Genomic DNA, 230,686 nt, shown 5'->3' on the forward strand with positions numbered 1-230,686 from the left:
CTAGAATGTCACGGCATTGCTCGCGTTTGTATTCGTCTTTCGGGAAAAGTACGACACCCACACCATACTTTTCAAATGAAGGCAGTTTAATGCCGAGCTTTACGGCCTCTTCTAATAGGAATTCATGAGGTTTTTGTAGCAAGATACCCGCACCATCACCGCTGCATGGATCACAACCTTGACCACCACGGTGCTCCATGCGAGCTAGCATATCCAATGCTTGAGTCACTACTTCATGAGATTTACGGTTTTTAAGGTGAGCAACAAAACCGATACCACACGCGTCATGCTCCAATTCAGGAGTATATAGACCCTGTGGATTTTGCTCTCTATCTACCATAGATACATCCTTCCAGTTCAATGTCGACGCAAAAGCACCAGGCAGGCAAATGCCACCTAGACCATTGATTACGTCTTGTCCTTTATATTTATTATCGCCACCGATCTAGGTTGACCGATCTTGATTCCTTTCCGTATCTCGCAGGAAAAGTTTTGCGAGAAAAACAATCCTTGGTGGTATCCCTTTATTTATTGCCACTATTTAGTGATTTATATAGGTAGGAGTGGGATAACACCGACAAATCCCGCAGTGTACTTTGTAATAAAAGTCACAAAAATAACGGGGTTGTGTAAGTATCCTACAATTTTGTCACTTCAGAATGCAATGAAAAAGTCGACGTTGTGACCCAATTTTTTCGTTTAATTATGCATTTTTAGTTTAACATTTACGCAACATGAACGTTTTTTATCTGTATTTATGCAGGTTTATTGATTTTGAGCCGTATGATGTTTGTTTGAATTGACTAGTATTGTGTGTTTTTTCTTGCAGGGATGTAATTTATTTACACAGATCGTAGTGAGATTGATTACGGTTCATTGTTGGTGAGAATTTATGCAGTTACATGAGTTGGTCAATACAATCGGCCAAGATCTTCAGCGTCGATACGGTGAAAAAGTCCATAAACTAACGTTGCACGGTGGATTTAGTTGCCCTAACCGAGATGGCACTATTGGTCGGGGAGGATGTACTTTTTGTAATGTGGCTTCGTTTGCGGATGAAGAAGTACAGATAAAGAGTATTCACGATCAGTTGAAAGATCGTGCGGGCGAAATTCATCGAGCGAAGAAGTATCTCGCTTATTTTCAGGCTTACACCAGTACTTATGCGGAAGTGCAAGTGCTGAAAAATATGTATGAAGAAGCACTAAAAGCGGCTGATATTGTGGGATTGTGTGTCGGGACTCGTCCAGATTGCGTGCCTGATGCCGTATTAGATTTGCTGTCTGACTATGTACAGCAAGGTTATGAAATTTGGCTAGAGTTAGGACTTCAAACCGCTAATAACGACACCCTTAAGCGCATCAATCGCGGTCATGATTTCGAATGTTATGCCGAAATCACTAAGCGCGCGCGAACACTCGGAATCAAGGTTTGTACTCATTTAATTGTTGGATTACCGAAAGAAAGCCGCGACGATAATATTGAGACGCTGCAAAAAGTGTTAGCCGTGGGCACGGATGGCATTAAGTTACATGGCTTGCATATTGTGGAAGGCAGCACCATGGCGAAAGCGTGGCGTGCAGGACGGTTAGAGGCGCCAGAGCTAGAAGAATATGTCGCAATTGCCAGTGAGATGATTCGTATGACGCCACCGGACGTGATTTACCATCGCGTTTCATCAGCAGCTCGTAGACCTACCTTATTATCGCCACTGTGGTGTGAAAATCGCTGGTTGGCGATGACTGAAATTGGTCGAGCCCTCAGTGAACATGGTGCTCAAGGAAGCCTAACGGGAAACGCTTTTATCTATACTAAACCGGAATTAATAGCAGATCGCTCAATAAATAACTGATATATTTTAACCAGTTTTCTTTAAAGGTTTAAACGATGGATCAGTTACTAAATTGGCTTTGGGATGGTCAAGGCGGTTATGGCTATGTCGTCTTGTTATTAATTGCTAGCGTGTGCGCGTTAGCACTGATCTATTTGCACTTTCAAACATCACTTAAGCAACTCGTAACGGATTCACCCTATCCAGTCATAGTGCTGGATAGTGGCCATGCTCAGATCTTGTTATCTAACCAAGCTGCGATGCAGTTATTAGGTATTCGCTCTTTAGGTACGGGATATTTGTATCCCGCTTTATTCGATATTCGTGAGCTTGAGTCGTTTCTCGACAGTGTCTCTAGTCGTCATTTTAGCCAGCAGGTATTTGATTGGCGCTTATCTGAAAGCGAATCTATCAAGGTGGAGTTGTCAGGAAGAAAGAGTTTGCTGCGCAATCACCGTGTTTGGATCATCTACGCGCAGCCATATCAAGCCACTCATCAAGAGCAGCAACAAGAGCTTGCGCAATTAACGATTGCTCGTTCGGCACTAGACTCACTCTCTGAGTTAATTTGTACCCAAGATCGCCAAGGGAATTTATTAACGACGAACCGAGCATTTGATCAATTTTGGGAAGGGCGAAGGGAAGAAGCCTGCGCATCAAAGGTTTCCATGGGTGAGGCTAGCAGAAAGAGTGAGCGCAAGTGGACGACGGATCCACAAGGTCGCAGTTGCTTATTGGAAGTGAATCAAAATTCCCTTGTGTCACCGAGTGGTGAGCTGATCGGTACATTATCCATTAGTCATGATGTGACCGAGTGGCACAAAATGCAGCAGAACCTGAGAGATGAAATGGAGCGCCGTAAAGATACAGAAGTTGCGTTGGCGCAAAGGGATACCATCTTACAGACTATTCTTGACGCTAGCCCTGACTCTATCGGTATCTTCAATGAGAATATGGTCTATCAAGCGTGTAATAAACCGTTCGTTAATGCATTAGGTATTTCAGACGTGTCTGATTTGATTGGTAAGCGCCTTCAAGATGTCATTCCTGAAGAGATGTACGCTCGCTTAGCTGCTAGTGATTTAGATGCATTGCGTCAGTCAGAGCCTGTCCGATACATAGATAAAGTCGTTAGCAGTGATGGCAAAAGTACTTGGTTTGATGTGGTGAAATCGCCTTTTAAAGATAAAGCTTCAGGAACGAATGGTGTGCTGATCATGGCGCGTGATATTTCTGAACGTTACCTTGCCGAACAAAAGTTGGAGAGAGCCAATTTAGAGTTAGAAAAGTTGAGCTTTATGGACAGCTTAACTCAGGTATCGAACCGACGCCGCTTCGATGAACAACTGCAGGTACTATGGTACCACCATGCCCGCGAAAAGCTGCCGCTCACTATCATGTTGTGTGACATCGACTTTTTCAAAGATTACAACGACTGTTACGGCCATCAGCAAGGTGATGAAGCATTGGTCAGTGTTGCTACCGTATTCACAAAAGTCATCAATCGCTCTTCGGATTGTGTTGCGCGTTATGGTGGTGAGGAGTTTGGGTTTATCCTGCCGAATACCACAACGGAAGGCGCGAGCAATGTAGCGCAGCGTATTCATGAACAAATTCGACAACTCGATATGGAGCACGACAGCTCAGAAGCATCGGAACGTCTCACGGTCAGTATCGGTCTTGTCTCTTATATTCCTCAACATGGTGATGAACCGGAAATGGGTATTGCCATGGCTGACAGTGCGCTATACCAAGCCAAAGCGGATGGACGTAATCGCACCTGTATTCACCCAAGTTCTTGCTAACGCTTTGTGACCGCTTGCTCTAAGTTGATAGCTGATTGTTTAAATCGCCGTATTAAACACGTTAAACTTACCGAAGCCTGTGCGTTTGTTGGTTAACTTATCTTTTTATCTTGTTTAGCAAGCGCAGTTCGCACTACGTATTTTTCACTAATCACACAGACCTAAATTGCGTTAGGCCGAATATGTCTGCTCGTTTTTTATCATTGAAGGGCAACATCTAGCCAGCACCATGGAGTAGTTAATGAAACCCATGAAAAATCTCGCCCAGTATTATGTCGACTTGCTAGTCAAACTGGGGATTGTTCGTTTCTCGATTTTGCTGGCCCTTGCGCTGGTGGCATTAGCCGTTGTGGTGCAGGTGGGGATTACTTTAGCTCTCAAGGGGCGAGTCGACGATATCGACATTGTCCGTTCGGTGTTTTTTGGTCTCTTGATTACACCTTGGGCGGTTTATTTTCTTTCTGTTGTTGTTGATCAGCTAGAAGAGTCTCGCCAGCGTTTAACCAAGTTGGTGTCCAAACTGAAAGACATGCGCTCGCGAGACCAAGAACTGAATTATCAACTGCAACAAAACATCGAAAAGCTCAACCAAGAAATTGAAGAGCGCATTAAAGCAGAAGAAGCTCGAGAAGAGGCGATGCAAGATCTCGAAAACGAGGTGTTCCAACGAGAGCGTACTCAGTTAGAGCTGGCGGAACGCACTGCACTACTGCGTTCATTTATTGATGCCTCGCCAGACTTAATTTACTACCGCAATGCCGATGGTGTGTTCTCCGGTTGTAACCGGGCAATGGAAGAGCTAACAGGCAAGAAAGAGCACCAGTTGGTCGGATTAAGCCCTTGGGATGTGTATAGCAAAGAAATCGCTGAGCACATCGTTGATACTGACCAAAAGGTCTTCGCCGATAATCAAGCCATCACTTACGAGCAGTGGCTAGAGTATCCTGATGGACGCAAGCACTACTTTGAACTGCGTAAAGTGCCGTTTTACAGCAAAGATGGTCGTCACCTTGGATTGGTAGGTTTTGGCCGTGATATCACTGAACGTAAACGTCATGAAGAGTCGTTAGAGAAAGCAAGCCGTGATAAGACTACTTTCATCTCAACCATCAGTCATGAACTGCGAACGCCACTAAATGGCATTGTGGGTTTAAGTCGCATGCTTCTCGATAGTCCGTTGACAGAAGAGCAGCGCAAACACATGCAGACCATCAATGTGAGTGCGATTACGCTAGGAAACATCTTCAACGATATTATCGATATGGATAAGTTTGATCGCCGCAAGCTAGAACTATTACCTGCGCCACTTAACTTCGAAGACTTCGTCGCTGAGATTGAAAGCATCTCTGCTTTGATGGCGGAGCAAAAAGGGCTGCGTTTTGACTTAGAACGTTTGAGTGATTTACCAAAAGCAATTGAAGTGGATGCGACCCGTTTGCGTCAGGTAATTTGGAACTTGGTCAGCAACGCAATGAAGTTTACCAAAGAAGGTGGCGTTGTGATGACGGTGAGCGCGGATGTAGAAGACGATTTTGCCACCATTATTATGGAAGTGGAAGACACAGGTATTGGTATACCGGAAGATGAGCTCGATAAAATCTTCGCCATGTATTACCAAGTGAAATCAGGTAAAGACAACCTACATGCTGTCGGGACTGGTATAGGCCTGGCGGTGTCAAAACAGCTGATCAATATGATGGATGGTGACATTACTGTCGCTAGTGAAGAGGGTTTTGGTAGTACTTTTACCGTATCGATTCACGTTCCTATTGTGGAACTTGAAGAACCTGTCATTGATGCAAAACGCGACAATATGCATCTCAACATCTTTATGGTCGAAGACATTGAGCTTAACGTCACTGTTGCCAAATCGTTGCTTGAGAGCTTAGGGCACTCCGTTACCGTGGCGATGACGGGACAAGAAGCGCTCGTGAACTTTGTGCCAGAAAAATATGACTTGGCGTTGTTGGATATTCAGCTGCCTGATATGACGGGGTTTGATGTCGCAAATTATTATCGCGAGCATTATAACAATCTGCCTCCATTGGTCGCCCTAACAGCTAATGTGATGAAAGATCGTCGTGAATACTTAGATAACGGCATGGATGATGCCATCAGTAAACCGCTTGCTGTGAACGCCATTCAGTCTGTAATTGATAAATTCTTCGCGCATCAGGTAGAGCAGCAAGAGCAACCTGAGAGCGTTCCAGAAACAGTGGAAGAGCCGACTCCTTCTCCTGTGATTGAGACACACTTGCTCGATATGGATATGTTAGAGTCTTACGTCGACATTGTTGGTGCCAAGCCGGTCTACGACAGCATAAAAATGTTTGAAGACATGATGCCAGACTATATTGATGTCTTAGACTCAAACATGACGGCAAAAGATCAAGATGGGATTGTTTCTGAAGCGCATAAAATTAAAGGTGCTGCAGGTTCGATTGGCCTCAAACGTATCCAAAGTGTGGCGCAGAAAGCGCAATCTCCCGATATGCCAGCATGGTGGGAAAACATTTCAGACTGGGTTGAAGAGATCAAAAATGAATACCAAAACGATATTCAAGTCCTCAAAAGTTGGTTGGAACAAAGGAAATAACATGAAAAAAATCGCACCGTTGGCGTTGGTTATAGCATTGATGGCAGGCTGCAGTTCCGTTCCAAGTGTGAACTGGCAACAAAACAGTCAGATTACGATTAACCAGGTGAATGTCGAGCTCAAAAGTAACGTATGGGTGAACCTGATGCCGACCGTTGGGGAAGTGCAAGAGCAAAGCATTCAAGGATCACTTTACCTTGAAGGAGACCAATTACTCCCAGCCAACCTGACTGCCGAAGCGCTTATCATCAAGCAAGGGGAAAAAGAGTGGTGGGTGGATGAAGACTCTTTAGAAACTCGAACTCATAGTGAGAGCCAATGGGAAGTAGCCTTCACGTCTCAGGTAGACGCGGACACAGAAAAATCGGTTGATATCGCGGTACTTTTAGACGACGCAGGTAAACAGCGCTGGTTAGTGGAAAAGTACGTGAAGATTAACAAGGTTTATTAGATTCAGTGATTGTCCGCTAATTGCTAAACCCAAAATAAAAGGGCTTGCTCAATGAGCAAGCCCTTTGCGTATTAGCGATTCAATTAGTCTTCTAGATCGCCACAGAAGCGGTAACCTTCGCCGTGGATAGTCGCGATGATTTCAGGAGTACCTGAAACAGACTCAAAGTGTTTACGAATACGACGAATCGTTACGTCTACAGTACGGTCATGCGGCTTAAGTTCACGGCCAGTCATCTTCTTAAGAAGATCGGCACGAGTTTGAATCTTACCTGGGTTCTCACAGAAGTGCAGTAGAGCTCGGAACTCAGAGCGAGGGAGCTTGTAGCTATCACCAGCAGGGCTTACTAGAGAGCGGCTGTTGATGTCCAGTACCCAACCATTGAATTCATACTTTTCTACTGAGCGTTTCTCTTCTTGCACCGCGTTAGAGCTCATTGAGCGGCTAAGTAGGTTGCGAGCACGAATAGTCAGTTCACGTGGGTTGAATGGTTTAGTGATGTAGTCATCTGCACCAATCTCAAGACCTAGGATCTTGTCCACTTCATTGTCACGGCCTGTCAGGAACATTAAAGCAATGTTCGCTTGTTCGCGTAGTTCACGCGCTAACAGAAGGCCATTCTTGCCTGGAAGATTAATGTCCATAATAACCAAGTTGACTGAGTTGTCAGACAACACTTGGTGCATCTCTTCACCGTCACTGGCTTCAAAAACAGCGTATCCCTCTGCTTCAAAAATACTCTTAAGAGTGTTACGAGTTACTTGCTCATCTTCAACGATAAGAATCTGCGGGGTTTGCATTGGCGGTACCTAAATTTGTGACAAAATTGTGCTAATAGAATAAATTCTAGGCAAAAATATAACATACAGGTAATGTGATTTTGATAATAAATCAAGTTGATCAAAAAAACACTTCTTTCAGTTATCCGCCCTCCATGGAATTTTGCCAACTCACCAGTATCCAATGGCGACGTTTATTCTAAAGGGCTTGTTTACCTTTCATTTCCTGCTTTCTGTGGGGCCTGAAACGTAAACACCCTAAGATATGGAGCGGATTTTATATTGTTAACAGCATGCTAACAATGCTCAAATGTTAATTCCATTCAGTTTGTTGATTTATATCAATTGATGAAATGTAACTGTTATTAATCGTTTAAGACTTATGATAGAAAAAAGTAATACGAACATAGACGCATCGTTATGGAATGCTTATTCAGAATCTTTTTTCAGATTCGAGGCCGAGTGGTGCGTTTCAAACTACGCTGTGATAACCGCTTGGAACCCATACAGTAATTTGCGGTCCAAAGAAGAGAACTGCATAAGCAATCAAGCATTAGAAACACTGCTACAGCACGTTAATTACGCGCCTATCACAGTAGGTGACAGCTCTTTTACATGGTATGAGGAAAGCTTTGCCGTCGAGTTATCACCAGAGGCGGCGGTCGCATTGGCGAATGACTTTCAACAAAACGCGATTTACTACGTCATTGATGATCAACTTTACCTTATTGCGTGCTCACAGCCGAAAGTGTTGCATAAGTTAGGCTCCCTTAAGCCTCGACTCGTATAGGAAAGGATACTACTCACCGAAGCACTGCTTGGGTGAGAAAATTCACGGAGGAAATATGAGAGACATTACACCCGATATTTGTGACCAATTTGAAGACCAAGTTACCCTGCTTACTTTGCCACTGCAGAACTTTGGTCAACGCACCGCTTTTTACGGAGAAATTGTCACAGTGCGTTGCTATCACGACAACTCAAAAGTACGTGAAGTACTGGGCGAAGATGGAACGGGGAAAGTATTGATTGTTGACGGACATGGTTCGTGTCAGAAAGCATTGCTTGGCGATCAATTAGCAATACTCGGAATAGAAAATGGGTGGGAAGGCATTATTGTCTATGGTGCAATACGCGACGTAGCACAAATATCTCAGATGGACATTGGCGTGCAAGCACTTGGTACCAATCCGTTTAAGACAGAGAAGCGAGGTATGGGAGAGGTCAATGTGACCTTAACGATGCAAAACCAAATCGTGCAGCCGAAGCATTATGTGTACGCTGATTGGAATGGTGTGTTGATTTCAAAGCAAAAATTAGATTTCTAAAAACGAAAGCCTAAACCTACCTCAATACCTTGTTGCCAATCTTGGTAATCAAGAGTCGCGTGAAGATCCAGTTTATCGGTGATTTTTACGCGACTTGAGACTTCAGCTGCGAGGCTGCTGTCTTCTTGGCGGATACCTTCCGCAGTCTCATTCTTGTAAGAGCGAACCGTACTTTTTAGTGTGACACGATCATTGAAGTGATAGCTGATCCCACTCAAAAAACCGCTTTGGTTTTGGGTTGGAGAGTTGTTGACTCGTGCACCGACGTAAACGTCTACTGAGTCAAAGAGTTCGTACGCATAACCCGTGTCGATATTCCAAACATCGAAACTGTCAGATTGATAGCTGTCGCTGGAAATAAATAGTTTATGAGGAGAAGGGGATGTTTTGCCTGGAAGAGGCGGAAGCTCGTTTGCTAGACAAACGCCAGGCACAAAAAACAGCAACAGAAAAAGCCCTCTTTTCATGCTCACCACTCCTTGTGTCAACTTTTTTATTAGTATGTGCCCAAAGCTTCTCACTATTAAAGCATAGAATATGAAAGCTAGCTCACCTATTTTCTAAATAATTCGATCCTGTGAACATAGGTCACAGTTAAGTTGTTGTTAAGTGTCAACAACTCCCTTTCATAATTTGATCTTACGCTTTATGACGAAGATCAGACTAGTTATGGAGTAAAAAGTGAGGCTGATGACGATGGGATGAGCCCCCTACAAAAATTAGCGACAGATTTCCTAACGAGCAATAACATCCAATTAGCTTTAAATATCAATAAGATTGCTTAGCAGAAATCGCTGTAAGACTGAAAAACAAACAATTTTTTGTTGACTATGAATCGGAAACTCGGTAAACGTAGAGTTAAGCAAACACAATTAACGTTGAATATTTATTTATGCCATCTAACAGCCTAGTAGTAATGACCACGACCATTATTATTACCGACACGACACATGTTGGGGCAGGCTGCTGAGCGAAAGAAATTCACAAAAAAGGCCTGTATCCAACAAGATACAGGCCTTTTTTTATGCTTTTTTATCCAGAATTTAGACAAGTTTGAGAAGATATACCGGAGGAAGGGATGCGAGTATTGAAGTTTGGCGGTTCATCACTAGCTGATGCAGATCGCTTTTTAAGAGCGGCAGACATCATTGCTAATAACGCTCAACAAGAAGAAGTGGCGGTTGTTCTTTCAGCCCCAGGTAAAACAACAAATAAGTTGGTTGCGGTCATTGAAGGCGCGTTGCGCAATGGTGAAGCAGAGCTGCAAATCAAAGAGTTGGATGAATCGTTTAAAACGCTATTCACTCAAATCCAAGCAGTACTACCCAATATTGATGGCTCAGCTTTCGATAACCAAGTGAAAACCTCGCTATCTCAATTACGTCAATTTGTTCACGGCATCAATCTATTAGGTATGTGCCCAAACAACGTAAATGCGCGCATTATTAGTAAAGGTGAGCGTGTTTCCATTCAGTTGATGAAAGCTGTCTTGGAGGCGAAAGGACAACAAGCGAGCTTGATCGATCCTGTCGAGTATCTGTATGCCCAAGGTGATCATCTTGAAGCTATGGTTGATGTGGATATTTCAACGCAAAACTTCCGTCAAAAACCCCTTCCTCAGGGTCATGTGAACATTATGCCGGGCTTTACAGCTGGCAACGAAAAAGGAGAGCTTGTCACGCTTGGTCGTAATGGCTCTGACTACTCGGCAGCGGTTCTTGCAGCTTGCTTACGTGCAGACTGTTGTGAAATCTGGACCGACGTTGATGGTGTATACAACTGTGACCCACGTTTAGTCGAAGATGCTCGCCTACTTAAATCACTAAGCTACCAAGAAGCGATGGAGCTTTCTTATTTTGGTGCTTCCGTTCTGCACCCGAAAACCATCGCCCCTATTGCTCAATTCCACATTCCATGTCTGATCAAAAATAGCTTTAACCCTCAAGGTGCAGGTACTCTTATCGGCCAAGATACTGGTGAAGATAATCTTGCGATCAAAGGTATTACAACACTTAACGACCTAACCATGGTTAACGTATCAGGCCCTGGTATGAAAGGCATGGTAGGCATGGCGAGTCGTGTATTCGGTGCGATGTCGTCTGCTGGTGTATCTATTGTTCTGATCACTCAGTCTTCTTCTGAATACAGCATCAGCTTCTGTATTGAGGCTGAAGATAAAGCGAAAGCGCAGCAAGTGCTGGCAGATGCGTTCGAGCTAGAACTGAAAGATGGCTTACTAGAACCGGTCGAGTTTATTGATAATGTTTCAATCATTACGCTTGTTGGTGACGGTATGCGCACATCGCGTGGTGTGGCTTCTCGCTTCTTCTCTTCTCTTGCTGAAGTGAACGTGAATATCGTGGCGATAGCACAAGGCTCATCAGAACGTGCGATTTCTGCCGTTATTCCAGAAGACAAAATTTCTGAGGCGATCAAAGCGTGTCACGAAAACCTATTCAACTCGAAACACTTCCTCGATGTGTTCGTTGTTGGTGTTGGTGGTGTGGGTGGCGAGCTGGTGGATCAGATCGAGCGCCAACAAGTCAAACTGGCTGAGAAAGGCATTGTGATTCGAGTTTGTGGCTTAGCAAACAGCAAAGGTCTGTTGCTTGATAGCGAAGGCTTACCGCTCGAGCACTGGCGTGATCGTATGTCAGCAGCCACAGAAGAATTCAGCCTAGCGCGTCTGATTTCTTTGGTACAACGCAATCATATTATCAACCCTGTATTGGTTGATTGTACTTCCAGTGAAGACATTGCTAAACAATACGCCGACTTCCTAGCGGCAGGTTTTCATGTTGTAACACCAAACAAAAAAGCAAACACAGCAAGCATGGCGTACTACCATCAGCTTCGCGATGTGGCTCGTAGCTCCCGTCGTAAATTGATGTATGAAACAACCGTAGGTGCAGGCCTACCGGTTATTGAAAACTTGCAAAACCTAATTTCTGCAGGCGATGAACTGGAGCGTTTCAGCGGTATTCTTTCCGGTTCTCTTTCTTATATTTTCGGTAAGTTAGATGAAGGAATGAGCTTAAGTGAAGCGACGAATATCGCAAAAGAAAATGGCTTTACTGAACCAGATCCTCGTGATGATCTGTCTGGTATGGATGTCGCGCGTAAGTTGTTGATCCTAGCTCGTGAAGCGGGCATGTCACTAGAGCTTGAAGATGTTGTTGTTGACCAAGCGCTACCGCCAGGTTTTGATGATTCAGGCAGTGTTGATGAGTTTATGGCGCGTCTCCCAGAAGCGGACGCCTACTTCAAAGAGTTATCAGCTAAAGCAGCAAAAGAAGGCAAAGTACTGCGTTACGTTGGTGAAATTAACGAGGGCAAGTGCACAGTAAGCATTGCTGCGGTGGATGAAAACGATCCGATGTATAAAATCAAAGACGGTGAAAACGCACTGGCATTTTACAGCCGTTACTACCAGCCAATCCCACTTGTGTTGCGTGGCTATGGCGCAGGTACTGAGGTAACGGCTGCGGGTGTATTCTCTGACGTGATGCGTACTTTAGGTTGGAAACTAGGGGTATAACAAGAATGAGTTCAAGTGATATGGATGTAGTGGTTTATGCCCCAGCATCAATTGGTAATGTAAGTGTTGGTTTTGATGTATTGGGGGCGGCGGTGTCCCCAGTGGATGGGACCTTGCTAGGTGACAGAGTGCAAGTTAAGGCAGGGACTGAGCCGTTCAGTCTGAAAACTGCGGGTAATTTTGTCTCTAAGTTGCCTACAGAGCCAAAAGAGAACATCGTTTACGATTGTTGGTTGGTGTTTGCTCGTGAGCTAGATAAAAAAGGCGTTGAGCTAAAGCCACTTGAAATGACGCTAGAAAAGAACATGCCAATAGGCTCTGGTCTTGGCTCCAGTGCTTGTTCTATCGTTGCTGCATTAGATGCATTAAACCGATTCCATGGTCAGCCGCTTAACGAGACAGAGTTGTTAGCGCTGATGGGAGAAATGGAAGGCAAGATCTCTGGTGGTATTCACTATGATAACGTGGCGCCATGTTACCTTGGCGGTGTGCAATTGATGCTGGAAGAGCTAGGTATCATTAGCCAAGAAGTGCCTTGCTTTGACGATTGGTACTGGGTGATGGCGTATCCGGGTATCAAAGTATCAACAGCAGAAGCGCGTGAGATCCTACCATCTCAATACCGTCGACAAGATATCATTGCTCATGGTCGTCACCTTGCGGGCTTTATTCATGCGTGTCATTCTGGTCAGCCAGAGCTAGCTGCAAAAATGATCAAAGACGTGATCGCAGAACCATATCGTGAGAAACTGCTTCCGGGCTTTGCGAATGCACGTCAATACGCTGCATCAGCAGGTGCGTTAGCAACCGGTATTTCTGGCAGTGGTCCAACACTGTTCAGTATTTGCAAAGAGAAAGATGTCGCTGAGCGAGTTGCTCGCTGGTTAGAACAGAACTACGTACAAAACGAAGAAGGATTCGTCCACGTTTGTCGTCTAGATAAGCAGGGTTCGAAAGTAACAGGAAGTGAGCTATGAAGCTTTACAATATAAAAGAAAATGATGAACAAGTTTCCTTTGGCCAAGCCGTTCGCCAAGGGTTAGGCCGTAACCAAGGTCTATTTTTTCCATCGGAATTACCAAAGTTTGAAGACGTTGATACGCTACTGGCAGAAGACTTTGTTTCTCGTAGCACTAAGATTTTATCAGCGTTTATCGGTGATGAGCTGGCGGAAGAGCAAGTCAACGCGCTTGTGGACGCAGCGTTCCAATTCCCTGCGCCAATCAATCAAGTCAAAGACGGTGTTTACGCGTTAGAGCTTTTCCATGGTCCAACGCTGGCGTTTAAAGATTTTGGCGGTCGCTTTATGGCGCAATCTCTTGCGGCGGTATCGGACGGTGGCAAGATCACCATTCTGACTGCGACTTCTGGCGATACTGGCGCAGCCGTTGCGCACGCTTTCTATGGTATGGAAGACATCAACGTTGTGATTCTTTACCCGAAAGGCAAGATCAGCCCACTGCAAGAGAAGCTATTCTGTACGTTAGGCAAGAACATTCACACTGTCGCGATCGATGGCGACTTCGATGCGTGCCAGGCTCTGGTTAAGCAAGCTTTCGATGATTCCGCACTGCGTGAAGAGATCGGCCTGAACTCTGCAAACTCAATCAACATCAGCCGTTTGATGGCGCAAATCTGTTACTACTTTGAAGCAGCCGCGCAAATGAGTAAGGAAGAGCGTGAAAACCTAGTAGTGTCTGTACCAAGTGGTAACTTCGGTAACCTGACGGCAGGTCTACTGGCAAAAGCGCTGGGTCTGCCGATCAAACGCTTCATTGCTGCAACCAACGCCAATGACACCGTGCCACGCTACCTAGAAACAGGTAAGTGGGAGCCAAAACCAACGGTTGCAACGACATCGAACGCAATGGATGTAAGTCAACCGAACAACTGGCCGCGTATTGAAGAGCTCTGCCGAGTGAAAGAGTGGGGCCTAGAGACACTAGGTAAAGGCGCGGTTTCAGATGAGCAAAGCGCACAATCTGTGAAAGACTTGTACTCATTGGGCTACCTATGTGAACCGCACGGTGCGATTGCTTACCGCGTTCTTGAAGAGCAACTGCAAGAAGGTGAAACCGGTCTGTTCCTATGTACTGCTCACCCTGCGAAGTTCAAAGAAGTGGTGGATGACATTTTGCAATCTGACATCGAGCTTCCTGCACCGCTAGCGAAGCACGCGGCGATGGAACTGCTATCGGAAGAGCTAGACGCAGACTTTGATGCATTGAAACAAGTGCTGCGCCGCGTACAGTAATTATTAAAATGATGAACGACGAAAGGTGAATGAGCAATCATTCGCCTTTTTTATTGTCGGTAAGTCTCTACTCTCTTTATGATTGAGAAATGAACTTAAAGATGGAAATAGAAGCATGCATTTTTTGATTTTTCTAGGCTCAGTAAGGGACAGCACACCGCCACGACCAGCACGCTTGGGCATGCGAGTGAGTAGAGCTTGTGAAACGTTGTTTAAGAATCAGTATTCGCAACATACCGTCGAAATCATTGACCCATTGAACTACGACTTTGACGACGTGTTTAAGCCTGAGTTTGCTTACCATCGCGCTAAAGTGCCATCCCACTTGAGAGAACTGGCAGACAAAATTAAAAGCGCCGATGGGTACGTGATGGTCAGTCCGGAATACAACCATTCGATGAGCCCTGCTTTGGCAAACATGCTTAACCATTTTGGTAGTTCGCTGTTTTCTTATAAGCCAAGTGCTATCGTGACCTATTCTGCTGGACAATGGGGTGGTGTTCGAGCTGCTGTGTCGATGCGTACCTTCTTATCTGAACTTGGATGTTTACCTGTCTCGGCGATGATTCACATTCCGAAAGCGCAAGAAGTGTTTGATGAACAGGGCGTGGCTGCGGGTGAGTCTGAGCAGACGCAGTGGGACAGCTATATGAATCGCACTATGCATCAATTGATTTGGTGGGCAGAAGGAGCGTCGTTGCAAAGAGAAAGGCTTGACCCAACCTCATTGGCTGAAGTGTTTAAGAAGGATCCGTCACAGAGAAATGCTCCGTAAAGGAACAGAACGGTTAGATACTAGGAAAACAAAAAAGCTTGGCCATTGAGACCAAGCTTTTTAAATTCTAGCGAGCTAGTTTACTGAGAAATTATAGAGTCTCAGTAAAAGTACGAGCGATGACATCACGTTGTTGCTCTGGAGTTAGCGAGTTGAAACGTACAGCGTAACCAGAAACACGGATTGTTAGCTGTGGGTATTTCTCTGGGTGTGCAACTGCATCTTCTAGTGTTTCGCGTTTAAGCACGTTCACGTTTAGGTGTTGACCGCCTTCGATGCGAGGAGCTGTTTCGATTGCTACTTCACGGCTTTCGTATTCACCTAGATCGCTGATTGCGATAACTTGGTCTGCTTCGTAGCCAGCAGTTGCAGCAACACAACGAGCTTCATTTTTTTCGCTATCTAATAGCCAGATAGAGTTTAGTAGGTCGTCGTTTGCCGCTTTTGTAATTTGGATACCTTGGATCATCACTATCTCCTAGACCACTTACGTGGTGATTATTGGTGTTAATTTTCGAATTTTCGTTGAGCTGAGTATTATATAGCTAATATCCACTATTTTAATATTGATTTAAGTCAAAAAACAACCAAAAACATTATTTTTATTAAGGTGATTTTATTGAGTTAAATCAATAAAACCTTTGAAAACAAACTAATTACAATTTATTTGATAATATAAAAAATATTTAATAACTAATTTTGTTGTAAATTTACTACAAATTGAGCTTAAAATTTAAACTGATTAACGCAACTATCTGTATTTAGGTAGCAATACTGAAAGTCTAAAGTGATTAAATGACAAACATGAAAAACAAGCTTGGGAATAAACTCATTGGTGCACATGTCTCTGCTGCTGGAGGGGTCGATCAAGCGCCGTTGAGAGCGCGTGAGATTGGTGCGAATGCTTTTGCACTATTTACTAAAAACCAACGCCAGTGGGTGGCGAAGCCTTTAGAAGCAAAAACCATCAGTGCGTTTAAAGCGAACTGTAAAATGCTGGGTTTCGGCGCAGAACATATTCTTCCCCATGACTCTTATCTAATTAACTTAGGTGCACCAGAAGCGGATAAGTTGGATAAGTCACGCGCTGCATTCATCGATGAGATGGAGCGTTGTAATCAATTGGGTTTAACGCTGCTGAACTTTCACCCTGGGAGCCACTTAAAGAAAGTCTCTGAACAGGAGTGCTTAGCGACGATCGCTGAGTCGATCAATCTTGCGCACAAAGCGGTGCCGAATGTGATCGCGGTAATCGAGAATACGGCTGGTCAGGGTACAAACCTAGGTTGGAAGTTTGAGCATCTTGCTGAAATCATCGATCAAGTGGAAGACAAAGAACGTGTTGGTGTATGTCTCGATACTTGCCACACGTTTACCGCCGGTTACGATCTGCGTACTAAAGAGGATTGTGAGCATACCTTTGCTGAATTCGACCGTATTGTTGGGATGCACTATTTAAGAGCAATGCATCTAAATGATTCAAAAGTTGAGTTTGCCAGCAAAGTGGATCGCCACCACTCATTAGGCAAAGGAGAGATCGGGTGGGATTGTTTTGAGTACATCGCGAAAGACCCTCGCTTTGATGGTATCCCTCTGATTTTAGAAACAATTGATCCGGACATCTGGCAGCAAGAAATCAACGCACTGCGTCAGTTTCATCTAGCGGCGATAGGTAACCAATGATGTGATCACAGAGTTGGCACCTTTCTTTCTTAGCCACTTAAGTCAATTTGAATTAAGAAAGAAGGATGCCACTATGTCTCGACCACTCTCTTTTGCTTCTTACGCATATAGCCGCCGCGTGCTTCGTTTGCCGATGCCTAATCGTCACATTACCGGACAGGGGCATTTTCGAACGCCACAGAAGCATTAGTCTTTTATTACTGTTCTCAAGTTCGTGGTAAGTTTTTGTTTGTTTGGGTTTCGCTCGTTAGAATAGAAGCAAAATTTAGGACAGGAACTTTCCATGAATCAGTCACCCACTTGGCACGATGTGATCGGCGAAGAGAAAAAACAGAGCTACTTTGTAGACACTTTGAATTTTGTAGAAGCAGAACGCGCCGCAGGCAAAGCGATTTTCCCGCCAGCGAAAGATGTCTTTAACGCGTTTCGTTTTACCGAGTTTAACGATGTTAAAGTAGTGATTCTGGGGCAGGACCCATACCATGGTCCAAATCAGGCGCATGGTTTGTGTTTTTCCGTTCTTCCTGGAATCAAAACGCCACCATCACTCGTTAATATGTATAAAGAGCTGGCTCAAGATATTGAAGGGTTCCAAATCCCTCAGCATGGATTCTTACAAAGCTGGGCAGAGCAAGGTGTATTGTTGCTCAATACAGTATTGACGGTTGAGCAAGGTAAAGCGCATTCACATTCAAAAACGGGGTGGGAAACGTTCACTGACCGAGTGATTGAAGCGATAAACCAGCATCAGGAAGGCGTGGTGTTTTTATTGTGGGGCTCTCACGCTCAGAAGAAAGGGCGCTTTATTGATCGCAATAAACATCATGTGTTAGCCGCACCACATCCATCACCACTCTCAGCACACCGAGGTTTTTTTGGTTGTAAGCATTTCTCTCAAGCAAACCAGTTACTTGCCTCGCAAGGAAAAGCACCAATCAACTGGCATTTGCCATTAACTGTATAAAAGAAGAGACAGCGATAATGCTGCCATTATCGCTGTTTTTTTGAGCACGCTCGAGGCTGATGGCAAATTTCTCATGTACACTTATTAAAAGTAGGTGTTAAGGAGAGACGCTATGATGATCGAAAGAATTCGACGCGAACACGGCTATATGGTTCGTCTGTTGGCGATACTGCGCCATAAACTTAATGAGATAAAAGAAGAACGTGCGATCAACTACGCATTAGTAAGCGAGATAGTTGATTACCTCTCTAATCATTCAGAAAAAGTTCACCATCCGAAAGAAGATATTCTCTATCACCACTTTCTTGAGCACTATGGTAAGCAACAGACCATGGAAAACTTAGAGAAAGAACATCAAGAGTTAGCAAGTAAAACCAAAGAGTTTGCTTCCTTGATAGAGATGATCCTGCAGGATGCAGTTGTGCCTCAAGACATGTTTGTGGCCCACCTAGAGGACTTCATTGAATCACAAAGACGCCACTTGGAGTTAGAGGAGCGAAAAATCCTGCCTCTCATTGAGGAGCTGTTCACTACCGAAGATTGGCAGCATGTTGAAAGCTTATGGAGCGTCAGTGAAGATGACCCAGTTTTTGGTGACACCATTGCCGACCGTTATAAACAGTTAGCTGAACGTGTGCGTCAAAGTGATGCTGAGTATGTTTAAGTGTGTGCGATAAAACCTGAGTGAGCGAAAGTATCACTCGGGTTTGTTAGCTGCATTTCTTATTTATTGAGAATTGGACGCAAATTTATCTTTTGCGCTTCTCAACCAAAAGACAGGAAAATTCCTATTGAGTAATAACGGTACTCATACTCAAATCCTGGCGCTTAAACTCAAGTCGTTTACCGTTACTGTAAACAAAAACAAAAGGCACCCTTAAGGTGCCTTTTGTTTGAATTAGAGTTTAATGTCTTCCAAGTTGTAGTCGGTACAGGCATCAAGTTCGCGTAGCTCTTTAAGCAAATTGCGCCTGTCGTTCATCTCTTCTATTTCACGCCACTTTCGCTTTACTGGTTTGGCACGAGATTTGGTTGTTGAGGTAGTATCCAGATTAAAAATGTCATCTAGTTGAAAGCCTTCCATAAGCCACCTTTACCTTTCTTAAGCTAAACTGTTGTAACCAGTCCTTGTGGAGTTTTTTAAGTACCACAATAGCCGTGAGAATAACCATGATATATTTCGCATTTGTGTCGGTAGCATGACATTTTCGTGCAAAAATATTCTCAAAATCACACTTTTCATGGCAATGTGATGGCTAAAAAATGCACAAACGATCTCAAGAAAACGATTAAATAGAGAGATTTTCAATGTTAATTCGATTTGGCGAGTGGGGGGACAGTGCAAAGGTCAAAGTTGCATAAAACCAGTTTGATGAAATAGTGTTCAATTAGATGGTAAGACACTAGAGCAAATTTATGTAACACCTTGTGAATACTAGCTTGGTCTTAATCATATGGGTCTGCGTTCTGTTTGGTGGGCGATAATTATTTATGTTGGCATTTGGTAATTGAAATGTTGCGACTTATGGGTGTTAAGTCTTCCATTTATGTTATTTTTTGGTGACTTTATAGTGAAAAATAACAATATTATTATCATGATTGCATATTGATTTTTGCGCTCCTAGGTTGCATTATCCGCCCGTCAAAAAATACGCTGGTACGTAAAATGGATGCATGAAGCGACGTTTACGATTCTAGATTGCCCATAAACATTACTTAAAAAGCTAAGCACACTTTGACACTTAGCAGGCAATTTGGTGGATGGCTTGGACGCATAGACCGGCGCAACTCACTTTGAGGTACACATGACAGACTTAATCAATTTGATGAACGATCTCCTTTGGGGTTCGATTCTGGTTTATCTTCTTGTTGGTGTTGGTATTTACTTCACCGTTCGATTAGGGTTCATTCAGTTCCGCCATTTCGGCCACATGTTCTCTGTTCTTAAGAACAGTCGTAAAGCAGACAAAGCTGGTATTTCTTCTTTCCAAGCGCTTTGTACTAGTCTTGCTGCACGTGTTGGTACAGGTAACATGGCGGGCGTTGCAGTTGCATTGACTGCAGGTGGTCCTGGCGCGATCTTCTGGATGTGGCTGATCGCAATGCTTGGTATGGCAACGTCGTTTGCAGAGAGTACTCTGGCGCAGCTATACAAAACCAAAGATGATGATGGCAACTACCGTGGTGGTCCTGCCTACTACATGGAAAAAGGCCTGGGCATGCGTTGGATGGGCGTATTGTTCTCAGTTTTCCTAATCATCGCTTTTGGTTTGGTATTCAACGCCGTACAAGCTAACTCAATTGCAAATGCAATGAGCACCGCATTTGGTTGGAGTGACCTGTACGTTGGTATCGCGGTTGTAGTACTGTCTGCGATTGTAATTTTTGGTGGTATCAAGCGTATCGCAAAAGTCGCAGAGATGATCGTTCCGATCATGGCGCTGCTTTACTTGGCTCTAGCACTGTTCATCATGTTCTCTAATCTAGAGAAGCTACCTGATGTATTAATGCTTATCTTTAAGAGTGCATTTGGTCTGCAAGAAGCGGCGGCTGGTGGTCTTGGCTACGCGATTGCACAGGCAATGATTAACGGTATTAAACGCGGTCTATTCTCGAACGAAGCGGGTATGGGTTCTGCGCCAAACGCGGCGGCTTCAGCAACGCCTTACCCACCACACCCTGCATCTCAAGGTTATGTTCAGATGCTAGGTGTATTTATGGATACGATCGTTATCTGTTCAGCGACAGTGGCTATCATCCTGATGTCAGGTGAGTATGTCGGTCAAGCAACAGAAGTGACGGGTATCGAGCTAACTCAGCGTGCATTGAGCTCGCAAGTTGGTGATTGGGGTGGCATCTTTGTTGCCGTGGCAATCTTCTTCTTTGCATTTACATCAATCATCGCGAATTACTCGTACGCTGAAACGAACCTAATCTTCCTAGAGCACAACCATAAGGCGGGCCTAAGCATTTTCCGCGTTGTTGTTCTTGGTATGGTGATGTTTGGTGCACTTGCTTCGCTCCCAGTCGTATGGTCACTTGCTGATGTTTCGATGGGGCTGATGGCGATAGTCAACTTGGTGGCAATCATCTTGCTATCTGGCATCGTGATTAAGCTAGCAAAAGATTACAACCGCCAACTTGGTGAAGGTAAAGTACCAACGTTTGATGCGAATGACTTCCCTGAGCTGAAATCTCAGCTTGAAGAAGGCATTTGGTACAACGATAAAAAAGACTAAGTGAGCTATCACTCATAGTTGAAAGCTATTAGTACGATGTAAAAAGCCATGCAGACAATGCATGGCTTTTTTTGTACCCTATTAAAAAACAAAATTAGAGAAGGGAAAGTCATGCTTATCGTAGTTTCTCCAGCGAAGACTCTTGATTACGAGTCTCCGTTAGCGACAGAAAAATTTACTCAACCTGAGTTGGTCGAATACTCAAAAGAGCTTATCGATGTTTGCCGCAAACTGACTCCTGCTGATGTTGCCTCTTTAATGAAAGTGAGCGACAAGATTGCCGATTTGAATGTAGGGCGATTTCAAGAGTGGAGTGAAACGTTTACCACGGAAAACTCACGACAAGCCATTCTTGCATTTAAAGGTGACGTTTACACAGGGCTAGACGCCGAAAGTTTATCTGAAGCGGACTTCGAATATGCTCAAGATCATCTGCGTATGCTATCGGGTCTTTATGGTTTACTAAAACCACTTGATTTGATGCAGCCATACCGTCTTGAAATGGGTACCAAGCTTGCAAACGACAAAGGTACGAACTTGTACCAGTTTTGGGGCAATGTTATTACGGACAAGCTGAACGAAGCGATTTCTGCTCAAGGTGATAATGTGCTTATCAACCTTGCATCAAATGAATACTTTAAAGCGGTGAAGCCAAAGCACTTAGATGCGCAAGTGATCACGCCAGTATTCAAAGATTGTAAGAATGGCCAATACAAGGTCATCAGCTTCTACGCGAAGAAAGCGCGCGGCATGATGGCGCGTTACATCATCGAAAACCGTATTGAGAGCGTGGCAGACCTGACTAAGTTTGATACGGCGGGTTACTACTTTGTTGAAGATGAATCGACACCAACAGAGTTAGTATTTAAACGCGAAGAGCAAAACTAAAACTGATTGAGACGTAGTCTACGTTAACCTCTATCAGTACAAACGAAAAAGGGTTGGCAGTGCCAACCCTTTGTTATGTTTTAGCTTGGGCTATTTCGCCCTAACAAAATTATTTCTTCTTAGCGGTTTTCTTTTTCGCTGGCTTCTTCTTGTCTTCTTTTTTCTTTTTCTTCTTAAACACAGGTTTTTTGTGTTTCGGACGCATCTCTTTTACGAAACGCTCTTTGATGTCTTCTTTCACGTAACGTGCAACGCGATCCATCATTGGTTGGTCGTGTGCTTCTACGATAGAGATAGCGTTACCTTTCTTACCCGCACGAGCCGTACGGCCAATACGGTGAAGGTAAACATCAGCCGTGCGTGGCATGTCGTAGTTGATAACGTGTGATACATCTGGAAGATCGATACCACGCGCAGCAACGTCCGTCGCGAGCAGCACGTTCACAGTACCATCGCGGAAGCGAGAAATCGCATTGTTACGACGATCTTGAGGCATTTCACCTTGAATCCAAGAACATGGAATCTGTGCGCTCTCAAGCTGCGCTCGTAGCTCTGCCAAACGCTCACGTGTCTTCAAGAAGACAATGGTGCGTTCTGCTTGCTGAGTAATAATGTGTTTTAGTAATTCAAGCTTGTGTTCTGCATCATCAGCACGGTGGTACCACTGAGCAATCTTCTTACGCTCACGCAGTGGCGATTTTGCATCGATCTCTGCTGGGTCATTCAACAGATCAGCGGTAAAGCCCTCTACGCCTTTACCTTCTAAAGTTGCTGAGAACAGAAGGGTTTGTTTACGCCAGCGGCACTCGTTAGATAGACGATCGACAGTAGGAGCAAAACCCATGTCTAGCATACGGTCTGCTTCATCCAGAATTAACCATTCAATCGCACGGCAATCAAAACGCTCTGCATCAATGTATTCTTTTAAACGGCCAGGCGTTGCAACCACAATGTCTTGTGTTGTCGCAAGGATATCGGCGTGCTCTTGGTATTGAACTCCACCTGTGATGGTGAAAATGTTCAGTTTAGTGTTTTTTGCCAAAGCTCGTGCTTGATCAGCGATTTGCATCGCCAATTCGCGCGTCGGCGTTAGGATCAAAATACGCGCAGGTCCAGGCTTGCGACGAGGGAAGTCTTGCAAGTATTGCAATGCTGGCAGAACGAAGGCTGCCGTTTTACCAGTACCTGTTGGCGCTGACGCTAGAATGTCACGACCATCCAACGCTTGTGGAATCGCTTCTGCCTGAATTTTTGTTGGGCGTTCGTAACCCATCTCTTCAATGGCTTCAAGTAGGTTTTGGTCTAGATCAAGTTCAGCAAAGGTTCTGATCACAATGAGTTCTCCACAAGCAAAGCTTGGTTAATGGTTCGCCACAACAGCATAGAATACAAAAAGGTCGCACATTATAAAGTGATTGGTGATAAGGATCACATGTTATTTCACATCTTAAGATAAAACTCGCGGGTTAATTGGACGAAATCGTCACTGTAACCGTCATGCGAATGAATTATTAAATGTGATTTTTGAGTATCGCAAGGCTGCTTCGCCAGTTCAAATAACAGTCGATGTACCGGTTTCTTTTCTGATGGCTGTACACGACAGACTCGCGATAGATGCCAACCTTGGTGTAATGCTAGTTCAATAAACCGTTCGCCTTCGGTGATTGGTAACACAAAATTAGCTTTCCCTTGTTCATCAAGCAACTGATAGCAACGTTGTAGCAATGCGTTGTGGCGTAGCGTATCAGTGTGCCTCGCGGTTGCACGTTGACTGTGTTTCGATTGCTCGCCGCTGTTGAAGTAGGGCGGATTACAAATGATGCGTTGGAATGGATGCGTCGGCGTAAAGTCTAGTATGTCGGAATGATACACACTCACACGATCTGACCAAGGCGACTGAACCACATTTTTTTGCGCAGCTTCAATGGCTGTTAATTCAATATCGACCGCGGTTATTTGAGCTTCTGTAAAGCGTTGGGCACACATCAGGGCAAGCAACCCGGTGCCAGTGCCAATATCGAGAATTTGAGCGTTGTTCGGGCTTTGAATCCAAGCACCAAGCATGACCCCATCAGTGCTGACGGGCATACCACTCTCGCCGCCCTCAATACAAAATTGCTTAAAATTGAAGCCTTTAGTTTTCAGTTTTTTGCTCTTCATGATTGTTTTATGTTTGCTCAATAATTAAGTGAATTTCTCTATTGTTTCTTAATTGTATAGATTGTTGTTTTGTTGGTTATTAAATTGTATTGTTAATTGATCGAGATAAAGAACTGGTCTGTTATTTAGATCTGGTTATATTCACTGCTTTTAAGTTTGAAAACTAAATTAATATGGTGTTTTTTTCTTAAAGGTTGCCAAATGATGAGTCTTTCGTCATTATGCGGCGAAAATTTTATAGATTGAACCACGTGTACTTATTGACTTTAGGTATACAAAAAGTGGTCTAAGCATACACAACATTCATTAATTAAAAGACAAGGGTTATCTGTGAAGCAGACGTTAAAACTAACAGATATTATCGCAGTAGGCTTTATGCTATTTGCGTTCTTTTTAGGTGCGGGCAATATCATCTTTCCACCTCTAGCGGGTCAGCTAGCCGGTGAAAACTTAATGCCAGCGATGTTTGGTTTCTTGCTAACAGCGGTAGGTCTACCTCTTATTACTATCGTTGCTATTGCTGTAGCTGGTGGTTCTTGGGATCACTTAACGCAAGACCTTCCGAAAAAAGCAGCGGTTATTATGGCTGCGTTGATCTTCATCATCATCGGTCCTGCGTTTGCTGCGCCTCGTACTGGCCTAGTGGCTTACGAGATGGCGGTGAAACCTTTCTTCCTTGAAGCGTCACAAACGCATCTCACTGCATTTTCAGTGATCTTCTTTATTGCGGCGATGATGTTCTCATGGTTCCAAGGCCGTTTGATTGATCTTATCGGTAAAGTACTGACGCCGGCATTGTTCGTGGGTTTGATCATTCTTGCAGTGGCGGTATTTATTGATCCTCAAGGTGACATGCTGGGCGCGCACGGTGAGTACTTAACGCAACCACTGACCAAAGGCTTCCTAGAAGGCTACAACACAATGGATACGTTCGCGTCATTGATGTTTGGCATGCTGATGGTTGATGCACTGCGCGGTAAAGGCATTACTGAGCGTTCTGCAACGACTAAATATCTGATCTATGCAGGTTGTATTGCCGCTGCCGGTCTTGCGTTTGTTTACATCTCACTATTCTACTTGGGCGCGACGAGTGCAACTGTTGCTGCTGGTGCAGATAACGGTGGTCTGGTACTTAGCCAATACGTTCAAGCGCTGTTTGGTCCATACGGTCAAATCGTTCTGTCTGTCATTGTATTACTAGCGTGTTTGACAACGGCTATTGGCTTGATTTCTGCGTGTTCAGACTTCTTCAGCTCGAAAACGCCACTGTCATACAAGCAATGGGTACTGATTAACGGTTCTGTTTGTGCGTTGGTTGCGAATGTCGGCCTTGCACAACTGATTTCTCTGTCAGTGCCAGTATTGTTTGCGCTGTACCCTGTGGCGATTGCGTTGGTTACACTAACATTTGTACGCAGCAAACTGCCAAATCCACGTTTTGCTTACCGCGCGGTACTGCTTGTATCTCTGTTGTTTGCGTTGGTTGACGCGGCAAAAGTATCGGGTGTTGATGTTTCTGCGTTTAACATGTTGCCACTATTCGAAGTGGGCATGGGTTGGGTGCTTCCAACATTTGCGGCTATCGTGTGCATGTTCTTCATCGCGAAACCTCGTCCAGAGCTAGCACAAGAAACAGCGTAATAACTTCGCACTATCAAGATATTAAAAAGCCCGATGAACTACTTCATCGGGCTTTTTATTTTTATCTTTGAAGAGTTCACACTATTAAAGTGTGTCGTGGAACTCCACAAGAACTTGTTCACACCATTTTTCGATGCGCTCATCACTCAGTTCGTACTGCGAGTCTTCATCTAACGCTAGTCCAACAAACTTGCTGCCATCTTCAATCAGTGCTTTCGATGCTTCAAATTCGTAGCCTTCATTTGGCCAGTAACCGATAAAGGTTGCGCCAGTCGCTTGTAATTCATCGTGAAGTAAGCCCATCGCGTCCAAATACCACTCACCGTAGCCTTCTTGGTCACCCAGACCAAACAGCGCGACAACTTTACCTTTTAATGGTGTTGTTGCGATGTCTTGCCAAATCGCATTCCAATCTTCTTGAATTTCACCAAAGTCCCAAGTTGAGATGCCAAGGAGTAATAAGTCGTAGTCCGCCATTAGTGATAACGGTGTCTCTTTCACATTGTGAATGTCGACAAGGTCTTCACCAATAATGGTACGAATTTTCTCTGCTGCCATTTCGGTGTAGCAGGTCGTTGAGCCGTAAAAGAGTCCGATTTTCATTATATTCATCGTTATTTGTGTTGCTGTTGTGGAAGATTCTAACCATAAATTGAGGAAGATTGCAGCGAATATCCTAAGCGGGATGATTTTTTTATGGTATTGGATCGGTAGGTGCCTTAATCTAAGTACTGTAAATATAAACAGATAAGGAAGCGTTCATGACGGCACAACAGCCTGTCAATCAACAAGATTTTTCGCTTGTTGAACAATTCTTAGATGCGATGTGGATGGAGCGTGGGCTATCAGAGAACACGCTGGCTTCCTATCGAAATGATTTGATGAAGCTGCTCACGTGGATGGAGAAACATCGCTACCGTCTTGATTTCATTAGTTTGTCTGGCTTGCAAGAATACCAAAGCTACCTTGTAGACTTGGATTACAAGCAGACGTCCCGTGCGCGTATGTTGTCGGCAATTCGCCGTTTATTCCAATATCTGCATCGTGAGAAAGTACGTGCTGATGATCCGAGTGCGCTCTTGGTCAGTCCTAAACTGCCACAACGCTTGCCCAAAGATATTAGTGAAGAGCAAGTGGACGCCTTGCTCGAAGCGCCAGACCCGAATGATCCTGTGGAATTGCGGGATAAAGCGATGCTGGAACTGCTGTATGCGACTGGTTTGCGTGTGACGGAATTGGTCAGTTTAACTATGGAAAACATAAGTTTGCGTCAAGGTGTTGTGCGTGTCACAGGTAAAGGCGGTAAAGAGCGCTTAGTGCCAATGGGGGAGAACGCGGTAGATTGGATCGAGACGTTTATTCAACAAGGGCGCCCTGCGTTACTTGGTGATACATCATCTGATATTGTTTTTCCTAGCAAACGCGCAAGGCAAATGACTCGTCAGACGTTTTGGCACCGTATTAAGTACTATGCTTTGATAGCAGGGATTGGCACTGAACAGCTGTCGCCGCACGTACTGCGTCATGCCTTTGCCACGCATTTATTGAACTATGGCGCAGATCTCAGGGTCGTACAGATGCTATTAGGACATAGTGACTTATCGACCACGCAAATTTATACTCACGTGGCGACTGAACGATTGAAGCAGATCCACAGTCAACACCACCCAAGAGCATAACAATGGTTAGATTCATCCATGTCTTCTTGGAAAAACGATTTTATATTAAGGTGAATTTCATGAGCGTATTACGCCGACTAACTCTGCTGACTTTACCATTTTTTGTTACCGCGTGTGGTGCAGAAGAAAGTCAGGCTAAAACGGACACTCCTGCACAGCAAGTGGCACCAGCTGCGCAAAGCAGTTTTGATGAAGCAGCATTAAAAACTAAGTTCTCAAAGCTTGGTTTATCTATCGTTGATATTCAGCCATCAGAAGTTGCTGGTTTATTGGAAATCCAAACTAATGGCGGGATCTTGTTTGCTTCAAATGATGGTAGCCATTTTATCGCCGGTACGCTTTATGCCATCAATGACGATGGTAGTTACAAAGATGTCATTGCAGAGCGCCAAGCGCCGCTTAATGCGGAGAAAATCGCGCAGTTCTCCGATAGCATGATTGAATACAAAGCCGACGATGAAAAATATGCAGTGACGGTATTTACTGATATCACTTGTGGTTACTGTGTGCGTCTGCACAGCCAAATGCAAGGCTATAACGATCTAGGCATTACAGTGCGTTACATGGCTTACCCTCGCCAAGGTGCTACTGGCCCAGTGGCAGAGCAAATGGCGACGATTTGGTGTGCTGAAGATCCAAAGTCGGCAATGCACAACGCGAAAGTGAATCGTACGTTTGATAACCCTGCGAAAGACTTAAAACAGTGTAAAGAAACCATCCAATCACATTACAATCTAGGTCGCCAATTGGGAATTTCTGGTACGCCAGCGATCTTCTTACCGAATGGCGAAATGGTTGGCGGTTACCTACCACCTGCAGAGCTATTGAAACGTTTAAAGCAACAATAATCCTTTAGGAGCAGAGCCGGCAAAGTCGCCGGCTCTTTTCAAGCATGATAGAAATTCAACGACGTCCTGAACCTGATCTTTCCCTTCTTCCTGATTCCATTCCTCCGATTCTCAAACGTATCTACATCAACCGTGGGATTACGGATCCTGCGCAACTAGAAACGTCAGCTCGTGGTTTGCATTCTTACCAAAAACTCGGGGGGATTGAGCAAGCGGTCGAGCTTTTGTTTCAGGCAATAAAAGAACAAAAACGCATCATCGTTGTCGGTGATTTTGACGCTGATGGTGCGACGAGCTCTGCATTGTCGGTGCTCGCGCTGCGTATGCTTGGTAGTCACAATGTGGACTACCTAGTACCGAATCGTTTTGAAGACGGTTATGGGTTAAGCCCAGAAGTCGTTGACCAAGCATTAGAGCTTGGCGCTGAGATGATCATGACGGTAGATAACGGTGTGTCATCAATCGAAGGCGTGCGTTATGCAAAAGAAAACGGCATTACCGTGCTCGTTACCGATCACCACTTGCCAGGACAAGTGTTGCCTGATGTGGATGCAATGGTGAACCCAAACCTTGAGAGCTGTCATTTTCCGTCTAAAGCGCTCGCTGGTGTCGGGGTCGCGTTTTATCTCATGATGGCACTATGCGTTCATATGCGAAAACACAATTGGTTTGCTGAGCAGGGCATGCAAGAGCCTAAGTTGATGGAACTGATTGACCTTGTTGCACTTGGCACTGTAGCTGACGTTGTCCCACTGGATGAAAACAACCGCATTCTTGTGCACCAAGGTCTGCAGCGTATTCGTGCGGGCAAAGCGCGCCCTGGCATTCAAGCATTGATTGAAGTAGCGAAGCGTGATGCGCGTCGTTTGGTGGCGTCCGATTTTGGTTTTGCTTTAGGTCCTCGTATCAATGCTGCAGGTCGCCTTGATGACATGTCATTTGGTGTTGAACTGTTGATGTGTAAGAACATTCACGCCGCTCGTCGTATGGCAAGTGAACTGGATGGTTTGAACCAAACTCGTAAAGAGATTGAAGAAGGCATGAAGCAAGAAGCGATGGCTTTCTGCGAGCGTCTTCAGTTTGGTGAAGGCAGTGAGCTTCCTTACGGATTAGCCTTGTTCCAACGTGATTGGCACCAAGGTGTGATTGGTATTTTGGCCTCGCGCATCAAAGAGAAATTTCACCGTCCAGTCATCGCATTTGCTGATGGCGGAGAAGGGACAATTAAGGGCTCGTGTCGTTCTATTCCGGGGTTACACATGCGTGATGCGTTGGATTTCATCGACACGCAAAACCCAGGTTTGATCATCAAATTTGGTGGCCACGCGATGGCGGCAGGCTTAACAATTAAAGAGCAGGATTTCGAACGTTTCAGCCGTTTATTTGATGAAGTGGTAAAAAAGGAACTCGATGAAGCGGCGCTAAAAGGCGTGATCATGTCAGATGGTGAACTTAAGCCTGAAGAATTCTCTATGCATGTCGCTGAACAGCTACGGTCTGGTGGCCCTTTTGGACAAGCCTTCCCTGAACCAATCTTTGATGGTGAGTTTAAAGTGTTGCATCAAAAGCTGGTGGGTGAGAAGCATCTTAAATTGATGTTAGAGCCGCTTTACAAAGGTCATCCTACCAATGTGATGATCGATGGTATTGCATTTAATGTCGATTTGCGTCGCTGGCCGGATGCATCAGTTAAAACGGTACGTTTAGCTTACAAATTGGATGTGAATGAATTTCGTGGTAATCAATCACTGCAATTGATGATCGATCATATCGAAGCTAAGTAATATCTAGATTAACCTTTCTTATAGAGTACGGTTGCCCCTAAGAGGGTGTAAAATTTTATGACCGTGCTCTCTCTAACCGCAATCTGATTTCTCATCCGAAATTTTCCTGTATCTCGGTCACATTTTTCAGTAGAATTTCTCGGTTAAATTCTATTCTAAAATGTTGAGTAAACATGTTTGAAATCAATCCAATTAAAAACCGTCTGCAGGACGTGTCTCAGCGCACAAATGTCCTGAGGGGGTATCTTTGACTATGACGCGAAGAAAGAGCGTCTAGAAGAAGTCAACGCAGAGCTTGAACAACCTGATGTATGGAACGAACCTGAACGTGCACAAGCACTGGGTAAAGAGCGTGCATCGCTAGAAGCGGTTGTTGAAACTATTGATCAACTAGAGCAAGGTGTAGAAGACGTAGAAGGTCTTCTTGAGCTGGCTGTAGAAGAAGAAGATCAAGAAACATTTGACGAAATTGAACCAGAACTTGCTGAGTTGGAAGAGAAACTAGAAAAGCTTGAATTCCGTCGTATGTTCTCGGGTGACCATGATAGTTCAGATTGCTACATCGATTTGCAAGCTGGCTCTGGTGGTACGGAAGCACAAGACTGGACCAACATGCTGCTGCGTATGTACCTACGCTGGGCAGAGGCGAAGGGCTTCAAAGCTGAAGTGATTGAAGTCTCTGAAGGTGAAGTCGCGGGTCTTAAGTCGGCAACAGTTCGCATCTCTGGTGAGTATGCCTACGGTTGGTTGCGCACTGAAACGGGCGTTCATCGTCTTGTTCGTAAATCTCCGTTCGATTCAGGCGGCCGTCGCCATACGTCATTTGCGTCTGCGTTCATCTATCCAGAGATTGATGAAAACATCGACATCGACATTAATCCTTCTGACCTACGCATCGACGTTTACCGTGCGTCAGGCGCAGGTGGTCAGCACGTCAACACCACAGAATCTGCGGTACGTATTACGCACGTACCAACGAACACCGTGGTTCAGTGTCAGAATGACCGTTCTCAACATAAGAACAAAGATCAGGCAATGAAACAGCTTCGAGCGAAGCTATTTGAGCTTGAATTGCAAAAGCAAAACGCGGAAAAACAAGCTAATGAAGACGCTAAGTCTGACATTGGCTGGGGTAGCCAGATCCGTTCTTACGTATTGGATGACTCACGTATTAAGGACCTCCGTACGGGCATTGAAAACCGTAATACTCAAGCGGTTCTTGATGGCGATCTGGACAAATTTATTGAAGCTAGCCTGAAATCAGGCCTATAAAGCTTTTCACCGACAAAAACAGGATACATCGAAAATGACTGATGCTGTTCAAAACGAAACTGTACTAGAAGAAAATAAGCTGATTGCTGAACGCCGCGCTAAACTGGATGAAATCCGAAAGAGCTGCAAAGCAAACGGCCACCCAAACGACTTCCGTCGTGACGCACTAGCGGGCGACCTTCAAAAAGAGTTCGGTGAAAAGACGAAGGAAGAGCTAGAAGAGCTTAACCACGTGGTTGCAATTGCTGGCCGTATTATGGCTAAGCGTGGTCCATTCCTAGTAATTCAAGAAACATCTGGCCGTATCCAAGCTTACGCTGCTAAAGACGTACAAAAAGAGCTAAAAGAGAAATACCAAGGTCTTGATATCGGTGACATCATCGGTGTTAAAGGTGCGCTGCACAAATCTGGTAAGGGTGACCTATACGTGAACATGGAAGAATACGAGTTGCTAACTAAAGCACTTCGTCCACTTCCTGAGAAGTTCCACGGTCTTACTGACCAAGAAATGCGTTACCGTCAGCGTTACGTTGATCTGATTGTGAACGAAGATTCACGTAAAGCATTTATTGTACGTTCTAAAGTAATGTCTGCAATTCGTAACTTCATGATCTCAAAACAGTTCATGGAAGTAGAAACGCCGATGATGCACGTGATCCCTGGTGGTGCAAGTGCACGCCCATTCATCACGCATCACAACGCGCTAGACATGCCAATGTACCTACGTATTGCACCTGAGCTATACCTGAAGCGTCTAGTGGTTGGTGGCTTCGATCGCGTATTCGAAATTAACCGTAACTTCCGTAACGAAGGTCTTTCTCCACGTCATAACCCTGAATTCACTATGATGGAATTCTACATGGCGTACGCGGATTACAAAGATCTGATGGACTTTACTGAAGAACTACTAAGCTCGGTAGCGCAAGAAGTTCTAGGTTCAACATCAATGCCTTACGGTGATGAAACGGTTGAATTTGGTGGCACTTACACTCGTATGAGCATGTTTGAAGCAATCAAGCAGTACAACCCAGATCACGCGCAAATCCAAGCGCTAACCGAAGAAGATCTACAAAACCGTGAACTGATGGTTTCTATCGCGAAATCAGTACATGTTGAAGTAGAAGACTTCTGGACGTGTGGTCAGCTTCTAGAAGAAATCTTCGGTGAAACAGCAGAACCTAAGCTAATGCAGCCAACGTTCATCACTGGCTACCCAGCGGACATCTCTCCACTGGCTCGCCGTAGCGATGACAACCCGTTCTTTACAGACCGCTTTGAATTTTTCATCGGCGGCCGTGAAGTGGCGAATGGCTTCTCAGAGCTTAACGATGCAGAAGATCAAGACGCGCGCTTTAAAGCACAGGTTGAAGCTAAAGAGTCTGGTGACGACGAAGCTATGTTCTACGATGCAGATTACATCACTGCACTAGAGCACGGCCTACCACCAACGGCAGGCCAAGGTATCGGTATCGACCGTCTGGTTATGCTACTGACTAACACGCACACTATCCGTGACGTGATCCTATTCCCAGCAATGCGCCCACAAGCGTAATTTGGCAGGATGATCAAAAAAACCACCTTCGGGTGGTTTTTTTATGCCTTTTAGTTAAATAAGTTCAAGTTGTTGCATTTGCTTTTTAATAGGATATGCAAATAAACATTCGCCAAATCTCAATCTATTGCATAGTCTTAATACTGAGACAGACGTGGGGGCGCGGAGTCTCGATAATGTTACCCGCTCGCAAAGATAGGTTTGTGGCGCAAAATTTCTATTAACAATGAAAAAGGGTTAGAGAATGGCTGGGCAGTTTAAGATGGATTCCATCCCGGGATCGCTTGTGGTAGTTGGCGGTACTTATGAGCCTTGGTTATCAGTACTTGAGCAAGTGGGCTGGAAGTGTCACCAAGTGGGTGACTTACGCAAAGCTAATACGTTGTTAGAGGATATTGGTCCATGTATCGGTATTGTCGATCTCAGCCATGACGAATTCAGCTTGAACGGTTTGGCGAACTTAGTCAGTTCTCACAAACACGTGCGTTGGTTAGCGTTTATTCGTGAATCTCAGCTTGGCACTGATACCATATGCCAGTTCATTGTTAACTTTTGTATCGACTTTTTCACTGCGCCAATCCCGGATGCCCAGCTTTTAAGCACGATTGGTCACCAGCTTGGTATGCTCAAGTTGGAGAAAAAAGTTTGGCCTAGTTTTGGTAGCAGCTTAGACATGGGGCTGATCGGTGAATCTATCCCGATGAAGCGTTTACGCGATCAAGTAAAGCGAATCGGTCCGACGGACGTCAGTATTCTGATTTCTGGGGAAAGTGGTACAGGTAAAGAAGCGGTTGCTCGCGCTATCCACAAAGTCTCTTCACGTTCTCATAAACCGTTTATGGCAATTAACTGTCGCGCGCTCAATGAGCAACGTTTCCAGGCGGAAGTATTTGGTATTAACGCCGATGAAGATATGGAAGCATGCATGCTCGAACAAGCGGATGGCGGTACGGTGTTGTTTAATGACATTCTTACCATCTCAAAAGAGCAACAAATGAATCTGCTGAGATTCTTGCAAGAAGGCACCATTGATACCAAAGATGGTGTAAAAGCGGTCAACGTGCGCATCCTTGCGGCTAACTCGTCAGATGTAGAAAAAGCCTTGATTGACGGAGATTTTAATGAAGAGCTTTATCACTACATTAACGTATTACGCATTAATGTCCCGAGCTTAAAAGAGCGCGCGAGCGATATTTCTTTGTTAGCGCGCTACTACTTACAAGAGTTTTCTAAAGAGTATAACTCGCAAGCAAAAAGCTTTTCTGAGGATGCACTCAAGGCACTGACACGTTATTTCTGGCCAGGTAACGTACGTGAGTTGATGAACCAAGTGAAACGAGCGGTTCTGATGTCTGACAGCGTAATGATTGAAGAGCATCACCTAGATTTGCCTCAGCGTAATGACTCAAAGCGTAGTTTGAAATCGATTCGTGAGAAGAGTGAGCGTGACGCGTTACTGGTTGTTTTGGAATCTCATTCTGGTCAAGTTTCGAATGCGGCGAAGGAGCTTGGTGTTTCACGCGCGACGATGTATCGACTACTGAACAAACATAATTTGATTTCTGATCAAGCCATGTAAATTTGTTCTTTCTGAAGTTAAATTGGTGAATGAATATCAGTGAAGGAGCGGCTACAAAGCCGCTCTTTTTGTTTTGTATTCAGTTTGATTTATAAAATCCGTAATTTCATATATTCCCTAGGTGAATATGTTATATAGAAAAGTATATGAAACTGAATTGCGGTGTATTGATTTGTTTTTAATCAAAAAGACAAAAAATGTTTGATATATATTCATCAAAGCTTACAATTTAACCGTAACTCAATGAGTTATACCTTTCATAAACGGATTAATTTTTAGCTAGGAGGCGCAAGATGAAACATTACGTTGTTAATACCACTGCTTGCGCTGATCGTATGCCTATCGCTCCGATGACTCTTAAGTCGGATGATACCAATACCACTGGCTCACAAGATAAAAATTAATCCGTAACCTATCTTATTTATTACTAGGCTGCGGAAAAGTAGCGGCTTAGTATCAACAGAGCACCTCTGTTCATTTTACGCACTATTTTTCCCAGTCGAATACATCGATAATCGGAGAAAATATTATGCGTCACTCTATTTACCTACAACTGGCAACTTTGCTATTGAAAGCAGACCTTAAACGCGAAGAAAAGCAATGGCAGCGAACCATACGCCGCACTGCTCATGATGTTCCATGGACGAATGTTCATCTATTGAGGGATATTGGTTTAGATAGCGATGGTCGTTCCACACGCGCCAATGTTCCGGATGCAGTAAAAGTTGAACGTCGAGTTCGTCACCTTCGTCGAGTTTTAACGTCGCGAATAATGACGTAATCGTTAGCGTGTTGGACTGACTAAGTTGCTATCGAGTCATTCAACACGCTTAACGTGCGATATGAAGTCATACTTCATTTGATAAACAGCTGACCTTGAAGGTCAGCTGTTTTCGTTTGAGGGGAGCTTTACTGTTAAGGGCATGGATTCGAGTAGGTTGTACCAATTGCTTGAATCTCAGTCAGGAGCTCATCGCTTAGTTTTAGATCGATACTGTCGATGTTGGCTTTTAATTGGTCGAGGTTGGTCGCGCCGATAATATTAGATGCTACAAATGGGCGCTGATTGACAAATGCAAGTGCCATTTGTGCAGGATCCAAACCATGCTCTTGGGCTAAATTGACGTAAGCTTCGGTCGCTTTAACACCTTGTGGAGTGAAGTAGCGCGCAAAACGCTCCCACTTAGTGCATCGAGCGCCTTCAGGTTTTGCCCCGTTTAGGTATTTACCACTCAGGCAGCCAAATGCCAAAGGAGAGTAAGCAAGTAACTGAACGCCTTCGTAATGGCTGATTTCAGACAAGCCAACTTCGAAGCTGCGGTTCAATAAGTTATATGGGTTTTGAATGGAGACAATTCTTGGCAAATCGTGTTTCTCTGCCAAACGCAGTAGCGACATCACACCCCACGGCGTCTCGTTTGATACGCCGATATAGCGCACTTTACCTGCATTCACTAATTCTGTAAGCGCTTCCAACGTTTCAATTAACGTGACTTCTTCTTGTTTGTCAGGGTATGGGTAGTTGAGTTGACCAAAGCAGTTAGTTTGACGTTGAGGCCAATGTAACTGGTATAAATCGACATAATCCGTTTGTAGGCGGTTAAGGCTGTCATCAATTGCTGTATGGATGTGGCGACGATTAAGGCTCATGTTGTCTCGGATGTGAGGGACGCCGCGAGGGCCAGCCACTTTTGTTGCCAGCACAACTTTTTCACGTTTGCCGCTCTTTGCTAACCAATTACCGATGTATTGCTCGGTGAGTCCTTGCGTTTCCGCTTTGGGAGGTACAGGGTACATCTCTGCGGTATCAATGAAATTCACCCCATGATCAAGGGCAAAGTCGAGCTGTTCAAAGGCGTCCTTTTCTGTATTTTGCTCGCCAAACGTCATGGTTCCGAGGCAGATTTTACTGATCTCAAGTGATGAGTGCGGTAGTTTTGTGTATTGCATATCACGTCCTTGAAGAGTTACCGACTAAATAAGTGATTCCAATATAGGGGATTTTTAACCGCTATCGCAAATGATTTACGTATAAAGGAAGACCAAACTCGAAAGCTATACATAGCCTAACTACACTTAAATGATCGTGTGAAGGAGGTACGTTATGCAGAAGCATCAATTGGACATGTGGTTACACGGTCCCCATAAAGATACTTATAAAACTCCCAAAGTATTTGTGATTGGGTGTTCTGATGTCTCTGACTATTTGCTAGCAGTGGAGTACAAGCATCAACTTGAGCCAATTAAAGACGGTGAAGATCCGATACATTTCGGTTCGCTAGATTTGGTGAAAGAAGAGCTGCTGAGGTTAGGGGTAGATAAAGCGTACTTAAGGCTGCACAATGCGTATGACGAATGTGGCACTGAAGAGGCAGCCTCGTACTGTGATATCGAGTTATCGCTCGTGACGCACTAAATGGCGGAAACAACATTACTCAGATTGCGTGCTGATGTAGTGCTTGAGTAAGATCTGTTCAGTAAACTGCGTTCTGAGGTAAAAACCTCGGGGCAGAGTTTTTATCGGCTTGCCATTTGAGCTATATGCTTCGGTGAGGGCTTTTGCATTCGCGGCTTTAGGGCGAAGATGTAGCGCTTCTCCGTGTCTGGCGGAAATTTGATCAAATTTCCCCAAGACGATCATCTCCATTAGCTCTTCCCAGTCGTTTCGTAAAATACGCTCTTCTTCGTCGTCTGGTGACCAAATCAGTGGGCTACCAACACGTCTTTCTGCAAGTGGAATTTCTCGTTCCCCTTCCACTGGTACCCAAAGCACACGAGATAGCTTGTTTCGAACATGACTTGTTTCCCATGTAAGACCATGAACACCAGTGAGGGGAGCCACAGAAACAAAGGTTGTTTCTAAAGGTTTGCCAGAGTAACTGATCGGAATACTTTTCAACTCGATCCCTAGTTTTGCGAAATCTTGTTGAGGTTTACTGCCAGCCGGAGCGCCCAAGTGCCATTCGAGTAATTGACCCACCCAACCTTTATCACGTTTTAAGTTTTCAGGAACAATCATATTCGCCTCGGCGGCCAGCTCTGCAAAGCTAAGTCCTGCCATATCATGAGCGCGTTCCAATAGCTCTGCTTCTGTTTGTGGTTCTGGTTTCATAGTCACAAGGTGGTATTACAAAACATATAGTTTATCAAACTCCGGCCAAATCTACTGTTTAAGATTTCACCGAGGCGGTGTAAGAACGATCAATTCATAACTTATCCACAGGTGAAGGAGGTATTGATAAGATCCTGACGGGGTCTGTATGAATAAACAGGGGTTAAAATGCATTTTTGGGGTTGATTTTGTTGTAATCATCTAAACGAATAGCAGGTGAGTGTGGATAAATAGCCTGTTGGTGGATCTTTGACCGATCTGAGGTTGGTGAAAAGATCATCAAGAAACTGAAGATCGATTTATCGTTGCTTTTTAATATAAGGTTTTATTTATCAAGTATTTATGTTTGTTTTGTTTTTTCTTTATTTGTTTTTCTTGTTGTAGGGGGGAACTGAATTGCTCATTTGAATTGAATTCTTCACAAAGTTATTCACAGAAAAGGTGAATAAATGTGGGCAATGTCTCACTCTTGTGTTGATAAGGTATGATTTGATTAAAAGATATCCAAATATGGTGAAAAGGTAATAAATCTTGCTCATATCACATCAGTAAGTTTGCTAGTAATGGGGATATGTGGAAAAATCACGGTAATAAAAAATTTATTCATAGAGGTTAGCCAGTGATAGATGGCGATGGTTACCGACTTAATGTTGGTATTGTGATATGTAATAACCATGGTCAGGTCTTCTGGGCTAAACGATACGGGCAACACTCATGGCAATTTCCACAAGGTGGAATTGACGAAGGTGAAACTCCAGAACAAGCCATGTTCAGGGAGTTATATGAAGAAGTCGGTTTAACGAAAAAAGACGTTAAGATCATTGCAACAAGTCGTCATTGGTTAAGATATAAGCTACCAAAACGATTGGTGCGTTGGGACTCCAAGCCTGTTTGTATCGGCCAAAAACAGAAATGGTTTCTGCTGAGATTAGAATGCGATGAATCTCGTATTAATATGCAACGCGGAAAATCCCCTGAATTTGATGGTTGGCGCTGGGTGAGTTACTGGTATCCAGTTAGGCAAGTTGTTTCTTTCAAGCGAGATGTTTATCGACGAGCGATGAAAGAGTTTGCATCCTTAGCCATGCCTTTTCGAGAGAGAAAAGCGAAAGGGAAAAGAAAAAAGCAACGTAGAGGATAATCATGCTCAGTCAGCTAAGGGAAATAGTTGAGAAAGTCTCCAGGGTCGATGATGTGCATCTGGCACTCGATATATTGGTGAAAGAGACTTGTGCTGCCCTTCGCACTGAGTGCTGTACTATCTATCTTGCTAATGAAGAAATGCAGCGCCTTGAGTTAATGGCAACTCAAGGCCTTATTTTTGAAGGTGATAGTATTCATATCAACTTCAATGAAGGCTTGGTTGGGTTGGTTAAACGAAGCGCAGAGCCACTCAACCTTGCCGAAGCCTCAAAACATCCCGAGTTTAAATTCTTCCCTCAACTCGGTGAACAGATTTACCACTCCTTTTTAGCCACTCCAATCATTCATCGAAAACAAGTTTTAGGTGTGTTGGTGATCCAGCAAAAAACACCGCGCTTGTTCAGTGAAATGGAAGAGTCGTTTCTTGTCACGTTGTCCGCTCAGCTAGCAGTGCTTATTGCGCATGCGCAGAATCTTGGGCATTGGCAGTTGGCATCTAAACCCACGGTATTAAAAGGTTTGCCTGCATCTACAGGTGTCGCGATTGGAGAGTTTTGGTTCGACAATACCCAACCGAGTTTATCGGATGTTTTCCCATCGTCCACGTTAGATAAGGAACGTGAGCACGAGACATTGCTGGTGGCGATAGAGCGAGCGTTAAATGATTTTCGCCGTATGCGGAAAAAGCTGGACAGTGAAATCAACAAAGATGCGCTGGCGATCTTCGATCTGTTTACGCACTTACTCAATGACCCGATGCTTCGTGGTGATTTGAAGAAGCAAATTGAAAAAGGAGACAGGGCAGATTGGGCGTTACGCCAAGTGGTAGAGTCATACTCGAATCGATTTGCCAGAATGTCGGATGTCTACATGCGCGAGAGAGCGCAAGACATCCGAGAGTTAGGGCAAAGGCTGCTCTATTTTCTGCATAACAGTGAGCAAGAAAATTCTGCAATTGATCGCCCCATTATTTTGGTGGCGAATGAACTCACTGCCACCTTGCTCGCGTCTGTACCTAAAGAATTTTTGTTAGCCGTCGTGTCACTAGAAGGTGGCGCGAACTCTCATGCGGCTATTTTGTCTCGCGCACTTGGAGTTCCCGCTGTCATGGGCGCCAACATTAACCCGGATGTGGTGAATGGCAAACTCGGGATAGTCGACGGCTATACGGGTGAGATCTTCTTAGAGCCAAACCGTCAGTTGTTGCGAGAGTATCGCAGCTTAGTAAGTGAAGAGTCTGAATTGTTTGCCATGGTAAACAAGGACCTCGCACTCCCTGCGGTTACGCAAGATAATCACCATATCGAAATTATGCTGAATGCGGGACTCAGTGCAGACAGCAATATTGCCATCAATACAGGTGTTGATGGTGTTGGGTTGTATCGAACTGAGATTGCATTTTTACTTCAGCATCACTTTCCGTCGGAAGATGAGCAGTATCATCAGTACCAAGCGATACTGAACAGTTATTCAAACCAACGCGTTGTCATGCGAACGTTGGATATTGGTGGTGATAAACCGCTTCCATATCTGCCGATTGATGAAGACAATCCATTTTTGGGTTGGCGCGGGATCCGCTTTACTTTAGATCATCCGGATATATTTCTTATCCAGCTACGCGCGATGTTAAGAGCGAGTGCAGAAAGCGGAAACTTAAGTATCTTATTGCCAATGGTGTCAGGGGTAAAAGAGCTAGATGATGCCATTAGCTTGATTAATCAAGCTCACAGCGAAGCCGTGTTGCTTGATGATAGAATTCAGTTCCCACAAGTTGGGGTCATGATCGAAGTGCCATCAATGGTGTATTTATTGCCAACGATTGCTCACCGTGTTGATTTTGTTTCTGTCGGGACAAACGATTTAACCCAGTATTTATTAGCAGTTGATAGGAACAATTCCCGCGTCGCGGATGTCTATGAATCTATGCATCCTGCGGTACTGCTAGCGCTTAAGCAAATCCATGACGTGTGCGATAAGTATCAGGTGCCAGTGTGTATTTGTGGTGAGTTAGCTGGCGACCCATTTGGCGCTCTTCTCTTACTTGGTTTAGGGTATACCAGTTTGAGTATGAACACCTCCAACGTGGCTAAGGTGAAATATTTGATTCGTCATAGCCAACAAGAAGAATTAGAAAAATTAGCGGAGCAAGCAATGACAAAGTCCTACGGGGAGGACATTCATCAAATGATGCATGACTTCTTCATCCAACAGGGTTTTGCGGGCTTTATCCGTGCAGGTAAAAAGTAGGAAATCGTGACCGTCTCTTTATTTTTGTTATTGTTGGCGCTAGGCGCTTTTGTGGGTGTGATGGCGGGGTTACTCGGTATCGGTGGTGGTTTGATAGTTGTTCCTGCCTTGTTGTATTTGCTTCCTCTTGCTGGAATCTCTCCAGAAATGAGTATGCACATGGCCCTAGCCACTTCGTTAGCGAGTATTATTGTCACGTCAGGCTCATCGGCGATGAATCACCTTAAGCTCGGCAATGTCGATATGTTCGTCGTAAAATGGTTGATGCCAGGTGTGGTTATAGGTGGTTTTGTCGGTGCCAATATTGCTGAGTGGATCCCTACGCACTACTTGCCGAAAGTATTTGGTGTCATTGTTCTTTGCCTGTCAGTACAGATGTTCCGTTCCATTAAAGTTACGAGCAGTAAACCTATGCCGAGCAGCCCGGTGACCGTTGCGTATGGCACGGGGATTGGCGTCGTATCAAGCCTTGCTGGTATTGGTGGCGGTTCACTGTCGGTCCCATTTTTAAATAAACACGGGATAGAAATGCGTAAAGCGGTAGGTTCATCTTCCGTTTGTGGTTGCGTGATTGCTATTTCTGGTATGATCGGTTTTATCTTACATGGCTATAAAGTAGAAGGCTTGCCTTCATACAGTATTGGCTATGTTTATCTTCCCGCATTATTAGCGATTGCCATGGCCTCGATGCTCACAACAAAAGTGGGCGCAAAGCTGGCAACTAACCTTCCAACTGCGGTATTAAAAAAGATATTCGCGGTGTTCTTAATGTTTGTAGCAGCGACCATGCTGCTTTAAGTTTGTACCCAAGTCATTCTCGCTGAACCAAGCATCTAGAGGTTACTTGGGTATATTTATTTTGTTGTGATAAGAAGAGAATGATTTATGTCTCAGGGATATATTGAATTTCCCAATATTGATCCGGTTTTAATCTCTATTGGTCCTGTTTCGGTTCGTTGGTACGGTTTGATGTACCTTGTGGGCTTTATGTTCGCCCTATGGTTGGCGAACCGACGTGCGGATAAGCCGGGAAGTGGTTGGACACGAGAACAGGTTTCTGATTTGTTGTTCGCAGGCTTCCTTGGCGTGGTGATTGGTGGCCGTGTTGGCTACGTGCTTTTCTACAATTTTGAGCTCTTCCTGGCTGATCCTTTGTATCTGTTTAAAGTGTGGACCGGTGGTATGTCTTTCCACGGGGGCTTACTGGGGGTTATTACCGCGATGTTCTGGTATGCACACAAAAACGGGCGAACTTTCTTCGGTGTTGCCGACTTTATCGCGCCGCTTGTGCCATTTGGTTTGGGTATGGGGCGTTTAGGTAACTTCATGAACAGCGAATTGTGGGGCCGAGTAACAGATGTACCTTGGGCGATCGTTTTCCCAAATGGTGGTCCACTGCCGCGTCATCCATCGCAGCTTTATGAAATGGCGCTTGAAGGTATCGTACTTTTCTTCATCTTGAATTGGTTCATCAAGAAACCTCGTCCTCTAGGTTCTGTTTCAGGACTCTTTCTTGCGGGTTACGGAACCTTCCGTTTCCTAGTAGAATACGTGCGCGAACCAGACGCTCATTTGGGGTTATTCGGTGGCTTTATTTCCATGGGACAGATTCTATCCCTGCCAATGGTGGTTATCGGTGTCCTAATGATGGTTTGGGCATACAAACGTGGTCATTACAAAGACGAGTTACCACAAAAGACGAAGTAAGGTATTGGTGTGAAACAGTATTTAGATTTGTGTCAACGCATCGTTGACCAAGGTGTTTGGGTTGAAAATGAGCGTACAGGCAAGCGCTGCCTGACCGTAATCAACGCGGATTTAACCTACGATGTTGCGAACAATCAATTTCCGTTGGTAACCACACGTAAAAGTTTTTGGAAAGCGGCCGTTGCAGAGCTACTAGGGTATATTCGTGGTTACGATAATGCGGAAGATTTTCGTAAGCTGGGCACGAAAACCTGGGATGCCAATGCCAACCTAAATGATGCTTGGTTAAATAATCCATATCGTAAGGGCGAAGACGACATGGGCCGTGTCTACGGTGTCCAAGGGCGCGCATGGGCGAAGCCTGATGGCGGGCATGTTGACCAATTACGCAAGATAGTGGATGACTTAACGCGTGGTGTTGATGATCGCGGTGAAATCTTGAACTTCTACAACCCGGGTGAATTCCACATGGGGTGCTTGCGTCCTTGCATGTATAGCCACCATTTTTCATTGCTGGATGATACGCTTTACCTGAACAGTACTCAGCGTTCGTGTGATGTACCGCTTGGCTTAAACTTCAATATGGTTCAAGTTTACGTGTTCTTGGCGATCATGGCGCAAATCACGGGCAAGAAACCTGGTCAGGCATTTCATAAGATTGTGAATGCGCACATTTATGAAGATCAGCTTGAACTGATGCGTGATGTTCAGTTGAAACGTGAACCATTAAAAGCGCCGACGTTCCACATCAATCCAGAGATTAAATCTCTAGAAGATCTGGAAACATGGGTCACACTGGATGACTTTTGGGTTGAAGGATACGAGCATCACGACCCTATTCGTTACCCATTCTCAGTGTAACCAGTGTTGTTCTTCAAGATATGAAAAAAGCTCCGAATGGAGCTTTTTTGCTTTTTCGTACTTTGAAGATATTACTTGAGTGCACTGACAATATAGCGGTGAATAGGGTTGGTCTGCTTCGGTGCAGACAGTGCCGGGCTAATAAACTTGGGTTGGGTGAATATTTGTTTGCTCACTAATGAGCGGATAAGCTCAAAATATTTCAGTTCTGTTTTCCCACATAGCAACAATGAAAAGTCATTGCCCAGTTTATCGTAGGCATTTAGCACCTCTCGGAACCCTCTGAGGTACAAGTAATCCTTCGTCAAACCGCCTCCTCGATACACACGAGCAGTCGTTGTAAATGCTTGAAGGTCAGACGTTTTATACTGTTCTTTTAATAGCATGAACGTATGGCGGAAATCGCGATCCTTGATCATCGACTCTACCGCCAGGACTCGTAAGGCTAAGGTTCTTAGGCGTTTGATACTGAAATGTCCTGACAGATATTCACACAATATAGCCAGCCCTTCTTGGGTGTTTGTATTAGCTGGGCACCCTAAGCTCAGGACCTTTAGCGGTTGTTGACGACCGTTAAGCGTAGTAAGAAGGTGTACACCCATTTCATGATGTGCGAGAGCCTCTAACTCATCGGTCGTGATGTATGCTGCGTGGTTAATTTTGACTCGAGACCCCGAAACGAGTGCGTTTGCTAACATCCCATCCAACACCTGTATTTCACACTCATATCCATTACGTTGAGCAAAGTTTTGCATGAAGTGTGCTATCGCGCGGCTATCATGCTGCGGTTTGCTCTCTTCTTCCGTGGGAAGGTGTAAAATGAAATGGGCGTTGGCAATATCTTTGGCGCTCGGCTCTCCGTAATAGCGCAAGGAGTTATAAAGAAACTCTTGTGTACCGATAGTATTCACTTGATCCAATTTATCTGCGTAAGACTGAATCACATCCGCGTACAGCTTTTGTAATTGGGTGTCTTGAATATTTTCTAAAGGCAGTTCATACAGACGTCGTTTTGCGCTGTGAGTATCTAGATTGGTGGTTGAGTATTGGAAGTTAGGCTCTTGAGAGTATTTGTTCTTAATAAAGCGCTCTCTTTCCTGAGCATAATTGAGAGGATTCACGCTACTGAGGATATCAATATCAGCAACCAGTTGAGTTAGGTTTTCGTCTATTGCGAGTAGCTGATCAGAAATAGTGCCATTAAGCTGCGTCATGTTGTCGACTCCAAATGAGGTAGCCCAGCATAAGTATGCTGGTATGGCTCAAATTATCACCAGACAACGAATTTGAACAGCGTCATTAACGCAAAAAAGGCCCCACAATGTGGAGCCTAAACAATAAGCGATGGTATGTAAGTTATTGTTATGTCGTTAGGGCTAAGATCGCGCCTGGTAAAATAACGAATACAGACATTAGGTAGCCACCGACAACAGCTTTGTTCTTGATAGCCATTTCAGAAATCATCTCAGCGCCTTTCACTGGAATTTCACGTAGGAACGGAATACCAAAGATAAACAGCGTTGCCATGATATTAAATACTAGGTGTACCAGAGCGATTTGAAGCGCGAATACCGCAAACTCACCCGATACGGCTGTTGCTGCTAGTAGCGCCGTAATACAAGTACCAATGTTTGCACCTAGCGTGAATGGGTAAATATCACGAACTTTAAGAACGCCTGTACCCACAAGTGGAACCATCAAGCTAGTTGTTGTTGATGAAGATTGTACCAACACAGTCACGATTGAACCCGATACAATACCGTGAATAGGGCCACGACCAATCGCGTTTTTCAAAATTTCACGTGCGCGGCCAACCATTAGGCTCTTCATTAGCTTACCCATTACCGTAATTGCAACGAAGATTGTCGCAATACCCAAAACGATAAGCATGATGCCACCAACAGTATCACCGAATGTTGAAAGTGGCTCTTTGATTGCACCCACAACTGGTTTTGTTATTGGCTTAATGAAGTTGAATCCTTTAATGCTCATATCGCCAGTAGCAAGTAGTGGAGAAACAAGCCAATGAGAAACTTTCTCTAAAATGCCGAACATCATTTCCAACGGAAGGAAAATAGCAACAGCAAGTAAGTTGAAGAAGTCGTGAATAGTTGCGCTTGCAAATGCACGTTTGAACTCTTCTTTACAACGTACGTGACCAAGAGAAACAAGCGTATTGGTCACTGTGGTACCAATATTGGCACCCATCACCATTGGAATCGCGGTTTCTACTGGTAAGCCACCTGCAACCAAACCTACAATAATAGACGTTACAGTACTTGAGGACTGAATTAAGGCTGTTGCCACCAAGCCGATCATTAGACCTGCAACAGGGTGAGCGGCAAACTCAAATAGCACCTTAGCTTGATCGCCAGTTGCCCATTTGAAGCCACTACCAACCATAGATACTGCTAGAAGAAGCAGATACAACATGAATGCCAAGTTAGCCCAGCGTAACCAACGAGCAGTGCTCGAAATTGGCGCCACTGTTGAAGTAGCTTGGTTCATCATAATTTTCTCCGTTGACCTTTCAGTTCATTTTTCGGTCTGTAGTTGAAACTGCGGGCGATGTTAGAGAACAAATATTTCAGTAATATTACAGATTTCTTGCTGTGAGTAATTTTTATTGTTCTTTTTGATAGTGGTGTGAGTGGGGAAAAATGAAGGTTTTTAACTGTTTGAATTTAATGAATAAATTTGGCTTTCGTTTTGTGTGGTTATTGCGTTTTCTTTAGAAAGAAAATGCGCCTCAGTTCAACTTTTATGACAGTATTAATTTTATATATTCGGTAAAACTTATGTTTTTGTAATGTATTGTATGGTTTTGTCGAGTTTATTGTTTGTCTCTGTCACATTTGGTATAAAAAGCATCACTTTCTTTTCGGGACTTGATCATGTCACATCTAAACTACAACCATCTATATTATTTCTGGATGGTGTGCAAACAGGGCTCTGTAACTAAAGCGGCCGATGCGCTTTTCCTAACACCGCAAACCGTGACAGGGCAGATTAAAGCGCTTGAAGAACGCATGAAAGGAAAGTTAACCAAACGAAATGGTCGTACAGTTGAGCCAACTGAGTTAGGGCAACTTGTTTTTAAGTACGCCGACCGAATGTTTGGTTTGAGTTATGAGATGTTAGATATCGTCAATTACAGTCAGCACTCGAACATTCTGTTTGAAGTTGGCGTAGCCGATGCGTTATCTAAGCGCTTGGTCAGTAAAGTACTAATGACGACTGTCCCGGAAGATAACAGTATTCATTTACGCTGTTATGAGTCAACCCACGAATTGCTACTTGAACGACTGTCTCAGCACAAGCTGGATATGATCCTCTCGGATTGTCCCGTTGACTCAACTCAAAGCCCTGGCCTTTATAGCAAAAAGCTAGGTGAGAGCAGCATGAGCTTTTTCGCCTCTTCTGAAATTGAAAATGTGCGTTTTCCTGAGATTCTGGAACAGAAAAAACTTTTGATTCCTGCAAGCCGAACAGCAATGGGGCGTAAGGTTATTCAGTGGTTTGATCGTCAAGGTCTTCAGCCTAATGTGTTGGGAGAATTTGATGATGTCGCGTTGATGAAGGCTTTCGCACGGTACCACGATGATGTGATTTTCTTGGCGCCGACCGTATACATGTCGGAGATTGAGGACGACCGAAATCTACAGCTAATTGGTCATGTCGATGGGTTAAAAGAAGAGTACTACGTGATTTTTGCGGAACGAATGATCCAACACCCAGCGGTAAAAAATGTTTGTGATGCTGATTTCAGTCAAATGTTTGAGTAAACCCGTATCGTTGCGCAAATAAATAGATTACTATCAATAAAAATATAATTCTAAATAATACCTAAGTAACTCAAGATACTTGTTTTAGTGAGCAAAACTATTAATTATTGATGGCGCATCAATTCTCCACTTTGGTGGATAATATTGGTGTATCACTAACAACTAAATTAGAGGTTCTAATAATGAAGACTCTGGAAGTGTATCTTGATTTTCTTAGATATATAAATCAGTGCAACACAACAAGCTGGCCAGGGTTGGAATAAGTAAGTTGTAGCTAGAGGTCCAACACATGAATCTACAAGAAATGGAGCAGAACTCCGCAAAAGCCGTCGTGTTGCTCAAAGCGATGGCAAACGAGAGACGCCTACAAATCCTTTGTATGCTGCATAACCAAGAGCTGTCCGTGGGAGAGCTGTGTGCAAAGTTAGAGCTAAGCCAGTCGGCATTATCTCAGCATCTTGCTTGGCTTCGCCGTGATGAGCTAGTCACGACAAGGAAAGAAGCACAAACCGTGTACTACACATTAAAGAGTGATGAAGTGAAAGCGTTAATAAAAACACTGCATAGTCTTTATTGTGCTGAAAGCGCTTAGCGTTAATTACATATACCTAATATATCGTTCATTTTAGGCTGTGAGTCTAACTCGTTGGAATATTTGAGAGTGGCGTTAAACTTTTGATGGTAGAGTTGCTGCGCATCGACCAATTTGCTTTGTTCTCAAGTGTTTTATTGGTGCTTTCCAGTTTGAGCTTTATAAGGTAAATAAGCTGATGCCTTTGAATAGGCGTGCAGAAAAAAGAAAAGCTGGCATTGCCAGCTTTTTTATTAAGAAAATTTTGTAGATATAAAAAAACCGACACAAGGTCGGTTTTTTCTTCACTGTAAAATCAGGACTCTATTAAAGAGCTTTGATTTGTGCAGCGAAACGAGACTTATGGCGAGCTGCTTTATTCTTGTGAATAAGGCCTTTAGTTGCCATGCGGTCTAGGATAGGTGTAACTACAGCGAATGCAGCAGTTGCAGCTTCTTTGTCGCCTGCTTCGATAGCAGCAACAGTTTTCTTCATGTAAGTACGCATCATTGAGCGACGGCTAGCATTGTGCTGACGACGTTTCTCAGCTTGGATAGCGCGCTTCTTAGCAGATTTACTATTTGCCAAGGGTCTAACTCCCAAAAACTTAGTTCTGTGACAATTTAAGGGCGAGGAATATCCCTCATTTGCGCTTAAATGTCAAATGATTTGTGCAAAAACCGATCTAAGCCAAAACAAATTTTGGTAAGAGAGGTTATCGCGGTTAAGATGGCGGGGATTCTAACAGCATTTTTATACCAATGCTAATAATTATCCGCGAAAGGCACACTTATTCCTTACAACCCGCGGATAGATTTTTGACGTCTATTTACAGCACCTGTCAGAGAAACAGTATAGGGTTAGCTGTCTTATGGTGATATTCCGAGGTTACAGTGAGTAAACGACTACTCAAGTCTGGCATGATCGTCAGTGCTATGACATTTATTTCCCGCGTTCTTGGCCTAGTTCGTGATGTTGTAGTGGCAAATTTAATGGGGGCAGGAGCAAGCGCAGACGTCTTTTTCTTCGCCAATAAAATTCCTAATTTTTTACGACGTTTGTTTGCTGAAGGTGCTTTTTCCCAAGCGTTTGTACCTGTTTTAACGGAAAGCCATGCTCAAGGCGACATGGATAAAACTCGGGAGCTCATTGCTCGCGCGGCGGGTACGTTAGGGGTGATAGTCTCGATTGTTACCATTTTAGGTGTCCTAGGCTCCGGCGTGGTCACTGCTGTGTTTGGTTTTGGTTGGTTCCTTGACTGGATGCATGGTGGCCCGGCTGCAGCAAAGTTTGAGCTTGCTAGCGTGATGCTCAAAATCACCTTTCCCTATTTATGGTTCATTACCTTTGTCGCTCTATCGGGCGCTATCCTCAATACATTAGGTAAATTTGCTGTCTCCTCCTTTACCCCTGTTTTCCTCAATGTGATGATTATTTTGGCGGCGTGGTTTATCTCGCCGCAAATGGAAATGCCAGAAATAGGGCTTTCCATTGGTGTTTTCTTAGGTGGTTTGGTCCAGTTCTTATTCCAAATTCCCTTCCTTATTAAAGCAGGTGTCATGGTTAAGCCAAAATGGGGCTGGCGCGATCCGGGTGTAGTGAAAATCCGCACTTTGATGATCCCCGCTTTATTTGGTGTATCGGTCAGTCAGATTAACCTGTTGTTTGATACGTTCATCGCCAGTTTTTTGCAAACCGGTTCGATTAGCTGGCTATATTACTCAGACCGCTTATTGGAATTTCCTTTAGGTCTGTTTGGTATTGCGATTGCGACTGTGATTTTACCCGCGCTTTCACGTAAACACGTTGACGCACAAAGTGAAGGCTTCGCGCAAACCATGGATTGGGGGGTGCGCATGGTGATCTTGCTTGGCCTTCCTGCAATGCTTGGTCTGATGGTACTGGCAAAACCTATGCTGATGGTTCTGTTTATGCGAGGTGAATTTTCTCCTCAAGACGTACATCAAGCATCATTGTCGCTTTTTGCCTACGCTTCAGGTTTGTTGAACTTCATGCTGATTAAGGTGCTCGCGCCAGGTTATTACTCGCGTCAAGATACTAAAACGCCAGTAAAGTACGGCATCATTGCGATGGTGACCAACATGGTATTTAACGCAATTTTTGCGTACTTTTATGGTTACGTTGGTTTGGCTATCGCGACGGCACTTTCGGCGTTTGTGAATATGGCATTGCTGTATCGTGGTCTACATATCGCAGGGGTATACCAAATCACCAAACGAACCGTCTTCTTTATTATACGTTTGGTTATTGCAGGTGCGGCGATGGTGGCTGCGATCTTATGGCAATTGGAAGACATGTCAGTGTGGCTAGATTGGAGCTTTGCTCACCGCAGCGGTGTACTAGGAATGTTGATCGGTCTAGGAGCCGTGGTTTACCTAGTAGTTCTATTTTTAACTGGTGCACGCTTAAAAGACCTAAAAGCTGGGACAGACTAAGGGTGATTAGTATATAATCCGTCAGTTTCACACAGTGTAAAGTAAAAACAGAGGCAGAAAGCAGTATCCAATGGAACTGATTAGAGGCATTCACAATATCACCCCGCGACATCATGGTTGCGTGCTGACTATTGGCAATTTCGATGGTGTCCATAAAGGCCATCAACAAGTATTGCAGCAAGTGTCTGAGCAAGCGGACAGGCTATCATTGCCTTCTGTTGTGATGACCTTTGAACCTCAGCCGATGGAGCTGTTTGCCAAAGATAAGGCACCTGCACGGTTGACGCGATTACGCGATAAGTTCGTGCAATTGAGTAAGCTCGATATTGATCGCTTGCTCTGCGTCAATTTCAATCGTCATTTTGCAAGTTTAACCGCGGAAGAATTTATCCGTGACTTGTTGGTCGAGCGTTTGGGTGTTAAGTTTCTTGTCGTTGGTGATGATTTCTGCTTTGGCAAAGGCCGTACAGGTAACTTTGCAATGCTGCAGGAAGCGGGGGAAAAGTACGGTTTTGATGTCGTGAGTACCCAGAGCTTTTGTTTACAACAATTACGTGTCAGCAGTACGGCTATCCGTCAAGCGCTGGCGCGTGACGATTTGCATTCCGCGCAACAGATGCTGGGAAGAAACTACAGCATCAGCGGTCGTGTTTCTCACGGAAGAAAGCTGGGAAGAACGATAGGTTTTCCTACTGCGAATATTCCTTTGAAACGCTGTGTTTCTCCGGTTTCCGGAGTCTATGTTGTTCAAGCGCTTGGCTTAGGAAATAAGCCAATTGGCGGTGTCGCTAATATTGGTCAAAGACCGACTGTCAATGGCGTTCGCCAGCAGTTAGAAGTACACTTATTCGACTTTCATGCCAATTTATATGGCAAGCAACTAGAAGTGGAACTTTTGCATAAACTTCGAGATGAGCAAAAGTTTGAGTCGTTTGAAGCACTTAAACAACAAATCGAATTGGATGCTGAAGCAGCAAGGGTGTGGCTGCGTCAGCTTAAGCGTTGAGCGGTTTATTCCACCGTTCAACATAATGTCTAATTTTCGCCCAATATAACGGAATTAAGAATCGATGAGTGAGTATAAAGATACCCTGAACTTACCTGAAACAGGGTTTCCAATGCGCGGCAACCTGGCCAATCGTGAGCCAGAAATGCTTAAGCGTTGGTACAAAGAAGATCTTTACGGTGAAATCCGTAAAGCTAAGAAAGGCAAAAAGTCATTCGTATTGCACGATGGCCCTCCTTACGCAAATGGTGACATTCATATTGGTCACGCACTAAACAAGATTCTTAAAGACATTATTATTAAATCCAAAACACTTTCAGGTTTTGACGCACCTTACATTCCTGGTTGGGACTGCCACGGTCTACCTATTGAATTAATGGTAGAGAAAAAAGTAGGCAAGCCAGGCCAAAAAGTGACGGCAGCAGAATTCCGCGAGAAATGTCGCGAATACGCTGCAGGTCAGGTTGAAGGTCAGAAAGAGAGCTTCAAACGCCTTGGTATCATGGGTGAGTGGGACAAGCCATACCGCACTATGGATTTCGCAACTGAAGCGAACATTATTCGTGCTCTTGGTAAGATCGCAAGCAATGGTCACCTGCTAAAAGGTTTCAAACCTGTTCACTGGTGTACAGACTGTGGTTCTGCTCTTGCTGAAGCGGAAGTAGAATACAAAGATAAAGTATCGCCATCTATCGACGTTCGTTTTAAAGCGGCTGACGAAGCGGCACTGTTGTCTAAGTTTGAGCTGACTGAAGGCCATGAAGGTAAAGGCGATATCTCTATTGTCATCTGGACGACAACTCCTTGGACGCTTCCTGCGAACCGTGCTGTGTGTCTACGTGATGACCTTGAGTATGTACTTATCCAAGTTGAAGGCGAGCAACCTGAACGTATCATCGTTGCTGCTGAGCTGGCGAAAGACGTAATGGACCGTGCTGGTATCGAGCATTTCCATAACCTTGGTTTTGCGAAAGGTGCGGATCTAGAGCTTTCTCAGTTCCAACACCCATTCTACGATTTCACTGTACCGGCGATCCTAGGTGATCACGTTACGACTGATTCAGGTACTGGTGTTGTTCACACTGCACCTGGTCACGGTCAAGAAGACTTCGCGGTTGGTAACAAGTACAACCTAGAAGTAGCAAACCCAGTTGGTTCAAACGGTGTTTACCTACCAGATACAGAGCTATTTGCTGGTCAGCACGTATTTAAAGCGAACGATGCGGTAGTAGAAGTACTGAAAGAAAAAGGTGCACTACTACACCACCACGCTTACGAGCACAGCTACCCACACTGTTGGCGTCATAAGACTCCAATCATCTTCCGTGCTACGCCTCAATGGTTCGTATCTATGGACCAAGCTGGCCTACGTGCTAAAGCACTAGAGTCAATCAAGAACGTAGAGTGGATGCCTGAGTGGGGTCAAAGCCGCATCGAAGGTATGATCGAAGGTCGCCCTGAGTGGTGTATCTCTCGTCAACGTACTTGGGGTGTGCCAATTGCTCTGTTTGTTCATAAAGAAACAGCAGAACTTCATCCAAACACGCTAGAGCTGATCGAGAAAGTCGCTAAGCTGGTTGAAGAGAAAGGCATCCAAGCATGGTGGGATGTAGATGCCGCTGAACTACTAGGTGCTGACGCTGACCAATACGAAAAAGTACTAGATACGCTAGACGTATGGTTCGATTCAGGTGTCACTCACTTCTCCGTTGTTGATGCTCGTGAAGAGTACAACGGCAACAGTGCAGACCTATACCTAGAAGGTTCTGACCAACACCGTGGTTGGTTCCAGTCTTCTCTAATTTCATCTATCGCGATGAAAGACGAAGCGCCTTACAAACAAGTACTGACACACGGTTTCGTGGTTGATGGTCAGGGTCGTAAGATGTCTAAATCTATCGGTAACGTGGTTGCGCCAAAAGACGTAACTAACAAGCTAGGTGCTGACATTCTTCGTCTATGGGTTGCTTCAACAGACTACACTGGTGAAGTTGCGGTTTCTGATGAAATCCTAAAACGTAGCGCAGATGCTTACCGTCGTATCCGTAACACAGCGCGTTTCTTCCTTGCCAACCTAAGCGGCTTCAACCCTGAAACAGACATCGTTCCTGTTGAAGAGATGGTTGCGCTAGATCGCTGGGCAGTTGGTCGTGCGCTAGCAGCACAAGAAGAGATTGTTAAAGCATACGAAGAGTACAACACACACGGTGTGACTCAGCGTCTAATGCAATTCTGTTCGATCGAAATGGGCTCTTTCTACCTAGACGTAATTAAAGACCGTCAGTACACAGCAAAACGTGGCGGCAACGCTCAACGTAGCTGTCAGACTGCACTTTACTACATCGTAGAAGCGCTAGTTCGTTGGATGGCGCCAATCATGTCGTTCACTGCAGATGAAATCTGGAACGAAATGCCAGGCGAGCGCGACAAGTTCGTATTCACTGGTGAGTGGTTCGACGGTCTATTCGGCCTTGCTGAAGGTGAAGAGCTGAACAATGAATTCTGGGCTGAGATCCAAGCGGTTCGTGGTGCAGTAAACAAACTTCTAGAAGATGCGCGTAAAGAGAAAACCATCGGTGGTGCACTACAAGCTGAAGTGACTCTATTTGCTGATGACGCTTTAGCGGCGAAGATCAACAAACTTGAAGATGAACTGCGCTTTGTTCTACTAACCTCTGCGGCGAAAGTTAAGCCTCTAGGTGAGAAGACTGATGCAGCACAAGCCACGGATATCGAAGGCTTGTTTGTTGAAGTAGCAGCAGCTGAAGGCGAGAAGTGTGATCGTTGTTGGCACCACACGCCAGACGTAGGCACAATTGAAGGTCACGAGAAAATCTGTGGTCGTTGTGTGTCTAACGTAGAAGGCGAAGGTGAAGTACGTAAATTCGCGTAATTGCCTAGAACGACTGAACTTTTTTTAAAATTAACAGCCCCAGTATTTACTGGGGCTGTTTGTAGGTAAAGTAATGAGTGAAAAAGCACTGTCTTTAAAGCAATCTGGTATTCGCTGGTTATGGTTAGCGGTGGTTATCTTTTTAGCTGATATTGGCATTAAGTATGTTGTAATGAACAACATGGGATATGGCTGGGCAAACCGCATAGAAATTTTGCCATTCTTTAATCTTTTGTACGTGCATAACTATGGTGCTGCTTTTAGCTTTTTGAGTGATCAAGCGGGCTGGCAACGTTGGTTATTTACAGGTATTGCTTTTATCGTTACAGGTCTTTTGACTTACTGGATGAGCAAACTACCAGCGAAAGAGAAATGGAATAATATTGCTTATGCCATGATTATTGGTGGCGCAGTAGGCAATGTATTCGACCGAGTAATACATGGGTTTGTCGTAGATTATTTGGACTTTTTCTGGGGTAATTATCACTGGCCAGCGTTCAACCTTGCAGACATGACGATCTGTATTGGTGCCGCGATGATTATTCTTGACGGCTTTCGAAAGAAAGACGAGGCGAAAGCCTAAGTAGTGGCAGTGTATATTGCGAAAAGTTGAATAACCCTAAGCGTCGCCCGTTGATTCGGGCGACGCTTTTTATTATGTTGGAGCGCCAATCAGCACATCAATGTATAAAAAGACCAAGCTGACAGCGTAATAACCCAAGAACAAGGAAGCAGTAACGTGACAACAATAACCAATGAATCTGTAGTAACCCTCCACTTTACGATTAAAATGAAAGACGGATCGGTTGCGGATAGTACTCATAACATGGGTAAACCAGCGAAATTTGTTATGGGTGATGGCAGCTTGAGTGAAAACTTTGAGCAGTGCTTGATAGGCTTAGAAACAGGCGCCCAAAAAGCGATTGAGTTAAAAGCAGAAGACGCGTTTGGCATGCCAAACCCAGACCATGTACACCATATGGATCGCACTAAGTTTGTAGGTGATGCAGAAGTAGAAGTGGGTACAATCATGGCGTTCAGTGGTCCTGATGGCATGGAAATCCCGGGCATTATTACAGAGATTGCTGGCGATTCAGTCACTGTGGACTTCAACCATCCTCTAGCGGGACAAGACGTGACTTTCGAAGTTGAAATTTTGTCAGTAGAATAGCGAACCCAATAAAGATAATTTCCATGAGCAATGAAATGAAAATCCTATTAGCTAACCCACGCGGCTTTTGTGCTGGTGTAGACCGTGCGATTAGCATCGTAGAGCGTGCGCTAGAGATGTATCAGCCACCGATTTATGTTCGTCATGAGGTGGTGCATAACCGTTTTGTAGTTGAAGGGCTAAAACAACGTGGCGCTGTCTTCGTTGAAGAGCTGCATGAAGTGCCAGACAACAACATTGTGATTTTTTCTGCTCATGGTGTATCGCAGGCGGTTCGTCAGGAAGCCAAGCAGCGAGATTTGACGGTATTTGACGCGACGTGCCCGTTGGTAACCAAAGTTCATATGGAAGTAGCGCGAGCAAGCCGCCGCAATATGGAAGTGGTTCTGATTGGTCACGCAGGTCACCCTGAAGTGGAAGGCACAATGGGGCAGTACGCGAGTGAAACCGGTGGTATGTACTTGGTTGAAACTCCAGCCGATGTTGAGAAACTGAAGTCGATTGTGAAAGATCCATCTGATCTTCATTACGTAAGCCAAACGACACTTTCTGTAGATGAAACTGCCGATGTTATCGAAGAACTACGCCGCGTCTTCCCAGATATCCAAGGACCACGTAAAGACGATATCTGTTACGCGACACAAAACCGCCAAGATGCCGTACGTGAATTAGCGGGTGACGTAGATGTGATGGTTGTGGTGGGTTCTAGAAACTCATCAAACTCTACACGCCTTAAAGAGCTAGCTGAAAAGCTAGGGACACCAGGTTACTTAACCGACTGTCCGGAAGATATCAAACCTGAATGGTTCGAAGGCAAAACGAAAGTAGGTGTGACTGCGGGGGCATCTGCTCCGGAAGAGCTCGTTAATCAGATTCTAGAGCGAATCAAAGAACTCGTCGGTGCCGAAGCGGTCGATGAAGTGCTTGGTCGTGAAGAGAATATGTTCTTTGAAGTACCCAAAGAACTGCAAATCAAGCAAGTGGATTAATCTCCATTTATCGAATATTCAAAAGGCGACCAGTGGGTCGCCTTTTTTACATCTCTCTCAGTTCATTTAGGTAATCACGAATTTGGTCTTTCCCTAAACCATCGATAATCATATCGGACATCTTCGTGATTCTTCGCTCAAGCGACTGAGCAACCCTTTCGCAATGTGCGTACACCTCTTCATCAGAACCTTCAGTCGGAAAGGCATCGACTTGCCAGTTTACTCGAACGCCACCCGCAAGCCACTGAGGAGCTGCCTCTTGATGTAAAGAGTCACAGAGAATAATAACGATGTCAGGAAGAAACTGAGTTCGCTCTTCCCATGAGTGGGTGTGGATATGTGGAATGGGAAGTTGGTGGTCATCTAAATATTTTTGCACCACCGGGTGAACTTTGCCTGTGGGATGAGAGCCACCGCTGGCGACACTAAAATCTGCTGGCAGGATATGGGTTGCGATCGACTCAGCGAGCACACTTCGTCCAGCATTGTGCTTACATATGAACAAAACTTTATACATCATCGCCTCGTCTTTTCGGAGCGTCTTATTTATACGCTAGCGGAAACTCAGCGGTGATGTGTGAACTTTTTGTGTTAGTGGCTAATGCCCAGCATCTCTTTGAGCACTTTAAGGTAGCGGCGGCTTACTGGTATCTCAAAGCCAGTTTTGGTGATGATTTCTGCTAATCCGTTTTCGAGTAATTTGATTTCGCTGATGGCCTTAATACTGACTAAGTATTGGCGATGACAGCGTACCAGTGGGGTTTTCTCTTCTAGGGTTTTTAATGTCAGTTGAGTGCTCGCGGCTTGGCTGGTGGAGCGTACATGCACGCCGCTGATATCACTGTAAGCACATTCTACCGTGTCGGTGGCCATGATCACGATACGGTTGTGCCCGATGCACGGAATCTGATCTAAAGTATCGGGCGTAATAGCAGACAGTTGTTGAGTTAGGGCGGATTGACTAATGACTTTATTTAGCCGTTTGACCGTTTTGGTTAAACGGCATGGGTCGACAGGTTTGAGCAAGTAATCAAAGGCGTTGTCTTCAAACGCTTGAATTGCATACTGGTCGTAAGCCGTGACAAAAACCACATAAGGCATGGTTTCTGGATCAAGCATTCCAAGTAGTTCAATCCCAGTGACTTGAGGCATTTGGATATCGAGAAACACCACATCAGGTTTGAGCTCATTGATTTTTTTTAGACCAAGGATCGCGTTTGAGGCATTGCCCACCACTTCAACTTGGCCTGTTTCATCCAATAACTCTGTCAGCTCTTCACGAGCAAACTGTTCATCATCAATGACGAGTGCGGTTAACATCCAACATTACCTTTATTGCTTCTGCGTGCTTTTATGATTTTGGGGGAATGATAAAGCTCATTTTAGTAAATTGATGTGGCTCGCACGTAATTTTTAGCGATGCATCACGCCCAAATTGATTAGTGAGACGTTTGTCGACAATTTCCAAACCTAGCCCGGAGTGGTTTTCTTTTGGCGGTTCAAAACTGCCTGCATTGTCTTCGACAGTAATCAAATGACCTTGTGGGTGTGCTTCGCTGTATATATGAACTTTACCACCTTCAAGCATGTTTGAAATGCCGTGCTTAATGGCATTCTCAACCAAAGGCTGGAGTGTAAAGCTTGGCAATTTGATGTCCAGCAATTCAGGCTGAATATCGATTTCAACCTCTAAGCGGTCCGTAAAGCGGGCTTTCTCGATGCTCAAGTAAGAGTTCACATGTGCTAGCTCTTCTTTTAGCGTCACGGTATTAATGTTTTGCTTTAAATTGCTACGGAAAAAGTGCGATAAATTTTGGATTAACTCACGTGCTTTATCAGGATCACGACGAGTAATCGCACTAATGGTATTGAGTGCATTAAACAAAAAATGTGGATTCACCTGAGCGTGAAGCAGTTTGATTTCTGCTTGAGCGAGTAAGGCTTGTTGTTGTTGGTAGTCGCCATACAAGATTTGGCTAGAGAGAAGCTGAGCTATCCCTTCCGCCATTGACATGTTGGCCGTAGAGAACAATTTACGCTTCGGTTCATAGAGCTTAATGGTACCAATGACCTCTTTTCCCGCACGCAGTGGGATGATCAGCGCGGAGCCAAGTTTGCAGTCTTTTGCGATGGAACATTGGTATGGACGTTCTGCGCCATCAAGATAAATGATGTCGTTTTTCTCCATGGAGTCTAATGTGCTTTGCGATGAAATCGGCGTGTTCGGTTTATGGTGATCATCGCCAATGCCCACAAACGCCAAGATTTTTTCTTGGTCGGTAATCGCTACAGCGCCCACTTTGGTTTCTTCATAAATAATACGCGCGATTTTCTCAGCGTTTTCGGTGTTGAAGCCGTTGCTTAGAATTCCCACTGAGCGATCAGCAATGGTGAGTGCTCGACGCGAAAACGTCGCAGAAAACTTTTCAAAGATCGCTTTTCTGTCTTGCAGGATACTCATGAACAATGCCGCACCAAATGAGTTCGCGATGATCATAGGCGCTGCAATAGCGGACACCAGTTCATAGGCTTGATCAAAAGGTTTCGCGACGGCGAGCAGCAAAATCATTTGCACCACTTCTGCAACAAACGTGACGCTGAATACAACGCTTGGATTAAACAGCAATGCGCCTTTATTTCGCTTGATAAGGTAAACGTGGAGCAAGCCACCAATTACGCCCTCGGCGGTGGTTGAAATTGCACAGGCTAGGTCAGTAAAGCCACCAAGAGAGTATCGATGGATGCCACCAGTAAATCCGACGGCGAAACCTACCACTGGGCCACCAAACAGCCCGCCCATGACCGCGCCGATCGCGCGAGTATTGGCAATAGCGTCGTTGATATGCAGACCGAAATAGGTGCCGAGAATACAAAAGCCAGAGAAGAGTACGTAACAAATTAGGCGGTGGCTTAAGCGCGAAGAAATACTCAGCAAAGGTAAGATGATTGGCGTTTTACTTAGCATGTAAGCCAAAACTAAGTACACACACATCTGTTGTAAAAGGGAAACGACCAGTTCCATAGTGAACCTAACCTAGAATCAATGTTGTTATTGTATACCTAAGTCACCTCAAGATACTTGGCTCAGATAAATAAAGACACCTAAATACATGGCGCTGCGCTCCGAGTTCTGAATCTTAAAGTAACTTGGGTATAAAACAAAAAGAGCCTGCAATTGGCAGGCTCTTATCTTAGTCACTTGGATGTGACGAGTATTACGCTGTTTCTGATACGGCTTGTGGTTTCTCTTCGTTAGCCAGTTCAGTTTCACCTTTACCCTTAGAGGTTTTGATAACGTAACCAGTCACTGCTAGGGCAAACACAATACCGACGATAGTTGATAGTTGCATTGGCAGGCCAAAACCTAGCGAGCTGTTGTTTAAGATGAACGTGACACATACCGTGGTCATGAAGATAGCAGGGATAGTGGTAATCCAGTGCAGCTTGTTGTGACGTAGTAGGTAAGCGGACGCAGTCCAAAGCATCATTACTGCTGTTGTTTGGTTAGCAAAACCGAAGTAGCGCCAGATAATGCCGAAGTCTACTTGAGTTAAGATACCGCCGATAACGAACAGTGGAAGTGCCATCAGTAGGCGGTTACGTAGCGTCTTTTGTTCCATGTTGAAGTATTCAGCAAGGATCAGACGGCTTGAACGGAATGCTGTATCGCCAGACGTAATTGGTAGGATAACCACACCTAGGAACGCAAGGATACCACCGAACACACCAAGCAGACCAAATGATGCGCTGTATACCACGTTACCAGGACCACCGTTTTTCACAGCTTCTGATAGAGCGTCTAGAGAGCCGAAGAAAGACAGAGCGATAGCACACCAAATTAGCGCGATAACACCTTCACCAATCATTGCACCGTAGAAGACGAAACGACCGTTTTTCTCATTTTCCATACAACGCGCCATCAGTGGAGACTGAGTCGCGTGGAAGCCAGAGATAGCACCACATGCGATAGTGATGAACAGTGCTGGCCATAGTGGCATATCATTTGGGTTAAGGTTCGAGAACATGTCTGAAACTTGGAAGTCACCCATTACTGTGTGTTCGCTAGAAAACGCAACGGCTGTCATTAGACCAACAGACATAAAGATAAGTAGAGCGCCAAACAGTGGGTAGAAGCGGCCAATGATTTTATCGACAGGAACAATCGTCGCAATGATGTAGTAAGCGAAGATAGCGATAACCATTGTAGTCATGCTTACGCTCAAGCTTGTTTGATCATTGATGAGGTTAGTAATCATGCCTGCAGGAGCAGAAACGAACACTACGCCAACAAGAAGCAGTAGGACAATGGCAAAAATATTCATAAAGTGTTTTGCGCCATTACCTAGGTAGCGACCTGTGATAGTAGGTACAGATGCGCCGCCGTTACGCACTGAAAGCATGCCTGAGAAGTAATCGTGTACTGCGCCAGCAAAAATACAACCGACAACAATCCAAAGCATTGCCGCTGGACCGTATAGTGCACCCATGATTGGGCCGAAAATTGGACCAACACCAGCGATGTTAAGTAGCTGAACTAGATAAACTTTCTTTGTTGACATTGGAACGAAGTCAACACCGTCCGATTTGGTGTGAGCAGGCGTTTGGCGTTTTTCATTGATGCCGAAAATCTTCTCGACGAAAGCGCCGTAGATGAAGTATCCGCCGATTAGGGCTGCGACACAGGTTAGAAACCACATCATAGCAATTGTCCTTGGTCTTAGTTGGGTAGGGTAATTTTTTAATCTCAGGATGCATGTTATGCGTCACTTGTGTTAAATGCATTCGGTTAGTAGATGAGTGGTCGAATAGAGCACTGAGTGGTCGATATACTGCTTGAGCGGTTTTTAAAATTGGCGAACGGTTGATTGCAGTAGTGAGCGGTTGATTCGAGGCGTCAGTGGCTTAATCTGCAAGCTAAGCGGCAAACGCCAATAATTAGTGGTAAGCTTATTTTTGAAAACAATTACTTAAGGAAGAACCATGAAAAAGGCAACGTTAGGTTTGGCGCTGGCTTTACTTGCAGGATGCGCTGCAACGATGGAAGATCTTGCCAAGTCAGGAGATTGGCATCAGATCGGATATCAAGATGGTGTAGCCGGGCATACATCACGCACGATGAGCGAGCTGCGTGAGTTGGGTAGCGTTAAGCAAAGTGACTACGACCAAGGTTATTTAGAGGGTCTACGTGAATACTGTAACCCTGCTTTTGCGTATCAAATGGGGTTATCTGGTCAGTATTATGAAGGGGTTTGTGAGGGTACTGAGCAAGCACAAAAATTCCGTATGGAATGGCAGCGTGGCTGGAATGAGTACTCAAATTAATAGTCAATAAAGCCGTTGTGATACCGTCCGCATAACATAATTGTGGCAAAATTCGACTTATTAAACTATGTTCATATTGCTTGATAGTGAGCACAGAAAAAAGGAATCACATTATGTCAACGCAAATGGCTGGTGGCTGGAGTCCATTTAATGAACTCAAAGCAGAGGATAAAGAAGTATTTGCTAAAGGTATCGAGGGGTTTGTCGGCGTCAAATACTCCCCTTTGGTTGTGGCTACTCAAGTCGTAGCCGGACAAAACTATGCGTTTTTCTGTAATGCAGAAGTTGTCTACCCTGGAGCACAACCATACCCAGCAATGGTTCATATGTTCAGCGACCTTGAAGGTAAAGTCGGTATTACTCACATTGAACGATTGAACTACTAAATTAAGCCATAAAAGGCGCCTGACTTTTAAATAAGTGAGGCGCTTTATTGATTAAGGTTGATTCGCTTGATCGATCACGACTTGTCTTAAATATCCTTGTTTGGCTTTCAGTTGCTCAGTCGCGCTTTCTTTATCCAACCCGGTTAAAATCATCAAAATCGCTAACTTGGCGTCGTAGTCCGTTTCTTTGAGCGCAGTTTTAGCCTCTTGGTTAGTACAATCTGTTGCTTGCATAACAATACGAGCCGCTCTTGCAACTAGCTTTGCATTCGTCGCTTTCACATCTACCATTAAGTTCTGATAACTTTTGCCTAGGCGAATCATGCTTGCGGTAGTGAGCATGTTCAGGACGAGCTTTTGTGCCGTACCTGATTTTAAGCGAGTGGATCCCGTTAATGCTTCAGGTCCAACAACGGGGCTGATCGCAATATCGGCAATATCGGCAATCGGAGAGTCAGGGTTACAAGATAGTGCTACAGTGGTGGCACCAAGTTCGTTCGCATACTCTAAGCCACCAATCACGTACGGTGTCCGTCCACTTGCCGCAATACCAACGACGACATCGCGTTGTGTTAGCGCATTCTCTTTAAGATCTTGCTCGCCTAGTGCAGGATCGTCCTCTGCCCCTTCTTTCGCGCGGAACATTGCCTCTTTTCCACCCGCAATAATACCAACGACCATCTCTGGATCCGTGCCAAAAGTTGGTGGGCATTCTGAAGCGTCCAAGACGCCGAGCCGACCACTGGTGCCCGCACCGATGTAAAACAACCGACCTCCGATCTTAAATGCTTTCGTGATCTTATCAACGGCTTGAGCGATCTCAGGCAACACTTTTTCAACGGCAAGAGGAACGAGTTTGTCCTGTTGGTTGATGCGTTGAACAATATCTAGAGAAGGCAGCAAGTCGATGTCCATGGTGTCTGGATTTCGCCCTTCAGATACCAGATGGGATAAAGCTGCGATAAGTGCATCGTTCGTCATAATGAATTAAGCCTTTTTGTTTAGGATCTATTGCCCTTAATTTTTTGAATAGAGTACACCCAGTGAAGCGAGACGACTTGCCCCCGTAACTTCCGGTAAGTTGCTAGGGAGGCTATGAATATAGCGCTGCGCAAGCCAAGCAAATGCCATGGCTTCCATGTAGTCACCATCAACGCCTTTTTCTGCCGTTGTCGCAACGTGCCATTGTGGCAATAACTTAGTCAATCGCTGCATTAAAAGTGGGTTTCTTGCTCCACCGCCACAGACCAATAGTTGAGGCGTGATGCCATGAGAAAACTTGTCGACTTCGTTAGCAATGGTAATCGCAGAGTATTCGCAGAGTGTACGCTGTACGTCTTCGGTCGGTAAATTGTAATGAGCCAGTTGCTGATGCAGCCAGTCAATATTGAACAGTTCTCGCCCGGTACTTTTAGGTGCTGGCATGGCGAGGTAAGCTTCTTTAAGTAATTGAGTCAACAAAGTAGCGTTTACCGTTCCTTTCAGTGCAAATTGTGCATCTTTGTCGAAGCTTTGCCCAGTGTGCAGCGCACACCACGCGTCCATCAACATGTTGCCCGGACCTGTGTCATAGCCAATGACTGGTTGCTCGGGATGCAGTACAGATATGTTGGCAATGCCACCGATGTTCAGCACGACGGTGGTGGAATCTTGCATGGCAAAGATACTTTTATGAAAAGCGGGAACCAGCGGTGCACCTTGACCACCTAGCGCCATATCTTTACGTCGAAAATCTGCAACCGTATCAATCCCTGTTTTCACTGCGATGATGTTGGCATCACCCAACTGAGTGGTAAAGGGTAACTCTCCAGTAGGTTGGTGGAATACCGTTTGGCCGTGATTACCAATCGCACGAATTTGTTCCGCGACGTAGCCAGACTTATTGAGCAGTTGTAAAACGGCGTCAGCGAAGAGGTGGCCAAGTCGGTGATCCAATTCACCTATGGCTTTTAAATTTGTGGCTTGACCGGTACAAACAGATAACAGCATTTCTTTCAGTGCTGTGGGCATTGGGTAATCGTCGTGCGCAACCAGACGAACGTGCTCATCACTTATTTCAACCAGAGCGGTATCAACGCCGTCCATACTCGTTCCAGACATCACACCAATGTACAGTTCGTTAAATTTCATAGCCGATCTCGTCAATTCTTCATTCACTTATTGTAAAGCAAATCTGAAGCGAATAACCTCATCGAATACGAGATATTCAGCCGATTTTGAGGAGAAAACATGGGACCGTTATGGGTTGACGTTGCGGGGTATGAACTGACCGCTGAAGACAAAGAAATCTTGGAGCATCCTACGGTTGGTGGCTTAATTCTATTTGCTCGCAACTATCATGATAGCGAACAGCTTCAAGCACTTACTCAATCCATCCGAAAGGCGGCTAAGCGCCCGTTTTTGATCGGTGTGGATCAAGAAGGCGGCCGAGTGCAGCGCTTTCGTGAAGGTTTCTCATTAATTCCTGCTGCTGATGAGTACGCTAAACATCAAAATGGTGAAGAGCTTGCTCGTATGGGCGGTTGGTTAATGGCAGCAGAGCTGATTGCCCATGATATTGATTTAAGCTTTGCCCCGGTACTTGACCAAGGCCATCAATGTAAAGCGATCGGTAACCGTGCATTCGGTGAAGATGCCGATACCATTCTTCGCTATAGCACTGCTTATATGCAAGGAATGAAGAGTGTTGGCATGGCAACGACAGGCAAGCACTTCCCTGGACATGGTGGCGTGATTGCAGACTCACACTTAGAAACACCATACGACGAGCGCAGTGATATTTTTGAACAAGATATGGCGATCTTCAAAGCGCAAATTGATGCCGGTATTTTAGATGCCATGATGCCTGCTCACGTGATTTTCCCACATTATGATGCTCAACCAGCCAGCGGTTCTGAATACTGGTTAAAACAGGTCCTGCGTCAGCAATTGGGTTTTAAAGGGTTGGTTTTTTCGGATGACTTGACCATGGAAGGCGCTGCGATTATGGGCAGCCCAGCCGAGCGAGGTGCTCAAGCATTGAGAGCTGGCTGCGATATGTTGTTAATGTGTAATAAACGAGAAGCGCACGTTGAAGTATTAGACAACTTACCGGTTTCAACCGTGCCACTCGCGGATGGATTACTAAAAAAACAGTCATTTTCTCCAAGCGAACTTAAGCTATCTCAAGAGTGGAAAGCGGCGAGTGAAGCGATGAAACGCTTGACTAGCTAAACCTCTTGTAAAAGATTCAAAACAGCGATGAGAAGCCAAAGTTAATTATACTTTGGCTTTTTATTTGGCTGTAAACATAAATTTACACTAAATGTTTTTTATTCTGTACGCTTGTTTTTCTTTTTTAGCCTGTTATCTTGTCGTTAAAGCTTAGTTGTCTCACCAAAGTTTTGGTTGGGTGTAAAAATAAATATACAGGTTAGAGTTATGCAGAAAAGTGAGTTGAGCAATATTAATATTATAGAAGAACAGGTTCTTATTACTCCGGAGGAACTAAAAACCAAGCTTCCTTTGAGTGAAAAAGCACGTCGCTTTATTCAAGAGTCTCGTCAAACTATCGCTAATATTATTCACAAGAAGGATCACCGCCTGCTTGTTGTATGCGGTCCATGTTCTATCCACGACGTGGAAGCGGCGAAGGATTACGCAAAGCGACTTAAAGCACTCTCTGAACAACTAAGTGACCAACTGTATATTGTTATGCGTGTTTACTTTGAGAAGCCGCGCACCACGGTCGGCTGGAAAGGCCTGATCAATGACCCACACCTAGACGGCAGTTTCGATATTGAGCACGGTCTGCATGTTGGACGCGAACTTCTGGTGGAGCTGGCAGAGATGGAAATCCCGCTCGCGACTGAGGCTCTAGACCCAATTAGCCCACAATACTTGGCGGATACTTTTAGCTGGGCAGCCATCGGTGCTCGTACGACGGAGTCACAAACTCACCGTGAAATGGCAAGCGGCCTGTCTATGCCAATCGGTTTTAAGAATGGCACGGATGGCAGTTTGGCAACCGCAATTAACGCGATGCAAGCTGCGTCCTCTAGCCACCGTTTTATGGGAATTAACCGTGAGGGACAAGTCGCACTGTTAACCACCCAGGGCAATGCTAATGGACATGTGATCTTACGTGGCGGCAAGCAAACTAACTACGATTCGGTATCAGTCACTGAGTGTGAGCAAGAGATGGCGAAATCTAGTCTTGATGCTTCATTAATGGTGGATTGCAGTCACGCCAACTCACGTAAAGATTACCGTCGCCAGCCACTAGTCGCGGAGGATGTGATTCATCAAATCCGTGAAGGCAATAAATCTATTATCGGTCTTATGATTGAAAGCCATATCAATGAAGGAAATCAATCTTCTGACTTAGCTCTTGAAGAGATGAAATACGGTGTATCTATCACTGACGCATGTATCAATTGGGATTCAACTGAGGCACTATTACGTCATGCACATGAAGAGCTAGTGCCTTTCTTAGAAAATCGTCTAAAGGCTAATTAATACAGGATTTAAGGAACATCAATGGCAGTTGAACTTAACGCATTACGCGATCAGATTGATGCAGTCGATAAGCAAATGTTGGAGCTATTGGCTCAGCGTTTAGCGCTCGTAGAGAAAGTTGGGGAAGTAAAAAGCGAACATGGTTTGCCAATTTATGCTCCAGACCGCGAAGCGGCGATGTTAGCTTCTCGTCGCGCTGAAGCTGAAAAAATGGGAATTCCTCCACAGCTTATTGAAGATATTCTGCGTCGAACAATGCGTGAGTCTTATGCCAGCGAGAAAGATTCCGGTTTTAAGTGTTTGAACCCTGATTTACGCTCAGTTGTTATTATTGGTGGTAATGGTCAATTGGGTGGCCTGTTTGGGCGTATGTTCAAATTGTCGGGCTACCAGGTCAAAGTTCTCGGTAGTAAAGACTGGGATCATGCGGATGAGATTCTAGACAACGCGGGTTTAGTCGTGGTCACGGTGCCGATTCATCTAACGGAAGGGGTGATCGAAAAACTGGGGAACTTGCCGCAAGACTGCATTCTGTGTGACCTGACTTCTATCAAATCTAAGCCTCTGCAAGCAATGTTGAATGTGCACCAAGGTCCTGTAGTTGGTTTACACCCAATGTTTGGCCCAGATGTTCCGAGCCTTGCCAAGCAGGTTATTGTGTACTGTGATGGCCGTGGAAATGATCAATACCAATGGTTGCTGCAACAGTTTGGTATTTGGGGCGCGAGCTTGTGTCAGATTGATGCGCAAGAGCACGATCATGGCATGACGTTAATCCAAGCGCTGCGTCACTTCACCTCATTTGCTTACGGCATGCATCTAAGCAAAGAGAACCCGAACATTGAGCAACTGTTAAAGTTGAGCTCACCAATCTACCGCCTGGAGTTGGCGATGGTAGGGCGTCTGTTTGGTCAGGATCCAAACCTCTACGGTGACATCATTCTCTCATCGCAAGAAAACATCGACATGATTAAGCGATTCCACCAACGCTTCGGCGAAGCACTTGCGATTTTGGACAGCAAAGATAAAGCCAAATTTGTCGAAAGCTTTGAGCAGGTGAGTGAGTGGTTTGGTGATTATTCACAACAATTTATGAATGAGAGCCAAAACTTACTCAAACAGGCGAATGATAATATTCATCGTGGTTAATCGCTGGTTATCTATCCGTGTGGAGCCCGAAATGAAAAGAGCAGCTTACGCTGCTCTTTTTTGTGTCGAGAGATAAATTAGTTAGTCGCGGTATTGCTGGTATCTTCACTTGATACTGTATTGATACTGGTGTCGCGATAGGGGGAGTTGGTTAAATTGACTTGCAGACGCACGACATTATCAATCAATTGAACTAAAGGGCCCCATTTCACTTTTTTCTCTTTTTCAAATACATAATTGAAGTTTTCAGGTGTCCACTCCATCAAGTATTGAGGGTTGAGTGCTCGCCCGAGAAAGCGCACCTCGTAATGCAGGTGCGGGCCAGTGGAATTACCTGAACTACCACATTGAGCAATCACATCGCCTTTACTGACAAACTGGCCGCTTTTCACTTTAAAGCGTTGTAAGTGAGCAAAGGAGCTCATAAAGCCAAATGAGTGACGAATAGTGATATAGTTGCCATAGCCACGATTACTCGGGCGAACGGTTTCCACCACTCCGTCTGCAGGTGCTAGGATTTCTTCTCCTCGTTTACAGGTAAGATCGATACCAGTATGAACGTGTCGTTTACCTGAAATAGGATTAATGCGACTGCCATAGGAAGAAGAAATGCGTTGGTATGTCACTGGGCTATCATTTGGAATCAAACGAAACATGGTTGCTCGAACCGCGGAATCGATAGCTGCTGCATCAATTCGCTCTTCTAACGCCATGTTGTTTTCATCGATCATCAGCTCTTCGTCAGCGAGACCTAGAACCGATTCGACGTCGAATACCCGTTTTCCTAATAGCTGAATTTGATTGTTTTTATCGGTCAATGACTGAGAAAGCGAGTGGTTGGTATCAAGCTGCTCTTCATAAAGCGCGGTGATTTCGGCCTTTTCACTTTCTAGTTTGGCGATGGTTTGTGTTAGTTCGTCTTTATTGTGTATCTGCTGTTGATTGAGGTACCACGCGCCACCAACGACGGCGGGTAATGCCAATACCGAAGCAAATACTGCTAGGACCGAACTGCGGCCCAAATAGAACTGCTGATCGCCGTCTTTCGTCGGGATCTGCATGATGATTTTTTTAGACATAGTTATTGTTACTTAAATAGGCGTTCATTTATTTTTCTCCTAAATCAGAGAGATGTTCTAACTCTCGGTTCAGAAGGTCGTTATTGCCTACATTCAATTCTATAAATCGTTTTAGTTGGCTAATGCTCTCGATGTCTATCTTGATGATCTTTAACCTAATCTCACACTTAGAAACATCCACAATTTGCGCTTTTAACGTAATCACTTGTTCGGATTGATCAAATGAAAAAGTAACATGGGCTGGAAGGGCTGGATCCAAAGCCTCAGTCTCTTCCACTTTCATGAGTAAACCATGTAAGGAAAGATCTTGAATCCTAGCTTCAATTGCCAAGTCACGTTGTTCTACCTTCGCTGGCGCTTGATGGAGAATACGTGAAAAGCGTCGTCTCTCTGCCATGTGCATTTTCTCGTCATGTCTTCAAACAGAGTTGAATAGTATATCAATGTGAACAAAAAATGTTCGATTGCTGTTTGAAAAGTGTCGAGGTCGCTACAGAGTGACGTAAGTGCAATGTCATGTTCTTAACGAACGAGACGGGCTAATGAGCTCTTTTTTATAACAAAGAAAACAAAGGCCGCTATGATAGCGGCCTTTGTACAAATTACAATCAAACTTTGCGGGTTGCGATTACTTCGCAATACGCTTGTATTTGATGCGGTGTGGTTCTGCGGCTTCAGGGCCCAACGTTTTCTTCAACCAGTCCATGTACTCGGTGTAGTTACCTTCGTAGAAGTTAACTTGGCCTTCGTCACGGTAGTCAATGATGTGGGTCGCGATACGGTCAAGGAACCAACGGTCGTGCGAGATAACCATTGCACAACCAGGGAACTCTAGTAGTGCTTCTTCTAGAGCACGCAGTGTTTCCACGTCAAGGTCGTTGGTCGGTTCGTCGAGTAGTAACACGTTACCGCCCGCTTTAAGCAGTTTCGCAAGGTGGACACGGTTACGCTCACCACCTGATAGCTCACCAATGATTTTTTGTTGGTCGCTGCCTTTAAAGTTAAAGCGTGAACAGTATGCGCGAGCTGGGATTTCGAAGTTGTTGATCTTAATGATATCAGCGCCTTCAGAAATCTCTTGGAATACGGTTTTAGAATCGTCCATGCTGTCACGGAACTGATCGACCGATGCTAGTTTTACTGTATCACCCATTTCAATTGTGCCTGAATCTGGTTGTTCAGTACCACTTAACATCTTGAATAGGGTCGATTTACCTGCGCCGTTCGCACCGATGATACCAACAATCGCACCTTTAGGGATGCTGAATGATAGGTCATCAATTAGAACACGGCCGTCAAATGACTTCGTTAGGTTCTTCACTTCAATAACTTTATCACCTAGGCGCTCACCTGGCGGGATAAACAGTTCATTGGTTTCGTTACGTTTTTGGTGATCAGAGCTTTGCAGTTCTTCAAAGCGTGCCATACGTGCTTTTGATTTCGCTTGACGACCTTTAGGGTTTTTACGTACCCACTCAAGTTCTTTCTCGATGGTTTTTTGACGAGCACTTTCTTGAGACGCTTCTTGTTGTAGACGAGCGTCTTTTTGCTCCAACCATGAGGTGTAGTTACCTTCCCATGGGATACCTTCACCACGGTCAAGCTCTAAGATCCAACCCGCGGCGTTATCTAGGAAGTAACGGTCGTGGGTGATAGCGACTACAGTACCTGTGTAATCCACTAAGAAGCGCTCTAGCCAAGCAACAGATTCTGCATCTAGGTGGTTGGTAGGCTCATCAAGCAGCAGCATGTCTGGCTTAGAAAGTAGCAGGCGACAAATAGCGACACGGCGTCGTTCACCACCTGATAGGTGCGCAATTTTTTGGTCCCATTCAGGTAAACGAAGTGCGTTTGCTGCTCGCTCAAGTGCGTTTTCTAGGTTGTGACCATCTTTCGCTTGGATCAGAGCTTCAAGTTCGCCTTGCTCTTTTGCAAGTGCGTCGAAGTCTGCATCTGGTTCTGCGTAAGCCGCATAGACCGCATCCAAACGTTTCAGTGCGTCAGCAACGTCAGCAACCGCTTCTTCAACAACTTCACGAACGGTTTTTGATTCGTCTAATACTGGCTCCTGGGGTAGGTAGCCTACGTTTAGACCAGGTTGTGGACGCGCTTCACCGTCGATATCCGTGTCGATACCTGCCATGATACGTAGCAGTGTGGATTTACCTGCACCGTTCAGACCTAAAACACCGATTTTCGCACCAGGGAAGAAGCTCAGAGAGATGTCTTTAAGAATTTGACGCTTAGGTGGCACAATCTTGCTCACCCGCGACATGGTATATACGTATTCAGCCATTGCCGATCGTTCCTAAATTAACTGTCATTCAAACCCATCATTTTATACCAAGTGCTTTGTTTTTGTTACCGCATTGCAAGAATTTCCCTTTCGAATGGATTTCTTATTTTGAGCTGACCGGAAACTTACACGGTTAGGGTATACACTTTTGTTATTCGTTATAAATGACGAAGTGCTTTCTGCACAAGTTAGGAACTCCTTGTCTCCATCGTCTTAAAAGTTTCACGAGTACAATTTTTAATACACTAAGTTGCTTTACATGGACATCTGCATTCTGTGTAAATAGATGCATGTGTGAAAATTGCCTTAACATCACATGAACGCTAACAAAACGAGGCTTTGGGGCAGTATATGTCTGGGGAAAATGACACAAATGAGATTCAACGTATCTGAATTGGCTAAAAACGTATGCTGCGCAGCCGCGCTGTGTGCGATGAGTTTGAGTGCTAATGCCGCGCTGAGCTTGGAAAAGCAGCGTGAAGTTTATGAGCAAGCTCAAGATTTATTAGATAAAAATGACATCGACGGATACCTTTCGATCCGTCCTAAAATTTCTGACTATCCACTGACGCCTTATGTGGATTACCGAACATTTATTAGACAGTTACCGGAAAAATCGCCACAGCAGGTGAACGAATTTATTTCGGAGTACGAGTCGTTTCCTTTTTCTCGTCGTGTTCGCGCTCCATACCTCAACCATCTTTATAAGCAAAAAGATTGGAAAACCATTACTGAGTTTCAAAAAGTCATTCCAAATGGCGAGCGTTACCAATGTATTTTCTACGTGGCTCAGTTAGAGCAAGGTAAGAAAGTCGCCGCGTTTAAAGGGGCTGAGCATATGTGGTTGCGTGGCAGAAGTATTGCCGATGAGTGCGATCCATTATTCGCAGCATGGGACAAGGCAGGTGAACGTACTGATGAATTGATTCTCCAGCGTATGCTACTGGCGTTTGATGCACGTAATGGCAGTTTGATGAGTTACTTACTTAAATTGCCTAAATCCTCGCAGGCAAGGAAACAAGCGAAAGAAATGAAGGCGTTGTTTGATAACCCTTCAAGCGTTGCGGAGTTCGCGAAGAAAAAACCGGCTAATGATTTTAATCGAGCGCAAAGCGAATATGCGCTGGAAAAGCTAGCTCGTATGAATACCAGTCAAGCGCAGAGTGCGTATGATGCCGTCATTAAAGGGCAGAAGTTTTCTTCAGAAAAGGCGCAAGCCCTGGCTGACTATATCGCATTTCGATTGACCCGTACTGAGTCTGAGTCACTAGCTAAGTGGCGCGATGATAAAACGAAAACCAGCCAGTACTTACCGCTCATTGAAACTCGCATTCGCTTAGCGATTCAGAACGCGGATTGGAAGGGCGTACAAGAGTGGATTGCCGTTCTCAATAAAGAAGAGCAAGCGTCGCTTCGCTGGCAATACTGGCTTGGACGAAGTGAAATTGCGTTAGGTGATGACATCGCAGGGAAACAGCGTTTAGCGACTTTGGTCGGGCAGCGAAACTTTTATAGTGTGGCAGCCGCCAATGCGATTGGACAATCAATCAAATACCCTACGCATACGGTTAAGTTTGATAAGCGAGTGGTTCAACCCTATCAAGACTCGTTAGTTCGTATTGAAGAGTTGATCGCGACGGATAAAATTGCAGCAGCGAAAAGTGAATGGGCACATTTATTGCGCCGCGTAGGGAAAGATGAAAAGGCGATGCTGGCGGCTTATGCGTCTTCTAAGCGTTGGCATAACCTAACGGTGACCGCGAGTATTCAAGCGCAGATGTGGGATAATATCGAACTGAGGTTCCCGATTGCGCATCGCTGGTGGTTTAACTTTTATGCAAAAAAACACAACATAGATCCCGTGACGATGATGTCCCTAGCTCGACAGGAAAGTGCGTTGGATGTCGAAGCCCGTTCTCCAGTTGGTGCTCGTGGTCTTATGCAGATCATGCCCGCTACAGCAAAGTACACGGCACGTAAATATAAGTTGAGTTATCAAGGTACGCAGGATCTCTACAATGTGGGCAAAAATATCGAAATTGGTAGCCATTATTTGCAAGGCTTATTAGAGGATTACGATAATAATCGTATTTTTGCTCTTGCTGCTTATAATGCAGGTCCTAACAGAGTAAAAACGTGGCGAGAGCGTACCCAAGGAAAAGTGGATGCTTATGCCTTTATTGAGGCAATTCCATTTAGAGAGACTCGCGGTTATGTACAAAACATCCTGATGTTTGAAACATATTACCGTGATCTTTTGGGTATCGATGGCGCGTTCTTGAATCAACATGAGATCAATACCAAGTATTGAGTGAGGTAACTTGATGTCGCACGAACCCGAGTACAAAGACTGGCAACAGATTATTGAGCTAATTCGAACTAGCATGGACAGTGAGCAAGATGACATGCTGTTAACCATGCTGATGTCACGTGATGAGAGAGAATCATTAATATCACGCGTTAATATTATTAACGAGCTTCTTAAAGGAGAATTATCTCAACGTCAGATCAGCCAGATGCTTGGCGTGGGTATTGCCACTATTACTCGTGGCTCTAACGAGTTAAAGTCTAAATCTGATGAAGAGAAAGACAAACTCAAGGTTTTGTTAGAGCAAGTTGCGGTATCTAAGTAGCCAGTGATTCCAATTCGCCTTTAGGTATTGGTATCACAAGTGGTTAAGATAACGTGTTAAAAAGGGCGGAAATATCCGCCCTTTTTCGTACCTAGCGAATGGGGTGAGCGTTATAAATTTGAAGGGAAGTGCTCAGGGTTTGTGAATGGAATTAGAGCCAGAATCAAGGCTTGATGGTAAACCGAACTTCGAGTCAGCTGGTTTTGGGTGAGCAGGCTGATGGCACCACCTTTCTGTTTGATGTTCTCGGTACCAAACACCTCATCCATGACATCTCCCAGCTCATTCGCATGCTTGAGTTTGTCCAATACTTTAGGCGGCAGCATTAAGCTCGCAGAGCGAGATTCACCACGGTGAGTATTCGACTCAATCACCATCCACGCAAACGTCACGTTTGTTTCAATTCCCGCTTCAAGTCCGACATAGTAATCCGCATTTGGCATCTCTACTTTTGCGTTTTTAACGCGGTTTAGTGCACCGCGATGAGTTTCTTCATCAGTCATAGGTTGATCTGCGACCTCACTCGGTACACTGACGCCAACGAAGTTGAACTCTTGGTGCGGAAATGCACTGTTAAATGCACTTTGAACGGCATTAATTTTAGCTGGGTTTAGAGATGCGATTACGACTTTTTGGGTTGCCATGATCTTTTTACTCACTGGTGTCTATTAACTCAATTTTACTTGGGTAGGCTTTACGTTCTCACTAGGGTAACAGCCTAATACTTTCAAGTGTTTAGTGATTTTAGTTAGCTCTTCTAGTGCCTGTTGCATTTCTGTCGAAGCAAGATGAGATTCCAAGTCTACGTAGAACATCTCTTCCCATGGGTTCCCCATAATTGGACGTGATTCTAGCTTGGTCATATTGATGCCGTAACGTTGCAGCACTAATAGTGTTTCAACCAATGAGCCAGCCTCTTGGGAGGTCGACATGATCAAGGTGGTTTTTGCTGGAATCTGAGTTGAAACCTCAACTGGTTTGCGAGCAACCACGATAAAACGAGTATGGTTCTCAGTTTGGTTTGCGATGTTGCCTTGAATTGCTTGCAAGCCGTATAGCTTACCGCTTGATGCATTACCAATTGCAGCAACATCATCACGATCCATCTCTTGAACTTTCTGCATTGCATCTGCCGTGCTGGCGCAAGACTCCAGTTTTACACCTTTCATACGGCTTAAAAACTCACTGCACTGTTGGTGTGGCTGAGGATGTGAATACAGCGTTTTAATGTTTTCCAGACGAATGTCTTTTTTCGCAACCAAGCAGTGCTCGATTGGTTGAGTTAGCTCTCCAACGATGTACAGCGTCGTGTGTTGTAGTAGGTCGTACACTTCATTAATAGAGCCTGAACTGGTGTTTTCGATAGGCAGAACACCATAATCAGCATGGCCCGATTCTACTGTTTGAGTCACTTCTTTGAAGTGTTCGCAGTTGAGCTCGATAAGTTCTGTATTTTTACGGCTGAAGTATTCGCGGCTTGCCAAGTGCGAGTAAGAGCCTTTGGCTCCTAAGAAAGCGACGCGAGCAAGTGGCTTACGACTTTGTTGCGGGTTAACGAGGTTTTGCAGGTAACTTTGCTGAAGAAGCACTGAGTCTTCAATGATGGTATGGAATAGTTTAGTGATGTACTGCGCGTCGAGTTCGTATTTATCTCGGCCATTAGAAATCAGCTTAACTAATAGTTGTTGTTCTCGAACGGCATCACGAACGGGTTTTGAGGTTTGTACTTTACTTTTGGCTACTTCAATGCTGAGTTTACGGCGCTCAGACAATAAGCTGAGAAGTTGGTCATCCAGCTCATTCAAGCGCAAACGAATTTCTTCGAGGGAAATAGGTTGGTCAGTCATCAATTCTTTCCTTATAAAAAAGCCTCCCGATTTGGGAGGCTTTCTGTTTGTTTTTGACTTTTCTTTCACAAACGAGTTCGCCCCTCCGACTATGGGAGGAAAAAGAAGTCAAAAATAAACAGTGAGGTTAAATGCATAAATAGTGCTTAATTTATGAGTGTTTAAACACAATAAGCAAGGCAGGGGAGAGCGTCAAGCAAAAAAATAGCGCCTTTCGGCGCTATTTCCTCAATCTGGTCAGTTTACTCTTCTTCTTCCACTAGCTCAGGCTTATTTGCACGTCGAGCTTCAGGTTTGTGGGTCAGCTTGTTCAATTGTCGTTCTAGTTTTTGCTCCACTTCGTTGATAGCTGCGTAAAGATCTTCGTGAGTTGCTGAGGCAATGAGCTGGCCTTTAGGAACTTTAATAACCGCTTCGAATTTCTTCTGTTTGTTTGGTTCCTCACTGAAAGTTGCTTGGCAACCAATTAGGTCTACTTGCCATTTCTCCAGTTTTTTAAACTTGCTCTCAATATGAGCTCGGATTGCAGAGGTGATTTCGATGTTTTTGCCAGTGATATTCATTGTCATAAGTGTTTTTCCTCTGTTGCATCCCTCATGGGTTGAGTTCAGATTACCGCTTTAAGTATAAAAAAATGTGACTCAGATCATTATTTTGTTCGGGTTTTTTATGATGAAAAATGAATGTGATCTCACTCAAGATCTGCTGAGATTTATCGTGAAATTGCTTGTTATCGGTTAGTAAATCCGTAGATTGGATAGAGTACTCAGCTGAAAACGTCTTCGTTTTTAGGGAAGTTTTACGACCTAATATTAGAGGTGGTTAAAATTTAACTATACGTAAAGTGTGATGACAGTCACTGAGTCTCTCAGACGAATTTATTTACAAAGCCGCTTATTGTACAAGCGGCTTTTTTGTGTCTGGCGTTTGACTGACTTTTCGTAGCGGTATCATGAAGACGGGATCCTTTGGAGCCAGTGATACCCGCTCTAGACTTTTGACCTGGTCCAAACTTTCTAGCTGTTTGTATATAACGTAATAGCGATTAATATTGGTAACGTATCCAACCGTTGAGCTTAAACTTTTCCGCATAACGACTTCCACGTTATTGAACCAAACATTAGGATCGTAGCCTTGCTGGGCTGCACGTTTACGAATTCGTTCTACATTCCCGGGGCCAGCATTGTAAGCAGCTAAGGTAAAGTAGAGTTTATTTTCCGCCGTAATAGCAGGATCACTGAAGTACTGCTTACGCAAAAATGCTAAATACTTCACGCCAGCATGAATATTGTTTTCTAGCTGCCGAACGTTTTTGATATTGATATTAGGGTCTCGAGCCGTGCTGGGTAGAACTTGCATTATGCCGACTGCACCTCGACTTCCAACGAGGTCGTTATTAAAGCCGGACTCTTTATAAGCGACGGCTGCGATCAGTAAATAGTCGATATCGTACTTCTCACCATAGCGTGAAAACAACGTAGCAAGCTTTTCTAGTTGAGCAATTTTGTTGGGGTTAAGGGCTTTGTTTAGCCAACCTGTGTTATCGATGTATTTTCCGTAAATGACGTTACCGAGCAGTGTCCCAGAACGAGATTTCTGAATAAACTTGTTCACGACGGCTTTCAAACTTGGGCTGTTTTCCCGCATTGCCCAAGCGATTTTACCATTTTCACGAATAGGGATTTCTGGGTGAGCTCGAATATCATCCATCACTTTAAGCCAAAGTTTGGCTTTATGGCTATCGAGAACAATGGCTTTGACGTAGCCGTTATTGAGCATCCCAACCAGTTCGTAGTCTTGCAGTGTTTCTTCAATAAAATGTACGACAACGGGTGGTAAGCCTTTTTTATTTAGCTTCTTATTTAGTGCTTGAATACTCTCAAAGTAGCTAGAACTGGCACGTACCCAAACCTCTTTGCCGCTCAGTTGCTCAATGTTAGTCATGGCTGGTGTGCTTTTGTTCGTGACTATCCACTCGTCAATACCAGTAAGAATGGGTGAACTAAAATCGACTTTCTGTTTACGTGTGTTGGTAATGGTCAGATTGGCGACGACTAGATCACCGGAGCCATTTTCTAAGGCTGGCAGAAGTTGGTCACGGGCTAGAGGAATAATTTGTACGTTAAGTTTCGGTTTGAGCTTACGAAGGTCTTTTTCGAAATGCGCCAGCAGTTCTGCACCTATTCCTTTTGGTGTACCGCCTTCAATGTAATAGAAGCCTAGATCAGCAGAAACGAGGACACGTAAAACATTCTTCTCTTTAATAACATCGAGGTCCCCAGTGTAAGGAGGTTGCTTGAGTGGTGATATTTGCAGTGCGCAAACGGAAGCAGACAATAAGAGCAGCATAACTGCGCATAGCTTAGATATCTTCACGTTCACATCCTTTTATAAAGGGGAGGGGAACTTTAAGCATATGTAGAGCCCCGTAGATCATCAAGCAAGGGCAGAAGACGCTATTGCGGGTAATAAAAAACCGCCACGGTATGGCGGTTTAGTTTGAAGCGGCTCAGTTACTTCACAGGGTTGAGCTCGATAAGCTTTTCAGTTCTTGCTACGGCGTCTTCCAAACCGAGTTGCTTGTAGGCCTCTAGCTGGATAGTCAGTGACTTACGTGCCGCTTCGGTGTCTGGGAATGCTTTTTGTAGCTCTTGACTGCGATTAATTGCAGCTACCCAGGCTTCACGGCGGAGGTAGAAGTCAGCCGTCGCTAAGTCATAGTTCGCTAGGCGGTTTTTCAGCGCAACCATGCGTTTTTGTGAATCTTGTGCGTATGGGCTGTTCGGGTAGCGTTGAAGCAGTTTTTTGAAGTCATCAAACGCTTTTTTTACTGGCTCAGGATCGCGATCGCTTCGATCTACGCTGAACAAATCATGCATAAAGTTACGATCTTGCGCCATATGGCTTAGGCCGCGCATGTACAGTACCCAGTCCATTTTTTCATGGGTTGGGTTTAAACGCATAAAGCGAGAAATGGTTGCCAAGCCCAAAGCAAGGTCGTCGTTTTTGTAGTACGCATAGATTAGGTCAAGCTGCACCTGTTCTGAGTAGGCACCGAATGGGTAACGTGAGTCTAATGCTTCCAGTTTCTCAATTGCAGAAAGCCAATTACCACTTTGAAGAGAAATCTGTGCGTCTGCATACAGTTCCGAAGGCGGCACATCAGGAACGATTTCTTCTTTGCTTGCACATCCAAACAGAAGGGATACCGCTAAAAGGCCTGTTAAAGTCTGACGTTTCATATCAGGAGTCTGTTCCTTGAATCTAAATATTTCTTAAGCTGCCGTTACTTTCTTTCCAGTAACAGATACAATGACGTAATAGTCTATTTTTTCACAGTCGTGAGCATTAGTCTCACAGTTTTTAAAAAAGTTCGATATGGCTCAGCAGATTGTATTAACAAATACCGTAAAAGATAGCCAGTTAGGTCAACGTTTAGACCAAGCTATCGCCGAATTATTCGCGGACTTCTCTCGCTCGCGCCTGAAAGAGTGGCTGCTTGATGGGAAAGTTCAAGTTAATGGTGAAGTTGTCACCAAACCTCGCACCAAAGTAATGGGTGGCGAGGAAATTACATTGCAAGCCGAGTTAGAAGATGAAGAACGCTGGGAAGCGCAAGATATTCCGTTAGATATCGTTTTTGAAGATGACGATATTATCGTTATCAATAAGCCTCGTGACTTTGTGGTTCACCCAGGTGCCGGTACGCCAGATGGTACGGTACTTAATGCGTTGTTGCATCATTACCCTGATATCGCAGAAGTACCTCGTGCAGGTATTGTGCACCGTCTGGATAAAGACACAACGGGTCTGATGGTGGTGGCGAAAACCGTTCCTGCACAAACTCGTCTGGTTCGCGCACTGCAAAAACGTAATATTACTCGAGAGTACGAAGCGATCGCTATTGGTCGTATGACAGCGGGCGGTAAAGTGGACCAACCTATTGGTCGTCATTCTACCAAGCGCACGCTTATGGCGGTAGCACCAATGGGTAAACCAGCGGTAACGCACTACCGTGTCGCTGAACGTTTCCGCGAACACACACGTATCCGTCTGCGTCTTGAAACGGGTCGTACGCACCAGATCCGTGTGCACATGTCTTACCTCCAGCATCCGCTGCTCGGTGATATTGCATATGGTGGACGTGCTCGCATCCCGACAGGTGCTTCTGAAGAGCTAACGGCAATGATCCGTGGCTTCGATCGCCAAGCATTGCACGCCGTAATGCTACGCTTTGAACATCCAATTACGGGAGAAGTACTTGAGTTCCATGCCCCTGTGCCTGATGACATGGTGGCGATGACTGAAGCGCTTCGTCAAGATACGGAAGAGCACGGTTTACCGGAAGAGTTCTAAGATGAAGACAATCATTCCGAATTGGCGTGCGCCTAAAAATGTCAAAGCTTTTGCCTCAACACGCATAGGCGGTTTTTCGACAGGCCCTTATCAAGGGCTAAATTTAGGTACTCACGTTGGGGATGATTTGTCTTTAGTAGAGAAGAACCGAGCTTGGTTGGCGCAGCAGGCGAACATGCCCAATGCGCCAATCTGGTTAAACCAAACACATTCGACTGTTGTGGCTCAAGCAAATGAACCAACAACACAAGTGCTTGATGCGGACGGTGTATTTACTTCTTCAAGGCATGTTGTTTGTTCAGCAATGACCGCCGATTGTCTACCTGTATTATTGACTAATACACAAGGCACGCAGGTCGCTGCCGTTCATGCAGGGTGGCGCGGCTTAGCAAATGGTATTGTCGAAAATGCATTAGCGTTGTTTTCAGGTGAAGTGATAGCGTGGCTTGGGCCTGCTATTGGGCCTGAAGCTTTTGAAGTCGGTGAAGATGTTCTGCAAGCTTTTGTTGATGTCGATTCTCTGGCACATCAAGCTTTTATGCCACGAGAGGCTAAAGGTAAATGGTTGGCTGATATGTCAAAGCTGGCAACGCAACGTCTAAATCGAGCTGGTGTGACACAAGTGTTTGACTCTGGACTTTGTACTTACCAAGATAAAGCCTCTTTTTATTCGTATCGCCGTGATGGTAAAACTGGTCGGCAAGCCACCTTTATTTGGATTGAAGATTAGTTATAAGCACTAAAGTGCCAAGATGCATAGTGCTATTTTTGCAAAGCTATCTTTATTCATTCACTCCCTTGAAATTCCTCCTCTGAGTATCCATCTTTCTAACTGTCAAAAGAATTTCCTTTAGTTGAGGTTAGGAAGGTAGATATGCGTCTTGATCGATTCACAAGTAAGTTTCAAATCGCTATCTCTGATGCTCAATCACTAGCGTTAGGGCGCGATCATCAATATATCGAGCCAGTTCACCTCATGGTGGCTTTGCTTGACCAAAATGGCAGTCCAATTCGTCCATTGCTTACTATGCTGGATGTGGACGTAACGCATTTACGCTCTAAATTGAGTGAAATGCTAGATCGATTACCAAAAGTCAGTGGCATCGGTGGAGATGTACAGCTCTCTAGTTCGATGGGCACGTTGTTTAACCTGTGTGACAAAGTGGCGCAAAAGCGTCAAGACTCCTATATCTCGTCTGAAATCTTCCTGCTTGCTGCTTTAGAAGATCGCGGACCATTGGGGCAATTACTCAAAGAGATCGGTTTAACAGAGCAAAAAGTTAGCCAAGCAATCGAAAAGATCAGAGGTGGTCAAAAGGTTAATGATCCGAATGCAGAAGAGCTTCGCCAAGCATTGGAAAAGTTCACCATTGACCTTACCGAGCGAGCAGAACAGGGCAAACTGGATCCGGTTATCGGCCGTGATGATGAAATTCGCCGTACCATCCAAGTATTGCAGCGCCGTACTAAAAACAACCCTGTGATCATCGGTGAACCTGGCGTAGGTAAGACCGCAATTGTTGAAGGCTTAGCTCAGCGCATTGTCAATAATGAAGTGCCAGAAGGTTTGCGTGGTCGCCGTGTGCTGTCATTAGATATGGGAGCACTGGTTGCTGGTGCTAAGTACCGTGGTGAATTTGAAGAGCGCTTGAAGTCGGTATTGAATGAACTCGCTAAAGAAGAAGGTAATGTCATTCTGTTTATCGACGAGCTCCATACTATGGTTGGTGCGGGTAAAGGTGAAGGTTCAATGGATGCGGGGAACATGCTCAAACCTGCATTAGCCCGTGGTGAACTGCACTGTGTTGGCGCAACAACACTGGATGAATATCGTCAGTACATCGAAAAAGATGCGGCGTTAGAACGTCGTTTCCAAAAAGTGCTGGTGGATGAGCCGACCGTTGAGGATACCGTGGCGATTTTACGTGGCTTGAAGGAGCGGTATGAGCTTCATCATCACGTTGAAATTACTGACCCAGCGATTGTTGCAGCGGCGAGTTTGTCACATCGTTATGTTTCTGACCGTCAACTGCCAGATAAAGCGATCGACTTAATCGACGAAGCGGCTTCAAGCATTCGTTTACAAATTGACTCTAAGCCAGAGTCATTAGATAAGCTTGAACGTAAAATCATCCAACTTAAGATTGAGCAACAGGCGCTTAGTAACGAGCACGACGAAGCGAGTGAAAAGCGTTTGAAAGCGCTTAATGAAGAACTCAATGAAAAAGAACGTGAGTACGCTGAACTAGAAGAGGTTTGGAATACAGAAAAAGCCGCACTTTCTGGCACTCAACATATTAAGTCTGAGCTTGAACAAGCTCGTATGGATATGGAGTTTGCTCGCCGAGCTGGTGATCTAAACCGCATGTCGGAACTTCAATATGGTCGTATTCCTGAACTTGAGAAGCAGTTAGATCTTGCAACCCAAGCGGAAATGCAGGAAATGACACTATTGCGTAATAAAGTAACCGACAACGAGATTGCAGAAGTACTTTCTAAGCAAACTGGCATCCCAGTATCCAAGATGCTAGAAGCGGAAAAAGAGAAACTACTTCGTATGGAAGACGTACTGCATAATCGTGTGGTAGGGCAAAGCGAAGCGGTCTCTGTTGTATCGAATGCCATTCGTCGTAGTCGAGCTGGGCTTTCTGATCCAAACCGACCAATTGGCTCCTTCTTATTCTTAGGTCCAACTGGTGTAGGTAAAACAGAGCTTTGTAAGACACTTGCGAGCTTTATGTTCGACAGCGAAGATGCGATGGTCCGTATCGACATGTCTGAGTTCATGGAGAAACACTCAGTGGCAAGATTGGTTGGTGCGCCTCCAGGCTATGTCGGATATGAAGAGGGTGGTTACTTAACGGAAGCGGTTCGTCGCAAGCCGTATTCGGTAATTTTGTTAGATGAAGTAGAGAAAGCGCATCCGGATGTATTTAACATTCTGCTGCAAGTTCTCGATGATGGGCGTTTAACGGATGGTCAAGGTCGTACTGTTGACTTCCGTAATACGGTGGTGATCATGACATCGAACTTGGGTTCATCTCGTATCCAAGAGAATTTCGCAACGTTAGACTATCAAGGTATTAAGAGTGAGGTAATGGATGTGGTTAGCAAACACTTCCGTCCTGAGTTCTTGAACCGTGTTGACGAAATCGTGGTGTTCCATCCACTTGGTCAAGAACACATCAAGTCCATCGCTTCTATTCAATTAGAACGTTTGGCGAAACGACTAGAAGAAAAAGGATATCAACTAGAGGTTTCTGACAAAGCACTCGATTTGATCGCTCAAGTTGGTTTCGACCCTGTATATGGTGCGCGTCCTTTAAAACGCGCAATTCAACAGAATGTCGAGAACCCATTAGCCAAATCGATTCTTTCTGGTGAAATTGTTCCAGACAAGAAAGTGCAGCTAATCGTTACTAATGACCAAATTCGTGCCCATCAGTAATTGCACGGATACAATAAGAAATGGGATAAAAATCACATTCAAGGGGCCGTTTGGCCCCTTTTATATAATGTTTTAGAGTCTTTTGCCTGTTTTCTATACGAATGAACTAAAAAGGTGAGTTTTTTTTAAAAATGCACTTGTGTTCCTTAATGAACGCCCTATAATGCGCCTCCGTTGTCAAGGGAAAGCAAGTTAAGCGACGTCTAGACAACAAGGCCAGTGGGTTAAGAATTAACTCGCAGATAAATAACTTAAAAAAGTGTTTGACACGATAAGTTATCTAGCTAAAATGGCCGTCCACTTTGAAGAGAAGTTCAAAGTGTGCTCTTTAAAAATATAGACCTATCAATCTGTGTGGGCACTCGTTGATGATAATCCAATTAGAAGCTTCGGCTTCAAATTAGGTTTCAATGATACGAAGTGACCATTGAATCTTCGGATTCAGCACAGTCAATTCAAACATTACTTTAGCTATTTATTAGCAAAGGAATGTTCAGTATTCATTGAGCCGAACAAAATCTTAAATTGAAGAGTTTGATCATGGCTCAGATTGAACGCTGGCGGCAGGCCTAACACATGCAAGTCGAGCGGAAACGAGTTATCTGAACCTTCGGGGAACGATAACGGCGTCGAGCGGCGGACGGGTGAGTAATGCCTAGGAAATTGCCCTGATGTGGGGGATAACCATTGGAAACGATGGCTAATACCGCATGATGCCTACGGGCCAAAGAGGGGGACCTTCGGGCCTCTCGCGTCAGGATATGCCTAGGTGGGATTAGCTAGTTGGTGAGGTAAGGGCTCACCAAGGCAACGATCCCTAGCTGGTCTGAGAGGATGATCAGCCACACTGGAACTGAGACACGGTCCAGACTCCTACGGGAGGCAGCAGTGGGGAATATTGCACAATGGGCGCAAGCCTGATGCAGCCATGCCGCGTGTATGAAGAAGGCCTTCGGGTTGTAAAGTACTTTCAGTCGTGAGGAAGGCGTTGTAGTTAATAGCTGCATCGTTTGACGTTAGCGACAGAAGAAGCACCGGCTAACTCCGTGCCAGCAGCCGCGGTAATACGGAGGGTGCGAGCGTTAATCGGAATTACTGGGCGTAAAGCGCATGCAGGTGGTTTGTTAAGTCAGATGTGAAAGCCCGGGGCTCAACCTCGGAATAGCATTTGAAACTGGCAGACTAGAGTACTGTAGAGGGGGGTAGAATTTCAGGTGTAGCGGTGAAATGCGTAGAGATCTGAAGGAATACCGGTGGCGAAGGCGGCCCCCTGGACAGATACTGACACTCAGATGCGAAAGCGTGGGGAGCAAACAGGATTAGATACCCTGGTAGTCCACGCCGTAAACGATGTCTACTTGGAGGTTGTGGCCTTGAGCCGTGGCTTTCGGAGCTAACGCGTTAAGTAGACCGCCTGGGGAGTACGGTCGCAAGATTAAAACTCAAATGAATTGACGGGGGCCCGCACAAGCGGTGGAGCATGTGGTTTAATTCGATGCAACGCGAAGAACCTTACCTACTCTTGACATCCAGAGAACTTTCCAGAGATGGATTGGTGCCTTCGGGAACTCTGAGACAGGTGCTGCATGGCTGTCGTCAGCTCGTGTTGTGAAATGTTGGGTTAAGTCCCGCAACGAGCGCAACCCTTATCCTTGTTTGCCAGCGAGTAATGTCGGGAACTCCAGGGAGACTGCCGGTGATAAACCGGAGGAAGGTGGGGACGACGTCAAGTCATCATGGCCCTTACGAGTAGGGCTACACACGTGCTACAATGGCGCATACAGAGGGCGGCCAACTTGCGAGAGTGAGCGAATCCCAAAAAGTGCGTCGTAGTCCGGATTGGAGTCTGCAACTCGACTCCATGAAGTCGGAATCGCTAGTAATCGTGGATCAGAATGCCACGGTGAATACGTTCCCGGGCCTTGTACACACCGCCCGTCACACCATGGGAGTGGGCTGCAAAAGAAGTAGGTAGTTTAACCTTCGGGGGGACGCTTACCACTTTGTGGTTCATGACTGGGGTGAAGTCGTAACAAGGTAGCGCTAGGGGAACCTGGCGCTGGATTACCTCCTTATACGATGATTATTGCGATGAGTGTTCACACAGATTGATATGGTTTAGATTTCAGAGCAAAATTGGTTCTGCATAAAATGCTGAAGCAATTTATGTGGGGCTATAGCTCAGCTGGGAGAGCGCTTCGCTGGCAGCGAAGAGGTCATCGGTTCGATCCCGATTAGCTCCACCACATACTTCTGTGTCCCGTTCGTCTAGAGGCCTAGGACACCGCCCTTTCACGGCGGTAACAGGGGTTCGACTCCCCTACGGGATACCATCTTTAAGCGCATTCAATGAGTGCTTTTAAAAATGGTTACTTCTTTGAAGTGATTAGCTCTTTAACAATTTGGAAAGCTGACAAAACAACAATTTATTGTTGTTTGTAAAGTTCTCAAAGTATTCATTTATGAATACAACTAATAACACATTCAAGTGTTCTTGGCTTTTTGTTTTCATTTTTTCTAAAAATGAAGGTAAAGAGATGAGTCCGGCAAAATCGAATGTCTCTCGCTCATTCAAATAATGAGAGACAACTTTGGTTGTTTAACATCAATTCGAAACTCCTTCGGGTTGTATGGTTAAGTGACTAAGCGTACACGGTGGATGCCTTGGCAGTCAGAGGCGATGAAGGACGTATTAACTTGCGATAAGCCCAGATTAGGTAGTAAAAACCACTTGAGTCTGGGATTTCCGAATGGGGAAACCCACTTACATAAGTAAGTATCGTTATGTGAATACATAGCATAACGAGGCGAACCGGGGGAACTGAAACATCTAAGTACCCCGAGGAAAAGAAATCAACCGAGATTCCGAAAGTAGCGGCGAGCGAAATTGGACTAGCCCTTAAGCTTTATAGGCGTTAGGTGAACAAGCTGGAAAGCTTGGCGATACAGGGTGATAGCCCCGTAACTGACGACGCATATTCAGTGAAATCGAGTAGGGCGGGACACGTGATATCCTGTCTGAATATGGGGGGACCATCCTCCAAGGCTAAATACTACTGACTGACCGATAGTGAACCAGTACCGTGAGGGAAAGGCGAAAAGAACCCCTGTGAGGGGAGTGAAATAGAACCTGAAACCGTGTACGTACAAGCAGTAGGAGCAGGCTTGTCCTGTGACTGCGTACCTTTTGTATAATGGGTCAGCGACTTATATTCAGTGGCAAGGTTAACCATCTAGGGGAGCCGTAGGGAAACCGAGTCTTAACTGGGCGTTCAGTCTCTGGATATAGACCCGAAACCAGGTGATCTAGCCATGGGCAGGTTGAAGGTTGAGTAACATCAACTGGAGGACCGAACCGACTAATGTTGAAAAATTAGCGGATGACTTGTGGCTAGGGGTGAAAGGCCAATCAAACCTGGAGATAGCTGGTTCTCCCCGAAAGCTATTTAGGTAGCGCCTCGGACGAATACTACTGGGGGTAGAGCACTGTTAAGGCTAGGGGGTCATCCCGACTTACCAACCCTTTGCAAACTCCGAATACCAGTAAGTACTATCCGGGAGACACACGGCGGGTGCTAACGTCCGTCGTGGAGAGGGAAACAACCCAGACCGCCAGCTAAGGTCCCAAATTACTACTAAGTGGGAAACGATGTGGGAAGGCTCAGACAGCCAGGATGTTGGCTTAGAAGCAGCCATCATTTAAAGAAAGCGTAATAGCTCACTGGTCGAGTCGGCCTGCGCGGAAGATGTAACGGGGCTAAGTAGTAAACCGAAGCTGCGGCAATATACTTTTGTATATTGGGTAGGGGAGCGTTCTGTAAGCGGTTGAAGGTGTGTGGTAACGCATGCTGGACGTATCAGAAGTGCGAATGCTGACATGAGTAACGATAAAGGGGGTGAAAAACCTCCTCGCCGGAAGACCAAGGGTTCCTGTCCAACGTTAATCGGGGCAGGGTAAGTCGACCCCTAAGGCGAGGCCGAAAGGCGTAGTCGATGGGAAACGGGTTAATATTCCCGTGCTTCTTACAATTGCGATGGGGGGACGGAGAAGGCTAGGTGGGCCTGGCGACGGTTGTCCAGGTTCAAGTGCGTAGGCTTAAGAGTTAGGTAAATCCGGCTCTTTCTAAGGCTGAGACACGACGTCGAGCATCTACGGATGTGAAGTCATTGATGCCATGCTTCCAGGAAAAGCCTCTAAGCTTCAGATTGTAAGGAATCGTACCCCAAACCGACACAGGTGGTCGGGTAGAGAATACCAAGGCGCTTGAGAGAACTCGGGTGAAGGAACTAGGCAAAATGGTACCGTAACTTCGGGAGAAGGTACGCTCTCGACGGTGAAGTCCCTCGCGGATGGAGCTATTGAGAGTCGCAGATACCAGGTGGCTGCAACTGTTTATTAAAAACACAGCACTGTGCAAAATCGCAAGATGACGTATACGGTGTGACGCCTGCCCGGTGCCGGAAGGTTAATTGATGGGGTTAGACTTCGGTCGAAGCTCTTGATCGAAGCCCCGGTAAACGGCGGCCGTAACTATAACGGTCCTAAGGTAGCGAAATTCCTTGTCGGGTAAGTTCCGACCTGCACGAATGGCGTAATGATGGCCACGCTGTCTCCACCCGAGACTCAGTGAAATTGAAATCGCTGTGAAGATGCAGTGTACCCGCGGCTAGACGGAAAGACCCCGTGAACCTTTACTACAGCTTGGCACTGAACATTGACCCTACATGTGTAGGATAGGTGGGAGGCTTTGAAGCGCAGTCGCTAGATTGCGTGGAGCCGTCCTTGAAATACCACCCTTGTAGTGTTGATGTTCTAACGTTGACCCCTTATCGGGGTTGCGGACAGTGCCTGGTGGGTAGTTTGACTGGGGCGGTCTCCTCCCAAAGCGTAACGGAGGAGCACGAAGGTGGGCTAATCACGGTTGGACATCGTGAGGTTAGTGCAATGGCATAAGCCCGCTTGACTGCGAGAATGACAATTCGAGCAGGTGCGAAAGCAGGTCATAGTGATCCGGTGGTTCTGAATGGAAGGGCCATCGCTCAACGGATAAAAGGTACTCCGGGGATAACAGGCTGATACCGCCCAAGAGTTCATATCGACGGCGGTGTTTGGCACCTCGATGTCGGCTCATCACATCCTGGGGCTGAAGTCGGTCCCAAGGGTATGGCTGTTCGCCATTTAAAGTGGTACGCGAGCTGGGTTTAGAACGTCGTGAGACAGTTCGGTCCCTATCTGCCGTGGGCGTTGGAGAATTGAAAGGGGCTGCTCCTAGTACGAGAGGACCGGAGTGGACGAACCTCTGGTGTTCGGGTTGTGTCGCCAGACGCATTGCCCGGTAGCTAAGTTCGGGATCGATAACCGCTGAAAGCATCTAAGCGGGAAGCGAGCCTTGAGATGAGTTCTCCCTGATACTTTAAGTATCCTAAAGGGTTGTCGTAGACTACGACGTTGATAGGCAGGGTGTGTAAGCGTTGTGAGGCGTTGAGCTAACCTGTACTAATTGCCCGTGAGGCTTAACCATACAACACCCAAGGGGTTTTGATGGACTCAATGAAAGAACATTGAATGTGTAAGAACGAGAATTAAACACAGCTTTCCGAATTATTCGATTTGCAAGCAAATCTCACCCTAAAGGGCCGCACTAAAGTGCGTTTGAATTTGCGAGCAAATTGATAAAGAATTTGCTTGGCGACCATAGCGTTTTGGACCCACCTGATTTCCATGCCGAACTCAGAAGTGAAACGAAATAGCGCCGATGGTAGTGTGGGGCTTCCCCATGTGAGAGTAGGACATCGCCAGGCTTTAAATTTTGGACACTTGCTGATTACAAGCGAGTGATACCACTGCGGAGTGGTAGTTCAGTTGGTTAGAATACCGGCCTGTCACGCCGGGGGTCGCGGGTTCGAGTCCCGTCCACTCCGCCACTTATTTGAGAGTCGTCTCATTAAACACGAACTGCAGGGGTGTAGCTCCAATTGGCAGAGCAGCGGATTCCAAATCCGCGTGTTGGGAGTTCGAATCTCTCCACCCCTGCCATATATCAAGGCTCTGACTTAGGTCGGAGCCTTTTTCGTTTCTAACGAATAGTTGTCGATATCTGATACATATTGATCTTAAGAACATATTACATCGGTGACTTAAGCCATTCTATTTCCCTTGCAATAGATTGCGTCACTAAGCTTCGGTGTATCGTTTTCCCCCTTCTTACCTCTGTTCATACTCCCATTATTCTTCGTTAGTGAGCTAGTTGATTTACTACTTGATCTATATGACGTGTATAGAAAAAGTTAGTGGTTACATTGGCTTGGATGATTACTGACTTGGTTCCTGTTATTATCATGAGTTAATGCTAATAATTAGGAAGTAAGTTTATGCCACATTTTCGATTCCGTGCTGTAGAGCCACAAGCTGTTCAGGCACTATCAAAGCCTCTGACGGATGAACTTCAGCCTCTGATGGACTGTCCGCGTGAGGATTTTACTTTTGAGTATATCTACACTACGTTTTTCAATGAGGGCGAGGTGAGTGCTGCATATCCTTTTGTCGAAGTGCTTTGGTTTGATCGTGGCCAGGAAGTACAAGATAAAGTTGCTAAGCTTATTACACAGCAAGTTCGTGGTATTGCTGGTGCGGATATTGATGTTGCAGTTATCTTTTCAGCTTTATCCCCTAAAGCTTATTACGATAATGGCGAACACTACTAAAGGCTAAAATCTATGAAGCTGAGTTTCATTGTATATTTGGGTTTATGTTTCTCAGCTTCTGTATACTCTACTCCTTGGGAGTCTGTTGCTAATCCTACCCAAAACTCTTCTTCCTCTATTGGTAGCTATGCTAACGGTTGTTTGGATGGTGCATTACCTTTGCCTCTTGATGGCGTTGGTTATCAAGTTTTACGTAGTAAAACGAAACGCTACTATGGGCACCCTAAAACGATAGAGTTTATTGAAAACCTAGCGCTTAAAGCTCATCAAAATCTCAACACAACGCTGCTTATAGGTGACCTGTCTTTACCAAGAGGAGGAAGGTTTTCTTCCGGCCATTCTAGTCACCAAACTGGGTTAGATATTGATATCTGGTTAAGACTCGCTGACCAACCGCTTTCTTATAACGAATTACAACTCCCCAAGCCAATGAGTGTGGTGGATTTAAAAGGTTATTCCATACTTAACCATCGCTGGGAGGATAGGCACTTTAAGCTGATTCGATATGCTGCACAGAGTGAGGATGTTGCACGAATTTTTGTACATCCTGTCATTAAGGAGCAGCTTTGCTCGCAAGAAGAAGGCAAAGAACGTTCTTGGTTACGTAAAGTTCGCCCTTGGTGGGGGCATCATTACCACTTCCACGTCAGGTTATCTTGTCCTGAGTCGAGTGGCTATTGTGTTGAACAAGCTCTGCCTCCCGCTGGTGATGGTTGTGGGGTAGAGCTTGCTAGTTGGGGACCGAAAGTTAAGCCTCCGTCTGCGAAAGTTATTACTAAGCCCAAGCGAAAAAAAGCGATTCCACCGCAATGCCAATCACTTATCTCTACTAACTAGAGTGACTCTATAGGTTTATATTCCCTTACGTATCTCTTTTATGAAACTGGAGAAACATCATACTTTTGTCTACAGTGAATAATACCAATACAAAAACTAACCTAATTAGTTTTGGTGACATAATATAGAAATCTAAATTAAACAAAGAGTTGTAGTATAGGTAAGTCGTAACTTCTCTGTTTAGAAAGATCTTTCGTCACGATACTTTGGTTTCTTAGCAATATGTCTGTCAGTTGGCTAGCGAAGCAATAACAAGGCAGACAAGTGTGTGAGGCGGGAATGGATACTTCTCCTGCTAGAAGAGTAAATCAAGGATAAAACCATGACTATGATTTGTGCAAAAGAATTTGCAGAGTGGTTAAGACACAGATTTAGCAGTGAAACGAAAGGGGTCTTATTGACTCGGGTTGATGTAAATCACCTGACAGGACGTCAGCGTCTTGATCCCGGATTTGTTAATGATGTGCATTACGAGCTGATGCAATATGGAATGGCTTTCGTTACGGATACGAGCCGAGAAAACTTTTATCTTGTGCCGGTTTCCCAAGCAGAAAATTGGCGAGATAGGTTAGAGTCTCATTTTGAAAAAGAGTTGTTTTGTAATATCTATCCTATTGAAAAGTCGGGTTAAAAAAAGGTTCAACTTTGTCTCCAAAGTTGAACCTACTTGTTCTTATGCCAACCCTTGAATAATCACGAACTTCTCCAGTAACTGCTCTTCTGTTTCTACATGATCCGGGTCTGTGATGATGCATTTTGTAATCGGACACACTGACTGACAGGTCGGCTTTTCGTAATGTCCCTTACACTCTGTACATAGAGCTGGGTCAATCTCGAAAATGCTTTCTCCCATGCTGATTGCCCCATTGGGGCATTCGGGATCGCACATGTCGCAGTTGATGCATTTGTCAGTAATGAGCAAGGCCATGATTACTTACCAGTCGGGTTACGGGTGTCCTGCCCTGAGTTCAAGTTACGCATCAATAGACCGTATTCTAAATCTAGATCTGCTGGTACTGGAATGAAGACGAAGTGACCATTCCCTTTGGCATCCTCAATAGACTCTGACTTACGGTTTTCCATCGCTTCTAGCGTGAAAACAACATTACCTTTTGGCGTCATTAGCTCAAGACTATCACCGACAAGGAATTTGTTTTTCACTTCTACTTCAGCCATATCGCCACGACGTTTACCAGTGAACTCACCGACAAACTGTTGAGCATCAGAAACTGAGTAGCCGTAATCGTAATTCTGGTAGGTGTCGTGAGTATGACGACGTAGGAAGCCTTCGGTATAGCCACGGTGAGCTAGGCTCTCTAGTGTGCCCATTAGGCTTTCATCAAATGGTCGGCCTGCTACAGCGTCATCAATTGCTTTGCGGTAAACCTGTGCAGTACGAGCACAGTAATAGAATGATTTAGTACGACCTTCTATTTTCAGCGAGTGCACACCCATCTTGGTTAGGCGCTCAACATGCTGCACTGCTCGCAGGTCTTTAGAGTTCATGATGTAAGTACCATGTTCATCTTCGTACGCTGCCATTTTTTCTTCTGGACGGTGCGCTTCAGAAAGTAGAACGACTTCATCCGTTGGTTTACCACGGCCAATTGTGGTTTCAGGGCGTTCGTCTTGTATCTCGACAGGCTGCGCTTCAGACGGATCAAATTTCTCTACGATATCACCAGCGTCGTTTTCTTTGCCTTCTTCCACTTTGTATTCCCAACGGCACGCGTTAGTGCAAGTGCCTTGGTTAGGATCACGTTTGTTGATGTAACCAGAAAGTAGGCAACGACCAGAATAAGCCATGCATAATGCACCGTGAACGAATACTTCAAGTTCAGTTTCAGGACAATGCTCACGAATTTCTTCGATTTCTTCTAAAGATAGTTCGCGAGAAACGATCACACGCTCCACGCCATTCGCTGCCCAGAACTTAACAGTCGCCCAGTTTACAGCGTTTGCTTGTACAGAAAGGTGAATTGGCATTTCTGGGAAAGCTTCACGAACCATCATGATTAGGCCTGGATCTGACATGATCAATGCGTCAGGACCCATCTCTACGATTGGCTTAAGATCACGGATGAACGTTTTTAGCTTCGAGTTGTGTGGTTGAATGTTACATACCACATAAAGCTTTTTGCCTAGAGCATGCGCTTCATCGATACCGATTTTTAGGTTTTCGTGGTTAAACTCATTGTTACGTACGCGAAGGCTGTAGCGAGGTTGGCCAGCGTAAACTGCATCTGCGCCGTAGGCGAATGCGTAACGCATGTTTTTCAGGCTTCCCGCAGGAGACAGTAGCTCAGGTACGAATGCTTTCTCAGTTGTCATTGCTCAATTCTCTTTTATCTGATCACAAGTCAGGCCAATTCCACCTAATGGAAATGGGGCGCAAATTTTACGTCAAAATGTGAACTGTGACTAGGGTAATTGTGCTTCAGATAGAAAAACGCCCTCAAAAAAAGTGAGGGCGTTATGGTTGACCTTTATACAACATTAAGCGTTGGGATTTGGTAAGCCGCCTAGCGCATCGTATAGGTTGGGTAGGAAAGCACTGAACTCCCCACACATCAGAGAGAAGTCTGCATCAAATCGAGCCGCTTGATCTTCACGTGGAATATCGTCATTTTGATCTTTCAATTCATCAGAGAATTTTAGACGCTTAATACCCGCATCTTCTGTCATGATGAATTCAATACGATCTTGCCAATTAAGTGCAAGCTTCGTTACGACTTTATCTGCTGCGATGTGGTTGCGGATTTCATCTGTGGTCAGCTCTTGCTTCTTACAACGAATCACGCCACCTTCTTCAAGCACGGATTTTAGCTCAGCTTCGTCCATCATGGTGATACCTTGAGGTGTGTCGCCCGTTTTCACCCACTCGGTTAGCGTTGTTTCAATCGCTACTTCTGGAATGGCAGGAACAACAGGTAAACTACCCATGGTTTTACGAAGCAATGCTAATACATCTTCTGCTTTTTTATAGCTGCTTGCATCAACAAGGATGAAACCTTCTTTTGGCATGATGAGCACGTGAGTGTGGCTGCTGCGGCTAAATGCGCGAGGCAGTAAATCCATTACGATGTCATCTTTCAGGTTGTCTTTCTCTTTCTTCTTCAGAGGACGACCTTCTTGCGCTTCCATTGCTTCTACTTTTGCATTCAATGACTCTTTGATCACTGAGGCAGGTAGCATTTTCTCTTCTTTCTTGGCGCAAATCAGAATGCGGTTTTCTGACACGTGAGTCATCATGTCGCCATGTCTACCCATTGCACTGACCCAGCCAAATTTCTGTTTATCTTGACTGCCACATGGGGTGAATCGGAATTCAGACAGTTGAGTTTCTAGTTGTTCGGCGTTGAAAGTAACCTCGCGGTTAACGCGGTATACCAGACAGTTTTTAAACCACATAAATCTTCTCTAGGCTTGATGACAAGGGACTAATCATAGGGAATTTTTGTGCTGATGTCTTAATAGAAATGAAAAATATCCGAATGAACCTCAAAAGAAAGTTATATGAAAATTTGTTTTCAAAGGTCACAAAAGTGTCATAATTGGTAGTGATAATGCTTATGCATAGAGGGGCGCTTTGTCTCTTAAATTCATTAGCTCAACGAACATAAGGTTACTCAATTATGTCTAGAAGGATTCTGGTTGTTGAAGACGAAGCTCCTATTCGCGAAATGCTGTGCTTCGTACTTGAGCAGAAAGGTTACCAAGCGGTAGAAGCGGAAGATTACGATACTGCTGTAACCAAACTGGCTGAACCCTTCCCTGATTTAGTTTTACTGGATTGGATGTTACCAGGCGGCAGCGGCATTAACTTCATCAAGCATATGAAGCGAGAGGAATTAACGCGCAACATTCCAGTTGTGATGCTTACCGCTCGTGGTGAAGAAGAAGATAAAGTGCGCGGTTTAGAAGTCGGTGCGGATGACTACATTACTAAGCCATTTTCTCCTAAAGAGTTGGTTGCCCGTTTAAAAGCGGTGATTCGTCGTGTAACCCCGACCGCACTGGAAGACGTAATTGATGTGCAGGGATTGAAGCTTGATCCTGTATCACACCGTGTCACGGCTAATGATGCACCATTAGATATGGGCCCAACAGAATTTAAAATGCTGCACTTTTTCATGACGCATCAAGAGCGTGTGTACAGCCGTGAGCAGCTATTAAACAATGTTTGGGGTACTAACGTGTATGTCGAAGATCGTACGGTCGATGTTCATATTCGCCGCCTGCGTAAAGCATTGGAAGCCGCAGGTCATGATAAGCTGATCCAAACTGTTCGTGGTGCTGGATACCGCTTCTCGACAAAGGCATAAATTAACACGCAGCTTATCGGTACCATTTCTGGAGTTATGAGTGGTTGAAAGATTAACGTGGAAAAAGCTGGCCTGGGAGCTGGCTTTTTTTTACACCCCATGGGTGATAGTAGGTTGGATATTCGGTTATATGCCGTGGTTGCTTTTGGCAGCTACGGTATTGCAGCTTGTGTGGCATTTGCATAACCAAGTACGTTTATCTTCTTGGTTATGGGATGAAAAGCGCCTGACGCCACCGTCTGGTAGCGGTAACTGGGAATCTTTGTTCAATGGCTTGTATCGCTTACAGCAGCGCCAACGCCGTAAACGCAAAGAGCTTACTAATCTTATCCGCCGATTCAGAAATGGTGCGGAATCGTTACCCGATGCCGTCGTGGTGTTCCGTGCTGAAGGCAATATCGTTTGGTGTAACAAACTGGCTCAACACTTATTGGGTTTCCATTGGCCGGAAGACTCTGGTCAACCTATCTCCAACCTCATTCGTACGCCTGATTTTATCAAGTACCTCAACAAGAAAGACTTCTCTGAGCCATTGGAAATGCGCTCACCACTCAATGTCGAACGCATGCTAGAACTACGTATCGTACCGTATACCGAAGGTGAACATTTGATGGTGGTGCGTGATGTTAGCCAGTTAAAACAACTTGAGGGAATGCGCCGTAATTTCTTTGCTAACGTTTCTCATGAACTGCGTACACCAATGACGGTGCTACAAGGTTATTTAGAGATGACAGAAGACCCTGACATGGTTGCGGGCCCAATGTGGAGCAAAGCGCATGGCGTCATGACGGAGCAGCTCAACCGCATGAACAGTTTGGTGAACCAATTACTGACGCTATCTAAAATTGAAGCGGCACCTATGCATGAGCTTGAAGAAGTCGTGAATGTACCTGCGATGCTTGAAGTGTTAGAAAAAGAGGCGGTTAGCCTTAGTGGAGACAACCAACATAAATTGAAATTTGATGTTGATGCTAGCCTACGCGTACTGGGCGATGATGACCAGTTACGCAGTGCTATCTCCAACCTTGTTTATAATGCTGTCAAATACACACCACCTGGTGCAAACATTAATGTTCGTTGGTTCCAGACATCTCAAGGCGCATGCTTAGAGGTGGAGGATAGTGGTGATGGTATAGAACCTCAGCACCTCCATCGACTTACTGAGCGTTTTTATCGCGTCGATAAAGCAAGATCACGCGATACCGGAGGGAGTGGGTTAGGGTTGGCCATTGTAAAACACGCGCTGAGCCACCATGACTCTCATTTAGAAATTCACAGTGAAGTAGGTGTGGGCAGTAAGTTTTCTTTCGTATTGCCTGAGCGTTTGGTGGTGAAATAATGGCGTTACGATTGGCAAAAACATTCAGTTTATTCGCGCTTGTTTGTTCCTGTATGGCTGCCGCTCAAGATAAACCATTGCCGAATTATCATAAAACGACTGGGATTGTTGGGAACTTGCTCTCTGTCGGCTCCGATACGCTTGCGGGCATGACGACACTTTGGGTTGAAGAGTTTAAATCCATTTACCCGAATATTAATGCGCAAGTCCAAGCGTCTGGCTCTTCTACTGCTCCCCCTGCATTGACCGAACAAACTGCTCAGTTTGGTCCCATGAGCCGTCCTATGCGTTTAAGAGAGGTTGAAGCGTTTGAACGTGAACATGGTTACAAGCCAACGGCGCTTAGGGTTGCGATCGATGCTATCGGTATTTTTGTCCATCAAGACAATCCAATTCAAGGGCTCAGCTTTAGTCAGTTAGATGCTTTGTTTTCTGCAACACTGCGCTGTGGTGAAAGTCAATTTGTCACAAACTGGCAGCAACTCGGTCTTGAATCACAGTGGGCAAAGCGAAACGTACAGTTGTTTGGTCGTAACTCCGTTTCTGGAACTTATGGTTACTTCAAAAGCAATGCCTTGTGTGGCGGCGATTTCAAGACCCGAGTAAACGAGCAGCCAGGCTCCGCGTCAGTTGTGCAAGCTGTAGCGTCAACCATCAGTGGAATTGGTTATTCCGGTGTCGGTTATCGAGTGGCAGGTGTACGCTTAGTTCCTGTGGCAAAAATGGGAAATGACTATGTGACGCCAACGCGAGAACATATTGTTAGTGGTAAGTACCCACTATCACGTTACTTATATGTATATGTAAATAAGCACCCGGATTACCCATTAACACCAATAGAAGCCGAGTTTATTCGCTTTATTTTCTCCGCTCAGGGGCAAGCGTTGGTTGAGAAAGATGGCTATGTGCCCATTACAGCAGATTTTGCAGAAGAAGAATTAAAAAAAGTCGGCCTGTAAGCCGACTTTTTGTTTAGGTATGAACAGCACGAGATCAGAAAGTGAGTGTCCACTTCGCGCTGTCCCAACGTTCTTGTTCTTCCTGTAAATCAGCATGAAGCAATTTGTTGTTTTCTAGCCATGCTTTATCTGTGCACGTAAGAATCCATTCATCATTTTTGATGGATAAAGTGATGTCAGGCAATGGATCTTCGTTACGCTGTCCATTTAATACGATAGAAAGTCGTAATATTTTGATGAGGCTTATCACGTCACTTTGTTTGTAGAGGTTGAAAACTGGCAGTTCTTGCAGTTTAAGTGCTTTGCGTTGGAAGCGGGCTAATGTTGCGAGCACTAATTGCTGTTCACGGTTGAAGCCTTGTAGAGTGGAATGCAACAGAATATAGAAAGAGTGGCGATGGAAGCTACGTAAATTGATACTTAATCCGACTTCATGAAGCAATGCTGCCCATTCTAGTAAGTCAAATAACTCACTCTTTTTCTTAATGCCTAGTTCAGAGCGCACCTGACATAACATCTCACGTGCATGGCCTTTAACACGAGCAGCATGCTCTAAGTCAACCCGGTGTTTGTTGGCTAAATTTTCAGTTGTGCGCATACGTATATCGGAGCGCGCAAAACGCTCTTCCATTTCGTACAACAGACCTTCGCGCAGAGCACCATCGGAGAAAAACATCTGCTCAATGCGAAGCGCTTTGAAAATCGCGGACAAAATCGCGACGCCTGCCGCGAATACGGGCTTACGTTCTTCTGTTAAACCAGTCAGATCAATCTCTTCTATCGAATCAAAATTACACAGAGTTTCAATAAGCGTGTCCAGTCTCTTCGCGGTGATCAGGCCATCTTCAAAACCTAATCCTACTAGCACTTCTTGAATCGCTTTGATGGTTCCTGATGAGCCGAGAGCGATATCCCAGCCTTTTTTACGGTATGCTGAAGCGATGGACTCGAGTTTTTGCTCGGCGGCTAACATCGCTTTATTAAAGTTTTTCCCAGACAGTTTGCCGTTTTTAAAATATTGCTCTGTAAAGCTGACGCATCCCATCTGTTTACTGTTGAGAAGCTCAGGTTCAAACTCTTGTCCAATGATCATTTCGGTACTGCCGCCGCCAATATCAACGACCAACTTGGAGTTTGACTCTACTTGAGTGTGAGCGACACCTAAGTAAATCAAGCGGGCTTCTTCTTCCCCTGGGATGATTTCTATTGGGAAGGGCATCACTTCTTTCGCACGCTCAATGAATAGATGAGCATTTTTAGCGCGTCTTAGTGTATGTGTCGCGGCGATACGCACATTCGACTCATCAAGCCCTTGCAGCCTCTCTGCGAACATGGCTAAGCACTCTAACGCACGTTCCATCGCGGAATGACTTAAGTTCAATTCACTGTCGAGTCCTGATGCTAAGCGAACACGCTGTTTATGACGGCTAACCAGTTGTAAGTCACTGCCTACAACTTTGGCCACCACCATGTGGAAACTGTTTGAGCCGAGGTCTATCGCGGCAATGTAGCGAGTATCTTGTTCAAGTATTTGAGGCATCTGAATTTTGTTTTCTAGTTTGCTTTTCTATATTTTTAAGATAGTCATAGATAGCGATTTGAGAACGAACTTTTTTGCGATTACCTCGTGGTACGTAAGCGTTGCTCATTTCTTTATCTATAAAACGAGCCTTTACTGTATCGGTAAAATGGATATTCGTTATATCAATAATTCTCTGTTTCAAACGTGGATCACGGACTGGCGCCGCCACCTCAATGCGGTGATCGATATTTCTTGTCATCCAGTCAGCAGAAGAGATATAGACTTGCGGATCGCCATCGTTATGGGTAATCACCACGCGTGGGTGTTCCAAAAAGCGGTCAACAATACTGATGATGCGAATATTGTCGCTGATCCCCTCAATGCCCGGTACTAATGAGCACATACCGCGAATGATCATATTTATTTTCACTCCCGCCGTACTTGCTCCATATAGCTTACTGACGATGCCCTTATCGACTAGGTTATTGACCTTGATCGTAAGAGCGGCTTTCTTGCCGAGCTTGGCATTCGCAATTTCATTATCGATCAGGCGGTAGATTTGGGTACGAGAATTACGTGGAGATACCATGAGGTGGTTGAACTTCACTGGGCGGTATGGATTCTCAATATAACCGAAGACATTACGAACTTCGTTAGTGATTTCTTGATCTGCGGTAAGGAGAGAGAAGTCGGTATAAATTCGTGCCGTCTTCTCATGGAAGTTGCCTGTGCCGATGTGCGCGTAGCGAATAATTTCTTCACCTTCACGGCGACTGATCATCAGTAGCTTTGAGTGAATCTTAAGGCCTGGCGCTCCGAAGATGACGTGCACACCAGCTTCGGTCAACACTTTTGACCATTCGATATTGGCTTCTTCATCAAAGCGAGCCTGCAGCTCCACGACCACGGTGACGTTTTTGCCGTTGTGCACGGCATCAATTAACGAGTTCATCAAGCGAGAATCTTTCGCGACACGGTAAATGTTAATCTTGATACTAAGTACTTTCGGATCGAAGGAGGCTTGGCGCACCAACTCACTAATGTGGTCAAAAGTGTGGTAGGGGTAATAGAGTAGAATATCTTTCGCTTTAATCGCATCAAAGCTGTTAGCGTAACCTTCGAAATCGGCGCACTTCATTGGCGGAAGCGGTTTATTTTCAAGGTACTCTCGCCCAACATTTGGAAACGCAATGAAGTCTTTAAAATTGTGATAGCGGCCGCCGGGGATAAGGTTATCGTAATTAGAGATATTGAGCTTGTTACAAAGAAACTCTAGCATTTGGGGCGGCATATCACGTTCGTAGACGAAGCGAACGGGCTTTGCTGTCAGTCGCTGATTGACACCTTCAGACATTTGTTCGAGCAAGCTGTATTCGATTTCGTTGCGTAAATCGTATTCGGCGTCACGCGTCATTTTCATCGCATAGCCGCTAAGCTCATCATAATCAAAAAAGCCTTTGAACAGCTCATCCAAACAGTGGCGGATAATATTATCAAGTAAGATGATGGTTTTTCGACGCTTTCCTTTCTGTTCTGGTACCATCACAAAGCGGGGAAGGTGATCGGTCGGAATTTCGATCAGAGCATACTGGTAATGCTCTTCTTTACGTAGCTCTACCGCGATGTAAGCGTACTCGTCTTTGAGAAATTGCAGAACATCGATCTCATCTTTCATTAGCAAAGGGGTGATATGCGGCATGACCTCTCTACGGAAGTATTTCGCGATCCACTTTTGCTGCGATTCATCCAGTTGTTGCTCGTTGACCAAGAAAATGCGACGTCGCGCCATTTCTCGAATCAATTCGCTGTAAAGCTCATCAAATTGTTCGTTAAGCTTTAGTGCTTTCGACTGCATTTTGGTTAACAGTCGTTTAGGGCTATCACTGCCACCGCGCTCTTGGCTGATTAGGATTCTGCGCTTCACGTCCGCAAAGCGTACTTTGTAAAATTCATCTAAATTGTTGGAAAAGATCCCAAGAAAGCGAATACGTTCGATCAAAGGGACGGTTTTATCGGCAGCTTCTTGTAATACTCGTTCGTTGAAAGACAACCAACTAAGTTCTTTTTCTATATATAGTTTTTCTGCGCTCATAACCTTACCTAGCCAAAAGTGAAGTAATACGTACTCATCTTGGAAAAATGGATGAGTGAGAACATTATGAGATTTTCATTACAGATTTATTTCATACCACGCATTGCATAAGAGTTGTATTCTTTTCAGGTGTTTAATGTGATCTGTAATATAATTGTCATCTTAACGACATATTCTAGTACTAAGTCAAAAAAGGTAGAGATTTAAATGGCACAAGCCGAGTTTTCATTGCAGGAAAAAGATAAGAAACGACTGATAAAAGATCGTTTAGTTCGACTTGCAGTGACATCCGGTGGTGTCGGCGTACTCGCGGCGCTTATTTTGATCTTTGTCTACCTCGCCATGGTGATCATTCCGCTTTTTTCTGATGCGGAGATCAAAACCAGCCAAGCCATTCGAGCCACTCATATTGAAACACCACTGGCGATTTCGGTGGATGATTACGCTCAGCTCGCGTTCGTTCTAACCCAAAGTGGTGAGATTCAATATTTGTCGATGGACGATCCTACGAAACCTGCGGTGTATAAACAGCAAATCGTCCAGGAACCCGTCGCTTTCTCTCAATCTGCTCCTGGGCTAGGTTGGTATGGATTTGTTGATGGGCAGGGTAAAGCGCACCTTTTCAAGCCTGAATTTAATGCCACGTTGAGAGAAAATACACGTCCTCCGGAAGTGATTGAGCTAGACACCAGCATGGATCTGACGCTGAGTACGCCTCAAGATCCTGTGACTCAGTTTGTGTTTGCAGCTTCAACGCCGTTACCAACAATTGTTTGGCAGACAGAAAGCGGTGAAGTGAAGGCTCGTTGGCAAGTGGCTTCATCTTTGGGTACGCCTCCGACAACGATCGATTTTACGTTCTCTTCAGGCTTTGATGCACCTCAGCAAATGTTATTGACACCTGATGGTGAAACACTTTATTTGCGCGATGGCTCTGAGTTGATCGTGTTAAAGAAAACTGCACGTAAATTTGCTGTGCGAGAGGTGGTCGACCTCACTCAAGGTGATAAGAAGCACTCCGTTCGTACAATGGACCTACTGGCTGGTGCTTACTCGCTTTTGGTGACACACAACGATGGTCGGGTGTCGCAATGGTTTGACACGCTGCAAGAAGAGAGACGCACGTTAACGCATATTCGTGATTTTAAATTGGCATCAGAGCTTAAGTATTTGTTGCCGGATTCTCATCGAAAAGGATTTTATAGCTTTTACACCAACGGCACGTTGCAAAGCCATTATACAACCAGTGAAAAACTGGTGTTGTTTAAGCGTGCGTACAATCAAGCGCCCGCAATCGCAGCAATGTCTAACAATGAACGCTACTTAATCACTTGGCAAAATAATGCGTTAAATGTTGCGGAAGTGGACAATGCCTATCCGGAAATTTCATTGTCCTCATTATGGCAAGAAGTGTGGTACGAAGGGTATCCTGAGCCTGAATTTGTGTGGCAATCGACTTCGGCGAGCGATAACTTTGAGGCTAAGTTCAGCCTAGTACCTATTGCGTTCGGGACGATAAAAGCGGCGATGTTTGCGATGCTGTTTTCAGTACCGCTCGCAGTGCTAGGTGCTATTTATACGGCGTACTTTATGTCGCCACGTATGCGTCGTGTCGTAAAACCGTCGATTGAGCTAATGGAAGCACTGCCGACGGTGATCATTGGTTTCCTCGCGGGGTTGTGGTTCGCACCTATTGTCGAAGATCACCTGATTACGATCGTCGTCATGCTGTTTGTTTTGCCCTTGAGTACCATGATTATGGGCGGACTATGGGCATTAATACCGCAACCTTTGCGGAATCGTCTGCCTAATGGTTGGCATGCTTTAGTGCTCATGCCTGTCATATTGGTACTGATTGGGCTTGGCGTGTGGATTTCGCCTACGATTGAGCAGACGTTCTTTGGTGGCGATATGCGCTTATTCTTAACCGAGCATGGTATTGGCTACGATCAACGCAATGCATTGGTGGTGGGGTTAGCGATGGGGTTTGCTGTTATCCCGACGATTTTTACCATCGCCGAAGATGCCATTTTCTCTGTACCGAAGCATTTATCGGATGGCTCTTTGGCATTAGGGGCAACGCCTTGGCAAACTTTAATCTATGTTGTCTTGCTTACCGCAAGCCCAGGTATTTTTTCTGCCATTATGATGGGCCTGGGACGCGCTGTTGGTGAAACCATGATTGTGTTAATGGCAACGGGCAATACGCCATTAATGGATTGGAATATTTTGGAAGGATTGCGCAGCCTGTCGGCGACCATCGCCGTTGAGTTGCCAGAGTCGGAAGTTGGAAGTTCGCATTATCGCCTGCTGTTCCTAGCTGCATTGATTTTGTTTGTGTTTACGTTTGCAGTAAACGCGCTTGCGGAGTGGGTTCGTCAGAGACTGAGAGACAAGTACCGTGCGTTGTAATAATGGTTTGAATAAAGAGCGAGTAATGACGTGTTAAATTGGATTCGTTCTGGCGCACCGTGGATATGGCTAACAGGCGGTGCAGTCAGCATCAGTTTGTTGTCGGTATTAGGGTTGTTACTTCTGATCGGTTGGAAAGGCCTGACTTACTTTTGGCCAGCGCCCTTGTATCAGTGGAATGTTGCAGCGTTGACCCCTGTGCAAGGCGAAGTGCTACATGAAAATACTATTCTGATTGGTCAAGTGTATGAACGCAGCTTTGTACCGAAGAGTTATCTGCCTGAAAGCGCGGCGCAGCAATTAGAAGACGATGAAGACTTTGCTACGCGACTCAGTATCAAAATCGCCAACCGAGAGTTGTATCCCGCTGATTTTATCTCCGTATTGCAAATGCAGTTGGATGAGCCCACGACGCCAAAAGAGTGGGCTGTGATCGAGCGAAGTAGTGGCGGTTACTTTTTTGGTAAGCTGGTGGCGTTTCAGGATGGAGACAACTTATACACCAACGATATTCAATCAATCTTGAACAAAAAACTGGATGATGCAGAAACTCTGCGTCATGAGATTGATTCTTTGGTTGTCGAACAGCTTAAAGAGCTTGGTTGGAAGCTAGAGCAATTGCGATTAGAAAAGCGCAAGCATGAGTTGAATGACACGCTGACAGAAAGCTTCTTAAAGGAAAACCAGACGAAAAAAGAGCGGATAGAGAAAGCTCTGGCGACGTTAGATTTACAGCTTGATGGCTTACGATTACAGCTTTCTGGCTATGCCCTGATTGTCGAGGATATGACGGGGTCACAAGTATCTATTCCGCTCGAAGACATTTTGGACTACTGGTATCCAAACCAAATGTCACTGCCTGATAAAGTCATGCATTGGGGAAAACAGGTTTGGAAGTTTTTATCTGAAGATCCAAGAGAGTCTAACTCCGAGGGAGGCGTGTTCCCTGCGATATTTGGTACGGTTTTCTTAGTAATTATCATGTCGATCATTGTGATGCCACTTGGGGTGATCGCTGCTATCTATCTGCATGAATACGCTAAGAATAACGCTCTAACCAGGGTTATTCGTATTGCGGTTATAAACCTAGCGGGTGTTCCATCGATTGTTTATGGCGTATTTGGTTTAGGCTTCTTTGTTTATACGATTGGTGCCTCTATCGATAACGTATTCTATGCGGAGAAGCTACCGGCACCAACCTTTGGTACGCCGGGTTTGTTGTGGTCTGCACTAACTCTTGCCGTGCTGACGCTTCCAGTTGTGATTGTGACAACAGAAGAAGGTTTAACTCGTATTCCGAGTTCAGTACGACATGGTTCTCTGGCGCTTGGTGCAACTCAGTTCGAAACCCTATGGCGTGTGGTTTTGCCTATGGCGACGCCAGCTATTATCACAGGGTTGATCCTTGCGATTGCACGTGCAGCTGGCGAAGTAGCGCCACTGATGCTGGTGGGGGTCGTGAAATTGGCATCCAGTTTACCGGTTGACGGGCAATTCCCTTATGTGCATTTGGATAGAAAGTTCATGCATTTAGGTTTTCACATTTACGATGTTGGCTTTCAAACCTCCAACATCGAAGCGGCGCGACCATTAGTTTATGCTACCTCTTTCTTACTCGTGACAGTGATTGTCGGGCTAAACTTAACAGCAATCAGTATTCGCAATAATTTACGAGAAAAATACAGAACGTTAGGACAAGATTAAGTATGTTTAATTTTGATAGTACATTAGGTTATGAGCCACCATTGGACGTTCATAATTTAACGGATGAACAAACAGCAATCTCAATCGAGAACCTTAATCTGTTCTATGGTCAAACTCAGGCGCTGCATGATATTTCGATGCGAATTCCCAAAGGGCGAGTCACCGCTTTTATCGGTCCTTCAGGGTGTGGAAAGTCGACGTTATTACGTTGCATCAATCGCATGAACGACTTAGTGGAAGGGTGTCGAGTCACAGGCAAAGTGCGTCTACATGGCAAGAATGTTTATCATCCTAATGTCGATGTTGCGACACTTCGACGCCGAGTGGGGATGGTGTTTCAAAGACCCAATCCATTTCCTAAGTCTATTTATGAAAACGTAGTTTATGGCTTACGCTTACAAGGTGTAAAAAACAGCCGCAGTTTAGATGACGCAGTGGAGCGATCCTTGCGCTCGGCGGCGTTGTGGGATGAGGTAAAAGACCGCTTGCATGAGAACGCATTTGGTTTATCTGGTGGTCAGCAACAGCGCTTGGTCATTGCGCGCGCGGTGGCGATTGAGCCGGAAGTCCTGTTATTGGATGAGCCGACATCAGCGTTGGATCCAATCTCAACTTTAACTATTGAAGAGCTTATCAATGAGCTTAAGACTCAATATACTGTCGTTATCGTTACCCATAACATGCAGCAAGCGGCGCGAGTGAGTGATCACACCGCATTCATTCATATGGGTAAGTTAATTGAATACTCTGACGCGGACTCGATCTTCACCTCGCCAATGAAGAAACAGACCGAAGATTACATTACGGGTCGCTACGGTTAAGTCGCGACTCTATACGGAATAAGGAACATCATGCACTTTGGACGTCATATTTCAGGACAATTTAACGTAGAGCTAGAATCGATTCGTACTCATGTATTAACCATGGGTGGCTTGGTAGAACAGCAGCTTTCGTATGCTATTCAAGCCTTGCATAAAGAAGACATCGAACTGGCGCGTAAGGTTGTGCGTGACGATCATAAAGTGAATGCGATGGAAGTCTCGATCGATGACGCCTGCACACGCATTATTGCTAAGCGTCAGCCAACGGCAAAAGACTTACGCTTAATCATGGCTATCATCAAAACGATCACTGATTTAGAACGTATTGGTGACGTGGCGACACGCATTGCTTACGTTGCCATTGAAAGCCCATCATCAAAAGAACGACAATTCCAAGTGTCGTTAGAGCCTCTCTGCCGTCAGGCTATTAATATGCTGCATCAGGTTTTAGATGCGTTTGCCCGCATGGATGTAGAAGCGGCAGCAGAGGTGCACAAACAAGATGACAAGCTAGACGCCGAATATGAAGCGGTAATTCGTCAGTTGATGACCTACATGATGGAAGATCCAAAAAATATCCCCAACATTCTGCAAGTGATGTGGTCGGCACGCGCGATTGAGCGTGTTGGTGACCGCTGCCAGAACATCTGTGAATACATTATTTACTTCGTGAAAGGGAAAGATGTACGCCACCTAGGTGATCAAAGCATTGATGACGTACTGAAGTAACTGATTTCAATAAATAGACCAGCTTTTAGGCTGGTCTATTTATTAGGGAGAGGGAAAGTACATCAATATTTATCGGGCACGAAGGTCTGATCATCAATGGGCGCTCTGACATAACCTTCTTTATTGAGATCAGGTAATTCAATCGGTGGGTACTCAAGCGCTTTGTAATCAATCTGGCTAAGTAAATGGCTGATACAGTTCAAGCGCGCTTTCTTTTTCGAATCAGAGGGCACGACCCACCAAGGACAGCTCTTCGTATCTGTGTAAGCGAACATTTTATCTTTTGCCTCAGAATACTCGACCCAGCGATGACGTGACTCCAAATCCATTGGGCTGAATTTCCAACGTTTGATCGGCGTATTAATTCGACCTAGAAAACGTTTTTCCTGCTCTTCGTCTGAAACCGAAAACCAATACTTAATCAGAATAATCCCAGAGCGTTGCAACATTCTCTCGAATTCAGGGCAAGAGCGTAAAAACTCTTCGTATTCGTCTGGAGTACAGAACCCCATGACTTTTTCGACACCTGCTCGGTTATACCAACTTCGGTCAAATAAAACGATTTCACCAGCAGATGGCAAATGAGCGACGTAACGTTGGAAGTACCATTGCGTTTTTTCTTTTTCTGTCGGTGCAGGCAGAGCGACCACGCGACAAACACGCGGGTTTAGCTTTTCTGTGATGCGTTTAATCACCCCGCCTTTGCCCGCAGCATCACGGCCTTCAAACAGAACCACCACTTTTAACCCTTTGTGTTTGACCCACTCTTGAAGTTTTACGAGCTCAACTTGAAGGTTTTTGAGCTCCTTTTCGTATTCCTTTTTCTTCAATTTAGACATACACCTTTCCTCACTCCTTGATAAACAATATGTTAGCACTCAAAAGCTATGCGTGTGAGGTTACGGTCGTCTATTTGAGAGCTGCTACGACATCGGTAATGGCTTGTGTACTTGTGATGGGGATTAAGAAATCATCGACATCAGTTGCGCCCATTTTGCTTTGTTCAGCAACAAAGTTCATTTTACTAGGTCGAGTCGTTTTGCCTGACAGATGGATTTCAGGAACTTGAGTGTCTTCTACTAATGCACGTACGTTACTTGCATTAACTCCAGCACCCGCCATGATTGCAATGCGTCCTTGGGCTTGTTCAACAAGAGATTTAAGTACTTTCTGGCCTGCTGGCGCAGAAGGTGCGAGCCCTGAAGTGAGAATGCGTTCGCAGCCCAAACTGATGACCTCTTCCAATGCTAATTGAGCGTTTCTACATTGATCAAAAGCACGATGGAACGTTATGCCCAGCCCTAATTCCTGTGCGAATTCGCACAGTGCTGTTGCAAAGGGCATGTGAATACCCCCCTCTTGAGTGAGTACACCGAAAACCACACCATCCAAGCCCGATTGGTGAGCCGCTTCAATATCCCAACGCATCATTTCGATCTCTTCTTCACAGTAGAAGAAATCACCTTGGCGTGGGCGAATCATGGCATAAATAGGAATAGTCGAAAGCTTAGCGGCTTGCTGCATAAAGCCATAACTGGGTGTTAGCCCGCCTAAAGCCAAAGAGGAGCAAAGCTCAATCCGAGTGGCGCCGCCGGTAATGGCGTAGTGCAGAGATTCAATATTATCGATACAGACTTCTAGGTGAGTAACCACGTTCATTCATCCTGCTAACGTTACAAATAAGTGTTGTGGCTAAGATATTAACAGGGCCAGTAAGCAGAATCTGTATGGAGGGCATGAGAAATAGAGGTAAAGTTTACGCTGCAGCGTTACCTCATTTTGGCGGTTTATCTGAAGGTAAAAGAAAGCCCAGAGCATTTGCTCTGGGCTTTGATAGGACTTTACTTAGACTGATTGGCGTTTGCGGTTTTCCGCATTAGCTTTTTGCTTTATATACATCCAACCATCACACCCGTTGAGCTAGGGTGAAGGTCTATTATTTTTTGCCTAGATCAGCTGCGTGCTCAGATAGGAACGCTGCAACACCTTTTGGAGATGCGTCCATACCTGCTTTACCTTCTTCCCATTGTGCAGGACATACTTCGCCGTGCTTCTGGTGGAAGTTAAGAGCGTCAACCATGCGTAGCATTTCGTCGATGTTACGGCCTAGTGGTAGGTCGTTAACTACTTGGTGACGTACAACGCCTTCTTCGTCGATTAGGAAAGAACCACGGAAAGCAACGCCTGCTTCTGGGTGCTCAACGTCGTAAGCTTTACAGATTTCGTGCTTAACGTCAGCAACTAGTGGGTACTTAACTTGACCGATACCGCCATCTTCGATAGCAGTGTTACGCCATGCGTTGTGAGAGAACTGAGAATCGATAGAAACACCGATTACTTCAACACCTTTAGCTTGGAAATCAGCTAGACGGTTGTCGAATGCGATTAGCTCAGATGGGCAAACGAAAGTGAAATCTAGTGGGTAGAAGAATACTACTGCTTTCTTACCTTTAGTGAACTCTGCAAAGTTGAAGTTTTCAACGATTTCACCGTTACCTAGAACAGCTGCTGCAGTAAAATCAGGGGCTTGACGACCTACTAGTACCATTTTTTTGCTCCTAAAAAGTATGGTTAGTTCCAAACCGAATTCAGTTGTGTCGGTTTGGTCCGTGTTTGTACGAGACAAACTATAGTACAGATTGTAGTATTGAAAAAAGCGAAATAAATAGATTGAGTTAATCGAAAAAAACGATAATAGCAAAACTCTTAACTCGATCACTGGAACGGCGGTAGATACAAATACAATTATGAATAAATGGCCCAGTTTGAAGCAGTTGCACTACTTAGTCACACTGCATGAAACAAGACATTTTAGTGACGCTGCAGAGCGTTGTTTTGTCAGTCAGTCGACTTTAAGTAAAGGTATTCAAAACTTAGAGGAATTGATTGGTTGTCCATTATATGAAAAGAAAGACAAGAAAAGTCCACTGGTTTTTACCCAAACAGGAGAAATGGTAGTAAAGCAGGGGCGAGAGCTGTTAGCAAAAGGGCAAGATTTGGTCGAGCTTGGACGTATGTGCCAAGGCGACGATATGCAAGGCCAGCTAAAAGTGGGATGCATACCAACAATTGCTCCGTTTTTACTGTGTGATTTGGTGCAAGAGGTTAACTACCGTTTCCCACAACTGAATCTTTTATTAAGAGAAGACACGACAACAAACTTACTTCAAGCGCTTAGACACGGTGAGTTGGATGTACTCATTTTAGCGTTGCCAGTCGAAATTGACGGTATGGAAAGCCGAGTGGTGGGTAAGGATCCGTTTCGAATGGTTATTAGTGCGAATCAAGCCCAATCGGTGCCTGTGCCGATTCGTTACGCAGATTTACCTGACGAATCCGTCTTTTTATTAGAGAAAGAGCATTGCTTAACGGAACACGCGGTATCAGCGTGTAAATTAACAGATAAAGAAAAAATTAATCCGTTTACAGCAACCAGCCTTCATACTTTGGTGCAAATGGTTGCGAATGGTTTGGGAACAACGTTCATTCCTCAAATGGCTATCGACCACGGCCTGCTGCATAACCAGAACTTAGTCGTGATCGATCCCCCAGGAAAGCAAGCCTATCGCGAAATTGGCTTAGTTTGGCGTCCGAGTTCATCAAGAACGAAAACATTTAATCAGCTTGCAGAAGTCGTTTCCGAACTGCTTTAGCTATTAGTATTAGCCTCTACATCTCCATTATTTATCTAAAAGCGCACTGAAAACAGTGCGCTTTCTAGTATTTTATTCTGTTGGTGAACTTTGACTTGTAAAATTTTACAGCTCTTCTTTGATGAAGCTTTCATAAAATAGTGAAATTTCACAATGTTAATTTTACACAAAACCTAGTATGTCTTGTTTGACCCTTGTTTGAATCCACCTTGCCAGCCCTTGTGAATACAAGGCGTTTGTTTGCCAGTCTATATTCATACACTCGTTTGAAATGATAAATCGACCTTAAAATTAATGTAATTTAATTACGTAATAACTTACAAAAATAGGTGTTCGATAGGCGGTTTTTACCCTGCCGAATAAAACTTCGAATTTTCTGTTTTGTTTATCTTGGGGGTTTCGTTAAACCCTTTGTTGAGATAGCTTATTTAAAGGCCGATAAGACTTATGTCTAGATTGAAAATACACATAACATTACGCAATCTATCGACATGGCTAGACGAGTTGAACACAAAGTTAAAGGATGTAATTTGTTGTTCATAACTTACAAATGTAGCTTTACGCTGACTGCCCAAGATGGATAAAGCACGTTAAGGATGAATGATTATGCTTGCTCAGACAGAACAAAAAACACAACAACTAAAGCAAACCCAAGGCATGCTTGAGGTGAATGGAGTCGTTGCTCCAGAACATCAAGCAATTTTCCCTGTTGAAGCCCAAACCTTTTTATCTCTACTGTGTGAAAAATTTGCTGGACGTGTTGAGCAGTTGATGGAAGCACGAGAAGAGAAGCAAGCGCGTATCGATGCAGGTGAGCTGCCAGACTTTTTACCAGAGACACAAGACATCCGTGAAGGAAGCTGGAAGATCCTGGGAATCCCACAAGATCTGCAAGATCGCCGTGTGGAGATTACCGGACCAACTGATCGCAAGATGGTGATTAACGCACTGAATGCGAATGTAAAAGTGTTCATGGCAGACTTCGAAGATTCAATGTCTCCAGCATGGAGTAAAGTGCTGGATGGGCAAGTGAATTTACGCGATGCCGTGAATGGCACCATCAGTTACACCAACCCTGGCAATGGCAAGCATTATCAGCTGGAAGATGACCCAGCGGTGTTGATCTGCCGTGTTCGCGGCCTTCATTTAAAAGAAAAACACGTTACGTGGCACGGTCAGATCATTCCAGGTGCGCTATTCGATTTCGCTCTGTACTTCTATAACAACTACAAAGCGTTACTTCAAAAAGGCAGCGGCCCTTATTTCTACATTCCGAAACTACAATCGCATCACGAAGCGAAGTGGTGGAGCGAAGTGTTCCATTTCACGGAAGACTATTTCGGTCTTGATACAGGCACCATCAAAGCGACTGTGCTGATTGAAACTTTACCAGCCGTATTCGAAATGGATGAGATTCTGTTCTCACTTAAAGAACACATCGTTGGTTTGAACTGTGGTCGCTGGGATTACATCTTTAGCTACATCAAAACCTTGAAGAAGCACTCAGACCGAGTACTGCCAGATCGCCAAGTGGTTACGATGGATAAGCCATTCTTGAACGCTTACTCGCGATTATTGGTGCGTACTTGTCATAAACGAGGTGCTTTCGCGATGGGAGGAATGGCCGCCTTTATCCCAGCGAAAGACCCGCAAGAGAATCAAAAAGTATTAGACAAGATCCAGACTGATAAATCGCTAGAAGCAAACAATGGTCACGACGGTACTTGGGTAGCTCATCCAGGTTTGGCTGACACCGCGATGGAAGTCTTTAGTGCTGTACTGGGCGAGCGCACCAATCAATTGGATGTGAGTCGTTCAGAGGATGCACCTATTACAGCGGCTGAACTACTTGAGCCTTGTGAAGGCGAGCGGACAGAAGCCGGAATGCGCCACAATATACGTGTTGCGCTGCAATACATAGAAGCTTGGATTTCTGGTAATGGTTGTGTACCGATTTATGGCTTGATGGAAGATGCGGCGACAGCTGAAATCTCTCGCGCTTCTATCTGGCAATGGATTCAACACGGCAAGTCGCTAGATAACGGATTGAAGGTCACTAAGGATCTGTTCGAGCTCTATCTAAAAGAAGAGATTGAAGTCGTGAAGCAAGAAATTGGCGAGCAGCGCTACCAAGCGGGTCGATTTGAAGAAGCGGCAGACTTGATGGCAAGGCTCACTACGAGCGATGAGCTGACCAACTTTTTAACAGTTCCTGGTTATGACTACCTGGATTAATAAAGAATAACTGTAACACCAATAACGTGAAGGATTTTCAAGGCAGATAGGGAAGTACTGCCTGAGAACGGAAACTCAACGCACACGCATAAAGTGCAAATTATAAAGAGGGATAGACCAATGACTAACTTAACTCGCCGCCAACAAATTGAAGCTCTGGAAAAAGACTGGGCAACTAACCCACGCTGGAAAAATGTGAAGCGTACTTACACTGCCGAGGAAGTGGTGGAACTGCGTGGCTCTATGGTGCCTGCAAACACAATTGCACAACGTGGTGCAGACAAACTTTGGTCACTGGTCAACGGTAGTGCGAAAAAAGGTTACGTAAACTGTCTTGGTGCGCTAACGGGTGGTCAAGCCGTTCAACAAGCTAAAGCAGGTATTGAAGCGATTTATCTGTCAGGCTGGCAGGTAGCGGCGGATAACAACACCGCTTCGACGATGTATCCAGACCAATCTCTTTACCCAGTAGATTCTGTACCGTCAGTAGTAAAGCGTATCAACAACTCATTCCGTCGTGCAGACCAAATTCAGTGGGCTGCTGGTAAGACGCCTGAAGATGAAGGTGGTATTGATTACTTCCTACCTATCGTAGCGGATGCTGAAGCGGGCTTTGGTGGTGTGCTTAACGCTTACGAACTAATGAAATCGATGATCGAAGCCGGTGCCGCGGGCGTTCACTTTGAAGACCAGTTAGCATCGGTGAAAAAGTGTGGCCATATGGGTGGTAAGGTATTAGTTCCTACGCAAGAAGCGGTACAAAAGCTCGTTGCAGCTCGTTTGGCTGCTGATGTGGCGGGTACAACAACCTTGGTTATTGCTCGTACTGATGCGAATGCGGCAGATCTCATTACTTCAGATTGCGACCCATACGATAAAGACTTTATTGAAGGTGAGCGTACTCAAGAAGGTTTCTACCGCGTTCGCGCTGGTATCGACCAAGCCATCTCTCGCGGCCTAGCTTACGCACCGTATGCAGATTTGATCTGGTGTGAAACAGCGACGCCATGTTTGGAAGAAGCACGTAAGTTTGCAGAAGCGATTCACGCTGAATACCCAGATCAATTGTTGGCATACAACTGTTCGCCGTCCTTCAACTGGGAGAAGAACCTAGATGCAGAAACCATTGCTAAGTTCCAACAAGAGTTGGCAGACATGGGCTACAAGTACCAATTCATCACGCTAGCAGGTATTCACAACATGTGGTTCAACATGTTCGAACTGGCACACGCTTATGCTCAAGGTGAAGGTATGCGTCATTATGTTGAGAAAGTTCAGCGTCCTGAATTCCAGGCGGCAGAAAAAGGCTATACATTTGTTGCACACCAACAAGAAGTTGGTACAGGTTACTTCGATAGAATGACCAATACTATCCAAGGTGGTAACTCTTCAGTGACCGCATTGACAGGTTCGACCGAAGAAGACCAATTCTAATTGGCAGAGAAACACTTCCTTAATCAGCGTCAGTAATGGCATTTTGAGCGGCAACCCTGCCGCTCTTTTTTCGTTTAAAACGTTTAAGAAACGAAATTTACACCCAAGATAACGCGTTTGCGTATTATTCTTCTGGCTCGATTTCTTCGGGTTCCACTTCTTCTTGCAGTTCCAATAAGTTAATCGCAATGGTCACAAAGTCACTGTCAGTAATGATGCCTACCAATCGACCCTTGGTGACAACAGGTAAACAGCCAACTTTGTGCTTTTGCATGTAGATAGCGCTCTCTTTAAGCCCCGCGATGGGTTCGGCCGTCATGATGTTAGTGTGCATCATTTCGTAGAGCGGTGTATCTAGAGTAAAAGATTGTTCAGCCTCATCTGGGTGCAAGCTCGATTCTTGAGCAGCAAGAATGTCGCGTTGAGTCACCAAGCCTTGTAAGTGGTTATTGGCATCAACAACCGGAATATGTCGAATATCAAGCGCATCCATCATGCTTTTTGCATCACGCAAGGTGTGCGTGCGCAGTAAGGTATGAGGATTACGAGTCATCATGTCTTCAACCTTGATCATAGAGACCTCCAGCGGCATTGTCCTTCTCTTAAATATAGAGAATATTTTTCTGTATATCTGGGAGCTAACTCGTTTTTCATCAATTAAATAGCACAATACACTTGCGCTTCTTTTTGTCTGCGTAATCTGTGTCTTATCGACGTTTTTATTAATTTGAATAAGTCGGTTTGCGTGCGAGTCAGTTGGCATTTTTGATTGATATTGAATGTGTACCCAAGGTAATCCAATGAATTGAATCGCACATTTTTATTCGTTGGATTTTCCAAGATTCGTCTCTCGAAGAAGATACGCTCAGGCTTACCAAATTGAAGACAGCAACCTAAATGAAAAGAACAACGTGTAACAAACTCATTACGCTGGCAGTGGCGGCATTCAGTGTGCAATCAGCACAGGCGATTGTGTTAGGAGATGAACTAACCGACTCTGTTGACCGCGTTACTTTACGAGCAAGTAATATGGCAGAGTTCCCACTGTGTGGCGGCACCATGCTGACGGAGCAGTGGGTGTTGACTGCGGCACACTGCGTGGTAATGGGGCAGGGAACGAACGAAGCAAGCTACTATGTGACCCCGCCGGGCGAGTTGTCGGTGAATGCGAATGTGCATGAACTTAATTCAGCAGGGCTTGATAACTTCTATCCGGTGTCTCACGTTGTGGTTCACCCTGATTACACGCGGATTTCAAAAGCTGAGACCGACAGTAATGGTAACGTGAAACCTATACAAACCGGTTTAGACTCAGACATCGCGTTGCTGTATCTCACGCGCCCAGTGGCAAATGCGAGCTTTGCTGATTTAGCAAACAAAGCCGACATGGAGAGTATCGAAGCGCGTTTGGCAGCGGATTGGAACGATAATTACCTGACCAATCAACGTGTCGAAAATGTGCAAGTGTTTGGGTGGGGGACCACTCAGCCGGATGCATCTGAACCTTCCAATACGCTCAAAACCACCATTAGTACATTTTTACCCATCGACAAATGTTATGAACGTTTAGAAATTGGCAGCAGTTTTCCGGGGATCATCGACTCAAGAGAAAACCAAACCAAAATTTGTACGCTACCAACGAAAAACCGAGTATTAGAGCCGGATAGCCACACCCAATATGGTAACTCTGCATGTAAAGGTGACAGTGGGGGGCCGCTGGTCGATGTGGCTACGGGAAAACAGATTGGTATTGTTAGCGGTGGACCTCTCATTCTTCCGACTTGTGGCTCTTTGACGATTCCAAGTTTCTACACCAAGGTGAGCCAATATTACGACTGGGTACAGTCTTACATTACTGCCGATGCGCCACCAAGTAGCTACATCATTGCACCGAACTTTATTAAAGAGGCTAATAACGAAGTCGGCGGAGATAAAGAGTGTCACGACGGTATTGCAACCAATAACTGTGATTTCAAAGGGTCAGATGATGATGGTGGCAGTCTGGGTCTGTGGCTATTGAGTCTATTCGTACCCTTGGCGTGGTGGCGAAGGCGTGAGGTTTGATAGGGCTATTTGAATACCAAACGAGTAAGCAGCGTTATGCGCTGCTTTGCTTTTTAATGTTCCATTTCTTTCGACTTAAACTGAAAAATAATGCCAAGTGATCGCGGTTTTTCACGTTTTATTACACTCTTCATCATGGCTTTTACAGTGATATTCTGGGGATTTGCTTGCTATTGCAGCATGTAAACATATACTAGTCTGCTGCGAAAAACTCGTCGCAATTTTATCGTCGTCCTAGACGTGATTTGACCAATATATAAGACAAGTAACATGCAAGTATCAGATTTCCATTTCGACCTTCCAGATGAACTTATCGCTCGTTACCCTCAGCCAGAGCGTACCGCTAGCCGACTATTACAAATGGACGGCAATACCGGAGAGCTAATTGATGGCACATTTACTGATGTATTGGGCCAAGTTCAACCCGGTGATCTCGTGGTGTTTAATAATACTCGTGTTATACCTGCTCGTCTTTTTGGTCGTAAAGAGTCGGGTGGTAAGCTAGAGGTGCTGGTGGAGCGCATGCTTGACGAGAAAAGCATCCTCGCGCACGTTCGCTGCTCTAAATCTCCAAAACCAGGTACAACCATCATTGTTGGCGAGAATGATGAATACTCAGCAGAAATGGTGGCGCGTCATGACGCTCTATTTGAACTGAAATTTAACGCTGATAAGACGGTATTAGAAATTTTGGAAGAAATCGGCCACATGCCGCTTCCTCCTTACATTGACCGCCCAGATGAAGATGCAGATAAAGAGCGTTACCAAACCGTATATAACCAGAAGCCAGGCGCAGTAGCGGCGCCGACAGCGGGTCTTCATTTTGATGATGTTCTACTAGAGAAAATTAAAGCGAAAGGCGCAGAGTTTGCTTACGTCACTTTGCACGTTGGTGCTGGTACATTCCAGCCAGTAAAAGTAGAAAACATCAACGATCACCATATGCACGCTGAGTACGTAGAAGTACCGCAAGAAGTCGTCGAAGCAATTAAAGCGACGAAAGCGCGCGGTGGACGAATTATTGCTGTTGGTACTACATCGGTACGCTCACTTGAAAGCGCAGCGCAAGACGCATTGAAAAAAGGGACTGAGTTGGTCCCATTCTTTGGTGATACAGAAATCTTTATTTTTCCTGGCTACGAATATCAGCTTGTGGATTGCTTGATTACCAATTTCCACCTGCCAGAATCCACACTGATCATGTTGGTGAGTGCATTTGCAGGTTATGAGAACACCATGAATGCTTACAAGCATGCGGTAGAAAACAAATATCGCTTTTTCTCATATGGTGATTCAATGTTCATCAAGAAGAAAACGATTTAGTAAAAAATAAGATTTACGAGTGCTAGCAGTAAGCTAGGAAATAGAGCAGAACCTCTGCTTTATCTCTCGCAAGGAAAAGCGACCGCTCCTTAAAGTAGGGTTGAGCCCTAAACACTCAGTCAGACTGTTTCTCTGACACCCGGAGGCATCGTGAAATTAAAATTCGATCTTAAGAAGAAAAACGGCAATGCGCGTCGTGGTCAACTGACTTTCGAACGTGGCACTGTTCAAACCCCAGCGTTTATGCCAGTTGGTACTTACGGTACGGTTAAAGGCATGACGCCAGAAGAAGTGAAAGGTACGGGCGCAGAAATCCTACTAGGTAACACGTTCCACCTTTGGCTACGTCCTGGTCAAGAAGTCATGAAAATGCACGGCGACTTGCATGATTTTATGAACTGGCACGGTCCTATTCTTACTGATTCAGGCGGCTTCCAAGTATTCAGCCTTGGCAAGATGCGTACTATTACCGAAGAGGGTGTGCACTTCCGTAACCCAGTTAATGGTGACAAGATTTTCATGGACGCAGAAAAGTCGATGGAAATTCAAAAAGACCTAGGTTCTGACATCGTCATGATTTTTGACGAGTGTACGCCATACCCAGCGACACACGATGAAGCGAAGAAATCGATGGAAATGTCACTACGTTGGGCACAGCGCTCACGTGATCACTTCGAGAAGCTAGAAAACCCGAACAACCTGTTTGGTATTGTTCAAGGTGGTGTTTACGAAGATCTACGTGATGTGTCGGTAAAAGGTCTAACGGAAATCGGTTTTGACGGTTACGCGGTTGGTGGCTTGGCAGTAGGCGAGCCTAAAGAAGATATGCACCGTATTCTTGAGCACACTTGTCCGCAGCTTCCAGAAGACAAGCCTCGCTACCTAATGGGCGTGGGTAAACCAGAAGACTTGGTTGAAGGTGTTCGCCGTGGTATCGACATGTTTGACTGTGTAATGCCAACGCGTAACGCGCGTAATGGTCACCTGTTTGTGACTGGTGGTGTGATCAAGATCCGTAATGCGAAACATAAAACGGATACAACCCCGTTGGATCCGCACTGTGACTGTTACACTTGTCAAAACTACAGTAAATCGTACCTTCATCACTTAGAGCGTTGTAATGAAATTCTAGGTGCTCGTCTAAATACGATCCACAACCTACGCTACTACCAGCGTCTGATGGAAAGTATTCGTAAAGCGATTGATGAAGATCGTTTTGATGAGTTTGTTACCGAGTTCTATGAGCGTCGTGGCCGTGAAGTGCCACCACTAGCAAAAGAACAGTCATTGACGGACTAAAAAGAATTAAAGCCTTTGGCATGTCGCCAGAGGCTTTTGCTAATAAAGTAGGCTAACGCACGTTATTTTTGAGAGAGTGATCGCTATTAGTTACTCTCAGACTTGAATCTAAAATGCGAAAGCCCAACTTGTTGGATTATCAATAAAATATAATGAGGATGTTTTAATGTTTATTTCTCAGGCTCACGCAGCAGCAGAAGGCGCGCCAGCTGGCGGTGGTTTTGAAATGCTAATCATGCTTGGCATGTTCGCAGTGATCTTTTACTTCATGATTTACCGCCCACAAGCGAAACGTGTAAAAGAGCACAAGAACCTAATGGCTTCTATGGGCAAAGGCGACGAAGTTCTAACTAGCGGTGGCCTAGTGGGTAAAATCACTAAGATTGCTGAAGACAATGACTACATTTCAATCGAGCTTAACGCGAACAATGAAGTGGTAATCAAGAAAGACTTCATCACTGCAGTGTTGCCAAAAGGTACGCTTAAGTCTCTATAAAACAGCTAAAGGATCCTCGCTGTGCTAAACCGTTATCCATTATGGAAGTACTTGATGGTATTTTTTGCCATCATCACCGCTGCGTTATACGCACTTCCAAATATCTACGGTGAAGATCCGGCTATTCAAGTTACAGGGGCGCGTGGCGCCTCTGTAGATATGTCAACGCTGGATGCTGTCACTACTGCTCTTGATAAAGAGCAACTCTCTCATAAATCCATTGCTCTCGAGAATGGATCAATTCTTGTTCGTTTTAACGACACTGACACGCAAATCAGTGCTCGTGATGTCATCAGCGAAGCGCTTGGCAAAGACACAATTGTTGCACTTAACCTTGCTCCTTCTACACCCGATTGGCTAGAAGCGATTGGCGCGTCACCATTAAAGCTGGGTCTTGACCTTCGTGGTGGTGTCCACTTCTTAATGGAAGTAGACATGGACGCTGCGATGGAAAAGCTCGTTGGTCAGCAAGAAGAAGCTTTCCGTAGCGAACTTCGTGAGGCAAAAATTCGTTATCGTGCTATCCGCCCTTCTGGCAAAGAAGCGGTAGAGGTTCTGCTACGTAACGAAGAGCAATTAGCAGAAGCGAAAGCAATGCTAGAAAAGAATCACCCGGACATGCTCTTTGTCGAATCTGATTCAAATGGCCGTTACGCTCTTACTGCGACCTTTACCGAGCAACGTTTACAAGAGATCCGTAACTACGCTGTTGAGCAAAACATTACGATTTTACGTAACCGTGTAAACGAGCTAGGTGTTGCAGAGCCTCTCGTTCAACGTCAAGGTGCAAGTCGAATTGTTGTTGAGCTTCCAGGTGTTCAAGATACTGCTCGTGCAAAAGAGATTCTAGGTGCGACTGCAACGCTAGAATTCCGTGAAGTTGACGATAAAGCTGACCTATCAGCGGCGGCAAATGGTCGCGCGCCAGCAGGCAGTGAAATCAAAATGGACCGAGACGGTCGTCCGGTTGTGCTTAAGAAGCGTGTTATTCTTGGTGGTCAAAGCATTACGGATGCAAGCTCAAGTGTCGATGAATACGGTCGTCCACAAGTTAACATCTCGCTAGACAGCGAAGGTGGTAACAAGATGTCAGCGTTCTCTAAGAAGAACATCGGTAAGCTAATGGCTACCGTGTTTGCTGAGTACAAAGACAGTGGTCGTCGTACGCCAGAAGGCAAAGTCATCCTAGATAAGCATGAAGAAGTCATCAACCAAGCGACGATTCAATCGGCTCTTGGACGTAACTTCCGTATCACGGGTATAGACTCCGCAGCTGAAGCGCACAACCTTGCACTTCTATTACGTGCTGGTGCACTGATCGCACCTATCTCTATCGTTGAAGAGCGTACTATTGGTCCATCAATGGGCCAGCAAAACATCGATATGGGTATCCAAGCGTGTATCTGGGGTATGGTTGCCGTAATGCTGTTTACGCTGCTTTACTACCGTGGCTTTGGCTTGATTGCCAACATCGCTCTAATGGCTAACTTAGTGTTGATCATTGGTGTTATGTCGATGATTCCAGGCGCTACCATGACGCTTCCGGGGATTGCTGGTATCGTGTTAACGGTCGGTATGGCGGTTGATGCGAACGTACTGATCTTCGAGCGTATCCGTGAAGAGCTTCGCGATGGGCGTAGTCCACAACAAGCTATTCACCAAGGTTACGCGAATGCATTCAGTACGATTGCCGATGCGAACATCACGACACTGATTACTGCAATTATTCTATTTGCAGTCGGTACTGGTGCAGTGAAAGGTTTCGCGGTTACTCTATCTATCGGTATCTTAACTTCAATGTTCACCGCCATTATTGGTACACGTTGTATCGTGAACCTGATTTACGGTGGCAAACGCGTTGATAAATTGTCGATCTAAGGCTGGGAATTAATATGTTTCAAATTCTAAAAGCAGAGAAGACGATCGGCTTTATGCGTTGGTCGAAAGTAGCATTCGTTTTTTCAATCTTTATGATTGCTGCTTCTATCTTCACTTTGTCAACTAAGTGGCTAAATTGGGGCCTAGACTTCACTGGCGGTACGCTAATTGAAGTTGGCTTTGAAAAACCTGCGAACCTTGAAAAAATCCGAACCGCTTTAGATGCGAAAGGTTTTGGTGATGCGACAGTACAAAACTTCGGTAGTGCTCGTGAAGTAATGGTTCGTCTTCGTCCACGTGACGACGTTTCTGGTGAAACGCTGGGCAACCAAATCATTGGTGCTATCAAAGATGGTACTGGCGAAAGCGTAGAAATGCGTCGTATTGAATTCGTAGGTCCTAACGTTGGTGATGAGCTAACAGAAGCTGGCGGTCTAGCGATCCTCGTGTCTCTGATCTGTATCCTGCTTTATGTCTCGATGCGATTTGAATGGCGTCTAGCGGCTGGTGCGGTTATGGCATTGGCTCACGATATCATTATCACGTTAGGTGTTTTCTCATTCCTACAAATAGAAGTTGACCTAACCATCGTCGCAGCACTATTAACGGTAGTCGGTTACTCGCTCAACGATACCATCGTTGTGTTTGACCGTATCCGTGAAAACTTCCGCAAGATGCGTAAAGGTGAGCCAGCCGATATCATGGACGCTTCAATCACCCAAACATTGAGCCGTACGTTGATTACCTCGGGTACAACATTGTTCGTGGTAATTGCACTGTTCATGCAGGGTGGTGCGATGATTCACGGCTTCGCAACCGCACTTCTACTTGGTATCACTGTAGGTACTTACTCTTCTATCTACGTAGCATCAGCACTAGCGCTAAAACTGGGCATCCAGAAAGAGCACTTGATGCCACCTCAAGTAGAAAAAGAAGGCGCAGAGTTCGACGAAATGCCATAAGGCAGGTTGAGAGTCGACAACAAAAAACCGCTGAGCAATCAGCGGTTTTTTTGTATCTGAATCGAGCCGTATGCTTGCAGAACCTCACTGTATGGAGAGCCTTACATTACAGCTAAGTAGATACGGTTCAGTAGATACAAAAAAGCCCCGCTCATTGAGCGGGGCTTTCTAAAGTCATCAGCGTGACGGGCTAAATATGACTTTCAAATCTTACTTAAGGATCGCGCTGTTACCGTTTTCGCGGATGTGCTTAAGGATAGATTTTACGCCACGAGCGCTTGAAGCAACAATGTTACCAGACTTCATGTACTCAGTGCCGCCAGCAAAGTCAGTTAGGATTGCGCCAGCTTCACGAGCAATAAGCTCACCTGCTGCCATATCCCAAGGTTTTAGACCTAGCTCGAAGTAACCATCAACACGGCCAGCAGCCACGTAACATAGGTCAAGAGCAGCAGAGCCGCTACGACGGAAATCAGCACATTCAGTGAATAGCGCACCAACGATCTTGATGTAAGACTCAGCGTGTTGTTTCTGTTTGAATGGGAAACCAGTAGCTAGAACAGTACCTTGAAGGTCTTTTAGTTGAGCAACACGGATACGCGCACTGTTTAGTTGAGCGCCTGCACCACGTTGTGCAGTGAATAGCTCGTTTTGCATTGGATCGTAAACACAAGCAACTTCAGTTTTGCCTTTGATACGAACAGCGATAGAAACCGCGAAGTGTGGGTAACCTTTTACAAAGTTAGTGGTGCCATCCAGTGGGTCGATGATCCATTGTACGTCTTTATCTTTACCTTCGATAAGACCTTGTTCTTCAGCAACGATACAGTGCTCAGGGTAAGACTGCTTGATAGTATCGATGATGATGTATTCTGCTTCTTTATCTACATTAGTGACAAAGTCATTAGTGCCTTTAAGAGTAGATTCTACTTTATCAGTGTTTTCTAATGATTTAGCAATATGATTGCCTGCCTTTCGCGCAGCGCGAATAGCAATGTTTAGCATTGGATGCATACGAATTTCCCAACGGATGTTAAAGAACAAATGAAAGCGGCGGCGAGTATACCAGAGATCAGTAAAAAGGGAAGTGGTTATTTTTTGTTCTAAAGTCAGTGGTTTTATTGTATTTAGCTTGAGGCGAACGAGAACAATGACCAAGAATGAGAAGAGAGGCCTGCTTCGCCCTAGGGTGTGTTAAAAAACTATGGTAACATTCTGCGGTTTTAATTTAGGTAGCAAACACAGATGTTGGATCAAGTAAAAATTGTACTCGTAGGTACCTCTCATTCAGGCAATATTGGCTCAGCAGCTCGAGCTATGAAAGTGATGGGTTTAAGCCAACTAGTATTAGTCGATCCACAATGTGAAGTGGATGAACAAACTCTTGCTTTGGCTGCGGGTGCTGGTGATATTGCTCAAAATGCAAAGATTGTCGGCACATTAGAGGAAGCGGTTGAAGATTGCAGCCTTGTGGTGGGCTCCAGTGCTCGCTCTCGTACATTAGAATGGCCAATGCTTGAGCCACGTGAATGTGGTGAGAAATTTGCGGTTGAGGGTAGAAAACACCCTGTCGCGCTCGTGTTTGGTCGTGAAAGAACTGGTCTAACAAACGAAGAGCTGCAAAGGTGTCACTACCATGTTTGCATTCCTGCTAACCCTGAATATAGCTCGCTTAACCTAGCGATGGCCGTACAAACTCTGAGTTACGAAGTACGAGTTGCGCATTTGAACTTAGAGCAAAGCCAGTTTGCCCCAAATGAGCCGGAAGAGTACCCACGTCATAGAGAGCTCGAAATGTTCTTCGAGCATCTTGAAAAGGTGATGGTTGAGACCCAGTTTATCAATAAAGAGCAACCAGGGCAGGTGATGAATAAATTGCGTCGCTTGTTCTCTCGTGCTCGGCCAGAAACCCAGGAGCTCAATATTCTACGCGGCATTTTAACCTCGATAGAAAAGAAGTTCTGAATAAAGAATAACCACTTTAGGTGTAAGGATGAATACCTGAGTAAAATGGTCAAATAAATACTTGACCAAATTACTCAGGTATGGAAAAATCTTAACCATTACAAACCATGTGGATACGGTGTGGTATGAAACTTACATCTAAAGGAAGATATGCGGTGACAGCCATGCTGGATGTGGCACTGCATTCGCAACAAAACCCTGTGCCTCTTGCTGACATCTCAGAGCGTCAGGGGATCTCGCTCTCTTACTTAGAGCAGCTATTTTCAAAATTGCGTAAAGCAGGTCTCGTTGCCAGCGTTCGTGGTCCTGGTGGTGGTTACCGACTTGGTGCCGACGCACACAGTATCGCTATTGGTACCGTGATTGCAGCCGTTGATGAGTCAGTCGATGCAACCAAATGCCAGGGCAAAGGAGATTGCCAAGGTGGAACACGTTGCCTTACTCACACGCTATGGCGCGACTTAAGCTCTCGCATTAGTGACTTCTTGAATAACATCACTCTTGGTGAGTTGATGACAGACAATGAAGTCCTCGAAATTTCTGATCGTCAGGACATTGATCTGGCGGTAACCCATGGGCTATCAAACAAAAATACAACCGCCGCGCCCATCGGTGTAAACGTCCGCTCTTAGCGGTCAGCTTTTTACATTGGAGTAGAGAATGAAACTGCCGATTTATCTTGATTATTCCGCTACATGTCCAGTTGATCCACGTGTTGCTGAAAAAATGGTTCAGTACATGACAATGGATGGCACATTTGGCAACCCAGCTTCGCGTTCGCACCGTTACGGCTGGCAGGCAGAAGAAGCGGTCGATACTGCTCGTGAGCAAATTGCTGACCTTCTAAATGCAGATCCTCGCGAAATCGTATTTACATCTGGTGCGACAGAATCAGACAACCTTGCTATTAAAGGTGCAGCGCACTTTTACTCGAAGAAAGGCAAGCACGTAATCACTTGTAAAACAGAGCACAAAGCCGTTCTTGACCCATGTCGTCAACTTGAGCGTGAAGGCTTTGAAGTGACTTACCTTGAGCCAGAATCAAATGGCTTGATCGATCTAGAGAAGCTTAAAGCGGCAATGCGTGATGACACAGTGCTTGTGTCTATTATGCACGTAAACAACGAGATTGGTGTGGTTCAAGACATTACTGCGATCGGCGAATTGTGTCGTGAGCGTAAAATTGTTTTCCACGTGGATGCAGCGCAATCTGCAGGTAAATTACCAATCGACGTTCAAGAGATGAAAGTTGATCTAATTTCGCTTTCTGCTCACAAAGTTTATGGCCCTAAAGGCATCGGTGCACTTTACGTTCGTCGTAAGCCTCGTATTCGTCTTGAAGCGCAAATGCACGGTGGCGGCCATGAGCGTGGTTTCCGCTCTGGTACACTTCCTACCCACCAAATCGTTGGTATGGGTGAAGCATTCCGCATCGCAAAAGAAGACATGCAAAAAGATTACGATCACGCTTTAGCGCTTCGTAACCGTCTTTTTGATGGCGTGAAAGACTTAGAAGCAGTGACGGTAAACGGTGACCTTGAGCAACGTGTACCACACAACCTAAACATCAGCTTCGCATTCGTAGAAGGTGAATCACTACTAATGTCGCTTAAAGATCTAGCGGTATCTTCTGGTAGTGCTTGTACGTCTGCAAGCCTTGAGCCTTCTTACGTTCTTCGTGCCCTAGGCATGGATGATGAATTGGCTCACAGCTCGGTTCGTTTCTCGTTTGGTCGTTTCACGACTGAAGAAGAAATTGATTACGCAATTGAACAAATCCGCGTTGCAGTGACTAAGCTACGCGACATGTCTCCTCTATGGGATATGTACAAAGAAGGGATTGATTTGAGCACTGTTGAATGGGCTCACCATTAATCTCAGGGATTGAAATAGAGGATTCGAGGTAATTTATCATGGCATACAGCGAAAAAGTAATTGATCACTACGAGAACCCACGTAACGTTGGTTCATTCGATAAAGAAGACCCATCAGTAGGTAGCGGCATGGTTGGCGCTCCAGCTTGTGGTGACGTAATGAAGCTTCAAATCAAAGTGACACCTGAAGGTATCATCGAAGATGCGAAGTTCAAAACATACGGTTGTGGTAGTGCAATCGCATCAAGCTCACTAGTAACTGAGTGGGTAAAAGGCAAGTCAGTTGATGAAGCAGCAGCAATTAAAAACTCTGAAATTGCTGAAGAGCTAGAGCTTCCACCAGTGAAAGTTCACTGTTCAATTCTTGCTGAAGATGCAATCAAAGCAGCGGTTGCAGACTACAAGAAAAAACACCAAGAATAATTATTCCGTAATATAATGGGAGCTTTGACGCTCCCATTCCAATCGAAATTTAGACAGACTAAGGTGCAGTATGGCCATCACAATGACAGAATCAGCGGCAAGTCGCGTAAGAGCATTCCTAGATAACCGAGGCAAAGGTATCGGTTTACGTCTTGGAGTGAAGACGACTGGTTGTTCAGGCATGGCATATGTACTTGAGTTTGTTGATGAGCTTAACGAAGAAGATGAAGTTTTTGAACTCTCTGGAGTGAAAATTATCATCGACAAAAAAAGCTTAGTGTACCTAGACGGTACCGAATTGGATTACGTGAAAGAAGGGTTGAATGAAGGTTTTGAATTCAACAACCCTAACGCGAAAAGTGAATGTGGTTGTGGTGAAAGCTTCAACGTCTAATTGATTGTCCTTCTGGGCAAGCGAGTCCGGAAGGCTTTACTAGGACCCGAACTTAATGAATCACTTTGAATTATTTGGGCTACCAAGTCAGTTTAAGCTGGATGGTAGCCTTCTTTCTTCTCAGTTCCGAGAACTACAAAAACGCTTCCACCCGGATAACTTTGCAACGGGATCTGAACGTGACCGTTTGATGGCGGTGCAAAAGGCAGCGCAAATCAACGATGCCTATCAAGTTCTGAAAAATCCTATCTCCCGTGCCGAGTACATCCTCGCAGAGCAGGGAGTTGAGATCCGAGGTGAACAGCAGACAATGCAAGATCCAATGTTCTTAATGGAGCAAATGGAGCTGCGCGAAGAACTGGAAGAAATTGCTGACAGCCCCGATCCTGAATCGGCGCTTTTTGACTTCGATTCTAAGGTCAGCAAAATGTACAAACAGCATCTGGCAAGCGTCGAGCAAGAGCTTGATGATGGTCTTTGGGCTGAAGCCGCAGACCGAGTTCGTAAGCTAAAATTCATTGCCAAACTAAAGAACGAAATTGAACTAGTCGAAGACAAACTCCTCGGCTAGTTAGCGTGACAAGGACCTATCATGGCACTACTTCAAATCGCAGAACCGGGCCAAAGCTCGGCACCTCATGAGCATAAGTTAGCAGCGGGTATCGACTTAGGTACTACCAACTCTTTGGTTGCTTCTGTACGTAGCGGCGATGCAACTCCACTTGCGGACGAGCAGGGCCGTACTATTTTACCTTCAGTCGTTAATTACACTGAGGAAACGTTAACGGTTGGCCACGAAGCCAAAGCCAAAGCAGAGCTTGAACCAGAGAACACGATTATCTCTGTAAAACGTTTGATCGGTCGTTCATTAAAGGACATCCAGTCCCGTTACTCTTCACTTCCTTATCGTTTTCGAGAGAGTGAAAATGGTCTTCCGATCCTGCAAACGCCTCAAGGTGACAAAAACCCGATTGAAGTATCTGCGGACATTCTAAAAGCGCTAGGTAAGCGAGCAGAAGAAACGTTAGGTGGTGAGTTAGCGGGTGTTGTGATCACTGTTCCTGCTTACTTTGATGATGCTCAGCGTGCAGGTACGAAAGACGCCGCGAAATTAGCTGGTCTTCATGTTCTCCGTCTGCTTAACGAACCAACCGCCGCGGCAATTGCTTATGGCCTAGACTCAGGCCAAGAAGGTGTGATTGCGGTTTACGATCTAGGTGGCGGTACTTTTGATATCTCTATCCTACGTTTATCGAAAGGCGTATTTGAAGTATTAGCAACAGGTGGCGATTCTGCCTTAGGCGGTGATGACTTTGACCATCTGTTAGCGGATTACCTAATGGAGCAAGCGGGTCTCGAAGCCCCACTTTCTGCTGAAAAAAACCGTACGCTACTGAACATTGCTACTGCGACTAAGATTGCTTTCTCTGAGCAAGACAGCGTTGATGTTGACGTGTTTGGCTGGAAGGGCACCGTTACTCGTGAGCAGTTCGAAGATCTGATTCGCCCATTAGTGAAGAAAACACTAATGTCTTGTCGTCGTGCATTAAAAGATGCTGATGTTAACGCAGACGAAGTACTCGAAGTTGTCATGGTTGGTGGTTCAACACGCACATTGCTGGTTCGTGAAATGGTAGGCGAGTTTTTTGGCCGCACACCGCTAACAAGCATTAATCCTGATGAAGTTGTCGCAATCGGCGCGGGTATCCAAGCCGACATTCTAGCGGGTAACAAGCCTGATTCAGAAATGTTACTTCTTGACGTGATCCCACTGTCGCTTGGTATTGAAACCATGGGTGGTTTGGTTGAGAAGATCATCCCTCGCAATACCACGATTCCTGTTGCGCGTGCGCAAGAATTTACCACATTCAAAGATGGCCAAACGGCCATGAGTGTTCATGTGGTACAAGGTGAGCGTGAAATGGTTGATGATTGTCGTTCACTGGCTCGTTTCTCATTGAAAGGCATTCCACCGATGGCGGCGGGTGCGGCACATATTCGTGTGACTTACCAAGTTGACGCTGACGGCCTTCTTTCTGTTACGGCAATGGAAAAGAGCACCGGTGTTCAGTCAGAGATTCAAGTAAAACCTTCTTACGGGTTAAGCGATAATGAAGTGGCGGATATGCTGCGTGATTCAATGACTCACGCTAAAGAAGACATGCAAGCTCGTGCGCTAGCTGAGCAGCGTGTTGAGGCCGACCGTGTAATAGAAGGTTTGATTGCAGCGATACAAGCTGATGGTGACGAACTACTATCAGAACAAGAGAAACAAGACCTGATAAAAGCCATCGAAGCCTTGATTGAGCTGCGTAATGGTGATGATGCAGATGCGATTGAGCAAGGCATTAAAGATACCGATAAAGCGAGCCAAGATTTCGCATCGCGCCGTATGGATAAATCGATTCGAGCTGCGCTGTCAGGTCAATCAGTAGACGATATATAAGAGATAAGTAGTTATGCCTAAGATTATTGTATTACCACACGACGATTTGTGCCCAGAAGGCGCAGTGTTGGAAGCAAACACTGGTGAAACCGTTCTGGACGTAGCGCTAAAAAATGGTATCGGTATTGAACATGCGTGTGAAAAATCATGTGCTTGTACTACCTGCCACGTGATCATCCGTGAAGGTTTTGATTCGCTAGAAGAAAGTGAAGAGCTGGAAGACGACATGCTGGATAAAGCGTGGGGTCTAGAGCCTGAATCACGTCTAGGGTGTCAGGCGAAAATTGCTGATGAAGACTTAGTGGTAGAAATTCCTAAGTACACGCTAAACCACGCTTCAGAAGATCACTAAAACTATCTTCCCAATATAGGGGAGAAGCAAAAGGAAGATGAGCAATGAAATGGACAGATTCTCGCGATATCGCGATTGAACTTTGTGACAAGTTTCCAGATGTTGATCCGCAAACGGTGCGTTTTACCGATCTTCATCAATGGATCATGGAGTTAGATGAGTTTGAAGATGACCCAAACCATTGTAACGAAAAGATTCTGGAAGCCGTTATCATGTGCTGGATGGATGAAGCAGACTAAGTCTGTAAAACACAGCCTAGTTAACAATTCTTACTAAAAAAAGCGGACCTTTAGGTCCGTTTTTTTATCCAATTGACATTTTTGCCCTACATAATGCTAACATCCGTGAGTTATTAAAAAGAAGCAGCGTAGGCAACGCTGCTATAAGACAAGGAGAAACCATGTCTACACAGATGTCTGTATTTTTAAGTCAAGAGTCGGCAGCACCACATTGGGGTGAAAAAGCACTGCTTTCATTCGCTGAAAACGGCGCAACCATTCATTTAGGTGAAGGTCACGATCTTGGTGCAATTCAACGTGCAGCTCGTCAGCTAGATGGCCAAGGAATTCGTTCTATTTTTCTTTCCGGTGATAACTGGGATTTAGAGAGCGTTTGGGCTTTCCACCAAGGTTACCGTAACCCAAAAAAACATGGCTCAGTTGAGTGGTCTGCATTGTCTGAAGAAGATCAAGCAGAGCTTCAAGCGCGTATTACTGCGACTGATTTTACCCGCGATATCATCAATAAAACCGCAGAAGAAGTTGCCCCTCGTCAGCTAGCGACAATGGCCGCTGAATTCATCAAATCTGTTGCGCCTAAAGGCACAGTGACAGCTCGTATCGTCAAAGACAAAGACTTGTTGGCAGAAGGTTGGGAAGGCATTTACGCCGTAGGCCGTGGTTCGGAGCGTACTTCTGCGATGCTCCAGCTAGACTACAACCCGACAGGTGACGAGAACGCACCAATATTCGCGTGTCTTGTCGGTAAAGGTATCACCTTTGATTCGGGTGGTTACAGCTTGAAGCCTTCTAACTTCATGAGCGCAATGAAAGCAGACATGGGTGGCTCAGGCACCATCACCGGTGGTCTTGCACTGGCGATTCTTCGTGGTTTGAACAAGCGTGTAAAACTGATCCTTTGTTGTGCAGAGAACATGGTTTCTGGTCGCGCACTCAAGCTTGGCGACATCATCACCTACAAAAACGGTAAAACCGTTGAAATCATGAACACCGATGCAGAAGGTCGTTTAGTGCTTGCTGATGGCCTTATCTACGCTAGTGAGCAAAAACCTGAGTTAATCATTGATTGTGCAACACTAACAGGTGCGGCGAAGAATGCGTTGGGTAATGATTACCACGCACTAATGAGTTTCGATGACGAGTTATCGCATCAAGCGCTCACTGCGGCAAACCAAGAAAAAGAAGGTTTATGGCCGCTACCACTTGCTGACTTCCACCGTGGAATGCTGCCGTCAAACTTTGCTGACCTATCGAATATCAGTTCTGGCGACTACTCTCCGGGTGCAAGCACAGCAGCAGCATTCTTGTCTTACTTCGTAGAAGACTACAAAAAAGGCTGGTTGCACTTCGACTGTGCGGGTACATACCGTAAAGCTGCGTCTGACAAATGGGCTGCGGGAGCTACGGGTATGGGCGTTCGTACACTTGCTCGTTTCCTCAATGAGCAAGCTGGTAAATAAGATTGATTGCGGCACTCTCTTGCTTGAGTGCTGCTCTTACCCAGTAAGTCACTTTAAAAACACAACTATTATTACAAGTACAGAAAGGAAACTTTATGGCTCTAGAAAGAACATTTTCAATCATTAAGCCGGATGCGGTAGAGCGAAACCTAATTGGTGAAATCTATAACCGTATTGAAAAGGCTGGCCTACGTATTGTCGCTGCTAAAATGGTTCACCTGACTGAAGATCAGGCAAGCGGTTTTTATGCAGAGCATGAAGGCAAAGAGTTTTTCCCTCCACTAAAAGAGTTTATGACATCTGGTCCTATTATGGTTCAGGTACTGGAAGGTGAAAATGCGATTGCACGTTACCGTGAACTGATGGGGAAAACTAACCCAGAGGAAGCGGCATGCGGTACGCTTCGTGCTGATTACGCACTTAGCATGCGTCACAATTCAGTTCATGGTTCCGATAGCCCTGAATCTGCAGCACGTGAAATTGAGTTTTTCTTCCCGGAGTCAGAGGTTTTCTCTCGCTAATTAGGCGTGATACTTCACTTGTTAGTGATGCTCTGATACAGAAAAGCCTCGGAACTTTCCGAGGCTTTTTCATTTCATATACCTAAGTGAGTGGCAATGTTGACTGCATAAGTGATCTCTTACACGCTAACTAGTCTGACTATATAATGGGCTTTAAAGCCCAGTAACGTGAGTTATTTTTAGTCTTTTCCCTTTACGATTTCTACGCTTTTACTTTTGGTAGTGTAATAGCCACTTATAGCGCAAGAGGTGCTTAAAATTTAATCATTTTGATTTTAATGCCTTAGCAAACTCAGGGTTTTACACCCCTTGTTGTAGCTGCATAAAGGCTGTACAATTCGCGCCCTTATTCTTGTTTCAGTCATTGAGAGGCAACATGACCACTGAAAAAATCAATCTACTCGACTTTGATCGCAAAGGCATGCGTCAGTTTTTCGCAGAAGAACTCGGCGAGAAAGCGTTTCGTGCCGATCAGGTTATGAAGTGGATCTACCATTTCGGTGTAGATGACTTCGAAAAAATGACAAACATTAACAAGAAGCTGCGCGAAAAGCTTTTACACAAGTGCGAAATCAAGGCACCAACAGTCGCAGAAGCTCAGCACTCTTCTGATGGTACGATCAAGTGGGCGATGAACGTTGGTGATCAGGATGTAGAGACGGTTTACATTCCAGAAGATGATCGTGCAACGCTTTGTGTGTCTTCTCAAGTAGGTTGTGCGTTGGAATGTAAGTTCTGCTCAACAGCACAGCAGGGCTTTAACCGTAACTTGAAAGTTTCAGAGATCATCGGTCAGGTGTGGCGCGCTGCACGTGAAATTGGTCTTGAGAAAGAAACAGGTCGCCGCCCAATTACTAACGTCGTGATGATGGGGATGGGTGAACCTCTTCTAAACATGAAGAACTTGATCCCGGCATTAGAACTAATGCTGGACGATCTTGGCTTTGGTTTGTCAAAACGTCGTGTGACTGTATCTACATCAGGTGTGGTTTCTGGCCTTGATCAGATGACAGGCAAAATCGACGTCGCGTTGGCAATTTCCCTTCATGCGCCAAACGACAAGCTGCGTAGTGAAATCATGCCAATTAACGATCGTTGGGATATTCAAGATTTCCTAGCATCAGTTCGTCGTTACATCGCTTCATCGAATGCAAACCGCGGTAAGGTAACGGTTGAGTACGTACTTCTTGATCATGTGAATGATGACATGGACCATGCTCGTGAACTGGCTGAGCTGATGAAAGACACACCATGTAAGATTAACTTGATTCCGTTTAACCCGTATCCAGGTTCACCTTACAAGAAACCAAGTAACTCACGTATCGATCGCTTCCAAAAAACATTGATGCAATATGAGCATACAGTAACGGTTCGTAAGACTCGTGGCGATGACATTGATGCAGCGTGTGGTCAGTTAGTCGGTGATGTGATTGACCGAACTAAACGTACTGCAATGTTAAAAGCGTCGCGCGGTGCTGATACCATTGAAGTAAAAGCCGTATAAACGACCGGAATTCAAAAATAGCCAGAGCCATTTGCTCTGGCTATTTTGTTTAGCGATAAGGGCATTTCTGCCAAGATTTATGACGACAACTCTCCAACTCGAGGTTATTTGGGTATAATTTCGAATTCCTTTGTCAAAGTTTGGACAAAAGCTTGAGCTATCTGTTAGTTTGAGTGTAAAGAGTTTTTGTCTTCGTTACACATTCGCTTATCATGATATGTGACATTAACGATGACACCGATAATTCTCAGCATTTTCTCACATACGCTTTGCTGATTTTTGCAAAACGGGTATTCACACTCAAATCGCTGAGAGTTTCTTAAAATTATTATTTTGGTTAACGCGTTTAGGCTAGCTATCTTTTAAAGAGGCTTAAGAACAATAACGAAAATACATAACCACGTTAGCCACTAAAACAGATTAAATACCACCATTATGACAGAACACGAAAATACGAATGAAGTGCCACTTTCTATTGAAGCTGGCACATTACTGAAAAACAAACGCGAATCTCTTGGGATGAGTCAAAAGCAAGTTGCTGATCGCCTGAGGCTTCGCGTTTCTGTTATTGAAGATATTGAAAATAACCGATTTGAGTCTCAACAAGTTGCGACATTTACGCGTGGTTACTTGCGTTCTTACGCGAAGTTCGTGGGCCTTGATGAGAAGATGGTTTTGACTGCGTTAGAGCAGACAGCAGATGTACAGCCGCAAGAGCAAGAAATTGAAATGCAGAGCTTCTCTCGCAAAACAAAAGATGAGAAGCACAATAGCCGTATCATGCTCCTGACTTGGGTTATCGGGTTGGTCATTATTGGTATTTCTGCCGCTTGGTGGTGGCAAAACCAGCAAGAGAATAGCCTAACGAAGGAAGTTACGGATTCAAGTGTTGAAGCGCCGAAGCCCACAGCGCAAGAGTTAGCTGATATCGATTTAATGACGGCTGAGGAGTTAATCGCAAGTACTCCTGAAGACGTTGTTTCAACAAGTAATGATGTTGTTGAAACGAGTGAAGTACCAGTCGAGCAGGGTAGCGATCCTCTGCTTGCTGAAACTGAAAATACAACAAGCGTAGATTCTGAAGAACCTGTTGCCGTGATTGAAACTGCGGAAGAGGAACAGCCTGCGCCAGTCGTACCTGAAGGCATGACACTTCTTACTATGAAGTTTAAAGCGGACTGTTGGATTCAAGTAAAAGACACCAATGGTAAAACGCTGGTAAGTGGTACTCATAAACCAGGACAAGATGTAGAACTTACCGGAAAAGCGCCGTTTAAAGTGATATTAGGTGCACCGGAAGGGGTTACAATGACATTTGCAAGTGAACCTGTCGACCTTTCTGGGTATACTTCAGGCAAAGTAGCTAGATTCACTCTACCGTTATAAAAAATTATGCAACACGAATCTCCAATTATTCGTCGTAAATCGACGCGTATTTATGTGGGTGATGTGCCAATTGGTGATGGTGCGCCAATTGCCGTACAGTCAATGACTAACACTCGCACGACTGACGTAGAAGCGACAGTCGCTCAAATCCGAGCACTAGAAAAAGTCGGTGCAGATATCGTTCGAGTTTCTGTACCTACCATGGACGCAGCAGAAGCTTTCAAACTGATTAAACAGCAAGTTTCTGTACCATTAGTGGCTGATATTCATTTCGACTATCGTATCGCGCTGAAAGTGGCGGAGTACGGTGTTGACTGTTTACGTATCAACCCAGGTAACATTGGCAATGAAGAGCGCATTCGCGCTGTTGTTGACTGTGCTCGCGATAAAAACATCCCAATCCGTATTGGTGTCAACGGTGGATCTTTGGAAAAAGATTTACAGATGAAATACGGTGAACCAACGCCAGAAGCTTTGGTTGAATCGGCGATGCGTCACGTAGATCATCTCGATCGTCTTAACTTTGACCAATTTAAAGTTAGCGTGAAAGCTTCAGACGTCTTCCTTGCAGTGGATTCATATCGTCTACTAGCAAAGAAAATCGATCAGCCTCTTCATTTAGGTATTACAGAAGCGGGCGGTGCTCGCGCTGGCGCTGTTAAGTCATCTGTTGGCTTAGGTATGCTGTTATCTGAAGGGATCGGCGATACGCTGCGTATCTCTTTGGCTGCCGATCCAGTTGAAGAAATCAAAGTCGGTTTCGACATTCTTAAATCTCTGCGCATTCGCTCTCGAGGCATCAACTTTATTGCTTGCCCAAGTTGCTCGCGCCAAGAGTTTGATGTGATTGGCACAGTGAACGCACTTGAGCAGCGTTTAGAAGACATCATCACGCCAATGGATGTGTCTATTATAGGTTGTGTGGTAAACGGCCCTGGTGAAGCAGAAGTTTCTCACTTAGGTCTAGCAGGTAGTAACAAGAAGAGCGCATTCTACGAAGATGGTAAACGCCAGAAAGAGCGCTTTGATAACGATGACCTTGTGAATCAGCTAGAAGCTAAGATCCGTGCGAAAGCCGCCATGATGAATGGCGAAAACCGCATCGAAGTTAAAGTACAAGATTAATCTCAACGAGAATTACGGTAAGTATTGTGGCAAAAACAATTCAAGCAATTCGAGGCATGAACGATTGCCTCCCAACTCAGTCGCCACTGTGGCAAAAACTAGAAAACACAGTGAAAAATGTAATTAGCGCATACGGTTATAACGAAGTGCGCATGCCAATCGTTGAAGAAACAAACCTATTCAGCCGCGCTGTTGGTGAAGAGACAGACGTCGTTTCAAAAGAAATGTACACCTTTGATGACCGTAACGGCGACAGCCTAACACTTCGCCCTGAAGGTACGGCGGGTTGTGTACGTTCATGTATTCAAAACAGCCTGATCAACCGTGACGAACAGCGTCTGTGGTACATGGGGCCTATGTTCCGTCATGAGCGTCCGCAGAAAGGTCGTTACCGTCAATTCCACCAGTGTGGTGTCGAAGTGTTTGGCCTTAATGGTCCTGATGTTGATGCAGAGCTTATCATGATGACGGCGCGTCTATGGCGTGAGCTAGGTATCAATGAACATGTTCGTCTTGAGCTGAACTCTATCGGTTCTCAAGAAGACCGCGCAGACTACCGTACTGCACTGGTTGCGTTCCTTGAGCAACATATTGATGTGCTAGACGAAGATTGTAAGCGTCGCATGCACACGAACCCACTGCGTGTTCTGGATACGAAGAACCCTGACGTTCAAGCTATTTTAGGTGATGCACCTCGCCTTTCAGATTACTTAGGTGAAGAATCTAAAGCACACTTCGCAGGTCTATGTGAACTTTTAGACGCCGCAGGTATCGAATACACAGTTAACGAACGTCTAGTTCGTGGTCTGGATTACTACAACCGCACGGTATTTGAATGGATCACTGAGAGCCTAGGTGCTCAAGGCACCGTTTGTGGCGGTGGTCGTTACGATGGTCTTGTAGAGCAATTAGGTGGTAAACCAACACCAGCAGTTGGCTTTGCAATGGGTCTAGAGCGTCTTGTTCTGATGCTAGAAACACTAGAACTAACAGACGTTCGTCGCAGTGTGGATGTTTACGTAGTAACAGCAGGCGAAGGCACCATGATGGCAGGAATGAAGCTAGCAGAGCAGCTTCGTGAGTCCATCCCTGGCGTTCGTGTGATGAATCACTTCGGTGGCGGTAACTTCAAGAAACAGTTTAAACGTGCAGACAAAGTTGGTGCTGTTATAGCATTAGTTCTGGGTGAAAACGAAGTTGCGGATAATACCGTAGTACTGAAAGACTTGGCCGGTGGTGAGCAAGAGACTTACAACCAAGCAGAAGTTGCAGAAAAGATCGCAGCACTGATTTAAGTCTTTTAGTAATCTAACAAAATTACATCCTAGTTCGTAAGCTAAGGCTCCCAAATGTGGAGCCTTTAAACGAAATAGGAACAATGGCAGCTAAGCTGCCATTTACATGTTTTAAGAGGACAGGAAGTGGAACTTTACGATACTGAAGAACAACAAGTTGAAGCCATTAAAGACTGGTGGAAGGAAAACGGCAAAGCCGTCATCATCGGTGCGGTTGTTGGCTTAGGTGGTCTATTTGGCTGGCGTTACTACCAGGATTCTGTGATTCAGGCGAGTGAAGCAGCTTCTCAAAGCTACACGACAGCAATGAATGCTTTGCAAGATAAAGGTACTGATGCTCAAGCTGACGTGAAAGCTTTCATTGAGTCAAATGAAGTAAAAGAATATTCAGTATTGGCTGCGCTACAACTTGCTAAAGCACAAGTTGAAGCTCAAGATCTTTCTGCTGCATTGGAGCAATTGAAGTGGGCGCAAAGCAACACTCAAGATGCTGCGCTATTACCATTGATTAGTTACCGTATTGCACGCATTGAAACGGAAATGGGTAACTTTGACGCTGCAACGGCTGAGCTAAGTAACGTCACTGATGCAGCATGGACAGGGCGTATTGCTGAACTTCGTGGCGATATTGCGATTCGCCAAGGTGACAAAGATGCCGCATACGCTGCGTATACTGAAGCTCAGCAAGCGGCAGACGCAAGCCCGACGCTACAAATGAAATTGGACGATCTGGCGAAATAAGGACCGCATTGGATGAAAAGAGTCTTTAACAAAGCCTTGTTAGGGGTGTTAACAATGGGAGTGCTTGCCGGTTGTGCTGGTGAGAAAGATACCATTGTAATGGCGCCACTACCTCAGGTAGACAGTGAATTTACAACCAGTAGTGAGTGGAGCACATCGGTTGGCGATGGTGTTGGTCATTACTTTTCAAAGCTATCCCCTGTATTTGCGAATGATACATTGTTCGTGGCAAGTCGCGATGGCTTAGTAAAAGCGCTGGATCCTGAAAACGGTAAACAACGTTGGCAAACGGACCTAGAAGAAGATGTCATTGCTCGTCTCTCTGGTGGTATCACAGCAGCATACGGAAACCTTTATATTGGCTCTGAGAATGGTGAAGTCATCTCTCTTGACCAAGAAACAGGTGAAGTTGTTTGGCGTGTGAAAGTTGGTGGTGAGGTACTGGCGAAGCCAGTTGCAGATTCAGGCCTTATTATCATCAATACGAGCCGAGGCATGTTGATTGCCCTTAATGAGAGTACAGGTGAGCAACGCTGGGCATTGAGTACAGAAGTGCCGAACCTAACTTTACGTGGCGACAGTACTCCGACTGCAATTGGCGGCGGTGTATTTTGGGGAACGGCAAATGGCCGACTTGCAGCTGCTATCGTTGAGCGTGGTCAGCTGATTTGGCAACAGCCTGTTGGTACGCCAAAAGGCGCGACAGAAATTGATCGTTTGGTTGACGTTGATTCATCGCCAATTGTGCTAGGCGGTACTCTTTTCACCATTGGATACAATGGCCAACTTATAGCCATTGACTTGCGTTCAGCGAACCCGATTTGGAAGCGTAATTACTCATCTGCAACAGATATTTCTACAGATGGTAGCCGCATCTTTGTGATAACGGAAAAAGATCATGTTGTTGCCGTTGATTCACGAAGTGGGACTGAGTTGTGGGAAAACAGCTTGCTTGAGCACCGACAACTTACAGCGCCAGTTATTGTCGGCAATTATCTCGTTGTCGGTGACACGCTTGGTTACCTTCACTGGATGGATCGTTCAACAGGCGAATTTGTTGCGCAGCAGTTTATCGATGATAGCGGCTTGGCCGTTGGCCCGACGTTATTGTCGGATGGTTATGTGATTACAACTCGCAACGGCGATGTAAAGAAACTAACCATTAACGAATAATATCGTGATATAATTCACATTCGGCTCCTGGCTGGTGACAGCTAGGAGCCGTTTTGTTGTTTGAATTTATTAACCCTGACGTGGTTATAGGTAAAAAGCTGGTTTGATTTGGCATCGAGCAAGTCGTTACCTATAACTACAGAAGAAAGATTATTGTAGAGGTTGTTATGGTACCTGTTGTAGCTCTAGTAGGGCGTCCGAACGTAGGTAAATCTACACTATTTAACCGATTGACTCGCACTCGTGACGCGTTGGTTGCGGACTTTCCAGGCCTAACGCGAGACCGTAAGTATGGCCAGGCGAGACTTGGTGAAGAGCACGAATTCATTGTGATTGATACCGGCGGTATTGATGGCACAGAAGAAGGCGTGGAAACAAAGATGGCAGAACAGTCATTAGCCGCGATTGATGAGGCTGATGTTGTATTGTTCCTTGTTGACGGTCGTGCTGGTCTGACACCTTCAGATGCAGCAATTGCTGCGCATCTGCGTAAAATTGAAAAGCCAGCGATGCTGGTGGTAAACAAAATAGATGGTATTGATGCCGATGCAGCGTGTGCTGATTTTTGGCAGCTCGGCGTGGATGATATGTATCAGATTGCGGCCGCTCATGGCCGTGGTGTGACCGCTTTGCTTGAGCGTGCTTTATCTCCATTCTTTGATGATCTATTAACAAGTGAATCTGAAGACGGTGAGATTGAAGACCTGACTGGATTCGAAGACGAAGAGCCTCTTGTTGAAGATTACACTGAAGAAGACGCAGAAGCTGAATTCAAGCGCCTTCAAGAGCAGCCGATTAAGTTGGCGATCATCGGTCGTCCTAACGTAGGTAAATCGACACTGACTAACCGTATTCTGGGTGAAGAACGTGTGGTTGTATACGATATGCCTGGTACGACGCGTGATTCTATCTACATCCCGATGGAGCGTGACGGACGCGAATACGTACTAATTGATACCGCAGGTGTTCGTCGTCGTGGTCGTATCAATGAAACGGTTGAAAAGTTCTCTGTTGTTAAGACGCTGAAAGCGGTAGAAGATGCAAACGTCGTTCTACTGGTGATTGATGCTCGTGAAAATATTTCAGATCAAGACCTAAGCTTGCTTGGCTTTGCACTGAATGCTGGACGTTCAATTGTTATCGCCGTTAACAAGTGGGATGGCCTAGACAGTGACGTGAAAGAAAGCGTGAAGAAAGAACTGGACCGCCGTTTAGGATTCGTCGACTTCGCGCGTATCCACTTTATCTCTGCGCTGCACGGTACTGGCGTTGGTCACTTGTTTGAATCTATCCAAGAAGCATATAACTCGGCGACAACGCGTGTGGGTACGTCAGTACTGACGCGTATCATGAAGATGGCAGTGGATGATCACCAGCCGCCAATGGTTCGTGGTCGTCGTATCAAACTCAAATACGCACACGCAGGTGGTTACAACCCACCGATCGTTGTTATCCACGGTAACATGGTTCGTGAATTGCCAGATTCGTATAAACGTTATCTGATGAACTACTTCCGTAAGTCTCTGGAAATTATGGGAACACCGATTCGCATTAACTTCCACAACAGTGATAACCCATACGAGAATCGTACGAATAAGCTTACGCTATCACAAGAGCGTAAACGTAAGCGTATGATGTCGATGGTGAAAAACCGCAATAAATAATGAAATTCGAATACCCAAGTTTCTACTTGGGTATTTTTTTATCAAAAGTAATCGTAAAAATGACTATCACAGCAACAAAGACTCGTTTTTGTCATCAAATATGGCAATTAGAAGCACAAATACAGCTCGTTCAATCTACGGAAGAAGTGACTTACGTTATTACAGATGTCACGCCGTTCCATCCCGTTAGTCACATATGGCCGGATCACCCTGCAGACAAAGGAACGTTGAAGGTGAATGGGGCTGAGCATGACGTGGTAGATTGCCAAGTTGGAGCAGTGGAGCAGGAAAGTGGTGCTCTGTATGTGGGTAGTGACATTCCTGTAAAGCGTGATGCTGAAGGTTGGGTGTTTGTCGTCGTGCATGTTTTATCACGTACGGAATCACTTGCAATTAATGACTTGGTGACATTAGCGGTAGATAAAGACTATCAAAATGCTTTGAGCCGAGGCCACACTGCAGGACACTTAGCGTATTTGGCGTTGAATAAAGTACTAGCGGAAGACTATTGGCGAAAAGACGCAGACCGCAAAGACCCACATGGTTATTATGATTTTAATAGCTATGCGCAAGTTACGAGTTATGTCACTCCAGACAAGTGCCTCGATACGTACCGTTTAGGCAAAACACTCCGTAAAAGAGGATTAAACAGTGCAGATATGCTGAATGACCTCCAGGCGATTGCAGAAAAAGTGAATGGCCAACTGGTTGAATGGCTTCAAAGAGATACGATGATCACCATGGAATGCCACGGCGACAGATTAACGGATTCTCGCTATTGGAAGTGCGATTTAGGGGAAGGTCAATTAGCGGTAATCCCTTGTGGTGGAACGCATGCGAGCCATTTAAATGAGTTTGCTTTTATCCAAGTTAAACTCGTTGAGCTCGACGCTCAAACTATCGAAATGCACACCAATGTAAATGCTGCTTTCTGAATAAGATCTTTTTATTAAATTCTGATTTTGTGTTTAATTAAATTAACTTAAGGATTTTTATTCTGCATTAAATCGGAATACAGAATATGTAACTTATGCTTTCGGTGTGTGGTTATATAAATATTCTTTTAAGGGGTGATCGCTGATCAAGGAGTAAATATCAGACGATCAGTATAAGATCCTACGTATCAAGTATGGTTAGCGCCTCGTGAAACTTGTTGGGGCGGTGATGAAGATCAACATACTTGTTCGTTATTTTGAGTAGCATGCGTTACTCGAAATTGCTTAGTTTAGAGAGAGGAACGGGATATGCAGCAGAACATTTGCCCGACTTGCAATGTCGAACTGGAATGGACAGGACAATATCATTGCGCACAGTGTGAATCGGATTTTAAAAAAGTAGGTTTTTGCCCTGATTGTGAGGCGGAGCTGGAGAAGCTGCAAGCATGCGGTGCTGCGAGTTACTTTTGTAATGTGTGTAATGAACTCAAATCAAAATCACGTGTCCGATTTGAGTTCCAGAAAATCAGTTAACCAGAGTTTATATTCAGTTAACGGTAGAGCGAACGTCGCCTTCGGCTAATCGAGTAATCAATACATCTCCCGACTTAACATCTGAAGATTGAGTAATCACTTTACCTTGCTCAGTTTGAGTAATTGAGTAACCTCGTTTCAATGTCGCTAGCGGGCTGACAGTGTCTAACTTCTCTGCAGCAATCGCGAGTTGATGGCGTATAGTCAGTAATTTGCGATCCATTGCATCCATCAGCTTTTGCTCAACACGTTCTAGCTTCGACTTCTGCTCACCGAGGCGTGTTACAGGAGAATTTAATTGCAGCCGATAATGTTGACGCTCGATTCGCTGTTGGTGCAAGGCAATAAAACGACCCATCGCTCGCTGTAAGCGCATGTCCAACTCATCTAACTGTTGCGTCTGACGTTGCAAGCGATAGCTTGGGTGCTGTCTCTCTAGACGGTGCATTAATTGCGCAGATTGCTGCTTTTGTTGTGCTAGGTAGTAACGCATCGCGCTCGCTAACTTATGCTGGCGGGTAACTAAAGCTTGATCTTTGTGGCTGTTATCACGACTTACTAGCTCAGCGGCTGCTGATGGAGTAGGCGCGCGTACGTCGGCGACAAAATCAGCTATTGTCACGTCGACTTCATGTCCAACGGCGCTAATAATAGGAATTTGGCTTGCTGCAATCGTGCGAGCTAATATCTCGTTGTTAAAGCACCATAAGTCTTCTAATGAACCACCACCTCGGCCCACAATTAGCACATCACATTCATCACGGCTGTTAGCGCGACCAATGGCTTGTGCGATTTGAATGGCTGCATCTTCACCTTGTACCACTGTCGGATAAATCACAACGGGTAGGGAAGGATCACGACGTTTCAATACGTCTAAGATATCGTAAAGCGCGGCACCAGTTTTCGATGTGATGACGCCAACACGTTTTGGGTGTTCAGGCAAAGGTTGCTTATTGGTTTGAGCGAACAACCCTTCTGCGGCAAGCTTCATTTTCAGCTCTTCAAACTCTTGCTGAAGACGGCCGTCACCTTCCGGTTGCATGCTTTCGATGATCAATTGGTAGTCACCGCGAGGCTCATAAAGAGAAAGACGAGCTTTTACTAGGACTTGATTACCGTTAGCGGGCTTGAAAGTAACGCGGCGATTGTTACCACGAAACATGGCACATTTAACTTGAGCGCGAGAGTCTTTAAGAGTGAGGTACCAGTGACCAGAGACTGGAGCTGAAAAGTTGGATATCTCTCCGACGAGCCAAACGATCCCCATTTCGTTTTCAAGGAGTAAACGAACTTCTGCGTTGAGACGAGAAACAGTAAAGATGTTTTGATTGGTCTTGGAGAGCACAGCTAATCTCTTAGACGTGAGTATGGAAATTAGCGGCAATATAATACATAGCAAGGGGGTAATTGCAAGAAAAAAAATTAAAAAATTTGTGGTCAAGCGATTGCGTTAACCGTATAATCCCTCCGCAATATCTAATCCAAATGTAGCTTGTTGCTAACACAGGTTACCCTCATTATGCGAAACGATGAGATTGGATTGTTCTTTTTACTCCTCTAATTGTGAGATATTGCAAATGCTAAGAATTGCCAAAGAAGCGCTGACATTCGATGACGTACTACTTGTGCCAGCACACTCCACCGTTCTCCCAAACACAGCTGATCTTCGCACTCAGCTAACTAAGAACATCACCCTAAACATCCCAATGATTTCAGCGTCTATGGACACTGTTACTGAAGCTCGTCTAGCGATCGCGCTAGCGCAAGAGGGTGGCATTGGCTTTATCCACAAGAACATGTCTATTGAGCAGCAGGCAGCCGAAGTTCGTAAAGTTAAGAAGTTCGAAGCTGGTATGGTGACTGACGCGGTTACAGTAAACCCTGACGCGACCATCGCTGATGTTGTTGCACTCACTGAAAAGCATGGTTTTGCCGGTTTCCCTGTTGTCACTGAGAGCAATGAGCTTGTTGGTATTATCACTGGTCGTGACGTTCGTTTTGTGACGGACCTTTCTAAGAAAGTATCTTCAGTAATGACGCCAAAAGAGAAGTTGGCAGCAGTTAAAGAAGGTGCTACACGAGAAGAAGTGCAAGAGAAAATGCACGAAGCTCGCGTAGAGAAAGTATTGGTTGTGAATGATGAGTTCCAACTAACCGGTATGATTACTGCGAAAGACTTCCACAAAGCAGAACGTAAACCAAACGCATGTAAAGATGAGCGTGGTCGCCTACGTGTTGGCGCAGCAGTTGGTGCTGGTGCTGGTAACGAAGAGCGAGTTGCTGCACTAGTTGAAGCTGGCGTTGACGTTCTACTTATCGACTCTTCACACGGTCATTCTGAAGGTGTTCTAAGCCGCATTCGTGAAACACGTGCAGCTTACCCAGCTCTAGACATCATCGGTGGTAACGTAGCAACAGGTGCTGGTGCTAAAGCACTAATCGAAGCTGGCGTAAGCGCAGTGAAAGTTGGTATCGGCCCTGGTTCTATCTGTACAACTCGTATTGTAACGGGTGTGGGGGTTCCACAAATCACTGCAATCGCAGATGCGGCAGAAGTTGCTAATGATTATGGTATTCCAGTTATCGCTGACGGTGGTATCCGTTTCTCAGGTGATATCTGTAAAGCAATCGTAGCGGGCGCATCATGTGTGATGGTTGGTTCTATGTTTGCAGGTACTGAAGAAGCGCCGGGTGAAGTGATTCTATACAACGGCCGTTCTTACAAGTCTTACCGTGGCATGGGTTCTCTTGGTGCAATGTCTCAAGGTTCTTCTGACCGTTACTTCCAGTCTGACAACGCAGCGGACAAGCTAGTACCAGAAGGTATCGAAGGTCGTATCGCATACAAAGGCCGTCTAAAAGAGATCGTACACCAACAAATGGGTGGTCTACGTTCAAGCATGGGTCTAACTGGTTCTGCAACTATCGAAGATATGCGTACGAAAGCTGAATTTGTACGTATCTCTGGTGCTGGTATGCAAGAGTCTCATGTACACGATGTTCAAATTACTAAGGAAGCACCGAACTACCGTCTAGGGAACTAATTACCTAACGGAAACGTTTGCTTTTTCCTTGAAGCATTAAGAAGAGGCGAGTACACTCGCCTCGGTTTTAATCACTTAGCCTTAAAAAGACTGCTCAAAATGACTAAAAATATCCATGACCAACGTATTCTGATCTTGGACTTCGGTTCTCAGTACACTCAATTAGTAGCACGCCGCGTACGTGAAATCGGCGTTTACTGTGAACTATGGAGCTGGGATGTAGAAGAAGCGGATATTCGCGAATTCAACCCAGATGGCATTATCCTATCTGGCGGTCCAGAAAGCGTAACGGAAGAGAACTCTCCACGCGCGCCTCAATATGTATTTGACTCTGGTGTTCCTTTACTTGGCGTATGTTACGGCATGCAAACTATGGCGGAACAACTAGGTGGCAAAGTAGCAGGCTCTAACGAACGTGAGTTTGGCTACGCTCAGGTTAAAGTTTCTGGTGAATGTGCCCTATTTAAAGATCTTGAAGCAACTCAAGACGTTTGGATGAGCCACGGCGACAAAGTAGTAGAGATCCCAGCCGATTTCGTAAAAGTTGGTGAGACAGACACTTGTCCTTACGCTGCGATGGCGAACGAAGAGAAGAAATACTACGGCGTTCAGTTCCACCCAGAAGTGACACACACAAAAGGTGGCCTACAAATGCTTGAGAACTTTGTTCTTGGCGTATGTGGCTGTGAGCGTCTATGGACATCGGAATCTATCATCGAAGACGCGGTTGCTCGCATTAAAGAGCAAGTGGGTGACGACGAAGTTATCCTAGGCTTATCTGGTGGTGTGGATTCATCTGTTGTTGCGATGCTGGTGCACCGCGCAATTGGCGACAAGCTAACGTGTGTATTTGTCGATAACGGTCTACTTCGTTTAAACGAAGGCCAACAAGTGATGGATATGTTTGGCGATAAGTTCGGCCTAAACATCATCAAAGTTGATGCAGAAGATCGTTTCCTTGAAGCACTGAAAGGCAAGTCTGACCCAGAAGAGAAGCGTAAGACAATCGGCCACGTATTCGTAGATGTATTCGATGAAGAGTCGAAAAAGCTAAAAAATGCAAAATGGCTAGCGCAAGGTACCATCTACCCAGACGTAATCGAGTCTGCGGCATCTAAGACTGGTAAAGCGCACGTGATCAAATCACACCACAATGTGGGCGGTCTACCAGATGAAATGGAAATGGGTCTTGTTGAGCCACTACGTGAGCTGTTCAAAGATGAAGTACGTAAGATTGGTCTAGAGCTAGGCCTGCCTTATAACATGCTTTACCGCCACCCATTCCCAGGTCCTGGTCTAGGTGTTCGTGTTCTTGGTGAAATCAAGAAAGAATACTGTGACTTGCTACGTCGTGCTGATGCTATATTCATTGAAGAGCTTCACGCTGCAGACCTTTATGACAAAGTATCTCAAGCGTTCACGGTATTCCTACCAGTTCGCTCTGTAGGTGTAATGGGCGATGGCCGTAAATACGACTGGGTTGTATCACTGCGTGCAGTAGAAACCATCGACTTTATGACTGCCCATTGGGCACACCTACCATATGACTTCCTAGGTAAGGTATCTAACCGTATTATCAACGAAGTTGATGGCATTTCTCGTGTTGTTTACGACATTTCAGGTAAGCCACCAGCGACTATCGAGTGGGAATAATTTTCCTCTAGACTGTTGAGTTTATAAGAACCAGCCTCCGGGCTGGTTTTTTTGTGCTTCAAATTTGTGAAGAGGGGACTCAACTTTTTTATAGGAGATATATACATGCGATAAAATTAAATATATATTCATTTTAGTTGTTTAAATATTATAAATGGTATTGCTATGGAACAGGCTGAAGTTACCTCTCTCATTCCCATCCTTATTACTCTTTTCCTCGCTCTGACGACGAGAAATGTCGTCGTTGGTTTATTCGCTGGTGTGGTCAGTGGCGTCGCTATGCTTGAAGGGACATTTGTCGAAAAAGGACCACTAGACTCGTTTAGTGCGTTGATGAAAAGCTATCTACTGCCGCAACTTACCGATAGCTACAACGCTGGTGTGATTTTGTTATTAGTGTTCATTGGTGGTTTCGTTGCGCTGATGGAAAAGTCTGGTGGTGGTGTTGCTTTTGCTAAAAAGGTTACTCAATGGGTGGCGAGTAAATGCCAAGCTCAACTGTCCGCATGGTTTGGTGGTGTGGTTATTTTCTTCTCTGACCTTGGTACACCGTTGATTGTTGGTCCTGTTTTTCGCCCTTTATTTGATAAGTTAAAAGTATCACGCCAAAAATTAGCTTTTATTATCGATTCTACTTCCTCTCCCGTCGCAATCTTGATTCCTTTTATCGGATGGGGCGTTTACATCATGGGGTTGATTCAAAAAGAGTTTACTGCCCTGAATGTCAGTATGAGTGACTGGGATGCTTTCATTGGCGCGATCCCGTATCAGTTTTACGCCTTTCTTGCGATCGCGATTGTGCCGATTGTCTCTTTCTTCAAATTAGATTTCGGACCGATGGCGAAGGCTGAACAACTAGCAGAGCAGGGTTCCGACTTTGGGAAAGTGCAGGAGTCCATGAATGTGTTTACGCATAAAAATGCAAAATCCAGTTTTGTCTGGGCACCTTTGCTCGTTATGCTGGTGGTTTTATGTACCATCCTCGTACCACACGGTTTTCCATTTCAAAAAGTAGCAGGCTCAACGTTCAGGGCTGCACTTTCTTCGGCATATTTCTTCGCAGCCTTTACTTTGATTGCGCTGATGGCGTTTTATGGCGTAAGAAAACTCTCTGATGGCATTCAGGTTTACCTAAAAGGGATGTCGAACATGATGTCTGTAGCCGTGATTTTGGTATTGGCTTGGGCACTTAGCTCGGTTGGGAAAGAATTAGGTGCAGCTGCATACATTGCTGAACAAGCTCAAGCCGGTTTCCCGTATTGGCTATTGCCAGCAGTCGCCTTTTTGCTTGCTGGTATTATTTCGTTCGCTACGGGATCATCTTGGGGGACATTTGCCATCATGATGCCACTAGTGATCCCAACGGCCGTCGCGATTGATGCTCCATTGTTAGTTTGTATTGGTGCGGTGTTATCTGGTGGCCTGTTTGGCGATCACTGTTCTCCAATCTCTGAAACCACGATTCTGTCGTCGACAGGGGCAGGGTGTGAGCAGTATGAGCACTTCCGAACTCAGTTACCTTACGCATTACTCAATGGAATGATTGCATTAGGGTGTTTCCTTTTAGCTGGAATCAACGCCTCGCCAGTGATTGTGCTTGCCGCTATTGTTGCTCAGTGTGTGGTTTATTTTGTGTTGTCTAAACAAAAATCAACCGCGAAGCTAGACGTGGTTTCGGCAGAACAATAAAGATAGAAATATCATAAAGCGGAGGCTCATTGGGCCTCCGCTTTTCTTTTGAGTCAAGGTAACATTTTTCTTGTGACAAAATGTGTGCGAGGACTTATTTATTCATTTTGTCTCGCAGAATCAACGCACTTAGCTCGGCGTTTTGTATATATGATCCACTATATGTCTAGTTATTCCTTGTATATTGTATTGTTGAAATCCGGAGACTAGACATGTTTGCACTCAAACATCTTCCTCTTGCATTGAGTTGTGTCCTAGCAGCACAAGCGAATGCGAGTATGAATATCCAGCCCGATCCGCAAAATCCGAATGGTTATGTCATTGCTCGTGGTGACGTTCAAGCCGTAGAGCAAAGCAAAACCTCTGATCCTATGTATGCCATTTGGTCACAAGCACTAGAGACGCGCCCGAACTCAGTGGTGGAAGCGATTGTTCCTGGAGCGGCAACCAATCCAGAAAACGTGAAGCGTGTAGAGCGTGTGTTCCCTGAAAGTGAGTGGGACTTCCTGACTCAAATGGCGGCACCTGAATACACTTACACGCGTTTCCTACGTGCAATTGGTAAGTTCCCAGCATTCTGTGGTGAGTACACGGATGGTCGAGATTCGGATGCGATTTGTAAAAAATCGATCGTGACAGCCTTTGCTCACTTTGCGCAGGAAACTGGTGGTCATATTTCGATTGATAACGTATCGGATAACCCTCTTGGATTGGAAGAGTGGCAGCAAGCTTTGGTTCATGTGCGTGAAATGGGCTGGTCAGAAGGTCAAGAAGGTTACACGACTGGTTGTGGTCAAAATGACTGGCAAAATAAGCGTTGGCCATGTGAACCAGGACAAGGTTACTTTGGACGTGGTGCTAAACAGCTTTCTTACCATTTTAACTATGGCGCGTTCTCTGAAGTGATGTTTGATGGTGATGCATCTGTATTGCTAAAAAATCCAGGCTTGGTTGCGGATTCATGGCTGAACTTGGCATCGGCTATCTGGTTCTTCCTAACGCCACAAGCACCGAAACCTGCAATGCTGCATGTGATTGACCGTACTTGGGTGCCTTCACAGCGTGAGCTTGATGCTGGCATTGGTTACGGCTTTGGTACCACCATCAACGTGATCAATGGTGGTATTGAGTGTGGTGAGCAAAACAAGGATAAAGGTCAACCTGTTAACCGTATTCGTTATTGGGAAGGTCTTGCCGCCCATTATCAAATTCCAATTGAAGCTGATGAAACAAACACTTGTTGGCAGCAGACGCCTTACGGCAGTCTGAACCTAAATGGTGCGACAGACGTGCTTTACACCAACTGGGATGGTAACTGGAAATACTACTCAGATCGCCCTGGAGGCCATTCGTTTGAATGTGAGTTGGTTGGTTTCCAAACGGCTTACTCTGCGCTAGTTGCGGGTGATTACGAGAAGTGCGTAACTAACTTCTACCAATCTCATGCGGGTTGGCCTGAAGTTCGTGTGGTTGACAAGTTAGATCCTGTAGATCCGGTCGATCCGCCTGTAGGTGGCGTGGCAGCTTGGGATGCAAGCAAAGTGTACAACACTGGTGATCAAGTCTCTTACCAAGGTGCTGTTTACGAAGCGAAATGGTGGTCACAAGGTAATGAGCCAACGAAAGGCGACCCGTGGAAGCTGGTCTCAGGCACTCCGACAGAGCCGCCTACAACGGAACCTGAACCACCAGTGACTGAGCCAGAGCCACCCGTCACAGAACCGGAGCCACCAGTAACCGAGCCAGAACCACCAGTGACAGGTAATTTTATTCAGTGGGAGCCGGGCGTAACGCAAGTCGCTAACGGCGATAAAGTGACGTACCAAAACAAATGCTTTGTCGCAAAAAACGGCCCTGGAGTGTGGGAAAGCCCAACGCAAAGTAACTGGTTCTGGGACGAGATCTCTTGCCTGTAGTTGATTGAAAAGTAGTCTAACCATCTATAAAGACTCTGCTTTTTAGCGGGGTCTTTTTTTATTTGAGCGGTTGCTTATTTATGGAATCTAAGTTTTCAATAACAGTTTTTCTCTTTTGTTCTGGGGCCCATTAAAATTCGCGCGCATTTTTTATCAACATTTTTGAAAAAAGGTATTTGTACATGTCGACAAAACTGGCTAACCCAGCACCGCTAGGTCTAATGGGTTTCGGTATGACCACTATTCTGCTCAATATTCATAACGCAGGATTTTTCCCAATTGACTCTATGATTCTAGCGATGGGCATCTTTTACGGTGGCCTTAGCCAAGTAATCGTTGGCATCATGTGCTTTAAACGCGGCGACACGTTCGGCACAACTGCGTTTACTTCTTACGGTCTATTTTGGCTAACACTAGTAGGCTTGATCGTAATGCCTCACATGGGTCTTCCTGCAAGCCCAGCAAGCTTTATGGGTTGGTACCTAGCGCTTTGGGGCATCTTCACTGGTTTCATGTTCATTGGTTCTCTATGCTACCCAACAGCGAAGCAAGTGGTATTTGGTTCTTTAACTATCCTGTTCTTCTTGCTTGCTGCTCGTGATTTCACTGGTAGCGAAGTGATCGGTGCTATCGCTGGCTTCGAAGGTATCTTCTGTGGCGCAAGTGCAATTTACTTCGCAATGGCGCAAGTACTAAACAACGAATTTGGTCGTGAAGTTCTACCTGTAGGTAAAGCAAAAATCGCTCGTAAAGTTGAAGCTGTCGCTGCTTAATCCTTTACACATAATGCAGAAAAGGGGATTAACCAATGGTTAATCCCCTTTTTTATGCCCTTAAACGGACCACTGCTTTTTCTTGTTTATGCGTTAAGGCTATGTTGATGGTTGTTCAACAGTTTCTGTAGTACTGTTGTCTGCCGTTGGTGCCTTACCCGTTTTACGCTTGTACTTATCTTCCCAGTAATCTGCGCCTTTAATGCCTAGCGCTACAGGGTTGAATGTAAAGTCGGTCACACCACGTTTTTGTTGTTCTTCGTAATCGTTCAATGCTTTGAGAGCAGGTTTTGACATAAAGAAGATGATCAAAATACCGACGATGTTAAGCCATGCCATTAGACCTACACCTACATCACCCATCGCCCAGGCTAAGTTGGCGGTTTTCACGGTTCCGTAGAACACGGATGAAATAATGATGACTTTCAGAATAAACATCAGCCCATTTACTTTGAATGTACGACGAATGTAAGCAATGTTCGTTTCTGCAATGTAGTAGTAAGCCAGAATGGTTGTAAACGCAAAGAAGAAAAGTGCGATTGCGATGAATGGTTTACCCACGCCAGGTAGTGCACTTTCGATCGCCATTTGCGTAAATACAGGACCATTAGCACCAATATCAGCTGGGAGGTTTTGAATTAGGAACGTGCCTTCAACTGCACCATTTACGTTGTACGCGCCAGTGATAAGAATCATAAACGCGGTTGCTGAACACACAAGTAGTGTATCGATGTAAATAGAGAAAGATTGAACAAGACCTTGCTGAGCTGGGTGATCAACACTCGCTGCAGCTGCAGCGTGAGGACCAGTACCTTGACCTGCTTCGTTGGAGTAAACGCCACGTTTTACACCCCAACCGATTGCCGCACCAACACCTGCCATTGGTGTGAACGCGTCACCAATGATCATGCCGAAAATGCGTGGAACCTCACCAATGTTTAGAAGGATGATGACAAATGCAGTGATGATGTAAGCCAGCGCCATAAATGGCACAACGATTTGGGTAAAGTTCGCAATACGTTTTACGCCACCGAAGATGATGAAGGCCAGAATGACACAGACAACCGTACCAGTGAAAATTTTAGCAAAACTGAAGGTACCAATAGCGGTTTCAATCATGTCACCTGAGCCAAATGCTGCTTCTACTGCGTTACCGATGCTGTTCGATTGAACGCCAGGAAGTAGAACACCACATGCAAAGATGGTCGCGATAGCGAAGATCCAAGCGTACCATTTTTGTCCCATTGCTTTTTCAATGTAGTAAGCAGGACCACCACGGAATTCACCTTCGTCTTCTTCTTTATAGATTTGCGCAAGTGTCGACTCTGCGTATGCGGTTGCAGCGCCAAAGAAGGCAACGACCCACATCCAGAATACGGCGCCTGGTCCACCAAAACCGATAGCGGCAGCAACACCAGCAATGTTACCTGTACCTACACGGCCAGATAGTGAAACGGCAAGTGCCTGAAATGATGATATCCCTTTTGTTGAACTCTTCCCTGAAAGTAATAAGCGCCACATCTCAAAGAAGTGACGAATTTGTACAAAACGCGTCATGATTGAATAGAACAAACCTGCACCAAGGCACAGATAGATCAGTACCGGGCTCCAAATAATTCCATTCAGAAAATCAACTAATGACTGCATGAGTATTTTCCCTGTTAGTTGTGTTTGTGGTTGTTTTTCACACAATACATTACCCTTTATGTAATGCAATTGTTAACTTTTTTGGCTATAAATCCTTTGTAGCGTGATGGTGAACACAGAATGGAGAGTGATTGTTAAAATTTAGTTCTTGTTGCTTATTTGCTCCTTTGAGGTAGAAGATTTGTCTGATGATTAAATATGCAGCACATTGTCATTAAAATGTGCTGCACATTTGATGAGTTAAAAATGCCAAATAATATGCATTTTGTGGGGTAAAGGCCTGTTTGTTTTTTATGCAGATATGTCCTTATGCATAACGGCAAAGGTTAAGCTCTGTGTCATCCATCACTTTCGCTTTTTCACCAGTCATAATGCTCGCTAGTAATTGACCAGAACCACAAGCCATAGTCCAACCCAGAGTGCCGTGTCCGGTGTTAGTAAAAAGGTTATCGTATTTAGTTGCGCCAATAATCGGTGTGCCATCAGGCGTCATTGGTCTAAAGCCACTCCAAAACTCGGCTTGGCTAAAGTCGCCGCAGCGAGGGAAAAGATCACGGATGACCATTTCGATGGTGTTTTTTCGTTTTTGCGGAAGGGAGGCATCAAACCCTGCTAATTCTGCGGTGCCCGCTACGCGAATTCTGTCATCAAACCGAGTCATGGCGACTTTATAGGTTTCATCCATCACAGTAGAGCGAGGAGAGAAGTGCTCATCTTCCATTGGGATGGTGAGCGAATAGCCTTTTACTGGATAGACAGGAATCTCAATGTCGATTTGCTTGAGTAGCGCTGTAGAATAGCTGCCAGAGGCAACCACATATTGGTCCGCTTTAAACTGTCCTCGATTCGTTTGGATACCTATGATCTTTTTGCCTACTGTAACCCAATTGCTTACTTCGGTGTCGAACTCGAACCTCACGCCATGGGCCTTAGCGAGTTCTGTTAGTTGTTGGCAAAACTGATAGCAATCGCCTGTTTCGTCATCTGGCAGGTGCAAGCCACCAACCAGTTTATCTTTCACAAGATCCAGTCCAGGTTCTTGTTCAATGCAGCGTTCTACGTCCATCAACTCAAACCGAGTCCCGCTTTGCTCTAGAAGCTGCATATCCTTTTCAATGGCTTGCAGCTGTTGAGGCGTTCGAAATACTTGCAAGGTGCCGAACTGGCGACCTTGATATTCAATGGCATGTTCTTGACGTAATTGTTCCAGACACATACGACTGTGGTTAGCTATCGAAAGCATGCGAGCTTTGTTGACTTGGTAGCGAGACAGGGTGCAGTTGGCCACCATCTTACTTGCCCAACTGATCATATCGGCATTGAGGGTTGGTTTGATTTTGAGTGGAGCATGCTCTTCCATTAACCACTTTATGGCTTTAACAGGAACACCAGGCGCAGCCCAAGGCGAAGAATAGCCGTACGAGATCTGCCCAGCATTGGCGAAACTTGTTTCCATTGCACTGCTTGGTTGACGGTCAATAACAGTAACTTGATAGCCTGCTTGAGATAAATACCAAGCAGAGGTTAAGCCGATGACGCCGCTGCCTAATACGATGACTTCCATTGATGTACTCCACACATTTATCTGAGTGGTTAGTTTCTTTTCTTTACCTTTTGTTAACAATCGATATAAATTACATACAGCGTTTAGAAAAACTATAGGCTCAAGGATGAGAAGTAATTTAATAAGTGGCTTGTGTCTGTTTAGCCAAGTCGCGGAACACAGCAGCTTTACTGGCGCGGCTAAGTTTTTGCACCTCACTACGGGAGCCGTGAGCCAACAAATTATTCATTTGGAAGAGTTATTAGGTTTTACTTTATTTGAACGCCATTCCCGCGGTATTCGTTTAACCGCTAAAGGCACTCAGTTACACCAAGCAACGCAGTTTCACTTTTCTGAGCTGAGCAAACTGCTTGATGAGCTCAAAGTAGAAAAGCACACCAATGAGATCCGCTTAAAATTAACGCCTTCTTTTGCTTTTAAATGGTTAGTCCCAAAGCTGGAAAGTTTTCATCACGAGAACCCGGATATCCAAGTGCAAATCTTCGCGGAAGGGGCGTTAGTGAATAGTGAGATAAAAGATTATGACGTCGCGATAGACTATGGTCTTCATCCTTACCGAAATGCTAACGCGGAGTTGATTTTGGATGAGCAACTGCTGCCCGTAATGAGTCCGAAGTACCTTGAGGATCATGGTTGGCTAAAAGTGCCTTTTGATGAACAAGAATCCTCAATGTCAGTGAAGAAATGGCAGGAGGCGACGCTACTACACGATGCGATGCCATGGGAAAAAGCGACGCGTGACTATGAGTGGCTATATTGGGCGTCAGCAATGGGATTAGACTTTAAAACCGATGTTGGACACTTTTTTAATCGAACGGATATGGCGATGTCTGCAGCGGAAGCAGGAGTTGGGATTGCGATGGCACGAATGGCACTGATTGAGGATGAATTGACGACAGAGCGTTTAGTTTCTCCCTTTCAGCCGGTTCCAGCCAATGCAGGATACTACTTGATCATGAACACACGAAGCCAGTCCACAAACAAGTTTCGTACTTGGTTATTACAGCAAGTGGCGAGCAAATAGATAAAGTGCCTGGTGAGTCAGATAGAAAACACCGCCTCGATGACGGCGGTGTTTTATTTTGGATTACTGTCGTTGATAAACCGATTCGCCTCTGCTGATGGTTTCTTCCACGTTGAGATCTTTTAGCGCCTTAGGTTCAATCTTCATCGGGTTGTTATCGAGGATGATTAAATCCGCATTCTTACCCACTTCGATAGAACCTTTATACGACTCCTCAAAGTGTTGGTAAGCTGGCCAAATCGTCATGGCTTGCAGTGCGGTATAAGTGTCAACACGCTGATCTGCACCCAGTATTTTATCAGTTCTGGTGGTGCGATTGACGGTCGCATCCAATACTCGGAATGAACTTGGCAGCGCCACAGGTGCGTCATGGTGTGTACTGAATTTTAACCCCGCCTTTCTCACCGCTTGAGTTGGTGAAATGAAATCGGCACGAGGATGGCCGAGTACCGAGTCCACATGCCAGTCACCCCAATAAAAAGTATGCATTGGGAATAGAGACGGAAAGATGCCTTGCGCCGCTAAGCGATCCACTTGGTCTTGGCGCATGGTTTGGCCGTGAATGAGTACAGGTCGGCGGTCTTGCTTTCCTAGCTTTTCATTTGCTTTGGTTACCGCATTGATAAATTGCTCGATCGCCGCGTCACCATTGGCATGCGTCAGCACTTGCCATTCATTTTTAAAGGCTGTTTCTACGTAATCGTAAGCTTGTTGATCTTCGAAAGTTGGGTAGCCGGCGTAGTCTTTATCTTGTCCATGTGGTGGGTGGAAGTAAGGCTGACTTAGCCATGCCGTTTTACCTTGTGGAGAGCCATCAAAGTTCAGCTTTACGCCACCGATGCGGAAATGGTTGGTGTACTCTGGCGTGTTGTATTCCGAGTCCATAAAATCACTGCTCGATACCATATCGGCGTAAGCAACCAAGTCGATCATTAGCTTGTCGTTTTTCGACGCGCGTTTCATCGCTTCATAACCTTCTGATGTTGCTCGTCCTTCTTGAGCCGTGGTATAGCCATATTTCGCGTACATACCTTGCGAGGCTTCTAACATGCGATCTTGAAGTTCAGAATCAATCAACTTATTGAGGTTGAACAGCATTGCAAAGTGCGCGTTTTCTTCTAGGACACCATTTGGTTCTTGGCTATTTTCCATTCGGCGGATAATGCCACCTTTTGGATCTTCCGATTCTGATGTGATGCCTGCTAGCTCTAACGCTTTACTGTTCGCGACACTCAAATGCCCCGAAGTGTGGATGATTAATACAGGCTTATCTGTGCTGACTTTATCGAGATCCGCTTTGGTAGGGTAGTAATCCAGTTGGGCGTCGTCGTAACCAAAACCTAAAATCCATCCGGTTTTCTCAATGAATAGGCGTTGCGTATTATTGTTCTCGGCATTTTTCAGAGTTTCGATGATTTTCGCCACGGTATCGGCTTCGCCATCAGGAGATGGCAGCACGTTTGCGACCATGGCTTGCAGACCAACACCATACACATGACTGTGCGGATCAACAAAGCCAGGCAACATAGTTTTGCCTTTTAAGTCGACCAACTGTGTTTTACCGAACTTGTGCTCCATCGCTCCATCTTTGCTGCCGACATAAATGATTTTCTCGCCTAATGTTGCGACGGCTTCGGCGTACTCTGGCTTATCGCTAGCCATGGTTAGGATATCGCCACCATAATAAATTTTGTCTGCGGCGGTTACTTTTAGCGGCTCGGCGACGGCTTCTTTCGCTTCTTCAGAAAAACACCCCGTTAAAGCAAGCCCAAAGAGGGCAATAGGGATCCAGTTTTTGTTCATCGGTCATCTCCATACAGAGTAAGGTTTTTGCCTATTGCCCCCATCTCAATGAGTTTGAGAACTCAATAGGTCACATTAACTTTAGTTCATATTGAAGGAGGATTATCAACAAGATTAAAGACTTTCAATCAAGCGCAAGTTATACCTATCGATGAATATCAAAAATGTTACCTTTTCCCATTTCATAAACGTTTCTGGACGTGGGCAATGTGACCCATAACGAGGTTCTGTGGTTAAAAAATCGGCATGATAAGTCCACGATTTATCTCGATGACGCTCAAGGAAGAAAATGAAAGACGAAACGCTATCCATCCATTTTGGTTACGAAACTGACCCGACCACCAAATCTGTCGCGACACCGATTTATCAAACAGTCGCGTACGAGTTTGACAACGCGCAGCACGGCGCTGATCTGTTTAACTTGGAAGTGCCGGGGAATATCTACACTCGCATCATGAATCCGACTAACGATGTTCTGGAAAAACGCATGGCAGCGTTAGAAGGCGGCATTGCTGGATTGGTCGTGAGTGCGGGGAGTGCAGCGATTAACTATGCGATTCTGACCTTAGCGCAAGCGGGCGATAACATCGTTTCTACGCCGCAACTTTATGGCGGTACTTATACCTTGTTTGCGCACATGCTGCCAAATCAGGGTATTCAGGTGAAGTTTGCTAAAGATGACAAGCCAGAAAGTTTGGCCGAGTTAATTGATGAAAATACCAAAGCGGTGTACTGCGAGAGCATTGGTAACCCAGCCGGTAATATCATTGATTTAGAACGCGTAGCGGAGCTTGCTCACGCACAAGGCGTACCTGTGGTTGTGGATAACACCGTCGCGACGCCAGTGCTGTGCAAACCCATCGAGTTCGGTGCGGATATCGTCGTTCACTCTCTCACTAAATACGTTGGTGGGCATGGCACCACATTGGGTGGCGTGATTGTGGATTCCGGTAAATTCCCTTGGGCGCAGCACAAAGACCGCTTTCCCGTTTTCAACCAACCAGAACCTTCTTACCACGGCGTGGTGTATACCGAAGCGTTTGGTGAGGCGGCATTTATCGGGCGCGCGCGTACCGTACCATTGCGTAATACCGGATCGGCATTATCACCGATGAATGCATTTATGCTTATGCAAGGGCTAGAAACGTTACCGCTGCGTATGGAGCGCCATACCGAGAACACTCTCAAAGTGGCTGAGTTCTTGGAACAGAATGACAAAGTCAGTTGGGTGAGTTATGCCGGATTGCCAAGTTCTGAACACTTCCATCTCGCCGAAAAATACATGAAAGGTAAGCCTTCTGCGATTTTGTCGTTTGGTTTAAAAGACGGCTATGACGCAGGTGTGCGCTTTTATGACGCTCTGAAAATCTTTAAGCGTTTGGTGAATATTGGCGATGCAAAATCATTGGCTTGCCATCCAGCATCGACGACTCATCGTCAGTTGAGCGAAGCAGAACAAAAACAAGCTGGTGTGTCACCAGAGATGATTCGTTTATCTGTAGGTATTGAGCATATTGACGATATTCTAGCCGATTTAGAACAGGCACTAAACGCGTAAACGATTCTGTTTTTAGCTTTTGGTTACCCATAGGCCAGCCTTTAAAAAAGCTGGCCTTTTTTTATTTTATTATTTAAATATCAAAGGCTTTTGTTCTTTTGGCTTGTGGTATTCCAAAAGCTCATAGAGGGTGAAATTTATTCCCTTGTCACGTTTGGGTTTGTTCCTGATGATGTGTGCAAATCTTATACATTGGAAGGGACTCAAATGTCTTACGTATTTCACCGTCATTGCCATGCCACGCTGCCAATCATCGATAAAGGTGAGGGTGTTTATCTATTCGATAAACAAGGGAAACAGTATCTCGATGCTTGTGGCGGCGCTGCGGTATCAAACCTTGGCCACAGTCATCAAGCCGTTAAAAAAGCCATGTTGGAACAGCTCGAGCGAGTGCCGTTTGCTCATACTGGATTTTTTACTAGTGACAGCGGTGAGCGACTAGCGGAATTGATTTGTCAGTACATGCCTGAGCAGTTCAACCATGTGTATTTAGTCAGTGGCGGGTCAGAAGCGGTGGAGTCGGCACTAAAAATGGCGCGGCAGCATTTTGTGGAATCAGGTAAGCCAGAGAAGAAGCAATTCATCGCGCGTCAGCAAAGTTATCACGGCAATACGTTGGGAGCTCTGGCGGTCGGTGGTAATGAATGGCGACGTGAACCGTTCAAACCCATCTTGCATCCGAGCCATCACATTGCCCCTTGCTATGCTTATCGGTATCAGCAGACTCATGAGTCGGAATTGGATTACTCATTACGAACGGCGAATGAACTTGAGGCAAAAATTCTTGAGTTGGGGGCTGAGAATGTCATGGCTTTTGTCGCCGAGCCTATTGTGGGAGCCACCGCTGGAGCTGTACCTGCGACTCAAGGTTACTTTAAACGCATTCGCGAAATATGCGACCAATACGATGTGTTATTGATCTTGGATGAAGTCATGTGTGGCGTTGGGCGCAGTGGCAGTTTTTTTGCGTTTGAGCAAGAAGAGGCAGAGCCCGATCTGGTTTGTATGGCTAAAGGGCTTGGTGCGGGTTATCAACCTATTGGCGCGGTAGTTGCGAATGATCGAGTCTATCAAGCTATTGCTGATGGAAGCGGTTTTTTCCAACACGGTCATACCTTTATGGCGCACCCTGTGGCGTGCGCTGCCGCCGTGGCAACCATTGAAACCATCTTCCAAGATGACTTATTAACGGCGGTGAATCAGCAAAGTGTTTTGCTGCGTAATGAGCTTGCTTCTGCATTGGCCCATTTACCATACATTGGCGACATTCGTGGTAAAGGTTTGTTTTTGGGCATTGAGTTGGTGGCGGATAAAGAAAGCAAGGCGCCTCTGAGTAAAGCCACATTGGCAGACAAACGCATCAAACAGCGAGCAATGGAAAATGGCTTAATGTGCTATCCAATGGGCGGAACGATTGATGGCGTTAATGGGCACCATATTTTGCTCGCACCGCCATTCATTATTCAGTCTCATCATATTGATGAACTAGTCGGTAAACTCTCACTGACGTTAAAAGAGGTGGCGGAGACATGGAAGTAGCAAACCAATATTTGCGAGAACCTATCGCTATTATCGTGGCTCCAAACGGCGCAAGAAAAACCAAGCACGATCACGTCAACTTACCCATGACAACAGACGAACTGGTTGCAGAGGCTATCGCTTGTCAAACAGCAGGGGCTGCCATGATCCATTTGCATGCTAGGGACGCTAACGGACGTCATTCACTAGACATCGACGACAACATGGCAATTTACCATGCCGTGAAAGAAGCGGTGGGAGAAAACATGATGGTTCAGCTCACCACAGAGGCGGTGGGCTTGTATTCTCCGGCACAACAGATGGCGTTAGTTAAAGCAGTGAAACCAGAAGCGGCTTCTTTCGCATTGAGGGAATTAATCCCCGATCGAGCAAGTGAGAAAGAAGGGCATGCCTTTTTCCATTGGTTGGCAGAGAACAGCATCGTGAGCCAAATTATTCTCTACGATGCAACCGACATTGAACGTTATCTTCAACTGCGTGATGCGGGCGTGTTACCTAAAACGTATCAGCATGCATTAGTGGTGTTAGGGCGTTATCACCAAGCTCAACAGTCGTCGCCATGGGATTTACGAGGCTTGAATTTGGCGCGTTTTGTCGAGGAAGAAATTCGATGTGCCATTTGTGCTTTTGGCGCGCGAGAGCAAGACTGTTTAGCGAGTGCGATGTTACTTGGATTCGATGTGAGAGTTGGGTTTGAGAATAACCACTTCGATGTGGCAGGCGAACTAGCAATCAGTAACGCGGATCAGGTGGAGGCTCTACGCGATGTGGCGCATCGCTTCGCGATTCCTTTACACAGTGCGCAAAGTTTGCGTTCAGTTTTAAAGTGAATCTGTTTGAAGCAAGGAAAATAAAGAAGAACGGAAAGCAAAAAGGCTCCATCGGAGCCTTTTCGGTATTTGTCGTTAGTTTTCGGTTTGCACTGCGGGTTGGCGAGCTGGGTGTTTGATAAACACCGCCACAATGGCTGCAATTGCCAGCGCGAAACAGTAGTAAGAGTTGGCAACCACTTCTAATGGAGAAAGGTTAAATACTGAGCCTAGCAACAATACTTGCGCGCCGTAGGGCAAAATGCCTTGTACCACGCACGAGAAAATATCCAACAAGCTTGCTGAGCGACGAGGAGAGACATTGTTCTCTTCCGCCAACTGGCGCGCCACGCTACCCGATACGATGATGGCGACCGTATTATTTGCCGTGCAACCATTCACCATAGAAACCAAGCCCGCGATACCTAGCTCACTTGCGCGGCTGTTCGCGTGTTTTGAATGGCTAGAGCCAAACGCGTGGATAAGGCTGCTAACGAAATTGGTTAGGAAAGCAAGACCGCCTTGACGACGCATCAGTTCACTCAAACCTCCAATTAGCATGGACAACAAGAAGATCTCTTGCATGTTGCCAAAGCCTTTGTATACGTCTTGGGCTAGATTAGTCAGTCCGTAATTGTCAATCGATGCCAAGCTCACGCCGCCAGCCAAAAGGATACCAATCGACAGAACCACAAACACATTCACACCAGATACCGCTAGGATCAAAATAGTGATGTACGGCAAGACTTTTAGCCACTCAATATCGCCAGTTGCAGGCACTTGAGTCGCTGTACTGTTGAAAGCGAACACTGCAATCGCGATCAACGCCGCAGGCAAAGCAATACGAATGTTCTCTTTAAACTTGTCTTTCATCTCACAACCTTGAGAGCGTGTCGCCGCGATGGTGGTGTCAGAGATGATAGAAAGGTTATCACCAAACATAGCGCCGCTCAGCACAACGCCTGCGGTTAACGGTAAGCTCATTCCTGCTGATTCAGCAATGCCTAACGCTACGGGTGCAACGGCTGCGATGGTACCCATCGAAGTGCCCATTGCTGTTGCGATAAAAGCAGAAATCAGGAAAATGCCCGGTAAAATCATACTGGTTGGAATTGCGGATAAACCAAGGTTCACCGTTGCATCAACACCGCCAGAGGCTTTTGCTACCGCAGCAAAGGCACCAGCAAGCAGATAGATCATACACATTGCGATGATGTCTGGGTGGCCAACACCACGCATGAAGTGTTCGATTGAGCGGTTAAGTTTCTCTTTACTTAAAAGAAACGCAATGATGATGGCTGGTAATACCGCGATGGGTGCAGGCAGCTGGTAGAAGGCAAATTCAACGCCTTGCAAAGATAAGTAAGTGCCTACGCCAATAAACAGCGCAAGGAATACAATCAATGGGATCAGTGCGACCGCAGAAGGTGCAACTGTTTTAGTTGTTTGTTGGGAACCGGACATGTAAACGACAATGTTAATAATAAGAGAGAAGAGCAGACTAATATCACATTTACGCATTGTCAACGTCTAGACGTCTAAATGGCTGTTTAAATTTTGCGCGTAAAGAAAAAAATAAAAGCTCGTATTACGTATCTCACTGATACCACGAGCTTTAGTTATGCGCCAATGAAGAGGCTGTCGTTATTGCATTGATTTGGCTTTTTTGCGTTTAACAATACCTAAAACCATCCACGTAAATAAGACAGCAGCAAATGCCCATACCAGATATTTGTATTCGGTGTACAGGTTGCTCAACACGCTTAAATGTTCAAATGCAAAGTGAGTTAACAAGCTGAATACCAATACCCAAACCGTCGCCGCGAGGGCGTTACCGAGCAAAAACTCTCTACGTGGCATTTTCGCGATACCGCACGCAAGAGGCATAAATTGCTTCATTCCTTCAATAAAGCGACTGACGACCAAGCACGTAGGGCCGTATTTCTGGATAGTCAGTTGAAGTGTTTGCATCTTCGGGCCAGAGATATAGCCTTTTTTATCCAACCAGCCTTCAAAGTAATACCCGATTAGGTAACCACAGGTATTCCCAAAAAAGCAGCTTAGCCACGATACCATCATAACCATACTTAGGTTCATGACTTGTTCTGAAGAGAGCAAAGATGCCGCGATCATCAGCGATTGACCAGGCATCGGTACACCTATCCCTTCTAGAAATATACTGACAATCAGCGCCAAGTAGCCGTATTGCTCGAGCAAAGGCTTCATTGACATGAGAAGTTCGTTAATGTGTTCCAAAAGCTTTCCCCTAATAAAAGCGGAACGAAGTTGGAGTGATACTCCGAATGTCCTACTGGGTCAATTCTTGTTTCTCACCGCTGAGAAAAACTGACATGCCTCTGATTATTGTGCGGAATCAATCTGCTGCTTGTTTTATTCGCCGCCACGCTCCCGTGTGGCGGCGAATAAGGCACACCATTATGACTCTTTAGCTTTAGTAAATGCGCCATACAAATCAAGACGTCGGTGACGTAAGTTGGTTACTGAACCCTCGGTATTAAGTTGCTTCAACTTAGTCAAATCAACATCGGCGAAGATCATCATTTCGGTGTTGGCGCTTGCTTCTGTCAAGGTCGCATCGTGCGGGAAGTAGATATCCGACGGAGAGAATACGGCAGATTGCGCGTACTGGATGTCCACGTTATCAACACGAGGTAAGTTACCAACACTACCACCAATTGCAACATAGCATTCGTTTTCAATGGCACGCGATTGGGAACAAATTCGTACTCGTTGATAGCCATTTTTTGTGTCCGTCCAGAAAGGAACGAATACAATTTGTGCGCCTTGTTCTGCTAACATTCTTCCCAATTCAGGGAATTCGCTGTCATAACAAATCAGTATGCCGACTTTGCCCGCATCGGTTTCGAACACTTGAACATTGTCACCACCGTCGATCACCCAGTCTCTTTGTTCATGAGGCGTGATGTGGATTTTATATTGAGCGTTAATTTCACCATCTCGTTGCAGCAAGTAGGCCACATTATACAGTTTGCCATCTTCGATAACGGGCATACTGCCTGCAATAATGTTGATGTTGTAGGTGACTGCCATCTGCGAGAAACGGTTTTTGATCTCTTCTGTAAAGCTAGCCAAAAAGCGGATTGCTTCAACGGAATTTTTGTCGTTTTGCAAGCCCATCAGCGGTGCGTTAAAGAACTCAGGGAATAGGGCGAAATCGGCCTTGTAATTCGCAAGAGAAGAAATGAAGAACTCAGCTTGATCGAGCAAATCCTCCAGGTCATTCATCGCGCGCATTTGCCACTGTACAACACCAATTCGAATCAGAGTCTTTTCTACATCGTGTACGGATTGAATATCCTCTTCGTAGAAAAAGTTATCCCACTCCAGCAGTGTCGCGTAACCTTTAGAAGCACTGTCCTCTGGCAAGTATCCACGCATGATACGTTTTACATCGAAGTCGTTAGCAAGCTGAAAAGACAAAATAGGGTCATGAAGCTCACGGCGTTTTACTTTGTCGATGTACTCTGCAACGCTCAGTTCATCTGCGTATTGGTGGTAATTAGGAATGCGACCACCGGCTAAAATGGCTTTGAAGTTTTTACTACGGCAAAGCTCTTTACGTGCATCATATAAACGTCGACCTAAACGTAGCCCTCGATAGTCTGGGTGGACAAATACATCGAGACCATACATTGCATCACCGGTTACTTGATTCTGTATGACGTTGTTTTCGGTAATGATGTCGGTATACAGGTGAGGAAGAGAAAAGCGGTTGTAGTCCACTTTAATGGTTAATGCTGCACCGACTATTTTGCCGTTATCTTCAATACAGATTTGGCCATCAGGAAACTGATGAATGAGATCCATAATAGTTAGCCGTGGCCATGAGCCGCCAACATCAGGAAACACTAAGTCCATTAGTTCTGCAAGCTCAGGGTAATCCGTTGGCTCAATGGTACGTAATGAGAGTTTGGGCGAATTGCTGTCCATATCTTTCAATCCATTTATCCTTTTGAAACAGTGTTAATGAGAATGCCACAATTTGGAGCAGACAGATACTGAAGTCTTTGAGTTGTTTTGGTTTACCAAAAGCATTTCAAGAAAACAATATTAGCTTAGTTTGCTCTTCAACCATTCGTAAAACGCCGCCACTTTCTTAGCCGATAGGCGATAATTCGGGATCATCACGTAATAACCATAACCACTCTGTAAAGATAGGTTGAGAATACGTTGGATATCCCCTCTTAAAATAGAATTCTGCGCCATAAAATCAGGAAGTAAGGCGAGTCCTTTTCCCATTTTGACGGCTTCGTAAGCTAGGTAAAAATGTTCAAAGCCTACAGAGTGATAGGTAACGGTTGATTCTACTGCATGTGCCGCCTTAAATTGCTCCCACAACTGAGGGCGAGTGATTTGAGGTATCAACGGATAGTCGCTAACAGCGTGTACACTCTCGAGTGCAGGAGTGTTAGTACAACCGACCAATAGTAGTATTTCTTCGCATAGTAAGTGGCTGTATTCATAATGAGTGGACAATGGAAGACAACGAATATGCAAGTCGCTTTCACCGCTTGAACCTTTGACGTTCCCATCTCCGGTACAGATTCTTACACGGATATTGGGATGTCGCTGGTGGAAGTCATCAATATGAGGCACCAACCAAAGGCTAGCGAAAGAAGGAGTAACATCCACGGTGAGCAATTCTTGCTTTGAATCTGATTGGATTAAGTTAGCGGTTGCATTCTGAATAAGTTCTAGTGCTTCTGTGACTTGCGGTAGGTAGCGTTTTCCTTCCTCAGTTAACTCAATACCATTCGAGCCTCTTTGTATTAAAGGTAAGCCCACTAGTTGTTCAAGCGCGGCGATTTGTTTGCTTACTGCGCTTTGTGTAATGCATAGGGCATCCGCCGCTTTAGAGAAGCTGAGGTAATTTGCAACCGCGACAAACGTCCTTAATGCTCGGATAGAAGGGTACTCACTGCCTTTTAACATACTTCAGTCCCATGGAGATAGCCTCTTCACAGAGTAGGAGATTTACCTATTGAAGCAAAGAGAGAAAAAGCCGATGTGTGATTACCTTCCTTACTCGTTCATAAAGAATCCAGACCAAAAATTAAGAATCCTAAATATAATGGGTATGTAAATAATTGATGATTGGGGTTTGTTTATTGATTTCTCATATCTTTTGAAAAAACTACAAATAAAATAGAATGTTTTACATCATTAGTATTTACAGAAATCTAATATTATTTTCTCAAGGTAAATAAAACGGTATAACTTTTAGTTTTGTTGTTTTAATTTCAAAATAATGTCATTTTTTTATAAAGTAGAAGATGTTTTTCATTAAATTAAAATTGGCATTGCATTTGCTTTGTATAATTCGAACTTTCAATGGCACTTATATTAGGAGAACGAAATGAAAAGCAATGTTGTTACTTTGATTGGCCTTTTTTCTTTAGCAACGTTTAGTACTTTATCTCACGCAGCGGACTCCAAAGATCATGGTGTTTATGTCGGCGCCAATTATGGTTACTTAAAAGTTGATGGACAAGATGACTTTGATGATGACAGTGATGCTATTCAAGGTTTGGTTGGTTACCGTTTTAACCCTTACTTAGCGTTAGAGGGCGGTTACATTGATTTTGGTAGCTATGGTAATAACTTAGCAAATGCCGAAACGGACGGTTACACCGCAGCACTAAAAGTTACAGCCCCTATTTCTGATCGTGTCGATCTTTACGCAAAAGGCGGTCAAATGTGGTACTCGACGGATTACAACGTTGCGGGCTTCCAAGGCAACAAAGATGATGAAGGTGTATTCGCTGGTGCCGGTGTTGGTTTTAAAGTTACTGATAACTTCTTAGTTAACGCAGAATATATGTGGTACGACGTAGAACTGAATGCAGAGAACGTAGCGAATGGTGCAAACACAAAAACTGATTTTAACCAAGCATCGCTAGGTGTGGAATATAGATTTTAATACTGTTAACAACTCTAAGCCCTAATAAAAAGCGAAGCCTAAATAGCTTCGCTTTTTTTGAGCTCAATCTAGTTGAGGCTAATAGAGCTGTTTTTAGAATAATTGTTAGTGTCTTTTACTGTCACTCTACTATATTTAGAGCATTTCTAACATGACTGTCTAACCTTCTTACTAGTCTCGAAAAACAAAGTTTTATCACTCTATAAGTAATACTCGATAGGTCGATCGCTGCGCTACCTGACATTACATTCATGTGACCTAAAATACCGCGGACGTGTTCTGTATACTCGTTTTTTAGTTTTGAAATGTATGCCATAGCTTTAGCTAGTTGATCCCAAGCAGTAAGGCCTACGGTTGCTATTTGTTGTATTATATGACCCAGACCTGAAATTCTTAGTAAGGTCAAAATTGAAGAGACTATTTTACTTACCCAACCATCAGTCATTCGAGCATTATATCTATTGTTGAAGTCAAGAAATACGTTGCGTTCTAGGTAAGTTTGAGATTTGGGTTGTAGTGCCGACCACTCATTACTTGTAGCGGTATTGACATAACCCGGAACAGATTTTTTTCCTAGTCCATGAGCGCAGAAGTAGATGCCAGAACTTCCATCTAGCCGATACTCAATACCACCGTGAGTAAATGGCCAAAGAGGAGACATCGGAACTGGATCTGCACCATGAGTGCAGCGATATGAAGAATCTAACTCCCTTCTTGCGTATGGTTTAAAGCCAACTTTTGGTGCGCCAAAAGTATATAGGTGTACGCTATAGCCGTACTGACTCTTCACCCAATCTGCCGCTAATGAAGCAAGAGCACCACCTAAACTATGACCTACACAGTGTACTGCCTTCGGTGCTTTCATGTTCTTTTTCGAATAACCAGCGATGTATGCTGCAAGTTGTGGCTTTATCGTATTGAAGAGATTTACAAAACCTGCATGTACCCTGTAACCGGATGAGGTACCTGATATCCCAATGTTTCCATCGGTCATAATGTCGCCGATGTTTGCTTGAGTGCCTCGGAAGGAAAATACTAAAGTATCGGCAAACTCGCCCTTACCTCGACCTATCGCTACAAAATCTGATGTCATTCCACCAAATCCCATAAAGCCACTTGTCGTTCCTTTTTTGACATCATTCCTTAGATCAAATGTAAAAAACTTTGCTATATAACCACTAACGTTACGAACATTAGTTGCGAATACAGAATAAGGGATTTCTGCGATTCTAGATGATAGCTTTGGTGAGAGTGATTGCATTCTTTAATTTCCATATAAGTCAGAGTCAATATATCCAAATAAATCACATTGACTATTTACGTAGTAGTCATCGTTTTCGTCATCATCAATTGAAAAAGCAAAGTACTTAAGAGGGTTTGCTGCATCACAGACTAGATTAGCCATATTGTTTTTTACGTAATCCTCTATTTCATAGCCATCGAACGAACCTTCCCAAATAATAACGCTTTCATCAATATCTAGTTCTGTGGTTAAAACAATAGTTACATAATGTTCAATAAGCGGGATCTTAACGCTCTCTTTGTTCTCATACACAGGAGAAAATTCAAACCGACCACTGCTGTCAGTAAATGTTGATAAGTCTATTGATTTTCCTGAAGCGCTTAAACCAATACTAAGGCTAACCTTTTGGTTATTAATCGGCTTCCCTTTTTTTGTTAGCACACCATTGATTTGTGGTGTGTATTGGTTAACTTTATCGCTATTCAATATACTCTCTCCAAAACTCATATTAATGCTCAACAATATGATTGTAATAAATCCAACTAAGTAATTTCTCACATCGACTTTTTTCATTTAAAAATCTATAAACATATATGTATTGTGTGTTTTTACAATATTTAATGTTAACTATGTGATTCGTACTGCATTATCCTTGTAACTTGTGAATTTGAAAATTACATTTTTAGATTTATGTTTATCTACTTGACCGCTTTTTATTAGCATTAATAAAGTTTAAATCTGGAACACTCAGTCTGCGCTAATCTTAGGTAGTTATATTGTATTGGATTTTTGAGGCTTTCATCAGGTAATGTGGAAGCAAAATAAACGAGAGCTATCGAATGGTAAAGAGCTCTATAAATACTAGGTTTAAGACAATGAAATCGTATTAAAAATAGTTAATTAGTCGCTTGGTCAAGAGGTGTTTTTATTAATTTACATCGTAATGCTAGATTGAATTGATAATTTATATTTCCACCAATTGTGATAACCAAGAACAAAAGAAAAGGCTTATTGAGTATCTTTTGATGGTTAGTGATAAACCCAAATTGTTCAACTTTAACCCATCATAATTCTATAACTTAGATTTAGCGCTCGTAGTTGTTGATACCCCAAAAGACTTAGAGCACTTTAAATCGAAGAGCATATAGTACACACTTTTTGTCCTGAGTGAGTTCTTCTGAACTTCCATGTGTTTTTGGTGGTGTATTTATGAGCGTATCGTCTGTTACTTAATACTCAACGAGTTTTTAAATCGGCGTACGTTCAGAGTTATGCTAGTGAAAAGTTCTCAGGTAGCATGAGTGCGTGAGAAAAGAAGACAATGTGGATAGTGGGTTGTTGATACAAAAAAGGCCACCCGAAGGTGGCCTTTTCCAAACGTTTGGTGGAGCTGGCGGGATTCGAGAGTTCGTCGCCTTTTCCTCTGTAAGTCTCTGATATACAAGGAAGGTACACCAGTGGTTTACTCGAAATGTAGCACACCTTGTAGAACACTGCTAGTTCGGTTCAGTTCCCTGTTGGGGAGTTGAATTGGAGGCGTTGTTGTTTTGGGTGGGTATTGCAGCTTGAGAGTCTCGCATTTTTCTAAATTTACGTGTGGGTATGAAGTTCATAAGGAATCGCTTCCAAGCCCCTATGCTTAGGTAGTCTTGTAAGGCTTGCGTAAATTTGATTATCTCCAAGTACTTCGTTTTGAGGTGCCTATTGTATTCTTGTCTAAGACCCACAATTTCCCATTCTTGCTGACCTACAGGTGCTTTTCGGATTTCAATGCTAAGGCTTTCTCGCAAATGTACAACGTTGATGAGTTGGGCATGATGGGCGTTTAAGGCTGAGATTTGCATCCGTAGTAGGAATAACTCAGAGCTTCGAAAGCTCGCAGGCAAGTGCAGAAGTTGAGTGGGGTAGTCAATAAGTGCAGCAATACCACTCAAAGTCATTTTTCCGTCTATGCCTCTTAACCTCAATAACTCGTTGTTGAGTACCCCTATATTAGCCCGACACCGCATGAGGTTGTCTTCAGTGAGACCTATTAATTGCTGACGCACAATACGGTTGTAGGATAGAGTTTTAAGCTTACCTCCAAACCAGCCAACAAGTAAGGAAAGCACAATACCTAGAACAGCACCAAGGACTGCTGCAAAAATTGTTAGATAGGTGTTTGATGCATCGAGCTGACTGGATAGGTTGGTGAGGTAATTGCTCACGAATTCATCAAGATTCATATATGCTCTCACGAGTGATTCATAAGGTTTACTATATGCATCTTGGCACTTTAATCAAAATGTGACGGAGTGATGTGTGATGGTCGAATAATTTTTGCAAAAAAATTTCTGGAGCCATTGTTTATATGTCTTGTCCTCAAATCCCCCCCTAACCCCTTTAGCGAAAGTAGTCATTCTTGCTAGTTAGACTCAGTGCCACGTTTTATTTTTCGGTGTGTGCCTTAGGTTATGCCCAAGTGCATACACTCTAAGGGGGTTATTTTTGTATGCTTTAGGTGTTGACTTGTCGATATGCATACAATAAGTTAAGCATACAGCAACCTAAAGCACTCGTTCGAGGTATGACAATGACAACTCAATCCAATGACAGTAACTCAATGGTCTTTGCTTATGTCCGTGTGTCGACTAAGGAACAGAACGTGGACAGCCAATTGAGTGACATCTCAAAGCTTTACCCTGATGCGGAGATTACGACAGAGAAAGTGTCGGGTACTGTGCCAGCTAAAGAGAGGGCAGGGCTATCGGTTCTTCTTGGTAAGCTACGTAAAGGAGATACTCTAGTAGTATGGTGGGTTGACCGTTTAGGGCGAGACTATCGAGACGCTGAATCGACTATACGTGAGCTTCTCGACAGGGGCGTGTGCATTAAGACTATCAACCAAGGTCTGACGTTCTCATACTCAAGCAAAGATGATGACATGCAGAACATGGTCACTGACATCCAGATTACCATGCTCACGGCTATGGCTGCGGCAGAGCGTAAGAATCGCTTAGCGTCGGCTGAGGCTGGAAGACAAGCGCTTAAAGCTAACCCTACGAAGTGGGCTGAGAAGTTCCAAGGACGCAAAGCTAATACCAAGCAGCATCAGCGTATCATTGAGTTGTTACTTGAGGGCAAGTCTATCCGTGGTGTCGCTCAGGAGCTTGGCTGTAATGCAAGTACCGTACAGAGAGTGAAGAAGAAGGCGGTTGAAGCTGGCACCGTGTTCTAAGTGTCGGCTGATTGAACAATAAGTGCTCACTTAGCAAGCTCTTGCGTGACCATATTCAAGTTATTGCACTCACTAGTGACTACACATAACACAACCAAGTTGAGTTTCGGTATCTTTAGCTCACCTTAAGCACAAAGGAGCATTGATATGAACGACGTCTTAACTATTAAAGCCTCTAATCATCTTGATACTCAAACGCTGCTTACAACGCAAGACTCGCAGCTGCACCAAGAGGTGTGGGGGCATGTTAAAGCGTTAGTAGAGCTTGGTGTCTTTGAGGACGCTACAAATGGCATTGAGAATGTCTTAGCGCCTTGCATGGCGGAGGTTAACGCCGAGCTTATCTAGGTCACTTGGGCGGGTGCAACGCCTGCCCTTGTCTGTTTAGTTGGGTCAAACCATCGATGCATCAACGCTCTCATCCCCTGCCTTTACGCTCTCTTTGAGTCTCAACGCAATGCCAATCGAATTACGACTGCCTATAGGGCGCAGCCCGATACGGTGAGTCTGACAGGATGTTAATAACCTGTAATTACGACTGCCTATAAGAACAAACCCAATGCGGACTGTAGCCGCCAAACCACAGCAAGAAGTCACATATCAGAGTCACGCACTGAGTGGGCTTCAAGGCCATCACCTCGTAACCTCTCGGCTTCATAGAGAGTGAGTCTTAATGCCTTGGGCAAGCAGAGAGACAAAGAGCAACACATGCACCAGACGCAAAGCTTAAGAGTTCTCTTAAGGGAAGCTTTAAGCTTGTAAGACGTGCTGGTGCAGGGCGTGGATACTTAAAGTCTGTCTTTAAGATGTGATTGTAGTTATTAACAATAACAATCACTTACTTAGAGCTTAACTTAAAGTAGTTCTTAGAGAGACTTTAAGCTCTGCGCCTTCCTATCAATCATCGTCCTTTCTATCCAACCCTAAGTAACTACTCAATGCCTTTCTTATATATGTTGCAGTCTCGCAGGATTGTTCTGTAATTGATTGTTTTTAAAGGACTTGATATGACGTATGTAAACAACTCAAAGCTGAAAGCTAAGCTTGCTTGTGCACTTGAGTACTCAGACCTTAGTCGTCGCCAGATGGCCGTCTTTGATAACGCCTGTCGTTTGTCTGGGGTAGGTCGAGGGCTGTCTAGAAGCCGAATCTTTCGATTGCTTCAGACGCTCGATACACTTACCTATGACAGTCTCGAAAGGCGTCTTAATGTCAGTCTCAAAGCACTAAGCCGCGAGTCGTATTCAAAGCGCACCATTGCGTTGTACTTATCTGTTTGCCGTAAGGTAGCGTCTCAGTTAGCACAAATGTATGGGATACCTCGTCATGAGACAACAATCCCTGAAAGTGAGTCTCAGTACAGGCTCAGTGTTAGCGACAAGCGAGTCTTTACTGTTGCTGAACGAATGCTACCGAAAGGGGCAAAGTATCTTATCGTGTCGATGTCGACGCTTGAAGAAGCTCTAAGGCTCAAGCCTCGTACTATTCGAGAGTCGCTAAAGCGGCTTGACCACCACGGCTATATCGTGTGTTTAGGTGGTGATGAAGGTGCGAACTACAGCATTACCTTTAAACGCTCGATACATGCCACATCAGCGCTATCACTCCAAGCAGCCTGATTAACCCTCAGATCTCCACAACCCACAATAGGCCACCACAAGGCCTACTTCACTTCAAACCCAACGCTTAACCGCAAAGCCATGCTGTAAGCTAGTCACTACGAGTCTTTCGTTGGTGTAGTTGGCTATGTGGGGCTTTCGGTGTGGCTTTACGATTAAGGGCTCAATATGAATACACAACTTCAAACGACACATCTATTACACAACGCTCAGCACCCACTAAGTATCTATTGCGATGGTTCAGCACCAGACAATCAGCACGGGTGTCTTCAAGGGGGTGTTGGTGTCGCTGTTTACGACGCTCTTGGACATTGCATTCAGGAGTACTCATCCTCCGTTCGCAGGGCTGGTGGTGTCACCAGTCAAAGGGCTGAGCTTCTGGCTCTCATCATTGCCTTACTTGTGGCAGGTGAGGGGGACAATGTCTTTAGTGACAGTAAGTACTGTGTGCGGGGCTTCAATGAATGGCTTGATAGCTGGAAGCGTAACGCTTGGCGCAACTCAAGCAAGAAGCCTGTCGCTAATCAGGACTTATGGATGCTGATAGATGAGCTTAAAGCTATTCGTCCACGTGTTAGCGTCGAGCACGTAGCTGGTCACTCTGGCATCAAAGGTAATGAGCATTCAGACCGCTTAGCAAGGCAAGCAGCCGAAGGTAAAATGTAAAATGAAAGGTAACACTTGGTTAGACGTCAGGTGTTACCTTTTAATTTGTACTAGTTAGGTAGTACGTAGGGTTCTATGTCGAAGTCGAATGTTATGTAGTCCAAGACAGGCGCAAGAGCGGATGCGACATAAGCTTTACCGTAACGTCCGAACGTTTCACTTCCGTCACCGTGCCCCACATAAGCTGCTGCGTGACTGTAGGACACGCCTGATTGCTTCAAGGCGTTGATGAAAGTATGTCTGAAAGAGTGGTAAGCTTTCTTCTCGTCCTTGGCGTTAGGCAGAACGCTGTCACGCAAGCGACCAAACCATTTGGACGGAGCTTGCCCATAACCATCACGACCTTTCTTCAGTTCGGGGAAGACGCGCTCATGATTAAGGCTCTGTACGTACTTAATGAAGCCTAGTTCAATCAGTTTTGGATGTAGTGGTATAGTGCGCACTGAGCTGAAGTTCTTAGTGTTTTGGTCTTCTTGAGTGTTGGTGATAGTTATTGTCCACAAGTTGTTTTCATCATCTCGACGAACATCACGCACATGCAATTGACATAACTCATTGAGGCGAGCTCCTGTGTAGAGTCCTAGAACAGGTAGCCAGTAGTAGTGAGGATGCTTGCGCTCGCCACCATGAAAGTACGGATGCTGAAATAGGGTCTCTAAGTCAGACTTGGAGAACTCGCAACGCTCATCAGATGCCTTTTTCTTGGTCTTAACTTTGAGTCCTTTAAAGACATTCTTCGTCGCATACTCGTTTAGCACGCACCAGTCTAAGAAGGAGCCGACGTCTGTCATTGTGTCATTTGCGGTGCTCACTGCCATAGGCTTCGGTTTGAGCGCAATAACATCGTCAACGGACAAGCCCTTGAAGCTCGAAACTTTGTTGAGGTTCGCTGGAAGCTGTAATAGCTTCTCTTTAAACGTCAAAGCATCTGGACGTTTGAGTGACTCAATAGGACGGTCACCCAAGATGTATAACATCAAACGCATACGAGCTTTGTAGCGCTCAAGAGTCTTAGGACGTATATCGTCTTTCGAGCGGTCTGTGATGTAAAGCTCTGCGCATTCTGATAGTAGTAAGCCTTGATGTTCGCTCTCCGTAGGAGCTTGCGTTCCCCTTAGCTCATGAAGGTAGGTATCAGACGCATTAGGTAACTCAAGACGCTCTGCCATCACATCCGTGAGCTGAGTAGTTAATGAGGATAGTCCTTGTATCGACTTTCTACAGCTCTCGATGACAAGTTGTCTTTGAGTTTCAAATGGTTGCTCTACAAAGTACTCGTAGTGCTCTGACTCCATCGCACCCTCAATGATACGCCATGAGCGCGAAAGCTTGGCGTCATACTCACTCAATCTATTTTCGGCAAGGTCGCACATTAGTTCGCATAAATCATCTCTCATTGCCTCAATACCCGTAAAGACGCTCTCACGCTCCTTTAGTGGCGCAGTAAAGACTTGGGCGTGTAGTAAGCTCTGAGTTCCTACTAGGTTGCCAGACGTCGCTTGAGTGATTTCTTTGTGTTGAGCTTGGCTAGCTTTGACGTCAACGAGCACCTCAAGTGGGTTACTTGCGTAGCCTTTAGGTTTGCTTGTCGTTGTTGCGAGAGTCTCATGCTGCGCAAATAGGACGTCATGCTCTACAGATAGCTGACGCGCTCTAACACGAGCCTCTGCGACAGACTTGGTGCGCAGTGAGATTTTGATGGACTTTTTGTTGCCAAAGAATGGCTGAGAGTGGGTTGGGATACGGCGTTGATAGTACCAGTTACCGTTTGCCCGTTGTGTCATGTGCAAAGTGTCATCTCCGTCCATATGTAGAACAGGATGTACCTCAATTTCTCTTTTCATAGGCATATATAAAAAGAAAGCCCCTGAAAAATCAGAGGCTTACATGATGTTTGGTGGGCTGGCGTCATCTGAATTTACTGATTAAGTTTTTGAATTAAATGTTATTTTGTTGGTTTGATTATATTTCTTGGTACTTTTCTTGGTACTAAAGTTTTCCGCAACCCGTTGAAATCGGTAACGCTATTATTTTTGATAGTTGTGATTTTTGTCTGGGTTAAAACGTTTTCTAGCATGCTAATCCAGAGCAGTTTATAAATCCCAGAATATGTCCACCAGCATTGATTCCTCTATTGCACCCTCGTAACATCTACTCCTATATAAATCAGGTTGAATAAAAATAATTTTCCGTTTCACAGATATGTGTTTTATATAGGTAATCAAGTATGTCTCAGAAATTAACTCTCCAACAGTTAGAATCCTTTCTTCTGGAGGCCGCTAATATACTTCGTGATTCTCTTGCTCCTTCTGAGCTCAAAGACTACATCTTTGGCATTATGTTTTTAAAGCGAATTTCTGACGTTTTCGAAGAAGAACAAGAGAAAGTTATCCAATCATGCTTATACAAAGGTAAAACTCCAGAACAAGCAAAAGCCTTAGCGGATGACAAACACCAGTACAGCAATGCTTTTTACATTCCCAAATCTGCTCGCTGGCCTTCACTAAAAAATATAAAGCACGATATTGGTGAAAGCCTTAACAAAGCTATCGCTACAATTGAAGAGCATAACTCGGTACTAGAAGGCGTTTGGGTCACAACTGATTTCAAGATTAAGACTAAATTCACTGATGCTAAGTTACGTAGTTTACTTTCTCACTTTGATCAGCACCGCTTAGGTAATGAAGATTTGGAGTATCCTGAGCTATTAGGTGAAGTATATGAACAGCTAATCAAAACGTTTGCTGATAAGGCTGGTACTAAAGGTGGTGAGTTTTATACACCAAGTGAGGTGTCACAATTGCTGGTGGCATTATTAAAGCCACGAGCGGGAATGAGTATATATGATCCAACCGCTGGCTCGGGAAGTATGCTACTTCAAGCTCGTAAGTATCTTGCTATAAACGGTGAAAATGTCTCAAGCCTGTCTCTATTTGGGCAAGAATTGAGCCCAAGTACGTGGGCGGTTTGTAAGATGAATATGTTCTTGCATGAGGTGCAGAGTGCCGACATACGTATGGGTGATTCTCTCCGAGAGCCGAAGCATATCCATGACGATAAGATGATGAGCTTTGATCGTGTTATTGCTAATCCACCTTTCTCATTGAGAGACTGGGGAAAAGACGAATGTGATAAAGATATCTTTGAGCGTTTTCCATACGGTACGCCCCCGAAAAATGCAGGTGATTTAGCTTTTGTTCAGCACATGATTGCTAGTGCCAACAATGATGGCATAGTTGGGGTGGTTATCCCTCATGGAATATTGTTTCGCGGAGCAAGTGAAAGAAGAATCCGCCAAGGAATGTTAGCAGACGACTTAGTTGAAGCAGTCATTGGTTTACCATCGGGTTTGCTATATGGAACCACAATATCAATGTGCTTGCTGATATTGAACAAGAAGAAAGAAAAATCTAGAAAAAACAAAGTGATTTTTATTGATGCTTCTCATCATTTTGAATCGACGCCCTCGATGAATAAGATTAGGCAAGAAGATATTCTTCGGGTCGTTGATGCGTTTGATAAGTTCGAATCAATTGGAACTTTTAGTAAGGTTGTTGATGTTGGTGAGTTGGTTGCCAATGACGCTAGTTTAAAAATAAAGCGGTACATTGACGACTCTCCCATCGTTCGGGAAATGGAAGAGTTACTAAAACACCACGAGGGCTTTGAGCGCATATCTCTTGGAAATGACAAATTAGTTAGGTCGGTAAAGGTGGTTAAAAAAGTAGATGAGGAGATAGTCCCTAACTCAATTTACCTGACACGATATCGCCCCCACAAAGAACCGATAAAAATAGACTTGACTGAGCTAGACACAAACAATGTCAATTTTATTAGAGTTGAGTTTTGTAAAGAAAAACTAATAAATGAATACGCAAAATTGTTTTTTGAATCCAACTTAGGCCGATTGATGCTACGAAGTATCCCTACGGGGGCAAGTATACAAATGCTTCAGGCTAAGTCCATTCAATCTCTAAGTATCCCGCTCCCTTCAACCACAGAGCAAACAGAAGTTATAAAAGTCGCTTCAAAGCTACAATTAGCCAAGCAACAAATAGATACTTTCTTTTCTAAATTAACCACAGAGCCTAAGCAGTATCAGGAGATTGAAGACAAAACGGATTCGATGGTTTATACACTTTCACGAATGACAGACGCCAAGCATGTGCAGCATCTTATTTCGTTTGGTGAAACTCGGCAGATGGAGTTCAAACAGTCATTCTTTGCTAATGCAGATGTCATTTATTCTGATAACGGAAAGCTTGCCAAAGATAGGGATGTTCAGGGCGAAGTAATTAAAGATATCGCCTCTTTTATGAATACCGAAGGTGGTACCCTGTTGATTGGGGTCAATGATAAGGGAAAGGTCATCGGAATAGATCGAGAGATGAAAAGGTGTGGTTGGAAGAAAGTAGATAATTATTTTCAAGAGCTAGGTGCGCAGCTAGAGTCGCGCTTGGTAAGAGATTATCATCAATACTGTAGATTAACGGAGATCAATATTGACGAAAAAACAGTCGCTCGCATCGATTGTACAGCCTCCCCATCTCCAGTTTTCTTAGATAATGAGAAATTTCATGTGAGGACAGACACTTCCTCTCCCGCACTAACAGGCCAAGAAATGTTAAGATACATACAGAATCACTTTAAAGTAGCACTATTAAATGAACGATAAACTCACTCTCCAGCAGCTTGAATCTTTCCTTTGGGAAACTGCTGATATCCTTCGTGGTAACATGGATGCCTCTGAATTTAAAGATTATATCTTCGGCATGATGTTCTTAAAACGCATGTCGGATGCATTTGAAGAAGCGCGAGAAGGCGTGGTTCAGTATTACCTCAGTAAAGGTAAAACTCAGGCTCAGGCTGAAGAATTGGCCGATGATGAAGATGAGTATGACAAGACTTTCTTTGTTCCGAAAAGTGCTCGTTGGTCTGAGTTGAAAGATCTAAAACATAACATCGGTGAAAGCCTCAACAAAGCGACAGAAGCGATTGAAGAACATAACCCATCCCTAGAAGGTGTGTTGGTGACCATCGACTTTAATATTAAAAACAAGCTTTCTGATGCCAAGCTGCGCGACTTGCTTTCGCACTTCAGTAAGCATCGTTTGCGTAATGAAGACTTTGAACGCTCTGATATGTTGGGTACGGCTTACGAATACCTAATCAAAATGTTTGCGGACAGTGCAGGCAAAAAAGGCGGAGAGTTCTATACCCCAAGTGAAGTGGTACAACTGCTGGTGGCACTGCTGAAACCTCATGCTGGTATGCGTATTTACGATCCAACAACGGGCTCTGGCGGTATGTTGGTTCAGACTCGCAACTACCTAAAAGAGCACGGTGAAAACCCTGCCAATCTATCGCTATTCGGGCAAGAGATGAACCTGAATACGTGGGCAATCTGTAAGATGAACATGTTCTTACATGGCGTACAAAGTGCAGATATCCGCAAAGGCGACACTCTGCGCGAGCCTAAGCATACCGAAGGTGGTGAGCTATTAAGTTTTGATCGCGTTATTGCCAACCCGCCTTTCTCACTAAAGAAATGGGGTAAAGACGAGTGTGATAACGATGGTTTTGGACGCTTCCCTTATGGTACGCCGCCAAAAGATGCGGGTGATTTAGCCTTTGTTCAGCACATGATTGCGAGTACCAACAATGAAGGTATGGTCGGTGTGGTTATGCCTCATGGTGTGCTATTCCGTGGTTCAAGTGAAAAAGCGATTCGCCAAGGTATTTTGGAAGACGATTTGCTAGAGGCGGTGATTGGTCTGCCATCTGGCTTGTTCTACGGCACGGGCATTCCTGCTTGCCTGCTTATCATCAACAAGAATAAAGCGGCAGAACGCAGAGGCAAAGTGCTGTTCATCAACTCTGAACTTGAGTTTGAAGAGGGCAAAAACCAGAATAAACTGCGCCCACAAGACATTACAAAGATTGTTGAAACCTTCGATAACTATGTGGATGTGAAACGCTACGCGAAAGTGGTGAACTACTCAGAAATTGCAGAGAATGACTTTAACCTTAATATTCGCCGTTATGCCGATACCTCACCACCAGCAGAAATCTTTGATGTACGTGCGATTCTTCACGGTGGCATTCCTGCTCGTGAAGTACATAACGAATACATTGAAGAGGAAACCCTAACAGGGTTCGATATTTCTTTAGTGTTCGATAAAACCAACGATGATTACTACGCCTTTAAACCAAGCATCGAAAGCAAAGAGCAGATTCGCGAAGTTGCAGGTGATGTAGAGGCCAAGGTTATCACACAGCTAGAAAGATGGTGGGATAAATACCACGTATCGCTGCATGAGTTAGACCAGCAAGTACTAGAAGCTGAGCAGGTGATGCACAGTTACTTGAAGGAACTAGGTTATGAATAATGTGGTGCCTGAAGGATGGAGAGCATATAACTTAGGTGAGCTGGCATCAAAGATTGAAGGTGGAGGTACACCTTCTCGTACCGAACCTAAATTTTGGAATGGAGCTCTTCCTTGGGCGACAGTTAAAGACTTAAAAGGGATACGGCTTCAATCAACGCTTGAATCTATTTCTTTGAATGGTCTAAAACAAAGTGCCAGTAAGCTAGTTCCTGCTAACACAATGATTTTGGCTAGTCGGATGGCTGTTGGTAAGGCTGTTGTGTTTGATAGGGAAGTGGCGATAAATCAGGATTTAAAGGCTTTTTACCCAAAACCAATACTAGAAAGTGAATATTTATTGCAGTGGTATTTGTCGAAAGCTGAAGTTATCGCACACATGGGGACTGGATCTACGGTTAAAGGGATTAAGTTAGATGATATTAATTCACTGCCAATTGACCTCCCTCCACTCCCAGAGCAAAAGAAAATCGCTGCTATCCTCACTTCTGTAGATGATGTGATTGAAAAAACACAGGCGCAAATCGACAAGCTCAAAGACCTAAAAACAGGCATGATGCAAGAGCTTCTTACCCGTGGCGTTGGTGTAGATGGTAAGCCACATACCGAGTTTAAAGACTCTCCTGTGGGTAGAATTCCGAAAGGGTGGGAGGTACGTCGTTTAGACTCTTTGGCTACAGTCGTGGACTCAATGCATAAAACTCCTAGATTTACTGAGTCAGGGAAGCCAATGGTTCGAGTTACAGAGATTAGGCAGTCGGAAGTGCTAAACATTTCTGGTGCAATGAATGTCGATAAAGATACTTTTGACACATTTTCTAAAAATTATCGTCCTCGTTTTGGAGATACATTAATTGCTCGTGTTGGGGCTTACTTTGGTGCGACATCCTATATCGGTGACACAAAAGAGTTTTGTCTTGGACAAAACACAGCATCAATTCGTCCAGTACATATTGATTCTAATTATTTGTTTATCTATCTGAATTCGCAAATAATTAGGCAGCAGATGGACGATGCTGTTGCTGTAGGCGCGCAGCCAAGTTTAAGTTTAAAAGCTATAAAAGAACTGAGTATTGCTTTACCAAGTACTGATGAGCAGGAACTAATTGCTAAGTCTATTTGTAGTGTGAGAAATAAAGTAGATGCACTCGTAAACAAATTGAATCAACAGAAGCACTTGAAAAAAGCCCTTATGCAAGATCTCCTTACAGGCAAGGTTCGCGTTAAGGTAGAGAGCTAATGCTAAAAGCAATTCTTCACGGCAAAGCAGGGCGTATCGAACATGACGGGCAAACCTCGGTTCGTTGGGCTAGCTTGTTCAAAGCTCGTGAAGATTTGCTTACCTCAATAGTGTTTGAGCGTTTCGCTTATTTGTCTGACTCTCTTCAGTTCCAACTACTTGAGTTCTGCTTTAAGGGTAAAGTTACGGCTTTAGCTGAGCTCTTTGGGACATTCATTACCATTGATTACTGGCCTAGGTACACCTTTGAAGAAAAAGGGCATACCAGGCAAGTTGAACCCGACTTAATCATCCGTTTTGAAAAAGCCAATCTAATCGTGGAAGTAAAACCTCCTGCTGGTGGTGATCAGTATTTTACTCAATGGCGGCGAGAAGTCGGTTCTTTCCTTCAGTCAGAAGAGGGCGAAAGTCTCCCGCTTTATTTTCTTGCCATTGGTCGCGTTGATGATACTTCCGTACTTAACTGGGAAAGTGAGTTACTCAATGAATTTGATAACTTGATTTGTGTCGGCGCTATTAAATGGCAGCCTATAGCGGATTGCTTAGTTGAAAAGTTGTCGGATAGCCGTTTATCCAAAACAGATAAACGGGTTTTAAATGACATGCTCAAAGCTCTCGCTCTGTATGGCTTGAATGTCAGTAACTTCAAATGGGACAAGCTACGTAAGCACTCCTTCCCTGTTTTGTCCCTTAGTCACCCATTGCTTAGTGCTGTTGATATTAATCAAGGTGCTATTTTGGATGTTTCGCATCAATCAGTTCAAAGTCTTATTAACCATGACTTCAAACCCGTCACCTTAGACGCTCTGTTGGCTTGGCCTAGGTATAACAATGAATAATGAAAACAAAGACGATCTATTCCTACAAATTCGAACCGCTCACCGCTTATTGGCGGCGTATTATCAACGCCTCCTTCCGACTATAGAGCAGATAAGCAAAGAGTTAGAGCTAGATTTCTATGTGTGGACTCCTAAAGAGTTTGCTCGTCCTTCCAAGTTGACGACCAATCCCTTTGAGAATTGGCAATGGGACATGTTACCTGCACTTTCAACTTACTATGTGTTTAAGAACGTAGAAGATGTTCACAAACTGCGAATAGGTGAGTTCCTAGTGGAGTTTATGGTTGATTCAGATACTGGCGTAGACTCGGATGCTGCAAATGGAGGGCAGCCAGATGGCTTATCACTACCCATCGGTGTAGAAGAGGCGCAGAGCTTGCTAAAAGTCAGTATTTACACTCCATTTAAGAACGAAAATGCAAATTGGTACTACGAAGTTTGGAATTGTTGTCAGCATCCTAAATTTAATGATTCGCCATTACCTCAAATAGACCCTGACCGTTACCCGATTATTAGTTGCGGGTTCGAACTACCGATGTCTTATTTACTTGAAGAAGATGCAGTTAGAAAGATCGCAAGTAAAACGAGAGAGTTTATTGATTCGGCTTTAACTGCTGCTTCGGAACAACATAAGAAGGTGGTTGGCGATGGGCAGCAATAATAACGAATTCGATAAAGTAGAAGCGCCTGCAATTGCTCAGTTAGTTAAGCTTGGCTGGACCTACGTACAAGGCAAATCCCTTTCCCCTGAACACGTAAATCAAGAACGTACTTATCTACGTGATGTCATACTGGTGAAGCGCTTAGAGGCAGCTATCAAACGCATTAATCCTTGGATAAGTGAAGAGAACCTGCGAAAGGTATCTAGGGAAGTTACGCACCCCAATTTTGCTGCTTTGATGGAGTACAACCATGCTTTCTACCAAACCATGGTTAACTACCTATCGGTAGAGCAAGACCTCGGTAAAGGGCGTAAAGGGCAAACCGTTAAACTTATCGACTTCGATACGCCGTCCAACAATGAGTTCTTAGTGACTAACCAGTTTAAAGTCGAAGGGGCGCAAAACATTATCCCTGACATAATCTGTTTTGTTAACGGCATTCCTCTTGCAGTCATTGAGTGTAAATCGCCGTACATCTCTGATCCTATGAGTCACGGAATTGACCAGCTTCGTCGTTACGCCAACCTACGTGAACAAGAAAATGAAGAAGGTGCGGAAAAGCTATTTTGGTATAACCAATTGATGGTTTCTACCTGTCGCGACCAAGCGAAAGTCGGCACTATTAGCTCTAGCAGTCAGCACTATGGGGATTGGAAAGATGCCTACCCATACAGTGATGAAGAGCTAGCTCAGCAATCACTACACGATAATGTAGTGACGTTTCGTTCTGCCGTGGACGTTCAGCTTCCTGACGATGTTGTGAATGACAACTCCGAGGCAGAAAGCCAAGTTGAGTTCTTACAAGCTGCCGAAGAAAAAGCCACTTACGAAGTCCTGACTCGTGTAACAGCGCAGCAGCGATTACTTGCAGGCATGTTTAGCTTGGATAACTTCTTAGATATTTTGCAAAACTTCATCATCTATGAAACTGACGATGGCAAAATCATTAAGAAAGTTGCGCGTTATCAGCAGTATCGCGCTGTTAATAAGGTCATCCAACGCTTAAAAACAGGTAAAGACCGAAGAGAAAAATCTGGCGTGGTGTGGCATACGCAGGGTAGTGGTAAATCTCTAACCATGGTCATGCTAGCAGTCAAGATGCGCCGTGATCCTGAACTACAGCAATACAAGTTGGTATTCATTACCGATAGAACTCAGCTCGATGAGCAGCTCTCTAATACTTTCCGTGATGCGCAAGGTGAAACCGTTTATAACGCTGGCTCAGTGAATGAGCTTAAAGAGCTACTAAAAAAAGACAGCTCAGATCTGGTTACTGCGATGGTTCAGAAGTTCTCTGATTTAGAGAAAGAACAAGAGAAACAACCGAAAGCTGCAGAAGGGTTTAAAGATCTAAACCCTAGCGAAAAAATCATTGTACTGGCTGATGAAGCACACCGTACTCAGTTTGGTGGTCTTGCGATGACTATCAATGCTGCACTGCCTAATGCGCCCAAGGTTGGCTTTACGGGGACACCACTGCTTAAAACCCAGAAAATGGGGCAAGCATTTGGTGGCTATATTGACGAGTACAAAATCAACCAAGCAGTAGAAGACGGGGCGACAGTACGCCTGCTGTATGAAGGTCGAGAGGTTAAGTCTGAAGTTGCTGGAGAATCTCTTGATAAGTTGTTTGAAGAATACTTTGGTGAATACACAGAAGAAGAACAGCGCGAAATTAAGAAAAAGTACGGTGTAGAACGCGCCGTGCGTGAAGCGCCTGCACGCATCCGTTGGGTCTGCCTTGATTTGCTTAAGCACTATAAAGAGCACATTCGTCCTGATGGCTTTAAAGCAATGATTGTTGTTGGTAGCCGCCATGCCGCTGCAGTTTTCAAAAAGACACTTGATGAGCTTGGGGCCCTGCCTTCTGAAGTGATCATTTCTGGTGACCACAACGATAAGCAATACATCGCTAAGTACACCGACAAAGCACATCAAAAAAAGGTGATTGCGAACTTTAAAAAGCCTTTTGGCTTGGATAAAGCTGGCACTGAAGAAAAGGACAAGAAGTTTGATAACACGGCGTTTCTTATCGTTAAGGATATGCTGTTAACTGGCTTTGATGCACCGATTGCACAGGTCATGTATATCGACAGAAAACTGCAAGATCATACATTAATGCAAGCAATTGCTCGTGTGAATCGCACGTATAAAGGTAAAACTTGTGGCTACATCGTCGACTATTATGGTCTTGCAACGCACCTAACCGAAGCGCTTGATTTGTTTAGTAGTGAAGATGTCGAAGGGACGTATCAAAGCCTCAAAGACGAGATTCCAAAGCTTAAAGCGAAACATACCCGTGCAATGTCATTCTTTAAGCATATTGATAGCGATGATATTGATGATTATGTTCTCGCGCTTAAAGATGAAGCTACTCGTGCTCAATTTGATGTAGCGTTCAAACTTTTTGCCAAACAGCTCAACGTAATATTGCCTGATGCGAGTGCTGCTCCTTTTATCCCAGATATGAAGTTGCTAGGAAAAGTACACAATGCATCGCGAACCATGTATCGAGACGCTGGTTTAGATATGCGTGAGATTGGTGAAAAAGTACGACAGTTAGTTGATGAGCATATTTTGAGTACAGGGGTCGATCCTAAAATCCCTCCAGTGGACTTATTGGCAGCCAACTTCAAAGATACGATTAAGCCAAGTAAATCAGATGAATCTAAAGCCTCTGAGATAGAGAGCGCTATCAAGCATCATATAACGATTAATCTTGATGATGACCCTGAGTACTACCGTTCTTTGAGCCTTAGACTGAGGGATATTATTGAGAAAACGTCTGGTCAATGGGCTCTGCAGCTTGAGTTACTGATTGCCATGACTGATGACATTGGCTCAGCCCACCAGCAAGCGGCTCAAGATGTTGGGCTAAACGAAACTGAGTTCGCTTTTTACAATATCTTAATTGCCGAGGTGACTAACGCTAATGATGGCGATGTGATTGATGAAAACATCCATGAAGCTATTAAAGACACCACGCAAACTCTGGTAGCCATGTTAAATGAAGCCACGGAAATAATTGATTTCTTTGCTAAGCAAGATGAAGTTAAGCGGATGAAGAAAGAGATAAAACGCGCTGTGCTTGATCAGCCGTTTGGTGACAAAGCACTGGTACGTGCTCTTCAAGAACGCTTTATGGAGCTCGCTCAGCACAAGTTCGGCAATAAATGATTGAGCGAAACATGACGAAAAATCATCAACCAGAGCTTATTCATACAGCCAGTTACAGTGTGCTGGTGGAGCGTACTTCAAGAAAGAAAACGGCATCACTTAAAGTTGATGAAGGGGAGGTGACTATCATTGTCCCCAAGCTATTAGAGCAAGAAAAAATAGATGAAATTCTTGCAGATAAGCACAGTTGGATACTTGATAAATTAGCTCATTATCAAGCTCATAGCCCATCCTTAGCGCGAGAATATGTTTCAGGTGAGGCGTTTCCTTACTTAGGGCGTAATTATCGCTTAAAAGTGCTTATGGGCGATTTAACGCCTACTAAGTTGCTTAATGGGCGCATCACTGTAACCGTGCCAGACCCATCCACTCAGGCGCATTACATTCGCCGTGCTTTGGTTAACTGGTATAAGCGCCATGCCAATAAGAAGGTTCGTGAAAAGGTTTTGCGCTATGCGAACATTGTTGGTGTCGAAACAGGTGTGATTCGGGTTAGAGACTTTAAAAGTCGGTGGGGTAGTTGTACCCCTTACGGAGATTTAGAGTTCAACTGGGTGATTGTTATGGCACCAAACCGAGTAGTGGATTACGTGGTGGTACATGAACTCTGTCATCTAATCCACCACGATCATTCACCTCAGTTCTGGAAAGAGGTCGAGCGAGTTATGCCCGATTACAAAGAACACAAAGAGTGGTTAAGAGTAAACGGGCATGGATTGAGTGTTTAGTTTATTTACTTTTGGATGGGCTCGAAAGAGTAGTCATCCCAGCATGTCTTGAGCTCGATGCCGTTCAAAATTGTTAAAGGCTCTCTAGGGAATTGAGATTGGTACGCATCTGAGATGATGTGTTGGTATGAACTAAGCCCCAGAGCAAAGTCTATAGCAGTAACAATGTAATCTAACCCATTAATTTCATTATTAAATGGGAAGTCGGCTAAGTTAATGGCTTCATTGACCTCCTCTAATATCAGACCTGGATTTGAGATGTTATCTTTGTTGACATGCGTCAGTTCAAATCCCAAGTCTTTGACAACGAAGTCAACTACGAGACCATTGCATAAAAGAGCTTCAGCCTCTTTCATAGATATACTGCACTTTTTCGTAACAGCAGTAAGCTTGAGGGAATATTGTATTTCTAGCAGTGTTGCTTTTACTTCTTTTGATAATTCTTCACAAAACAAAGTTATATCCTCTTGATTTTAAGTGGTAATTAGTGCACGCGCGGAGTTTGTTCATTCGTCATCTAAGTCAAAGAACTCTGCGAGTAGAATGTTTCTTTCAAGGTTGTCAGTCATATCGAGTGAGCTTCTTGGGCATGCTAGGAACATAAAGCAATATGTATCGGAGCGATCCGGTGACTTTATGTTGTGCTTTTCTCGCATTTCCTTTTTTGAAGTAATAACCCATTGTCCGGCTTCATTGATGAATACAGGAAGTCGGCTCATCTGATCTTTGGTCATTTCACTAGGGTCAATTTTTATTCGCCCAGTTTTGACAGCATTACGCATCATTATATGGCTATAAGCGCGCTTATTGATGAAACGGCTTTTGGCATCGCTATTAAAAACAGGTTTACCCCATCGAACCTCTTGGGCGTCGATGCCTAATTCTCTTACAGTCTTTACCGTGGAAAAACCAACACCATCGCCATCGATCAGAACGGTGATATTTTGGTTTTGATATGGCTCTATGACTTTCTGGATCTCGTAGGCAAAATCAATAGGGTCAATATCCGGACTCATTTCGAGAATTTGATGCGACTCCACCAGCCTATGTTCTGGCGAGTCTAAAGATACTTTACAAATATTGATTACAGACTTGTCTCGACCATTGCCAACATCACAGGAGGCGACCCATCCCCATTCTTTTCCCCGTAGGTCAATTTGAGCTCTGGCAGAACGTTCACAATCAGTTCTGCTCAAAAGGTATCCTTCCATGCTGTTAGGGAAACGGCCAAGTACTTTTATCTGGTACTCTGCCGCATCTTCTCCTCCATAGGAGAGTAGCTTCTCTCCTATGAACTCGGGTGTAACCAAAGGGGACTCTTCTGAACTAAGAGTTATGGCGCTCCAGATACCATCAGGATTGCTAGATGTCTTTGCCAGACGGTGGTGTGTATCGTAGAAAAAGCCGGAACTGCGAGTTGGCTGACTTAGCAAACACATATTGTTGTGTGCTTCGGTCAAGGCTGAACTCAGTACCTGTAAAGCTTTATCAGGAAGTCCACTGGCTTCATCTACGACTACTAGGTAGGTGTGGCAGTGCTCGCCAGCAAGAGCTTCCTCTTGACCTAAACGAGCTGATTTAGCTATACAACTCCACACACCTTTGTAACCAACCGCAAAAAATTCACGTTCATTGAGTTCGAAATAGGAAGCTAGCCACGGAATCGAATTACATATAGTTCTGAAATTGACTTTGATGTATTTCCAAATGACATTTCTAACTTGCGCGGCATTATTCGCCACGACTACGACACGGCTTTCTGGATAGAGAATGATGAATGCCAATATCATAATGCTTGTCATATCACTTTTACCTGTGCCGTGACCGCTCGAAACCGATACCCTAGATCCTTTAACCTGCACTGCCTCAATAATTTTCCGTTGCTGCCATGTTGGCTTTTTCTTGGCAATAACTGCCGCAAAGCCTACCCAGTCATGTTGGAACTGTTTTATTAACTCAAGGTAGCGTGGATCGGACAGTGCTGTTCTAATCTTTGCCATGTTTATTCTGCTTGGTTTGAGTCGTTAGTATTCGATGAGCTGAAGAAGTGGTCTGAAATCCGTTTCTTCTCTTGCTGGATAGCTTCTTCTCTTTCATTGCGACGCTGTTCTTCAGATGCAGTTTCTTTCCAATACTCCATTAGCTGTTGTTGAATTTCTTCTCGACTGTATTGAGCATCATCTATATCGGATGGATCACTCTTAATCTCTACTTCAAGTTTTTTCATGACATAGAGTGGAGGTTGCCCTAAGTCGTTAATTTCAAATTGGTAGGCAATGTCGGTTGCGGAGCAATCGCCAGTATGAAAACGCTTTAACCAACGATTTTTTAGCCTTCTTTTTTTGGGGTCAAAATCAGTGTCTAAGACTATTGGTGACTCAAGTGCTTTCTGTATCTGAGGTACCAGCTTAGAGGCTCGATCTGCACATGATAAGGCAACACTCAGAGCTGTCGATGATTCTCCTTGCTGGTGGAGCTCTTGGATTAGTTGCTCTCCCATCACCGCTAGATTTGAAAGTTGACCTTTGAGTATGCCAACTTCAAAGCCGAGATCGTTGTCTATTACAGCGGCGAGTAATTCGGGTGAGAGCTGTTTTGAATATCCACCGTGAATCAATGCCGCATTATTGTTTTTTTTGAAGCGAGAGCGCTTAGTCGTTGGGTCTAGCTCATAGTCCTTTCCTTTAACCGCTCGCGACTTGATCATTATTTCTTTTTTCATGTTCGTAACCGCGTTACTGGTGTTGGGGGAGGGTTGTCCCCCGAACACGCTTGACTTAAAGGTTGTTTAAAAGAGAGATGGCTGACCGTATATACTTCATAGCAAGTTTATAATTGTTACTTTGAATACAAGTCTCACGTTTTTGCTCTTTGATTTGCTCTCTTCTGATCGCTTTTCTAAACGTGCTTGCAGGAATCCCTCGGCTCTTGGCAAAAGCAGCCATAGATAGATCAGGATACTTAACTGAGGCTAATTGGAATTCGGCAGATAATAGTTTCCAGTTGTATTTATTACGCATGTAGTTTGTCTCCCACTTGACCATGCTTTTTCATGTAGAACTCAGCTGGACATGAGTAGTAATTTCCGTCTTGAGCTAGGAATGTTTCATTCGAAGTCACCGTACTACTGAGTTTTTGACGCTTACTCGGATTATCCTGCAGTACTGTGGTGTTAAGCTTGTATAGGTTGCTTGTAGGTCCAGAGGATGAATATCGACGCTTCTTCGTAATTAGTTTTAGTTCTTCAAGTTTTTTGATAGCTCGCTTAATTGCTGATTCACTGAATCCAGTAATTTTTGCTAGTGTTTTAATCGAAGGAAAACATTGTAATTTCCCATCGGCAAAAGTGCTTAAGTGCACAAGAGTCGTTTTTTCTATACCGGAAAGGCCGAGTGCTAAAGCGTCAGTCATCAAGTATCTATTCGTGGCTGTAAATTGAGTCATCTGGTATAATCCCCTTCACTGTACTGCATTGAGTTTGACGGCTTCGTATGCAGTGTTCTGACAGGGTCATAGTGACATTGTTGTTGTCACTATGACCTATTCTTATGGTCTAGTGTGTATTAAGCTGGTATCCAGCTGGCCCACTAACAAACCAATTAATAAACTAGAAAACAGTGCTTATGCTGTTTCTCTGCTTTGAACAAATTCCATGAGCTCGCTCAGTAACCAGCCAACGCTGGTTCCATTGGGAGCTAGTTTCCTTCTTTTAGGGAACTCACCTTTCTTTTCCATCTCCCAGCAAGTTGTGCGTGATATTCCTGTAATAGCTAAGCGTTCTGATTCGCGAATTATTCGTTCTGAATTCATGTATCCCCCTTGGATATGTGTGCTGTTTTGTTCGGGGGTATTCTGTGATGTCTTGGGAAGAGAAAAAATAGACGCTATATACAGCGTCATATTTTTATTTTTTAACTACTTGAATTTTATTGATATTTTTTCTTTGTGGTCGTTGTTGAGATATGGCGCGTAGTCTAGTTTGAAGGTTGCTTTAAATTTCTTAGTGAGAGAGGAAGGCCTTCCTTTTTTCGTAGCCTCAGGGGGGATGATTAGGTTTTTCTTGAGGAACGATGCGAGTTTCTCTTTAGAAATTGTTGGCTTACTATTTTCTTCAAATAGTTCAATAATCATCTCGCAGAGTTGACCGACTTGTATGCTGCTATTTTCAGGCTTGCTGTAGAAATGTTGTGTTATGTCTGCAGCTGTAAGCTTTTGATAGCCATTGGCTGTCCATTGGTTTTTTTTGGCTGTTTTAGATTTTGTATAGGTAGATTTTTCAGCGTCCGCCACATAAGGCTCATCTATAACCCATTGGTTATGGGACCCTTTGAGTTCTCCTAGTTTATAAACAGAGCAGAGAAGCTTATCCAATGCCAAAAGTTGTGCTTCTTCAAGAGGAGCAGAGAAGTCAGCTAATTCACTTGAAATAATATTCACAAAATTGATTTGGCTTTCAGTTACGAATGCTCTTTTATCTGACACTGGTGAGTCTTTTTCATATTCTCGAAGTTCTTTAAGTAGAGATGGTAGTCTTTCTATAAGGGTCTCAAGTTCAGTTAGAAAGTTGAATTCATCGCCATTCATTGTTCTAGGGAGAAGCAGATGAGCCCTTCCTTTAAAACCATTCGTCTTATTTTGGGTCATATCCTAATCACCTATAACTCTGAGGTTTCGAGTAGAGAGAGTATTATTGGAAAGGCCTCTAGCTGCGGCTTCAATATATTCACTCCACCAGCACATTACTGGGCGACGCTGTTCTAAGTAGTCGGTGCGGTTGTAAGCTCGGCGTACTTCATTTCCATCCACGTGGGAAAGCGCGGCTTCTATTACGTCAGGGTTGAAGCCTTGCTCGTTAAGAGCGGTACTAGCAATCGCTCTTAACCCGTGTGAAACTAATTTTCCGTGATACCCCATACGCTTAATGGCGGCATTCGCTGTTTGAGAATTTGTTGGCCTTTTGGGGTCTCTATCTGCTGGGAATATAAACACTCGATGCGCACTGATAGGTTTCATTAGATCAAGAAGCTCAAGCATTTGAGGGGTTAAAGGAATAGAGTGCTCACGACGATTCTTCATACGTTCTGCTGGGACTACCCATACTTCCTTCTCCCAATCTATCTCAGACCACTGGGCGGCAGATGACTCATTGGGTCTTGTCATAGTATGCAATTGCCATTCAATGAGGCACCGCGTTGTAAGTTTGATACTTGCTCTAGATAGAGCCGTCATAAATTGAGGTAGCTCTTCTGGAGTGATCGTTGGCATATTTTTCTTTTTAGGGGCGTGGAAAGCAGAGTGAATCTTGCTTAGAGGGTTTGAATTTATAATCCCTGTATTTACGGCAAAATCCATAACTTCATTAATGCGCTGGCAAAGGCGCTTGACAGTTTCTAGAGAGCCTTTTGCTGCAATTGGTTTGAGAGTGTTGATGGTTTCAATTGCCGTAAGTTTGCTGATAGGTAATTTCCCTAGCTTGGGGAATATATGTAGCTCAAATGAACGCCAGATATCCGTAGCATAGTTTTCAGAAACGGTAGATTTTTTTACGGTCATCCAAGATGCTGAGATTTTTTCGAAGGTATGCTCAAGCTCTGCAAGTTTCCCTTGTGTCTGTTGTTGCTTGTGTTCTCTAGGGTCAACTTGCTTTGCGAGAAGAGTTAGAGCCTCAAGCCTTAACTTACGAGCATCGGCAATACTAATTTCTGGAAAACTACCAAACGAAATATTAGTGCGTTTTTTGGTAAAGGGTTTCTGGTATTTGAAAAGCCAAACTTTGCTACCTGATGGTCGGATACTCAACATCAAGCCTTGTCCATCACTCAGTGTGTATTCTTTTTCTTTTGGTTTAGCTTTGTTAACTTCGGTGAAAGTGAGAGGTTTTACGTTTCTAGCCATCTTAATGCTCCTTGAGGGGTACTAAATCACACTTAGTACCAAGATTTTTAGTACTAAACTCACCTTGGTACATCGCTTGGTACCAAGTTTTCCGAATCTAGTAAAACAATCTCGAACATTATAGATACAAAAAGCCCCGCTAGGCTAGGAGCTTAGCGGGGCTTTCAAACGTTCTAGAACGTCTTCGTATACGAATTTGGTGGAGCTGGCGGGAGTTGAACCCGCGTCCGAAAACCGTTCATCATTGGTACTACATGCTTAGTCGGTCTTTAATTTCGCCACCCACCTGCGAACCGACACGCTAATGAATGACTAGCCTGAATTAAAATTCGCCGTTCATCTCTCAGGCGGGAGAATCCGGGCTAGCGCGTTTGGGTTTGATCCCTCGTTATTCCCCGTCTTACGTGCGGAAGCTAGGGCGAGAGAGCTCTGAGCAGGTTATTAAGCTGCTAGTGCGTAGTTTTCGTCGTTTGCGACTATTTTTTTGCGGTTTGTTAACGAGGCCTACCGCACCTCGGCATGCACCTCAGACTTCTGAATTCCCGTCGAATCCTAAATCAGCCCCAGGTAATATTCGCATAGTAACAGAAAAGCATTGGCTGTCCAGTAATATGCGTTTAAGTGGTCAAGATTAACGCAGTGTACTCTTCATTACGCGTGCTTTCTCTCTTGCCCAGTCTTTTTCTTTTAAATCCGTACGTTTATCGTGCAGCTTTTTACCTTTTGCTACGCCAATTTTTAGTTTCACCCAAGAGCGAGACCAGTACAGAGAGAGCGCCGTTAATGTCATACCTTCACGGTTCACACGTCCGAATAGGTTGTCTAGTTCACGACGACTCATTAGTAGTTTACGCACACGTGTGGGGTTCGCCACAACGTGTGTCGATGCCTGATTTAAAGGAGTGATTGTCATGCCACTCACAAAGGCTTCACCGTCACGCATAAATACGTAACTTTCAGAAATATTGGCTTTACCTTGGCGAAGGGCTTTCACTTCCCAACCTTGGAGCTCCAAGCCAGCTTCGATTTCATCATCGATGAAATACTCGTGGCGAGCTTTTTTATTCAGCGCGATAGTATTGCTACCCGCTTTTTGTTTCGTTTTTTTCTTTGCCATAATAGCGACATTATACGGGTTGGATATCGGATAGGAAATCCTTTTATTTGCGCAATCGTGGAATAAAAGTAAAATTGGCAGGAGCTTTAAATCTGTACATGTATCGATAGGAGTATGTATGAAGCAAGTCAGCCGTTCTGCGCTTGTGTCTTTTAGCGCCGAACAGATGTTCAATCTGGTTAACGATGTTGCTAAATACCCTGAGTTTCTGCCTGGTTGCTCGGGCTCTAGAATCATTGAGTCTTCGGGTAATGGTATGGTGGCTTCTGTCGATGTGGCGAAGGCTGGTATCAGCAAAACGTTTACTACTTCAAATGAGTTGATCCCAGGCCAAGCAATTATGATGAACTTGGTGGATGGCCCGTTTAAGACGTTGCGTGGTGGTTGGATTTTTACCGCGCTAGATGAGCAAGCTTGCAAGGTTGAGCTAAAGCTTGAGTTTGAATTCTCAAGTAAAATGATTGAGATGGCCTTCGGTAAGGTTTTTAACGAGCTTACCAGTAACATGGTAAATGCATTCACTAAACGCGCAAAACAGGTCTACGAGTGTTATGAGTATTGAGTCAGATATGATTCACGTAGAGGTTGTCTATGCTCTTCCTCATGAACAGCGTGTATTTAATTTAGTGGTGAATAATCACGCAACGGTAGAAGAGATCATTCGACAATCTGGCGTGTTAGAGTTATACCCTGAAATTGATTTATCTAAGAATAAAGTGGGTGTGTTTAGTCGTAATGTGAAGTTAGATGCGACCGTTCGAGATCGAGATCGAATAGAGATATATCGTCCGTTACTCGCAGACCCGAAAGAGATTCGTCGTAAGCGGGCGGAGCAGGCTAAAGCCGAGGGGAATGCAGACCCAGTCACCGGTGGTAAGCCTAGCTCTGTACGTAAGAATAAGTAGACTTGATATCAATCCCAATGGATGGCGTCATTGATTCAAAGTGTGATTGCGCGATATCTAGATAATAAAAAACCTCTCATGTGAGAGGTTTTTTGCAAAAGTCGTTTACTGAATCTGTTCGTAAAAAGCGTCACTTTTTGGGAAGTCACCACTGATATCTGCGAGTGTGCCTTGATCGTTAAAGTTAACGATCAGGTCTTTTTGCACTGGATCACCGTGACCAGGAGTATGGTGATAAATGTAGTACCAAGTGTTTGGGTAGCCGTTTTCAATAAGCATTGGCGACCCTAGTACGAAGCGAACCTGTGCTTTAGTCATCCCAAACTTTAATTTATCTACCGCACTTTGTTCTACATAGTTGCCTTGGTTGATATCAATGCGATAAACCAGTTTTTCCAATACCGAACATCCTGTCAGCAATGTCATTGCTAATGGTACGGCAACTAACCACTTCTTTAATTGCATAATAATTTCTTAGTAACCTTTAAAATACTGCGCTGATAATAAACAAGCTCGACGCAGATGTAAAAAGCTATGCGTCGTATGATAGGAAATCTGACAACGAATTTTGAGTTGAGTTGCATTTATTGATTCTCTCACATGTATGTTTATGTCGATGAGCGATTTTCTATCCAATTTAAGCGGTAACTAATGATAAATAGCCAAGTTATTGAGCTATGGGGTGGCACTGACCATTATTTCGAAAGGGAATCAGCACCCAAGCACTTTGATATGGTGATGGGGGAGGTAGAGTCACGGAGCAGTGTTCGTGACTCTATCTTTGGAAGAGCATGGTTAAGCGGCGATGAGGAGCTCTTTGGCGTTTGCAAGGGTAGAATCTGTAATTTGGCTACCTCCAAGTAGGCGAGCTAATTCTGCCACACGTTGTTGTTCATCTAATGCGTGCATTTGTGTTTCGGTTTGGCCAGCTTTTGTTTGTTTAGCCACAAACATTTGTTGATGGCCACAACCCGCAACTTGAGGGAGGTGAGTGACACACAATACCTGAGTAGACTCGCCAAGCTTGCGTAGCATTTTGCCGACGACTGCTGCTGTTGGACCACTAATTCCGACATCCACCTCATCGAAGATCAAGCTTGGTGTATCCACTTTCTGAGCGGTAATCACTTGGATAGCTAAAGAGATGCGTGATAGCTCACCGCCTGACGCAACTTTTGCTATAGGTTGCAATGGTTGCCCTGGGTTAGTCGATACTAAGAAGCACACACTGTCCATGCCAAGTGGTGATGGGTGCGTGTTTTCATTGCTGACATCGATATTGAATACCGCTTTTTCCATGCTCAATTCGTGCATGCTTTGTGTGATCAGTTTGTTCAGTTCTTTTGCGTAACGGCTGCGTGATTTGTGTAGTTTTTCTGCTTGGTTTAGGAAGCTTTGGTACTTTTGTTCCACTTCTTGCGCGAGTTCATCTAAACGTTCATCAGAGCAATCTAACGCTTCTACTTGGGCCAGAAGATCTTGGTGATGTTGGTATAGTTCTTCTGGCATCACGTGGTGTTTGCGAGCAACAGACATCACTTTAGAAAAACGTTCTTCTACATAAGCCATACGAGCAGGATCCACATCTATGCCATCTAGATAACTGCGTAATTCGTTCTTCGTTTCTTCCAGTTGAATCATCGCTTCTGACAACATGTTGGGTAGCTCAGATAGCTTTTCATCTAACTCAGCTAGTTGAATTAGGGAGTGATTGGCCGATTGCAAAATACCAAGCGCATTGACTTCTTCACCTTCGTAAATAAGTTCGATGGCTTGCTGACAGGTAGTGGCGAGTTCACCACTATTGGATAGTCGTTTGTGCTCTTGCTCGAGCTCTGCAAATTCTTCTTCACCTAGCGATAACTCATTTAGTTCTTTGATTTGGTATTCAAGCAACTGTTTTTGCGCCTGGTTTTGCTGGCTATTTTCTTTTAGTTGCTTGAGGTTATTGTCTGCCTGACGCCAATGTTGGTAAGCACTTCGTGTGCTTTTTAGTAGGTTTAGATGACCTGCATATTGGTCGAGCATAGCCATTTGGTGTTCGCTTTTCATCAATTGATGATGAGCGTGTTGCCCATGGATATTGATCAGCAGTTGCCCTAGAGATTTGAGTTGTGATAGTGGGACAGGACTGCCATTAATGAAGGCTCTTGAGCGACCTTCTTTTGTGATGATGCGACGCAAAATACATTCACTGCCATCAAGCAGATCGTTATCTTCTAGCCAACGCGTTGCATGTAGGTTGTTGTCCAGTAAAAAAGCGGCACTAACTTCGGTTTTTTCTTCACCTTGTCGAACCATGCCAGCTTCGGCTCGTCCGCCTAAGCAGAGCCCAAGTGCATCGATAGCAATGGATTTACCCGCGCCTGTTTCACCTGTGATGGTGGTCATGCCCTTAGACAGCTCGAGTTGTAAAGACTTAACAATCGCAAAATTATTAACACTTAGATGAGCCAGCATTTTTTATTTACCTGTATAACTGAACAATACTGTATAAGAGAACAGTATATACTGTTTCTTTATACAGTAAAGACAGGTGGGGAAAAATTTCTGTGTGGGGTGCTTTTTTGTGATGAAGTGGGAAAAATGAGCCGAAGTGATTACAACGACTCATTAGAATTGAACAGGTTACGGACGAGTTGGGTTAATCGTGAGCGGCTCTAATGTGACTACTGCATTCACACCAGCACCTGGATGATCCACGTATGATGTGTCTTGCATTAGTGTGTAGTAAACGTCGACGAAGTCATCATCATTCGTTAGGACGCCGTCGGGGATCGTGTCGATGATCTTATTAGTGATTTGCGGAATAATCGCGTAAGCCTGAACTTCTGGATCTGGAATCGCTTTCAGCACTTCTCCAGCAACTTGAACAAGGAGTTTTGCCAACTGTTTATAGTCTGTACCATCATCTTGTTCCATGAGCACGATGTCCGCAGCGCCCCAACGATAACGAGACCAGTGAATAATGATCTGATTTGGGTAGTAATCTTGGTTATCGTAGTCTAAGTATGGAAGCTCTACTAAATCGAGAGTAGGTTCATCACGACTTGGATTGACGCCCGTTACGATAGCGTAGATTTCTGCCTTGCCAGAGATCCAAGGTTCTTTGTCATCGGCTAGACGGATCTTTTTCAACTGCGTTGTTTGAATTGGAGCCGCTTCGCCCATAGTGCTACTTGACAATAGCGGTGCATTTTGGCGTTGTTCATCAGCAACGTATGGTTGAACTAAAGTTGGCTGACCGAGTTTTTTCATTTCAGCTTGCATAGCTTGCAAGCCTGCTTTTAGCTCTGCAGAGCTGTTGTTATCAACAACGAGTACAGGTACATCTGGGAGTTGGTAAACATCGAGTTGATGGATGTTGCCATACACATCAAATGCTTCGATGTATTGCCAATTCTCATCATCACCACTTGGTTCAAATGCAAATAATGGCTCGACCTCGCCACTTTGCCATGCTGTTATCATGCTCTCATTCGCTAAACGAACTTCCAGCAACTGATCTGAGTATTCAGAAATACCTTTCCAGCTACGAATTTGAGTGTCAGCTTGTACAAGCTGACGGCTAAACTCGGAGTTGGGGTTTTGTTGAACAAATGCTGATACAGAGACGTTAGTCTGTTGTGGAGTAATATCTCTTCTCAACATGGGTTCAATGGCAGCATAGTTCTCACTCAATTGTTGAGCGAGGGCACGCTTCGTCTTAGTGATATCTTCCGCTTTTGCGTTGGATACACTGTTGACTTGCGTTTCCTCTGATTGGCAGCCAATAAGTGCTAATGTACTGAGAACAGACAGAATGATGGTTTTCTTCATAATATGTCCTTTATTGATTTTATGAAATAGAGTTAATACTCTATTCATGGTGAGAATATCACCGGACATAGATCATTGAATTTGCTTTTCTATCTTTTGTGTAAACTTTGCCCACAGGATCAAAATTTATAAACTTCTCTTTAATGACAGCAAATATCGTGTCGCCTCACTACTTTGTGTCTATTTCTTGTCTAAGAAAGCCAAAAGCCAGTGGCAATTAAGCTGCTGGCTTTTTTATTGAAGTCATTTCCCTGAGTAACAAGTGTTAGAACAATTTACTAGACCAACCAAGCTTGTTACGTAAAACGTGATAGTAGCTGTAGTCTTTGGGATGGATGAGTTTGAGCACATTTGGACTTTGATAGATGTGGATTTCGTCTCCTGGAGAAACAGGGAGAGACACTTGTCCATCACAGCTAACTTCTTGTGTTCCTCGGTTCTCTGGTGACACCACCAATTTAATTCGACGCTTTCCATCAACCACCAAAGGTCGACTCGACAAGGTATGAGGAAACATTGGCACGAGTGAAATGGCATTCAAGCTAGGCGAAAGAATTGGACCACCGCCAGAAAGCGAATATGCGGTCGAGCCCGTTGGTGTGGAGACAATCAAACCATCGGCTCGTAAAGAGAAGGCGAAGCTTTCATCAATGTACACTTCAAATTCAATCATATGGGCAATTTGCCCTGGGTGAAGTACAGCTTCATTTAGCGCAGCGTTGTGGCTTTTAATTTGCCCGTGACGGTGTACTTCCGCTTCTAAGAGAAAGCGCTCTTCTTCAATATACTCACCGTCGAGTACCGCTTGCAGAGACGCTTGGAACTCGTCTGGGTTTAAGTCAGTTAAGAAGCCCAGGTTTCCACGGTTCACCCCTATGACTGGTACATCAAATCGGGATAAAATTCTTGCCGCGCCTAGCATGTTGCCATCCCCACCAACCACAATGGCTAGATCGGCATTTTTTCCTAGTTCAACTAAACTGGCAAATTGACTCTGCGGGATATCATCCAGTATTGCGGCAAGGCGATCGTCAATAAATACTTTATAGCCTTCAGAGGTCAGCCATTGGTACAACTCTTTATGAGTTTGAATTGCTTGTTGATCTCTTGGTTTTCCGATAATCGCGATCACGTTACATGGATTTTTCATAGCATTTCCGCATTAAAGAGGCTTGAATCAGGAATCTTCATCCCCATAATAATGGCAAGTCACCTAAATATGCGAATTTTTATGTGGTTAAAGCCCGCAAAAACGCGCATGGCTTTAAGGGCATTATGTTGAATTCTGGAGATATCATGAGCAACGAAGAAAACAAAGTTACAGAAGAAGAGCTTGATCAAATCATCGAAGAGGCTGAAAAAGTAGAAGCTGAAGCACAAGAAGTTGAAGCTGAGCTTGAAGAGCTTGGTGATGAGACAGACGCTAAGATTGCTCAACTAGAAGCGGCACTATTGTCTAGCGAGGCAAAAGTAAAAGAGCAACAAGATGCGGTGTTGCGTTCTAAAGCTGAAGTAGAAAACATGCGTCGTCGCACTGAGCAAGAGATCGATAAAGCACGTAAGTTTGCGTTGAACAAGTTTGCAGAAGAGCTGCTTCCTGTTATTGATAACCTAGAGCGTGCAATTCAAGCGGCAGATACAGAGAATGAAACTGTGAAGCCGTTCCTAGAAGGCGTTGAACTAACCCATAAAACGTTTGTAGACGTTGTCGCGAAATTTGGCTTGAAAGCAATCAACCCTGAAGGTGAAGCATTCAATCCAGAGTTCCATCAAGCGATGTCGATTCAGGAGAGCCCTGATCATGAATCAAACACTGTTATGTTTGTTATGCAAAAAGGTTACGAACTAAACGGTCGTGTGATTCGTCCGGCAATGGTAATGGTTGCTAAGTAACTTTAACTCCCTGTTTTTTAAATATAAAAGCGCCCATCATTTTTGATGGGCGCTTTTTTGTTTTAAACATAAATGACTGCATCGAACTTCGTTGTATATCGATAAATGAAAATTTGATCCCCTTCATATTTTTTCCTATTGGTTAATTATTTTCCTATAGGAGATTTTCTCTCATCTCGCTGCGTGTTTATTAACGGAAAGGGCTATAAGTGATTGTAATCATTCGCTGTGTGAATGTTTGTTCTGCATAGGAATGTAAATATAGTCATTTTTTCTAAAACAATTTCGTTAACAAAAATGTAAATTATCACTTTATTTTGTAACTTCGGTGTGTATGATTTGCGACTAATGCTTTAAAAGTAAGCATATATAACTACAAAAATGTAAATAGTAAACACAACATATCGGAGATTTATAATGGATAAATCGCTTTCTAGTAAGATTTTTATAGGCTTGTTTGCCGGCCTTGTGCTGGGGACAGCAATTCAGTACTTATTTAGCGGTATTGCGATTTTTGATACATACCTACTTGGAGCAGCAGAAGGTGTTGGCGGCATGTTCGTCTCACTGATCAAATTGCTTGTTGTTCCTTTAGTTTACGTTTCAATCGTATGCGGCATTGTTGACTTGAAAGACATCAGTGCATTTGGTCGTCTTGGTGGAAAAACTTTTACCCTTTACATTCTTAACACCATCATTGCGATTACGGCGGCTTTGACTGTCGGCTTGATCTTCCAGCCAGGAGCGGGCGCTAATCTAGCAGGAACGGTATCTGAGGCTGTACAGCTGACAACGACAGAGACGCCGGACATTTTCTCTTTAGTTGTTAACATTGTTCCTAGCAACCCTGTACAAGCGTTTGCTAGCGGCGACATGCTGCAAATCATCTTTATGGCAATTTTGACGGGGCTTGCAATTCAAGCTTTGGATTCTCGTGGTGGCCCAGCTATTCGCACATTCAAAATGGCAAATGAAATCATGATGAAATTGGTTGGATTAGTGATGAGTCTTGCACCATATGGTGTGTTCGCACTAATGATTCAACTAGGTGCAACGCTAAACGCCAATACATTAATGTCCGTTGCCGGTTACGTGGCTTTGGTGGTTGCGATGTTGGTGTTCTGGATCTTCTTCTTCTACCCAATGGCAGTGAGTATTGCGACAGGAACTTCTCCAAAGACTTTCCTACGTGCAACTCGTGAGCAGATTCTTTTCTCTCTATCTACCGCGAGCTCAAACGCGACTATCCCGGTAACGATGCGAACACTGACAGAAAAGCTTCAGGTCTCTAAATCGGTTGCTGGCTTCGGTGTACCACTGGGCGCAACGATGAATATGTCTGGTGTGTCTATCTATATTGCTCTAGCAACGATGTTTGTTGCGAACGCTTTTGGCCAGCCAATTAACACCGCAGACATCTTCACACTTGGCTTAACTATTCTTCTGTTATCTATTGGTGCTGGCGGTGTTCCTGGGGGCGGCGTGGTAATGGTAGGCGTTTTGCTTCACCAACTAGGTTTACCACCTGAAGGTTTAGCAATCATTGCAGCGGTCGACCGTATTAATGATATGTTCTGTACATCATCTAACGTTGTCGGCGACACGGCAGTGAACACCATTGTTGCAAAAACAGAAGGTGAGATAGGTAAAGAAGAAGGTGTTGATGCTGAGCCTGCTCAAGCGAACGCCTAATACCTTGAATAATTTATTTTAACCCTAATATTGAAGCGAGCTCTTATGAGCTCGTTTTTTATTTAGGAAGAGTCGGACATAAATAAATTTATCTGGGAAATGACGTTTTGTTGCGCTACAGCAGTGTGACGAGTTCCCAACTAATCAGAAAGAAACACATAAATTTCAAAAAAAGACGCTTTTTTTTAATTCTGCCCTTGAAAAGCATTTTGCCGCCCTTATCTATGTGGCATAGAGAAGCAAACATTGATTATTTTTGTTTGTGAGCAAGGGTTGAAACCCGATTCTCCTCCCCCCACATTGGGGTTATAACCAAACGAAAATAGAATTTATTCGGAGATAGCCAGATGGGTAAAATCATTGGTATTGACTTAGGTACTACTAACTCATGTGTTGCTGTATTAGACGGCGACAAACCACGTGTAATTGAAAACGCAGAGGGTGAACGTACTACTGCATCGGTTATTGCTTACACTGACGGTGAGACGCTAGTAGGTCAACCAGCGAAACGTCAAGCAGTAACTAACCCAGAAAACACGCTATTTGCAATTAAGCGTCTAATCGGTCGTCGTTTTGAAGACGAAGAAGTTCAGCGTGACATCGAAATCATGCCTTACAAAATCGTTAAGGCTGACAACGGTGATGCTTGGGTAGAAGCGAAAGGCCAAAAAATGGCAGCTCCTCAGGTTTCTGCTGAAGTTCTTAAGAAAATGAAGAAAACTGCTGAAGACTTCCTTGGTGAGGAAGTAACTGGCGCAGTTATCACAGTACCTGCTTACTTTAACGATGCTCAGCGTCAAGCGACAAAAGATGCTGGCCGTATCGCAGGTCTAGAAGTTAAACGTATCATCAACGAACCAACAGCAGCAGCGCTAGCTTACGGTCTTGATAAGAAAGGCGGCGATCGCACTATCGCGGTATACGACCTTGGTGGTGGTACATTCGATATCTCTATCATCGAAATCGATGAAGTTGAAGGCGAGAAAACATTCGAAGTTCTAGCGACTAACGGTGATACTCACCTTGGTGGTGAAGACTTTGATAACCGCCTAATCAACTACTTAGTAGACGAGTTTAAGAAAGAGCAAGGTATCGATCTTAAGAACGATCCACTAGCAATGCAGCGTGTTAAAGAAGCAGCAGAAAAAGCGAAAATCGAGCTTTCTTCTACTTCTCAAACTGACGTAAACCTACCTTACGTTACTGCAGATGCAACTGGTCCTAAGCACATGAACATTAAAGTGACTCGTGCAAAACTAGAATCTCTAGTTGAAGACCTAGTACAACGCTCTCTTGAGCCACTAAAAGTAGCTCTAGCTGACGCTGATCTATCAGTAAACGACATCACTGACGTAATCCTAGTTGGTGGTCAGACTCGTATGCCAATGGTTCAAGCGAAAGTTGCTGAGTTCTTTGGTAAAGAAGCGCGCCGTGACGTAAATCCTGACGAAGCAGTAGCAATGGGTGCTGCAGTTCAAGGTGGTGTACTTGCTGGTGACGTTAAAGACGTACTACTACTAGACGTAACTCCACTGTCTCTAGGTATCGAGACAATGGGTGGCGTAATGACTAAGTTAGTTGAGAAGAACACAACTATCCCAACTAAAGCGAACCAAGTTTTCTCTACAGCGGAAGACAACCAGAGCGCGGTTACTATCCACGTTCTACAAGGTGAGCGTAAGCAAGCGATGTACAACAAGTCTCTAGGTCAATTCAACCTAGAAGGCATCCAGCCTGCACCACGTGGTATGCCACAAATCGAGGTTACTTTTGACCTTGATGCGGACGGTATCCTACACGTGTCAGCGAAAGACAAGCAGACTGGTAAAGAGCAGAAGATCACTATCCAAGCTTCTGGCGGCCTGAGCGATGAAGACATCGAGAAAATGGTTCAAGAAGCAGAAGCTAACAAAGAAGCGGACAAAAAGTTCGAAGAGCTAGCGACTGCACGTAACCAAGCTGACCAAATGATTCACGGTACTCGTAAGCAAGTAGAAGAAGCTGGTGAAGCACTACCTGCAGAAGAGAAAGAGAAGATTGAAGCAGCAATTTCTGAGCTAGAAACAGCGCGCAAAGGCGAAGACAAAGAAGCTATCGATGCTAAAGTTCAAGCACTAATGACAGCTTCTCAAAAACTGATGGAAATCGCTCAACAACAAGCTCAAGCGCAGCAAGCACAAGGTGCTGACGCCGATGCACAGTCTAAAGAAGACGACGTTGTAGATGCTGAGTTCGAAGAAGTTAAAGACGACAAGAAATAATATTTCTTAACCAGATGGCTGCAAAGCCATCTGGGGTCGATAAGACTTCGTGTGCGGGCGTTTGGGGCAACTCTTACGCCCGTCTGTTTGTAAACGCTGTCTTTCTAGTTAAGTATGTTGCGGATAAGTGCACTTACCTAGAACGATACAAACACCAAGCGGTGAATCGATGCCGTTTGTAGTAATTAACTGGTGACGAAGAACATGTCAAAACGTGATTTTTACGAAGTATTAGGCGTAAGCCGTGATGCCTCAGAGCGCGATATCAAAAAGGCGTACAAGCGTCTAGCGATGAAATTCCACCCAGACCGAAACCAGGGTGATGAGTCTGCGGCGGACAAGTTTAAAGAAGTAAAAGAAGCGTACGAAGTTCTGACCGACCCTCAAAAGAAAGCGGCGTACGACCAGTACGGTCATGCTGCTTTTGAACAAGGCGGCGGTGGTTTCGGTGGCGGCGGCTTTGGTGGCGGCGGTGCTGATTTCGGCGACATCTTTGGCGATGTATTCGGCGACATCTTTGGTGGTGGTCGTCGTGGCGGTGGCGGTCACCGTGCTCAACGTGGTGCGGACTTACGTTACAACATGGAACTGACGCTAGAAGAGGCGGTTCGTGGTGTAACGAAAGAGATCGAAGTGCCAACACTCGTACACTGTGATACCTGTGATGGTAGTGGTGCGAAGAAAGGTTCATCTGCTGAAACATGTGGTACCTGTCATGGTCATGGTCAAGTACAGATGCGCCAAGGCTTCTTCGCGGTGCAACAAACCTGTCCAACCTGTCACGGTAAAGGCAAGATCATTAAAGACCCTTGTAATGAGTGTCATGGTCAAGGTCGTAAACAGAAAACCAAAACACTTAACGTTAAGATCCCAGCAGGTGTTGATACTGGCGACCGTATTCGTCTATCTGGCGAAGGTGAAGCGGGAGAGATGGGAGCTCCAGCGGGTGACTTGTATGTACAAGTGCACGTGAAAGAGCACCATATCTTCGAACGTGATGGTAACAACCTATACTGTGAAGTGCCTGTAAGCTTTGCGATGGCGGCTCTAGGTGGTGAAGTTGAAGTACCAACTCTAGATGGTCGCGTAAGCCTAAAAGTGCCTTCAGAAACGCAAACAGGTCGTATGTTCCGCATGCGTGGTAAAGGTGTGAAAGGCGTTCGCGGTGGCGGTATCGGTGACTTGATTGTTAAGTTGGTTGTTGAAACACCAGTAAACCTAAGCTCACGCCAAAAAGAACTGCTCAAAGAGTTTGAAGAGTCTTGTGGTGGTGAAGCGGCGACAAAGCACAAGCCTAAATCAGAAGGCTTTTTCAACGGTGTGAAAAAGTTCTTTGATGATTTAACCAGCTAGACGTTAGTGAAAAGCACAAATACAAAGGCCTGCTAAAATGCAGGCCTTTTTGCATCTCGGTGTTCTTTCTAATTCCAGCAATCACTTGGTTCTTCGACATTTGTTGACGTTAAAGTAATCGTTTTAGCGCCAGTCAAGCACTCGTCGTCGTCTTGTCCCAGAGCCGATTTTGCTGTTGCTGTAATGGTATAGGCCGTACTTGCAGAGCTCGCAATATTGAAAGAAAATCTATCTGTGTCTGAATCACATAGAGTGCATGTGCCTCCAGAGATAATATGACTCCAGTCGTACCCACCATCATAAGATGTCTCTAGCTCTAGCTGAATTCGATTAAGATCGCTCAAGGCAACCGTCCTATGAGACTTGAGCACATGATTGGTGTAAGAAGGGTAGGCGACAGCCGCAATGATCCCGACAATCACTGCGGCTATCAGTAATTCGATCAATGTCATCCCTCCCAATCTTTTTTTGTAGCTGTTACAGCGAGAAATTCGAATCATCACGAGTAGTTTCCTTTTCACTTTTCCGCCTATTTTTGGCAGGTGATAGCATCTGTGCAAGATGAATTACGGCCCTTTTGCCGTTTACATAGGAATTTGGGAAATGCCTCGCGGGTTTACGTTGTTGGAGCTTCTTATTACTGTGGCTGTACTGAGTATTATATTGGCGTTTGCAGCTCCATCTTTCCAAAATGTTTTTGAAACCAACAAAATGCAGCGCTTAGCTAATGAATTGCATGGCTTTGTTATTGAAGGCAAGTCTGAAGCAGTATTACAGCGTGAAAGACTTTGGGCACACATCATCATGCCCGGTAGTTCATCCAGTGATGGTAATTGGCGTATCGAGCTTACTGATAACGGAACGGAGGGGGAAGGGACAGTTTTGTTCTCTTTTTCAGGAACACCTTATGAGGGGATCGTCGTTACACCTAGCTACGCTTCAGACCAAATCAGTTTTGACGACGTTTATGGCCGTCCGTCATCAGGCAGTATTCGTTTTTATCCCGTAGGGGAACCTTCAAAAGTCCTCAAACTTATTTCCCACACTTTGTCTGCTCGCGTGCGAGTGTGTAGTGATAGCAGCAATACAGAATATTACGGTTATTCAACGTGCTCTTAAAAGGATGATTATGTTTAAACAAAAAGGGGCAAGCCTTGTTGAGTTTATGATCGCATCTGCACTTGGGCTTATTTCTCTTGCGACAGTGGGGGCAATTTATGTGAGTGGTCAAAGGGTGATAATGGAACGGTCGAAAGAGCTAATGTTGTTACAGAACTCTGAAAGTGTTGTGCAAATGCTCAAGAGTGACATTCAGCGTGCTGGTTTTGATGGTAACGATGGCCATTCTATAAAAATATCTGGCTCATCGAACACCATTTACACTCTCGATGATGTTGATAGAGGGGTGATTGCTTATGCCTATTACATAGGTGTTTCTGGCGCTTTTCCTTTATATAAAAACGTAGCTTATGAGCAACGAGTTAGCACGCCAGAGTCGCTATTTGTTTGTGAAAAAAAGCAAATAACGATATGGGATGTTGATGACGTGATTAACCTTGCAGGCACAGGCTCATGTAAAAATCTTTTTGATAAGAAAGTTATTCACGTTAATCGTTTTGACCTTACTAGTGAGCTGTTAGAAAGCACTGATGCAAAAAGTGCACTGGTGACCGTTACATTGGGAACCGAATTGAAAGATGCGACTGATATTCGCACTCAGCAGTCGTTTACTGCAATGCAAAGGAACTGGCAATAATGAATAAACAACAAGGTGCAGTAGCGTTACTGGTTGTCAGTGTATTACTTGTCGCAGCGTTAATGATGTCGCTTGGTAGCTACAAGTCTCTTTTTTATCAGATCAAGCGTGCCAACAATCAAATTGAATCACGACAAGAGCATTGGCGTGCTGAAGGGGGATTGGAGTGTTTCTATTCTTTAGTTCAAAATACCGGTGACGTTTCTTCTGCCACTTCACTAATTTCAAGCCGATGTGAAACGCCTTTAGGTTTACATCAATTAGCATTGGAACCCGACAACAAGCTGTTAAGTAAGCCAGTTCCAAACTCCAGCCGGACCGTTGAAAAACAACTTATCCTTTCAAGAGGAAGAGCGTCCGGAGCACTAAAAAGTAGTACAGATTTATACGTTAATGGTAGCTCCGCATTTTCAACACCAGATCCTGGCGAATTTGTAGGAAGTGGGTGGGAGTGTGTTGCTATTCGCTATAAGAATGCATTTCACTCACGTGCTGGAGCGACAAACCAAGGGGTTATACATGGTTCTGCCCCTTATGCTGATTTTGTTCATAACAATATAGATTGTAAATCGGAACATATGAGTGTGACCTCTTCTGACTCAGGTTACGGAGAGGACTTTATTCAAGATGCAGACCTAGAGCCATTTTACGACATTTTTAGAGAGCAACGCAGTGACTGGAACTCGGTGAAATCAGGTTGGGGGTTTACTACGATTGATTACGACGACTCAACTAACCAAGTCGTTACTGATTGTGGAAAGAAAGTTGGGGAGCAAATTTCAGCAGGGAAAACGCATATTTGGGTTACTGGGTCCTGTGAGTTTACTTCCTCGAAAAAGAATGGCTCTGGAGAGTATGAGAATGATTCTGATGGGATACCAATCAAAGGGGGCATTGATTATCTTAATGAAGCTTTTGCCGCTACTGGAGAAGCTCCAATATTACTTGTGGTTCAAGATGGTATTTTTGCTGTACATGGTTCAATGACGTTCCCTGGTATGCTCTATCAACTTACGACTAATTCACTTACAGATTTAGATACACATTGGAACTTGTTCGAGGCCAAAGATCATTTTGGGGATGCGGCTAACTTTCCCACGCTTGCTCTAGATAAAGTCGTTTACCTGCAGCGTGGCTCATTTAGTTTTTCGGGGGGGCAAGTGTTAGATAGTCCAGGTTATAGTGCTTATTTTGTTAACTCTCTAAATTTTGCATACAACCGAGATAACATCGATGAGGTCGTTGATCCGATTATTAATTTCCGCTGGAAAAAGGGCTCCTGGAATGATCTCTAAACAAAAAGGTTTTAACCTTCTTGAAGTTCTAATTTCTTTTCTGCTTATCGGTGTTGGGGCACTAGGTTTAACAAAGCTAAACGTGTATCTCGAACGTGAATCCGAATATGCCATAAAAAGTATTGAAGCACTGCGTCTAGCAGAGAACCAGCTTGAATGGTTCCGAACGCGTGGTGCTTCGGATGCGCTTTCTACGATATCTACTGCTAGTTTTGCCTCTATCGTGACAGGATCTTCCGCCACTGGAGCGTACACAGTGGAGTGGGATGTGCCACCTGCTACTGTATCAGGTTCACTAAAGACGATCATCATCACAACAAGTTGGGAAGATAGAATGGGGCAGACGCAATCCGTTAAGCTGAAAACTATGATTTCACAGTACAGTGAATTCGAAAACTAGTTCAATTGCATACATGGGCTGAGGCAAATGTGGGTGTAATACCTGTTTGATACCGGATTTGTCACGGTTAATAAATGGTTTTTGAACTGTTAATTGAGTTGATGTGCTACTGTTTTTATTATGTTTAATTGAAGTGGTGTTTTTGCAAAATATGTCTCCAATTATGAAAAAAAATATAGAACCTTGTGCTTTCTCCATTAGTGTTTACTAGAATACTCGTTGGATAGTAGGCCGTCATAATTACTCAAATAGGCCTTGGCACCAACATCATTCACTATGGAGTTACCATGAGTAACCAAGCTGTAAATAAGGCACCATCATCGAAGCCGAGCGGGATGGAGCGCTTTTTAAACTTTATCGAGAGGACAGGTAACAAAATTCCTGATCCTGCGATTTTGTTCTTCTGGGCATTGATCATTACTTGGGCGGCGTCAGCACTTTTGTCGAATGTATCATTCGATCTTCCAAACCCTCGAACGGGCGAAGCTCTTATTATCACCAACTTACTTACGGGCGAAGCGCTAGCAAGTTTCCTTGCTAACATGGTGACGACGTTTACTGGCTTTGCGCCACTGGGTATCGTACTTGTCGCAATGCTAGGTGTGGGCGTTGCAGATTCTTCGGGCTTTATTACGACGGGTCTTAAGAAGATGCTGAACTTCACGCCAGCTAAGCTTCTTACTCCAATGCTGATTTTGGTTGCTATTGTGTCGCATACTGCGGCAGATGCAGGCTATGTTCTGGTTATTCCTCTGGGCGGTATTATCTTCCATGCGGCAGGTCGTCACCCTCTAGCGGGTATTGCGGCAGCATTTGCAGGTGTATCTGGTGGCTTCTCTGCAAACTTTATCCCTTCTGGTATCGATCCACTACTTGCAGGCTTTACGCAAACCGCGGCGCAGGTTCTTGATCCTGAATACGTGGTTAACCCATTAGCGAACATCTTCTTTACTGGCCTATCTTCCATCATTATTGTAGCGATTGGTTGGTACGTGACAGAAAAAATCATTGAGCCTCGTTTGTCAAAAATGCCAATTGATGACGATGCGGAAACTGCGCCAAACCTAGGCTCATTTACTGAACTGGAATCAAAAGCATTCCGTTATGCTGGTTGGGCAATGATGGCGGGTATTGCCTTACTTGTTGCAGCATTAATTCCAGAAACATCAGCGCTACGCTCGCCTGAAGGTGAAATTACGGCCTTCTCAGCACCGATCATGAAGTCTATCGTTCCGCTGATCTTTATTCTGTTTATCATTCCTGGTTACGTTTACGGTAAAGTGTCTGGAACGTTCAAGACCAGCAACGACATTATCAAAGCGATGGCTGACACCATGTCAACCATGGGCGCTTACATTGTGATGTCATTCTTCTGTGCCCAGTTCTTGTCTGCGTTTGCTCAATCGAACATTGGTACGATGCTGGCGCTATATGGCGCAGAAGGCTTAAAAGCGATGAACCTACCAGGTGAAGTGACCATCATCGGTATGATCCTTCTAACCGCGTCTGTAAACCTACTTATTGGTTCGGCATCGGCAAAATGGGCTTTAATTGGTCCAATCTTAGTGCCAATGCTAATGGCGGTTGGTATCTCGCCTGAGCTGTCTCAAGCGGCTTACCGTGTGGGTGACTCTGTATCGAACATCATTTCACCTCTAATGGTATTTTTCCCTCTTGTAGTGGTTTACTGTCAGCGTTATGTGAAGTCGGCTGGTATCGGTACGCTTGCGTCACTAATGATGCCATTCTCGATTGCAATGCTGATCGGTTGGTCTATCTTCCTAGTTGCTTATTGGATGGTAGGTATCCCGCTAGGCATTCAAGCTCCTTACACTTACACAATGTAAAAACGTGTAGGGTGTGAAAGCCGCGAATTGGCAGCCGAAAAGCGCAGGTCTTCGATCTGCGCTTTTTTGTTCTCGCAAAACGAACATCGATAGGTCTTGTAACTAGGTTTTTTGGAGTTGCAAACTTTGTCTCGTGATGTGTTGCTGTAGTGAAACCGAAGTTGGTGATAAAATTCCTGACTTCAATCGTTTTTTGTTTCTTTGGAGCCTCCTTTGTCTAACCATCCGTTTACCCCTCAAGATGAATTGTTTATGCGCAGAGCGATGGTGCTTGCTGAGCAAGCAGAAGCTGAGGGGGAAGTACCTGTCGGCGCAGTGCTTGTCAAAGATGGTGAAATTATCGCTGAGGGGTGGAATCGCTCTATTGGTACTAATGACGCTACCGCACATGCTGAGATTCAAACACTTCGTAAAGCAGGCCAAAAGATAGAAAATTACCGCCTTCTGGATACGACTTTGTATGTAACACTTGAGCCATGTCCAATGTGTGCCGGAGCCTTACTGCATAGCCGCGTTAAGCGGGTCGTTTTTGGAGCGCCAGATTTAAAAGCGGGAGCAGCAGGAACAGTGCTTAATTTGTTTGAAAGCCAAGCCGCTTACCATTACGCCTTAGTTGAAAAGGGGCTGCTAGAAGATGAGTGCCGCACTCAGCTACAAGCGTTTTTTAAGCGTCGCCGAAAGGAAATTAAAGCGAAGAAACAAGCACAAAAAGCATTAGAAAATGGAGAGAGTGGACAAAACTATGGAAATAGTCAGAGTTAGCAAACATCTACTACGGGGTAGATGTTTGCCTGAACGTACTAGTGATTGACTAAGTGTACAAAAACACGATTACGTGAACTTACTTTCTTTTTCATACATGTCAGTTTACGTTTACGTCGGATAGCAGCTACTGTGTTATTTAAACGCTTTGACTGCACTCTACGTCTTCTCATATTCAAAACCTCCTGCAGACAAGACTTATACCAGTAAATAGCGGTTCATCGATGCTTTACAATAGGCTCGATAATCGCACTAAACATTTGATGGTTTAACGTTCTTCATTTGACTTCTGCATTGCACAGAGCCAGCAAACAATTTCAATACGGTGCTTAATAATATGAGTGACGTTATTTCGGCAGAGCGTAGCCGATAGCGCCGCTTCATCAACTGAGCTAAACCATGTGGTTGCGAAGCAATCTGTTACAAAGCAATCAGTTTAACTAACGGTGAAAAAGGCGACCAACCAAAGGAATGGTTGAGTGTGGTTGGTGTCACTCAGAGTCTTGGATTCTAGATAAGTTTTCGCTAGGACTCAACAAAAATGACGAGCTCATGGGCTCGTCATTTTTTAGTTTACAGCGGGTCTATTCTTCAGGGCTTTCTTGTTCGGTGTCTTCTTCAACCGTGACGTCAGAAGCACCTGAGACTTGCTCGACGACAGCCTCTACTGCTCCTGATATCAAAATGTCGGGGTTGAGCGGCGGAATCACTTGTAAGTCATCGCTATTCTCATCAATCGCTGGCTGTTGGCTGACATGACCAATGATGGATTGGTAGTAACGTCGAATATTTTCTACATAATTACGCGCTTCATCACCTCTGGCGTACCCATAGCGAGTTTGACTGTAGTAACGCTTCTGACGCAGTAAAGGCAATCTGTCTTTTACATCCGCCCAAGCGTTTGGATCGCCACCTTGCGTTTTAGTAAGTCGTCGTGCGTCCATCATGTGACCGTAGCCAATATTGTATGAAGCTAGGGCAAACCATATTTTTTCATGCTCGTTGATGCTATCAGGCACGCGACCTACAATGCGACGTAAGTACTCGACACCACCACGAACAGATTGCTCAGGGTCTAAACGGTTTGTTACCCCGACGCTTTTCGCTGTTGGCAGAGTAAGCATCATCATCCCTCTAACACCTGTTGGCGATTTTGCCGCTGGCTTCCAGTGTGATTCTTGATACGCCAATGCTGCAATTAAGCGCCAGTCGAACTCTTCACTGTACTTTTGGAATAAAGGTGCCCACTTAGGCAATTTGTCATCCAGAGCTCGAATGAATGCGCGAGTATCAACGTAGTCAAATGCTTCAATATGACCAATGTACTTCTCTTCGAGAGTGGACAGTTCTCCTGATTGTTTGATGTTACCGAAAAACTCTATCAGCATCGCATACAAACTTTCGTCTTCAGAGCGTCGAGTAAACCACGATACTGGTTGATCTTCTGTAAGTTCAAACGCGAGCGCAAGGTCGGGGTAAAGGCGCTGAGCTAGGGAAAGTTCCACAGAGTCAGTCACAGTAAAACGCAACTCACCAGTGGATACATATTTAAGTAAGTCTCTCGTATCAGCATCGCCAACAATTTCAAACTGCAGCTCTGGGTATTGCTTCTTTAATACGGTTAGGGTCGGAACATATTGCGATTGTTCGACGATCTTTAATGTTTGCGCGCCTGCATTTGTATCTTCGTCAGATTCGCTGTCTTTCGATGCTTGGTATTCAATCAGCTGTTCGATATCACGTGGTCGAAGTTGCCCCTTTTTATACACAACTTGTTGGCTTACATAATAATAAGCAGGGCCTGGTCTAAAGCGTTTTACCGCTTGTGACGTTTGATTTAAGCCCGTAGCGATGAGATCAATATCTCCTTTCTTAAGAGCAGGAAAAAGCTCGGCTTGGCGAAAGGCTGGTTTAATCTCGAGCTTGACGCCGAGCTGCTCCGCAAACTGACGCGCCAATTCGTAATCCAACCCAGCGGGACCATCGGGACCAATATAATAGGAAAGCTGATTGTTTAGCGTGCCAACACGAAGCACGCCACGTTCCTGAATTTTTTCGAATTCACTTTTGGGTTCCGACTCAATCTGACAGGCAGAGAGTAGTAGCACAGAAACAAAAATTAGAGCGCTGCGCTTGAGTCGGTTGAGCTGGCTTATTTGCATTAATAGGTACATCTTAGGAAATTTCTATTTGCCTTTATATCAAAGCGAGCTCATGGGGCAAAGTGAATCACACACTTATAGCGTGACATTGTGTGTTTTATCGACATTTTAGTCGTAATTCAAATTTGACAAAAAAAATGACGCAAACGGTTGCTTTTGGTGTTACATCACAAAAACAATTGCTATATAATGCGCTCGCAATGACGAGGTGGAATCGGCATAGGTTCGACAGGGCTTATTTTAAGTGTCTGAATTTATTCCAATATCACCTTAATCAATTGCATAAGAGACCTAAGCACATGAGAATTTTGCGTGGCTCCCCAGCTCTTTCTGAGTTTCGTGTTAATAAACTACTGGAACTTTGTCGTGAACAAGATCTGCCTGTAACTGGCATTTATGCCGAGTTTATGCACTTTGCCAATCTAAAGTCTGACCTTGATGACCAAGAGTTAGAAAAACTTGAAAAGTTACTAACTTACGGCCCAACCATCGAAGAGCATGAGCCAGAAGGTCTTCTACTTCTTGTTACGCCTCGTCCAGGCACTATCTCGCCTTGGTCTTCTAAATCTACCGATATCGCTGTTAACTGTGGCTTGGATAAAGTGAAACGTCTAGAGCGCGGTACGGCTTATTATGTCGAATCTTCAGTTGTTCTATCAGAAGCTCAAGTTGGCGCTGTCAAAGCGTTAATTCATGACCGCATGATGGAAACGGTATTTACAGCATTTGAAGCTGCGTCAGCGCTGTTTACAGTCGCTGAGCCTAAGCCTGTGGCGCATGTTGATATCTTAGCGGGCGGTCGTCTTGCGCTTGAAGAAGCAAACGTTTCCCTTGGCTTGGCACTCGCAGAAGATGAAATTGATTACTTGGTAGAGAACTTTACTAAGCTTGGGCGTAACCCAAACGACATTGAATTGATGATGTTTGCTCAGGCGAACTCAGAGCACTGTCGCCACAAAATTTTTAACGCAGATTGGACTATCGACGGGGTAGATCAACCTAAGTCTTTGTTCAAAATGATCAAAAACACGTTCGAAACGACACCTGACTATGTGCTGTCTGCATACAAAGACAACGCGGCCGTTATGACGGGCTCTAAAGCGGGTCGTTTCTTCCCAGACCCTAAATCTCGTCAATACACTTACCACCATGAAGATGCGCACATCTTAATGAAGGTAGAGACGCACAACCACCCAACGGCAATCTCTCCATGGCCGGGCGCATCGACTGGTTCAGGCGGTGAGATCCGTGACGAAGGCGCGACGGGTATCGGTGGTAAGCCAAAAGCGGGTCTGGTTGGTTTTACAACCTCTAACTTACGTATTCCTGGTTTTGAACAGCCATGGGAAACCGACTTTGGCAAGCCAGGTCGTATTGTTAACGCGCTAGACATCATGCTTGAAGGTCCTCTAGGCGGCGCGGCATTCAACAATGAATTTGGTCGTCCAAATCTATTGGGTTACTTCCGTACTTACGAAGAAAAAGTGACCTCTCACGCGGGTGAAGAAATCCGTGGTTACCACAAACCAATCATGATTGCTGGTGGTATGGGTAACATTCGTGACAAACACGTGCAGAAGAAAGAAATTCCAGTGGGTGCGAGCTTAATCGTACTTGGTGGTCCTGCAATGAACATCGGTCTTGGTGGTGGCGCGGCGTCTTCAATGGCGTCTGGTCAGTCAGCAGAAGATCTGGACTTCGCGTCAGTACAGCGTGAAAACCCAGAGATGGAGCGTCGCTGTCAGGAAGTGATCGACCGTTGTTGGCAGCTAGGCGACGACAATCCAATTGCATTTATCCACGATGTGGGTGCGGGCGGTATCTCTAACGCATTGCCTGAACTTGTCGACGACGGTGAGCGTGGCGGTAAGTTCCAATTACGCGATGTACCAAACGATGAGCCGGGCATGAGCCCACTGGAAATCTGGTGTAATGAATCACAGGAACGTTACGTTCTTGCGGTAGCGCCAGAAAACATGGAAGCATTCGACGCAATCTGTAAGCGTGAACGTGCACCATATGCAGTGGTGGGTGTGGCGACAGAAGAGCGTCATCTAACGCTAGAAGATTCTCACTTCGACAATACACCAATCGATATGCCAATGGATATCCTGCTTGGTAAGCCACCGAAGATGCACCGTGACGCAACCACACTAAAAGTGGAAAGCCCTGCCATTGTTCGTGATGGTATTGAGCTTAATGAAGCGGTGGATCGCGTACTTCGTCTTCCAGCGGTTGCAGAAAAAACATTCCTAATTACTATCGGTGACCGAACAGTAACGGGTCTGGTTGCTCGTGATCAAATGGTTGGCCCTTGGCAGGTACCAGTAGCAAACTGTGCAGTAACAGCGGCAAGCTATGACACTTACCACGGCGAAGCAATGTCGATGGGTGAGCGCACGCCAGTGGCATTACTAGACTTTGGAGCATCGGCTCGCCTAGCGGTTGGTGAGTCACTAACGAACATTGCGGCAACAGACATCGGTGATATTAAACACATTAAACTGTCTGCGAACTGGATGTCGCCAGCGGGTCACCCAGGTGAAGATGCAGGTCTTTATGAAGCAGTCAAAGCGGTGGGTGAAGAGCTCTGTCCTGCATTAGGTTTGACTATCCCAGTTGGTAAAGACTCCATGTCGATGAAAACCAAGTGGGAAGAGAACGGCGAGAGTAAAGAAGTCACTTCTCCACTGTCGCTAGTTATCACGGCATTTGGTCGTGTGGAAGACGTACGTAAGACCGTGACTCCACAACTACGCACTGACAAAGGCGATACTTCTCTAGTTCTTGTTGACTTGGGTAACGGCAAAAACCGCTTAGGTGCGACAGCATTGGCACAAGTATACAAACAGCTGGGTGACAAACCTGCTGACGTAGATAACGCTGAGCAGCTAAAAGGCTTCTTTGATGCAATGCAAGCGTTAGTACGTGATGACAAGCTAGTGGCTTACCACGATAAGGGCGACGGCGGTCTATTTGTTACACTGGCTGAGATGGCGTTCGCGGGTCACTGTGGCGTAAAAGCGAACATCGCAGAGCTGGGTGATGATGCGCTAGCCGTTCTATTTAACGAAGAGCTAGGTGCGGTTGTTCAAGTTAAGAATGATGATCTGGATTCAGTTCTATCTACTCTGGCGGCAAACGGCTTAGAGGCATGTTCACATGTGATTGGTTCAGTTAACGCTTCAGACGACTTTATTATCTCTTCTGGTGATGCAGTTGTGCTTGAACGCTCACGTACCGAACTACGCGTTATCTGGGCTGAAACAACGCATAAGATGCAAGGTCTACGTGATAACCCAGCGTGTGCTGACCAAGAGCACGAAGCTAAGAAAGACAACTCTGACCCGGGTCTAAACGTTAAGCTCAGCTTCGACGTAAATGAAGACGTTGCAGCACCGTACATTGCGAAAGGTGCTAAACCTAAGATGGCGATTCTACGTGAGCAGGGTGTTAACTCCCACGTTGAAATGGCAGCAGCGTTTGACCGCGCAGGTTTTGAAGCAACCGACATTCATATGAGTGATATCCTAACGGGTCAAGCCGTTCTGGATGAATACCATGGCCTAGTAGCTTGTGGTGGCTTCTCTTACGGCGACGTACTAGGTGCGGGTGAAGGCTGGGCTAAGTCTATCCTGTTTAACGCACAAGCTCGTGAACAGTTCCAAGCCTTCTTCAACCGTGAAGAGACGTTCTCTTTAGGTGTATGTAACGGTTGTCAGATGCTATCAAACCTGAAAGAACTTATCCCGGGTGCAGACTTGTGGCCACGTTTTGTGCGCAACGAATCTGAGCGTTTTGAAGCGCGATTTAGCCTAGTTGAAGTGCAGAAATCTGATTCTGTATTCTTTGACGGTATGGCAGGTTCGCGCATGCCAATCGCGGTTTCCCACGGAGAAGGGCGTGTAGAAGTACGTGATGCAGAGCACCTAGCAGCGATCGAGGCATCAGGTACGGTTGCGGTTCGTTACGTGGATAACCTCGGCAACCCAACACAACAATACCCGAACAACCCGAACGGTTCGCCAAACGCGATTACCGGTTTAACAACAGCAGACGGTCGCGTAACTATCATGATGCCTCACCCAGAGCGCGTATTCCGCACAGTTGCAAACTCTTGGGCTCCGGAAGGTTGGGGTGAAAATGGCGCTTGGATGCGTATGTTCCAAAATGCCCGTAAGAATATCGGTTAATTAACCAAAGGTTAATCTAGCTTAAGTAAAGCGTTGGTTGAGAGACCAGCGCTTTCTTTTTTCTTATCACTCTTTTTTCTTCGTCGCTCTTTCTCGTGACTAGGCGAAACGTTGCTTTGTTCTGTCTCTTCTTTGTCATCTATTATCTCGCATAAAAAACTTGCAGCGTTTAGATTACTTTTATGCTCTAATACCGCGCTTACCAAGGGATGGTGTTAAACAGCTCAGCTTAGATGGAGTTATCAAGTTGACCGAATCCCTGATTGATCCCTAAATCCCTTAGGAAATGAAAGAAATGTCTAAGAATCCAAAATTTGCTATCCGCGTCACTGAAAAACGTAACGGCTGGAGCGCAGAAATCACTCGCCAAGTGACATCTCGTAAGACTGTAGTATCAAAGCGTGAAACTGGCTTTGACAGCGAAGAGAAAGCACAAGCTTGGGCTGAACAAGAACTGGCTGGTTTTATCCAAAACCAAGTGGTTCGTAACGAGCGTAAAGCAGCGCAACGTCAAGACCGTGAAGCAGAACAACTAGCGGCAAAAGTTCGTAAAGAAGAAGCCCGCAAAGCACGTGACGCTGAAGTAGACGCTGACGAAGAATAGATTCAAGTCGGTGAGATGGTTACGTCACCCATCAAACAAAAAGTGAAAATGCCCTGAGCTTTGTCTCAGGGCATTTTTTATTGTATCGACTTAAAAACAATCCGACGATACGGACAGGCTAAACGTACCGTCTTCAGGGGCTGCAAATTGTTTATTGCCAGGAAGAAGGTGAGGGTTATTAGCATAAGTGCGATGTGTTGATTTGACCTTTGCAGAATGTCTCTCTGGTAAATCAAAGTGTTGTAAGCCGTCAGATAGATCGTTTGCTTCACCGTAGTCGAAATGTGTTGCGACGTCTTTGGGCTGCTTGGCGTAACGGCAGTGATCCTGCTTACCATCTTCGTGCCAAGTTAAAGAGTTAGTTTTTGCATCTAGATTCAAGTTATTTGCTGTTGGCTGTGCGTAAAAATCTTCTGAAACTTGGTGCCTGCTTTGTTCTTGTAAGTAGTCTGCAATGTTCTCAGAAGCTTGCGCTAGGCTACCTACAGGGAAGAGGCAAATCAGAAGAAGCCGTGTTTTTAGATTGTTCATAATGTGTATGCAAGCAAAAGGAAATGATAATACTGATAAATAAAACGGCGTGCAATTATGGCCATTGGATACGATATAACAGGGCAGTTAATGTCTGCCCTGCATCTTTTAGGTATGGTTAGTATTGATAAGTGAGGTGCAGTTTGACTTCGCGACCAGGCGAAGGCACGCCATTAGACAGGTATGCTTCGTAGTAACGATCAGTTAAGTTTTTCACAACCGCGCCAACGCTCAAGCCTTCGACTTGTTGTATTTCCCAAACCACGTAAGCGTTTTGTAGCGTGTATTGCTCACTTGGCGATTTCACTTTTAAATTGTTACCGCTTGCCTTGGTTTTGGTTTGCGCATCATACCAACGGACTTCCCAGCCAGTACGTAAACCAGGAATCCATTCGTAACCTAAACCCAGATTAATGTTTAATGGCGGTACATCAGGATGATCATCATCTGAACCTGTAGAGTCAGATAGGCTACCTTTGTTTTTGCCGCGAATGTAACTTGCTGAGAAATTACTGTAGAAATCTTCAATCCGGTATTGTGAAATTAGCTCAAAGCCGTAGTTTTTAAAGCCATCTAGGTTTGTATTCCAGCTTTGTAACTCAGTTGTATTTTTGTCGAGGTTTTCGCCCGTTCGTATATCAACTGTGTCGCTAACATCGTTATAGAACATAGTTAACTCTGTTGCGAGGTTATCGCGAGAGTTCACTAGCCCTTCCGTTAAGTTGATAACGCTTGCTTGATAAGCATGGATACGAGACACGTCCAGATTCAAAGCAGTAGCCGTAGCGGTAGCTCGCGCATATTGCACTGAGTAGATGTTATCAACGGTTGGTGCTTTTAAAGCGTAGGCGTAGGAGGCGTTTAAACGCGTATTATTGGTCGCATCAAAGTCGATATCCAAACGTGGGCTAAAGCCTTTATGCGTCGTTTCACCGTAGTCATGTCCGGCAGCTGGATCATTATAATCCGGCGCTGCGTTCCCTTTTCCTTCACTCTTGATGTATTCGTAACGCAGAGAAGGTGTGATTGTTAGGCGGTCTGTTGCTTGATAGTGATCAGCAATGTAAGCGGCATAAATTGACTGCGTGCCAGATGGTTCGTAGTAAGGGGTGTACCAACCGTAGTTTTTGGCTTCATTACTGTCGTATGATGCGTTGAATACTAACGAGTCTCTATCGGTTTTTTGATATTGAAGCCCAGTGACTAGAGTGTGGTCTCCGAACTGCGCTTGGTTAAACACATCAACGTAGTCACGCTCGTAACTCAGCCAAGACTCGTGACCGTAACTGCCAACAGAAACGAACATTTTCTCGAATGCCACGTCAGGGCGAACCCAGTGACGATCGTTTTCAGAACGTGCCATTTTGATATTGAAATCAATATACGGGTTAGTCGGCATGTAGTGGTAAGAGATAGTCGTGGTGTTATCCGTGTATTTATTATCGACGGTGTATGCGTATTTGGCTTTTTCTAATGATCCGTATTTCTTGATGTTGTACTCAGTGATGTTAGGCATTTTTCCGCGGCGGTTAGCCCAAGGTTTACGACCTTCATCTTTGTAGCGAGTGTGGCTAATTTCAAATTCGTGATCGTTGTTTTCATAACCGACTTTTACGAGCATGTTTTCTTGCTCATAACCTGAGTAATCCAGCGTGTCACCACCACCGACTTTAATGTCATCAGAATCTTTTACCGAGCCATTCGCTAGAAAATAAAAACCAGTATCGTTTTTACCATAGAGTGTTAGCGTGTAGGCATTCTCATTGCCGTTGGTGTTGTATGCACTTGAGATGCGAGCACCAAAGTTTCTGTCGCCGTAAAGGAGATCATCGACACTTTTGGTTTTAATGCGAATGGAGCCACCAAACTTTCCGTTGAGTGCTCGATAGTTGTGCGCGCCCTTGATGATTTCTGCTTCACCAATCAAGAACGGATCAAAAAAGAAAGTTCCGTAGCGGTATTGTTGAAAGCCAATTGGAGCGCCATCGACAAATACGGCGATATCACTTGGATCATCAAAACCACGAATATTAATACGTTCGCCGCCGGAACGGCCGCCGCCATCTAATGATGCGCCGGGAACGGCATCGATCATTGAGGCAAAATTGGAGTACTGTTGCTCTTCAATCTCTGACCAATCAATGGTGGTTTGCGCAGGCTCAGCAACGGTGATGGGTTTGGCATAACGCACACCGATGACTTCGAGCTCTTCATTTGGCGTTGTCTCGGCATATGAATAAAGAGGGAAGAGCAAAGTCAGTGAAATGAGATTTACTTTGAATGGATGACTTTTTAATCGTTTCATATTGATGATTTATAGTGTTCTTATGAAGCTCGGATTATAAGAACATTATTACGATTAATAAATGATAATGAGATTAATTATCAAATGTGTTTTTGCGATGGCTTGTAAAGTTTTTTATCCATTCGTGGAAACTACGATGAGTATCGTTAGCTTACAGAAAACAAAAAGCCCAGCATCATGGACGCTGAGCTCATTGGCTTTTAAACAAGATGGTGCGAGCACTGTTGCTCCTTTCGAGCTAATCAAGTGCGTACTTGGTAGGAATTACTGAGTTTCTAACGGGATCTGTCCGGTAGTCAGTGGCTCGACATCGAACTCGGTCAGTCCTTCAATGTAACTTTCAACGGCTTGTTCTACCGATTCATCACCTTGGTTGAAGTAAGCAAGGTGGAAGATCGCATCGCCTTCATTAACCAGTGGCAAAGTTTGTTGACCGATCACCAAGCCACGCTTTGGCGCTTTGAGTTCTATCTCATCATGCCCGAGAGGAGAGCTGATATAGGCGAGTGTTTCACCCTGTTCCACTTTGTCTCCCAGATTAACGACAGTACGCAAAATACCGTTACCTGACGCACGAACCCAGCTGGTAGACTTCGCTATGATAGGCTCAGGCAGCTTTTTTCGGCTAGCGCGCAGCATGCCAATGGCTTGCATTACACGCCGAACCCCGAGTACACCAGCGCTGATCGAAAGTGGATCAAAACGCAATGCTTCGCCAGCCTCGTAGGTGAGCACGGGGATGTCACATTTTTCCGCTTCACTGCGCAAAGAGCCATCACGCAATGCTGAGTCAACAATCACTGGCGTCGCAAACGCCTGAGCAATACGCAGAGTTTCTGGGTTGCTTAAGTTTGCGCGAATCTGTGGCAAGTTCGTGCGGTGAATGGCCCCGGTGTGCAGATCCAAAATGTAGTTACAACGCTTGGCAATGTTGTTAAAGAACCCGTGTGCCATTCGAGACGCAAGCGCGCCTTTTTCACTGCCAGGAAAACAACGGTTGAGATCTCGTCGATCGGGCAAGTAACGTGATTTATGGATGAAACCAAACACGTTAACAATAGGTACCGCAATGACAGTGCCTTTCAGCTTTTGTGGATCCAGTTGGTTAATGATCTGACGAACGATTTCTACGCCATTAAGCTCATCACCATGGATAGCTGCATTCACCATTAACACAGGCCCTTCTTGTTTCCCATGGATGATTTCCACAGGAATAGATAAAGGCGAATGTGTGTATAGCTTCGCTGCTTCAAATTCGATCTCTAATCGTTGTCCTGGTTGTATTTGATGCCCTAAGAGCTCAAACACTTTGCTTTTTTTACTTCTGGCCATAAACCATCTCTGTCAAATGCGTTATCAGCAATGTAACAATTGCTGCAAAATCGCACTAATCATTCTCATTAAGGACACGACAAATTACTTTAATCGTCATGCGCGAAACCTCAGCATGTGTGAAGTTTTTGTTTTCAATATGATCTTTTCTATCAGTTTAATACATAACGAGAGGTACAGAAGGAAGAGCAATCATAGGCTTAAAAAATGTGATTGTATTAAAAATAATACTGATAATGAGGGACAAAAAAACGGACTTTTAACCCTACTTTTTATCCGATAATATCCGCGCCGAATTTGAGGTCTAACATTTCTAACTAGAGGTTTTGATGAAAAAGGCAATTGCTAAAATTGGTGCATTGACTGCTGTAGCAGTTTCACTTTCAGGTTGCGTTGGCAGTAATGCCGTGACAGGTTATGTCATGGGGTTTAACTTGAAAGCTGTAGATAACCGTTACGCTCGAGGTGGTCTAAACATGCTTTTAGCACCTGTTTATGGTGTCGCAATCGCAGCGGACTACATCGTATTTAACTCTCTAGAGTTTTGGACGGGTAAGAACCCTTTAAATGGTAAGCCACATATCTTCGATACAAAGATGGATACTTACATTGATGTAAACCACCAGTTAGATAAATCGTTAACGACGGCGCCAATTGCACCGTTAGCGAATAACCGTGTTATTGAGCAGGGTCGAATGCAGCAAATCGATGAGAATACTGTTCAAATGGATATTACTTACAATAACGGCGAGAAGGCGACACTCATGGGTGTGCGCGATGGTGAGTTTGTCACTTACTACATTGATGGCGAGGTCGTTGCACAAACCTCAATGGATGAGCTAGCTGCTTATACGCAAAATCGCGTGTAAATTGGTCCAGCCAAACAAAAAAGGGTGCCGTAAAGCACCCTTTGTTGTATTTCGTGATTGAATTACGCTTTCTCTGGAATTGCCTCTAGAAGCGCTACCATCTGATCCCAGTACAACTGAACAGTATCAATCTTCACTTTCTCATCTGGTGAGTGAGGGAATTTTATTGTTGGACCGAAAGAAACCATATCCATGTGTGGGTATGGTTCTTTAAATAGGCCACACTCAAGACCAGCATGGATGACCATGATGTTCGGCTTATGACCGTAAATGCCTTCATACATATCACGGAAAATTGCCATGATCTCGGAATCTGCATCTGGCTTCCAGCCAGGGTAAGCACCTGAGAACTGAATTTGTGCGCCTGCTAATTCAGCAATTGAACGTAGCATACTCTCAACTTGGCTGCGGCCAGAGTCAATCAAAGAGCGAATCAGACACAAAACTGTCACTTTATTTTCTTCAGTAGTGATCACGCCAACGTTCAGTGACGTTTCGACCACACCTTCAATTTCGTCGCTCATGCGCATGACACCATTTGGACAAGCGTTAAGTGCGGCAATGAAGCGTTGCTGAGCGGCGATTGAAAATACTTGTGCGTCACTAGCAAGCAATTCATTAAAGGTTACGATACCTGTTTCGATTTTACCCAGCTCAGTTTTAAGCAGATCAGTGTAGTGATCGAACAACTCTGAAAGTTTGTCTTGGTTTTCAGCAGGAAGAGCGACAGTGACAAACGCTTCGCGAGGGATTGCATTACGTAAGCTACCACCACGGAATTCTACCAAACGTAAATCAAGCTCTTGCGCATGACCGGCGAGGAAACGACCAAGTAATTTGTTGGCATTACCGCGACCTGTGTGAATGTCACAACCTGAGTGACCACCTTTTAGGCCTTTCAGCGTCAGTTGGCGTGTTACGAAACCTGCAGGTGTTGCTTCTCGAGAAATATCGAAAGTCATGGTGCCATCAACACCACCGGCGCAACCCATGTAGACTTCGCCTTCTTGTTCAGAGTCTGTGTTTAGAAGGATCTCACCTTCTAACCAACCAGCCTCAAGACCAAATGCGCCAGTCATGCCTGCTTCTTCATCAATCGTCAGCAGAACTTCGATTGGGCCGTGCTTAATGTCTTTAGATGCCAATACAGCAAGGCAAGAAGCCATACCAATCCCGTTATCTGCACCAAGCGTCGTGCCTTTCGCCGTTACCCATTCGCCATTGATGTAAGGTTGGATTGGATCTTTGGTGAAGTCGTGTTCGGTGTCTTCGTTTTTCTGCGGCACCATGTCGATGTGTGCTTGAAGTACAACAGCTTTCTTATTTTCCATTCCAGGTGTCGCGGGCTTTTTGATGAACACGTTACCGGTTGGATCACGGCGAACGTCAAAGCCTTGCTCTGTTGCCCAGTTGATAATGTACTGTGCTAATGCTTCTTCATGTTTAGATGGGTGAGGGATAGAACAAATCTTATCGAAAAACTGCCAAAGTGGAGCAGGTGATAAGGTACTGATCTCAGAATGGAACTCAGACACGGAGGACTCCTTTTGATGTGCTTTGCCAAATATATACCGTAAAAATATTGTCGAGATAGCATTAAATGCTAGACGATTTGGCCTTCAAATTGCCGTTTAGCATACCACCAGATAAGGAGTACGAGTAGTCGCGTGCACAAGGATTTCTCTCAGAACTGTCACAGTTTGTGAACACAATAACAGGCACTATGTGTTCTTTATCATACATTCTGAAAGTGGCTTTATTTTTTAATTCACAAAACTGTAATTTAATTACATTTAAACTTTGATGAAGGTCAATTTATATATTTTTTGTGATTCTAGTCACTAAAATCCTTGTAATTAAATTTCTTGGTGGTATATTTGTAACCAGCTTCTGAGAGAAGAATGAAATGCTCAAAGGATGAGTCCGTTTTATCGCCTCCAAGGAACCGAGAAATCAACGAATGTTTAATTGATTTAAAAGGTGATAGTTATGAAAGGTTTACCAAGTACAATGTTCTGGAATAGCAAGTCTGTTTACACCGGCAACTTTGTATACCCAACAAGCTTTGGCTACTAAGTGAAGTCAAAGCATGTGACTCGAACAGTTTGTTCACCCCTATAAATTGGAATTTTTTTTCAGTGATAGTGCTGACATGATTCGCCGCCACCCAAATTGGGTGGCGTTTTTTTATCTCCACTTTTTCTTTCTGACACATTTTCTGCCATCAAGGCTGGGTTCTATTCTCTGTTCTTCAGTTTTATCGACTTCCCCGTCAAATCCACCTAGATATGACGCTTAAAACGCCCAGTTTCTATTTGAAAGTTTAGTACATTGTTCAGTTTTTATTCTGTTGTTGGGTTCTGAGCAATAATTATTAGTTGTTGTTTTATAAGAATATATTTTCTGTTTTGCTTTTAAGAATTAGCGAATGGGTTTCATATCCAAAGAAAAAAATCGCATTAGAGTGAAGATTCTATCTAGAATTTGCTATTTGATAACTTTATAATTCCCGCCAATCGATTACGCAACCGTTTACTTTTTACCTTTACAGGATTCGATCATGCTCGAGAGGCTTTTTAAGCTCAGTGACAATGGCACAAATGTGCGCACTGAGATCATTGCAGGTGTTACCACCTTCCTAACCATGGCTTACATTATTTTTGTAAACCCAGCGATCCTGTCGGATACCGGTATGGACCGTGGTGCCATTTTTGTTGCAACTTGTCTTGCGGCCGCTATCGGCTGTTTCATCATGGGATTTGTTGCCAACTACCCAATTGCACAAGCACCAGGAATGGGGCTGAACGCATTTTTCACTTACTCTGTTGTGTTGGGAATGGGCTATACGTGGCAAGTTGCGTTAGCGGCGGTGTTTGTTTCAGGCCTGCTGTTTATTCTTTTGAGTATATTTAAGATCCGTGAGTGGATTATTAACTCGATCCCGCATTCTCTTCGAACTGGTATTTCAGCCGGTATCGGTCTTTTCTTAGCATTTATCGCATTAAAAAATGCAGGCATCGTCGTTGATAACCCCGCGACATTAGTTTCTATGGGAGACATCACATCATTGCCATCTGTATTGGCTGCGATTGGTTTCTTCCTTACTATCGCGCTTGTTCACCGTGGTGTGAAAGGTGCGGTGATGATCGCCATTCTTGGTGTTACAGCGCTTGGCCTTCTATTTGGTGATGTGCAGTGGAGCGGCATTATGTCAACGCCACCAAGCATTGCACCAACTTTCATGCAACTGGATTTCTCTGGTTTGTTTGAAGTTGGCATGATTTCCGTTGTGTTTGCTTTCCTATTTGTCGATTTGTTTGATACCGCAGGTACGCTAGTTGGCGTTTCTCAAAAAGCAGGCCTCACGGATGAGAATGGCAACATCCCGCGTTTAAACAAAGCGTTACTTGCAGACTCAACGGCAACGTCAGTAGGTGCACTACTTGGTACCTCAAACACCACATCTTACATTGAGAGTGTTTCTGGTGTGGCGGCTGGTGGTCGTACTGGTCTAACAGCAGTGGTTGTTGGTGTGCTCTTCCTACTTGCTCTATTGTTTTCACCACTAGCAGGAATGATCCCTGCTTATGCAACATCCGGCGCTCTGTTCTATGTCGCGATTTTGATGTTGTCTGGGCTGGTAAGCATTGATTGGCGTGACCTAACGGAAGCATCACCAGTTGTTGTGACTTGTTTGGTGATGCCGTTAACGTTCTCGATTGCAGAGGGTATTACGTTAGGCTTTATCGCGTACTCGGCGATCAAATTATTCAGCGGCAAGGGCCGTGAGGTGTCGATGAGTGTGTGGGTGATGTCTGCCATCTTCATCGTCAAATACCTCGTCGGTTAATTTCTCGAGCAAAAAGCCAGTGTGGATTTATTCACGCTGGCTTTTTCTTTTTTCACGTTGTTCACTTAAGACGGTTTTTCTGCGGAATAGGCAGAGAATTTTGATATCACCGTTGGTATTAGCGGTGTGTTTCGGTAGAATAATCGTTTGCGCAGCTTGAAATCCTCATCTCCATACGTTTTTGGAGAGGTCAGTGAGCATTCCGCTTTTGAGTGAGTTCACTAGATTTTGAGGATGCATATTTTCAAATTATTAGGTTATTACAATGAGTAAAAAATTCATTATCACTTGGGATGCAATGCAGACTTACTGCCGTGAACTGGCTGAAAAACAAATGCCAGCTGAGCAATGGAAAGGGATTTGGGCGGTAAGCCGCGGTGGTTTAGTTCCTGGCGCTATCTTGGCTCGTGAACTGGGTATTCGTTACGTTGATACAATCTGTATTTCAAGCTACGACCATGATCATCAGCGCGATATGACGGTACTAAAAGCACCTGAAGGCGATGGTGAAGGTTACCTAATCGTTGAAGACCTAGTAGACAGTGGTGATACGGCGCGCAAACTACGTGAGATGTATCCAAAAGCGAAGATGATCGCTGTGTGTGCAAAACCTTCAGGCAAAGCGTTGCTAGATGATTATGTGGTAGATATCGCGCAAGACACTTGGATTGAACAACCTTGGGATATGTCAATCCAGTACGCTGAGCCTGTAAACCGCAAGCAAAAATAAACGCTATTAAAGAATATTGAGAAATGCCCCTGTATAGGGGCATTTTTTTTATTATCATAACAACTCATGCTAATAGCCTAAGGTTCTTCCTATGTCTGAAGACGTCAGTAAAAATCTTTCCGAAACTTTGTTCGTGAAACATAAGCAAGCAAAAGAAACCTCTGCGCTTACCCAGTACATGCCGACCAGTCAAAAAATACTTGATGAGCGAGAGGCGCAGGGTGATCGTGCTTGGTATCGTCATTTGCGCCGCTTGCAATGGGCTTGGCAAGGGTTGTCTCCGATAGAGATGGAAGGTGTGCTTTCTAAAATCGCTTCTTCTTCCCACTCTCGAACCAATGATGATTGGTTAGACACCGTAATGGGATACCACAACGGCAACTGGACATTTGAGTGGATTAAGCTCGGCATGGAGCATCAGAAGCGTTCAAATGAAATGCAAGGTGAGGAGGCCGCCGATGAACTCTTCACTGCTTCTTTGTGTTTTAGTATCGCAGGCTACCCACATCTGAAGAATGATAATTTGGCCTTGCAGGCTCAAGTGCTGGCAAACAAAGCGTACTCTGACGGCGCAGAGAAGACCAAGTACACCATCAAGCAAATTGAAGTGCCTTACCAAAATCGCAAAATCATCGCGAACCTTCATTTGCCAAGAACCGACAAGCAACTGCCTGTGGTGATGGTGAGCGCTGGTCTCGATACGTTACAAACCGACATGTGGCGTTTGTTTCGCAATCATCTTGCACCGCGAGATATTGCAATGTTGACGGTCGACATGCCTTCGGTGGGGCACAGTTCTCACTGGCCTTTGACTGAGAACTCAAGCTGTCTGCACCAAGCGGTACTAAATGAGCTGTATTCATTGCCTTGGGTGGATCATCACAAAGTGGGGTTAGTTGGATTTCGTTTTGGTGGTAATGCCATGATCCGACTCTCTTTTGTTGAGCAAGAGAAGATCAAAGCTTGTGTAGCCCTCGGCGCACCCGTACATGATATTTTTACTTCCCCTGAGAAGCTGCAAAAAATGCCGAAGATGTATCTGGATCTGTTGGCTTCTCGCTTAGGGAAAAGCGCGGTTGATATTAATAGCATGGCGGGCCAGATGATGGCCTGGTCATTGAAGGTTCAGGGCTTCTTGAGCAGTAGAAAAACTAAAGTACCTATTTTAGCTTTGAGCCTTGAAGGCGATCCGGTGTCTCCACACAGTGATAACCAACTCGTCGCGCTGTTTAGCCAGTATGGCAGAGCGAAAAAAATCAGTTCCAAAACGATTACAAAAGGATATGAGCAATCCCTCGATTTAGCCATAAAGTGGCTAGAAGATGAATTATTAGGGTGACAATTCTCCTAAATTAGTTAAAAGTGATATATCTGAGCAAAAAATAAGCTCATGATAATTAAAAATAATAATCATTCTTGGGTGTTTACTTTTAACTATGAAAACGGAGATTCATATGTCAGAGACGACTCAGGGCCCGACTCACTTTCGCTTGATGTCAAAGTTGAAGGCGATAGGGCCTTACCTGCGCGAACCACAATCGCAAGAAGGGCGCTATTATTTTGATTGTCTATCTGTTTGTGTAGACGACAAAAAATCGCCTGAGAAGCGTGAATTTTGGGGCTGGTGGATGGATTTAGAATCCATCGAAGGAGGCTTTACTGCCAAATATCATATCGGCAAGTACAACAAAGAAGGGCAATGGGTATCTGAAGCCCTGCCTAAAAAAGCGGTAGAGGAAGTGTATCTGACGCAGAGCACATTCCATCAAAAGCTGGTTGATACTTTAGAAGAACACTTCAAATTAGAAGTCGAATATCACACGGAGTCTTTCGATTTCGCTTAATTTGGTTGTTTTCATTTAATACCAAACAAAAAGGTGCGAAAACGCACCTTTTCTCTTGTTAATTCCCTCTTTGATTGTTAAAACATCCTCTCT

General features: G+C 44.7%; 194 protein-coding genes, 4 tRNA genes, 3 rRNA genes, 1 other RNA gene, 2 pseudogenes and 2 other annotated features (1 of these 206 running past the window's edge). Of the genes and pseudogenes, 135 read left to right on the forward strand and 69 right to left on the reverse strand.

Features of this window, described 5'->3' with window-relative positions; translation table 11 throughout:
* Nucleotides 1–340, reverse strand: partial view of a glutamate synthase large subunit gene (gene gltB / locus J8Z23_RS02405; RefSeq protein WP_434634775.1) — the 5' portion only. It extends 4,211 nt beyond the left edge of the window; the window shows 340 of its 4,551 coding nt (coding positions 1–340); its start codon is at nucleotides 338–340; the stop codon falls past the left edge of the window.
* Between the two features lie 552 nt (nucleotides 341–892).
* Here gltB and J8Z23_RS02410 point away from each other — a divergent pair.
* From J8Z23_RS02410 to J8Z23_RS02425, 4 genes are all read left to right on the forward strand, one after another.
* Complete coding sequence (locus J8Z23_RS02410; RefSeq protein WP_134647764.1) at nucleotides 893–1,852, forward strand: TIGR01212 family radical SAM protein; 960 nt, start codon at nucleotides 893–895, stop codon at nucleotides 1,850–1,852.
* A gap of 35 nt (nucleotides 1,853–1,887) precedes the next feature.
* Entirely contained in the window at nucleotides 1,888–3,636 is a 1,749-nt protein-coding gene (locus tag J8Z23_RS02415; RefSeq protein ID WP_225461792.1) for a sensor domain-containing diguanylate cyclase, read from the forward strand.
* Nucleotides 3,637–3,877: 241 nt separating this feature from the next.
* Complete coding sequence (gene arcB, locus J8Z23_RS02420; RefSeq protein WP_047009095.1) at nucleotides 3,878–6,232, forward strand: aerobic respiration two-component sensor histidine kinase ArcB; 2,355 nt, start codon at nucleotides 3,878–3,880, stop codon at nucleotides 6,230–6,232.
* 1 nt (nucleotide 6,233) lies between these two features.
* The gene (locus tag J8Z23_RS02425) at nucleotides 6,234–6,683 is read left to right on the forward strand and encodes a hypothetical protein (RefSeq protein WP_104971276.1); all 450 of its coding nucleotides are present in this window, start codon (nucleotides 6,234–6,236) and stop codon (nucleotides 6,681–6,683) included.
* An 83-nt stretch (nucleotides 6,684–6,766) separates the two neighbouring features.
* On the opposite strand, the gene arcA is transcribed toward J8Z23_RS02425, so the two are convergent.
* Complete coding sequence (gene arcA / locus J8Z23_RS02430) at nucleotides 6,767–7,483, reverse strand: two-component system response regulator ArcA (RefSeq protein ID WP_005381824.1); 717 nt, start codon at nucleotides 7,481–7,483, stop codon at nucleotides 6,767–6,769.
* Between the two features lie 361 nt (nucleotides 7,484–7,844).
* Here arcA and J8Z23_RS02435 point away from each other — a divergent pair, with 361 nt between their 5' ends.
* Together J8Z23_RS02435 and J8Z23_RS02440 are read left to right on the forward strand one after the other, a co-directional pair.
* Entirely contained in the window at nucleotides 7,845–8,252 is a 408-nt protein-coding gene (locus J8Z23_RS02435; RefSeq protein ID WP_031780532.1) for a DUF3293 domain-containing protein, read from the forward strand.
* 55 nt (nucleotides 8,253–8,307) lie between these two features.
* Nucleotides 8,308–8,790 carry a putative 4-hydroxy-4-methyl-2-oxoglutarate aldolase gene (locus tag J8Z23_RS02440; RefSeq protein ID WP_005396309.1) on the forward strand — a complete coding sequence of 161 codons (483 nt, stop codon included), beginning with the start codon at nucleotides 8,308–8,310 and terminating at the stop codon, nucleotides 8,788–8,790.
* Here J8Z23_RS02440 and J8Z23_RS02445 read toward each other — a convergent pair.
* Nucleotides 8,787–9,257: a ribonuclease regulator gene (locus J8Z23_RS02445; protein WP_065645163.1), complete on the reverse strand. Its 471-nt coding sequence runs from the start codon at nucleotides 9,255–9,257 to the stop codon at nucleotides 8,787–8,789. The two genes, J8Z23_RS02440 and J8Z23_RS02445, sit on opposite strands and share 4 nt — an antisense overlap.
* A 425-nt stretch (nucleotides 9,258–9,682) precedes the next feature.
* Between J8Z23_RS02445 and thrL the strand changes: the two genes are divergently transcribed.
* The 5 genes from thrL (at nucleotide 9,683) to J8Z23_RS02470 (ending at nucleotide 15,357) form a co-directional block, all read left to right on the forward strand.
* Nucleotides 9,683–9,760, forward strand: a complete 78-nt coding sequence (gene thrL, locus J8Z23_RS02450) for a thr operon leader peptide (protein WP_074192076.1) — start codon at nucleotides 9,683–9,685, stop codon at nucleotides 9,758–9,760.
* Nucleotides 9,696–9,815: a sequence feature (Thr leader region), on the forward strand. (Overlaps the previous gene by 65 nt.)
* Before the next feature lie 53 nt (nucleotides 9,816–9,868).
* Nucleotides 9,869–12,328 (forward strand): bifunctional aspartate kinase/homoserine dehydrogenase I, encoded by a 2,460-nt coding sequence (gene thrA, locus J8Z23_RS02455; protein WP_065645164.1) that lies wholly within the window; start codon nucleotides 9,869–9,871, stop codon nucleotides 12,326–12,328.
* A gap of 20 nt (nucleotides 12,329–12,348) precedes the next feature.
* A complete protein-coding gene (thrB, locus tag J8Z23_RS02460) occupies nucleotides 12,349–13,305 on the forward strand; it encodes a homoserine kinase (RefSeq protein WP_047009099.1) in 957 nt (318 codons plus the stop codon).
* Nucleotides 13,302–14,582 (forward strand): threonine synthase, encoded by a 1,281-nt coding sequence (gene thrC, locus J8Z23_RS02465; protein ID WP_301659536.1) that lies wholly within the window; start codon nucleotides 13,302–13,304, stop codon nucleotides 14,580–14,582. The genes thrB and thrC overlap by 4 nt, the downstream gene beginning before the upstream one ends.
* Nucleotides 14,583–14,697: 115 nt before the next feature.
* Nucleotides 14,698–15,357, forward strand: a complete 660-nt coding sequence (locus J8Z23_RS02470; protein WP_301659537.1) for an NADPH-dependent FMN reductase — start codon at nucleotides 14,698–14,700, stop codon at nucleotides 15,355–15,357.
* A 91-nt stretch (nucleotides 15,358–15,448) separates the two neighbouring features.
* Here the strand turns inward: J8Z23_RS02470 and grcA are convergent, their stop codons facing one another.
* The gene (grcA, locus tag J8Z23_RS02475; protein WP_005381814.1) at nucleotides 15,449–15,826 is read right to left on the reverse strand and encodes an autonomous glycyl radical cofactor GrcA; all 378 of its coding nucleotides are present in this window, start codon (nucleotides 15,824–15,826) and stop codon (nucleotides 15,449–15,451) included.
* A gap of 326 nt (nucleotides 15,827–16,152) precedes the next feature.
* On the opposite strand from grcA, the gene nfo reads away from it, so the two are divergent.
* The 3 genes from nfo (at nucleotide 16,153) to J8Z23_RS02490 (ending at nucleotide 18,668) form a co-directional block, all read left to right on the forward strand.
* A complete protein-coding gene (gene nfo, locus J8Z23_RS02480) occupies nucleotides 16,153–17,040 on the forward strand; it encodes a deoxyribonuclease IV (RefSeq protein ID WP_006742681.1) in 888 nt (295 codons plus the stop codon).
* A 283-nt stretch (nucleotides 17,041–17,323) separates the two neighbouring features.
* Nucleotides 17,324–18,004, forward strand: coding sequence for a uracil-DNA glycosylase (ung, locus tag J8Z23_RS02485; RefSeq protein ID WP_005396298.1), 681 nt, complete (start codon nucleotides 17,324–17,326; stop codon nucleotides 18,002–18,004).
* Between the two features lie 112 nt (nucleotides 18,005–18,116).
* Nucleotides 18,117–18,668 (forward strand): hemerythrin domain-containing protein, encoded by a 552-nt coding sequence (locus J8Z23_RS02490; protein ID WP_005396296.1) that lies wholly within the window; start codon nucleotides 18,117–18,119, stop codon nucleotides 18,666–18,668.
* Nucleotides 18,669–18,902: 234 nt separating this feature from the next.
* On the opposite strand, the gene J8Z23_RS02495 is transcribed toward J8Z23_RS02490, so the two are convergent.
* Nucleotides 18,903–19,088, reverse strand: a complete 186-nt coding sequence (locus J8Z23_RS02495; protein WP_005396294.1) for a DUF3545 family protein — start codon at nucleotides 19,086–19,088, stop codon at nucleotides 18,903–18,905.
* Nucleotides 19,089–19,809: 721 nt separating this feature from the next.
* Here J8Z23_RS02495 and J8Z23_RS02500 point away from each other — a divergent pair.
* The gene (locus J8Z23_RS02500) at nucleotides 19,810–21,243 is read left to right on the forward strand and encodes an alanine/glycine:cation symporter family protein (RefSeq protein ID WP_005396293.1); all 1,434 of its coding nucleotides are present in this window, start codon (nucleotides 19,810–19,812) and stop codon (nucleotides 21,241–21,243) included.
* Between the two features lie 111 nt (nucleotides 21,244–21,354).
* Nucleotides 21,355–22,131 (forward strand): peroxide stress protein YaaA, encoded by a 777-nt coding sequence (gene yaaA, locus J8Z23_RS02505; protein ID WP_182036167.1) that lies wholly within the window; start codon nucleotides 21,355–21,357, stop codon nucleotides 22,129–22,131.
* A gap of 109 nt (nucleotides 22,132–22,240) precedes the next feature.
* Here yaaA and srmB read toward each other — a convergent pair whose 3' ends face one another.
* Both srmB and J8Z23_RS02515 read right to left on the reverse strand, forming a co-directional pair.
* Complete coding sequence (gene srmB, locus J8Z23_RS02510) at nucleotides 22,241–23,464, reverse strand: ATP-dependent RNA helicase SrmB (protein WP_005396291.1); 1,224 nt, start codon at nucleotides 23,462–23,464, stop codon at nucleotides 22,241–22,243.
* Between the two features lie 107 nt (nucleotides 23,465–23,571).
* Nucleotides 23,572–24,291 carry a tRNA1(Val) (adenine(37)-N6)-methyltransferase gene (locus J8Z23_RS02515; RefSeq protein WP_434634787.1) on the reverse strand — a complete coding sequence of 240 codons (720 nt, stop codon included), beginning with the start codon at nucleotides 24,289–24,291 and terminating at the stop codon, nucleotides 23,572–23,574.
* Between the two features lie 330 nt (nucleotides 24,292–24,621).
* Between J8Z23_RS02515 and brnQ the strand changes: the two genes are divergently transcribed.
* Complete coding sequence (gene brnQ / locus J8Z23_RS02520) at nucleotides 24,622–25,932, forward strand: branched-chain amino acid transport system II carrier protein (RefSeq protein ID WP_434634790.1); 1,311 nt, start codon at nucleotides 24,622–24,624, stop codon at nucleotides 25,930–25,932.
* A gap of 84 nt (nucleotides 25,933–26,016) precedes the next feature.
* Here brnQ and fldB read toward each other — a convergent pair whose 3' ends face one another.
* Nucleotides 26,017–26,535 carry a flavodoxin FldB gene (gene fldB, locus J8Z23_RS02525; RefSeq protein ID WP_005397338.1) on the reverse strand — a complete coding sequence of 173 codons (519 nt, stop codon included), beginning with the start codon at nucleotides 26,533–26,535 and terminating at the stop codon, nucleotides 26,017–26,019.
* A gap of 158 nt (nucleotides 26,536–26,693) precedes the next feature.
* On the opposite strand from fldB, the gene xerD reads away from it, so the two are divergent.
* The 7 genes from xerD (at nucleotide 26,694) to J8Z23_RS02560 (ending at nucleotide 35,427) form a co-directional block, all read left to right on the forward strand.
* Nucleotides 26,694–27,611 carry a site-specific tyrosine recombinase XerD gene (gene xerD / locus J8Z23_RS02530; protein WP_434634794.1) on the forward strand — a complete coding sequence of 306 codons (918 nt, stop codon included), beginning with the start codon at nucleotides 26,694–26,696 and terminating at the stop codon, nucleotides 27,609–27,611.
* A 59-nt stretch (nucleotides 27,612–27,670) separates the two neighbouring features.
* A complete protein-coding gene (gene dsbC / locus J8Z23_RS02535) occupies nucleotides 27,671–28,459 on the forward strand; it encodes a bifunctional protein-disulfide isomerase/oxidoreductase DsbC (RefSeq protein WP_012842135.1) in 789 nt (262 codons plus the stop codon).
* Between the two features lie 44 nt (nucleotides 28,460–28,503).
* Nucleotides 28,504–30,243, forward strand: coding sequence for a single-stranded-DNA-specific exonuclease RecJ (gene recJ / locus J8Z23_RS02540; protein ID WP_434634797.1), 1,740 nt, complete (start codon nucleotides 28,504–28,506; stop codon nucleotides 30,241–30,243).
* Nucleotides 30,244–30,416: 173 nt separating this feature from the next.
* Nucleotides 30,417–31,515, forward strand: a protein-coding gene (gene prfB, locus J8Z23_RS02545; RefSeq protein WP_100068604.1) for a peptide chain release factor 2 whose coding sequence is annotated in 2 segments (ribosomal slippage) — nucleotides 30,417–30,491 and nucleotides 30,493–31,515 — 1,098 coding nt in all. Because the reading frame shifts where the segments join, the coding sequence is not laid out codon by codon here.
* A gap of 34 nt (nucleotides 31,516–31,549) precedes the next feature.
* Complete coding sequence (gene lysS, locus J8Z23_RS02550; protein ID WP_005397328.1) at nucleotides 31,550–33,067, forward strand: lysine--tRNA ligase; 1,518 nt, start codon at nucleotides 31,550–31,552, stop codon at nucleotides 33,065–33,067.
* A gap of 244 nt (nucleotides 33,068–33,311) precedes the next feature.
* Nucleotides 33,312–34,646, forward strand: coding sequence for a cyclic-di-GMP-binding transcriptional regulator VpsR (gene vpsR / locus J8Z23_RS02555; protein WP_046873964.1), 1,335 nt, complete (start codon nucleotides 33,312–33,314; stop codon nucleotides 34,644–34,646).
* Between the two features lie 529 nt (nucleotides 34,647–35,175).
* Complete coding sequence (locus tag J8Z23_RS02560; RefSeq protein WP_005397324.1) at nucleotides 35,176–35,427, forward strand: hypothetical protein; 252 nt, start codon at nucleotides 35,176–35,178, stop codon at nucleotides 35,425–35,427.
* Between the two features lie 134 nt (nucleotides 35,428–35,561).
* On the opposite strand, the gene J8Z23_RS02565 is transcribed toward J8Z23_RS02560, so the two are convergent.
* The gene (locus J8Z23_RS02565; protein ID WP_109168799.1) at nucleotides 35,562–36,596 is read right to left on the reverse strand and encodes an NADP(H)-dependent aldo-keto reductase; all 1,035 of its coding nucleotides are present in this window, start codon (nucleotides 36,594–36,596) and stop codon (nucleotides 35,562–35,564) included.
* Between the two features lie 154 nt (nucleotides 36,597–36,750).
* Between J8Z23_RS02565 and J8Z23_RS02570 the strand changes: the two genes are divergently transcribed.
* Entirely contained in the window at nucleotides 36,751–37,062 is a 312-nt protein-coding gene (locus tag J8Z23_RS02570; RefSeq protein WP_005397320.1) for a DUF6482 family protein, read from the forward strand.
* 15 nt (nucleotides 37,063–37,077) lie between these two features.
* On the opposite strand, the gene mutH is transcribed toward J8Z23_RS02570, so the two are convergent.
* Nucleotides 37,078–37,758, reverse strand: a complete 681-nt coding sequence (gene mutH / locus J8Z23_RS02575; RefSeq protein WP_301659539.1) for a DNA mismatch repair endonuclease MutH — start codon at nucleotides 37,756–37,758, stop codon at nucleotides 37,078–37,080.
* A 619-nt stretch (nucleotides 37,759–38,377) separates the two neighbouring features.
* Between mutH and rppH the strand changes: the two genes are divergently transcribed.
* The 5 genes from rppH to J8Z23_RS02600 all read left to right on the forward strand — a co-directional run bounded on the left by rppH (nucleotide 38,378) and on the right by J8Z23_RS02600 (nucleotide 43,716).
* Nucleotides 38,378–38,899 (forward strand): RNA pyrophosphohydrolase, encoded by a 522-nt coding sequence (gene rppH, locus J8Z23_RS02580; protein ID WP_005381953.1) that lies wholly within the window; start codon nucleotides 38,378–38,380, stop codon nucleotides 38,897–38,899.
* Nucleotides 38,900–38,901: 2 nt separating this feature from the next.
* The gene (ptsP, locus tag J8Z23_RS02585) at nucleotides 38,902–41,148 is read left to right on the forward strand and encodes a phosphoenolpyruvate--protein phosphotransferase (protein ID WP_301659540.1); all 2,247 of its coding nucleotides are present in this window, start codon (nucleotides 38,902–38,904) and stop codon (nucleotides 41,146–41,148) included.
* Nucleotides 41,149–41,154: 6 nt separating this feature from the next.
* On the forward strand, nucleotides 41,155–41,946 hold the full coding sequence (locus J8Z23_RS02590; RefSeq protein WP_006743341.1) for a sulfite exporter TauE/SafE family protein: 792 nt from the start codon (nucleotides 41,155–41,157) through the stop codon (nucleotides 41,944–41,946).
* 87 nt (nucleotides 41,947–42,033) lie between these two features.
* Nucleotides 42,034–42,855, forward strand: coding sequence for a prolipoprotein diacylglyceryl transferase (gene lgt / locus J8Z23_RS02595; protein ID WP_005381948.1), 822 nt, complete (start codon nucleotides 42,034–42,036; stop codon nucleotides 42,853–42,855).
* 9 nt (nucleotides 42,856–42,864) lie between these two features.
* Nucleotides 42,865–43,716 (forward strand): thymidylate synthase, encoded by an 852-nt coding sequence (locus J8Z23_RS02600; RefSeq protein ID WP_005381947.1) that lies wholly within the window; start codon nucleotides 42,865–42,867, stop codon nucleotides 43,714–43,716.
* Between the two features lie 71 nt (nucleotides 43,717–43,787).
* On the opposite strand, the gene J8Z23_RS02605 is transcribed toward J8Z23_RS02600, so the two are convergent.
* Both J8Z23_RS02605 and J8Z23_RS02610 read right to left on the reverse strand, forming a co-directional pair.
* Nucleotides 43,788–44,930: a flavohemoglobin expression-modulating QEGLA motif protein gene (locus tag J8Z23_RS02605; protein ID WP_006743340.1), complete on the reverse strand. Its 1,143-nt coding sequence runs from the start codon at nucleotides 44,928–44,930 to the stop codon at nucleotides 43,788–43,790.
* Between the two features lie 148 nt (nucleotides 44,931–45,078).
* Nucleotides 45,079–46,224: a Na/Pi symporter gene (locus J8Z23_RS02610; RefSeq protein ID WP_031780616.1), complete on the reverse strand. Its 1,146-nt coding sequence runs from the start codon at nucleotides 46,222–46,224 to the stop codon at nucleotides 45,079–45,081.
* A 386-nt stretch (nucleotides 46,225–46,610) separates the two neighbouring features.
* Between J8Z23_RS02610 and nhaR the strand changes: the two genes are divergently transcribed.
* Nucleotides 46,611–47,501, forward strand: a complete 891-nt coding sequence (gene nhaR, locus J8Z23_RS02615) for a transcriptional activator NhaR (protein ID WP_005381942.1) — start codon at nucleotides 46,611–46,613, stop codon at nucleotides 47,499–47,501.
* A 289-nt stretch (nucleotides 47,502–47,790) separates the two neighbouring features.
* Nucleotides 47,791–48,093 (forward strand): ArsR/SmtB family transcription factor, encoded by a 303-nt coding sequence (locus J8Z23_RS02620; protein WP_005397309.1) that lies wholly within the window; start codon nucleotides 47,791–47,793, stop codon nucleotides 48,091–48,093.
* Between the two features lie 306 nt (nucleotides 48,094–48,399).
* Here the strand turns inward: J8Z23_RS02620 and rpsT are convergent, their stop codons facing one another.
* Nucleotides 48,400–48,660 carry a 30S ribosomal protein S20 gene (gene rpsT / locus J8Z23_RS02625; RefSeq protein ID WP_005381938.1) on the reverse strand — a complete coding sequence of 87 codons (261 nt, stop codon included), beginning with the start codon at nucleotides 48,658–48,660 and terminating at the stop codon, nucleotides 48,400–48,402.
* A 305-nt stretch (nucleotides 48,661–48,965) separates the two neighbouring features.
* Between rpsT and murJ the strand changes: the two genes are divergently transcribed.
* The 6 genes from murJ to ispH all read left to right on the forward strand — a co-directional run bounded on the left by murJ (nucleotide 48,966) and on the right by ispH (nucleotide 56,587).
* Complete coding sequence (gene murJ / locus J8Z23_RS02630; protein WP_046873949.1) at nucleotides 48,966–50,528, forward strand: murein biosynthesis integral membrane protein MurJ; 1,563 nt, start codon at nucleotides 48,966–48,968, stop codon at nucleotides 50,526–50,528.
* 70 nt (nucleotides 50,529–50,598) lie between these two features.
* Nucleotides 50,599–51,534 (forward strand): bifunctional riboflavin kinase/FAD synthetase, encoded by a 936-nt coding sequence (gene ribF / locus J8Z23_RS02635; protein WP_046873948.1) that lies wholly within the window; start codon nucleotides 50,599–50,601, stop codon nucleotides 51,532–51,534.
* A 64-nt stretch (nucleotides 51,535–51,598) separates the two neighbouring features.
* Nucleotides 51,599–54,427, forward strand: coding sequence for an isoleucine--tRNA ligase (gene ileS, locus J8Z23_RS02640; RefSeq protein ID WP_167426875.1), 2,829 nt, complete (start codon nucleotides 51,599–51,601; stop codon nucleotides 54,425–54,427).
* 73 nt (nucleotides 54,428–54,500) lie between these two features.
* On the forward strand, nucleotides 54,501–55,010 hold the full coding sequence (lspA, locus tag J8Z23_RS02645; RefSeq protein WP_012842131.1) for a signal peptidase II: 510 nt from the start codon (nucleotides 54,501–54,503) through the stop codon (nucleotides 55,008–55,010).
* Between the two features lie 156 nt (nucleotides 55,011–55,166).
* Nucleotides 55,167–55,598: an FKBP-type peptidyl-prolyl cis-trans isomerase gene (gene fkpB / locus J8Z23_RS02650; protein ID WP_012842130.1), complete on the forward strand. Its 432-nt coding sequence runs from the start codon at nucleotides 55,167–55,169 to the stop codon at nucleotides 55,596–55,598.
* A 23-nt stretch (nucleotides 55,599–55,621) separates the two neighbouring features.
* The gene (gene ispH / locus J8Z23_RS02655) at nucleotides 55,622–56,587 is read left to right on the forward strand and encodes a 4-hydroxy-3-methylbut-2-enyl diphosphate reductase (RefSeq protein WP_167713382.1); all 966 of its coding nucleotides are present in this window, start codon (nucleotides 55,622–55,624) and stop codon (nucleotides 56,585–56,587) included.
* A 46-nt stretch (nucleotides 56,588–56,633) separates the two neighbouring features.
* Here ispH and J8Z23_RS02660 read toward each other — a convergent pair whose 3' ends face one another.
* From J8Z23_RS02660 to J8Z23_RS02675, 4 genes are all read right to left on the reverse strand, one after another.
* On the reverse strand, nucleotides 56,634–57,107 hold the full coding sequence (locus J8Z23_RS02660) for a low molecular weight phosphatase family protein (protein WP_124009012.1): 474 nt from the start codon (nucleotides 57,105–57,107) through the stop codon (nucleotides 56,634–56,636).
* Nucleotides 57,108–57,178: 71 nt separating this feature from the next.
* Nucleotides 57,179–57,907, reverse strand: coding sequence for a two-component system response regulator BtsR (gene btsR / locus J8Z23_RS02665; protein ID WP_006743107.1), 729 nt, complete (start codon nucleotides 57,905–57,907; stop codon nucleotides 57,179–57,181).
* A gap of 31 nt (nucleotides 57,908–57,938) precedes the next feature.
* A complete protein-coding gene (locus J8Z23_RS02670; RefSeq protein WP_005397519.1) occupies nucleotides 57,939–59,609 on the reverse strand; it encodes a sensor histidine kinase in 1,671 nt (556 codons plus the stop codon).
* A 193-nt stretch (nucleotides 59,610–59,802) separates the two neighbouring features.
* Nucleotides 59,803–61,287 carry a carbon starvation CstA family protein gene (locus tag J8Z23_RS02675; RefSeq protein ID WP_064353639.1) on the reverse strand — a complete coding sequence of 495 codons (1,485 nt, stop codon included), beginning with the start codon at nucleotides 61,285–61,287 and terminating at the stop codon, nucleotides 59,803–59,805.
* A gap of 280 nt (nucleotides 61,288–61,567) precedes the next feature.
* On the opposite strand from J8Z23_RS02675, the gene J8Z23_RS02680 reads away from it, so the two are divergent.
* Together J8Z23_RS02680 and J8Z23_RS02685 are read left to right on the forward strand one after the other, a co-directional pair.
* Complete coding sequence (locus J8Z23_RS02680) at nucleotides 61,568–61,909, forward strand: DUF2799 domain-containing protein (RefSeq protein ID WP_104971289.1); 342 nt, start codon at nucleotides 61,568–61,570, stop codon at nucleotides 61,907–61,909.
* Between the two features lie 113 nt (nucleotides 61,910–62,022).
* Nucleotides 62,023–62,295, forward strand: coding sequence for a hypothetical protein (locus J8Z23_RS02685; protein WP_012842127.1), 273 nt, complete (start codon nucleotides 62,023–62,025; stop codon nucleotides 62,293–62,295).
* A gap of 51 nt (nucleotides 62,296–62,346) precedes the next feature.
* Here J8Z23_RS02685 and murQ read toward each other — a convergent pair whose 3' ends face one another.
* Both murQ and J8Z23_RS02695 read right to left on the reverse strand, forming a co-directional pair.
* A complete protein-coding gene (murQ, locus tag J8Z23_RS02690; RefSeq protein WP_434634825.1) occupies nucleotides 62,347–63,276 on the reverse strand; it encodes an N-acetylmuramic acid 6-phosphate etherase in 930 nt (309 codons plus the stop codon).
* A 36-nt stretch (nucleotides 63,277–63,312) separates the two neighbouring features.
* The gene (locus tag J8Z23_RS02695) at nucleotides 63,313–64,425 is read right to left on the reverse strand and encodes an anhydro-N-acetylmuramic acid kinase (protein ID WP_434634828.1); all 1,113 of its coding nucleotides are present in this window, start codon (nucleotides 64,423–64,425) and stop codon (nucleotides 63,313–63,315) included.
* 99 nt (nucleotides 64,426–64,524) lie between these two features.
* On the opposite strand from J8Z23_RS02695, the gene nagZ reads away from it, so the two are divergent.
* From nagZ to tyrA, 3 genes are all read left to right on the forward strand, one after another.
* On the forward strand, nucleotides 64,525–65,508 hold the full coding sequence (nagZ, locus tag J8Z23_RS02700) for a beta-N-acetylhexosaminidase (RefSeq protein WP_005381905.1): 984 nt from the start codon (nucleotides 64,525–64,527) through the stop codon (nucleotides 65,506–65,508).
* A 207-nt stretch (nucleotides 65,509–65,715) separates the two neighbouring features.
* Nucleotides 65,716–66,792 carry a 3-deoxy-7-phosphoheptulonate synthase gene (locus tag J8Z23_RS02705; RefSeq protein WP_213967406.1) on the forward strand — a complete coding sequence of 359 codons (1,077 nt, stop codon included), beginning with the start codon at nucleotides 65,716–65,718 and terminating at the stop codon, nucleotides 66,790–66,792.
* A 21-nt stretch (nucleotides 66,793–66,813) separates the two neighbouring features.
* Nucleotides 66,814–67,941 carry a bifunctional chorismate mutase/prephenate dehydrogenase gene (gene tyrA / locus J8Z23_RS02710; RefSeq protein ID WP_434634831.1) on the forward strand — a complete coding sequence of 376 codons (1,128 nt, stop codon included), beginning with the start codon at nucleotides 66,814–66,816 and terminating at the stop codon, nucleotides 67,939–67,941.
* Between the two features lie 77 nt (nucleotides 67,942–68,018).
* Here tyrA and J8Z23_RS02715 read toward each other — a convergent pair whose 3' ends face one another.
* The 3 genes from J8Z23_RS02715 to ettA form a co-directional block, all read right to left on the reverse strand.
* Nucleotides 68,019–69,020 (reverse strand): M23 family metallopeptidase, encoded by a 1,002-nt coding sequence (locus J8Z23_RS02715; RefSeq protein WP_074192064.1) that lies wholly within the window; start codon nucleotides 69,018–69,020, stop codon nucleotides 68,019–68,021.
* Nucleotides 69,021–69,048: 28 nt separating this feature from the next.
* Nucleotides 69,049–69,417 carry a PilZ domain-containing protein gene (locus J8Z23_RS02720; RefSeq protein WP_012842125.1) on the reverse strand — a complete coding sequence of 123 codons (369 nt, stop codon included), beginning with the start codon at nucleotides 69,415–69,417 and terminating at the stop codon, nucleotides 69,049–69,051.
* 231 nt (nucleotides 69,418–69,648) lie between these two features.
* Nucleotides 69,649–71,316 carry an energy-dependent translational throttle protein EttA gene (gene ettA, locus J8Z23_RS02725; protein ID WP_005381894.1) on the reverse strand — a complete coding sequence of 556 codons (1,668 nt, stop codon included), beginning with the start codon at nucleotides 71,314–71,316 and terminating at the stop codon, nucleotides 69,649–69,651.
* 373 nt (nucleotides 71,317–71,689) lie between these two features.
* Between ettA and sltY the strand changes: the two genes are divergently transcribed.
* Both sltY and trpR read left to right on the forward strand, forming a co-directional pair.
* Entirely contained in the window at nucleotides 71,690–73,627 is a 1,938-nt protein-coding gene (gene sltY / locus J8Z23_RS02730; protein WP_272164789.1) for a murein transglycosylase, read from the forward strand.
* A gap of 13 nt (nucleotides 73,628–73,640) precedes the next feature.
* Nucleotides 73,641–73,949, forward strand: a complete 309-nt coding sequence (gene trpR / locus J8Z23_RS02735) for a trp operon repressor (RefSeq protein WP_012842123.1) — start codon at nucleotides 73,641–73,643, stop codon at nucleotides 73,947–73,949.
* 110 nt (nucleotides 73,950–74,059) lie between these two features.
* On the opposite strand, the gene yjjX is transcribed toward trpR, so the two are convergent.
* The 5 genes from yjjX to J8Z23_RS02760 all read right to left on the reverse strand — a co-directional run bounded on the left by yjjX (nucleotide 74,060) and on the right by J8Z23_RS02760 (nucleotide 79,038).
* Nucleotides 74,060–74,593 carry an inosine/xanthosine triphosphatase gene (gene yjjX, locus J8Z23_RS02740; protein WP_053808615.1) on the reverse strand — a complete coding sequence of 178 codons (534 nt, stop codon included), beginning with the start codon at nucleotides 74,591–74,593 and terminating at the stop codon, nucleotides 74,060–74,062.
* A gap of 24 nt (nucleotides 74,594–74,617) precedes the next feature.
* Nucleotides 74,618–75,796 (reverse strand): prephenate dehydratase, encoded by a 1,179-nt coding sequence (gene pheA, locus J8Z23_RS02745; protein ID WP_005397485.1) that lies wholly within the window; start codon nucleotides 75,794–75,796, stop codon nucleotides 74,618–74,620.
* Between the two features lie 12 nt (nucleotides 75,797–75,808).
* Nucleotides 75,809–75,930 (reverse strand) — a sequence feature (Phe leader region).
* A gap of 108 nt (nucleotides 75,931–76,038) precedes the next feature.
* On the reverse strand, nucleotides 76,039–76,365 hold the full coding sequence (hpf, locus tag J8Z23_RS02750; protein WP_005397484.1) for a ribosome hibernation-promoting factor, HPF/YfiA family: 327 nt from the start codon (nucleotides 76,363–76,365) through the stop codon (nucleotides 76,039–76,041).
* A 325-nt stretch (nucleotides 76,366–76,690) separates the two neighbouring features.
* Nucleotides 76,691–78,172, reverse strand: coding sequence for a transglycosylase SLT domain-containing protein (locus tag J8Z23_RS02755; protein WP_434634838.1), 1,482 nt, complete (start codon nucleotides 78,170–78,172; stop codon nucleotides 76,691–76,693).
* 137 nt (nucleotides 78,173–78,309) lie between these two features.
* Nucleotides 78,310–79,038 (reverse strand): outer membrane protein assembly factor BamD, encoded by a 729-nt coding sequence (locus J8Z23_RS02760; protein WP_005385927.1) that lies wholly within the window; start codon nucleotides 79,036–79,038, stop codon nucleotides 78,310–78,312.
* Between the two features lie 136 nt (nucleotides 79,039–79,174).
* Here J8Z23_RS02760 and rluD point away from each other — a divergent pair, with 136 nt between their 5' ends.
* The 13 genes from rluD to J8Z23_RS02825 all read left to right on the forward strand — a co-directional run bounded on the left by rluD (nucleotide 79,175) and on the right by J8Z23_RS02825 (nucleotide 91,773).
* A complete protein-coding gene (gene rluD, locus J8Z23_RS02765; protein ID WP_005385913.1) occupies nucleotides 79,175–80,152 on the forward strand; it encodes a 23S rRNA pseudouridine(1911/1915/1917) synthase RluD in 978 nt (325 codons plus the stop codon).
* A 1-nt stretch (nucleotide 80,153) separates the two neighbouring features.
* Nucleotides 80,154–80,882 (forward strand): peptidoglycan editing factor PgeF, encoded by a 729-nt coding sequence (gene pgeF, locus J8Z23_RS02770; protein WP_301659546.1) that lies wholly within the window; start codon nucleotides 80,154–80,156, stop codon nucleotides 80,880–80,882.
* A 144-nt stretch (nucleotides 80,883–81,026) separates the two neighbouring features.
* Complete coding sequence (gene clpB / locus J8Z23_RS02775; RefSeq protein ID WP_005397478.1) at nucleotides 81,027–83,600, forward strand: ATP-dependent chaperone ClpB; 2,574 nt, start codon at nucleotides 81,027–81,029, stop codon at nucleotides 83,598–83,600.
* A 522-nt stretch (nucleotides 83,601–84,122) separates the two neighbouring features.
* Nucleotides 84,123–85,675 (forward strand): 16S ribosomal RNA (locus J8Z23_RS02780).
* 95 nt (nucleotides 85,676–85,770) lie between these two features.
* Nucleotides 85,771–85,846, forward strand: a tRNA-Ala gene (locus J8Z23_RS02785).
* Nucleotides 85,847–85,857: 11 nt separating this feature from the next.
* A tRNA-Glu gene (locus J8Z23_RS02790) sits at nucleotides 85,858–85,933 on the forward strand.
* Nucleotides 85,934–86,232: 299 nt separating this feature from the next.
* Nucleotides 86,233–89,122, forward strand: a 23S ribosomal RNA gene (locus J8Z23_RS02795).
* A 163-nt stretch (nucleotides 89,123–89,285) separates the two neighbouring features.
* A 5S ribosomal RNA gene (gene rrf, locus J8Z23_RS02800) occupies nucleotides 89,286–89,402 on the forward strand.
* The 16S, 23S and 5S rRNA genes sit together here with 4 tRNA genes alongside, the layout of an rRNA operon.
* A 46-nt stretch (nucleotides 89,403–89,448) precedes the next feature.
* A tRNA-Asp gene (locus J8Z23_RS02805) sits at nucleotides 89,449–89,525 on the forward strand.
* 35 nt (nucleotides 89,526–89,560) lie between these two features.
* Nucleotides 89,561–89,637: transfer RNA gene (locus J8Z23_RS02810), tRNA-Trp, on the forward strand.
* A 335-nt stretch (nucleotides 89,638–89,972) separates the two neighbouring features.
* A complete protein-coding gene (locus tag J8Z23_RS02815) occupies nucleotides 89,973–90,305 on the forward strand; it encodes a DUF1904 domain-containing protein (RefSeq protein WP_005391613.1) in 333 nt (110 codons plus the stop codon).
* A 12-nt stretch (nucleotides 90,306–90,317) separates the two neighbouring features.
* Nucleotides 90,318–91,142, forward strand: coding sequence for a penicillin-insensitive murein endopeptidase (gene mepA, locus J8Z23_RS02820; RefSeq protein WP_434634844.1), 825 nt, complete (start codon nucleotides 90,318–90,320; stop codon nucleotides 91,140–91,142).
* 322 nt (nucleotides 91,143–91,464) lie between these two features.
* Nucleotides 91,465–91,773, forward strand: coding sequence for a hypothetical protein (locus tag J8Z23_RS02825; protein WP_005391608.1), 309 nt, complete (start codon nucleotides 91,465–91,467; stop codon nucleotides 91,771–91,773).
* A gap of 42 nt (nucleotides 91,774–91,815) precedes the next feature.
* Here J8Z23_RS02825 and J8Z23_RS02830 read toward each other — a convergent pair whose 3' ends face one another.
* The 3 genes from J8Z23_RS02830 to rdgC all read right to left on the reverse strand — a co-directional run bounded on the left by J8Z23_RS02830 (nucleotide 91,816) and on the right by rdgC (nucleotide 94,553).
* A complete protein-coding gene (locus tag J8Z23_RS02830) occupies nucleotides 91,816–92,070 on the reverse strand; it encodes a YfhL family 4Fe-4S dicluster ferredoxin (protein ID WP_031780214.1) in 255 nt (84 codons plus the stop codon).
* Between the two features lie 2 nt (nucleotides 92,071–92,072).
* Nucleotides 92,073–93,473, reverse strand: coding sequence for a tRNA 5-hydroxyuridine modification protein YegQ (gene yegQ, locus J8Z23_RS02835; protein WP_104971298.1), 1,401 nt, complete (start codon nucleotides 93,471–93,473; stop codon nucleotides 92,073–92,075).
* 165 nt (nucleotides 93,474–93,638) lie between these two features.
* Nucleotides 93,639–94,553, reverse strand: a complete 915-nt coding sequence (rdgC, locus tag J8Z23_RS02840) for a recombination-associated protein RdgC (RefSeq protein ID WP_005391604.1) — start codon at nucleotides 94,551–94,553, stop codon at nucleotides 93,639–93,641.
* A gap of 224 nt (nucleotides 94,554–94,777) precedes the next feature.
* On the opposite strand from rdgC, the gene phoB reads away from it, so the two are divergent.
* From phoB to J8Z23_RS02855, 3 genes are read left to right on the forward strand one after another with little or no spacing between them, the layout of a single operon-like run.
* Nucleotides 94,778–95,467, forward strand: a complete 690-nt coding sequence (phoB, locus tag J8Z23_RS02845; protein WP_005381752.1) for a phosphate regulon transcriptional regulator PhoB — start codon at nucleotides 94,778–94,780, stop codon at nucleotides 95,465–95,467.
* Between the two features lie 40 nt (nucleotides 95,468–95,507).
* Entirely contained in the window at nucleotides 95,508–96,806 is a 1,299-nt protein-coding gene (gene phoR, locus J8Z23_RS02850; RefSeq protein WP_434634849.1) for a phosphate regulon sensor histidine kinase PhoR, read from the forward strand.
* Complete coding sequence (locus tag J8Z23_RS02855; RefSeq protein WP_395208466.1) at nucleotides 96,806–97,765, forward strand: PstS family phosphate ABC transporter substrate-binding protein; 960 nt, start codon at nucleotides 96,806–96,808, stop codon at nucleotides 97,763–97,765. The genes phoR and J8Z23_RS02855 overlap by 1 nt, the downstream gene beginning before the upstream one ends.
* 34 nt (nucleotides 97,766–97,799) lie before the next feature.
* Here J8Z23_RS02855 and ppx read toward each other — a convergent pair whose 3' ends face one another.
* Nucleotides 97,800–99,305 (reverse strand): exopolyphosphatase, encoded by a 1,506-nt coding sequence (gene ppx / locus J8Z23_RS02860; RefSeq protein WP_005391600.1) that lies wholly within the window; start codon nucleotides 99,303–99,305, stop codon nucleotides 97,800–97,802.
* On the reverse strand, nucleotides 99,289–101,379 hold the full coding sequence (gene ppk1, locus J8Z23_RS02865; RefSeq protein WP_434634851.1) for a polyphosphate kinase 1: 2,091 nt from the start codon (nucleotides 101,377–101,379) through the stop codon (nucleotides 99,289–99,291). The genes ppx and ppk1 overlap by 17 nt, the downstream gene beginning before the upstream one ends.
* 207 nt (nucleotides 101,380–101,586) lie before the next feature.
* Here ppk1 and J8Z23_RS02870 point away from each other — a divergent pair, with 207 nt between their 5' ends.
* The 5 genes and pseudogenes from J8Z23_RS02870 to phoU all read left to right on the forward strand — a co-directional run bounded on the left by J8Z23_RS02870 (nucleotide 101,587) and on the right by phoU (nucleotide 107,045).
* Nucleotides 101,587–103,791, forward strand: a complete 2,205-nt coding sequence (locus tag J8Z23_RS02870; protein ID WP_434634853.1) for an ABC transporter permease subunit — start codon at nucleotides 101,587–101,589, stop codon at nucleotides 103,789–103,791.
* 30 nt (nucleotides 103,792–103,821) lie between these two features.
* A pseudogene (locus J8Z23_RS02875) lies at nucleotides 103,822–104,053 on the forward strand (phosphate ABC transporter permease PstA); the annotation flags it as partial.
* Nucleotides 104,054–104,118: 65 nt separating this feature from the next.
* Nucleotides 104,119–105,495, forward strand: a pseudogene (gene pstA / locus J8Z23_RS02880) (phosphate ABC transporter permease PstA); the annotation flags it as partial.
* A gap of 2 nt (nucleotides 105,496–105,497) precedes the next feature.
* Complete coding sequence (pstB, locus tag J8Z23_RS02885; protein WP_005381745.1) at nucleotides 105,498–106,316, forward strand: phosphate ABC transporter ATP-binding protein PstB; 819 nt, start codon at nucleotides 105,498–105,500, stop codon at nucleotides 106,314–106,316.
* A 30-nt stretch (nucleotides 106,317–106,346) separates the two neighbouring features.
* Nucleotides 106,347–107,045 carry a phosphate signaling complex protein PhoU gene (phoU, locus tag J8Z23_RS02890; RefSeq protein ID WP_005381744.1) on the forward strand — a complete coding sequence of 233 codons (699 nt, stop codon included), beginning with the start codon at nucleotides 106,347–106,349 and terminating at the stop codon, nucleotides 107,043–107,045.
* A 62-nt stretch (nucleotides 107,046–107,107) separates the two neighbouring features.
* Here phoU and ppk2 read toward each other — a convergent pair whose 3' ends face one another.
* From ppk2 to J8Z23_RS02905, 3 genes are all read right to left on the reverse strand, one after another.
* Nucleotides 107,108–107,884 carry a polyphosphate kinase 2 gene (gene ppk2, locus J8Z23_RS02895; RefSeq protein ID WP_085343051.1) on the reverse strand — a complete coding sequence of 259 codons (777 nt, stop codon included), beginning with the start codon at nucleotides 107,882–107,884 and terminating at the stop codon, nucleotides 107,108–107,110.
* Between the two features lie 70 nt (nucleotides 107,885–107,954).
* Nucleotides 107,955–108,698, reverse strand: a complete 744-nt coding sequence (locus tag J8Z23_RS02900) for a copper homeostasis protein CutC (protein WP_434635284.1) — start codon at nucleotides 108,696–108,698, stop codon at nucleotides 107,955–107,957.
* Nucleotides 108,699–108,981: 283 nt separating this feature from the next.
* A complete protein-coding gene (locus tag J8Z23_RS02905) occupies nucleotides 108,982–109,593 on the reverse strand; it encodes a peroxiredoxin C (protein ID WP_005381738.1) in 612 nt (203 codons plus the stop codon).
* 199 nt (nucleotides 109,594–109,792) lie between these two features.
* Between J8Z23_RS02905 and J8Z23_RS02910 the strand changes: the two genes are divergently transcribed.
* The 3 genes from J8Z23_RS02910 (at nucleotide 109,793) to aceA (ending at nucleotide 114,367) form a co-directional block, all read left to right on the forward strand.
* The gene (locus tag J8Z23_RS02910) at nucleotides 109,793–110,698 is read left to right on the forward strand and encodes a hydrogen peroxide-inducible genes activator (protein WP_005383681.1); all 906 of its coding nucleotides are present in this window, start codon (nucleotides 109,793–109,795) and stop codon (nucleotides 110,696–110,698) included.
* A gap of 606 nt (nucleotides 110,699–111,304) precedes the next feature.
* The gene (gene aceB / locus J8Z23_RS02915; protein WP_434634868.1) at nucleotides 111,305–112,933 is read left to right on the forward strand and encodes a malate synthase A; all 1,629 of its coding nucleotides are present in this window, start codon (nucleotides 111,305–111,307) and stop codon (nucleotides 112,931–112,933) included.
* 120 nt (nucleotides 112,934–113,053) lie between these two features.
* A complete protein-coding gene (gene aceA / locus J8Z23_RS02920) occupies nucleotides 113,054–114,367 on the forward strand; it encodes an isocitrate lyase (protein WP_005381733.1) in 1,314 nt (437 codons plus the stop codon).
* Between the two features lie 124 nt (nucleotides 114,368–114,491).
* Here the strand turns inward: aceA and J8Z23_RS02925 are convergent, their stop codons facing one another.
* The gene (locus J8Z23_RS02925) at nucleotides 114,492–114,941 is read right to left on the reverse strand and encodes a CBS domain-containing protein (RefSeq protein ID WP_005391583.1); all 450 of its coding nucleotides are present in this window, start codon (nucleotides 114,939–114,941) and stop codon (nucleotides 114,492–114,494) included.
* A 323-nt stretch (nucleotides 114,942–115,264) separates the two neighbouring features.
* Here J8Z23_RS02925 and J8Z23_RS02930 point away from each other — a divergent pair, with 323 nt between their 5' ends.
* The 6 genes from J8Z23_RS02930 to secF all read left to right on the forward strand — a co-directional run bounded on the left by J8Z23_RS02930 (nucleotide 115,265) and on the right by secF (nucleotide 122,389).
* On the forward strand, nucleotides 115,265–116,431 hold the full coding sequence (locus tag J8Z23_RS02930) for a S1 family peptidase (RefSeq protein WP_434634872.1): 1,167 nt from the start codon (nucleotides 115,265–115,267) through the stop codon (nucleotides 116,429–116,431).
* Nucleotides 116,432–116,701: 270 nt separating this feature from the next.
* Nucleotides 116,702–117,754 carry a tRNA preQ1(34) S-adenosylmethionine ribosyltransferase-isomerase QueA gene (gene queA, locus J8Z23_RS02935; RefSeq protein WP_046874341.1) on the forward strand — a complete coding sequence of 351 codons (1,053 nt, stop codon included), beginning with the start codon at nucleotides 116,702–116,704 and terminating at the stop codon, nucleotides 117,752–117,754.
* A gap of 150 nt (nucleotides 117,755–117,904) precedes the next feature.
* Nucleotides 117,905–119,053: a tRNA guanosine(34) transglycosylase Tgt gene (gene tgt / locus J8Z23_RS02940; RefSeq protein WP_005391577.1), complete on the forward strand. Its 1,149-nt coding sequence runs from the start codon at nucleotides 117,905–117,907 to the stop codon at nucleotides 119,051–119,053.
* A 166-nt stretch (nucleotides 119,054–119,219) separates the two neighbouring features.
* The gene (gene yajC / locus J8Z23_RS02945) at nucleotides 119,220–119,549 is read left to right on the forward strand and encodes a preprotein translocase subunit YajC (RefSeq protein WP_005381725.1); all 330 of its coding nucleotides are present in this window, start codon (nucleotides 119,220–119,222) and stop codon (nucleotides 119,547–119,549) included.
* A gap of 21 nt (nucleotides 119,550–119,570) precedes the next feature.
* Nucleotides 119,571–121,427 (forward strand): protein translocase subunit SecD, encoded by a 1,857-nt coding sequence (secD, locus tag J8Z23_RS02950; RefSeq protein WP_006741889.1) that lies wholly within the window; start codon nucleotides 119,571–119,573, stop codon nucleotides 121,425–121,427.
* Nucleotides 121,428–121,441: 14 nt separating this feature from the next.
* Nucleotides 121,442–122,389, forward strand: a complete 948-nt coding sequence (gene secF, locus J8Z23_RS02955; protein ID WP_005391572.1) for a protein translocase subunit SecF — start codon at nucleotides 121,442–121,444, stop codon at nucleotides 122,387–122,389.
* Nucleotides 122,390–122,599: 210 nt separating this feature from the next.
* Here secF and suhB read toward each other — a convergent pair whose 3' ends face one another.
* Nucleotides 122,600–123,403, reverse strand: a complete 804-nt coding sequence (suhB, locus tag J8Z23_RS02960) for an inositol-1-monophosphatase (RefSeq protein ID WP_012842115.1) — start codon at nucleotides 123,401–123,403, stop codon at nucleotides 122,600–122,602.
* A 231-nt stretch (nucleotides 123,404–123,634) separates the two neighbouring features.
* On the opposite strand from suhB, the gene trmJ reads away from it, so the two are divergent.
* From trmJ to J8Z23_RS03060, 20 genes are all read left to right on the forward strand, one after another.
* Nucleotides 123,635–124,354 (forward strand): tRNA (cytosine(32)/uridine(32)-2'-O)-methyltransferase TrmJ, encoded by a 720-nt coding sequence (trmJ, locus tag J8Z23_RS02965; protein WP_006741887.1) that lies wholly within the window; start codon nucleotides 123,635–123,637, stop codon nucleotides 124,352–124,354.
* 125 nt (nucleotides 124,355–124,479) lie between these two features.
* A complete protein-coding gene (gene iscR, locus J8Z23_RS02970; protein ID WP_005381720.1) occupies nucleotides 124,480–124,986 on the forward strand; it encodes a Fe-S cluster assembly transcriptional regulator IscR in 507 nt (168 codons plus the stop codon).
* Nucleotides 124,987–125,014: 28 nt separating this feature from the next.
* On the forward strand, nucleotides 125,015–126,229 hold the full coding sequence (locus tag J8Z23_RS02975; RefSeq protein ID WP_005391556.1) for an IscS subfamily cysteine desulfurase: 1,215 nt from the start codon (nucleotides 125,015–125,017) through the stop codon (nucleotides 126,227–126,229).
* A gap of 38 nt (nucleotides 126,230–126,267) precedes the next feature.
* Nucleotides 126,268–126,651 carry a Fe-S cluster assembly scaffold IscU gene (gene iscU / locus J8Z23_RS02980; RefSeq protein ID WP_005381718.1) on the forward strand — a complete coding sequence of 128 codons (384 nt, stop codon included), beginning with the start codon at nucleotides 126,268–126,270 and terminating at the stop codon, nucleotides 126,649–126,651.
* A gap of 70 nt (nucleotides 126,652–126,721) precedes the next feature.
* A complete protein-coding gene (gene iscA, locus J8Z23_RS02985) occupies nucleotides 126,722–127,045 on the forward strand; it encodes an iron-sulfur cluster assembly protein IscA (protein ID WP_005391554.1) in 324 nt (107 codons plus the stop codon).
* Nucleotides 127,046–127,100: 55 nt separating this feature from the next.
* Nucleotides 127,101–127,616 carry a co-chaperone HscB gene (gene hscB / locus J8Z23_RS02990; RefSeq protein ID WP_434634884.1) on the forward strand — a complete coding sequence of 172 codons (516 nt, stop codon included), beginning with the start codon at nucleotides 127,101–127,103 and terminating at the stop codon, nucleotides 127,614–127,616.
* 21 nt (nucleotides 127,617–127,637) lie between these two features.
* Entirely contained in the window at nucleotides 127,638–129,491 is a 1,854-nt protein-coding gene (hscA, locus tag J8Z23_RS02995) for a Fe-S protein assembly chaperone HscA (protein WP_434634886.1), read from the forward strand.
* 13 nt (nucleotides 129,492–129,504) lie between these two features.
* The gene (gene fdx, locus J8Z23_RS03000; RefSeq protein WP_005391548.1) at nucleotides 129,505–129,843 is read left to right on the forward strand and encodes an ISC system 2Fe-2S type ferredoxin; all 339 of its coding nucleotides are present in this window, start codon (nucleotides 129,505–129,507) and stop codon (nucleotides 129,841–129,843) included.
* A 44-nt stretch (nucleotides 129,844–129,887) separates the two neighbouring features.
* Nucleotides 129,888–130,082, forward strand: a complete 195-nt coding sequence (iscX, locus tag J8Z23_RS03005) for a Fe-S cluster assembly protein IscX (protein WP_005391546.1) — start codon at nucleotides 129,888–129,890, stop codon at nucleotides 130,080–130,082.
* Nucleotides 130,083–130,243: 161 nt separating this feature from the next.
* On the forward strand, nucleotides 130,244–131,542 hold the full coding sequence (gene pepB / locus J8Z23_RS03010; RefSeq protein WP_005391544.1) for an aminopeptidase PepB: 1,299 nt from the start codon (nucleotides 130,244–130,246) through the stop codon (nucleotides 131,540–131,542).
* Nucleotides 131,543–131,637: 95 nt separating this feature from the next.
* A complete protein-coding gene (ndk, locus tag J8Z23_RS03015) occupies nucleotides 131,638–132,063 on the forward strand; it encodes a nucleoside-diphosphate kinase (protein WP_005391542.1) in 426 nt (141 codons plus the stop codon).
* A 376-nt stretch (nucleotides 132,064–132,439) separates the two neighbouring features.
* Nucleotides 132,440–133,567, forward strand: a complete 1,128-nt coding sequence (locus J8Z23_RS03020) for a bifunctional tRNA (adenosine(37)-C2)-methyltransferase TrmG/ribosomal RNA large subunit methyltransferase RlmN (protein WP_005391540.1) — start codon at nucleotides 132,440–132,442, stop codon at nucleotides 133,565–133,567.
* Nucleotides 133,568–134,002: 435 nt separating this feature from the next.
* Nucleotides 134,003–134,953 (forward strand): cytoskeleton protein RodZ, encoded by a 951-nt coding sequence (gene rodZ / locus J8Z23_RS03025; RefSeq protein ID WP_074190947.1) that lies wholly within the window; start codon nucleotides 134,003–134,005, stop codon nucleotides 134,951–134,953.
* A 6-nt stretch (nucleotides 134,954–134,959) separates the two neighbouring features.
* Complete coding sequence (ispG, locus tag J8Z23_RS03030; protein WP_005391537.1) at nucleotides 134,960–136,078, forward strand: flavodoxin-dependent (E)-4-hydroxy-3-methylbut-2-enyl-diphosphate synthase; 1,119 nt, start codon at nucleotides 134,960–134,962, stop codon at nucleotides 136,076–136,078.
* 26 nt (nucleotides 136,079–136,104) lie between these two features.
* Nucleotides 136,105–137,373: a histidine--tRNA ligase gene (hisS, locus tag J8Z23_RS03035; RefSeq protein ID WP_005391530.1), complete on the forward strand. Its 1,269-nt coding sequence runs from the start codon at nucleotides 136,105–136,107 to the stop codon at nucleotides 137,371–137,373.
* A 126-nt stretch (nucleotides 137,374–137,499) separates the two neighbouring features.
* A complete protein-coding gene (locus J8Z23_RS03040) occupies nucleotides 137,500–138,114 on the forward strand; it encodes a YfgM family protein (protein WP_005391529.1) in 615 nt (204 codons plus the stop codon).
* Nucleotides 138,115–138,126: 12 nt separating this feature from the next.
* Nucleotides 138,127–139,287 (forward strand): outer membrane protein assembly factor BamB, encoded by a 1,161-nt coding sequence (bamB, locus tag J8Z23_RS03045; protein WP_006741881.1) that lies wholly within the window; start codon nucleotides 138,127–138,129, stop codon nucleotides 139,285–139,287.
* Nucleotides 139,288–139,454: 167 nt separating this feature from the next.
* Entirely contained in the window at nucleotides 139,455–140,951 is a 1,497-nt protein-coding gene (der, locus tag J8Z23_RS03050; RefSeq protein WP_046874335.1) for a ribosome biogenesis GTPase Der, read from the forward strand.
* 59 nt (nucleotides 140,952–141,010) lie between these two features.
* On the forward strand, nucleotides 141,011–141,886 hold the full coding sequence (locus J8Z23_RS03055; RefSeq protein WP_046874358.1) for a metal-dependent hydrolase: 876 nt from the start codon (nucleotides 141,011–141,013) through the stop codon (nucleotides 141,884–141,886).
* 309 nt (nucleotides 141,887–142,195) lie between these two features.
* A complete protein-coding gene (locus J8Z23_RS03060) occupies nucleotides 142,196–142,420 on the forward strand; it encodes a zinc ribbon domain-containing protein (RefSeq protein WP_012842112.1) in 225 nt (74 codons plus the stop codon).
* 13 nt (nucleotides 142,421–142,433) lie between these two features.
* Here the strand turns inward: J8Z23_RS03060 and xseA are convergent, their stop codons facing one another.
* A complete protein-coding gene (gene xseA / locus J8Z23_RS03065; RefSeq protein ID WP_256965531.1) occupies nucleotides 142,434–143,765 on the reverse strand; it encodes an exodeoxyribonuclease VII large subunit in 1,332 nt (443 codons plus the stop codon).
* A gap of 232 nt (nucleotides 143,766–143,997) precedes the next feature.
* Here xseA and guaB point away from each other — a divergent pair, with 232 nt between their 5' ends.
* The 5 genes from guaB to J8Z23_RS03090 all read left to right on the forward strand — a co-directional run bounded on the left by guaB (nucleotide 143,998) and on the right by J8Z23_RS03090 (nucleotide 151,495).
* Complete coding sequence (gene guaB / locus J8Z23_RS03070) at nucleotides 143,998–145,464, forward strand: IMP dehydrogenase (protein WP_225462109.1); 1,467 nt, start codon at nucleotides 143,998–144,000, stop codon at nucleotides 145,462–145,464.
* A gap of 99 nt (nucleotides 145,465–145,563) precedes the next feature.
* A complete protein-coding gene (gene guaA / locus J8Z23_RS03075) occupies nucleotides 145,564–147,117 on the forward strand; it encodes a glutamine-hydrolyzing GMP synthase (protein ID WP_005391523.1) in 1,554 nt (517 codons plus the stop codon).
* A 165-nt stretch (nucleotides 147,118–147,282) separates the two neighbouring features.
* Nucleotides 147,283–148,806 (forward strand): Na+/H+ antiporter NhaC family protein, encoded by a 1,524-nt coding sequence (locus J8Z23_RS03080; RefSeq protein WP_074190951.1) that lies wholly within the window; start codon nucleotides 147,283–147,285, stop codon nucleotides 148,804–148,806.
* A 212-nt stretch (nucleotides 148,807–149,018) separates the two neighbouring features.
* Nucleotides 149,019–150,722 carry a chitinase gene (locus J8Z23_RS03085; RefSeq protein ID WP_046874333.1) on the forward strand — a complete coding sequence of 568 codons (1,704 nt, stop codon included), beginning with the start codon at nucleotides 149,019–149,021 and terminating at the stop codon, nucleotides 150,720–150,722.
* A gap of 182 nt (nucleotides 150,723–150,904) precedes the next feature.
* Nucleotides 150,905–151,495, forward strand: a complete 591-nt coding sequence (locus tag J8Z23_RS03090) for an acetate uptake transporter (protein ID WP_005391518.1) — start codon at nucleotides 150,905–150,907, stop codon at nucleotides 151,493–151,495.
* 99 nt (nucleotides 151,496–151,594) lie between these two features.
* On the opposite strand, the gene J8Z23_RS03095 is transcribed toward J8Z23_RS03090, so the two are convergent.
* Nucleotides 151,595–153,142 carry an alanine/glycine:cation symporter family protein gene (locus J8Z23_RS03095; protein WP_012842106.1) on the reverse strand — a complete coding sequence of 516 codons (1,548 nt, stop codon included), beginning with the start codon at nucleotides 153,140–153,142 and terminating at the stop codon, nucleotides 151,595–151,597.
* 307 nt (nucleotides 153,143–153,449) lie between these two features.
* Nucleotides 153,450–154,706, reverse strand: a complete 1,257-nt coding sequence (locus J8Z23_RS03100) for a D-amino acid dehydrogenase (RefSeq protein ID WP_434634899.1) — start codon at nucleotides 154,704–154,706, stop codon at nucleotides 153,450–153,452.
* Nucleotides 154,707–154,812: 106 nt separating this feature from the next.
* On the opposite strand from J8Z23_RS03100, the gene J8Z23_RS03105 reads away from it, so the two are divergent.
* A complete protein-coding gene (locus tag J8Z23_RS03105) occupies nucleotides 154,813–155,730 on the forward strand; it encodes a LysR substrate-binding domain-containing protein (RefSeq protein ID WP_258508371.1) in 918 nt (305 codons plus the stop codon).
* Between the two features lie 63 nt (nucleotides 155,731–155,793).
* Here J8Z23_RS03105 and J8Z23_RS03110 read toward each other — a convergent pair whose 3' ends face one another.
* Nucleotides 155,794–157,533 (reverse strand): amidohydrolase, encoded by a 1,740-nt coding sequence (locus J8Z23_RS03110; protein WP_434634902.1) that lies wholly within the window; start codon nucleotides 157,531–157,533, stop codon nucleotides 155,794–155,796.
* Nucleotides 157,534–157,822: 289 nt separating this feature from the next.
* Here J8Z23_RS03110 and J8Z23_RS03115 point away from each other — a divergent pair, with 289 nt between their 5' ends.
* The 3 genes from J8Z23_RS03115 (at nucleotide 157,823) to J8Z23_RS03125 (ending at nucleotide 161,460) form a co-directional block, all read left to right on the forward strand.
* On the forward strand, nucleotides 157,823–159,091 hold the full coding sequence (locus tag J8Z23_RS03115) for an O-acetylhomoserine aminocarboxypropyltransferase/cysteine synthase family protein (RefSeq protein WP_434634905.1): 1,269 nt from the start codon (nucleotides 157,823–157,825) through the stop codon (nucleotides 159,089–159,091).
* A 207-nt stretch (nucleotides 159,092–159,298) separates the two neighbouring features.
* Entirely contained in the window at nucleotides 159,299–160,630 is a 1,332-nt protein-coding gene (locus tag J8Z23_RS03120) for an aspartate aminotransferase family protein (RefSeq protein WP_434634907.1), read from the forward strand.
* Nucleotides 160,621–161,460: a 3-keto-5-aminohexanoate cleavage protein gene (locus J8Z23_RS03125; RefSeq protein WP_434634910.1), complete on the forward strand. Its 840-nt coding sequence runs from the start codon at nucleotides 160,621–160,623 to the stop codon at nucleotides 161,458–161,460. The genes J8Z23_RS03120 and J8Z23_RS03125 overlap by 10 nt, the downstream gene beginning before the upstream one ends.
* Before the next feature lie 75 nt (nucleotides 161,461–161,535).
* Here J8Z23_RS03125 and J8Z23_RS03130 read toward each other — a convergent pair whose 3' ends face one another.
* The 4 genes from J8Z23_RS03130 to J8Z23_RS03145 form a co-directional block, all read right to left on the reverse strand.
* A complete protein-coding gene (locus J8Z23_RS03130) occupies nucleotides 161,536–162,903 on the reverse strand; it encodes a Na+/H+ antiporter NhaC family protein (protein ID WP_167426846.1) in 1,368 nt (455 codons plus the stop codon).
* Nucleotides 162,904–163,083: 180 nt separating this feature from the next.
* Nucleotides 163,084–163,671 (reverse strand): DedA family protein, encoded by a 588-nt coding sequence (locus J8Z23_RS03135; RefSeq protein WP_005391489.1) that lies wholly within the window; start codon nucleotides 163,669–163,671, stop codon nucleotides 163,084–163,086.
* A gap of 204 nt (nucleotides 163,672–163,875) precedes the next feature.
* Nucleotides 163,876–165,411, reverse strand: coding sequence for a bifunctional GNAT family N-acetyltransferase/carbon-nitrogen hydrolase family protein (locus tag J8Z23_RS03140; RefSeq protein WP_005391488.1), 1,536 nt, complete (start codon nucleotides 165,409–165,411; stop codon nucleotides 163,876–163,878).
* Between the two features lie 120 nt (nucleotides 165,412–165,531).
* Complete coding sequence (locus tag J8Z23_RS03145; RefSeq protein WP_301660058.1) at nucleotides 165,532–166,413, reverse strand: LysR family transcriptional regulator; 882 nt, start codon at nucleotides 166,411–166,413, stop codon at nucleotides 165,532–165,534.
* Nucleotides 166,414–166,837: 424 nt separating this feature from the next.
* On the opposite strand from J8Z23_RS03145, the gene J8Z23_RS03150 reads away from it, so the two are divergent.
* On the forward strand, nucleotides 166,838–167,401 hold the full coding sequence (locus tag J8Z23_RS03150; protein ID WP_258508375.1) for a porin family protein: 564 nt from the start codon (nucleotides 166,838–166,840) through the stop codon (nucleotides 167,399–167,401).
* A gap of 121 nt (nucleotides 167,402–167,522) precedes the next feature.
* Here J8Z23_RS03150 and J8Z23_RS03155 read toward each other — a convergent pair whose 3' ends face one another.
* The 3 genes from J8Z23_RS03155 to J8Z23_RS03165 form a co-directional block, all read right to left on the reverse strand.
* Nucleotides 167,523–168,662, reverse strand: a complete 1,140-nt coding sequence (locus J8Z23_RS03155; RefSeq protein ID WP_005391480.1) for a lipase family protein — start codon at nucleotides 168,660–168,662, stop codon at nucleotides 167,523–167,525.
* 3 nt (nucleotides 168,663–168,665) lie between these two features.
* Nucleotides 168,666–169,217 (reverse strand): DUF6795 domain-containing protein, encoded by a 552-nt coding sequence (locus J8Z23_RS03160; RefSeq protein ID WP_301660059.1) that lies wholly within the window; start codon nucleotides 169,215–169,217, stop codon nucleotides 168,666–168,668.
* 923 nt (nucleotides 169,218–170,140) lie between these two features.
* Complete coding sequence (locus J8Z23_RS03165) at nucleotides 170,141–170,869, reverse strand: hypothetical protein (RefSeq protein WP_024700126.1); 729 nt, start codon at nucleotides 170,867–170,869, stop codon at nucleotides 170,141–170,143.
* Between the two features lie 347 nt (nucleotides 170,870–171,216).
* On the opposite strand from J8Z23_RS03165, the gene J8Z23_RS03170 reads away from it, so the two are divergent.
* The 4 genes from J8Z23_RS03170 to J8Z23_RS03185 all read left to right on the forward strand — a co-directional run bounded on the left by J8Z23_RS03170 (nucleotide 171,217) and on the right by J8Z23_RS03185 (nucleotide 174,146).
* The gene (locus J8Z23_RS03170; protein ID WP_023586008.1) at nucleotides 171,217–171,861 is read left to right on the forward strand and encodes a recombinase family protein; all 645 of its coding nucleotides are present in this window, start codon (nucleotides 171,217–171,219) and stop codon (nucleotides 171,859–171,861) included.
* Nucleotides 171,862–172,008: 147 nt separating this feature from the next.
* Nucleotides 172,009–172,209 carry a hypothetical protein gene (locus J8Z23_RS03175; protein ID WP_434634916.1) on the forward strand — a complete coding sequence of 67 codons (201 nt, stop codon included), beginning with the start codon at nucleotides 172,009–172,011 and terminating at the stop codon, nucleotides 172,207–172,209.
* Between the two features lie 659 nt (nucleotides 172,210–172,868).
* Nucleotides 172,869–173,480 (forward strand): hypothetical protein, encoded by a 612-nt coding sequence (locus J8Z23_RS03180; protein WP_024700124.1) that lies wholly within the window; start codon nucleotides 172,869–172,871, stop codon nucleotides 173,478–173,480.
* A gap of 168 nt (nucleotides 173,481–173,648) precedes the next feature.
* The gene (locus J8Z23_RS03185) at nucleotides 173,649–174,146 is read left to right on the forward strand and encodes an RNase H family protein (protein ID WP_023586006.1); all 498 of its coding nucleotides are present in this window, start codon (nucleotides 173,649–173,651) and stop codon (nucleotides 174,144–174,146) included.
* Between the two features lie 50 nt (nucleotides 174,147–174,196).
* Here J8Z23_RS03185 and J8Z23_RS03190 read toward each other — a convergent pair whose 3' ends face one another.
* Nucleotides 174,197–175,930: a site-specific integrase gene (locus J8Z23_RS03190; RefSeq protein ID WP_227994263.1), complete on the reverse strand. Its 1,734-nt coding sequence runs from the start codon at nucleotides 175,928–175,930 to the stop codon at nucleotides 174,197–174,199.
* Nucleotides 175,931–176,373: 443 nt separating this feature from the next.
* On the opposite strand from J8Z23_RS03190, the gene J8Z23_RS03195 reads away from it, so the two are divergent.
* From J8Z23_RS03195 to J8Z23_RS03225, 7 genes are read left to right on the forward strand one after another with little or no spacing between them, the layout of a single operon-like run.
* On the forward strand, nucleotides 176,374–178,821 hold the full coding sequence (locus tag J8Z23_RS03195; RefSeq protein ID WP_434634921.1) for an N-6 DNA methylase: 2,448 nt from the start codon (nucleotides 176,374–176,376) through the stop codon (nucleotides 178,819–178,821).
* On the forward strand, nucleotides 178,811–180,535 hold the full coding sequence (locus tag J8Z23_RS03200) for a type I restriction-modification system subunit M (RefSeq protein ID WP_434634923.1): 1,725 nt from the start codon (nucleotides 178,811–178,813) through the stop codon (nucleotides 180,533–180,535). The genes J8Z23_RS03195 and J8Z23_RS03200 overlap by 11 nt, the downstream gene beginning before the upstream one ends.
* Nucleotides 180,528–181,772: a restriction endonuclease subunit S gene (locus J8Z23_RS03205; RefSeq protein WP_434634926.1), complete on the forward strand. Its 1,245-nt coding sequence runs from the start codon at nucleotides 180,528–180,530 to the stop codon at nucleotides 181,770–181,772. The genes J8Z23_RS03200 and J8Z23_RS03205 overlap by 8 nt, the downstream gene beginning before the upstream one ends.
* Nucleotides 181,772–182,611: a hypothetical protein gene (locus tag J8Z23_RS03210; protein WP_434634929.1), complete on the forward strand. Its 840-nt coding sequence runs from the start codon at nucleotides 181,772–181,774 to the stop codon at nucleotides 182,609–182,611. Before J8Z23_RS03205 ends, J8Z23_RS03210 begins: the two co-directional genes overlap by 1 nt.
* Nucleotides 182,604–183,272, forward strand: a complete 669-nt coding sequence (locus J8Z23_RS03215) for a hypothetical protein (protein WP_434634931.1) — start codon at nucleotides 182,604–182,606, stop codon at nucleotides 183,270–183,272. Before J8Z23_RS03210 ends, J8Z23_RS03215 begins: the two co-directional genes overlap by 8 nt.
* Nucleotides 183,259–186,450, forward strand: a complete 3,192-nt coding sequence (locus tag J8Z23_RS03220) for a type I restriction endonuclease subunit R (RefSeq protein ID WP_434634934.1) — start codon at nucleotides 183,259–183,261, stop codon at nucleotides 186,448–186,450. Before J8Z23_RS03215 ends, J8Z23_RS03220 begins: the two co-directional genes overlap by 14 nt.
* Nucleotides 186,451–186,461: 11 nt before the next feature.
* On the forward strand, nucleotides 186,462–187,178 hold the full coding sequence (locus tag J8Z23_RS03225; protein WP_434634937.1) for a M48 family metallopeptidase: 717 nt from the start codon (nucleotides 186,462–186,464) through the stop codon (nucleotides 187,176–187,178).
* Nucleotides 187,179–187,183: 5 nt separating this feature from the next.
* On the opposite strand, the gene J8Z23_RS03230 is transcribed toward J8Z23_RS03225, so the two are convergent.
* The 10 genes from J8Z23_RS03230 to smpB form a co-directional block, all read right to left on the reverse strand.
* Nucleotides 187,184–187,633, reverse strand: coding sequence for a hypothetical protein (locus J8Z23_RS03230; RefSeq protein WP_434634939.1), 450 nt, complete (start codon nucleotides 187,631–187,633; stop codon nucleotides 187,184–187,186).
* 51 nt (nucleotides 187,634–187,684) lie between these two features.
* Entirely contained in the window at nucleotides 187,685–189,178 is a 1,494-nt protein-coding gene (locus J8Z23_RS03235; protein ID WP_434634942.1) for a terminase, read from the reverse strand.
* 2 nt (nucleotides 189,179–189,180) lie between these two features.
* The gene (locus J8Z23_RS03240; protein ID WP_434634945.1) at nucleotides 189,181–189,900 is read right to left on the reverse strand and encodes a hypothetical protein; all 720 of its coding nucleotides are present in this window, start codon (nucleotides 189,898–189,900) and stop codon (nucleotides 189,181–189,183) included.
* Between the two features lie 55 nt (nucleotides 189,901–189,955).
* Nucleotides 189,956–190,198 carry a hypothetical protein gene (locus tag J8Z23_RS03245; protein ID WP_434634947.1) on the reverse strand — a complete coding sequence of 81 codons (243 nt, stop codon included), beginning with the start codon at nucleotides 190,196–190,198 and terminating at the stop codon, nucleotides 189,956–189,958.
* Nucleotides 190,191–190,622 carry a helix-turn-helix domain-containing protein gene (locus J8Z23_RS03250; protein WP_434634950.1) on the reverse strand — a complete coding sequence of 144 codons (432 nt, stop codon included), beginning with the start codon at nucleotides 190,620–190,622 and terminating at the stop codon, nucleotides 190,191–190,193. The genes J8Z23_RS03245 and J8Z23_RS03250 overlap by 8 nt, the downstream gene beginning before the upstream one ends.
* A gap of 177 nt (nucleotides 190,623–190,799) precedes the next feature.
* Nucleotides 190,800–190,988 carry a helix-turn-helix transcriptional regulator gene (locus tag J8Z23_RS03255; RefSeq protein ID WP_434634953.1) on the reverse strand — a complete coding sequence of 63 codons (189 nt, stop codon included), beginning with the start codon at nucleotides 190,986–190,988 and terminating at the stop codon, nucleotides 190,800–190,802.
* Nucleotides 190,989–191,093: 105 nt separating this feature from the next.
* Nucleotides 191,094–191,822, reverse strand: a complete 729-nt coding sequence (locus J8Z23_RS03260) for a hypothetical protein (RefSeq protein WP_434634956.1) — start codon at nucleotides 191,820–191,822, stop codon at nucleotides 191,094–191,096.
* A 3-nt stretch (nucleotides 191,823–191,825) separates the two neighbouring features.
* A complete protein-coding gene (locus tag J8Z23_RS03265; RefSeq protein WP_434634959.1) occupies nucleotides 191,826–193,073 on the reverse strand; it encodes an integrase domain-containing protein in 1,248 nt (415 codons plus the stop codon).
* Nucleotides 193,074–193,270: 197 nt separating this feature from the next.
* Nucleotides 193,271–193,638, reverse strand: a transfer-messenger RNA (tmRNA) gene (ssrA, locus tag J8Z23_RS03270).
* Between the two features lie 66 nt (nucleotides 193,639–193,704).
* Nucleotides 193,705–194,190 carry an SsrA-binding protein SmpB gene (gene smpB / locus J8Z23_RS03275; protein ID WP_005391476.1) on the reverse strand — a complete coding sequence of 162 codons (486 nt, stop codon included), beginning with the start codon at nucleotides 194,188–194,190 and terminating at the stop codon, nucleotides 193,705–193,707.
* A gap of 118 nt (nucleotides 194,191–194,308) precedes the next feature.
* On the opposite strand from smpB, the gene J8Z23_RS03280 reads away from it, so the two are divergent.
* Nucleotides 194,309–194,752, forward strand: a complete 444-nt coding sequence (locus J8Z23_RS03280; RefSeq protein ID WP_005391473.1) for an SRPBCC family protein — start codon at nucleotides 194,309–194,311, stop codon at nucleotides 194,750–194,752.
* Nucleotides 194,742–195,095 carry an RnfH family protein gene (locus J8Z23_RS03285; protein WP_005391471.1) on the forward strand — a complete coding sequence of 118 codons (354 nt, stop codon included), beginning with the start codon at nucleotides 194,742–194,744 and terminating at the stop codon, nucleotides 195,093–195,095. Before J8Z23_RS03280 ends, J8Z23_RS03285 begins: the two co-directional genes overlap by 11 nt.
* 105 nt (nucleotides 195,096–195,200) lie before the next feature.
* Here the strand turns inward: J8Z23_RS03285 and bamE are convergent, their stop codons facing one another.
* The 4 genes from bamE to nadK all read right to left on the reverse strand — a co-directional run bounded on the left by bamE (nucleotide 195,201) and on the right by nadK (nucleotide 200,064).
* Complete coding sequence (gene bamE, locus J8Z23_RS03290; RefSeq protein WP_005391468.1) at nucleotides 195,201–195,560, reverse strand: outer membrane protein assembly factor BamE; 360 nt, start codon at nucleotides 195,558–195,560, stop codon at nucleotides 195,201–195,203.
* Nucleotides 195,561–195,890: 330 nt separating this feature from the next.
* Nucleotides 195,891–197,555 (reverse strand): DNA repair protein RecN, encoded by a 1,665-nt coding sequence (gene recN, locus J8Z23_RS03295; protein ID WP_047010173.1) that lies wholly within the window; start codon nucleotides 197,553–197,555, stop codon nucleotides 195,891–195,893.
* Between the two features lie 168 nt (nucleotides 197,556–197,723).
* On the reverse strand, nucleotides 197,724–198,914 hold the full coding sequence (locus J8Z23_RS03300; RefSeq protein ID WP_301658692.1) for a DUF3103 domain-containing protein: 1,191 nt from the start codon (nucleotides 198,912–198,914) through the stop codon (nucleotides 197,724–197,726).
* Between the two features lie 265 nt (nucleotides 198,915–199,179).
* A complete protein-coding gene (gene nadK / locus J8Z23_RS03305) occupies nucleotides 199,180–200,064 on the reverse strand; it encodes an NAD(+) kinase (protein WP_005391462.1) in 885 nt (294 codons plus the stop codon).
* 146 nt (nucleotides 200,065–200,210) lie between these two features.
* On the opposite strand from nadK, the gene grpE reads away from it, so the two are divergent.
* The 4 genes from grpE to dnaJ all read left to right on the forward strand — a co-directional run bounded on the left by grpE (nucleotide 200,211) and on the right by dnaJ (nucleotide 206,113).
* Complete coding sequence (gene grpE / locus J8Z23_RS03310) at nucleotides 200,211–200,807, forward strand: nucleotide exchange factor GrpE (protein ID WP_021034134.1); 597 nt, start codon at nucleotides 200,211–200,213, stop codon at nucleotides 200,805–200,807.
* A gap of 417 nt (nucleotides 200,808–201,224) precedes the next feature.
* The gene (locus tag J8Z23_RS03315) at nucleotides 201,225–202,499 is read left to right on the forward strand and encodes a dicarboxylate/amino acid:cation symporter (RefSeq protein WP_005381625.1); all 1,275 of its coding nucleotides are present in this window, start codon (nucleotides 201,225–201,227) and stop codon (nucleotides 202,497–202,499) included.
* Between the two features lie 347 nt (nucleotides 202,500–202,846).
* A complete protein-coding gene (dnaK, locus tag J8Z23_RS03320; protein ID WP_434634968.1) occupies nucleotides 202,847–204,760 on the forward strand; it encodes a molecular chaperone DnaK in 1,914 nt (637 codons plus the stop codon).
* Nucleotides 204,761–204,964: 204 nt separating this feature from the next.
* Entirely contained in the window at nucleotides 204,965–206,113 is a 1,149-nt protein-coding gene (gene dnaJ, locus J8Z23_RS03325; RefSeq protein WP_005391453.1) for a molecular chaperone DnaJ, read from the forward strand.
* Nucleotides 206,114–206,181: 68 nt separating this feature from the next.
* Here dnaJ and J8Z23_RS03330 read toward each other — a convergent pair whose 3' ends face one another.
* Nucleotides 206,182–206,613 (reverse strand): type IV pilin protein, encoded by a 432-nt coding sequence (locus tag J8Z23_RS03330; protein WP_164666707.1) that lies wholly within the window; start codon nucleotides 206,611–206,613, stop codon nucleotides 206,182–206,184.
* Between the two features lie 103 nt (nucleotides 206,614–206,716).
* Here J8Z23_RS03330 and J8Z23_RS03335 point away from each other — a divergent pair, with 103 nt between their 5' ends.
* The 6 genes from J8Z23_RS03335 to tadA all read left to right on the forward strand — a co-directional run bounded on the left by J8Z23_RS03335 (nucleotide 206,717) and on the right by tadA (nucleotide 212,173).
* Complete coding sequence (locus J8Z23_RS03335) at nucleotides 206,717–207,232, forward strand: GspH/FimT family pseudopilin (RefSeq protein ID WP_065645090.1); 516 nt, start codon at nucleotides 206,717–206,719, stop codon at nucleotides 207,230–207,232.
* A gap of 10 nt (nucleotides 207,233–207,242) precedes the next feature.
* A complete protein-coding gene (locus tag J8Z23_RS03340) occupies nucleotides 207,243–207,869 on the forward strand; it encodes a PilW family protein (RefSeq protein ID WP_164666652.1) in 627 nt (208 codons plus the stop codon).
* Nucleotides 207,869–209,164, forward strand: a complete 1,296-nt coding sequence (locus J8Z23_RS03345; RefSeq protein WP_164666654.1) for a hypothetical protein — start codon at nucleotides 207,869–207,871, stop codon at nucleotides 209,162–209,164. Before J8Z23_RS03340 ends, J8Z23_RS03345 begins: the two co-directional genes overlap by 1 nt.
* Complete coding sequence (locus tag J8Z23_RS03350; protein WP_258634389.1) at nucleotides 209,154–209,564, forward strand: type IV pilus modification PilV family protein; 411 nt, start codon at nucleotides 209,154–209,156, stop codon at nucleotides 209,562–209,564. The genes J8Z23_RS03345 and J8Z23_RS03350 overlap by 11 nt, the downstream gene beginning before the upstream one ends.
* A gap of 287 nt (nucleotides 209,565–209,851) precedes the next feature.
* Nucleotides 209,852–211,411: an AbgT family transporter gene (locus tag J8Z23_RS03355; RefSeq protein WP_434634972.1), complete on the forward strand. Its 1,560-nt coding sequence runs from the start codon at nucleotides 209,852–209,854 to the stop codon at nucleotides 211,409–211,411.
* 252 nt (nucleotides 211,412–211,663) lie between these two features.
* Entirely contained in the window at nucleotides 211,664–212,173 is a 510-nt protein-coding gene (gene tadA / locus J8Z23_RS03360) for a tRNA adenosine(34) deaminase TadA (protein ID WP_373925403.1), read from the forward strand.
* A gap of 584 nt (nucleotides 212,174–212,757) precedes the next feature.
* Here the strand turns inward: tadA and mltF are convergent.
* On the reverse strand, nucleotides 212,758–214,335 hold the full coding sequence (gene mltF, locus J8Z23_RS03365; RefSeq protein WP_434635285.1) for a membrane-bound lytic murein transglycosylase MltF: 1,578 nt from the start codon (nucleotides 214,333–214,335) through the stop codon (nucleotides 212,758–212,760).
* 299 nt (nucleotides 214,336–214,634) lie between these two features.
* Here mltF and purL point away from each other — a divergent pair, with 299 nt between their 5' ends.
* Nucleotides 214,635–218,528 carry a phosphoribosylformylglycinamidine synthase gene (gene purL / locus J8Z23_RS03370; protein ID WP_434635286.1) on the forward strand — a complete coding sequence of 1,298 codons (3,894 nt, stop codon included), beginning with the start codon at nucleotides 214,635–214,637 and terminating at the stop codon, nucleotides 218,526–218,528.
* 295 nt (nucleotides 218,529–218,823) lie between these two features.
* Nucleotides 218,824–219,132, forward strand: a complete 309-nt coding sequence (locus tag J8Z23_RS03375) for a DUF3622 domain-containing protein (RefSeq protein WP_258647268.1) — start codon at nucleotides 218,824–218,826, stop codon at nucleotides 219,130–219,132.
* A 90-nt stretch (nucleotides 219,133–219,222) separates the two neighbouring features.
* Here J8Z23_RS03375 and J8Z23_RS03380 read toward each other — a convergent pair whose 3' ends face one another.
* The 3 genes from J8Z23_RS03380 to J8Z23_RS03390 form a co-directional block, all read right to left on the reverse strand.
* The gene (locus tag J8Z23_RS03380) at nucleotides 219,223–219,663 is read right to left on the reverse strand and encodes a DNA-directed RNA polymerase subunit beta (RefSeq protein ID WP_434634975.1); all 441 of its coding nucleotides are present in this window, start codon (nucleotides 219,661–219,663) and stop codon (nucleotides 219,223–219,225) included.
* 118 nt (nucleotides 219,664–219,781) lie between these two features.
* Nucleotides 219,782–221,968 carry a TonB-dependent receptor domain-containing protein gene (locus tag J8Z23_RS03385; RefSeq protein WP_434634978.1) on the reverse strand — a complete coding sequence of 729 codons (2,187 nt, stop codon included), beginning with the start codon at nucleotides 221,966–221,968 and terminating at the stop codon, nucleotides 219,782–219,784.
* Nucleotides 221,969–222,232: 264 nt separating this feature from the next.
* A complete protein-coding gene (locus J8Z23_RS03390) occupies nucleotides 222,233–223,300 on the reverse strand; it encodes a succinylglutamate desuccinylase/aspartoacylase family protein (RefSeq protein WP_434634981.1) in 1,068 nt (355 codons plus the stop codon).
* Between the two features lie 329 nt (nucleotides 223,301–223,629).
* Here J8Z23_RS03390 and J8Z23_RS03395 point away from each other — a divergent pair, with 329 nt between their 5' ends.
* Nucleotides 223,630–224,169, forward strand: a complete 540-nt coding sequence (locus J8Z23_RS03395; protein WP_047010162.1) for a DUF3332 domain-containing protein — start codon at nucleotides 223,630–223,632, stop codon at nucleotides 224,167–224,169.
* 62 nt (nucleotides 224,170–224,231) lie between these two features.
* On the opposite strand, the gene J8Z23_RS03400 is transcribed toward J8Z23_RS03395, so the two are convergent.
* Nucleotides 224,232–225,704: an aminoacyl-histidine dipeptidase gene (locus tag J8Z23_RS03400; protein WP_434634984.1), complete on the reverse strand. Its 1,473-nt coding sequence runs from the start codon at nucleotides 225,702–225,704 to the stop codon at nucleotides 224,232–224,234.
* 1,025 nt (nucleotides 225,705–226,729) lie between these two features.
* Here J8Z23_RS03400 and J8Z23_RS03405 point away from each other — a divergent pair.
* From J8Z23_RS03405 to crl, 4 genes are all read left to right on the forward strand, one after another.
* Nucleotides 226,730–228,019: an NCS2 family permease gene (locus tag J8Z23_RS03405; protein WP_006741838.1), complete on the forward strand. Its 1,290-nt coding sequence runs from the start codon at nucleotides 226,730–226,732 to the stop codon at nucleotides 228,017–228,019.
* Nucleotides 228,020–228,284: 265 nt separating this feature from the next.
* Complete coding sequence (gene tet(34) / locus J8Z23_RS03410; RefSeq protein ID WP_005391418.1) at nucleotides 228,285–228,749, forward strand: oxytetracycline resistance phosphoribosyltransferase domain-containing protein Tet(34); 465 nt, start codon at nucleotides 228,285–228,287, stop codon at nucleotides 228,747–228,749.
* Between the two features lie 91 nt (nucleotides 228,750–228,840).
* Nucleotides 228,841–230,088 (forward strand): esterase FrsA, encoded by a 1,248-nt coding sequence (gene frsA / locus J8Z23_RS03415; RefSeq protein WP_005391416.1) that lies wholly within the window; start codon nucleotides 228,841–228,843, stop codon nucleotides 230,086–230,088.
* A 115-nt stretch (nucleotides 230,089–230,203) separates the two neighbouring features.
* A complete protein-coding gene (crl, locus tag J8Z23_RS03420; protein ID WP_005391414.1) occupies nucleotides 230,204–230,593 on the forward strand; it encodes a sigma factor-binding protein Crl in 390 nt (129 codons plus the stop codon).
* Nucleotides 230,594–230,686: the final 93 nt, after the last annotated feature.

The sequence above is a fragment of the Vibrio sp. SCSIO 43086 genome, from assembly GCF_051132235.1.
Classification (GTDB): domain Bacteria; phylum Pseudomonadota; class Gammaproteobacteria; order Enterobacterales; family Vibrionaceae; genus Vibrio; species Vibrio diabolicus.

Excerpts from the sequence above, each read along its gene's own strand:
- J8Z23_RS02410 (WP_134647764.1), top strand. The coding sequence starts at position 893 with ATGCAGTTACATGAGTTGGTCAATACAATCGGCCAAGATCTTCAGCGT.
- J8Z23_RS02415 (WP_225461792.1), top strand. The coding sequence starts at position 1,888 with ATGGATCAGTTACTAAATTGGCTTTGGGATGGTCAAGGCGGTTATGGC.
- arcB (WP_047009095.1), top strand. The coding sequence starts at position 3,878 with ATGAAACCCATGAAAAATCTCGCCCAGTATTATGTCGACTTGCTAGTC.
- J8Z23_RS02425 (WP_104971276.1), top strand. The coding sequence starts at position 6,234 with ATGAAAAAAATCGCACCGTTGGCGTTGGTTATAGCATTGATGGCAGGC.
- arcA (WP_005381824.1), bottom strand. The coding sequence starts at position 7,483 with ATGCAAACCCCGCAGATTCTTATCGTTGAAGATGAGCAAGTAACTCGT.
- J8Z23_RS02435 (WP_031780532.1), top strand. The coding sequence starts at position 7,845 with ATGATAGAAAAAAGTAATACGAACATAGACGCATCGTTATGGAATGCT.
- J8Z23_RS02440 (WP_005396309.1), top strand. The coding sequence starts at position 8,308 with ATGAGAGACATTACACCCGATATTTGTGACCAATTTGAAGACCAAGTT.
- J8Z23_RS02445 (WP_065645163.1), bottom strand. The coding sequence starts at position 9,257 with ATGAAAAGAGGGCTTTTTCTGTTGCTGTTTTTTGTGCCTGGCGTTTGT.
- thrL (WP_074192076.1), top strand. The coding sequence starts at position 9,683 with ATGCCATCTAACAGCCTAGTAGTAATGACCACGACCATTATTATTACC.
- thrA (WP_065645164.1), top strand. The coding sequence starts at position 9,869 with ATGCGAGTATTGAAGTTTGGCGGTTCATCACTAGCTGATGCAGATCGC.
- thrB (WP_047009099.1), top strand. The coding sequence starts at position 12,349 with ATGGATGTAGTGGTTTATGCCCCAGCATCAATTGGTAATGTAAGTGTT.
- thrC (WP_301659536.1), top strand. The coding sequence starts at position 13,302 with ATGAAGCTTTACAATATAAAAGAAAATGATGAACAAGTTTCCTTTGGC.
- J8Z23_RS02470 (WP_301659537.1), top strand. The coding sequence starts at position 14,698 with ATGCATTTTTTGATTTTTCTAGGCTCAGTAAGGGACAGCACACCGCCA.
- grcA (WP_005381814.1), bottom strand. The coding sequence starts at position 15,826 with ATGATCCAAGGTATCCAAATTACAAAAGCGGCAAACGACGACCTACTA.
- nfo (WP_006742681.1), top strand. The coding sequence starts at position 16,153 with ATGACAAACATGAAAAACAAGCTTGGGAATAAACTCATTGGTGCACAT.
- ung (WP_005396298.1), top strand. The coding sequence starts at position 17,324 with ATGAATCAGTCACCCACTTGGCACGATGTGATCGGCGAAGAGAAAAAA.
- J8Z23_RS02490 (WP_005396296.1), top strand. The coding sequence starts at position 18,117 with ATGATGATCGAAAGAATTCGACGCGAACACGGCTATATGGTTCGTCTG.
- J8Z23_RS02495 (WP_005396294.1), bottom strand. The coding sequence starts at position 19,088 with ATGGAAGGCTTTCAACTAGATGACATTTTTAATCTGGATACTACCTCA.
- J8Z23_RS02500 (WP_005396293.1), top strand. The coding sequence starts at position 19,810 with ATGACAGACTTAATCAATTTGATGAACGATCTCCTTTGGGGTTCGATT.
- yaaA (WP_182036167.1), top strand. The coding sequence starts at position 21,355 with ATGCTTATCGTAGTTTCTCCAGCGAAGACTCTTGATTACGAGTCTCCG.
- J8Z23_RS02515 (WP_434634787.1), bottom strand. The coding sequence starts at position 24,291 with ATGAAGAGCAAAAAACTGAAAACTAAAGGCTTCAATTTTAAGCAATTT.
- fldB (WP_005397338.1), bottom strand. The coding sequence starts at position 26,535 with ATGAAAATCGGACTCTTTTACGGCTCAACGACCTGCTACACCGAAATG.
- xerD (WP_434634794.1), top strand. The coding sequence starts at position 26,694 with ATGACGGCACAACAGCCTGTCAATCAACAAGATTTTTCGCTTGTTGAA.
- dsbC (WP_012842135.1), top strand. The coding sequence starts at position 27,671 with ATGAGCGTATTACGCCGACTAACTCTGCTGACTTTACCATTTTTTGTT.
- recJ (WP_434634797.1), top strand. The coding sequence starts at position 28,504 with ATGATAGAAATTCAACGACGTCCTGAACCTGATCTTTCCCTTCTTCCT.
- lysS (WP_005397328.1), top strand. The coding sequence starts at position 31,550 with ATGACTGATGCTGTTCAAAACGAAACTGTACTAGAAGAAAATAAGCTG.
- vpsR (WP_046873964.1), top strand. The coding sequence starts at position 33,312 with ATGGCTGGGCAGTTTAAGATGGATTCCATCCCGGGATCGCTTGTGGTA.
- J8Z23_RS02560 (WP_005397324.1), top strand. The coding sequence starts at position 35,176 with ATGCGTCACTCTATTTACCTACAACTGGCAACTTTGCTATTGAAAGCA.
- J8Z23_RS02565 (WP_109168799.1), bottom strand. The coding sequence starts at position 36,596 with ATGCAATACACAAAACTACCGCACTCATCACTTGAGATCAGTAAAATC.
- J8Z23_RS02570 (WP_005397320.1), top strand. The coding sequence starts at position 36,751 with ATGCAGAAGCATCAATTGGACATGTGGTTACACGGTCCCCATAAAGAT.
- mutH (WP_301659539.1), bottom strand. The coding sequence starts at position 37,758 with ATGAAACCAGAACCACAAACAGAAGCAGAGCTATTGGAACGCGCTCAT.
- ptsP (WP_301659540.1), top strand. The coding sequence starts at position 38,902 with ATGCTCAGTCAGCTAAGGGAAATAGTTGAGAAAGTCTCCAGGGTCGAT.
- lgt (WP_005381948.1), top strand. The coding sequence starts at position 42,034 with ATGTCTCAGGGATATATTGAATTTCCCAATATTGATCCGGTTTTAATC.
- J8Z23_RS02605 (WP_006743340.1), bottom strand. The coding sequence starts at position 44,930 with ATGACGCAGCTTAATGGCACTATTTCTGATCAGCTACTCGCAATAGAC.
- J8Z23_RS02610 (WP_031780616.1), bottom strand. The coding sequence starts at position 46,224 with ATGAACCAAGCTACTTCAACAGTGGCGCCAATTTCGAGCACTGCTCGT.
- nhaR (WP_005381942.1), top strand. The coding sequence starts at position 46,611 with ATGTCACATCTAAACTACAACCATCTATATTATTTCTGGATGGTGTGC.
- J8Z23_RS02620 (WP_005397309.1), top strand. The coding sequence starts at position 47,791 with ATGAATCTACAAGAAATGGAGCAGAACTCCGCAAAAGCCGTCGTGTTG.
- ribF (WP_046873948.1), top strand. The coding sequence starts at position 50,599 with ATGGAACTGATTAGAGGCATTCACAATATCACCCCGCGACATCATGGT.
- ileS (WP_167426875.1), top strand. The coding sequence starts at position 51,599 with ATGAGTGAGTATAAAGATACCCTGAACTTACCTGAAACAGGGTTTCCA.
- lspA (WP_012842131.1), top strand. The coding sequence starts at position 54,501 with ATGAGTGAAAAAGCACTGTCTTTAAAGCAATCTGGTATTCGCTGGTTA.
- ispH (WP_167713382.1), top strand. The coding sequence starts at position 55,622 with ATGAGCAATGAAATGAAAATCCTATTAGCTAACCCACGCGGCTTTTGT.
- J8Z23_RS02660 (WP_124009012.1), bottom strand. The coding sequence starts at position 57,107 with ATGATGTATAAAGTTTTGTTCATATGTAAGCACAATGCTGGACGAAGT.
- btsR (WP_006743107.1), bottom strand. The coding sequence starts at position 57,907 with ATGTTAACCGCACTCGTCATTGATGATGAACAGTTTGCTCGTGAAGAG.
- J8Z23_RS02670 (WP_005397519.1), bottom strand. The coding sequence starts at position 59,609 with ATGGAACTGGTCGTTTCCCTTTTACAACAGATGTGTGTGTACTTAGTT.
- J8Z23_RS02675 (WP_064353639.1), bottom strand. The coding sequence starts at position 61,287 with ATGATGTGGTTTCTAACCTGTGTCGCAGCCCTAATCGGCGGATACTTC.
- J8Z23_RS02680 (WP_104971289.1), top strand. The coding sequence starts at position 61,568 with ATGAAAAAGGCAACGTTAGGTTTGGCGCTGGCTTTACTTGCAGGATGC.
- J8Z23_RS02685 (WP_012842127.1), top strand. The coding sequence starts at position 62,023 with ATGTCAACGCAAATGGCTGGTGGCTGGAGTCCATTTAATGAACTCAAA.
- murQ (WP_434634825.1), bottom strand. The coding sequence starts at position 63,276 with ATGACGAACGATGCACTTATCGCAGCTTTATCCCATCTGGTATCTGAA.
- J8Z23_RS02695 (WP_434634828.1), bottom strand. The coding sequence starts at position 64,425 with ATGAAATTTAACGAACTGTACATTGGTGTGATGTCTGGAACGAGTATG.
- nagZ (WP_005381905.1), top strand. The coding sequence starts at position 64,525 with ATGGGACCGTTATGGGTTGACGTTGCGGGGTATGAACTGACCGCTGAA.
- J8Z23_RS02705 (WP_213967406.1), top strand. The coding sequence starts at position 65,716 with ATGCAGAAAAGTGAGTTGAGCAATATTAATATTATAGAAGAACAGGTT.
- tyrA (WP_434634831.1), top strand. The coding sequence starts at position 66,814 with ATGGCAGTTGAACTTAACGCATTACGCGATCAGATTGATGCAGTCGAT.
- J8Z23_RS02715 (WP_074192064.1), bottom strand. The coding sequence starts at position 69,020 with ATGTCTAAAAAAATCATCATGCAGATCCCGACGAAAGACGGCGATCAG.
- J8Z23_RS02720 (WP_012842125.1), bottom strand. The coding sequence starts at position 69,417 with ATGGCAGAGAGACGACGCTTTTCACGTATTCTCCATCAAGCGCCAGCG.
- ettA (WP_005381894.1), bottom strand. The coding sequence starts at position 71,316 with ATGGCTGAATACGTATATACCATGTCGCGGGTGAGCAAGATTGTGCCA.
- sltY (WP_272164789.1), top strand. The coding sequence starts at position 71,690 with ATGAGATTCAACGTATCTGAATTGGCTAAAAACGTATGCTGCGCAGCC.
- trpR (WP_012842123.1), top strand. The coding sequence starts at position 73,641 with ATGTCGCACGAACCCGAGTACAAAGACTGGCAACAGATTATTGAGCTA.
- yjjX (WP_053808615.1), bottom strand. The coding sequence starts at position 74,593 with ATGGCAACCCAAAAAGTCGTAATCGCATCTCTAAACCCAGCTAAAATT.
- pheA (WP_005397485.1), bottom strand. The coding sequence starts at position 75,796 with ATGACTGACCAACCTATTTCCCTCGAAGAAATTCGTTTGCGCTTGAAT.
- hpf (WP_005397484.1), bottom strand. The coding sequence starts at position 76,365 with ATGACAATGAATATCACTGGCAAAAACATCGAAATCACCTCTGCAATC.
- J8Z23_RS02760 (WP_005385927.1), bottom strand. The coding sequence starts at position 79,038 with ATGAAACGTCAGACTTTAACAGGCCTTTTAGCGGTATCCCTTCTGTTT.
- rluD (WP_005385913.1), top strand. The coding sequence starts at position 79,175 with ATGGCTCAGCAGATTGTATTAACAAATACCGTAAAAGATAGCCAGTTA.
- pgeF (WP_301659546.1), top strand. The coding sequence starts at position 80,154 with ATGAAGACAATCATTCCGAATTGGCGTGCGCCTAAAAATGTCAAAGCT.
- clpB (WP_005397478.1), top strand. The coding sequence starts at position 81,027 with ATGCGTCTTGATCGATTCACAAGTAAGTTTCAAATCGCTATCTCTGAT.
- J8Z23_RS02815 (WP_005391613.1), top strand. The coding sequence starts at position 89,973 with ATGCCACATTTTCGATTCCGTGCTGTAGAGCCACAAGCTGTTCAGGCA.
- mepA (WP_434634844.1), top strand. The coding sequence starts at position 90,318 with ATGAAGCTGAGTTTCATTGTATATTTGGGTTTATGTTTCTCAGCTTCT.
- J8Z23_RS02825 (WP_005391608.1), top strand. The coding sequence starts at position 91,465 with ATGACTATGATTTGTGCAAAAGAATTTGCAGAGTGGTTAAGACACAGA.
- J8Z23_RS02830 (WP_031780214.1), bottom strand. The coding sequence starts at position 92,070 with ATGGCCTTGCTCATTACTGACAAATGCATCAACTGCGACATGTGCGAT.
- yegQ (WP_104971298.1), bottom strand. The coding sequence starts at position 93,473 with ATGACAACTGAGAAAGCATTCGTACCTGAGCTACTGTCTCCTGCGGGA.
- rdgC (WP_005391604.1), bottom strand. The coding sequence starts at position 94,553 with ATGTGGTTTAAAAACTGTCTGGTATACCGCGTTAACCGCGAGGTTACT.
- phoB (WP_005381752.1), top strand. The coding sequence starts at position 94,778 with ATGTCTAGAAGGATTCTGGTTGTTGAAGACGAAGCTCCTATTCGCGAA.
- J8Z23_RS02855 (WP_395208466.1), top strand. The coding sequence starts at position 96,806 with ATGGCGTTACGATTGGCAAAAACATTCAGTTTATTCGCGCTTGTTTGT.
- ppx (WP_005391600.1), bottom strand. The coding sequence starts at position 99,305 with ATGCCTCAAATACTTGAACAAGATACTCGCTACATTGCCGCGATAGAC.
- ppk1 (WP_434634851.1), bottom strand. The coding sequence starts at position 101,379 with ATGAGCGCAGAAAAACTATATATAGAAAAAGAACTTAGTTGGTTGTCT.
- J8Z23_RS02870 (WP_434634853.1), top strand. The coding sequence starts at position 101,587 with ATGGCACAAGCCGAGTTTTCATTGCAGGAAAAAGATAAGAAACGACTG.
- pstB (WP_005381745.1), top strand. The coding sequence starts at position 105,498 with ATGTTTAATTTTGATAGTACATTAGGTTATGAGCCACCATTGGACGTT.
- phoU (WP_005381744.1), top strand. The coding sequence starts at position 106,347 with ATGCACTTTGGACGTCATATTTCAGGACAATTTAACGTAGAGCTAGAA.
- ppk2 (WP_085343051.1), bottom strand. The coding sequence starts at position 107,884 with ATGTCTAAATTGAAGAAAAAGGAATACGAAAAGGAGCTCAAAAACCTT.
- J8Z23_RS02905 (WP_005381738.1), bottom strand. The coding sequence starts at position 109,593 with ATGGTACTAGTAGGTCGTCAAGCCCCTGATTTTACTGCAGCAGCTGTT.
- J8Z23_RS02910 (WP_005383681.1), top strand. The coding sequence starts at position 109,793 with ATGAATAAATGGCCCAGTTTGAAGCAGTTGCACTACTTAGTCACACTG.
- aceB (WP_434634868.1), top strand. The coding sequence starts at position 111,305 with ATGCTTGCTCAGACAGAACAAAAAACACAACAACTAAAGCAAACCCAA.
- aceA (WP_005381733.1), top strand. The coding sequence starts at position 113,054 with ATGACTAACTTAACTCGCCGCCAACAAATTGAAGCTCTGGAAAAAGAC.
- J8Z23_RS02925 (WP_005391583.1), bottom strand. The coding sequence starts at position 114,941 with ATGATCAAGGTTGAAGACATGATGACTCGTAATCCTCATACCTTACTG.
- J8Z23_RS02930 (WP_434634872.1), top strand. The coding sequence starts at position 115,265 with ATGAAAAGAACAACGTGTAACAAACTCATTACGCTGGCAGTGGCGGCA.
- queA (WP_046874341.1), top strand. The coding sequence starts at position 116,702 with ATGCAAGTATCAGATTTCCATTTCGACCTTCCAGATGAACTTATCGCT.
- yajC (WP_005381725.1), top strand. The coding sequence starts at position 119,220 with ATGTTTATTTCTCAGGCTCACGCAGCAGCAGAAGGCGCGCCAGCTGGC.
- secF (WP_005391572.1), top strand. The coding sequence starts at position 121,442 with ATGTTTCAAATTCTAAAAGCAGAGAAGACGATCGGCTTTATGCGTTGG.
- suhB (WP_012842115.1), bottom strand. The coding sequence starts at position 123,403 with ATGCATCCAATGCTAAACATTGCTATTCGCGCTGCGCGAAAGGCAGGC.
- trmJ (WP_006741887.1), top strand. The coding sequence starts at position 123,635 with ATGTTGGATCAAGTAAAAATTGTACTCGTAGGTACCTCTCATTCAGGC.
- iscR (WP_005381720.1), top strand. The coding sequence starts at position 124,480 with ATGAAACTTACATCTAAAGGAAGATATGCGGTGACAGCCATGCTGGAT.
- J8Z23_RS02975 (WP_005391556.1), top strand. The coding sequence starts at position 125,015 with ATGAAACTGCCGATTTATCTTGATTATTCCGCTACATGTCCAGTTGAT.
- iscU (WP_005381718.1), top strand. The coding sequence starts at position 126,268 with ATGGCATACAGCGAAAAAGTAATTGATCACTACGAGAACCCACGTAAC.
- iscA (WP_005391554.1), top strand. The coding sequence starts at position 126,722 with ATGGCCATCACAATGACAGAATCAGCGGCAAGTCGCGTAAGAGCATTC.
- hscB (WP_434634884.1), top strand. The coding sequence starts at position 127,101 with ATGAATCACTTTGAATTATTTGGGCTACCAAGTCAGTTTAAGCTGGAT.
- hscA (WP_434634886.1), top strand. The coding sequence starts at position 127,638 with ATGGCACTACTTCAAATCGCAGAACCGGGCCAAAGCTCGGCACCTCAT.
- fdx (WP_005391548.1), top strand. The coding sequence starts at position 129,505 with ATGCCTAAGATTATTGTATTACCACACGACGATTTGTGCCCAGAAGGC.
- iscX (WP_005391546.1), top strand. The coding sequence starts at position 129,888 with ATGAAATGGACAGATTCTCGCGATATCGCGATTGAACTTTGTGACAAG.
- pepB (WP_005391544.1), top strand. The coding sequence starts at position 130,244 with ATGTCTACACAGATGTCTGTATTTTTAAGTCAAGAGTCGGCAGCACCA.
- ndk (WP_005391542.1), top strand. The coding sequence starts at position 131,638 with ATGGCTCTAGAAAGAACATTTTCAATCATTAAGCCGGATGCGGTAGAG.
- J8Z23_RS03020 (WP_005391540.1), top strand. The coding sequence starts at position 132,440 with ATGACCACTGAAAAAATCAATCTACTCGACTTTGATCGCAAAGGCATG.
- rodZ (WP_074190947.1), top strand. The coding sequence starts at position 134,003 with ATGACAGAACACGAAAATACGAATGAAGTGCCACTTTCTATTGAAGCT.
- ispG (WP_005391537.1), top strand. The coding sequence starts at position 134,960 with ATGCAACACGAATCTCCAATTATTCGTCGTAAATCGACGCGTATTTAT.
- bamB (WP_006741881.1), top strand. The coding sequence starts at position 138,127 with ATGAAAAGAGTCTTTAACAAAGCCTTGTTAGGGGTGTTAACAATGGGA.
- der (WP_046874335.1), top strand. The coding sequence starts at position 139,455 with ATGGTACCTGTTGTAGCTCTAGTAGGGCGTCCGAACGTAGGTAAATCT.
- J8Z23_RS03055 (WP_046874358.1), top strand. The coding sequence starts at position 141,011 with ATGACTATCACAGCAACAAAGACTCGTTTTTGTCATCAAATATGGCAA.
- J8Z23_RS03060 (WP_012842112.1), top strand. The coding sequence starts at position 142,196 with ATGCAGCAGAACATTTGCCCGACTTGCAATGTCGAACTGGAATGGACA.
- guaB (WP_225462109.1), top strand. The coding sequence starts at position 143,998 with ATGCTAAGAATTGCCAAAGAAGCGCTGACATTCGATGACGTACTACTT.
- guaA (WP_005391523.1), top strand. The coding sequence starts at position 145,564 with ATGACTAAAAATATCCATGACCAACGTATTCTGATCTTGGACTTCGGT.
- J8Z23_RS03080 (WP_074190951.1), top strand. The coding sequence starts at position 147,283 with ATGGAACAGGCTGAAGTTACCTCTCTCATTCCCATCCTTATTACTCTT.
- J8Z23_RS03085 (WP_046874333.1), top strand. The coding sequence starts at position 149,019 with ATGTTTGCACTCAAACATCTTCCTCTTGCATTGAGTTGTGTCCTAGCA.
- J8Z23_RS03090 (WP_005391518.1), top strand. The coding sequence starts at position 150,905 with ATGTCGACAAAACTGGCTAACCCAGCACCGCTAGGTCTAATGGGTTTC.
- J8Z23_RS03095 (WP_012842106.1), bottom strand. The coding sequence starts at position 153,142 with ATGCAGTCATTAGTTGATTTTCTGAATGGAATTATTTGGAGCCCGGTA.
- J8Z23_RS03100 (WP_434634899.1), bottom strand. The coding sequence starts at position 154,706 with ATGGAAGTCATCGTATTAGGCAGCGGCGTCATCGGCTTAACCTCTGCT.
- J8Z23_RS03105 (WP_258508371.1), top strand. The coding sequence starts at position 154,813 with ATGAGAAGTAATTTAATAAGTGGCTTGTGTCTGTTTAGCCAAGTCGCG.
- J8Z23_RS03110 (WP_434634902.1), bottom strand. The coding sequence starts at position 157,533 with ATGAACAAAAACTGGATCCCTATTGCCCTCTTTGGGCTTGCTTTAACG.
- J8Z23_RS03115 (WP_434634905.1), top strand. The coding sequence starts at position 157,823 with ATGAAAGACGAAACGCTATCCATCCATTTTGGTTACGAAACTGACCCG.
- J8Z23_RS03120 (WP_434634907.1), top strand. The coding sequence starts at position 159,299 with ATGTCTTACGTATTTCACCGTCATTGCCATGCCACGCTGCCAATCATC.
- J8Z23_RS03125 (WP_434634910.1), top strand. The coding sequence starts at position 160,621 with ATGGAAGTAGCAAACCAATATTTGCGAGAACCTATCGCTATTATCGTG.
- J8Z23_RS03130 (WP_167426846.1), bottom strand. The coding sequence starts at position 162,903 with ATGTCCGGTTCCCAACAAACAACTAAAACAGTTGCACCTTCTGCGGTC.
- J8Z23_RS03135 (WP_005391489.1), bottom strand. The coding sequence starts at position 163,671 with ATGTCAATGAAGCCTTTGCTCGAGCAATACGGCTACTTGGCGCTGATT.
- J8Z23_RS03140 (WP_005391488.1), bottom strand. The coding sequence starts at position 165,411 with ATGGACAGCAATTCGCCCAAACTCTCATTACGTACCATTGAGCCAACG.
- J8Z23_RS03145 (WP_301660058.1), bottom strand. The coding sequence starts at position 166,413 with ATGTTAAAAGGCAGTGAGTACCCTTCTATCCGAGCATTAAGGACGTTT.
- J8Z23_RS03150 (WP_258508375.1), top strand. The coding sequence starts at position 166,838 with ATGAAAAGCAATGTTGTTACTTTGATTGGCCTTTTTTCTTTAGCAACG.
- J8Z23_RS03155 (WP_005391480.1), bottom strand. The coding sequence starts at position 168,662 with ATGCAATCACTCTCACCAAAGCTATCATCTAGAATCGCAGAAATCCCT.
- J8Z23_RS03160 (WP_301660059.1), bottom strand. The coding sequence starts at position 169,217 with ATGAAAAAAGTCGATGTGAGAAATTACTTAGTTGGATTTATTACAATC.
- J8Z23_RS03165 (WP_024700126.1), bottom strand. The coding sequence starts at position 170,869 with ATGAATCTTGATGAATTCGTGAGCAATTACCTCACCAACCTATCCAGT.
- J8Z23_RS03170 (WP_023586008.1), top strand. The coding sequence starts at position 171,217 with ATGACAACTCAATCCAATGACAGTAACTCAATGGTCTTTGCTTATGTC.
- J8Z23_RS03175 (WP_434634916.1), top strand. The coding sequence starts at position 172,009 with ATGAACGACGTCTTAACTATTAAAGCCTCTAATCATCTTGATACTCAA.
- J8Z23_RS03180 (WP_024700124.1), top strand. The coding sequence starts at position 172,869 with ATGACGTATGTAAACAACTCAAAGCTGAAAGCTAAGCTTGCTTGTGCA.
- J8Z23_RS03185 (WP_023586006.1), top strand. The coding sequence starts at position 173,649 with ATGAATACACAACTTCAAACGACACATCTATTACACAACGCTCAGCAC.
- J8Z23_RS03190 (WP_227994263.1), bottom strand. The coding sequence starts at position 175,930 with ATGACACAACGGGCAAACGGTAACTGGTACTATCAACGCCGTATCCCA.
- J8Z23_RS03195 (WP_434634921.1), top strand. The coding sequence starts at position 176,374 with ATGTCTCAGAAATTAACTCTCCAACAGTTAGAATCCTTTCTTCTGGAG.
- J8Z23_RS03200 (WP_434634923.1), top strand. The coding sequence starts at position 178,811 with ATGAACGATAAACTCACTCTCCAGCAGCTTGAATCTTTCCTTTGGGAA.
- J8Z23_RS03205 (WP_434634926.1), top strand. The coding sequence starts at position 180,528 with ATGAATAATGTGGTGCCTGAAGGATGGAGAGCATATAACTTAGGTGAG.
- J8Z23_RS03210 (WP_434634929.1), top strand. The coding sequence starts at position 181,772 with ATGCTAAAAGCAATTCTTCACGGCAAAGCAGGGCGTATCGAACATGAC.
- J8Z23_RS03215 (WP_434634931.1), top strand. The coding sequence starts at position 182,604 with ATGAATAATGAAAACAAAGACGATCTATTCCTACAAATTCGAACCGCT.
- J8Z23_RS03220 (WP_434634934.1), top strand. The coding sequence starts at position 183,259 with ATGGGCAGCAATAATAACGAATTCGATAAAGTAGAAGCGCCTGCAATT.
- J8Z23_RS03225 (WP_434634937.1), top strand. The coding sequence starts at position 186,462 with ATGACGAAAAATCATCAACCAGAGCTTATTCATACAGCCAGTTACAGT.
- J8Z23_RS03235 (WP_434634942.1), bottom strand. The coding sequence starts at position 189,178 with ATGGCAAAGATTAGAACAGCACTGTCCGATCCACGCTACCTTGAGTTA.
- J8Z23_RS03240 (WP_434634945.1), bottom strand. The coding sequence starts at position 189,900 with ATGAAAAAAGAAATAATGATCAAGTCGCGAGCGGTTAAAGGAAAGGAC.
- J8Z23_RS03245 (WP_434634947.1), bottom strand. The coding sequence starts at position 190,198 with ATGCGTAATAAATACAACTGGAAACTATTATCTGCCGAATTCCAATTA.
- J8Z23_RS03250 (WP_434634950.1), bottom strand. The coding sequence starts at position 190,622 with ATGACTCAATTTACAGCCACGAATAGATACTTGATGACTGACGCTTTA.
- J8Z23_RS03255 (WP_434634953.1), bottom strand. The coding sequence starts at position 190,988 with ATGAATTCAGAACGAATAATTCGCGAATCAGAACGCTTAGCTATTACA.
- J8Z23_RS03260 (WP_434634956.1), bottom strand. The coding sequence starts at position 191,822 with ATGACCCAAAATAAGACGAATGGTTTTAAAGGAAGGGCTCATCTGCTT.
- J8Z23_RS03265 (WP_434634959.1), bottom strand. The coding sequence starts at position 193,073 with ATGGCTAGAAACGTAAAACCTCTCACTTTCACCGAAGTTAACAAAGCT.
- smpB (WP_005391476.1), bottom strand. The coding sequence starts at position 194,190 with ATGGCAAAGAAAAAAACGAAACAAAAAGCGGGTAGCAATACTATCGCG.
- J8Z23_RS03280 (WP_005391473.1), top strand. The coding sequence starts at position 194,309 with ATGAAGCAAGTCAGCCGTTCTGCGCTTGTGTCTTTTAGCGCCGAACAG.
- J8Z23_RS03285 (WP_005391471.1), top strand. The coding sequence starts at position 194,742 with ATGAGTATTGAGTCAGATATGATTCACGTAGAGGTTGTCTATGCTCTT.
- bamE (WP_005391468.1), bottom strand. The coding sequence starts at position 195,560 with ATGCAATTAAAGAAGTGGTTAGTTGCCGTACCATTAGCAATGACATTG.
- recN (WP_047010173.1), bottom strand. The coding sequence starts at position 197,555 with ATGCTGGCTCATCTAAGTGTTAATAATTTTGCGATTGTTAAGTCTTTA.
- J8Z23_RS03300 (WP_301658692.1), bottom strand. The coding sequence starts at position 198,914 with ATGAAGAAAACCATCATTCTGTCTGTTCTCAGTACATTAGCACTTATT.
- nadK (WP_005391462.1), bottom strand. The coding sequence starts at position 200,064 with ATGAAAAATCCATGTAACGTGATCGCGATTATCGGAAAACCAAGAGAT.
- grpE (WP_021034134.1), top strand. The coding sequence starts at position 200,211 with ATGAGCAACGAAGAAAACAAAGTTACAGAAGAAGAGCTTGATCAAATC.
- J8Z23_RS03315 (WP_005381625.1), top strand. The coding sequence starts at position 201,225 with ATGGATAAATCGCTTTCTAGTAAGATTTTTATAGGCTTGTTTGCCGGC.
- dnaK (WP_434634968.1), top strand. The coding sequence starts at position 202,847 with ATGGGTAAAATCATTGGTATTGACTTAGGTACTACTAACTCATGTGTT.
- dnaJ (WP_005391453.1), top strand. The coding sequence starts at position 204,965 with ATGTCAAAACGTGATTTTTACGAAGTATTAGGCGTAAGCCGTGATGCC.
- J8Z23_RS03330 (WP_164666707.1), bottom strand. The coding sequence starts at position 206,613 with ATGATTCGAATTTCTCGCTGTAACAGCTACAAAAAAAGATTGGGAGGG.
- J8Z23_RS03335 (WP_065645090.1), top strand. The coding sequence starts at position 206,717 with ATGCCTCGCGGGTTTACGTTGTTGGAGCTTCTTATTACTGTGGCTGTA.
- J8Z23_RS03340 (WP_164666652.1), top strand. The coding sequence starts at position 207,243 with ATGTTTAAACAAAAAGGGGCAAGCCTTGTTGAGTTTATGATCGCATCT.
- J8Z23_RS03345 (WP_164666654.1), top strand. The coding sequence starts at position 207,869 with ATGAATAAACAACAAGGTGCAGTAGCGTTACTGGTTGTCAGTGTATTA.
- J8Z23_RS03350 (WP_258634389.1), top strand. The coding sequence starts at position 209,154 with ATGATCTCTAAACAAAAAGGTTTTAACCTTCTTGAAGTTCTAATTTCT.
- J8Z23_RS03355 (WP_434634972.1), top strand. The coding sequence starts at position 209,852 with ATGAGTAACCAAGCTGTAAATAAGGCACCATCATCGAAGCCGAGCGGG.
- tadA (WP_373925403.1), top strand. The coding sequence starts at position 211,664 with ATGCGCAGAGCGATGGTGCTTGCTGAGCAAGCAGAAGCTGAGGGGGAA.
- mltF (WP_434635285.1), bottom strand. The coding sequence starts at position 214,335 with ATGCAAATAAGCCAGCTCAACCGACTCAAGCGCAGCGCTCTAATTTTT.
- purL (WP_434635286.1), top strand. The coding sequence starts at position 214,635 with ATGAGAATTTTGCGTGGCTCCCCAGCTCTTTCTGAGTTTCGTGTTAAT.
- J8Z23_RS03375 (WP_258647268.1), top strand. The coding sequence starts at position 218,824 with ATGTCTAAGAATCCAAAATTTGCTATCCGCGTCACTGAAAAACGTAAC.
- J8Z23_RS03380 (WP_434634975.1), bottom strand. The coding sequence starts at position 219,663 with ATGAACAATCTAAAAACACGGCTTCTTCTGATTTGCCTCTTCCCTGTA.
- J8Z23_RS03385 (WP_434634978.1), bottom strand. The coding sequence starts at position 221,968 with ATGAAACGATTAAAAAGTCATCCATTCAAAGTAAATCTCATTTCACTG.
- J8Z23_RS03390 (WP_434634981.1), bottom strand. The coding sequence starts at position 223,300 with ATGGCCAGAAGTAAAAAAAGCAAAGTGTTTGAGCTCTTAGGGCATCAA.
- J8Z23_RS03395 (WP_047010162.1), top strand. The coding sequence starts at position 223,630 with ATGAAAAAGGCAATTGCTAAAATTGGTGCATTGACTGCTGTAGCAGTT.
- J8Z23_RS03405 (WP_006741838.1), top strand. The coding sequence starts at position 226,730 with ATGCTCGAGAGGCTTTTTAAGCTCAGTGACAATGGCACAAATGTGCGC.
- frsA (WP_005391416.1), top strand. The coding sequence starts at position 228,841 with ATGTCTGAAGACGTCAGTAAAAATCTTTCCGAAACTTTGTTCGTGAAA.
- crl (WP_005391414.1), top strand. The coding sequence starts at position 230,204 with ATGTCAGAGACGACTCAGGGCCCGACTCACTTTCGCTTGATGTCAAAG.